This window comes from Pseudomonas sp. SbOxS1, from assembly GCF_013416725.1.
Classification (GTDB): Bacteria; Pseudomonadota; Gammaproteobacteria; order Pseudomonadales; family Pseudomonadaceae; genus Aquipseudomonas.
Map to the genome: position 1 here is coordinate 454,723 of NZ_JAAVXC010000002.1, position 229,324 is coordinate 684,046.

Genomic DNA, 229,324 nt, shown 5'->3' on the forward strand with positions numbered 1-229,324 from the left:
GCTGCCGGTTTCGCCCAGATGCTTGAGCAGCACGTTGCCGCCCAGGGAATAACCCACGGCATACAACGGCGCGAGAGGACGCTTTGCCCGCAGGTGCCTGATGGTTTCGGCCAGGTCTTCACTGGCACCGGAATGGTAGCTGCGCGGCAACAGATTGGGTTCGCCGGAGCAGCCACGCCAGTTCAGCGCGACACTGGCCCAGCCCTGGTCGCCCAGCGCTTTCTGTATCCCGGCAACGTAAGGTGAATTCGACGAGCCGGTGAGTCCGTGCAACACCAGGACCAAAGGCGCATCGGCGGTGTGCGGGCCATGCCAGTCGAGGTCGAGGAAGTCGCCATCCTCCAGCCACAGGCGTTCGCGCTCGCGTTGCAGGTGGGTGGTTTTGCGCCACAGCGGGCCCCACAAGGTCTGCAAGTGCGGATTGCCGAGGCCGAAGGCCGGGGTGAAGCGTTCTGGCGGATGGAACACGATGGGTCTCTATGCAGTGGCGCACGCCTGCATTGCGGCGCGCGCCTTGTTCAGGCCGGACGGTTAACCGGCGATCTCTGCCATACGTTGCCACAATGAATAATAGACCCGTCCGGATTTTTGCTCCCGGTGCAGGCGCCAGTTCCCTGGCAGGCCGAGGGTCGAGGGTGCGTTTTCGCTTTCGGTGTAGACCCAGGCGTCATCCGCCAGCCACTGGCGCTCTTCAAGCAGGGCGCAAACGGTCGGCAGCAGGTTCTGGTTGAACGGCGGGTCGAGGAACACCAGGTCGTAGGCCACGGCGGCCTGGGTTTCCAGGTAGCGCAAGGCGTCGGCCGTTTGAATCTGGCCGGTGGTGCAACGCAGGGTACCCAGGTGCTCCTTGATGCTCGATACCGCAAGGCTGCTGGCGTCCAGCGCCTGTCCCATCGCGGCGCCACGGGAGAGTGCCTCGAGGAACAGCGCGCCGCTACCGGCGAACGGATCGAACACCTTGGCGCCCGGGACGTAGGGTGCGAGCCAGTTGAACAGGGTTTCACGCACTCGGTCCGGCGTCGGGCGCAGGCCCGGAGCGTCGGGGAAGCTCAGTTTGCGGCTGCGCCATTCGCCGCCGATGATGCGCAGCTGGTTCACACCGTTATGCACGTTGTGGACAGGTTTTTTCGGGCGAGAAGTGGCCATTAATGCTCCGGAACCCCGAGCGGTTGCTCGGCGGGTTTATCAGTTGGGGCCGGTAACGGCTTTTGCGGCACGGTCGGGCCAGCGCTGACGATGACCAGTTTGTCCGTGCTCAGGTGTTTGTTCATGGCCGCCTTGACCTGCTCGACGGTCAGGCTCTGCGACTGTTGCATGAAGTCTTCCAGGTGATTGAGCGGCAAGTCGTAGAAGCCGATCGCACCCAGCTGGCCGACGATATCGGCGTTGCTGGCGGTGGACAGCGGGAAGCTGCCGGCCAGTTCGCGCTTGGCGTCGTCGAGTTCTTTTTCGGTCGGGCCGGTCTTGAGGTAGTCGGCGAGCACATCCTGCACCAGTTTCAGGGTTCCTTCGCTCATTTCGGCGCGGGTCTGCAGGTTGATCATGAACGGGCCGCGTACCTGCATCGGGCTGAAACCAGAGTACACACCATACGCCAGGCCGCGCTTCTCGCGCACTTCGCTCATCAGTCGCGTGCCGAAACCACCACCGCCGAGGATCTGGTTGCCCATGGACAGTGCGGCGTAATCCGGATCGTCACGGTCAATGCCCAGTTGCGCGAGCATCAGGTTGGTTTGCTTGGACGGGAACTCGATGTGGCCGATGCTGGCCTTGGGTTCGGCGGGTTGCTCGATCTTCGGCAGGGCCGGGCCTTTGGGCAAGGCGGCGCTGACCTGGGCGGCAATGGCTTCGGCTTCGGCGCGAGATAGGTCGCCGACCAGCGCGATCACCACGTTGCCCGCGGCATAGGCTTTCTGGTGGAACCCGCGCAGTTGCGCGAGGGTGACGGCCGGAACGGTTTGCGCCGTGCCATCGCTGGCGTGCGCGTACGGATGATCGCCGTACAGGCGATTCATCAATTCGAGGCTGGCGAGTTTGCCGGGGTTCTGTTTCTGGTATTCGAAGCCAGCGAGCATCTGGTTCTTGATGCGGGTAAACGAGTCGGCGGGGAAGGTCGGTTTGCCGACGACTTCGGCGAACAGCTTCAACGCCGGTTCGCGCTTGTCCGCGGCGCTGAGGCTGCGCAGGGACGCCACCGCCATGTCTTTGTAGGCGCCGTTGCCGAAATCAGCCCCCAGGCCTTCGAAACCCTGGGCGATGGCGCTGACATCCTTGCCGGCCACGCCTTCGTTGAGCATGGCGTTGGTCAACAGCGCCAGGCCCGGTGCGTTACCGTCCTGGCTGCTGCCGGCGGCAAAGATCAGGCGCATGTCGAACATCGGCAGCTCACGGGCTTCGACGAACAACACCTTGGCGCCTTCGGCGGTGCTCCAGGTCTGTACGTCGAGTTTGCGGTGGCTTGGCGCCTTGCCGTTGAGCTCGGTCAGCGATTGCAGCTTCTGGCTGGCCTTGGCCTTGTCCAGCGCTTCGCTGGCAACCGAATCATTGGATTTGGAGAAATAGAATGCAGCAGAGCCGATCAGGGCGACTGCGATCAGGCTGAGCAGGGCCAGGCGCGGTTTTTTATGTTCACTCATGAGTCGTCTCCTCCGGCAGAACATGGGCGACGCTGAGACGTTCGCGGGTGAAATACAGCTTGGCGGCGTTCTGGATATCTTGCGGTGTCACGCTTTCCAGCTCGGCGAGCTCGGTGTCCATCAGCTTCCACGACAGGCCGACGGTCTCCAGTTGGCCGATGGCGGTGGCCTGGCTGGTGATCGAGTCGCGCTCGAAAACCAGGCCGGCGATGACCTGTGCCCGTACGCGTTCCAGCTCTTCGGTGGTCGGCGCGGTGGTTTTCAGTTGTTCAAGCAGCTTCCACAAACCGGCTTCGGCCTGGGCGATGGTCTTTTTCTTCTGGCTGTTGGGCGTTGCCGACAGGGTGAACAGGCTGTCGCCACGGGTGTAGGCGTCGTAACTCGACGAACCGCCGGACACCAGCTCTTCGCCGCGCTCCAGTTGCGTCGGGATGCGTCCGCTGTAGCCGCCGTCAAGCAGGGCCGAGATCAGACGCAAGGCGTTGACCAGGCGCTTGTCTTCGGCGGTCGCGATGCTCGGCACGTTGAAGGCCAGCATCAGGCTGGGCAATTGGGTCTTCACATGCAGGGTGATCTGGCGTTCGCCGGGCTCGGCCAGTTCCAGCGGAATCTTCGCCGCCGGTACCTCACGCCTGGCGATCGGGCCGAAGTAGCGCTGGGCCAGGGTCTTGACCTCGTCCGGCGTCACGTCGCCGACCACCACCAGCGTGGCGTTGTTCGGCACGTACCAGGATTGGTACCAGTGACGCAGCTCTTCGACTTTCATCCGGTCCAGGTCGGCCATCCAGCCAATGGTCGGCGTGTGATAGCCGCTAGCCGGGTAAGCCATGGCCTTGAAACGCTCGTAGGCCTTGGACATGGGTTTGTCATCGGTGCGCATGCGCCGTTCTTCCTTGATGACTTCGATCTCGCGGGCGAACTCGTCGGGCGGCAGGCGCAGGCTGGCCATGCGGTCGGCTTCCAGTTCGAAGGCCACACCCAGGCGGTCGCGGGCCAGGACCTGGTAATACGCCGTGAAGTCGTCGCTGGTGAAGGCGTTTTCTTCGGCGCCGAGGTCGCGCAGGATCAGCGACGCTTCGCCAGGGCCGACTTTCTCGCTGCCCTTGAACATCATGTGCTCCAGGGCATGGGACAGGCCGGTCTGGCCCGGCGTCTCATAGCTGGAGCCAACCTTGTACCAGACCTGGGAAACCACCACTGGCGCGCGATGGTCTTCGCGCACGACGACCTTCAAGCCGTTGTCGAGGGTGAATTCGTGGGTCGGTTGCGGGTCGGCCGCCAGGGCCGAAAGGGGCAGGCAAACTGTGCTGAGCAGCAGGCCTGCAGCGCGGCGGGCTAGGGCATTCATTCGTTTTTAAACCTTTGGGGCTGCCTGCTTGTTCTTAGCGTCAGCGGGCGAGAGGGTGCTAGGATACTGATCCGTTTTACTGGCGGCCACGCCTATCAGGCCTTGGCGTTTGATCAGGTTGTTTGGGTTTGCGGCAGTAAGCTGTGATTTATCAACTAAACTCAGCTTTTTCGCCGATTTTCCGCCATCAGTCCTTAGTGAAATCGTTTTTGCAGGGTGCCTTTTGCACCTCGACAAAATGTTGCGCATGAACAAGCTGGGTCAATCGCAGTCTGTTCTGCATCGAATATTCATTTGCCGGGGCGCCCGTTGGCGCGTCGCTACCGTGAGATAGCCGTCCCCCATGTTTGGTTCCAACGACGACAAGAAGACCCCAGCTGCGGCTGGCGAAAAGAAAAGCCTGTTCGGATGGCTGCGCAAAAAGCCGCAGGAACCCGTCGTCGAACAGCCACAACCACTTCCTGAGCCAACGCCCGCGCCGGTAGTAAATGCTGCCGAACCTGCGCCGGTTGTGTTGCCGATCGCCGAGCCGGTGCTGCAACCGGTCGTCGAGACGGCGCCTGAAATCGTCGCCGAATTGCCACTGACCCCGGTCGCCGAGCCCTGGTTGACCTTGCCGGTGGCGGAAGAGCCGGTGGCGCTGGTCGTTGATGACCTGGCACCGCACGTGACACCGCCGATTCCGGTGCAGACGGTATCTGTGCCTGAGCCGGTTCAGGCTCCCGTCGTTGAGCCGCTCGTAGCGCCTGTCGTCGAGGTTGCGCCAAGCCCCGCGGTCGCTGCATTCGTGCCGCCGGTTGCGCCGGTTGCGCCGGTTGCGCCGGTTGCGCCGATTGCTCAAGCGCCAGAGCCTGCACCTGCACCTGCACCTGCACCTGCACCTGTTATTACTCCTGTTGCCGCAGCGCCCGTCGAAGTTCCAGTCGAGCCGGTACGCACCGAAGAAACCAAGGCCGGGTTCTTCGCCCGCCTCAAGCAAGGCCTGTCCAAGACCAGTGCCAGCATCGGCGAAGGCATGGCCAGCCTGTTCCTGGGCAGGAAAGCCATCGATGACGAGCTGCTCGATGACCTCGAAACCCGCCTGCTGACCGCCGATGTCGGTGTGGAGGCCACTTCGGTGATCATCCAGCGCCTGACCCAGAAGGTGGCGCGCAAAGAACTGGCCGATGCCGATGCGCTGTACAAATCCCTGCAAGCCGAGCTGGCGGCCATGCTCAAGCCCGTCGAGCAGCCGCTGAAAATCACTTCGCAGAACAAGCCTTTCGTGATCCTTGTGGTGGGTGTCAACGGTGCCGGTAAAACCACCACCATTGGCAAACTGGCGAAGAAGCTGCAGCTGGAAGGCAAGAAAGTCATGCTTGCCGCCGGCGACACCTTCCGTGCTGCCGCGGTCGAGCAATTGCAGGTCTGGGGCGAGCGCAACAAGATTCCGGTCATCGCCCAGCACACCGGGGCCGACTCGGCTTCGGTGATCTTCGACGCCGTGCAGGCCGCCAAGGCCCGTGGCATCGATGTGCTGATCGCCGACACCGCCGGTCGCCTGCACACCAAAGACAACCTGATGGAAGAACTGAAAAAGGTTCGCCGGGTGATCGGCAAGCTCGATGCCGACGCGCCGCACGAGGTGTTGCTGGTACTCGATGCCGGCACCGGCCAGAACGCCATCAACCAGGCCAAGCAATTCAACCAGACCGTCGAACTGACCGGCCTGGCGCTGACCAAGCTCGACGGGACCGCCAAGGGCGGGGTGATTTTCGCCCTGGCCAAGCAGTTTGGCCTGCCGATCCGCTACATCGGCGTCGGTGAAGGCATCGACGATTTGCGCACTTTTGAAGCTGAACCCTTTGTCCAGGCACTGTTTGCCGAGCGGGAGCGTTCATGATTCGTTTCGAACAGGTCGGTAAACGCTACCCGAACGGTCACGTCGGCTTGCATGAGCTGAGCTTTCGAGTCCGTCGGGGCGAATTTTTGTTTGTTACAGGTCATTCCGGCGCCGGCAAGAGCACCTTGTTGCGGCTGTTGCTGGCCATGGAGCGCCCGACCAGTGGCAAGCTGCTGCTGGCCGGGCAAGACCTGAGCACCATCAGCAACGCACAGATTCCATTCCTGCGCCGGCAGATCGGTGTGGTGTTCCAGAACCACCAGTTGCTGTTCGATCGCACGGTGTTCAACAACGTGGCGCTTCCATTGCAGATCCTCGGTCTGTCCAAGGCCGAAATTGCCAAGCGCGTGGACTCGGCCCTGGAGCGCGTGGCGCTGTCGGACAAGACCGATCTGTATCCCGGCGACTTGTCCACCGGCCAGCAACAACGCGTCGGCATCGCCCGCGCCATCGTTCACCGCCCGGCGCTGCTGCTGGCGGACGAACCGACCGGTAACCTCGACCCGCGCCTGGCGGCGGAAATCATGGGTGTGTTCGAAGACATCAATCGCCTGGGTACCAGTGTGCTGATCGCCAGCCACGACCTGGCGCTGATCGCGCGCATGCGCCATCGCATGCTGACGCTGCAACGCGGCCGATTGATCGGCGATGGGGAGGCCGGCGAATGAGTGCTACTCGCAGTCCAAAGGTTTCCGAGCGCGTGGCCCCCAAGGCTGCCGACCCGCAACCGCAGAAGAAAAAACACGACGACGATGATGGTCCGGATTTCGCCACGCTGTTGCGCGCCTGGATCGAAAGCCATCGCGCCAGCCTGCTGGACAGCTTGCGCCGCCTGGGCAAGCAGCCCATCGGCAGCTTTTTCACCTGCATGGTGATGGCAGTGGCCTTGAGTTTGCCCATGGGCCTGTCACTTTTGCTAAGTAACGTCGAACGCCTAGGCGGTTCCTGGCAGCGTGCGGCGCAGATTTCCCTGTACCTGCAACTCGAGGCCAGCCCGACGGATGGCGAGGCGTTGCGCGAACAGATCAAGGGCATCCCTGGGGTGGCCGATGCTGAATACGTCGGTCGGGATCAGGCGCTGGAGGAGTTCCAGCAACAGTCGGGCCTGGGCGAAGCGCTCAAGGAACTGCCGGAAAACCCGCTGCCTGGTGTGGTGCTGGTAACGCCGACTGAAGTCGACAAGCCGGCCCTTGAAGCATTAAGACAAAAACTTTCCGAACTGCCCAAGGTACAACAGGCGCAGCTTGATCTAGTCTGGGTCGAGCGTCTGGCAGCCATCCTCAAGCTGGGTGACCGATTTGTCTTCGGCCTGACCGTGCTTCTGGTTTCTGCATTACTTTTGGTGATAGGCAATACCATTCGTCTTCATATTGAAAACCGCCGCACAGAGATAGAAGTGATTAAACTCGTGGGCGGCACTGACAGCTATGTGCGCCGGCCCTTTCTCTATATGGGGGCGCTGTATGGTTTCGGTGCGGGGATTCTTTCCTGGGGCGTATTGGCGTTCGGCCTGGACTGGCTGAACGATGCGGTGGTCGGGTTGGCGGGGTTGTACGGCAGTGATTTCGCACTGGCCGGCGTACCGGTTGCCGACGGTCTGTCTCTCTTGCTTGGCGCGGTGCTGTTGGGTTATATCGGTGCATGGATTGCAGTCGCACGTCATCTCAGGGAGCTGGCGCCGAAGTAGAATCTTTTTTGCGCGTGATTGACCTTGCAGTTTCTAAGGGAACTTGTCTTGCGGTTTCCGGTCAATTTTCGCAGTGCCAATGGCACGAGTATGTAAGTGGGAGGTTTTTTCGTATGACCAATTCTTTGCAGCCTGCATATGCTCTGGTCCCGGGTGCGAACCTGGAGGCCTATGTGCACACCGTCAACAGCATTCCATTGCTGACGCCGGAGCAGGAGCGTGAACTGGCCGAGAGTCTCTATTATGAGCAGGATCTTGAGGCGGCTCGGCAGATGGTGCTCGCCCACCTGCGTTTTGTCGTACATATCGCCCGTAGCTATTCCGGCTACGGTCTGGCTCAGGCTGACCTGATTCAGGAAGGTAACGTCGGCCTGATGAAGGCCGTGAAGCGCTTCAACCCGGAAATGGGCGTGCGCCTGGTGTCCTTTGCCGTGCACTGGATCAAGGCTGAGATCCACGAATTCATCCTGCGTAACTGGCGGATCGTCAAGGTCGCGACCACCAAGGCCCAGCGCAAGCTGTTCTTCAACCTGCGCAGCCAGAAAAAACGCCTGGCCTGGCTGAACAACGAGGAAGTCCATCGCGTGGCGGAAAGCCTCGGTGTCGAGCCTCGGGAAGTGCGCGAGATGGAAAGTCGCCTGACCGGTCACGACATGGCCTTCGACCCGGCGGCCGAAGCCGACGACGACAGCGCCTTCCAGTCGCCGGCCAACTATCTGGAAGACCACCGGTACGACCCGGCCCGTCAACTGGAAGATGCCGACTGGAGCGACAACTCCAACCACAACCTGCACGAAGCGCTGGAAGTGCTGGACGACCGTAGCCGTGACATCCTCTACCAGCGCTGGCTGGCAGAAGAAAAGTCCACGCTGCACGACCTGGCGCAGAAGTACAACGTGTCGGCCGAGCGTATCCGTCAGCTCGAGAAGAGCGCGATGAACAAGCTCAAATTGTCGATCGCGGCGTAACCCGCACGAAGGCAATAAAAAACGCCCCGATCATTGATCGGGGCTTTTTGTTTCTGGCCTCACACAAAACCTATGTGGGAGCGAGCCTGCTCGCGAATGCGCCAGGTCAGTCGCTATAAGTGTTGATGAAACAATCGCTTTCGCGAGCAGGCTCGCTCCCACAGGGGATCTTCAGTGTCCGAGAAAATCGTGATTGACTATTGTGACCACGGTGCCCGACGCGAATCATTGAGCCCCACCAGATAGCTATCGCCACCGAGCTGACTCATCTGCCGCCGAATCCAGCCCGCACGCCGTGCCACGTAAGCGGTCGGATGGCTGGCACTCCACACTCGCGGGTTCGGCAATACGGCGGCCAGCAAGCTCGATTGCTGGCGACTGAGACCTTTAGCGCTCACGCCAAAGTGATGCCTGGCCGCCGCTTCGGCGCCAAACACCCCGTCGTCCCACTCAACGCTATTGAGGTACACCTCAAGAATCCGCTGCTTGGGCCAGAACACCTCGATCAACCCGGTAAACCAGGCTTCCAGTCCTTTGCGCAACCAGCTGCGGCCAGACCACAGGAACAGGTTTTTCGACACCTGCTGGCTGAGGGTGCTGGCGCCGCGAATCGAACCGCCGAGCTCGTTATGGGCCAGTGCCGCCTTGATCGCATTCACGTCGAACCCCCAGTGCTCGGGGAATTTCTGGTCTTCGCCAGCGATCACCGCGACTTTCAGGTCGTCGGAGATCTCTTCCCATGGCTTCCAGGTGCGCTGCAGGTCAATGGGCTCGCCGTCGAACCAGGATTCGATCTTGCGCTCGACCATCAGCGCCGTTCCCGGTGGGGGTACCACGCGGAAAATCAGCACCAGCAATACGCTGCCGCCCATGAACCAGAGCACGGCCTTGATGAAATGGCGGAAATAGATACGCAGCATAGAGATGGCTTGGCCGAACCCGTTGAGCGGGCCATTATACAGACCCTGTTGATCGAGACTGACTGGAGTTCTTCATGCTGCGTGGCTTTTTGATGCTGGCCGCTTTTTTCGGCTTCACCGGTGTCGGTCTCGGGGCGTTTGCCGCCCATGGCCTGAAAAACCGCCTGAGCGCCGAGTACCTGGCGATTTTCCATACCGGCGTTACCTACCAGTTGGTGCATACCCTGGCATTGCTGGGCGTGGCGTTGCTGGCTACGCAGATTCCCGGTCGCCTCGTGACCTGGGCCGGCGCTTCGTTTGCCATCGGCATCGTGCTGTTCTCCGGCAGCCTGTACGTGCTGACGCTGACGGGTGTCAGCAAGCTCGGCATCGTCACCCCCTTCGGTGGCCTGGCCTTCCTCGCCGGCTGGCTTTGCCTGGGTCTCGCCGCCTGGCGCCTGCCGCTGACCGCTTGACGCTTGTTGCTGACCTTTAGGTCACGATCGGGCTAGAATGCCAGCCCCAAAAAATGATGGCGGCATTCGACATGCGCATTCAGTTGAACGGCGAATCCTTTGAACTGCCCGACGGTGAAACCGTTGCGGCCCTGCTGACCCGTCTGGACCTGACCGGACGCCGGGTGGCGGTCGAACTCAATCTGGATATCGTCCCGCGCAGCCAGCACGCAGACACTGCGTTGAACGACGGCGACAATGTCGAAGTGGTGCACGCCATCGGCGGCGGCTAGCCGCGTGGCCCAAGGGCCGACAGAATTCTGCAAGACCCTCACCCCTACAGAGGATTCCCCATGAGCATCGTTCGTAGCGACAAGCCTTTCGTCCTGGCCGGTCGTACTTACCAGTCGCGTTTGCTGGTCGGTACCGGCAAGTACCGTGACATGGAAGAAACCCGCCTGGCCATCGAGGCCTCGGGTGCCGAGATCGTCACCTTCGCCGTGCGCCGCACCAACCTCGGCCAGAACGCGGGCGAACCGAACCTGCTGGATTTCCTCTCGCCGGATCGCTACACCTTCCTGCCGAACACCGCCGGTTGCTACGACGCTGTCGAGGCCGTGCGCACCTGCCGCCTGGCCCGTGAGCTGCTCGATGGCCACAACCTGGTGAAACTGGAAGTGCTGGCGGATCAGAAAACCCTGTTCCCCAACGTGATCGAAACCCTCAAGGCCGCCGAATCGCTGGTCAAGGAGGGCTTCGACGTGATGGTCTACACCAGTGATGACCCGATCATCGCCCGTCAGTTGGCGGAAATCGGCTGCATCGCGGTCATGCCGCTGGCCGGCCTGATCGGTTCGGGCCTGGGGATCTGCAACCCGTACAACCTGCAGATCATCCTCGAAGAAGCGAAAATCCCGGTGCTGGTGGATGCCGGTGTCGGCACAGCTTCCGACGCCACCATCTCCATGGAGCTGGGCTGTGATGCGGTGCTGATGAACTCGGCCATCGCCCACGCCCAGCAGCCGATCATGATGGCTGAAGCCATGAAACACGCGATCGTCGCAGGCCGCCTGGCCTACCTCGCCGGCCGCATGCCGAAAAAACTCTATGCCAGCGCCTCTTCGCCGCTGGATGGTCTGATCAAGTAAGAGCCATTGATGACTGAATCGAACGACACGCCAATCCAGACGGAAGAAGGCGACGAGCGCCAACACCGCCGCATCAAGAGTTTCGTGATGCGCGCCGGGCGCATGACCGAAGGCCAGCAACGTGGCCTGGAGCAGGGCGCGCCGCTGTTCGTGCTGCCCCTGGCCGACGCGCCGGTGGACTTCGACCAGGTGTTCGGTCGCTCGGCACCGCGTTCGCTGGAAATCGGCTTCGGCATGGGCCATTCGCTGCTGGAAATGGCTGCGGCTGCACCGGAGCAGGATTTCATCGGCGTCGAGGTTCACCGTCCGGGTGTTGGCGCGCTGCTCAATGGCGTGTTGACCCAGGGTTTGACCAACCTGCGGGTCTACGATTGCGACGCCATCGAAGTGCTCAACCGCTGCGTGGCCGATAACAGCCTGGATCGCCTGATGCTGTTTTTCCCGGACCCATGGCACAAGAGCCGTCATCACAAGCGTCGTATCGTTCAGGCATCCTTCGCCGAACTGGTACGGAGCAAGTTGAAGGTCGGCGGTATCCTGCACATGGCCACCGACTGGGAACCGTATGCCGAGTACATGCTGGAAGTGATGAACGTTGCCCCGGGCTACCGCAACCTCGCCGAAGACGGCAAGTGCGTGCCACGCCCGGCCGAGCGTCCGATCACCAAGTTCGAACGCCGCGGCGAACGTCTTGGGCATGGCGTTTGGGATTTGAAGTTCGAAAAACAGGCCTAAACCGCGCCGCAGCTGATCGTTCCCACGCTCCGCGTGGGAATGCCTCAACGGACGCTCCGCGTTCGGCTTTGGAAGGGACGCAGAGCGTCCCGGGCTGCATTCCCACGCAGAGCGTGGGAACGATCAATGACCAAGGAATCAGCGGCGGTCGGCGACTACGCCGATGAGCACCAGCACCACCAACAACACCGGCGCCAGGCTGTAGTTGTTGAACTGGCTCAAGCCCTTGACGATCCATGGCGTGGCGTAGATCAACGCCGCACCGCTGCCGATCATGCACAGCAGGGACATCAACGGTACGCGCAAGGCGCCGGCGATGCTGCCCAGGCGTTGCTCGACCAAGCCCTTGAAATCCGCACCGAACAGCACCAGCAGGCAACCGACCAGGGCGAGGGCGATTTCCGAGAGATTGCTGCGGCTCCAGCGAGACGCGGTGGCAAGCAGGTCGAGTACCAAATCCATTCGATTTCCTTATGTCAGAAATTTCTGCAGCAAGTCATTGAGGAAGAGTTGTCCGCGCTCGGTAGCCGCCAGACGTGACGGTTCGACCTGCAACAGGCCGCTTTGTTCGGCTTCGCGACGGCTTTCGGCGAGGCTTTCCAGGGTCATGCCAGTGCGTTCCGGGTACAGCCGCGCCTCGACACCTGCGGTCAGGCGCAGGGCGTTCATCAGGAACTCGAACGGCATTTCTTCATTGGTCAGCGCTTTTTCGCCCGCCTGGAAGCGCTTTTTCGGGTTCAGGTAGTCTTTCGGCAGGCGGGTCTTCCAGGTACGGATGATGCGCCCGTCCGGATGGCTGAGCTTGCCGTGGGCGCCGGCACCGATGCCGATGAAGTCGCCAAAGCTCCAGTAATTGAGGTTATGCCGCGCCGGACGACCCGGTTGAGCATACGCCGAGACTTCATACTGCTTGTAACCGTGTTCGGCCAACAGCGCCTGCCCGGCTTCCTGAATGTCCCACAGGGTGTCGTCTTCCGGCAGCGTCGGTGGCTGGTTCCAGAATACGGTGTTCGGTTCCAGGGTCAGCTGATACCAGGACAGGTGGGTCGGCTTCAAGGCGATGGCCTGGCGCAAATCGCTCAGGGCGTCTTCCAGGGATTGATCGGGCAAGCCGTGCATCAAGTCCAGGTTGAAGTTATCGAACCCCGCTTGACGAGCCATGCCGGCGGCGCGCACGGCCTCGTCACCGTTGTGGATGCGACCCAGGGCAGTGAGCTTTTCTTGCTGGAAACTCTGGATGCCAATCGACAGGCGATTGATGCCCAGTGCGCGGTAGGCGATGAACTTCTCTTGTTCGAAGGTCCCCGGATTGGCTTCCAGGGTGATCTCGATGTCGCTGGCGAAAGGAATGCGCTGCTCGACACCCTTGAGCAAGCGACCTAGCGCCTGGGCGCTGAACAGGCTGGGCGTGCCGCCGCCGAAGAAGATCGAGCTCAGCTCACGGCCATAGACGGCGTGCAGGTCCTGATCGAGGTCAGCCAGCAACGCGTCGACATACTCTTCTTCCGGCAGCACGGGGCTGGCGGTGTGGGAGTTGAAGTCGCAATAAGGGCATTTGCGTACGCACCACGGGATGTGGATGTACAGCGCCAGGGGCGGCAGCACAGGCAGGGCGGCCCGAGGCGATTGTGCGGCGCCGCCGAAGATCAGCGGCGACGCGGAGGATTCACGGGTCATTTCAAGCCCAGACGCTGGCGCAGCAGATCCATTGCACGGGCGCGGTGACTGATCTGGTTCTTGTCGCCTGGGCTAAGCTCGGCGCTGGAGCAATCGCGCTCCGGCACCCAGAACAGCGGGTCGTAGCCAAAACCGTGTTCGCCGCTGGCCTGGGTCAGGATGCGGCCGTGCCACAGACCTTCACACAGGATTGGCAGCGGATCGTCGGCGTGCCGCACCAGCGCCAACACACAGACGAACTGCGCGCCACGCTCGGCTTCGGGCACGTCCTTCAACACCTCGAGCAACTTGGCGTTGTTCGCCGCATCGCCCTTGCCATCGGCATAACGCGCCGAGTAGATGCCCGGCGCACCGCCAAGGAAATCCACCGCCAGCCCGGAATCGTCGGCCAGTGCCGGCAAGCCGGAAATGCGCGCGGCATTGCGGGCCTTGAGGATGGCGTTCTCGACGAACGACAGGCCGGTTTCTTCAGGCTCCACGCTGCTGAACTCGCCGATCGAGCGCAGTTGCACCGACTCGCCGAGCATGGCCTGGAGTTCCTTGAGTTTGCCGGCGTTATGGCTGGCCAATACGAGTTGCGTGAAGTTGATCATTCGCCGGGGAAGAGCTCTTGGTTGAAGTTGATGGTGTTGATTTTGTCACCGGTCTGCACCTTGATGTCGAAGGTACGGGTTTCCTGCTGCGGGACCGGGTATTGGGCGATGTAGTAGATCGCGCCTTGCTCGGTAATCTGCTTGAAATTCAGTGGCACGCTTTGGCTGGTCAGGTCCTTGACCGTGCCAGTGACCTGGGCCATCTGCGGCTTGCCGTCCTTGATCACCGAAACGTTGATCACGCCCTGATTCTTGCTGCGTGTCAGTTCCGCGGCCTTGGCAATGTCGGGTGTCAGGAAGGTGGAGTTGAAGGTGTTGTAGTGCACCGTCGTGTCGCCAAAGACTTCCTTGCGATCACTTTTGATCGCATCAGCGGCCACGGCCGTGACGCTCAGGCAGGCGGTGAGTAGAAACAGCGCTAGACGACCCATGATCATTCTCCTCGCAATAAGGTGTTCAGACCGCGACCTTGTGGTCTGCAAGCCCCGGGCTGCTGACGCGGTAAATGCCGATCTCACCTAACAGATTAGGCCATAGCTTGCTGGCCCACCCGTGTCGATGCTGTTGATCCACGGCCAGCCGATCAATGACCTTGGCTTCACGTTCGAGGCACAAGGCTTCAAAGTCGGCGAAGGTGCAGAAGTGGATGTTCGGCGTGTTGTACCAGGTGTACGGCAGGAACTCGGAAACCGGCATCCGGCCCTTGCTTGCCAGGTACCAGCGGCAGCGCCAGTGACCGAAATTGGGGAAAGTGATGATGCACTGGCGGCCGACCCGCAGCATTTCGTCGAGGATCTTGTCCGGGTAGTGCACCGCTTGCAGCGCCTGGGTCATGACAACAATGTCGAAACTGTTGCTGGCAAAGTTGCCCAGGCCCTTGTCCAGGTCCTGCTCGATGACGTTGATGCCCTTGGCCACGCATTCGGCGATGTTATCGGCGTCGTTTTCCAGGCCATAGCCGGTGACCTGCTTGTTGTCGCGCAGCCAGGTCAGCAGTTCGCCGTTGCCGCAACCGAGGTCGAGCACGCGGCTGCCGGCGGGTATCCATTCCTGGATGATTTCCAGATCAGCTCTCATGGCTATCTCACAACGTAATGCGGTTCATGTAATTGCCGAACGCCTGCAAGTAGCGCGGGATCGGAATCAGGAAGGCGTCGTGGCCTTGCGGCGCGTCGATTTCCAGGTAGCAGACGTCCTTGCGCGCGGCCATCAGCGCGTCCACCAGTTCCCGCGAGCGGGCAGGGGAGAAGCGCCAGTCGGTGGTGAACGACATCACGCAGAACTTGGCGGTGGCGTTGGCGAAGGTTTTCGCCAGGTCATCGTCGAAGTTGGCCGCCGGGTCGAAATAGTCCAGGGCCTTGGTCATCAGCAGGTAAGTGTTGGCGTCGAAACGCCCGGAGAACTCTTCACCCTGATAGCGCAGGTAGCTTTCGACCTGGAACTCGACGCTGTGGAAGTCGTAGTTGAGCTTCTCGCTTTTCAGGCCGCGACCGAATTTCTCACCCATGGAGTCGTCGGACAGGTAAGTGATGTGCCCGACCATCCGCGCCAGCATCAGCCCGCGCTTGGGGATCACGCTGTGTTCCTGGAACGAGCCGCCGTGGAATTCGGGGTCGGTGAGGATCGCTTGGCGCGCCACTTCGTTGAAGGCGATGTTCTGCGCCGACAGCTTGGGGGCCGAGGCGATGGCCAGGCAATGGCGGATGCGGTCTGGGTAAGTGATGCTCCATTGCATCGCCTGCATGCCACCCAGGCTGCCGCCGATCACCGCGGCAAACTGGGCGATGCCGAGGCGATCGGCCAGGCGCGCCTGGCTGTGCACCCAGTCTTCCACGGTCAATACCGGGAAATCGGCGCCGAACGGCTTGCCGGTTTCCGGGTTGATGCTGCTCGGGCCGGTAGAGCCGTTGCAGCCACCGAGGTTGTTCAGGCTGACCACGAAGAACTTGCTGGTGTCGATGGGCTTGCCGGGGCCGATGCAGCTGTCCCACCAACCGGGTTTGCGGTCGTCGGGGCTGTGATAGCCGGCGGCATGGTGGTGGCCGGACAAGGCGTGGCAGATCAGCACGGCGTTGCTCGCCGTGGCGTTCAGGGTGCCGTAGGTCTCGTAGATCAGGTCATAGGCCGGGAGCGAACGGCCGCAGGCCAACGCCAGGGGTTCGCTGAAGTGCGCCACTTGTGGCGTCACCAGACCAACAGAATCGGGGGGAAAGGCAGCTGGCATCGACCCTGCTCTCGTTGAAATGAGGCGTAAGTCTAAAGACCGCTGCCCATAGCAGCAAGCGACTACCTACGATGATCGTTCCCACGCTCTGCGTGGGAATGCAGCCCGTGACGCTCCGCGTCACATCCAGAGCCGAACGCGGAGCGTCCGTTGAGGCATTCCCACGCAGAGCGTGGGAACGATCAGCCGCTGTGCAGCAGGATCAGATCAGGCCGAACAGTTGTTTCGGCATCAGCGCGTAGTACGCCAGGCGCGGAATCAGCCAGCTCTGCAGCAATTGCAGCGCGATGAAGGCGAAGATCGGCGAGATGTCGAGGCCGCCCAGGTTAGGAATGATCCGGCGGAACGGAGCCAGTACCGGCTCAGTGATCTGCTGCACCAGCTCGGCGCCCGGGTTGTGGCTCCCTGGAGCGACCCAGGACAGGATCACGCTGATGATCATCGCCCAGAACAGGATCTTCAAGAACAGCGCGAAGATGCCGATCAGCGCCCATGGGGCCAGGAACAGTAAGTCGACCGAGTAACCGCTGAGCAGCAGGATGACCGCGAACAGCGCCATCTGCACGACCAGGGCCAGCACCAGCGAGGACATGTCCAGCCCGAACATGCTCGGGATCACCCGGCGCAGTGGCTTGAGCAGCGGTTGCGTGGCCTTGACGGCGAATTGGCAGAGCGGGTTGTAGAAGTTCGCCCGCACCAATTGCAGGATGAAACGCAGCAACACGATCAAAAGGTACAGGCTGCCCAAGGTCTGGATCACAAAAATGGCAGCGTCATTGAGTCCGAGCATTGTCGATTCCTTATTAAGTGCTGATTAGCGACCGAGTTGCTCAGCCATCTCGGCCGAGCGGTGCGCGGCGGCGCCCAGGGCTTTTTCGACCAGTGCTTCGAAGCCATTGGCCTGGAACGATTTGATCGCGGCTTCGGTGGTGCCGGCGGGCGACGTGACGCGGCGACGCAGTTCGGCGGCGTCGACGTCGCTGGATACTGCCATGTGGGCGGCGCCCAGGGCGGTTTGCAAGGTCAGTTGGGCGGCGATGTCTGCCGGCAGGCCGAGTTTGACGCCGGCGGCGGTCATGGCTTCGATCAGCAGGAAGAAGTACGCAGGGCCGGAACCTGAAACGGCGGTGACCGCATCCAGTTGCTGTTCCTCGTCCAGCCACAGGGCGATGCCAACCGCCGATAGCAGCTCTTGAGCTTGCTGACGTTGTTCAGCGGTCACCTGGGCGGTGGCGAACAGACCGCTAACGCCCTGACGCAACAGCGCCGGCGTGTTGGGCATGCAGCGCACGATCGGCTGGGCGCCGAGCCAGTTGTTCATGCTGGCGCAAGTAATGCCAGCGGCAATCGACACCACCAGTTGCCCGGGCTTCAGGCTTGGACGAATGGCTTCGCAGACAGCCTTCATCGCCTGGGGCTTGACCGCCAGCACCACCACATCGGCGCCTTCAATGGCTTGGGCGTTGTCGGCGAATACTTCGATGCCATGTTCGGCGCTCACACGGGCGCGGGTTTCGTCACCCGGATCGCTGGCGCGAATCTGCGCGGCTTCCAGACCTTTGGCCCGCAGGCCGCCGATCAAGCTGGCGGCCATGTTGCCGGCACCGATAAAGGCAATACGCGTCTTGCTCATGTCAGGTCCTTTTCAAGAAGTGGGATGGCCATATTTACGACTGGCTGTAGTCGCGGGCGCCAAACAGTGCGGTACCGATCCGCACCCAGGTGGCGCCCTGGGCGATGGCCGACTCGAGATCGTGGCTCATCCCCATGGAAAGTGTGTCGAGTGGCAGATTCAGGCTGGCCTGCAGGCTTTGCACGGCAGCGAAAGCGGCATCCTGGGCGGCGCGATCTTCGGTCGGCTCGGGAATGGCCATCAGCCCGCGCAACTTCAGGCGCGGCAAGGCGCTGATGGCATTGGCCAGGGCCGGCAGGTCCGCCGGGGTGCAGCCGGACTTGCTGGCTTCACCGCTGACATTGACCTGGATGCAGATGTTCAAGGGCGGCAGATCGGCAGGGCGTTGTTCGGACAGGCGTTGTGCGATTTTCAGGCGATCCACGGAGTGCACCCAGGCGAAGTGCTCGGCGATTGCACGAGTCTTGTTCGATTGAATGGGGCCGATGAAGTGCCAGATCAAGGGCAGGTCGGTCAGTTCGGCCTGCTTGCCCATGGCTTCCTGCAGGTAGTTCTCGCCAAAGTCGCGCAGGCCCGCGGCATAGGCTTCACGCAGTGCCTGTGCGGGTTTTGTCTTGCTCACGGCCAGCAACTGCACGCTGTTTTCATCGCGGTGGGCGGCGAGGGCGGCGGCACGGATACGTGAACCAACCCGTTCAATGTTGTCTGCTATCGTGGACATTCAAGAGGCGCCAGCGGTCTGAGGTTGGCGGCATTCTACTGGAATTGAGGGGTGCTATGGATATCACTGAGTTGCTGGCGTTCAGCGCCAAACAAGGCGCATCCGACCTGCATTTGTCGGCTGGGCTGCCGCCGATGATTCGCGTCGATGGCGATGTGCGGCGTATCAACTTGCCGGCCCTGGACCACAAGGAAGTGCAGGCGCTGATCTACGACATCATGAACGACGCCCAGCGGGTGGCGTTCGAAAAGCACCTGGAAACCGACTTTTCCTTTGATGTGCCGGGTGTCGCGCGATTCCGGGTCAATGCCTTCAATCAGAGTCGAGGTGCCGGAGCGGTCTTTCGCACGATCCCGTCCAGGGTCCAGAGCATGGAAGAGTTGGGCATGGGCGAAGTGTTTCGCAAGATGACCGACGCGCCACGCGGCCTGGTGCTGGTGACCGGCCCGACGGGGTCGGGCAAGTCCACCACCCTGGCGGCGATGATCGACTACCTGAACAGCCATCGCCATCACCACATCCTGACGATCGAAGACCCTATCGAATTTGTCCACGAATCGCGCAAATGCTTGATCAATCAGCGTGAAGTCCACCGTGATACCCGCAGTTTCGCCACGGCCTTGCGTTCGGCGCTGCGCGAAGACCCGGACGTGATCCTGGTGGGAGAGATGCGTGACCTGGAAACCATCCGCTTGGCCTTGACCGCTGCCGAGACCGGCCACCTGGTGTTCGGCACGCTGCACACGACCTCGGCGGCGAAAACCATCGACCGGATCATCGACGTGTTTCCGGGGGACGAGAAGTCGATGGTGCGTTCGATGCTGTCCGAGTCGTTGCTGGCGGTGGTGTCCCAGACCCTGGTGAAGAAGATTGGGGGCGGTCGGGTCGCGGCCCACGAGATCATGCTGGGAACGTCGGCGATCCGTAACCTGATCCGGGAGGACAAGGTGGCACAGATGTATTCGTCGATTCAGGCGGGCGGGTCGCTGGGGATGCAGACGCTGGATATGGGCTTGAAGGAGCTGGTGGCCAAGGGGCTGGTCAGTCGCGAGCAGGCGCGGGAGAAAGCACGGTCGCCGGATAACTTCTGAGGAAGAAATGTAGTGCTTTCATGGGCCCCATCGCGAGCAGGCTCGCTCCCACAGGGACTGCGTAAATCCTGTGGGAGCGAGCCTGCTCGCGATGGGGCCATCATGTTCGGTGCAAATACCGGATGCGTTCAGGTCAGCGCTGAACAACCTGCATCGCTTTCTGATCTTTCGGCAGAACCCGTTTGGCCACTACGTAGTGCTTTTCCCAATACGGTTTCTTCAAGGTATCGATGCTCACCGACTTGCCACGACGTGGTGCGTGGATGAAGCGGTCGTTGCCCAGGTAGATGGCAACGTGATTGACTCGACGGCTCTTGATGTTGAAGAAAATCAGGTCGCCCGGTTTCAAATCGTTGCGATCAACTTTCTCGCCGTGACCGCTGGCCATGGCATTGGAGGTACGTGGCAGGTCAAACGTGGCGTCGTTGAACGCGTATTTCACCAGGCCGCTGCAGTCGAAGCCTTTGCTCGGGCTGCTGCCGCCCCAGCGGTATGGTGTACCGAGGACGTTGACGGCGCGGCTCAGCACGTTGCTGCTTTCCCGGGTCGCCATCGGCGGTACCAGGCTGCTTTTGCTGACCAGCTCAGGAGCCAGTTTGACCGATTTCTTGCTTTTGCTCGAAGGAGCGGCAGCATGGGATTTTGGGGTGTAACCATTAACGTTCGGAAGACGTTGCTCACGATTGGTGGCGTGGGCGGCCAAAGGCAGTAATAGGCAAATGGTTAGCCATGTCTTGAAAAATGGACGCATTAGGCAGGGCTCGTATAAGTTAGCGCGAAACTTTATAACAGCTTTTTTTGGCATTCCGAGGCCGTTGGTCGATTCCATCTGGGTCTAACGGAACCAAATGAGCGGTAAATTGACGCAATTGTCTGACAGAAGTCAGGTGCCATAAGGGTTTGGCGGAAGGGACAGTATCAGTTGCCATACGTCGGCTGCTCGTAAAAAAGTCACAAAGATTTAAAGAATATTTATCTATCGTGTGAATCGAGGTCCTCCATGAACACCTATCAACCGCCCGTCCCGCATCAAGACACCCACAGCAAGGTGATCGGTTACCTGCTGTGGATTTTCGGTTTTACCGGTGCTCACCGCTTTTATTACGGCAAGCCGGTGACCGGGACGATCTGGTTTTTCACCTTCGGTTTGCTGGGGATCGGCTGGTTGATCGACCTGTTCCTGATTCCGGCCATGGACCGTGAAGCGGACCTGCGGTTTACCGCGGGACCGATCGAATACAACGTGGCGTGGATCCTGCTGACGTTTCTCGGGGTGTTCGGTGTGCACCGGATGTATCAGGGGAAGTGGATCAGCGGGTTGCTGTACCTGGTGACGGGTGGGTTGTTCTTTCTGGGGGTGCTGTATGACTTCTGGACGCTGAATGATCAGGTGTCCATTCGCAACGCGCAGAAGCGCGGCGCCTTCCAGTAAAAGCTTCGCTGGCAAGCCAGCTCCTACAGGGGCGGCGTGAACCCTGTAGGAGCTGGCTTGCCAGCGAACGACGCGACGCGGTCTTAAGCCTGGTGGCTGATCCGGCCGTCTACCAGGGTGTAGCGCACCACACCCGGCAGGCTGTGACCCAGGAACGGGCAGTTCTCGCCTTTGGACAGCCAGGTCTCACCGGCCACGGTCGAGGCCGCCGGGTCGAACAGCACGATATCCGCCGCGCCACCCACCGCCAGCTTGCCCGCTGGCAGGCGCAAGGCCTCGGCAGGGCCGGCGCTGAGCCGCGCCAGCAGCGTCGGCAGGTCGAGCAAGCCGTCTTCAACCAAGGTCATCGCCAGCGGCAGCAGTAGTTCAACGCTACTGATGCCGGGCTCGGTAGCCCCGAACGGCGCCAGTTTGGCGTCCCGCTCGTGCGGTTGGTGATGGCTGGAAATGGCCGAGACCACGCCTGACTTCACGGCGGCACGCAAACCCTCACGGTCGGCGCGGGTGCGCAGCGGTGGCTGCACGTGATAGAGGCTGCTGAAATCGATCAGTGCTTCGTCGGTCAGAATCAACTGGTACAGCGCGACATCCGCCGTGACCTTCAGGCCGCGCTGCTGGGCCTGGGCGATCAGGGCTACACCACGCGCGCTGGTCAGCTGGCTGAAGTGCGCGCGCACGCCGGTTTGCTCAACCAGCAGCAGATCCCGAGCCAGGGCCACGGTTTCGGCGGTTTCCGGAATACCCGGCAGGCCGAGGAAGCTCGCGGTCGGTCCTTCATGGGCCAGGCCGCCTTCCGCCAGGTCGTGGTCCTGGGAGTTGAAGATCACCGTGAGGTCGAAGGTGGCCGCGTAATCCAGCGCCCGGCACAGGGTGCGGGTGTTGCGGAAGCTCTCCAGGCCGTTGCCGAAGGCCACGCAACCGGCATCGCGCAAGGCAACCAGCTCTGCAAGCTGTTCGCCGTCCAGGCCTTTGCTCAGTGCGCCAATCGGGAACACTTTGGCGTTACCGGCTTCACGGGCGCGGTCGAGGATCAGCTCGGCCACGGCCGAGGTGTCCAGCACCGGTTTGGTTTTTGGCGGGCAGCACAGGCTGGTCACACCGCCGGCAGCGGCGGCGCGGGTTTCGCTGACAATCGAACCTTTACGGCTGTAGCCCGGTTCGCGCAGGGCGACGTTGAGGTCGACCAGGCCAGGGGCGGCCACCAGGCCTGTGGCGTCAATGGTGTCGACGGCGACAAAACCGGCTGGCGCAGCGCCAAGGGCGACGACTTTGCAGGCTTCAATGTGGATATCGGTGACTTGATCCAGGCCGCTGGCCGGATCGATGACGCGGGCGCCAAGAATGCTGAGCTTCACTGAACGTTCTCCTGCTCGAATTGGCGTTGCGCTGTCTGGCCGCTCATGGCCATGGACAAAACGGCCATGCGAATCGCGATGCCGTAGGTCACCTGGTTGAGGATTACCGAATGTGGACCGTCGGCTACCGCCGATTCGATTTCCACGCCGCGATTGATCGGCCCCGGGTGCATGACGATGGCATCCGGCTTGGCGCCGGCCAGGCGCGCGGTAGTCAGGCCGAACAGGCGGTAGAACTCGCCCTCGCTCGGCAGCAGGCCGCCGGTCATGCGCTCACGCTGCAGGCGCAGCATGATCACCACGTCGACGTCTTTCAGGCCTTCGGTCATGTCGGTGTAGACCTTCACGCCGTATTGCTCGATGCCGATCGGCAGCAGGGTCTTCGGCGCGATCACGCGGATGTCCGGGCAACCCAGGGTTTTCAGGGCCAGCATGTTCGAGCGCGCCACCCGCGAGTGCAGGATGTCGCCGACGATGGCCACCGAAAGATTTTCAAAGCCGCCCTTGTGCCGGCGGATGGTCAGCATGTCGAGCATGCCCTGGGTCGGGTGGGCGTGTCGGCCGTCGCCACCGTTGATGATCGCCACTTGTGGGCAAACATGTTCGGCGATGAAGTGTGCGGCGCCGGAATCACCGTGGCGTACGACGAACATGTCGGCGGCCATGGCTTCCAGGTTGCGCAGCGTGTCGAGCAGGGTTTCCCCCTTGCTCGCCGACGATGTCGACACGTTCAGGGTGATCACGTCCGCCGACAGCCGCTGGGCCGCCAGTTCGAAGGTGGTGCGGGTGCGGGTGGAGTTTTCGAAGAACACGTTGCACACGGTCTTGCCGCGCAGCAACGGGACTTTCTTCACCGCCCGGGCGCCGACTTCGAGGAACGAGTCGGCGGTGTCGAGGATTTCCGTCAGCAGCTCGCGGCGCAAACCGTCGAGCGAGAGGAAGTGGCGCAGCTGGCCCTGATCATTGAGCTGCAGCGGGCGCTTGGTATCTGGAGGCGTCATCGCGAGGGGGACTCTCAATAGGGCGAATTAAAGGGCGAGGTCTTGCAGTTCGAGCTTGAGTTCCGGCCCCGACAGTTTCACCCGCTCGTGGGCTGCCAGGGACAGGGTCGCACCCAGTACGTTCGGACGGATCGGCAGTTCCCCGGCGTCCAGGTCCAGCAGGCAGACCAGCGTCACGCTGGCCGGGCGACCATAGTCGAAGAGTTCGTTCATGGCGGCGCGGATGGTCCGCCCGCTCATCAGAACGTCGTCGATCAGCACCAGGTGCTGGCCTTCGATCTCGAACGGCAGGGCCGAGGGGCGCACTTGCGGGTGCAGGCCGTTCTGGCTGAAGTCGTCGCGGTAGAAGGAAACGTCGAGTGTGCCAAGAGGTTCAGCGCTGCCCAGCTCTTCGAGCAGGGCCTGGGCAACCCACACGCCACCGGTACGAATGCCGATGTAGCGCGGTTCGCTGATGCCACGGTGTTCCAGGTGTGCCTTGAGACGGATCGCCATCTGGCTGATCAGTTCGGCGGGATTGGGCAGGCTCATGGTTGCTCCTTCTTGGGCCCGAGCCGGGTCGTTGCCGCAGGTGGCTCGGGTTGTAGCTAAAAGAGACGGGTGACGGCTCTTCAGGATTAGGATTGGAACAATGCGCTGTTCTCGTCGAGCCAGCCTTGCAGCAGCAGGGCGGCGGCGATGGCATCCACCGGGTTGTCGCGGTAGCTGCCTTTCTGTCCGCCCCGGGCCAGGCGTTCGCCCTTGGCCTCGTAGGTGGTCAGGCGTTCATCGTGGGTGTAGAAGGGCAGGTTGAAGCGGCCGTTCAGGCGCCGGGCGAATTTTTCCGCGCGGGCGCACATGTCGCTGGGCGTACCGTCCATGTTCAGCGGCAGGCCGACCACCACGGCGTCGGGTTTCCATTCCTTGATCAGTGCTTCGACCTGATCCCAGTCGGGAATACCGTTTTGTGCCTTCAAGGTGCACAGCTCGCGGGCCTGGCCAGTAATGACCTGGCCAACCGCAACGCCGATCTGTTTGGTGCCGTAGTCGAATCCCAGAATCAACCGCAGGGCCATCAGGCGTGCCCCGCCTGGCTGGTGAGCAGGCTTAGGTTGACGCCCAGGTGCTTGGCCGCCGCTTCCAGGCGCAGCTCGCTGCTGGTGTTGAACAGGATGTCGGCGTCGTACGGGCAGGTCAGCCAGGCGTTCTGGGCCAGTTCGGCCTCCAGTTGCCCGGCTTCCCAACCGGCATAACCCAAGGTGATCACGCTTTTCGCCGGGCCGACGCCATCGGCGATGGCGAACAGCACGTCCTGGGAGGTCGACAGGGACAGCTCGCCTTCCAGATCAACGGTCGCCTGGAAACTCTGGCCCTTGGGGTGCAGGACAAAGCCGCGATCGGTCTGCACCGGACCACCGATGAAAATCGGCACGTGCTGGCACAGCGCGGGCGGCTCGATGTCCGGGCGCAATTGCTCGAGGATATCGGCCAGGTTCAGGTCCTGCGGACGGTTGACCACCAGCCCCATGGCACCATTGGCCGTGTGCTCGACGATGTAGGTCAAGGTGTGCGCAAAGTTCGGGTCGACCATGTGAGGCATGGCGATCAGGAAGTGATGCTTGAGGTAGCTGGGGCTGACGTTTTTCATGAACGCTAGTGTGGCGTTGGAGGGACGAACTGACAAGCCGGGGATGCCGCAATTTGGCAGGCTTCATCGATCCAATGTGGGAGCGAGCCTGCTCGCGATGACGGCGGCACATTCAAAATTGATGTGTCAGACAGGCCGCTATCGCGAGCAGGCTCACTCCTACAGGGGGATTTGGGGTGGTCAGTTGCTTGAGAGGCGATCGCCGCGGGCAAATTTCCACGTGCGGATGATTTCCAGTCGATCGATGTCCGACAGGTCCCCGGTAAAGGGGGCAAACGGCGCCGCCAGGCGCACGATGCGCTGGGCCGCCTGATCCAGCAGCGGTTGCCCGGAGGACTCCAGTACCAGTACCTCATACAGCGAGCCGTCGCGGTTGATCGAGACCATCAGGCGCAAGTTGCCGTAAATCTGCTTGCGCCGGGCCTCGTCGGGGTAATTGAGGTTGCCGATGCGCTCGACTTTTTTACGCCATTCATCCTTATACCAGGCGCCCTTGTCGCGCATGGTCGAGGCGGCGCTCAAGCGGTGGATGCGCGGGCGCTTGGCGTACAACTGTTGTTCCTGGGCCAGTTCGGCTTCGAGGCTGGCGATGTCGCTGGACAGTTGTTCGCTGTCGAAGGTCGGTGCCGCCACCGCAGGCTTGGTGACGGGCTTGGGCTCTTCGGTTTTCGCCGCGGCTTTTTTCGGCTTCGGCGCAACGGTGGTCACGGCAGCCTTGGGCGCTGCTTCCTGTACTTCAGGCTTGGCCGCTGGCGGTGGCGTGACTTTCTGAACCTTGTTGTCCTGGAACGGCGCGATTTCGGTGGTCTTGGGGACGGCCTTCTTGTCCAGGGTGCCGCTGCCTTGCTGATTTTCCTGGGCGAGGAAATCGGCCTTCTCCGGCTTCTTTTCGCTTTTGAAAGTGGCGAGGGTGATTTCCAGGGTTTTACTGATCTGTTTGGGCTCGACCATCGTGAAGCCGACACCCAGCAATAAGGCCAGGTGCACCAACGCCGCCAGAAACAGGGTAAATCCGAGGCGATCGGCCGGGCGCACGCCGTGGTGGGCGAGTTCGGGGGGCAGATCGGACGGGAGGGTCATGACAAGGAAACCAACATCACGTTTTCACAGGCCGCGCATGATAACGCAATGTTGGTTTGGCTTTTCAACGGGCCTTTAGCTTCTGATCGATGGCATCCATCAGCATACCGCCGATATCGGTGCCGAAGGCGTTATCGATTTCGCGGATGCAGGTCGGGCTGGTGACGTTGATTTCTGTCAGGTGCTCGCCGATCACATCGAGGCCAACGAACAACAGGCCTTTCTCGCGCAGGGTCGGGCCGACTTGCGCCGCGATCCAGCGATCCTTGTCGGTCAATGGACGGGCTTCGCCGCGGCCACCGGCGGCGAGGTTGCCACGGGTTTCACCGGCCGCGGGAATGCGCGCCAGGCAATAGTCTACCGGCTCGCCGTCGATCATCAGGATGCGCTTGTCACCATCGACGATGGCCGGCAGGTAGCCCTGGATCATGATTTGTTGCTGGCCGTGCAGGGTCAGGGTTTCGAGGATCACCGACAGGTTCGGGTGGCCGGCGGTGTGACGGAAGATCGAGGACCCGCCCATGCCATCCAGCGGCTTGAGGATCACGTCGCCATGATGGTCGGCGAATTCGCGCAATACGTCAGGGCGACGGCTGACGATGGTCGGCGGCGTGCACTGCGGGAACAGCGTGGCGAACAGTTTTTCATTGCAGTCGCGCAGGCTCTGCGGCTTGTTGACCACCAGCACGCCGGCGCTTTCGGCTTGTTCCAGCAAATAGGTGGAATAGACGAACTCCATGTCGAAGGGTGGATCCTTGCGCATCAGGATCACGTCCAGGTCGCTCAGCAGGTTGTCCTGCTCGGCTTCCAGCTCGAACCATTTTTCCGGGTTGGCGAACACTTTCAGCGGACGCATCCGCGCCCGTGCCTGACCTTCGGCCTGGTACAGGTCGCGCTGCTCCATGTAGAACAGTTCCCAGCCGCGTTTCTGTGCGGCCAGCAGCATGGCCAGCGAGCTATCCTTTTTATAGGAGATGCTGGCGATAGGATCCATGACAATCCCGACACGAACGCTCATGGGTGTTTCCTCAGAAGTGGGTGAGGCCTATGTAAATCCCTGTAGGAGCGAGCCTGCTCGCGATGGACTTCAGGACACCGCGCTCATCCTGCTGATTCGCGTCATCGTTGACGACCATCGCGAGCAGGCTCGCTCCCACAAAAGATCAATCCAAAGGACCGTATAAAAGTGGCGTCAGAGTGGCGCTGAGTGTGTTCCCGGTCAAGGAAAAACCACTGCCAGGGCCGGCCGATAGATTGGATTTGGAGACTGTGCTAAAAAGGCTGCCATGTTGTGCCGGCCCTTGAGCATCAAGGGTTTCGAGCCCTCGATGCCCTGCAGATGGACAAATAGATTCGTAAAGGCGACGGTAGAGCACCTATGGAAAAGCAACCCAGCGCCTTGAAGGTCATGGTGATCGACGATTCGAAGACGATTCGCCGCACCGCCGAAACACTGCTCAAGAACGTGGGTTGTGAGGTCATCACGGCCATCGACGGGTTCGATGCCCTGGCCAAGATCGCCGATCACCACCCCGGTATCATCTTTGTCGACATCATGATGCCGCGTCTGGATGGCTATCAGACCTGCGCATTGATCAAGAACAACAGTGCATTCAAGTCCACGCCAGTGATTATGCTGTCGTCCAAGGACGGGCTGTTCGACAAGGCCAAGGGGCGCATCGTCGGCTCCGACCAGTTCCTGACCAAGCCTTTCAGCAAGGAAGAACTGCTGAACGCGATCCAGGCCCATGTTCCGGGCTTTGCCGCTGTTTTGCCGCAGTAAGACACCTACAGTGACGCTCGGCCATTGGGCCCTGCGCCGACAAGAATGGGGAAGACCATGGCACGTATCCTGATCGTCGACGATTCGCCGACTGAAATGTACAAACTGACCGGCATGCTGGAAAAGCACGGTCATGAAGTATTGAAAGCCGAAAACGGCGCAGACGGCGTGGCCCTGGCCCGCCAGGAAAAACCCGACGCGGTGCTGATGGACATCGTCATGCCCGGGCTCAACGGTTTCCAGGCGACCCGCCAATTGACCAAAGACCCGGAAACCGGGCACATCCCGGTGATCATCATCACCACCAAGGATCAGGAAACCGACAAGGTCTGGGGCACGCGCCAAGGGGCCAAGGACTACCTGACCAAGCCGGTCGACGAAGACACCCTGATCAAGACCCTGAACAACGTGCTGGCCGGTTGATCGCAGGACCATGAGCCAATCACTGACCGCCTTCGAACTGCTGCTGCAGATCGACCGGCGCTGTCGCTTGCTGGCGGCGGATTTGCCGTCCCAGCCGGCCCGCCAGGACAGCTGGAGCGGCATCGGTTTTCGCCTGGGCGAACACTGGTACGTCGCGCCCATGGGCGAAGTCGGTGAGGTGCTGCATGAGCCGCGTTTTACCCTGGTGCCGGGGGTCAAGTCCTGGGTCAAGGGCGTGGCCAATCTGCGCGGGCGCTTGTTGCCGGTCATTGATTTGGGCGGCTTTTTTGGCCTGGAAGTCTCGGCAGCACGCAAGCAGCGACGGGTGTTGGTGGTGGAGCATGAAGACGTGTTTGCCGGGTTGTTGGTCGATGAGGTCGTTGGTTTGCAGCACTTTGCCCGGGACAGTCTGCAGCCGATAGACACCCTGGGCGGCCCGATCGCACCGTTCATCACCGGCCGGTTTCAGCGCGAGCAGGGCTGGCAGGTGTTCAGCCTGTTTGCACTGGCGCGGTCGCAAGGGTTCATGAACGTAGCCGCGTAACCCCTTGTAGGAGCGAGGCTTGCCCGCGAAGAACGATGACGCGGTATTCCTGTAAAACCGCAGCGCCTGCTTCGCGGGCAAGCCTCGCTCCTACAAGGGCAGGGGCATTGAGTGAATTGGGCAGGACAGGCGAAGACCGATGACAAAAGCAAAATCAGGCAAGCCAATGGAAGCGTCGCGCAGTCGATCGCAGATCATCGCGCTGTTCATCGCACTGATCATCTTCATCATGTTGTTGTTCGCCAACTTCGCGTACCTCAACACCCAGGCCACTTACGACAAACAGTACATCGGCCACGCCGGTGAGCTGCGCGTGCTGTCCCAGCGCATTGCCAAGAATGCCACCGAAGCCGCTGCCGGCAAGGCTGCTGCGTTCAAGTTGCTCAGCGATGCGCGCAACGATTTTGCCCGGCGCTGGAGCTATCTGAAGAAAGGCGACCCCGCCACCGGCCTGCCACCGGCACCCGCCAGCGTGCGCCCGGAAATGCGCGCGGTACAGCTGGACTGGGAACGCCTGCTGAAAAACACCGATACTATTTTGTCCAGCGAACAGACGGTGTTGTCGCTGCATCAGGTCGCCGCGACCCTGGCCGAAACCGTGCCGCAGTTACAGGTCGAATACGAAAAAGTGGTGGAAACCCTGCTGCAACGCGGCGCCCCGGCTGCGCAGGTGGCGATGGCCCAGCGCCAATCACTGCTGGCCGAGCGTATTTTAGGTGCGGTCAATACCGTGCTGTCCGGCGACGAGAACTCGCAGCAGGCCGCCGATGCGTTCGGCCGTGATGCGGCGCGTTTCGGCCAGGTGCTCAACGGCATGCTCCAGGGCAACGCGGCGCTGCGGGTCAGCCAGGTCGAGGACCGCGACGCGCGCGCGCGGCTGATCGAGATTTCCGAGCTGTTCGAGTTCGTCTCAGGCTCCGTGGACGAAATCCTCGAAACCTCCCCGGAGCTGTTCAAGGTCCGTGAGTCGGCCACCAATATCTTCAGCCTGTCACAAACCCTGCTCGACGAAGCTTCCCACCTGGCCAGCGGCTTCGAAAACCTCGCCGGGGGACGTGACACCGACACCATCGGCGGTTATGTCCTGGGCCTGGGGGCGTTGATGTCGATCATCCTCATCGGCCTGGTGATGGTGCGCGAAACCAATCGCCAGTTGCGCGAAACCGCCGAAAAGAACGAGCGCAACCAGAACGCGATCATGCGCCTGCTCGACGAAATCGAAGACCTGGCCGACGGCGACCTGACCGTGACGGCCACGGTGACTGAAGACTTCACCGGGACCATTGCCGATTCGATCAACTATTCCGTGGACCAACTGCGCGACCTGGTGGCAACGATCAACCTGACGGCCGGCCAGGTCGCTGCCGCCGTGCAGGAAACCCAGGCCACCGCGATGCACCTGGCGCAGGCCTCGGAGCATCAGGCCCAGCAGATTTCCGAAGCCTCCACCGCGATCAACGACATGGCTGAGTCCATCGATCAGGTGTCGGCCAACGCCGCAGAATCCTCGGCGGTGGCCGAGCGTTCGGTGGAGATCGCCAACAAGGGCAATGAGGTGGTGCACAACACCATCCATGGCATGGACAACATCCGCGAACAGATTCAGGACACCGCCAAGCGGATCAAGCGCCTTGGCGAGTCTTCCCAGGAAATTGGCGACATTGTCAGCTTGATCGATGATATTGCCGACCAGACCAACATCCTCGCCCTCAACGCGGCGATTCAGGCGTCCATGGCCGGTGATGCCGGGCGCGGTTTCGCGGTGGTCGCCGACGAGGTGCAGCGCCTGGCGGAGCGCTCTTCGGCCGCGACGCGGCAGATCGAGACCCTGGTGCGGGCGATCCAGGCCGACACCAACGAAGCGGTCATTTCCATGGAACAAACCACCACCGAAGTGGTGCGCGGCGCGCGTCTGGCGCAGGATGCCGGTGTGGCCCTGGAAGAAATCGAAGGGGTATCCAAGACCCTGGCGGCGCTGATCCAGAGCATTTCCAACGCGGCGCAACAACAGACGTCGTCTGCCGGTCAGATTTCCCTGACGATGAACGTGATCCAGCAGATCACCTCGCAGACCTCGTCCGGCTCTACCGCCACCGCCGAAAGCATCGGCAACCTGGCGAAAATGGCCAGTCAGTTGCGGCGTTCGGTGTCCGGTTTCACCTTGCCGGCCACCCAGGCGCCGGTCGCGGACAAAGCTTGAACCGCCCCCGGGCACGGCTATCTTGATTGAAGTGGGGATTGGAGTGGTTATGGGTGATCGGCACGACTATGTGGCCCTTGAATGGGTCAAAGGCGAAATTGCCGAAACGCTGAAGCAGGCTCATCACGCGATCGAAACCCAGCTTGATGACCCGCAGGCGACGCACGCCCTGAGCGAATGCCTGGCGTGCATCCATCAGGTTCACGGCAGCCTGCAGATGGTCGAGTTCTACGGCGCGGCCTTGCTCGCCGAAGAAATGGAGCATCTGGTCACCGCCTTGCAACACAATCGCGTCAATCATCGCGACGAGGCGTTGCACCTGATGCTGCAAGCGCTGGGGCAGTTGCCGATCTACCTTGATCGTGTACAAGGCGCCCGCCGCGATTTGCCTCTGGTGGTGTTGCCGCTGATCAACGACCTGCGCAGTGCCCGAGGCGAAAGCCTGTTGTCGGAAACCAGCCTGTTCAGCCCGCAGTTGCCAGGCCTGGCTCCCCTGGATGAAGCGTCGCTGGTGCTGCTGGAGCCGGCCGAACTGCCGAATGTGCTGCGCAAGTTGCGGCAGATGTTGCAGATGGCCCTGGTCGGTTTGCTGCGTGAACTGGACGACGACACTCACCTGGAGTACCTGGCCAAGGTCTTTACGCGCCTGGAAGGCTTGTCCGGTACAGCGCCCCTGAGCCCACTGTGGCAAGTCGCCTCGGCGCTGGTCGAAGGCATGCGCGCCGGCGTCATCGCCAACAGCCCGGCCTTGCGCAGCTTGTTCAAGGAGGCCGACAAGGAGCTTAAACGTCTGCTCGAACAGGGCATGCTGGGCATCAATCAGCCGCCGCCGCCCGAGCTGCTCAAGAGTTTGCTGTTCTATATTGCCAAGGCCGAACATCCCACCGGGCAGATGCTGACCATGAAAGATCGCTACGCACTGGACGATGCATTGCCTGACAGCGCGATGGTCGACGAAGAACGCGCAAGGCTGGCCGGTCCTGACCGTGACGCCATGCGCTCGGTACTGGCGGCATTGTGCGAAGAGCTGGTGCGGGTCAAGGAGCGCCTGGACCTGTTCGTGCGCAGCGACCGGCAACACACCTCGGACCTCGACAGCCTGCTGGCGCCCCTGCGGCAAATCGCCGACACCCTGGCGGTGCTGGGTTTTGGCCAGCCACGCAAGGTCATCATCGATCAGCTGGCGGTGGTGCTGAGCCTGGCCCAAGGCCAGCGCGCACCCGACGACGCGATCCTCATGGACGTGGCCGGAGCCTTGCTTTACGTCGAAGCGACGCTGGCCGGTATGGTCGGCACCGTGGAGCCTGAAAGCCAGGAAGACAGTCGCCTGCCCACCACCGACCTGACGCAGATCCACCAGATCGTCATCAAGGAAGCGCGTATCTGCCTGCAGCAGGCCAAGGACATGATCGTCGACTACATCGATGCCGACTGGGACCGACAGCACCTGCAGGCATTGCCGGCCTTGCTGACCCAGGTGCGCGGTGCGCTGGCGATGATTCCGTTGAGCCGGGCGGCGGGCCTGATCGAAACCTGCAATCACTTCATCCGCGAGCACCTGCTGCTCGATCCGGATCAGCCCGGCTGGCAGGCGCTGGACAGCCTGGCCGACGTCATCACCAGCATCGAGTATTACCTTGAGCGCCTCAGCGACGACCCCGAAGCGCCCGGTGAACACCTGCTCGACGTGGCGCAAAGAAGCCTGGCGGCACTCGGGTTTTTCCCCAGCGAACGACAGGTACCAGTACTTGCGGATGTCTTGAGCCCCGGCGAAGCACAGGCCCTGCGGCAACAGCAGGAACGGGATGCCCCGGCCGTCGCCCAGGCCCTGGCCGATGTGCTGGCCAACCCGGTCTCGGCGCTGAACCCACCCGCGCTCGACACCCCGGATAGCCTGCTGCCGCCGCCTTCAGGCGAAGAGCCGGTGGACGAGGAATTGCGCGAAGTGTTCCTCGAGGAAGCCGATGAAGTGCTGGAGGTCATTCGCGAGTATTTGCCGCGATGGTCGACGGATCCCGCCAACCGCTTGGCCCTGAGTGAACTGCGCCGCGCCTTCCACACCCTCAAGGGCAGCGGCCGGATGGTGCGCGCCCTGGTGCTCGGCGAACTGGCCTGGGCCCTGGAAAACCTGCTCAACCGCGTACTGGAACACAGCGTGGAGCCTGGCGCTCAGGTGCAGCAGCTGCTCGGCGATGTGCTCGATCTGCTGCCGGAACTGGTGGCCGAATACGCCGTCGATGCCCAGCGGCAGCGCAATGATGTCGACCAGTTGGCGGCGCGCGCCCATGCCCTGGCCAAGGGCGAGACCCCGGCAGAGGACGAGGACACCCAGGACGTCGCGGCCCTCGACCCGCTGTTGCTGGAAATCTTCCGCAAGGAAGCCGAAACCCATTTGGGCAGCCTCAACCGCTTTCTCGACCAGGCCGCCGAACATTTGCCGCTGCAGGCCAGCGATGAGCTGCAGCGCGCCTTGCACACGCTCAAGGGCAGTGCGTCGATGGCGGGGGTGATGCCGATTGCCGAACTGGCGACGCCGCTGGATCAGCTGGCCCGGGAGTACAAGGCCCACCTGATCGCGCTCGACCTGGACGAAGTCGAAGTGCTGCTGGAGGCCGAAGGCTTGTTCCGTCTTGGCTTGCGCCAGCTCAAGACCGACCCGCTGGCCGAAATCCCCGGTTCCCGGGCCTTGATCGAACGTGCCAGGGCGCTGCTCGCCGAGCGCCTGCAAAGCCACTTGAGCTCGCCCAGCAGCGGCCTGAGGGTCAAGCGCGACCCGCAGCTGATCACCAACTTCCTGGCCCAGGGCATGGACATCCTGCTGGATGCCGAAAGCCTGTTGCGGCGTTGGCAGCAGCACCCAGGCGAGCGCCAGGAACTCAGTGCACTGCTGGATGAATTGACCACCCTCGGCGAAGGCGCGCACCTGGCGGACCTGCACCCGGTGGATGAGCTTTGCGAAGCCTTGCTCGACCTCTACGGTGCGGTGGAAGAGAGCAGCCTGGCGGTCAGCGAGGCGTTTTTCCATGAGGCACAAAGTGCCCACGAAGCGCTGATCAACATGCTCGACGAGCTGGCGGCCGGCCAGGAAGTCAGCCCGCGCCCGGAGCGGGTTCGGGCCTTGCACGGCTTGCTCGACCAGAGCCTGGACCCTTCGGCCATGGGCCTGATCCGCAGTGATGGCAGTCGCACCTTGAGCATCCGCGAGCTGGGCGACGCCACCGCCGAACTTGAGCGCACGCTCCCCCCTGTAGGAGCGAGCCTGCTCGCGATGGACGTCAACGATGACGCGCTTTCATTGGATAAACGCGGTGCCTTTGAGTCCTTCGCCGGCAAGCCGGCTCCTACAAAGGATCGCGCAGTCGAGCTGGACGACGACATCGTTTCGATCTTCCTCGAAGAAGCTGAAGATATCCTCGACAGCGCCAACCATTCGCTGCAACGCTGGGTCAGTGACCCGCAGAACCCCGCGCTGCTGTCGTCCTTGCAGCGTGATCTGCACACCCTCAAGGGTGGCGCGCGGATGGCCGAGGTCGAGCCGGTCGGCGACCTGGCCCAGGAACTTGAAAGCCTCTATGAGGGCCTGGCGGACCGCCGTTACAGCCACGGTGAAGTGCTGGTGCAGTTGCTGCAACAGAGCCATGACCGCCTGGCGCAGTTGCTTGAGCAACTGCAAGATCAGCAAGCCCTGGGTGATCCGGGGGAACTGATTGAAGCGATTCGCGCGTTCAGGCAAGGCCACGCGGGTAACGCCGAGGTGATCGAAGCAGCGACCAGCAACGACTCGGCCCACCATGACGGCGAGTTGCTGGATATCTTCCTTGAGGAAGGTTTCGACATCATCGAAAGCTCCGGCGCGGCGCTGCTGCGCTGGCAGGCCGAGCCGTCGAGCCGTCAGGAAATGGAAACCCTGCTGCGCGACCTGCACACCCTTAAGGGCGGTGCACGCATGGTGGAAATCGCGCCGATTGGCGATTTGGCCCATGAGCTGGAATTTCTCTACGAAGGTTTATCCACCGGCGTGCTGCAACCTACGGCGGCGTTGTTCGAACTGCTGCAGCGCAGCCATGACCGGCTGGCCCAGATGCTCGACGCGGCGCGCGCCGGTGAGCCATTGCCGCCGGCCGATCGTCTGATCGATGCCATCCAGAACTTCAGTCACCCGGTGCAGCCTGATTCCCAGGTACCGCTCACCGTGCCTGTTACGGCGAAAGCCGAGACGCCGCTGCTGCAACCCGATGCCGGGGCGGACATGGTCAAGGTCTCGGCGGAACTGCTCGACGACCTGGTCAACCTGGCCGCTGAAACTTCGATCTTTCGCGGTCGCATCGAGCAGCAGGTCAACGACGCGCAGGTGGCGCTCAACGAGATGGAAACCACCATCGAGCGCATGCGCGACCAGTTGCGCCGGCTCGACACCGAAACCCAGGGTAGGATCCTCAGCCGCCAGCAAGTCGACGCCGAGCGCCTGGGTTACGAAGAGTTCGACCCGCTGGAAATGGACCGCCACTCGCAATTGCAACAACTGTCGCGAGCCCTGTTCGAATCCGCCTCCGACTTGCTTGACCTCAAGGAAACCCTCGACCGGCGCAACCTGGACGCGGAAAACCTGTTGCAACAGCAAGGCCGCATCAACACCGAATTGCAGGAAGGCCTGATGCGCACGCGCATGGTGCCGTTCGAGCGGATGCTGCCGCGCTTGAAGCGCATCGTCCGCCAGGTGGCCAGTGAGCTGGGCAAGGACGTCGAGTTCATTGTCGGCAACGCCGAAGGCGAAATGGATCGCAATGTTCTCGAACGCATGGCGGCGCCGCTGGAGCATATGCTGCGCAATGCCGTCGACCACGGCCTGGAAGCCGCCCCTGTACGGCTGGCGGCGGGCAAGCCGGCGCAAGGGCGGATCACCCTGGATCTGTTGCGCGAAGGCGGCGACATCATTTTCGATATTCGCGACGACGGTGCCGGCGTGCCACTGGAGGCGGTGCGGCGCAAGGCGATCAAGCGCGGCCTGCTCGACCCTCACAGCGTCATCAGCGACCACGACGTGCTGCAATTCATCCTGCAACCGGGGTTTTCCACGGCCGAAAAAATCACCCAGATCTCCGGGCGCGGTGTCGGCATGGACGTGGTGCACGAAGAAGTGCGACAGCTGGGCGGCACCATGAGCATCGACTCCGTGCCAGGGCAGGGCGTGCATTTTCGCATTCGCCTGCCGTTCACTGTGTCGGTCAACCGGGCGCTGATGGTGCAATGCGGGGAAGACCAATACGCGATTCCGCTGAACACCATCGATGGCATTGTCCGCGTATTGCCCAACGAGCTCGAGGGGCATTTTCGTCTTGATCCGCCGACTTATGAATACGCCGGGCAGCGCTATGAATTGTGTTACCTGGGTGAGCTGCTGAAAACCAGCCCGCGTCCACGGTTATTGGGTCAGGGCCTGCCGCTGCCGGTATTGCTGGTGCAGTGCAACGAGCGTCACATTGCGGTGCAGGTCGATGCCATGGCGGGCACGCGTGAGATCGTGGTCAAGAGCCTCGGCCCGCAGTTTGCGGCGGTTCAAGGAGTGTCCGGGGCGACGATTCTGGGGGACGGCCGGGTGGTGCTGATTCTGGATTTGCTGGCGCCGGTTCGCGCCATGCAGGCCCGGGCGCCGCAGCGTCCGGTGAGCCACGAAGTCGAGGTCGAACCGCAGCGGCCCTTGCTGGTGATGGTGGTCGACGACTCGGTCACCGTGCGCAAGGTCACCAGCCGTTTGCTCGAACGCCACGGCATGAACGTGCTGACCGCCAAGGACGGTGTCGACGCCATGCTGCTGCTGGAAGAGCACAGCCCGGACCTGATGCTGCTGGACATCGAAATGCCGCGCATGGACGGCTTCGAAGTCGCGACCCAGGTACGCAAGGATGAGCGTCTGCGGCACCTGCCGATCATCATGATCACCTCACGCACCGGCCAGAAACACCGCGACCGGGCCATGGCCATCGGCGTCAACGACTACCTTGGCAAGCCGTACCAGGAATCGGTATTGCTCGAAAGCATCGCCCTATGGAGCAAGACCCATGCATGAGCGTCGCCACGAGCCGCGCGACAGCCACCTCACTGGCCTGCTGCTGCCCCTGGCCGACCGCAACCTGATCCTGCCTAACGTCGCGGTGGCGGAGCTGATCGACTACCAACCGGCGGCCTTCGACCTGGACTCACCGCCCTGGTACCTGGGACGGGTAGCGTGGCGCGACCGGCAGATACCGTTGCTCAACTTCGAGTCGGCCTGCGGGCAGAAAATCGTCATCGGCGAACGTGCGCGAATCGTTATTCTCAATGCGTTGGGTGGTCGGCCCGGGCTGAAATTCATCGCGATTCTGGTCCAGGGGATTCCGCGCTCGTACAAGCTCGACAGTCAGTTGAGCTATGTGGATGTGCCGTTGTGCTCGCTGGAGAAAGCGGCGGTGCAGGTGGCTGATCAAGTGGCCAAGGTGCCGGATTTGTTGGCGTTGGAAGAGCTGCTCGTGAGTGCCGCGCTCGTCTGAAGGTCCCCTTCGCGGGCAAGCCTCGCTCCTACAGGTCTTCGTGTCATACGCAATTTTCGCGAACGGCATAAAACCTGTAGGAGCGAGGCTTGCCCGCGAAGACGGCCTTCAATACACCTGAAACCTGACTGCTAAACCTTGGCCTGAGCCAACGTCTCGTTCTGATCCAGCGCCCGCTCCACCAACAAATGCACACCATCTGCCATCCGGCTGAGCGCCAAGGCTACCGAGCGGCGTGAGCCTTCCACATCGTCCGCCAGATCGGCCGCAATGGCGCTGATGGACAACAGGTCTTCAGAGGCGTTGGCCAGAAGCGCTTCGGTGCCGACATCGGGAGAGACGGTGAAGAGCTGGAATTTTCGACGCTTGGCCGGTTTTTCTTGAGGGGGCGGGAAGTAATGAGAGAGGGCGCGGTCGGCTGCTTCTTTGAGTTTCTCGTCTTCGAAGGAAGCTTGGGAATCGGGATCGGTTTCTCGGGGATTGGGAGTTACTTTGAACATACTGAATCTCCGCTTAATGAGTTTCAGCTGCTCCATTCGGTTACCAGGCGAAGGGGTGGCAGCTGTACGCGGGCTGGAACCCGGGCAAACGGACAAATCCCGGCAGACGCAAAGGTCTCCCGCGCACAGCCGCCATAACGGAGTGCACCCAATAAAGGTGCGCAAGCATACGTTATGAAAGGCGTTTTTGCCTCGTTATCACCTCGGGATTCCAGGCCCGGTCGCTGAATTTGCAGCGACACCCAAACGATAAAGACCAGCACAAAAGCGCACCAGTCAGCGGGTTCCGGCATTGCTGTAGGCAGCGGTGTCAGGAGTTGTAGCCTTCCACCGTTTCTGCGGACAAATGTTTAAACACAAAATCCGATCGGCTGGCGAAGATGTCCGAAGGTTGAAGATTCCCAAAAAGGGACCTATCGTTCCCTTTTTGGGACTCTTTGGTTGTCACTGTGCAAAACCTCTCCCTCAGCGAAGCCTTGTTCACGACCACTCAGCAAAAAGTGCTGGGCCTGGTGTTCGGCAAACCCGACCGAAGCTTTTACGCCAACGAGATCGCGCGCTGGGCTCAAGTGGGCAAAGGCAGCCTCATGCGCGAACTGGATCGCTTGCAACGGGCGGGGGTACTGACGATGTCCCGACAGGGCAACCAGACTCACTATCAAGCCAATCCCGATTGTCCGATCTATACAGAGCTTATGGGTATCACCCGCAAAACTTTCGGTATCGCACAGCCTTTGCGCGACGCCTTGCAGCCCTTCGCCGATCAGCTCGATTGGGCGTTTGTCTATGGGTCGATCGCCAAGGATCAAGCCAACGCATCCAGTGACATTGATCTCATGCTGATTGGTAAAGGGCTGCACTACAGTGAAGTGATGGAACGGCTCTTGCCCCTGGAAGAGCAACTGGGCCGCACCATTAACCCGACGCTCTACACCCCCGAAGACTGGGCCGCAAAAATAAAGGCTGAAAACAGCTTCGTCGTGCGGGTAGCGCAACAGGTCAAGATCAATCTGATGGGTGAGAGCCCTTTGGAGTCCAAGGATGGGCAGCAACGAGAGCCTGGAGAATCTGGTACGTAGCGGTGGGTTGAAGGTCGAGCCGTCGGAACGCAAGGAGTGCGAAGGCTTGATGCGTTCGGCCATCGCTCGACTGAAAGATGCGCAAACCCTTTCACTTTCCTTCGCAAGTCGATTCGATCTGGCTTACAACGCGGCTCACGCTATCGCACTGGCCGCCCTGCGGTTGAGTGGATACCGCTCCGACAAGCGCTACCTGGTTTTCCAGTGTCTGGTTCATACCGCCGATGCGAACAAGCTTCAGGTCCGACTTTTCGCCTTGTGCCATGAACGGCGAAATCTGGCGGAATACGAAGGCTATATGGATGAAGATGAGGCATTGCTGGCGCAGTTGCTGGAAAGTACTTCGCAGCTTTTGATTCGAGTGCAGGAGCAGATGGGCGAGTTGTGATGATTCATGGGTCAACGCTTTGGAATCGTGTCTAACGTCCTTCGCGGGCAGGCTTACTCCCGCAGGTTTTGTGAGTGCCGCCGAATCACTGTAGGAGCGAGCTTGATCGCGAAGGCGGCCTTCAATCCACCGCAAACCTCTGCTGAACCTTGGCCTGGGGCGAGCACCTGCCTATCAGTTTTACTAGTAGACACCTTCAGCAAAGGAGCCGAAGCTCAATGCCATCAGCAAGGAGCAGCACGAGCCCTGCCAATGCCTTCCCAAAACAAAGAAGTACTCTGCACTTATCACTATGATGCGCTGGATTGTCTGATTGGCCTGAATGCGCCTACACAGGACACTCTTCAGCGCTTTTACTGCAAAAGCCGACTGGCCACGGAGATCCAGGGCTTGGTGCGCTGTTCAATCGTGCAGCAGGGTGATCTGTTATTGGCGCAACAGAAACGTTTGGGCGACACACTGGTAACGGCTTTGTTGGCCACTGATCAGCAGCGTTCAGTGATGCACACAGTTGGTGGGAGCTCGTTTCCGATTGCTTACTTACCCTATGGCCATCGTCGCCCAGAAAGTGGTTTGACCAGTTTGCTGGGTTTTAATGGTGAGCGGTCGGATGCAATTACCGGGCATTATTTGTTGGGTAATGGGTATCGGGCGTTTAATCCGGTTTTGATGAGGTTCAATAGTCCGGATAGTTTGAGTCCGTTTGGTAAAGGTGGGTTGAATTCATATGCCTATTGTTTGGGTGATCCGATTAATATGAGCGATCCAACGGGGAATGTTCCTAACCCTAAACTTTGGTTTCAATGGACTTCCGAGCGAGTGACTAGCCAGGCTAAACATGCGCGCGAAACTGGAGCGCTACTTTTTCCTGGAACGGACAACGCTTTAAGTTATGTGTCGGATGATTATTTATGGGTCCCACCACTTGAACAAATATCAACCGCATCGCGCCCCCCAGCGGACGTAAAAATTTTCCGTGAGATAAAGAATCTACAGAAGCAAAGCTATGAAAAGCTACCCAAGCGACAGCGTATGTCAGAGCATCCGTCTGTTGAGAGAGCGACCAAGAATTTCTATGATAAACGCCCGGTATTGAGCGAGCTATATTCGCTAGTGGCCAATGGGTCTAATAATTTTTCTGACTTTAATAAGCATATTTATAAAATCGAAAGTGTGCATGCGGAGTTGATGGATGGATTTAGTCGTAATATGAGGACGCCTTTTATGTTTAAAGTGAGGGCGCGAGAGGTTAGGGGTAACTACGATTTCGACTCCGATAGCTCCTAGATATTGGTAGGAGTAGGGATCTCGGGCTATGTCGAATTTTTGGGTAAATTAGATTCGTTACCCTAACCGTAACAATCCACCACTCTGCTTGATTGATACCCCCACCCAACCCTCCTACTGTGACCCCCACGACAGCGAACCCGTGGAGTGGTCATGACAACAACAATATCCCCCGACTCGCGATGGACGCGGCGGCGCAGCGAAAAGCAGCGGCGCCTTGCGCAGGTGCGAGACCTGGCTGACGGTGTGGTGTTGCCCACTGACAAGATCGTGGCGGCGCTGGAGGCGTTGATCCTGCCGGGCGATCGTGTGGTGCTGGAGGGCAACAACCAGAAGCAGGCGGATTTTCTTTCCCGCTCGCTGGCCAAGGCTGATCCCGGCAAGCTGCATGACCTGCACATGATCATGCCCAGCGTCGGTCGTTCCGAGCACCTGGACCTGTTCGAGCGCGGCATTGCGCGCAAGCTCGACTTCTCCTTTGCCGGCACCCAGAGCCTGCGCATCAGCCAGTTGCTCGAAGACGGCCTGCTGGAAATCGGCGCGATCCACACCTACATCGAGCTCTATGCACGACTGGTGGTCGACCTGATTCCCAACGTGGTGCTCAGCGCCGGCTTCATGGCCGACCGCGCCGGCAACATCTACACCGGACCCAGTACCGAAGACACGCCGGCGCTGATCGAACCGGCCGCCTTCAGCGATGGCATCGTCATCGTTCAGGTGAACCAGTTGGTCGACGACGTCACTGATTTGCCACGTGTCGACATCCCTGCCTCTTGGGTCGATTTCGTGGTGGTGGCCGACAAGCCGTTCTACATCGAACCGCTGTTCACCCGTGATCCCCGGCACATCAAGCCGGTGCATGTGCTGATGGCGATGATGGCGATTCGCGGGATCTATGAAAAACACAACGTGCAGTCGCTCAACCACGGCATTGGCTTCAACACGGCCGCCATCGAGCTGATCCTGCCGACCTACGGCGAATCCCTTGGCCTCAAGGGCAAGATCTGCCGCAACTGGACCCTCAATCCCCATCCGACCCTGATCCCGGCGATTGAAAGCGGCTGGGTCGAAAGCGTGCATTGCTTCGGCACCGAACTGGGTATGGAAAACTACATCGCCGCCCGGCCCGACGTGTTCTTCACCGGGCGAGACGGCTCCCTGCGCTCCAACCGGATGTTCAGCCAACTGGCCGGGCAATACGCGGTGGACCTGTTCATCGGCGCGACCCTGCAAGTCGATGGCGACGGCCATTCTTCCACCGTGACCCGCGGTCGCCTGGCCGGTTTCGGTGGCGCGCCGAACATGGGCCACGACCCCCGCGGTCGTCGCCACGGCACGCCGGCCTGGCTCGACATGCGCCACGCCGACGCGGCCGAGCCGATGCTCGAACGCGGCAAGAAACTGGTGGTGCAAATGGTCGAGACTTTCCAGGAAGGTGGCAAACCGACCTTCGTCGAGACCCTCGACGCGGTGGACGTGGCTAAGAAAAGCGGCATGCCACTGGCGCCGATCATGATCTACGGCGACGACGTCACCCACCTGCTGACCGAAGAAGGCATCGCCTATTTGTACAAGGCCCGTTCTCTGGAAGAACGCCAGGCAATGATCGCCGCCGTCGCTGGCGTGACCGCCATTGGCCTGCGCCACAACCCGAAAGACACCGCGCGCATGCGCCGCGAAGGCTTGATCGCCTTGCCCGAAGACCTCGGCATTCGCCGTACCGACGCCACTCGCGAATTGCTCGCCGCCAAAAGCGTGGCCGATCTGGTGGAGTGGTCCGGTGGCCTCTACAACCCGCCCGCCAAGTTCAGGAGCTGGTAATGCACGCACTCAACCTGCAACCGAAAACCCTGAGCCTGGCTGAACGCCTGGCGGACCTGGCGGTGGACGCGCTGATCGACGAGGCGGATCTGTCGCCGAAGCCGGCGCTGGTTGACCGTCGCGGCAATGGCGCCCATACCGATCTGCACCTGGGGCTGATGCACGCCTCGGCGCTGGCCCTGTGGCCGGCGTTCAAGGAAATGGCTGAAGCCGCTATCGAGATGGGTGAGGTCGGCTTGCCGCTGCGCGAGGCCATTGGCCTGATCGGTCGTGAGGGCGAGCAAGCGATGCTCGCCACCACCAACGGCGTCAACACCCATCGCGGGGCCATCTGGGCGCTGGGCCTGCTGGTCGCTGCTGTTGCGCTGGAGCCGCAAGCCACCGCCGCCGGCTCCATCGCCTTGCGCGCGGCACGCCTGGCCTTGCTCGACGACCGTTATGCACCGCGCCCACTGAGTCACGGCGCGCAAGTTGCTCAACGCTACGGCGCACGCGGTGCCCGTGAGGAAGCGCAACTCGGCTTCCCGGCGGTGACTCAACGCGCACTGCCGCAACTCAAGCGCAGCCGCGCTGCCGGGCATGGCGAACAGAACGCCCGGCTCGATGCGCTGCTGGCGATCATGACGAACCTGGCCGACACCTGCGTGCTGTACCGCGCCGGGGAAGAGGGCCTGCACACCATGCAACTCGGTGCCCAGGCGGTACTCGACGCAGGCGGCAGCGCCAGCCTCGCCGGTCGCCGCCGATTGCATGAGCTGGACCAACAATTAATCGCGTTGAATGCCTCGCCCGGCGGCGCTGCCGACCTGCTCGCAGCCTGCCTGTTCATCGATCGCATCGAGTCCGGCGACGGCATCATCCAGGGAGCTTTTTGATGGAAACCTTATCCTTTGAATTCCCCGCCGGGCAGCCGCCACGCGGCCGCACGCTGGTGGGTTGTGTCGGCTCGGGCGATCTGGAAGTGCTGATCGAGCCAGGTCAGCCCGGCAAGCTGAGCATCACCGTGCAGACTTCGGTCAATGGCAGCGAACAACGCTGGCAGCACCTGTTCGCACGGATGTTCGACGGTCAGGTCCCGCCGGCCATGGACATCGATATCCACGATTTCGGCGCCACCCCCGGCGTAGTTCGCCTACGCCTGGAACAGGGCTTCGAGGAGATCGGCCATGACTGACAGCGCAGCGCTTCTCAACAAACACAGCTTCGTTGAACTCGGTGCCCGGCAAAGGGCGAGAGCCTTGCTGGATGCCGGCACCTTCCGCGAATTGCTCGATCCGTTTCAACGCATCATGTCGCCGTGGCTGTCGCGCCAGGGCGTAGTGCCTCAGGCAGACGACGGTGTGGTAATCGCCAAAGGCAGCCTCGCCGGTTTACCGGTGGTGATCGCTGCCATTGAAGGTGCGTTCCAGGGCGGCAGTCTCGGTGAAGTCGGCGGGGCGAAAATTGCTGGCGCGCTGGAGCTGGCCGCCGAGGACAACCGCAAGGGCATCCCGACCCGCGCTGTACTGCTGCTGGAAACTGGCGGCGTGCGTTTGCAGGAAGCCAACCTCGGCTTGGCGGCAATTGCCGATATCCATGCGGCGATTGTCGATTTGCGGCAGTACCAACCGGTGGTGGGCGTCATCGCAGGCAGTGTCGGTTGCTTCGGCGGCATGTCGATTGCCGCCGGCTTGTGCAGCTACTTGCTGGTGACCCAGGAAGCTCGCCTGGGCCTGAACGGTCCGCAGGTGATCGAACAGGAGGCGGGGCTCGAGGAGTACGACTCGCGGGATCGCCCCTTCATCTGGAGCCTGACCGGCGGCGAGCAACGTTTTGCCACGGGGCTGGTAGATCGCTACGCCGATGATGACGTGGCGCAGATTCGCCAGCAGGTCGGCGAATTGCTCAAGCAAGGTTTACCCGCGCAGCATCGCAGTGCCCAGGCCGAGCTGTTTCTGCAACGACTGGCGCGTCTGGATGCCGAACCACAAATTGAACCGGCCACGGTTCGCGACCTGTATCAAGGAGAGCGCGCATGAGTTCGTATTCCCTGAGGGGCTTGAATTGGTTCAACGCCTTGAGCCGCGATGCCAGGTCGGTCGACGGTTTGCCGGCCTCGCTGAAAGTGGCTGATGGATGCTTGGGTGAACAACCCGCGCGGTTTATCGCCGTGGTGGCCGACCCCGACAATCGTTTCGTCCGCGCCCGCAAGGGTGAGGTCGGGTTGCTTGAAGGCTGGGGCCTGGCCAAGGCGGTGGACGACGTCATCAGCGCCGATCAGAACAAGCCGCAAAAACGCGCCCTGATCGCCATCGTCGATGTACCTAGCCAGGCCTACGGTCGCCGCGAAGAAGCGCTCGGCATCCATCAGGCGCTGGCAGGTGCCGCCGACAGTTATGCCCGCGCCCGCCTGGCAGGTCATGCCGTTATCGGTCTGCTGGTGGGCAAGGCCATGTCCGGGGCCTTTCTTGCTCATGGCTATCAGGCCAACCGGCTGATCGCCCTGCGTGATCCGGGCGTGATGGTGCACGCCATGGGCAAGGCTTCGGCGGCGCGGGTGACCTTGCGCAGTGTCGAGGAGCTGGAAACCCTGGCCGCCAGCGTGCCGCCGATGGCCTATGACATCGACAGCTATGCCAGCCTCGGCCTGCTCTGGGAAACCTTGTCGGTACAACAGATCGAACAGCCAACCACGGAAGACCTGGCGCGGGTAACCGAGTGCCTGGCCCAGGCGATTGCTGATGTCGCGCACACGGGCACGGATCTGAGTGCTCGCCTCGGGGCGGCCAATCGGGCGGCCTCGAGCAAGGTCCGCCAGTTGCTGAGAGAGCAGTGGTGAGCCGGTTTCTGGCGCACGACCTGCTCTGGGGCATGACCCCTCGGCAGTTGCCCGTGGATGCGCCTGCCTGGGCGGTCAAGTCGATCGGCGCGGGGCAACCGGTGGTGGTGCGTCGTGCGGAATCGGCGGCAGGGCAGGTGGCGGTTGGCGTGCGTGGGCGTTTGCGTGAGCAGCGCTATGGGATGTCGATGGCGATTGCGGCGGTAACCCGTCGTGTCAGCCCGGAAGCGCTTTGTCACGTCGATATTCACCGTGACCTGCCGGCACTTGAAGCCCTGGCTCAATTGCGTCCCGCACTCGATGCCTGCGCTTGGGTCTGGGGTGTCAGCGGCAGTGCCGGTTTCGAGTTGGCCAGCGGCTTTGCCGCCCTGCATGAGGCCAGTGATCTGGATCTGATCCTGCGCACGCCGCAACCGCTGGCGCGTGATCAGGCCCGGGAGCTGGTGGCGTTGCTCGATGCGGCGCCGTGTGTGGTGGACATGCAATTGCAGACCCCGTTTGGCGCTGTCGCCTTGCGTGAATGGGCGGGGTCTTCCCCTCGGGTGCTGCTGAAGAAGGCAACGGGAGCCTGTTTGGTCGTCGACCCATGGAACCCGCAGGAGCAGGCAGCGTGAGCAGCTTGCTGGTGTTTCCGGGCCAGGGTGCGCAGCGGCCGGGCATGCTCCAGGGTTTGCCTCGGGAAACGCTGATCGAAGCCAGCGACCTGTTGGGTGAAGACGTTCGGTTGCTGGATTCTGCCCAGGCGTTGCAATCGACAAGGGCGGTGCAGCTCTGCCTGCTGATCGCCGGTGTGGCGGCTGCACGGCAGTTGTCATTGCCGGCGGATTACGTCGCAGGGCTTTCCATCGGTGCCTACTCGGCAGCGGTAGTAGCGGGTGCCTTGGGTTTCAGCGATGCGCTGCATCTGGTCAGCCTGCGCGGTGAGTTGATGCAGCAAGCGTATCCACAGGGCTACGGGATGACCGCGATCATCGGCCTGGAGCTGGCTGTGGTGGAGGGCTTGCTGGCCCAGGTTCACAGTGTCGATACGCCGGTTTACCTGGCCAACATCAACGCCGATAACCAGGTGGTGGTTGCCGGCAGTGACGCTGGGATGAAAGCACTGGCCGAGCTGGCAAGGGCGCGTGGGGCAGGGATGGCCAAGCGTCTGGCCGTGAGTGTGCCGTCGCACTGCCCACTGCTGGACGTACCGGCGCAAACCCTGGCCGAAGCGTTCGCCAAGGTGACACTGCAAACGCCAAAGATTGGTTACCTGAGCGGCAGCCGCGCGCGCCCGGTGATCAAGGTTGACGCCTTGCGCGACGACCTGGCCTACAACATGTGCCGCGTGGTGGATTGGCGCGGCACGGTACAAAGCGCCTACGAGCGTGGCGTACGTCTACAGATCGAACTGCCGCCCGGTGCGGTGCTGACCGGGCTGGCGCGCCGGGTGTTCGAACAGGGCACCGTGATTGCTTTCGACGGTGCCCGGCTCGATACCCTGCAGGCGCTGTTGCGTGAGGAGGGAAGTCGCCACTCCTAGAGCAACCCTGAGGCTTCGAACAACAAGAACAACATTCGACGATGCACTTTGAGGACGACAACAATGATTATTTACGGTGTGGCGCTGCTCGCGATCTGTACGCTGGCAGGGGTGATCATGGGAGACATGCTCGGTGTCTTGCTGGGCGTCAAATCCAACGTCGGCGGGGTCGGGATCGCAATGATCCTGTTGATCTGCGCGCGGCTTTGGATGCAAAAACGCGGTGGCATGACCAAGGATTGCGAGATGGGCGTGGGCTTCTGGGGTGCCATGTACATTCCGGTGGTCGTGGCGATGGCCGCGCAACAGAACGTGGTGACCGCATTGCACGGCGGTCCGGTGGCGGTGCTGGCGGCGATCGGTTCGGTGGTGGTCTGCGGCTGCACCATTGCCTTGATCAGCCGGACCCACAAAGGCGAACCCTTGCCCGATGAACCGGCGGAAATCTCCCCCGTCGGCACACCTGTAGGAGGTCGCTGATATGTGGGATCTCATCGAGAAAGGCCTGGAACACAACGGCCTGGTCACTGCATTCGCCTTCGTTGGCGTGATCATGTGGGTGTCAGTCATCCTCTCCAAGCGCCTGACCTTCGGGCGCATCCATGGCTCGGCGATTGCCATCGTCATCGGCCTGGTGCTGGCCTGGGTCGGCGGCACCATGACCGGCGGGCAAAAAGGCCTGGCGGACCTGACGCTGTTCTCCGGCATCGGCCTGATGGGCGGCGCCATGCTGCGGGACTTCGCCATCGTCGCCACGGCATTCGAAGTGCAGGCCACCGAAGCGCGCAAGGCCGGCTTGATCGGCGTGATCGCGCTGCTGCTGGGTACGGTGCTGCCGTTCATTGTCGGTGCGTGCATGGCCTGGGTGTTCGGTTATCGCGATGCGGTGAGCATGACCACGATTGGCGCGGGTGCGGTGACCTACATCGTCGGGCCGGTGACCGGTGCGGCGATTGGCGCGACCTCGGACGTGATGGCGCTGTCGATTGCCACTGGGTTGATCAAGGCAATCCTGGTGATGGTCGGCACCCCGATGGCGGCGCGCTGGATGGGCTTGGATAACCCGCGTTCGGCGATGGTGTTTGGCGGGTTGGCCGGCACGGTGAGCGGGGTGACGGCGGGGCTGGCGGCGACGGATCGGCGGTTGGTGCCTTATGGGGCGCTGACGGCGACTTTCCATACCGGGCTTGGCTGCCTGCTCGGGCCTTCGTTGCTGTACTTCATTGTTCGCGGGATTGTCGGCTAACTGATCGTTCCCACGCTCTGCGTGGGAATGCAGCCCGGGACGCTCCGTGGAACGCAGAGCGTCCCTTGAGGCATTCCCACGCAGAGCGTGGGAACGATCAGTGGGTGGTGTGGCGATTGGCGTACATCCGACACTCCGCCAACAACGCCAACAGATTCGGATCGCGCTCCTTGGCCTTCAAAAACACCACGCCAATGTGCTGCTGCATCCGATACTTCTCCTGCAACGGAATCAGCTTCACCCGATTCTCGTACACCGCCGCAATCCTGCCCGGCAGCAACGCATAACCCACGCCTGAGCTGACCATGCTCAGCAGGGTGAAGATGTCGTTGACCTGCATCGCCACCTTGGGCTCGAACCCCGCCTGGCTGAACACCCGATTGCTGTCCTGATGCGTGGCAAAGCCCTGGGTCAGGGTGATGAAGGTCTCTTCGCGGACTTCGGCGAGGTCGACTTCGCTTCTTTGCGCAAACTTCGAATCGGCCGGCGTCGCCAGGAAGATGTCGTCGGAAAACAGCTCGATATGCGCAAGGTCCGGGTCGTTGATGCTGTCGTCCAGAGACACCAGGATCGCATCGACCTCCATGTTCTTGAGCTTGTACAGCAGGTCGAAATTGGAGCCGAGGATCAGGTCGATATTGAGCTCGGTGCGGCGGATCTTCAGGCCCATGATCAACTGCGGCACGGTCTTCACCGTCAGCGAATACAGCGAGCCCAATTTGAAGCGCTCGGCAGAAAAACCGGCGGCTTCGCGGGTCAGGCGCACGGTTTCCACGACATCCTGAATCAGTTTCTGCGCCCGTTCTTCCAGCACGTAGGCGCTTTCCAGCGGCGTGAGGTTGCGCCCCTCGTGCTTGAACAACGGGCAGCGCAGTGCGCTTTCCAGGGAGTGGATCGCCCGATGTACGCTAACGTTACTGGTCTGCAATTCGGCCGCAGCGCGGGCCAGGTTGCCGGTGCGCATGAAGGCCAGGAACACCTCGAGTTTTTTCAGGGTCAACTCTTCATCGATCAACATGGGGTGGACTCTTTTTGGAATAACCCGATTGTGCACGTATGTGGGTGTCTGTAGGAGCGCACCCTATTGAGCTTTATCGATTTTCGAGGTGGGTAAGCGATGTATCACGGGGAAAGATTGAACGCTTGGACGCATCTGGTCGGGGCGGTGGCGGCGTTTGTCGGCGGTGTGTGGCTGATCGTGCTCGCCAGCCTCGACGGCAGTCCGTGGAAGATTGTCAGCATGGCGATCTATGCCTTTACCTTGCTGGTGCTGTACAGCGCATCGACCGTGTACCACAGCGTGCGCGGACGCAAGAAAGCGATCATGCAGAAGGTTGATCACTTTTCTATCTACCTGTTGATCGCCGGCAGCTACACGCCGTTCTGTCTGGTGACTTTGCGCGGGCCTTGGGGTTGGACCTTGTTCGGGATTGTCTGGGGATTGGCGCTGATCGGCATACTGCAGGAGATCAAGCCGAGGTCGGAAGCGCGGATCCTGTCGATCGTGATCTACGCGGTGATGGGCTGGATTGTGTTGGTGGCGGTCAAGCCGTTACTGGCGGCGCTCGGCAGCGCCGGGTTTGCGTGGCTGGCGTCAGGCGGGATTTTGTACACCGTGGGGATTATCTTTTTTGCCCTGGATCATCGCCTGCGCCATGCCCACGGGGTCTGGCACTTGTTCGTGATCGCCGGGAGTTTGCTGCACTTTGTCGCGATTTTCTTCTATGTCCTGTAGGAGCGAGGCTTGCCCGCGAAGACCACGCCGCGGTGATTCTGATGCACCGCGGTGAGCCCTTCGCGGGCAAGCCACGCTCCTACAGGTAATAACTCCCTAGAAATCGCCCCAAAGCTGTTGGGCCACCGCCAACGCCACCACCGGCGCGGTTTCGGTGCGCAATACTCGCGGGCCGAGGCGGGCGGCATGAAAGCCGTTGGCCTTGGCCTGTTCGACTTCGGCGTCGGACAACCCACCCTCCGGGCCAATCAGGAACGCCAGCGTCCCAGGCTTGGCATGGCTGACCAACGGCTCAGCCACCGGATGCAACACCAGCTTCAGTTCAGCCTCGGTCTGCTTCAACCAATCGGCCAAAAGCACCGGTGGATGGATCACCGGCACCCGTGAGCGTCCGCATTGCTCGCAGGCGCTGATCGCCACCTGGCGCCAGTGCAGCAGGCGTTTGTCGGCGCGCTCGTCCTTTAGCCGCACTTCGCAACGTTCACTGAAGATTGGCGTGATTTGCGTGACGCCCAATTCAGTCGCTTTCTGGATCGCCCAGTCCATGCGCTCGCCACGGGACAAGCCTTGGCCAAGGTGGATCTGCAATGGCGATTCCACCTGGCCGGCGAACTGTTCATTGATCTGTACCACCACGCGTTTTTTCCCGACTTCCACCAGCGTGCCGCGAAATTCATGGCCGGAACCGTCGAACAGTTGCAACGCATCGCCCTCGGCCATGCGCAGCACGCGACCGATGTAATGGGCCTGGGCTTCGGGCAACTCGTGCTCGCCGGTGCTCAGGGGGGCGTCGATAAAGAAGCGGGACAGTCTCATGCTGGGTCTCTGACAATGGGTGTGAAGCATCTGAAGGTCGTGCCGACCTTATCGCTGGCAAGCCAGCTCCTACAACGACCGCGATCAACTGTAGGAGCTGGCTTGCCAGCGAAAGCGGCAGACCAGGCACCACAGAAGCTCGGGTGAAATCAATCAGCCCGGATCGCGGAAACCGGGATGGAAGTCCTTGGGCACCGCCACGCTGACGCTTTCGCGGGTGGCAATGTCGATGCCTTCACTGGCAACTTCGGCGAGGAAGTCGATCTGCTCCGGGGTGATCACGTACGGCGGCAGGAAATACACCACGCTGCCCAGCGGCCGAAGCAGGGCACCACGTTCCAGTGCATGCTGGAACACCTTCAGGCCACGGCGTTCCTGCCATGGATAGGCTTCTTTGCTCGCCTTGTCCTTGACCATCTCGATGGCCAGCACCATGCCGGTCTGGCGCACTTCGCTGACGTTCGGGTGGTCGACCAGGTGCGCAGTGGAGGAGGCCATGCGCTGTGCCAGGGCCTTGTTGTTCTCGATGACCTTGTCTTCTTCGAAGATATCCAGCGTCGCCAGGGCCGCCGCGCACGCCAGCGGGTTGCCCGTGTAGCTGTGGGAATGCAGGAAGGCGCGCAGGGTCGGGTAATCGTCGTAGAAGGCGCTGTAGACCTCATCGGTGGTCAGGCACGCCGCCAGCGGCAGGTAGCCGCCGGTCAGGGCCTTGGACAGGCAGAGGAAGTCCGGGCGGATGCCGGCCTGTTCACAGGCGAACATCGTCCCGGTGCGGCCGAAGCCAACGGCGATTTCGTCGTGGATCAAATGCACACCATAGCGGTCGCAGGCTTCACGCAGCAGCTTGAGGTACACCGGGTGGTACATGCGCATGCCGCCGGCGCCCTGGATCAGCGGTTCGACGATCACTGCCGCAACGGTGTCATGGTTCTCGGCCAGGGTCTGTTCCATGGCGGCGAACATGTTGCGCGAGTGTTCTTCCCAGCTCATGCCCTCAGGGCGCAGGTAGCAATCGGGGCTCGGCACCTTGATGGTGTCGAGCAGCAGCGCCTTGTAGGTTTCGGTGAACAGCGGCACGTCGCCCACCGACATCGCCGCCATGGTTTCGCCGTGGTAGCTGTTGGTCAGGGTGACGAAGCGCTTCTTGTTCGGCAGGCCGCGGTTGAGCCAGTAGTGAAAGCTCATTTTCAGCGCGACTTCGATGCAGGACGAACCGTTATCGGCGTAGAAGCACCGGGTCAGGCCTTCGGGCGTCATCTTCACCAGGCGCTCGGACAGCTCGATCACCGGCTGATGGCTGAAACCGGCGAGGATCACGTGTTCCAGTTGATCGACCTGATCCTTGATGCGCTGATTGATGCGCGGGTTGGCATGGCCGAACACGTTCACCCACCAGGAGCTCACCGCGTCGAGGTAGCGCTTGCCTTCGAAATCTTCCAGCCACACGCCTTCACCGCGCTTGATCGGGATCAGCGGCAGTTGTTCGTGATCTTTCATCTGGGTGCAGGGATGCCACAACACCGCGAGATCGCGTTGCATCCACTGATTATTCAGGCCCATGTTCAGTCTCCTCGAGGCGGTCCGTGACACGCGCGGACATACAATCGCGCAAGCCTATGCAATGCGTGCCTCGGGAACAACCCATTGTGTCGATTGAGCTACTTTGTATAGGGCGGTAGACGTTGCTGGCGGGCGTCTGACGGCTGACGTATCCTTCGCGGTTCTTGAGCCGCCTGGCTCGTAAAACCGCTATTTTTTCCTGAATTTCCGGAGTTCGCTGAATGTCTGTCGGTTGGCTGCGCGCCTGTGCGCTGGTGATGTTGGGGCTGTTCAGCGTGTCTGCGCTGGCCAAGGATAAAACCGCGATCGTGATCGGCGGCGGGGTCTCGGGCCTCACGGCGGCTTATGAGCTGCAGAACAAAGGCTGGCAGGTCACGCTGCTGGAAGCCAAGCCGAGCCTGGGTGGCCGCTCCGGCATGGCCACCAGCGAGTGGATCGGCAACGACAAGACCCAACCGGTCCTGAACAAGTACGTCTCGACGTTCAAGCTGAGCACCACGCCAGCGCCGGAATTCGTGCGTACACCCAGCTACCTGATCGACGGCGTGTATTACACCGCTGCCGATCTGGCCACCAAGGATCCGACCACTGCCGAAGCGCTCAAACGCTACGAAAAGACGGTGGATGACCTGGCGCGCTCGATCGAAGACCCGCTGAACCCGGCAGCCAACAACACGCTGCACGCCCTGGACCAGATCAACGTGTCCAACTGGCTTGATCGCCTGAGCCTGCCGCCGACTGCCCGTCAGTTGGTGAACCAGCAGATTCGTACCCGTTATGACGAACCTTCGCGTATCTCGCTGCTGTACTTCGCCCAGCAGAGCCGCGTTTACCGTGGCGTGTCCGACCGTGACCTGCGCGCTTCGCGCCTGGTCGGTGGCAGCCCGGTGTTGGCCCAAGCCTTCGTCAAACAACTGAAAACCATCAAGACCAGCTCCCCGGTCTCGTCCATTACCCAGGACAAGGATGGCGTCACCGTCAAGGTCGGCAGCGTAGGTTATCAGGCTGACTACGTCGTACTGGCCGTGCCCCTGCGCGCCCTGAACAAGATCCAGATGACCCCGGCACTGGATGCCCAGCACCTGGCTGCGATCAAGGGCACCAACTACGGCTGGCGTGACCAGATCATGCTGAAGTTCAAGACGCCGGTGTGGGAGCCCAAGGCGCGCATGTCCGGCGAGATTTTCAGCAACACCGGCCTCGGCATGTTGTGGATCGAGCCGGCCCTGAAGGGCGGCGCCAACGTGGTGATCAACCTGTCCGGCGATAACGCACGCGTAATGCAGGCGTTCGGCGACAAGCAGATGGTCGATCAGGTGTTGATCCGCCTGCACGCGTTTTATCCACAGGCACGTGGTTCGTTTACCGGTTATGAAATCCGTCGCTACAGCACCGACCCTTCGATGGGCGGCGCTTACCTGGCGTTCGGCCCAGGCCAGATCAGCAAGTTCTGGCGCCTGTGGGAGCGTCCGACTCAACGCGTAGCCTTTGCCGGCGAACACACCGACGCACTCTACCCGGGCACCCTGGAAGGCGCGTTGCGCTCCGGTCAGCGCGCGGCCGGTCAGGTTGAAGACCTGGCGGCGGGCAAGTCGTTTGACCCGGCGAAGGCCGCTCCAGTAGCCGCCGCAGCTGCAGCCGGCGCGGTGGCGGCGAAGAAGGGCAACTTCTTCACCAACCTGTTCGGCGGCTCGGATGACGAGAAGAAGCCAGAGCCGGTCAAGGCACCTGAGCCGGTCGCTCCAGCGCCTGCACCAGCCCCAACGCCGGCACCGGCGCCTGCACCGGTCGAGGCTGCGAAGCCTGCTGCACCCGTGAAGGCTGAGCCGGCCAAGAAGGCGCCAGCCAAAGCCCCGGCGAAGAAACCGGCAGCCAAGGCCGAGGCAAAAAAAGCCCCGGCGAAAAAGGCTGAACCGGCGAAGAAGCCAGCGGCGGCCACTGTTACCAAGGCCCAGTAACGTTCAGGTGTAAAAAAGCGCGGCCCCAGGGTCGCGCTTTTTTATGCCCGAAAAAAACCGAGAGCGAAATCGAATAAATCTTTTGATACAGGTGTTCTCTGCTTTGTATTCACTTTTTCTCACAATTTCGACTTTAATCTTTCCTTAACCCTCGTAATTTAGGCTTTTGATCGCATTTCTCGATATTTCAAAGCGAAATTTTCCGCTTTAATTCGATAGATAAATCGATAGTCTTGGGCCAGCACACACAGGATCTAGGCAATGCAGCTACGAAATTCTACTTCCCGTTACGGCTGGGTCAGCATTTTCATGCACTGGGGTGTGGCGCTGGCGGTCTTCGGCCTGTTCGCGTTGGGGTTGTGGATGGTCGGGCTCGACTACTACAGCACCTGGCGCAAAGACGCGCCGGACCTGCACAAGAGCATCGGCCTGGTGTTGCTGGGTGTGATGGTGCTGCGGGTGTTGTGGCGTTTCATCAGCCCGCCGCCACCGACCCTGTCCAGCTATAGCCGCATGACGCGCCTGGGCGCCAAGTTCGGCCATGGCTTTCTGTATCTCAGTCTGTTCGCTGTGATGATTGCCGGTTACCTGATTTCCACCGCAGAAGGTGTCGGTATCCCGGTGTTCGGCTTGTTTGAAGTGCCTGCACTGGTGTCCGGACTACCGGACCAGGCAGATACCGCCGGTGTGATTCACCTCTGGCTGGCGTGGGTGCTGGTAATTTTTTCCGGCCTCCATGCGTTGGCAGCATTGAAGCACCACTTTATCGACCGTGATGTGACCCTCAAGCGAATGCTGGGTCGCAAAGCCTGAAGTTCAACCTCGACTCCAAAGGAAAACAAAGCATGTTGAAAAAGACTCTGGCCGCTCTGGCAATCAGTTCCGCCCTGTTGTCCGCCGGTAGCGTCATGGCCGCTGACTACGTGGTCGACAAGGAAGGCCAGCACGCCTTCGTTGACTTCAAGATCAGCCACCTGGGCTACAGCTTCATCACCGGTACTTTCAAGGACATCGACGGCAAGTTCAGCTTTGACGCTGCCAAGCCTGAAGACAGCAAGATCGAGTTCAACGTGAACACCGCCAGCGTGTTCACCAACAACGCCGAGCGCGACAAGCACATCTCCAGCAAAGACTTCCTGAACGGCAGCAAAGCCACGTTTGTTTCCACCAGCGTCAAACCTACCGGCAAAAACGCTGCTGGCAAGGACACTGCTGACGTCGCTGGCGACCTGACTATCCTGGGTGTGACCAAGCCAATTGTGGTCAAAGCCACTTTCCTGGGTGAAGGCAAGGATCCATGGGGCGGCTACCGTGCAGGCTTCGAGGGTACCTTCAGCCTCAAGCGTTCCGATTTCGGCAAGCAGAAAGACCTGGGTCCATCGTCCGATGCAGTTGAAATGTACGTGACGTTTGAAGGTGTCAAAGCGAAGTAATTTTCGCCGCTGACAAAAACGCCCGCTGCTCTCCCGAGCGCGGGCGTTTTTTATTGCCGCACACAAACTGTGTAGGAGCTGGCTTGCCAGCGAAGGCGTCCCTGAGCTCTCCAAAGAATTCGAGGGCCCCTTCGCCGGCAAGCCGGCTCCTACAGGTTCTGTGTCAGGCATAAAAAATGCCCCGGACCTTTCGGTACGGGGCATTTTTTATTGCGGCGATAACTCAGCGATTGCGGGTCAGCAAGGCCGGTTTTTCACCACGAGGACGGCTTGGCAGTTGATCCAGCTGCTCAGGTGTCGGGAAGCGATCGGCCTTCGACTCCTTGTGCATGATCTTCGGCGCGGGACCGCGCGGGTTCTGCACGGCCGGTTCCGAACGCGATTGCTCGTCACGGGCCGGGCGGCGGTTGCGCGAGTCTTCGCGACGGGCCTGGCCATCACGTGGTGCGCCGCTGCGTGGACCGCTGCGCTTGGCTGGCGGGGTGCCGGTGCTGGCGCCATCGCTGTTGCGCGGACCGTTCTGGCGACCACCCTGTGGCTTGCCGCCACGTGGTGCGCCTGCAGCTGTGCCTTGTGCCGGAGCACCCGGGCGACGGCCGCGGCCCTGGGCCGGTTTCTGCTGTGGCACGTAGTCGACGCGGTTACCGAAGTTATCGATATCGTCGTCCAGGAACTCGTCCGGAGCACGATCAGCTGCGGCACGCGGCGGCTGGCTTGGCTGACGCTGTTCGCGGGCCGGAGTGCCTTCGCGCGGCTTTTGCTGGCGGGCCGGGCGCTCACCGCGCTCGCCTGCCGGTTTTTCCTTGCCCTTGTCCTTGCCTTTGTCCTTGCGACCGCCACCACCACCGCTGCCATTCGGACCGTCGCCGCGCGGGCCACGTGGATTGCGCGGGTTGCGCATGTCCGGACGCTCGCGTGCTTCGGGTTTCTCGGCTTCCACGGCGCTGGCATCAAAGCCCATCAGGTCGCCGTCGGCGATTTTCTGCTTGGTCATGCGCTCGATGCTTTTCAGCAGTTTTTCTTCGTCCGGGGCCACCAGCGAGATCGCCTCGCCCGAGCGACCGGCACGGCCGGTACGGCCAATGCGGTGCACGTAGTCTTCATCGACGTTCGGCAGTTCGAAGTTGACCACGTGTGGCAACTGGTCGATGTCCAGGCCGCGGGCGGCGATGTCGGTGGCAACCAGGATGCGCACGGTACCGGCCTTGAAGTCGGCCAGGGCTTTGGTGCGAGCGTTCTGGCTCTTGTTGCCGTGGATCGCGACGGCGCTCAGGCCGTGTTTGTCCAGGTACTCGGCCAGGCGGTTGGCGCCGTGCTTGGTGCGGGTGAACACCAGCACCTGTTCCCAGGCGCCAGCGGTGATCAGGTGCGCCAGCAGTGCACGCTTGTGGCTGGCCGGCAGGCGGAATACGCGCTGTTCGATGCGCTCGACCGTGGTGTTCGGCGGCGTGACTTCGATGCGTTCCGGGTTGTGCAGCAGCTTGCCGGCGAGGTCGGTGATGTCCTTGGAGAAGGTCGCCGAGAACAGCAGGTTCTGGCGCTTGGCCGGCAGACGGGCGAGGACTTTCTTCACGTCATGGACGAAGCCCATGTCGAGCATGCGGTCGGCTTCGTCCAGCACGAGGATTTCCACGTGGGACAGGTCGACGCTGCCTTGGCCAGCGAGGTCGAGCAGGCGGCCAGGGCAGGCTACCAGCACGTCTACGCCACGGGACATGGCCTGGACCTGCGGGTTCATGCCGACGCCACCGAAAATGCAGGCGCTGACGAACTTCAGGTCACGGGCATAGACCTTGAAGCTTTCGTGCACTTGCGCCGCGAGTTCGCGAGTAGGGGTCAGGACCAGTACGCGCGGTTGGCGCGGGCCGTGACGCTGGGATTTGTCCGGGTGACCGTTGGGGAACAACCGCTCCAGGATCGGAAGGGCGAAACCGCCGGTTTTACCAGTACCTGTCTGTGCCGCGACCATCAGGTCGCGACCTTGCAACACGGCGGGAATGGCCCGCTGTTGCACCGGAGTAGGCTCGGTATAGCCCGCTGCCTCGATGGCGCGGACTAAAGCCTCGGAGAGACCGAGGGAAGCAAAGGACATGAGTAATCCTGTTTTAAGTTAGGGCTTGGCCCAATGGGAGTCTTGCCTGGCGCGAATGGCGTTTATGAGGAACGCAATCCCGTCCGGTCCTGCTTCGGTCACGAAGGCTCGTCTGGAGCGCTCGCGCGGGCTGAAAAGCTGCGCTGTAGCGGGGTCGAGATGCCTTGAACGGTTCCGAGCGTCCGGGCGTGAGCCTGGCGGGAAGGCCGGAGTATAACAGAGCAATCACTGCGCGCCGCTTTCCTGCTGCTCAACGGTTTTTTCCGTGTTGGCCGTGGTCCGCCCGGCGTTGGGGGTGTCGGCCGGGGCAGCGCCATATCGTGCGCTGAGCTCGGCGTAGGCGGGTTCGCGCTTGAAACGTTTGAGTTCGGCGCCGAAACGCTGCACCAGCAAGTCCATGCCGGCATTGCGTCGCACCGCCAGAAACTGGCTCTGCTGACTGATGACTACTGGGTTTTCAGTGATCTTGTTGCGGATATTCAGTTCGTCGAGCAAGTGCTGGCCCACCCGGCGGTCGGTGATCAGCAGGTCGATCCGCCCACGCACCAGTTTGCCGAAGTTCGCTTCGTGGCTCGGCGCAGGTTCCCGGGTGAACAGGGTCGAGTCCCTGAAGTCCTGGCTGTACAGGTAGCCAGGAGAGATGCCGATGGTCAGGCCGCGCAGTTCGTCGAGGGTGCGAAACGGATGGGGCCTGGCGTTGGCGTAGAACATCACGAACTGCACGTCCGACAGCGGTTCGCTGGGGTAGAGCAGGGTCGCATCGCGCTCATCGCTATGGAAAATGTCCAGCGCGCCATCGGCTTGACCGGTTTCAAGCATCGACAGGCAGCGTTTCCATGGCAGGAATTGCCATTCCACTTCGATGCCCAGGCGCTTGAAGACGATGGCGGTGGTTTCGTAGTCCAGCCCCTGTGCCTTGCCGTTCTCCTCGTACACGTAAGGTGCCCAGGGTTCGGTGACAATGCGCAGCTTCTCGCCCCTAGCGGCAAAGCTAAGGCAAGTGAAAACAAGCAGGGCGACGAACTGCGTGATCAAAGGCATGGGCTTGAGATTACGACGAGAAACGCGAAAGAGCCAGAAACTGGCAGCAGATGCTCTAACTCCGTGGATTGCCGCACAATAAAAGTGCGTTGAAAGCAAAAGATCGCAGCCTGCGACAGCTCCTACGTTGGAGTGTTTATGTCCTGTAGGAGCTGCCGCATGCTGCGATCTTTTGATCTAGCTTTGTTTAACGCGGCAATTTCAGGTTGTTCCACACTGCCAGGCTCGCTTCAGCCTGGTTCAGTGTGTAGAAGTGCAGCCCTGGCGCGCCGCCCTGCAGCAGGCGTTCGCACATTTCGGTGATGACTTGCTCGCCGAAACGCTGAATGCTCTGGGTGTCGTCACCGTAGGCTTCCAGTTGCTTGCGGATCCAGCGCGGGATTTCCGCACCGCAAGCATCGGAGAAGCGCGCCAGCTTGCTGTAGTTGGTGATCGGCATGATCCCCGGCACGATCGGGATGTTCACGCCCTTGGCCCGTACACGCTCGACGAAGTAGAAGTAGCTGTCGGCGTTGAAGAAGTACTGGGTGATCGCACTGTCGGCGCCAGCGTTGGCCTTGCGCACGAAGTTGTTGATATCGTCTTCGAAGTTGCGTGCCTGCGGATGCATTTCCGGGTAGGCGGCGACTTCGATGTGGAAATGGTCGCCGGTCTCTTCACGAATGAATTCAACCAGGTCGTTGGCGTGGCGCATTTCACCGCTGGCCATGCCCATGCCCGAAGGCAGGTCACCGCGCAAAGCGACGATGCGCTGGATGCCGGCAGCCTTGTACTGGCTCAGCAGGCCGCGCAGGTCGGCCTTGCTGTCGCCGACGCACGACAGGTGCGGTGCGGCCGGGACTTTGACTTCGCTTTCGAGCTGCAACACGGTGTTGAGCGTGCGATCACGGGTCGAACCACCCGCACCGTAGGTGCAGGAGAAGAAATCGGGGTTGTACGTGGCCAGCTGACGGGCAGTGGCGAGCAGCTTTTCATGCCCAGCGTCGGTCTTGGTAGGGAAGAACTCGAAGCTGTAGCGACGATCTTGGGACATGGTCATATCCTTGGAAACTCGAAAGCCAAACGGTGTGTCCGTTACGACGCCTTCGCTGGCAAGCCAGCTCCTACAATGGGTGGAACAGATTATTCTGTAGGAGCTGGCTTGCCAGCGAACCAGTCAACGCGGTGCGCCAGGCACACCGCGTCGCCGATCGGCGAATCAGTAGCGGTAAGCGTGCGGCTTGAACGGACCTTCGACAGTCACGCCGATGTAGTCGGCCTGGGTCTTGGTCAGTTGAGTCACGACGCCGCCGAAACCGCGGACCATTTCCAGGGCCACTTCTTCGTCGAGTTTCTTCGGCAGTACTTCAACGGTCAGGCGCTCGGCTTTCTGGGCTGGCGACAGGTCGGCGTACTTCTGGCCGAACAGGAAGATCTGCGCCAGTACCTGGTTGGCGAACGAACCGTCCATGATGCGGCTCGGGTGGCCAGTGGCGTTGCCCAGGTTAACCAGGCGGCCTTCGGCCAGCAGGATCAGGTAGTCGTCGTTCTGGGCGTCGAATGCACCAGCGCCGGTACGGTGGATCTTGTGAACCTGTGGCTTCACTTCTTCCCATGCCCAGTTCTTGCGCATGAAAGCGGTGTCGATTTCGTTGTCGAAGTGGCCGATGTTGCAGACAACAGCGCGCTTCTTCAGGGCCTTGAGCATGTTCGCGTCGCAAACATTGACGTTGCCGGTGGTGGTCACGATCAGGTCGATCTTGCCCAGCAGTGCCTTGTCGATGCTTTCTTCGGTACCGGTGTTGATACCGTCGATGAACGGCGAAACCAGTTCGAAACCGTCCATGCAGGCTTGCATGGCGCAGATCGGGTCGACTTCGGAGACTTTGACGATCATGCCTTCCTGACGCAGGGACTGGGCGGAGCCCTTGCCCACGTCACCGTAACCGATGACCAGCGCTTGCTTGCCGGACAGCAGGTGGTCGGTACCGCGCTTGATCGCATCGTTCAGGCTGTGACGGCAGCCGTACTTGTTGTCGTTCTTGCTCTTGGTCACCGAGTCGTTGACGTTGATGGCCGGGATTTTCAGCTCGCCTTTGGCCAGCATGTCCAGCAGGCGGTGCACGCCGGTGGTGGTTTCTTCGGTCACGCCGTGGACGCGATCCAGTACCTGTGGGTACTTCTTGTGCAACAGTTCGGTCAGGTCGCCGCCGTCGTCGAGGATCATGTTGGCGTCCCATGGCTGGCCATCCTTGAGGATGGTTTGCTCCAGGCACCACTCGTACTCCTGCTCGGTTTCACCTTTCCAGGCGAAAACCGGAATGCCGGCAGCGGCGATGGACGCAGCAGCCTGGTCTTGAGTCGAGAAAATGTTGCAGGACGACCAGCGTACTTCGGCACCCAGGGCAACCAGGGTTTCGATCAGCACGGCGGTCTGGATGGTCATGTGGATGCAGCCGAGGATCTTCGCGCCCTTGAGCGGTTGCTCTTCGGAGTACTTGCGACGCAGACCCATCAGGGCTGGCATTTCCGATTCGGCGATGATGGTTTCGCGACGGCCCCAGGCAGCCAGGGACATGTCGGCGACTTTGTAATCGTTAAAATCTGCAGGCGTGATAACAGCGCTCATGAAGAGCCTCCATTCGTAATGTATGCGAATGGGCGCCGTTGTGCGTTTAGTGTCTGGCCGTTGATGACCAAGCAACGCCCCATCCGAGCCTGACAGGCCTAGCCTGCTGCAGCGCCCCTCGGACAGGTGGCGGGAAAACGGTAGCAAGTGAAGATTACCGTTTTGAAACGGGGGCGATTATAGCGGGCTATGCTGATCTTCCAAAGGGTTTCTGTCGGTCAATGTGCGAACGGTAATGGTGGCCATAGAAGATGCCGAATAGAGCTCTGGCCCGGGGTCTGCCAAGATACCGTCCATCATTCGGCAAGACGCTCAGGAGTGCATATGAATTTCCACACCCGCAAATGGGTCAAGCCCGAAGACCTGAACCCCAATGGAACGCTGTTCGGCGGCAGCCTGCTGCGCTGGCTCGACGAAGAAGCGGCGATCTACGCCATTGTCCAGCTGGGCAACCAGCGCGTGGTCACCAAGTACATTTCCGAGATCAACTTCGTCAGCGCCTCGCGCCAGGGCGACATCATCGAGCTGGGTATCACCGCCACCGAGTTCGGCCGCACCTCGATCACCCTCACGTGCGAAGTGCGTAACAAGATCACCCGCAAAAGCATCCTGACGGTGGAAAAGATTGTGTTCGTCAACCTGGGTGAAGACGGCTTGCCTGCGGCACACGGGCGCACCGAGATCAAATACGTCAAGGACCAGTTCAAGGATGAGGGCGCCGTCGAATAATGTTCGGCGTGTAAGAACGTAAGCTGAGCCGCAGGGGTCGTAATTACATCGCACGCCTGCGGTTCAGGAGTCCCATGGACACTAAAAACGACGGCAAGACCCCCGACCTCTCGGCAAAAGAGCAGCGCGAAGTCGAAAAGAACCAGCCACCGCGCGCGGCGGTGCTGCACGAAATCATCCGCACCCAGGGCGATCAGGAACTGGAGCGCAGCGTTGCCGCGCTGTGGTGGTCGGCGCTGGCCGCCGGCCTGACCATGGGCCTGTCGTTGATGGGCATGGGGTTGCTCAATTCCCGCCTGCCGGACGGCGAAGGTTTCAAGGTGATTGCCAGTTTCGGCTATTGCGCCGGTTTCCTCGCGGTGATTCTGGCCCGCCAGCAACTGTTCACCGAAAACACCCTGACCGCCGTGCTGCCGATCATGAGCAAGCCCACACTGGGGAACTTCGGCCGGTTGCTGCGGCTGTGGGGAGTGGTGCTGGTGGGTAACCTCTGCGGCACGATACTGGTGGCCTACGTCATGCTGGAGTTGCCGATTTTCGACAGCAAGACCGACGTGGCCTTCCTCGACATCGGCCGCAAAGTCATGGAAAACGACGCCAGCCAGATGTTCGCCAAGGGCATCGTCTCGGGCTGGATGATCGCCACCATGGTCTGGATGATCCCGTCCATGGAGAGCGCCAAGATGTGGATCATCATCCTCATCACCTACCTCATGGCGCTGGGGGATTTCACGCACATCGTGGTCGGTTCGCTGGAGGTCTCGTACCTGGTGTTTGCCGGGCAATTGCCGTGGAAGGATTTCTGGCTGGTGTTCGCCGGTCCCACGCTGGTGGGGAACATCGTGGGTGGCAGCTTTATCTTCGCGTTGATCAGCCATGCGCAGATTCGCAGCGAGAGCGGGCCGCCGAAAAACGCAGCGGATCAGGCTGAAGAGCCCGATCCGCAGGTGATCAAGAAGTAATCAGCCCGGCACATTCACCGTAGCGGCACTGCGTCGTTGCAGGTAGATAAAATACAGCGCGGCCAACACGGTCAAGCCACTGACCAGTGCGCCGGTCCACGGCAAGTCCGCCAGGTCTGCACCGCTGGCGACCACCAGCCCGCCGATCCAGGCACCTGCGGCGTTACCGAGATTGAATGCGCTCTGGTTCAGCGTCGAACCCAGGTTGGGCGCTTCATGGGCCTGGTCGATGATCAGCAGTTGCAGGATCGGGCACAGCGCGAAGGCGAAAATGCCCCACAACACCAAGGTGATCGCTGCGGGAATCACCGAGTGGCTGGTCTGGCTGAATGCGGCCAAAACGACCACCACGGCCAGCGCCATGCCGACGAGTGAAGGCAGCAAGCGGCTGTCGGCCAATCGCCCGCCGAGCATGCTGCCTGCGGTCAAGCCCACGCCGAACAACAACAGCATGATGGTCACGCCATGGGGGCTGACACCGGTGATGTCCTGCAGGATCGGCGCGATGTAGGTGAATACGCTGAACAGGCTGGTCGAGGCCAGTACGCTCATGCCCAGTGCCAGCAGCACGTTGGCCTTGCCGAGCACCTTGAACTCGCTCGCCAGGTTGGCTTTATCCATCACGATGTTCTTCGGCAGCCAGACCCACTGCGCAATGGCAGCGATCACGCCGATCACCGACACCGCCCAGAACGTCGAACGCCAGCCGGCGTATTGCCCCAGCGCGGTGCCCAACGGCACCCCAAGCACGTTGGCCAGGGTCAGGCCGGTGAACATCATGGCAATCGCCTGGGCCCGTTTGTTCGGTGCCACAAGGCCGGCGGCAACCACCGAGCCGATGCCGAAGAACGCGCCGTGGCACAGCGCGGTAATCACGCGCGCGGCCATCAGCGTGGCGTAGTTCGGCGCCAGTGCGCAAAGCATGTTGCCGAGGATGAACATCAGCGTCATGCCCAGCAGTGTCGCTTTGCGCGGCATGTTGGCCGTGCCGATCGCGAGGATCGGCGCACCGAACACCACGCCCAGGGCATAGCCGGTGATCAGCAATCCGGCGTGGGGAATGCTGACTGCGAGGTCGCGGGCAACATCGGGCAACAAGCCCATGATGACGAATTCAGTGGTGCCGATGCCGAACGCGGCAACAGCAAGGGCAAGCAAGGCGAGTGGCATGCGCAGGGTCTCTGTCGGTAGTCTTGACGCTCTGATCAGGCATACGCATGCCAAAGGCCGATCTCGATGAGAACGGCCAAGGGCATTGTTATTGGAATTAGTCTGTGCGCAACTGAGTGCGGCGTGGTCGGTTGCAGTATAAACAGCTGCTGACATATGGCGAATCAATTCTCTACCCGCCCCCTGTAGGAGCCCGGCTTGCCGGCGATGACGATCTCCAGGACGCCATCGCCGGCAAGCCGGGCTCCTACAGGGGGCGGGTGAACCACAAAAGGAGTAGGCCGTGCTTGCGACGGCGTTGGTGTTGGTGGCGGCGCTGCTGCATGCGGCGTGGAATACCCTGATCAAGTTCAGTGCGGAGCGTTTGCTGGTAGTGGCCTGCATGGACAGTGTGGCAATGCTCTTCGTCGCGCTTATGTTGCCGTTCGTGGAACTGCCGCCACTGGACATCTGGCCGTGGATTCTCGCCTCGGCAGCGTTCGAGTTGCTCTACCGCTATTTGCTGATCCAGGCCTATCGCGTCGGCGACCTCGGGCTGGTCTATCCGCTGATGCGTGGGTTGTCGCCACTGGTGGTGCTGGCGCTGACCCTGGTGTTTGCCGGGGAAGTACTGACCCACCAGCAGATCTTCGGAATTCTGCTGATCCCGCTCGGCATGCTTTGCCTGCTCTGGCAGGGGGGCGGCGGTGCGCGCTTGCCGTGGTCGATGCTGCCTGTGGTCGCGTTGATCGGCTTGTGCATTGGTTGCTACACCTTCATCGACGGTCAGGCCTTGCGGCGCTGGTCGCATCCACTGGATTACCTGGTCTGGGTGACGTTGCTCAGTGCCTGGCCGTTTCCGTTGCTGGCCTGGGTGCGCAAGCGGCCGGCGTTCAAACTGTTCTGGCGCGAGCAATGGCGATTGGGGCTGGCGGTCGGGTTCTGCGTGTTGTTCAGCTACGCTCTGGTGCTGTGGGCCATGCAGCTGGGCTCGATTGCCGAAGCGGCGGCCTTGCGCGAGATCAGCGTGATCCTGGTGGTGCTGTTCGGCATGCGTTACCTGAAAGAGCCTTTCGGCGGGCCAAGGCTCCTGGCCTGCGGGCTGGTCCTGGTCGGCATGCTGGTGATGAAATTTTGACGGGTCAAAATCTGAGAAAGGGACTGCTGAATGAATGTTGCTCTGTGGTGCATTTTAATCGCGATCATCCTGCCGTATGTGTGTATAGCGGTGGCCAAGATCAGCGGGGGCTACGGTTTGAGACACAATCATGATCCCCGGGGATTCCTCGATTCCCTGGAGGGCTTGGGCAAGCGGGCGCATGCGGCGCAACTGAACAGCTTCGAAGTGGCCCCGGCGTTCGCGGCAGCAGTGATCGTGGCGCACCTGGTCGGCAATGCGGAGCTGGTGACGCTCAATGTGCTGTCGGTGTTGTTCATCACCAGTCGACTTCTCTACATCATTTTCTATCTGGCGGACTGGGCGACCTTGCGGTCGTTGGTGTGGTTTGTGGGGATGGGGTTGATCATCAGTTTCTTTGTGGTCTCGGTTTAAGGGCAGAATCAAAAGATCGCAGCCTGCGGCCGCTCCTACATAGGGCGTGTGCAGGCTGCGATCTTTTTGCTTTAAAGCTTGTCCGCCACCTGCGGCACTTGTGGCAGTGCTGCACCTTTGGGCCACAGCATCCAGATCTGCCCTTGCTGCTTCATGTCTCCAGCCAGTTGCCCAGCCGCCTCGCCAGTACCCCAGAACAGATCTGCACGAACCTCGCCAGCAATGGCGCCGCCGGTGTCCTGGGCCGCCACCGGGCGTACGAGTGCAGTGCCGTCCGGTTTGGTGGTGGACAACCACAGCAGGCTACCCAACGGGATCACCTTACGGTCCACCGCCGCACTGTAACCAGCCGTCAACGGCACGTTCAGCGAGCCGCGCGGCCCTTCGTTGCTGTCGGGGTTCCTGGTGAAAAACACATAGCTCGGATTACTGCCGAGCAGTTCTGGAATGCGCGAAGGGTTGGCCTTGGCCCAGCTGCTGATCGCTCCCATGGTCACGTCTTCTTTCTTCAACTCGCCTTGTTCAACCAACCAGCGCCCGATCGGTCGGTAAGGGTGGCCGTTCTGGTCGGCGTAAGCGATTCGCAGCTGGCGACCGCTGTCGAGCTGGATCCGACCTGAGCCCTGGATTTGCAGGAACTGCAGGTTCATCGGATCGGTCAGCCAGGCCACGACCGGCGCGTTGACCCCTTTGCTACCGATGGTTGCGGCATCGTCGTAAGGCTTGAGCACACGGCCTTCAAGGCGGCCGCGCAGGCGTTTGCCCTTGAGTTCCGGGTAGATGCTGTCCAGCGAGACAATGATCATGTCTTCAGGCACGCCATACACCGGGATGTTCGCCGTGGTGGTTTGGGTCAGGCTGCCGGGATAGACCGGTTCGTAGTAGCCCGTAATCAATCCGTTGGGATTGTCATTGGCGGCGCGCAGGCCGTAGACATCCAGGTTCTGCTTGAGAAAGCCGCGGATGTCGCTGGCGCTCTGTGGCACGTTGGCCGCCGCTGCACAGGTGCCGCCCCAGACCGGATCGGCCTTGAGTCGGGTGCAGGCGCTGCGCCAGGAGCCGAAACCGGCCACGAGGTCTTTGTCGGAGACCGCCGGCAACGCTTCCCAGGTGGCGCTGGAGTAAGTGGCCAGGGCGTGGGTCTTCGGTTGCTTGTCTTCGCCGCCGGTGCAGCCCGCGAGCACGGCCACTATTGGAAGCGTCCAGGCCAGGGGGTGACGCCAGGCCTTGAAACGGCTGTTCATGGGGTAATTCCTTTACCGGTTGCCTGAGAGTGGTGTGCGCTCATGCAACCCGTATTGATGATAGGGGTATTGGTGTTTGCCGGTGACGCGAGGATACTGGCCGACGTTTTCCGTGACCTGAAGCCACCATGACTCTTAAAAGACTTTCTGTTGTATTGCTGGCCTGCCTGACGCTGTCCGCTTGTGGCGGCGTCGATCCCAACTCGCCCCTCGGGCAGCGCAAGGCCATTTTCAAGCAGATGCTCAAGACCGGTGAAGACCTGGGTGGCATGTTGCGTGGCCGTATCGCGTTCGATGGCCCCAAATTCGCTGACGGCGCGGTGAAACTCGATGCGCTGTCCCGTGAGCCGTGGAAACATTTTCCGCAGGTGCGCGAAGAAGACCACACCAGCGCCAGAAGTGATGTCTGGGAGAAGCAGGCACGCTTCGAGCAAATGGCTCGCAGCCTTGAAACCGCCACCGGCGAGCTGGTGATTGCCAGCCAGGTCCAACCCTACAAGGCCAGTAACCTGGGGCCGGCGGTACAGAAGGTCGAAGATGCCTGCAGTGCGTGCCATAAAGAGTTTCGGGATCATTGACCTGTAGGCGTTGCGGTGTGGCGATTCGACTTGCCGGCGTGAGCCTTGAGGTTGCTAAAAGCTTCGCTGGCAAGCCAGCTCCTATCTGTCCAATTCATCCACCGCTTCCTGCAATTCCTTGCGGGACTCGGCGAGTTTGTCCTTGCGCTTGTTGATCTTCTCGGGGTCGCCTTGTTTCATGGCTTTGTCGAGGTCGGCCTGACGCTTGCTGACTTCGTGCTTGGCGTCGAGCACCTTGTTTTCCCGTTCTTTCTTCAGCGAGGCATCGGTGCAATTGGCGCTGACTTCGCTCAAGGCTTTCTCCAGGCCGGCCTGCTGTTCGGCATTGCCGTGGGATTTGGCCAGTTCAATCTGATTGAGGATGCCTTGCTTCTTGGCGGCGCAGCCGGTCAGGCCCGGGGCCTCTTCGACAGCCATCAATGGAGTGGCCATAACGCTGCAAAGGGTCAACAGGACCAGCGGTGAAAGAAATTTCATAAAAGCTCCAGGTGAAAAAGCATTCGTGTCGATGCAGCGATGGCATGTTTGAGCCCATCGGGACTTCGGGGTTCCCGGGCGCAAGGGCATCACCGGGACTAAAACTAAAAACCGTCCATGGCAGCCCGGCGCAGTGTTTCACTCAGGGCCAGGACCTGCGGGTCGCGAAAAAATGCACTCAATTGCGCTGCGCGGCCTGGACCGATGCCGGGCTGGGCCTGCCATTGCTCGATGTCTCGTTGTGCCAGCTCCCGCCATGAATCGCCGAGGTGTGCCTGGCCGGTCGGCGGCATGCCCAGGGCTTTAAGCCAGCGGGCGAATGGGCGTTGCCGGGCACCGTTGAAACTATTGGCCAGCCGGGCAGCGCTGAGCTCGCCTAAACCGTCAATGTTAGCAAGCTCTTGGGCATCGAGGGTCAACCAATCCAACAGGCTGTTCAGGCGACCTGTTTCAAGAAGTTTTTCCCATGTGCCGGGGCCGACATGGGGCAGGCCCAGTCCGTGCTTGCCGCTAAGCCAGGTCAGGCGCGCAAGAAACTGGCTTTCGCATCCCGGGGTTGGCTGCCAGCAGCTCAATGGATGAAAGTCGGCTGCCAACGGAACGGTCATTTCAGGGCGTTCGGTACTGCGCAGCACAACGCCATCGAGCCTGGGAATGGTCAGGCCGGCCAGGCTGATGGAAACCTGGTCGCCCGGTCGAACATCCAGCGTTTGCCAGCGCTGCAGGGAACTCACGCTAACGCGCTTGATCTGCTGGTCATCGAGCCTCACCGGGGTCAGCTCCAGCACGGGGGTGATCCGTCCCGTGCGGCCAATCTTGAAATGCACCTTTCGCACCTCGGCCAGTGCCTGGGCGAAGGGATACTTCCAGGCCACGATCCAGTACGGCGCTTTTGCCTGCCAGCGCTCGGCGGGCGGGCGCTGCTCCTGGCGCAGGACAATCCCGTCGCTGGCAAATGGCAGGGGCGAGCGATACCAGTGATCACGCCAGCGCTCGACCTCGGCTATTGAACTGATGCGCCGGGTGTACTGTGCGGTGCTGGCAAAACCGAGTTTTTCAAGCTCCGCGATACGGGCCGGCAAGCTTGTCGGCCCGTGGGGCCATTCCCAGGCAAACAGGCCGATCCCCTCAGCCTGCTTGATACTCAACGTCTTGCGGGCCATCAAGCCGGCTACCGTGCCGCGGGCGTTCAGGCTGCCGGCGATGGCTTGCACGTGGTCAGTCAGGCGCCAGTAGAGCTCGCCCTGTACCACCAGGTCCCGTGGCTCGGGCAGACGTTGAGGAATGGCGCCGATCTGGCGGGCCGAGGCAGTCCAGTCCTGGCCGTGCACACCATTGCCGCGACTGATCGCCTGAGTGAGCAGACCGTTGCGGTAGACCAAGGTCACCGCCACGCCGTCGACCTTGGGCTGGGCCCAGACCTGCTCACGATCACGCAGCCAGTGTTCGACGGCGCCGCCGCCGGGCAGTTTTTCCAGGCCGGTATGCGGCACTGGATGGGCCAGCGGGCCGCTCGCGGTACGCAATGGATCGGTGACCGAGCCGGGACTGAAGCATTGGCGCCATTGGGTCAGTCGTGCGAAGGACTGATCGTAGAGTTCGTCGGCGATCAGCGCACGACCTTCACGGTGATAGCTGTCATCCCAGAGGTCGATTTGTTTTTGCAGCGCGGCGAGTTCTTGCGCGGCACGCGCGGGCGGCCAGGCAGGGCACTCGCCAGCAGCTATGTCCAGGCATAGGCAGGTCAGGAGTAAGCCGGTCAGCAGGCGGGGTAGCATCGTGAGCTTCCTTGCTCGATGGAGGTGCCTGAAGGTTAGTCAGCGGCGCGCTGATGGGCTTAATGCTGTTTTTCGGATTGTTTCCACCCATTAAAAAGCCCCGCACGGCGAACCGTGTGGGGCTTGATGTACCGCTGGGAAGTCTTACAAGCCGGCAGCGGTGCGCAGGTCGTCGGCGCGGTCGGTTTTTTCCCAGGTGAAGGTGGTGAAGGTGTCATCACCAACCGTCTTGGTTGCCGGGGTACGACCGAAGTGGCCGTACGCCGCGGTTTCCTGGTACATCGGGTGCAGCAGGTCAAGCATGGTGGTGATTGCGTAAGGGCGCAGGTCGAACACTTCGCGGACCAGCTTGACGATCTTGTCGTCGCTGATCTTGCCGGTGCCGAAGGTGTTCAACGAGATCGAAGTCGGTTGAGCAACGCCGATGGCGTAGGACACCTGGATCTCGCAGCGCTCGGCCAGGCCGGCGGCAACGATGTTCTTGGCCACGTAACGACCGGCATAGGCCGCCGAACGGTCAACCTTCGATGGATCCTTACCGGAGAACGCACCACCACCGTGGCGGGCCATGCCGCCGTAGCTGTCGACGATGATCTTGCGGCCGGTCAGGCCACAGTCGCCCACCGGGCCACCGATGATGAACTGGCCGGTCGGGTTGATGTGGAACTGAGTGTCCTTGGACAGCAGTTCGGCAGGCAGCACGTGCTTGACGATCAGCTCCATCACGCCTTCGCGCAGGTCGGTGTACGACACTTCCGGGTTGTGCTGGGTAGACAGGACCACCGCGTCGATGCCGACAACCTTGCCGTTTTCGTAGCGGCAGGTCACTTGCGACTTGGCGTCTGGACGCAGCCAAGGCAGCAGGCCGGATTTACGGGCTTCGGCCTGACGTTGCACAAGCTGGTGCGAGAACGTGATCGGTGCAGGCATCAGCACGTCGGTTTCGTTGCTGGCGTAGCCGAACATCAGGCCCTGGTCGCCGGCGCCCTGATCTTCAGGCTTGGCACGGTCGACACCCTGGTTGATGTCAGGGGACTGCTTGCCGATGATGTTCATCACGCCGCAGGTCGCACCGTCGAAGCCGACGTTGGAGCTGGTGTAGCCGATGTTGGTGATGACGTCACGAACGATCTGCTCCAGGTCAACCCAGGCCGAAGTGGTGACTTCGCCAGCGATGATCGCCACGCCGGTTTTCACCAGAGTCTCGCACGCCACGCGGGCGAACTTGTCTTCAGCGATGATGGCGTCCAGCACCGCATCAGAAATCTGGTCGGCGATTTTGTCCGGATGCCCTTCAGACACGGACTCGGAGGTGAAAAGGGAGTATTCGCTCATCTCGATGTTTTCCTGAAATTACCGATGGTGAGTGTCGCCAGCCGACCGCTGAAAATGGCGGACCTGAATCTGGAAACCATTACGTAAGCCTACATAGAGGCTTTCTCCGGGGGCGAGCCCCGCAGCGGTGGCCCAACGGGCCAGATCGTCCTGTTCAAACCCCAACCAGAGATCACCGCAGGCCTCCTTGGCCCAACTCTGGTTGTGGCTACATAATTCTGTCACCAGCAGGCTGCCGCCTGGTTGCAGCAAGTTGGCCATGTGCTTGAGCGCATCGGCCGGCGCGGCAAAGTGATGCAACACCATGTTCAGTACAACGCAATCGGCCTTGAGACTGACGCCGTTCAGGGCATCGGCCAGTTGCAGGCTGACATTAGTCAGCGAATCGCGTTCGCATACCTGGCGCGCCAGTTCGAGCATGGCCTGGCTATTGTCCAGTGCCGTGACCTGAGTGAAACGACGCGCCAGTTCCGGCAGGAATGCACCGTCGCCGGGGCCGACTTCGATCGCCGTGGCAGCGCTGCCGAAGCTCAGCTTGTCGAGCAGGGCCACCACGCTTTCGCGGTACTGTGGCAGGCCGGCGATCAAGTCTTGCTGAGCGCGAAATTTCTCGGCGACCCGTGAGAAAAAGTCCTGGCTAGCCGCCTCGCGTTGCTTGTGAACCTGGGTGATCCGCATCTGCACGTCGGCAGGCAAGGTCAGGTTGTCCACTTCTTCGAGCAGGGCCGCGTGCAGTTTGCCCCCCGGCAACTCGGTGTGGGGCAGGGCGCGACGGTAGAAAATCGCATTGCCTTCACGGCGGGTTGCTACCAGCTCGGCCTGGGCCAGTACCTTGAGGTGATGACTCATGCCCGATTGGCCGATGCCGAAGATCTGCGCCAGTTCCAGTACGCCGAACGAATCGTTGGTCAGTGCGCGCAGGACATTCAGGCGCAGGGGATCGCCGCTGGCCTTGCACAAGGCCGCCAGCTCATCACAATCGTCCTGGCGAATGGAGGGCGCGCGTAAATTCATAGGGCGGCAGTCTAGTCACGCGCCGGAAGCACCGCAAGATCAATATCAAAAAGTTTTGATATTGATCGATAGATGGCACTTCTCACGAACTGGTTAACTCTACAAACCGATGGCGGAAAGGTTTCACCTGCCTAATCCGTCGCCAAGCGTTGGAAAAACGCCTTCAGATGACTTTCTGTCATTGCCCCGAGGCGCCCCGGTGAGGGAAAATGCTCGCCTTTTTTCCGTTTCGTTTTTATCAAACCCCCAGGAGATCAGCGATGCCTAGCCGTCGTGAGCGTGCCAACGCCATTCGTGCCCTCAGCATGGATGCCGTGCAAAAAGCCAACAGCGGCCATCCCGGTGCCCCCATGGGTATGGCGGATATCGCCGAGGTGCTTTGGCGCGACTACCTCAAGCACAACCCGAGCAATCCATCGTTCGCCGACCGTGACCGCTTCGTGCTGTCCAATGGTCACGGCTCGATGTTGATCTACTCGCTGCTGCACCTGACCGGCTACGACCTGTCGATCGAAGACCTGAAGCAGTTCCGCCAACTGCACAGCCGCACCCCGGGTCACCCGGAATTCGGCTACACCCCGGGCGTCGAGACCACCACAGGTCCCCTGGGCCAGGGCCTGGCCAATGCCGTGGGCTTTGCCTTGGCTGAAAAAGTCATGGCGGCGCAGTTCAACCGTCCTGGCCACAACATCGTCGACCACCACACCTACGTGTTCCTGGGTGATGGCTGCATGATGGAAGGCATCTCCCACGAAGTCAGCTCCCTGGCCGGTACCCTGGGCCTGGGCAAACTGATCGCCTTCTACGATGACAACGGCATCTCCATCGACGGCGAAGTCGAAGGCTGGTTCACCGATGACACGCCAAAGCGTTTCGAATCGTACAACTGGCAAGTGATCCGCAACGTCGACGGTCATGATCCGGAAGAGATCAAGATCGCGATCGAGACGGCGCGCAAAAGCCCGCAGCCAACCCTGATCTGCTGCAAGACCACCATCGGCTTCGGTTCGCCGAACAAGCAAGGCAAGGAAGACTGCCACGGCGCCCCGCTGGGTGACGCGGAAATCGCCCTGACCCGCGCTGCGCTGAAATGGAACCACGGCCCGTTCGAAATCCCGGCCGACATTTATGCCGAGTGGGATGCCAAGGAAGCCGGCCGCGCGGTCGAAGCCGAGTGGGACCAGCGTTTCGCGGCCTACTCCGCGGCGTTCCCGACCGAAGCCAATGAGCTGATCCGTCGCCTGAGCGGCGAACTGCCGGCCGACTTCAGCGAAAAAGCCGATGCCTACATCGCCGAAGTGGCTGCCAAGGGCGAGACCATCGCCAGCCGTAAAGCCAGCCAGAACGCCCTGAACGCGTTCGGCCCGCTGCTGCCTGAGTTCCTCGGCGGTTCGGCTGACCTGGCCGGTTCCAACCTGACCCTGTGGAAAGGCTGCAAAGGCGTCACCTCCGAAGACGCCAGCGGCAACTACATGTACTACGGCGTGCGCGAGTTTGGCATGACCGCGATCATGAACGGCGTTGCCCTGCACGGCGGCCTGGTGCCTTACGGCGCGACCTTCCTGATGTTCATGGAATACGCTCGCAACGCGGTGCGCATGTCGGCCCTGATGAAGCAGCGCGTGATCCACGTCTACACCCACGATTCTATCGGTCTGGGCGAAGACGGTCCGACTCACCAGCCAATCGAGCAACTGGCCAGCCTGCGCTGCACGCCGAACCTCGACACCTGGCGTCCGGCCGATGCCGTTGAATCGGCGGTGTCCTGGAAGTATGCGCTGGAGCGTAAAGACGGTCCTTCGGCCCTGATTTTCTCCCGTCAGAACCTGCAGCACCAGACCCGTAATGCCCTGCAGGTCGCCGACATCAGCCGTGGTGGCTACGTGTTGAAGGACTGCGCAGGCGAGCCTGAGCTGATCCTGATCGCCACCGGTTCGGAAGTCGGCCTGGCCGTTCAGGCTTACGACAAGCTGACCGAGCAGGGCCGCAAGGTGCGTGTGGTTTCCATGCCTTGCACCAGCGTGTTCGACGCCCAGGATGCTGGCTACAAGCAATCGGTCCTGCCGTTGCAGGTCAGTGCCCGTATCGCCATCGAAGCTTCGATCGCCGACTACTGGTACAAGTACGTCGGCCTGGAAGGTCGCGTGATCGGCATGACCACCTACGGCGAGTCGGCGCCTGCGCCTGCCTTGTTCGAAGAGTTCGGCTTCACCCTGGAAAACATCCTGGGTCAGGCTGAAGAACTGCTGGAAGACTAAGCACCGTGCGGTGGTCTCACGACCGCCGCCGTCCCCTGTAGGAGCTGGCTTGCCAGCGAAGGCGGCCTCAAGATCATTGCAAGACTTGAGGGCCTCTTCGCTGGCAAGCCAGCTCCTGCAGGGGGTTGTGTTGTACTTGCGCAAAATCGAGAACCCCCATGCCTCAACCGCGTCCCTACAAAGTTGCACTCAACGGCTACGGCCGGATTGGTCGTTGCGTCTTGCGTGCGTTGTTTGAACGAGGCGATAAGGCCGGGTTCGAGATTGTCGCGATCAACGATCTGGCGGACATGGCCAGCATCGAATACCTGACACGCTTCGACTCCACCCACGGGCGCTTTCCCGGTGAGGTCAGGGTCGACGGCGATTGTCTGCATATTAATGGCGACTGCGTGAAAGTCCTGCGCAGTGCCACTCCCGAAGGCATCGATTGGGCGTCGTTGGGCGTCGATCTGGTGCTGGAGTGCTCCGGCGCTTACCACACTCGCGAAGACGGCCAGCGGTTCCTCGACGCTGGCGCCCCGCGCGTGCTGTTTTCCCAGCCGATGGCCAGCGAGGCGGATGTCGATGCCACCATCGTCTACGGCGTGAACCAGGATTGCCTGACCGGCGATGAGTTGCTGGTGTCCAACGCCTCCTGCACGACCAACTGCGGTGTGCCGTTGTTGCGCCTGCTGGACCAGGCCATCGGGCTCGAGTACGTGTCGATTACCACCATCCATTCGGCCATGAACGACCAGCCGGTGATCGACGCCTATCACCATGAAGACCTGCGCCGCACCCGTTCGGCGTTTCAGTCGGTGATTCCGGTGTCCACTGGCCTGGCGCGCGGCATTGAACGCTTGCTGCCGGAACTTGCCGGGCGAATTCAGGCCAAAGCCGTACGTGTGCCGACGGTTAACGTGTCTTGCCTCGATATCACGATGCAGACCGTGAGCGACACCGACGCCACCGAGGTAAACCGGATCCTGCGCGAGGCTGCCACCCGCGGCCCGCTCAAAGGCCTTCTGGCCTATACCGAGTTGCCTCACGCAAGTTGTGATTTCAACCACGACCCACATTCGGCGATCGTCGATGCCAGTCAGACCCGAGTTTCCGGCCCAAGGCTGGTGAACATCCTGGCCTGGTTCGACAACGAATGGGGTTTTGCCAACCGAATGCTGGATGTTGCGGAACACTATCTGCACACAGCCTCAACAAAACCTGCTCTCTAAGAACAGCTACTCAGGAAATGCGACCCATGACCGTGTTGAAGATGTCCGACCTCGATCTGCAAGGTAAGCGCGTACTGATTCGCGAAGACCTCAACGTCCCAGTCAAGGACGGTGCTGTCACCAGCGATGCGCGAATCCTGGCTTCGCTGCCGACCATCAAGCTGGCCTTGGAAAAAGGCGCGGCCGTGATGGTCTGCTCGCACCTTGGCCGTCCGACCGAAGGCGAATTCTCGGCCGAGAATAGCCTCAAACCAGTGGCTGACTACCTGAGCAAGGCTCTGGGCCGCGAAGTGCCACTGGTGGCTGACTACCTGGGCGGCGTCGAGGTGAAAGCCGGCGACATCGTTCTGTTTGAAAACGTGCGCTTCAACAAAGGCGAGAAGAAGAACGCCGATGAACTGGCCAAGCAATACGCCGCCCTGTGCGACGTGTTCGTGATGGACGCCTTCGGTACCGCGCACCGTGCCGAGGGTTCGACCCACGGCGTGGCCAAGTTCGCCAAGGTTGCCGCTGCAGGTCCGCTGCTCGCTGCCGAGCTGGACGCGCTGGGCAAGGCCCTGGGTGCGCCGGCCCAGCCGATGGCCGCCATCGTTGCCGGTTCCAAGGTATCGACCAAGCTTGACGTTCTTAACAGCCTGAGCCAGATCTGCGACCAGTTGATCGTCGGCGGCGGTATCGCCAACACCTTCCTGGCGGCTGCCGGTCACCCGGTCGGCAAATCGCTGTACGAGCCGGACCTGCTGGACACCGCTCGCGCCATCGCCGCCAAAGTCAGCGTGCCGCTGCCGGTGGACGTGGTGGTTGCCAAGGAATTCGCTGAAAGCGCGACGGCCACGGTCAAGTTGATCGCCGATGTTGCCGCCGACGACATGATTCTCGACATTGGTCCGCAGACAGCGGCGAACTTCGCCGAACTGCTGAAATCGTCCAAGACTATCCTGTGGAACGGTCCGGTTGGCGTGTTCGAGTTCGACCAGTTCGGTAACGGCACCAAAGTGCTGGCCCAGGCTATCGCCGACAGCGCGGCATTCTCCATTGCTGGTGGCGGCGACACCCTGGCGGCCATCGATAAATATGGCGTTGCCGAGCAAATCTCCTACATTTCTACCGGTGGCGGCGCGTTCCTGGAGTTCGTCGAAGGCAAGGTGTTGCCAGCCGTTGAAGTCCTGGAAAGCCGGGCCAAGGCCTGAGGGTCGCCCGTTTGACCAGGCAAGGGAGTGTTGACATGGTCAAGACCTTAGCGCTGTTGATCGTCGCGGGTTCGCTGGCGGCTTGTGGGAGTAACCCCAAAGCCACGCCGGAACCCGCGCCCCAGGGCGGTTGCTATCAAGCCGACTGGCAGGCGGAAACCAATCCGGTGCTCAACAAGCGTGCCGGGCCTGATGGCCTGGACAAATACGAGACACAGACCCCTGCCAAGGAACATGGTTGTCCTTAACGGGTCTGACTCTTTACTCAGGGCTGGCGGTGTCTGCCGTCAGTCGAGGGACACGGATGAAAGGCTTTATCGCCATTACGGCGCTGACATTGCTGGGCGGGTGCGCCAACTGGAACCCGTTCCAGTCGTCCACCCCGGTGGATAACTGGACCACCTGGACCTGCGACAGCCAGGCCAAGGTGGTTTGGCGCTACACCGACGACAGCCGCAACGAAGTCGATGTACGTCTGGGCGGAGCCGATCAGGTCCATCGCCTCAAGCAAGAGCCGGGCGCGTCGGGTTCGCTGTACAGCGACAACATGCTGGCGTTTCACATGAAAGGTGAGGAAGGCCTGGTCTACTGGGTCGCCACCAATGATTTGATTGGCCGTGGCTGTAAGGCCGAATAACAACGGTGTGACGCCTTCCCTGTAGGAGCTGGCTTGCCAGCGAAGAGGCCCTTGAGGACGCCTTCGCCGGCAAGCCGGCTCCTACAGTGGGGCGAGTTGACCGAAAGAGCATTGACCGAATTCGCAGCCCGGGACCAACCCCCGATCTGCAATAACTTGAATAGCCGCCGCCGCTACGGCAGGCTGGCACGATTAACGACCCAAACCGGGAGAGACACACACAATGGCACTTATCAGCATGCGCCAGATGTTGGACCACGCAGCCGAGTTCGGCTACGGCGTTCCAGCCTTCAACGTCAACAACCTTGAGCAGATGCGCGCCATCATGGAAGCCGCTGACAAGACTGACTCCCCGGTGATCGTCCAGGCTTCGGCCGGTGCTCGCAAATACGCCGGCGCACCGTTCCTGCGTCACCTGATCCTGGCAGCCATCGAAGAATTCCCGCACATCCCGGTGTGCATGCACCAGGACCACGGCACCAGCCCTGACGTCTGCCAGCGCTCCATCCAACTGGGCTTCAGCTCGGTGATGATGGACGGTTCCCTGGGCGAAGACGGCAAGACCCCGACCGACTACGACTACAACGTCCGTGTTACCCAACAAACCGTGGCCATGGCTCACGCCTGTGGCGTTTCGGTAGAAGGCGAACTGGGCTGCCTGGGTTCGCTGGAAACCGGCATGGCCGGTGAAGAAGACGGTATCGGCGCTGAAGGCGTACTGGATCACAGCCAGATGCTGACTGACCCGGAAGAAGCCGCTGACTTCGTCAAGCGCACCCAGGTTGATGCCCTGGCCATCGCCATCGGTACCAGCCACGGCGCCTACAAGTTCACCAAGCCGCCTACCGGCGATGTGTTGGCGATCGACCGCATCAAAGAGATCCACAAGCGCATCCCGAACACTCACCTGGTGATGCACGGTTCGTCTTCGGTTCCGCAAGAGTGGCTGGCGATCATCAACCAGTACGGCGGCGACATCAAGGAAACCTACGGCGTACCGGTTGAAGAAATCGTTGAAGGCATCAAGCACGGCGTGCGTAAGGTCAACATCGACACCGACCTGCGCCTGGCGTCCACCGGTGCGATGCGTCGCCTGATGGCCACCAACCCGAGCGAATTCGACCCGCGTAAATTCTTCGGCGCCACCGTGACCGCCATGCGCGACGTGTGCATCGCCCGTTATGAAGCCTTCGGTACCGCGGGCAACGCTTCGAAGATCAAGCCGATCTCCCTGGAAGGGATGTATCAGCGTTATCTGAAAGGTGAGTTGAACGCCAAGGTCAACTAAGCCTTCCGCGTTCTAGCCCAACTCAAAAAACCCGCAGAAATGCGGGTTTTTTTATCCAGATCATTCCCACGCTCTGCGTGGGAATGCAGCCCGGGACGCTCTGTGTCCCTTCTGGAACTGGAACGCGGAGCGTCCCTTGAGGCATTCCCACGCAGAGCGTGGGAACGATCACTGTAAGGCTACTTATCGTGATCAATATCCAGCTTGCTGAACGTCACCTTGCCGCCCTCGCTGGTGTACCCGGTGTTGTCCTGCACATACACGCCGGCCTTGAAGTACAGCGGTTTGTCGCGCCAGGTGGCGCTGATATTGGTGTCCCACTGGTAACCCGCCGCGCTGACGCCCAAGGCGCCGCCAGGGCTCAGGTGAATGAGGTAGTTGAACTCACGATTGAGCTTGATTCCGGTGGCCAGGGTGATGACCCGGCTTTCGGCGTCGTCGGGGTGCATGCGCACCTTGATGACGAGGTTGCCGGTCTCGGTTTTTGTCTTGTATTGGTATTCGAGTTTGACCATCGGCTTCTGGCTGTTATAGGCGTGGATCTGCCCAATCACGATTTTTCCCGAGCTCGGGACCTGGTTCACCGCCAGGGTGGCATGAAGCAAGTTGTCGGCATCCGGGTAGTACCAGTTGCGCAGCGTGCCGTTGCTATACGTTTCGCGCAGCTCGGTGCGGGGGTAGATCGCGTTCTCAGTGCGCGAGCCGGTCACCGGTGACCAGAAAAACAACGTGCCGGTGTCGGAATGGAAGTATTGATCCTTGAAGCCGTTGACCAGTTTGGAGGTTTCAACGGTGTACGGCGGGCTGCCGACGGGAACGCTAAGGTTCCAGGTTGCGAGGTCGATCATAGTCAAAAGCTTCCACGGATTCTTACTGCACGCACGTACCAATCGCTCTAGCACGCGTATTCTGGGCGGCCTTTATAAGCGTAGCGGGCTTTTTTGTTAACGCCCGCCGGGCAGTTAATTGGCGTCAACATCCTGTCGAAGTGCCATCTTTCCCGGTTTTCGCGGGCTGCATGCCCGACCGTTAGTCGGCTAATGACGCTTCAGTCGTATGATGGCGCACTGACACCTACTGCTTTCACTGATCACCGTCTAGAGTGAAGGCACAGTATCTGTCCGGTTAATAACGAGAAGTCGGCCTGACTTCCAGACCTAGAGAAGCAGCATGGAATGCGCGCACCCAATGCCAGCTGAAGGCCCTTCAACCCTGTTGATCGTCGATGATTACCCTGAAAACCTGGTCAGCATGCGTGCATTGCTGCAGCGCCAGGATTGGCAGGTCATCACCGCTGCCTCCGGTTTCGAGGCGCTCGGGCTGTTGCTTGAACATGATGTCGACCTGGTGTTGCTGGATGTGCAGATGCCGGGCATGGACGGTTTCGAAGTGGCGCGCCTGATGCGCGGCAGCCAGCGGACACGTCTGACACCGATCATTTTCCTGACCGCCAATGAACAGTCCCAGGACGCCGTGATCAAGGGTTACGCCAGCGGCGCAGTGGATTACCTGTTTAAACCCTTCGACCCGCAGATTCTTAAACCGAAGGTCCAGGCGCTGCTCGAACATCAGCGTAATCGCCGGGCATTGCAGCGTCTTAGTCAGGACCTGGAGGCCGCTCGCGCGTTCAACGCCTCGGTGCTGGACAACGCCGCCGAAGGCATCCTGGTGGTCGGCGAGGACGGTCTGATCCGTTTTGCCAACCCGGCGATGTCGCGGTTGCTCAGTGCTACGGTGCAGGAGCTGCAGGGCAGGGAGTTCCTGGATTTCCTGCAAAAACCGCACATACCCGTGTGGGCCGATTCCGACCTGTTAAGCGGTTACAAGCGTGGCGAGACCTTGCGCCTGCACGACGCATTGCTGCGTACCGCCCCCGGGCAACAGGTGCCGGTGGCACTGTCTTGCGCGCCACTGCCCTCGGACCAACACGCGATGGTGGTGACAGTGCTGGACATGTCGGTGGTGCGTCATCTGCATCAGCAACTCGAATTCCAGGCGGTCACCGATCCGCTGACCGGGCTGCTCAACCGTCGCGGCTTCTACCAGACCGTGGAAAACCTGCTGTTGCGCGGCGAACGGTCCGACAGCGCCTGGGTTTTGTTGTATCTGGATCTCGACGGCTTCAAGCGGGTCAACGACTCTCTCGGTCATGATGCTGGCGATCGGGTATTGCGTTGGGTGTCCGAACAGTTGAAGGCCTGCCTGCGCCCGTTCGATATCCTCGCCCGCATGGGCGGCGATGAATTCACGGCGCTGCTGGACCTGGAGTTTCCCGAGCAAGCGGCGAAAATTGCGGAGAAACTCATCGAGCGGGTGTCGATCTGCCAGCAAATCGATGGCCTGGATATCGCCCTCGGTGCCAGCATCGGCATTGCCACGTTTCCCGACTGTGGCGCCAATCTTGACGGCTTGATGCGCGCTTCCGACATCGCCATGTACGAAGCCAAGCGCGCCGGTCGTCAACAGTATCGATTTTACGATCACGAAATGAACGGTCGGGCGCGTTCGCGGCTGATGCTCGAAGAAAGCGTGCGCACGGCCATCGAGAACCGTGATTTCAACCTTGTGTATCAGCCGCAGGTGGCTGTTGCCGGTGGGCGCACGCGCGGGTTCGAGGCGTTGCTGCGCTGGCAGCATCCGAGCGTCGGCGACGTTCCGCCAGGCTTGTTTTTGCCGCTTCTGGAAGAGGCGCGATTAATCAGTCGCCTGGGCAGCTGGATTTACCAGCACAGTGCCGGGCAGCGCAAAGCCTGGGAGAACCTGTTTGCCGAGGACCTGGTGGTGAGCGTCAGTTTGAGCAACACCCAGTTTGCCATGCCCAACCTGGTCACCGAGTTGCGCCAGGTGGTGGAGCGCCATGGTTTGAAGCCGCGGCATCTGGAAGTCGAAGTGACGGAAGCGGCCTTGATGCATAACCCTGAGGAAACCCGTAAACAGTTGCGCTTGCTGCGCAATCTGGGGGTGCGGGTGGCGCTGGATGATTTCGGGGCCGGCCCCTGTTCCTTGTCCCACCTGCGCGATCTGGAACTGGATACGCTCAAGCTCGACCGCCATCTGATCGGCCGTCTTCCTGAGTCCTCAAGGGACGCGGCGCTGGTGCGCAATGTGATCGACCTGTGCAAGGAGTACGGGATGCTGGTGATTGCCGAAGGGGTCGAGACCATGGCGCAATATCAGTGGCTGCAAGCCAATGGCTGTGAATATGTGCAAGGCTTTCTGGTAGCCCGGCCAATGATGGCCGAAGACATCGAGGGCTTTGTACAGCCCTTCGACTGGGGCGCGCTGAGCCGCTGAATTCGCTACACTGGCGACCTTTTGCTGATTTGCGTTGCTTGCCCAGATGACCGCGTTGAAATACCTCCAGGCCTATCCGGCTACCTTGCAGGACCAGGTGCGCAAATTGATCGCCGACGGCCGGCTGGGCGATTACCTGAACCAGCGCTACCCGCAAAAGCATGCCGTGCAGAGCGACAAGGCGCTGTACACCTATGCCCTGGACCTCAAGCAGGAATACCTGCGCAACGCCCCGTCCATCGACAAGGTACTCTTCGACAACCGCCTGGACCTGACCCATCGTGCGCTTGGCCTGCACACCACGATTTCCCGGGTGCAAGGCGGCAAGCTCAAGGCCAAGAAAGAAATCCGCATTGCCTCATTGTTCAAGGAGGCGCCGTCGGAGTTTCTGAAAATGATCGTGGTGCATGAGTTGGCGCACTTCAAGGAGTCCGACCACAACAAGGCATTCTACAAACTGTGCGAGCACATGTTGCCCGGGTATCACCAGGTGGAGTTCGATGTGCGGGTGTACCTGACCTGGCGGGATATGCAGTAGTTTTGCCACTGGAAATCGCAACAAGGAGTGTGTGGATGGACGTAAGCAAGACCAAGAGCAGCTTCTACCGCCGTCTGTACGTGGCGTACCTGATCGACAGCGGCCTGGCCAGCAGCGTTCCAGCACTGACCGAAGCCACCGGCATGCCCCGGCGCACAGCCCAGGACACCATCGCCGCCCTGGCGGATCTGGACATCGTTTGTGAGTTCGAGCAGGAAGAGGGTGGGCGCAACCATGCCGGGCGCTACCGGATTCGCAGTTGGGGTGCGATTGATCGCGGGTGGATCGAGCGTAATCTTCGGCAGATCAAGGCGGTGCTGGAGTATCCCTGAATTTCTGCGGTGTTTGATCTGACGCCTTCGCGAGCAAGCTCGCTCCTACAAGTCATGCGCTATTTTTTGTAGGAGCTGGCTTGCCAGCGAAGGGGCCCTCAGGAACGCCGCATGCCGATATGTGGAATGCCATCCTCGACATACACCTCGCCAGCGACCTCAAACCCGTACCGCCCGTAATACCCCTGCAAATGCGCCTGGGCCGAGAGATAGACCGGCATCTCGGGCCAGCGCTTTTCAATCTGCTTCAGCGCCTGGGCCATCATCTCATGGCCCAGCCCGGTGCCTCGCTCCTGTGGCGCAATGATCACGCGGCCGATCACCACATCACCGCCCTGTAGCTCGGGATCGAGCAAGCGCAGGTAGGCCACCAGACGATCTTCATCCCAGGCCATCAAGTGGCAGGTGTCGCCCTCAAGATCCTGGCCATCGATGTCCTGATAGATGCATTTCTGCTCCACGACGAACACCTCGGCGCGCAGTTGCAAGATGGCATACAGCTGCTCTTTGCCCAGATCGCTGTGGTGTTTGCAGACCCAGTTGATTGTCATGTGTCGATTCCCTGAAAACGTCCTTGTGATACTAAGCGCCTCGACGACAGATGTCTTGATGGCGTAGGAATCTGTGACAATGACCAAAATGCCATCATTCATTTAACGCGACGCTGTCTTCTTTGTGTAATCTGAAATCAAGCGATGTGCAGTGCTGCAACGCGCTGACATCGAGGGCCTGGGGGTGCCGGTACGGGGTCTTGGCGTTTTGGCTGAAAACACGTCGGGCAACCCGCCCGCTAAGGATTTTCTGGCATGCCGCGATTGCATCGAGCCTTTGCCTTGATTGGATTGCTGTTGCTGACTGAAACGGTGGCAGCAGAAAAGTTGCGCTTGGTGGCGGATGCCTGGTCGCCCTTTACCGACGCCACGCTGTATAACGGCGGGCTGGCCACGGATATTGTCAGTACCGCCCTGGCGCGGGCCGGCTATGCCAGTGATTTCGAGCAGGTGCCCTGGGCGCGGGCGTTGCGGGGGGTGGGTGAGGGCCGCTATGACGTTCTGGTCAATGCCTGGTTCGAGGAGGAGCGCACAAGACTCGGTCAGTTTTCGGGCGAGTACCTGGTCAATCGCGTGCGCTTTCTCAAGCGTAAAGACGTACCCATCGAATTCGCCAATTTGCAGCAGCTCTACACCTATCCGATTTCGGTGGTGCGTGGCTACGCCTACTCACCCCCCTTCGATCAAGATGTGTCATTGCAGAAGATTCCGGTACACAGCTTTGCCATGGCCGTGCGCATGGTCGCTGCCGACAGGGTCAAGCTGACCTTGGAGGATGAATACGTCGCTCGTTACTACCTGGCCCGCGAGTCGGCCAAGGTCCGCAATGCCGTGGAGTTCTTGCCCAAGCCGTTGAGCGAGAATGGCCTGCACATCCTGGTCAGCCTGAAAAATCCGCAGCATGAGCAGATCGTCGCCGGTTTTGACCGCGCCATCGCGGCAATGAAGGCCGACGGCAGCTATGCACGGTTGATGAAGCGACACGGAATGTGAGGTGTGGCTGCCATCACCGCGCTCAATCCTCGCTGGTGTCCTTGATCAAATGTGCCGCCAGCGTGCGCAACGGCCCCAGTTGCCGGCAGATCAACGCCAGTTGCGTCTGCACCAATCGCTGGCCTTCATCTATTTCATCGGGCATTTGTTCGAGCATGTTGGCCAGCGCTTCTTCCTCATCGCTCTGGATGGCAACGGCGGATTTACTCGCCAAGCCTTGGGCGATTTCATCGATGCTGGCGGCCAGTTTCACTCCTGCGCCCTCGATCAGGTGTTCGCGTACATCCGGCGGTAATTGGGTTTCCCGGTGTGCCCCCAGCCCGGACAAATAGCTGAGCAAGGTGTGCGACAGCACCAGGAAGCGGAACCCGACATCCGCTTCCTTACGGAAATGTCCCGGTTCCATCAGCATGTTGGCCAGGGTGGTCGACAGCGCCGCGTCGGCGTTGTGTGCATTGCGTCGCGCCAGGCGATACGCCAGGTCGTCGCTTTTGCCGGCGGCGTATTGCTGCATGATCTGGCGCAGGTAGATGCTGTTGCAGGTCAGGGTGTTGGCCAGCACTTTGTTCAGGCGCCGACCCTGCCAGTCCGGGAGGAACAGGAACACCGCCAGCCCGGCGATCAGGCTGCCGAGCAGGGTATCGAACAGGCGAGGCAGGAACAGCCCGTAACCGTCGCCCACCTGATTGAAGCAGAACAGCACCATCAGGGTGATCGCCGCTGTCGCCAGGGTGTAGCGGGTGGTGCGGTTTGTAAAGAACACCACGCCGGCGGCAATCGCGAAACATGACTGGATCAGCGGGTTGGGGAACAGGTCGAACAGGGCCCAGGCCAGGGTCAGGCCGATCGCGGTGCCGATGATCCGCTGGCCGAGCTTGCGCCTTGTTGCACCGTAGTTTGGCTGGCAGACGAACAGCGTCGTGAGGATGATCCAGTAACCCTGGGACGGGTGGATCAAATGCACCATCGCGTAGCCGATGCTCAAGGCCAGGGGCAAGCGCAGGGCATGGCGGAACAGCAGCGAGGTCGGCGTCAGTTGCGTGCGCAAGCGTACCCAGACATCTTTCAAATTGCGCGGTGAGCGGTCGAGCAGGCTGCTGTCGGTGGCGTCGGCCAGGGTGTCGGGGTTGCTGGCATCGCTGAGCAGGCGGTCGAGTGTGCCCAGGTTGGCTGCCAGTGCCCGCAGTGAGCGCAGCAGCCCGCGCCACGCGGGATTGCTCTGGATGCGCAGGTGTTCGAGGGAGGCGTGCAGGTCGCCGAGGGCTTCGGCGAAACCCGCGTCATAGGTGAACGGCTGGCGCATCTGGATCGATTCGGCCAGGGCGCGGCAGGCCTTGCCTTGCTGGCGCAGCAGGCGCTGACAGCGGAACAGCACGTCGCTGTGAAAGAACGCTTCGGCCAGGGCGTTGTAAGGGTAGTGCGAGGAACTGGCGCGTTCGTGGATGTCCTGCGCGAGAAAGTACAGCTTCAGGTAACGGCTGACTTTCGAGCCGGGGCGACCGTTGCCGACCCTGTGCAGGATGATTTCCTTGGCGGCGTTGAGTGCCGCAACCACGCGACCGTTCTGCTGGGCCAGTTCCAGGCGTCGCGCTTGCACATCCATCTGGCGGATGGGCTCGAAGAGCGACGACTTCAACTTCAGGTAATAACCCAGCTCCCGGAACAGTTTCGCCAGGCTCTGCTGCACGGGCTGATTGGAAAACATGGCCTGCCACAGCACCGAGAGCAACCCGTACCAGGCGGCGCCCGCCACCAGCAGCACCGGCTCATGCCAGAAATCGGTGACCGCGCCGCCGCGCTGATCGACGCCGATCATGGTGTAGACCGAAAGAATCAGGGTCGCCGAGGCAATCGCCCCATAACGTTCGCCCAAGGCGCCGAGCATGGTCAGGCAGAAGGCGGCAAGGGCGAAGGCGATGATAAAGAGAATGGGGTAGGGGAACAGCAGTTCGACCGACAGCGCGGCGACGGCAAAACACACCAGCGTCACCGCCAGCGCGTTGAGGCGCCCCTGCCAGCTGTCATCGGTTTCGGCCAGGGCGCTGGCGATAATCCCCAGGAACAACGGGATCAGCAGCCCCATTTCATCCTGATACCAGCACAACGCCATGGTGCCGGTCAGGGCGATGAATACCCGCACGCTGTAGCTGAATTTATCCAGCGCCCAAAGGCGGCGCAGAGACTGACGGAGCGAGGTCGATGACATGAAGTGCGAAGGCCTTCCGAGGCAATGACGCTAAATTGAGCCAGTAATGACGCCGACGCAATGGCGGCGATCACATCTGACAGCAAAATCTGTTCCTTTATCGATCAGTGCACAGTCAATGTGGGAGTGAGCCTGCTCGCGATGAGGCCGTTACATTCAACATTCATATCGACTGTCAGACCGCCATCGCGAGCAGGCTCACTCCCACAGGTATTGCGTTGAATCAGGCGTACTGCGCGGCGGCGTAACCCGAAGCCCAGGCCCACTGGAAGTTGAAGCCGCCCAGATGCCCGGTGACGTCCAGCACTTCGCCGATGAAATACAGGCCAGGGCTTTTCAGCGATTCCATGGTCTTGGACGACACTTCATTGGTATTGACGCCACCCAGGGTCACTTCGGCAGTGCGATAGCCTTCGGTGCCGGCGGGCACGACTTTCCAGCTCGCCAGTTTTTCCGCGACATCGGCCAGTTCGGCGTGGGTGTACTGCTTCATCGGTTTGGAGATGAACCAGTTGTCCGCCAGCAGGTTGGCCATCTTCTTGGTGAAGATTTCACCGAGCAGGGTTTTCAGTTCGCTGTTTGGGCGTTCGGCTTGTTGCTGTTGCAGCCAGCTCGGTACGTCATGGTCTGGCATGAGGTTGATCTCGACCGTGTCGCCGGATTCCCAGAACGAAGAAATCTGCAAAATCGCCGGGCCGCTGAGGCCGCGGTGGGTGAACAGGATGTTCTCGCGAAAGCTCTGGTCATTGCAGCTCACCAGGCAATCGACCGAGGTGCCGGACAGCTCGGTGCACAATTCCTTGAGCTGATCGGTGATGGTGAACGGCACCAGCCCGGCGCGGGTGGGCAGCAGCTCGTGGCCGAACTGTTTGGCCACTTGATAGCCGAAACCGGTCGCGCCCAGGGTCGGGATCGACAAACCGCCAGTGGCGATGACCAAGGACTCGCAGGTGACCTGGCCGAGGGTGGTGTCCAGCAGATACCCTTTCTCGAGCTTCTCGATGGTCTGGATCGAGGTGTCCAGGTGCAGGCTGACGCCGACCTGATTGCACTCCTCGAGCAACATTTCGAGGATGTCGCTGGACTTGTTATCGCAGAACAGTTGGCCGAGCTTTTTCTCGTGGTACGGCACGCCGTGCTTGGCGACCATGCCGATGAAATCCCACTGGGTGTAGCGCGCCAGTGCGGATTTGCAGAAGTGGGCGTTCTGCGAGAGAAAATTGCCAGGTTCCGTGTACATGTTGGTGAAATTGCAGCGGCCACCGCCCGACATCAGGATTTTCTTGCCGGCCTTGTTGGCGTGGTCGAGGAGCAGCACCTTGCGCCCGCGCCCGGCGGCGGTCAGTGCACACATCAACCCTGCGGCGCCAGCGCCAATAATCACGACTTCGGTAGAGCGCAAAACGGTGTCCTCTAAATGTGTCACCACAAAACAAACTGTGGGAGCGAGCCTGCTCGCGATGAGGCCTGCACATTCAACATAGATGTTGTTTGACAGTCCGCCATCGCGAGCAGGCTCGCTCCCACAGGGATATACAGCGTGCTTAAAGGATGCGCACGCGCAACGAACGGCCCTTGATCTTGCCGTCGTTCAGGCGCTGCAAGGCCTGCTTGGCGACGCCGCGCTCCACGGCCACATAGGCCTGGAAGTCGAAGATCGCGATCTTGCCGACCTGGGCGCCCGGGATGCCTGCTTCACCGGTCAGTGCCCCCAGAATGTCGCCCGGACGCACTTTGTCCTTGCGGCCTGCACCGATGCACAGGGTGCTCATCTGCGGCAGCAGCGGACCGCCGCCCTTGGAGGTGAGGTTGTCCACCTGATCCCAGGTCAACGGCGACTTCTGCAATTGCTCGATGGCTTGGGCACGCTGTGCTTCGGACGGCGCGACCAGGCTGATGGCCAGGCCTTTCTCACCGGCACGACCGGTACGGCCAACGCGGTGAATGTGGATTTCCGAATCACGGGCCAGCTCGACGTTGATCACCATGTCCAGGGAATCGATGTCCAGGCCGCGCGCGGCAACGTCGGTGGCCACCAGTACCGAAGTACTGCGGTTGGCGAACATCGCCAGCACCTGGTCGCGATCACGCTGTTCCAGATCGCCGTGCAGGCCGACGGCGGAGATGCCTTTGGCCGTCAGGTGATCAACGGTTTCCTGGACCTGCTGCTTGGTAAAGCAGAACGCCACGCAGGACGCCGGGCGGAAATGGCCCAGTACCTTGGTCACGGCGCTCATGCGATCGTCCGGGGAAATTTCGTAGAAGCGCTGCTCGATCTGCGTATCGTCGTGGAACGCCTCGGCCTTCACTTGCTGCGGGTTGCGCATGAACTTCGCCGCCAGCTGCTTGATGCCTACCGGATAGGTGGCGGAGAACAGCAGGGTTTGGCGACGTTCCGGGGCCTGCATGATGATTTCTTCGATGGAGTCGTAGAAACCCATGTCGAGCATGCGGTCGGCTTCGTCGAGGATCAGGGTGTTGAGGCCGTGCAGGACCAGCGAGCCCTTGCGCAGGTGCTGCTGGATGCGCCCCGGGGTGCCGACGATGATGTGCGCGCCGTGTTCCAGCGAAGCGATCTGCGGGCCGAGGGATACGCCGCCACACAGGGTCAGGACCTTGATGTTGTCTTCGGCACGGGCCAGGCGGCGGATTTCCTTGGCAACCTGGTCGGCCAGCTCACGGGTCGGGCACAGGATCAGTGCCTGGCAACCGAAGTAGCGCGGATTGATCGGGTTCAGCAGGCCGATGCCGAACGCGGCGGTCTTGCCGCTGCCGGTCTTGGCCTGGGCGATCAGGTCCATCCCCTTGAGGATCACCGGCAAGCTTTGCGCCTGGATCGGCGTCATCTGGGCATAACCGAGGGAGTCGAGGTTAGCCAGCATGGCGGCGGACAGCGGCAAAGTATTAAATTCGGTGGCGATGGTGGTCACGGGACTGGCCTGCAAAACAAAATGTCGCGCAGTGTACCAGCCCGATGGCCATTCGCCCTAAGGTTCGATGTGCTCTTCCGGACGCTTGACGCGCCGTCCGTCTTCCTTTGAGAGCTGGGAAAAGATCGTTGCGGCCAGCATGGCCATGATTCCGACGGTGACAAACGTCAGCTGGAACGCGCCCAGCACGGTCTCGACGCCATCGTTCCCGATCCCTGCCGTGAAACCGCCGAGCAATGCACCGGCGCAGGCCACGCCCAGGCTCAGGGACAATTGCGCCACCACCGACAGCAGGCTGTTGCCGCTGCTGGCGCTGGCGTCGTCGAGGTCGATCAGGGTCACGGTGTTCATCGCGGTGAACTGCAAGGAGTTGATCGCCCCGAGGATCGCCAGCAGGCACAGCAGCAGCCAGTACGGCGTCTGCTCGCTGACCAGCCCCATGCTCGCCAGCATGATCCCCAGCGCCAGGGTGTTGCCGGTCAGCACGATGCGGTAGCCCAGGCGTTCGATCAGCGGTCGCGCCACCCCCTTGGCGACCATCGCCGCAGCGGCCAGCGGCAGCATGCTCATGCCGGCCTGGGACGGTGAATAGCCCAGCGCCACTTGCAGCAGCAACGGCACGAGGAACGGCAGGGCGCCGCTGCCGAGCCGGGCGAAAAGGTTGCCGAGGATGCCGACGGCGAAGGTCCGGGTCTTGAACAGCGACGGCGAAAACAGCGGATTGTCGATGTGCCCGGCGCGCAGCCAGTAGGCCGCGAGGCACGCCATGCCGCCGAACAGCAGCAGCATCACCCGCAGGTGCGGCAGGTGCAGTTCGCCCAGGCCTTCCATGGCGATGGTGATCAGGATCATCGCCGCGCCGAACAGCAGGAAACCCAGGCTATCGAAGCGGGTACGCTCGGAACCGCGCAGGTCCGGGATGAACTTCCACACGGCGTAACAGCCCACCAGCCCCACTGGCAGGTTGATCAGGAAGATCCAGTGCCAGGTCAGGTACTGCACCATCCAGCCGCCCATGGTCGGGCCGATCAATGGGCCGAGCAGGCCGGGAATGGTGATGAAGCCCATGATCCGTACCAGTTCCGAGCGCGGGTAGGCGCGCAGCACCACCAATCGCCCGACCGGCAACATCAACGCGCCGCCCAGCCCCTGGATGACCCGGGCGCCGATCAGCATGCTCAGGGTGTTCGACATTGCACAGAGCAACGAGCCGAAGCTGAACAGCAGGATGGCGCCGAAGAAGATTTTCCGGGTGCCGAAGCGGTCGGCAATCCAGCCGGAGGCGGGGATCAGCAAGGCGACCGTGAGCATGTAGGCGATGATCACACCCTGCATGCGCAGTGGATCTTCCGCCAGGTCGCGGGCCATGGCGGGCAGGGCGGTGTTGAGGATCGTCCCGTCGAGGGATTGCATGAAGAAGGCAATGGCGACGACCCAGGGCACCCAGCGGGCGGTGACAGGGTCGAGAGGCGGGCGGTTGGGCATGGGACCTCTTGTCAGGGAGTATCTGCGTTTCACCGAATTTTGTAGGAGCTGGCTTGCCAGCGAAGCTTTTGGCGACCTGGAGGGCCTCTTCGCTGGCAAGCCAGCTCCTACAGATGTTGCGTGGTTACAGGGTTAGCGTGAGTCGGCTGACAAGCGCCCCCGGCAACAACGCCGATGCCGTCGCCCGCTGGCTGTAGGTGCTCGCCGACAACAGCAACTCGCGCTCCGCGGTCAGCGCTTCCAGTTGTGAACCCAGCAGGCTGTAGGCGCTGTCATCGAAACGCATGGTGCTGACCGGTGCCTGGATCTTGCCATTCTCGACCCAGAAGGTCGCAAACCGCGTCATGCCGGTCAGGCGTGCCGCCGGTTGATCCGAGAAGTTCAGGTACCACAGGTTGCTGATGTACAAGCCGGTACCGAGTTGCTTGAGGATTTGTGCCTCGGGCAAATCCCCGGCCTGCATGTTCAGGGCCGTTGGCGATTCCCCGCCACTGGCGCCGTTGGCGGTCAATCCGTACTCGGCGGCGCTGCGTGAACCCACCAGTTGCGCACCGGCCTTGCCTTCGACGATCAACCCCAGGTCGCTGCGTGGGTAGCCTTCGTCGGAGAACGCCGGGCTCAGCGAACCGCTGACTTTTTCGTCCAGCGAAACCAATGGGCTGAAGGCTTGGTCGCCCCCGTAGAGCTTCTGCAGCGGACTGCTTTTGCTGGCAATCGACTGCGCCGAAAAACCGCCCCAGCACAACATGCCCATGATTTCTTCCAGCGCGGCGGGGGCCAGGTAGGCGCGGTACTGACCTGGCGCCAAGGTGCGCAGCGGCCGTCCCAGGTATTCAAGCTGTTCCCGTGCCTGCTGGAAGCGTCTGGCAAAGCCTTCGCTGTTCCAGTCGTGCCCGGCATAGCTGGCCTTCACCGCCTGGCCGTTTTCATGGAACAGGCTGAAATCGAAGTTGAAGCTGTTGGCCTGGTGCCAGCCGAAGGCGCCGGCGGAACTGGCGAAACCACGGCTGATCGGCCCGGCCGCATAGAACCCGACCAGATCCAGGCCTTCGGCGGCCTGGGTGATTTCGGCGACCACTTGCTCGGTGTCCGGCAGCGGATGCTCCTGCACGTTCCGGCTTTGCCAACTGGTGTAGTTGAGCAGCAGGTAGGGGTCCTGCGGTAGCAGCGGCAAAGTTTCGCGCAATTGTTGCAGGCCTTCGGCCAGGCGCTGGTGGTCGACTGCCGGATCGCCCGCCAGGGTGATTTGCAGGTCGGCGTGGCGGCCATCGTTGATCAGTTTCAAGCCGATGCTCGCCTGCTGCACCTGCCCGGCCTGACGCACCTTGGCGTGGTTGAAACGCACGAAGGCCGACGATTCGGCGGCGTAGCTGAGGGTGAATTGCTCCGGCTCGCGCAACGCGTCGCGCAATCGGCTGACCAATGCCTTGAACGCATCGGCCTGGGCTTTCGACGTGGTCATCAGCTGTCTCCCCCAAAAACATCAACGTTGCTGAATACGCAGGCTGGCGAGGCATGGCCGACGCGAATCACCTGATTCGGTTCGCCCTTGCCGCAATTGGGTGTGCCCAGGACCTTGAAGGTGCTGGCATCGCCGACTGCGCTGAGGCTTTTCCAGAACTGCGCGGAAATCGCCCGGTAATTCGGGTTCTTCACCACGCCCTTGAGTTCGCCGTTTTCAATCAACTGGCCCCATTCGCAACCGAACTGGAACTTGTTGCGCGCGTCGTCGATGGACCACGAGCGGTTGGTGCTCATCAGGATGCCGTGTTCGATGTTGCCGATCAGTTGCGCAAGCGGCTGGTCGCCAGGTTCGATGTTGAGGTTGGCCATGCGGTCGATCGGCGGACGGTTCCAGCCGCAGGCGCGGCTGTTGGCGACACCGTTGAGGCCTGCGCGGAACTGCGAGAGGGCACCGCCCAGGGGGCGCAGCAACAGGCCTTCGCGAATCAGGAACTGTTTGCTGGCAGCCGTGCCGTCGTCGTCATGGCCATAGCTGGCGAGCTGTTCGGGAATGTCCGGATCGAAGGTCACATTGAGCAGTTTCGAGCCGTATTGCAGGCTGCCGAAATCTGCGGCTTTGACGAAGCTGGTCCCCGCGTAATTACGCTCGTCACCGAGGATGCGGTCCAGTTCCAGCGGGTGGCCGATGGATTCGTGGATCTGCAGCATCATCTGGTCGGGCATCAGCAGCAGGTCGCGCGGGCCTTGCGGGGTGTTCGGTGCCAGCAGCAATTGCAGCGCCTGGTCGGCGACCAGCGGGCCGGCACCGACCAGGCCGCAGCGATTGATCACATCCGCGCCGCCCTGTTGGCCGAAGTTCTCGCGACCCAGGCTGCGGGTCTGGCTGTCGCTGCCGTCGTAGGCGGTGACGTCGAGACCCGGGTAGACGAAGCGCTGGGCCTGGCGCAGTTCGGCGCCGGCGCTGTTGAGGTAGATCTGCTCGACGTGGGTCATGCCCAGGCTGACCTGCCAGCTCACCAGGCGCTCGTCCTTGGGTACGGCGGCGGATTCGGCCCCCAGCAGCTGGTAGCAGTCGCTCAGGGAGGGGAAGGGCTGGTCGAGGGTCGGCGAGAAATAATCGGCACGGTCACTGGATACCGCTTGGTCGCGCAGGTCCAGCAGGGCGTGCGGCTTGAGGCGGCGCGCCTGCTGTTCGGCGCGTTCGAGGGCGGCTTGCAGGCCCTGTTGCGACAGGTCATTGGTGGCCGCATAGGCTTCGACACCGTTGACCCGTACAGTCAGCATGGCGCCTTCGTCGCGGCTCAGGCTCGGCGGTTCGGCGACGTTCTTGCGCACCGACAGGTACTGGCCGGACTCGCGCACATATCGCAGGGAAAAGAATTCGGCGCCCGTACGCAAGGCAGCAAAGCGCTGCTTGAGCTGGGGGTGGAAATCGAACATTCGGGAACCTCCTTGGTATGGAGTGGCGGTGCAGCGGTGCGGCGAGGGGATGGAACGATTGCGCGGCACTAGAGTAGGCCTGCATGGGGGGAGGATCAAGCTTGGATCGGTGTGGAAAAGTTTAAGCGGGGTGAGTCTGATAGAGGTTGGTTGTTTTGCAAGGCCCCTTCGCGAGCAGGCTCGCTCCCACAAGGGATCTGAGTCGTTCACAGATCAAATGTGGGAGCGAGCCTGCTCGCGATGGGTGCGACGCGGTGTTATGCCTTACGCAGTCTGGCCCACTTCACGCATAGGCTTGCCCTTCACCGGTGCACCGCCCGCTACGTAGTAGCTGGCCTTGCTGCGCGGCAATGGCTTGCGGCCACGGATCTTGTCGGCGATTTTCTCGGCCATCATGATCGTCGGCGCGTTCAGGTTGCCGGTGGTGATGATTGGCATGATCGAGGCATCGACCACGCGCAGGCCTTGCATGCCATGCACGCGACCTTCGCCATCGACCACGGCCATTTCGTCGGTGCCCATCTTGCACGAGCAGGACGGGTGGAACGCGGTTTCGGCGTGTTCGCGGATGAACTTGTCCAACTGCTCATCGGTTTGCACGTCGATGCCCGGGCTGATTTCGCGACCACGGAAGGCGTCCAGCGCCGGTTGCTGCATGATTTCACGGGTCAGGCGGATGCCGTCGCGGAATTCCTGCCAGTCCTGCTCGGTGGCCATGTAGTTGAACAGGATGCTCGGGTGCTGGCGTGGGTCCTTGGACTTGGCCTGGATGCGCCCACGGCTTGGCGAACGCATGGAACCCATGTGCGCCTGGAAACCGTGCTCTTTCACACCGTTGCTGCCGTTGTAGTTAATCGCTACCGGCAGGAAGTGGTACTGAATGTTCGGCCATTCGAATTCCGGGCGGGTGCGGATGAAACCGCCGGCTTCGAACTGGTTGCTGGCGCCGATGCCGGTGCCGTTGAACAGCCACTCGGCACCGATGGCCGGCTGGTTGTGCAGGAGCAGCGACGGGTACAGCGACACCGGTTGGGTGCAGGCGTACTGCAGGTACAACTCAAGGTGGTCCTGCAGGTTTTCACCGACGCCCGGCAGGTCGTGAACCACCGGAATGTCCAGCTTGTTCAGCAGTGCGGCCGGGCCGACGCCGGAGCGTTGCAGGATCTGCGGCGAAGCGATGGCGCCGGAGCACAACAGCACTTCCTTGCGAGCCTTGGCTTCAACGCGTTCTTCAGCGTCGCCCACCAGGTAACGCACGCCGACCGCACGCTTGCCTTCGAACAGGATCTTGTCGGTAAGGGCGTGGGTGACGATGGTCAGGGTCGAACGCTTCTTGGCCACGTCCAGGTAACCGCGGGCGGTGGAGGCACGCCGACCTTTGGGCGTCACGGTACGGTCCATCGGGCCGAAGCCTTCCTGCTGGTAGCCGTTGAGGTCTTCGGTGCGCGGGTAACCGGCTTGCACGCCAGCTTCAACCATGGCGTGGAACAGCGGGTTGTTGCCGGCTTTCGGCGTGGTCACGCTGACCGGGCCTTCGCCACCGTGGTAGTCGTTCGGGCCGATGTCGCGGGTTTCCGCCTTGCGGAAATACGGCAGGCAGTCCAGGTACGACCAGTCCTCGAGACCTGGCAGTTTTGCCCAGCCGTCGTAGTCCATGGCGTTGCCACGGATGTAGCACATGCCGTTGATCAGCGAAGAGCCGCCCAGGCCCTTGCCGCGGCCGCATTCCATCCGGCGACCGTCCATGTGTGGCTCTGGATCGGTTTCATAGGCCCAGTTGTAGCGACGGCCTTGCAGCGGGAACGCCAGGGCGGCCGGCATCTGCGTGCGGAAGTCCATCCGGTAGTCCGGGCCGCCCGCTTCGAGCAGCAGGACAGTGACGCCTTCGTCTTCAGTCAGACGGGTCGCCAGGGTGTTACCGGCGGAGCCGGCACCGATGATGATGTAATCGAATTCTTGGGACATTGAATGCACCCTCTTTGAAGTTGGTTCAGGTCAGGCCATTTGAAGGCGAGCGCTTCGCGCTCGATTCGCTGGCAAGCCAGCTCCTACAGGAGCGGGCTTGCCCGCGAAGACGGCCTGGCAGGCAATACAGAGCCCGGGTTCTTAGAACACCGAGACGTAATCGCCCAGCTCGACCTGTACCGATTTGATGCGGGTGAAGTTGTTCAGCGAGCTGATGCCGTTTTCACGACCAACACCCGACTGCTTGTAGCCGCCGACCGGCATCTTCGCGTCGGACTCGCCCCAGGCGTTGATCCAGCAGATACCGGCTTCCAGTTGGTGAATCACGCGGTGGGCGCGGTTCAGGTCCTTGGTGACGATACCGGCGGCCAGGCCGAAGTCGGTGTCGTTGGCGCGACGGATCACTTCTTCCTCGGTTTCGTAGGAGAGGATCGCCATCACCGGGCCAAAGATTTCTTCGCGCACGATGGTCATGTCGTCGGTGCAGTCGGTGAACACGGTCGGCGCGACGAAGGCGCCCTTGGCGAATTCGCCGTCGGTCAGACGCTCGCCGCCGCACAGCAGGCGCGCACCTTCTTCCTTGCCCTTGGCGATGTAGCCCAGCACGCTTTCCATGTGGGCGAAGCTGACCAGCGGACCGAAGTTGGTGTTCTCGTCTTCCGGGTTGCCGACGCGGATGCGCGCAACACGCTCAACGATCTTGGCTTCGAAAGCGGCTTTCAGGTGCGCCGGTACGAACACGCGAGTGCCGTTGGTGCAGACCTGGCCGGAGCTGTAGAAGTTGGCCATCATCGCGGTGTCGGCGGCGCGATCGAGGTCGGCGTCGTCGCAGATGATCAGCGGCGACTTGCCGCCCAGTTCCATGGTCACGTCCTTGAGCGAAGAGCTCGAAGCGCTGGCCATGACTTTCTTGCCGGTGTCGGTGCCGCCGGTGAACGAGACTTTCTCGATGCGCGGGTGTTCGGTCAGCCAGGTGCCGACTTCACGGCCGCTGCCGGTCAGGACGTTGAACACACCCGCTGGCAGGCCGGCTTCGGTGTAGATCTCGGCCAGTTTCAGGGTGGTCAGCGAGGTGACTTCGCTTGGCTTGAAGATCATCGCGTTACCGGCGGCCAGGGCCGGTGCGGATTTCCACAGGGCGATCTGGATCGGGTAGTTCCACGCGCCGATACCGGCCACGACGCCCAGCGGCTCGCGACGGGTGTAGACGAACGAAGTGGTGCGCAACGGGATCTGCTCACCTTCGATGGCGGGTACCAGGCCTGCGTAGTACTCCAGTACGTCGGCACCGGTGACGATGTCGACGTAGCGGGTTTCGGAGTACGACTTGCCGGTGTCCAGGGTTTCCAGGGCGGCCAGTTCATCGTTGCGCTCGCGCAGGATGTCCACGGCGCGACGCAGGATGCGCGAACGCTCCATGGCGGTCATCGCGGCCCAGATTTTCTGGCCCTTCTCGGCGCTGACCACAGCGCGCTCGACGTCTGACTGGGTGGCACGTTGTACTTTTGCGAGGACTTCGCCGTTAGCCGGGTTGATGGCTTCGAACGTGGCGTCGCTGCCAGCGTCACTGTAGCCGCCATCGATGTAGAGTTTTTGCAGTTCGAAACGGGCCATAAAGTCCTCGCAAGTGCATAAAGTGATTGGCGCGTTCGGGGATTGAGCGTTCTGTTGTGCTCTAACTCACCCGCTTGGCCAGTTGGATATCCATGTATTCGTAAGCGATCCGTTGCGCCTGCTCGGTGTCGAAAGCATCTCCCGACAGCGCGCCGCGCAACCACAAGCCGTCAATCAACGCTGCCAGGCCCCGGGCCGCACTGCGCGCTTCGACAAGCGGCAACACGCGGCGGAACTGACAGCACAGGTTGGAATACAGACGGTGATCGTTGATCCGCTGCAACCTGTGCAAAGACGGCTGGTGCATGCTGGTGGCCCAGAAGGCCAGCCAGGTTTTCATTGCCGGGCCATTGACCTGGCTGGCGTCGAAGTTGCCTTCGATGATCACCTGCAGATGCGCCCGCGGGCTGTCATCTGTCAGCGCCAAGCGGCGCGCGGTGACGTTCTCGCTCAGGACGGTCATCAGGTACCCCATGGTGGCGGCGATCAGGCCATTCTTGTCCTGAAAGTAGTGACTGATGATGCCATTCGAGACACCGGCCAAACGGGCGATCAGCGCAATGCTGGCGTCCCCCATTCCGACCTGGTCGACTGCCAGCAAAGTGGCTTCGATCAACTGCTGGCGACGGATGGGTTGCATACCGACCTTGGGCATCTTGCACATCTCCTTAGGCCTTCCGGCAGACGCACGGCGTCTATCGGATTGAGGGCCAGTCTATTTTGTTTTGATTGAACGTTCAATCAACAAAGAATAAGATCTGCGACAAATCGTCGCTGCCTACAGATTTTTCCTACGCGTAGCGGCGAAAAAAACGACTTCCGAAAATGCTCGAAACCCACGCGCTACGGCGTTAAAGGGGGTTCGAACGTGTTCGGGTTGTCTTTATATCACCCGCTGGTCGGCTGCCCACTAAGCGATTGGTCGGGTAACTCGTTTGTCTTGCGTTCTTCTCTCGCACTGCCCGGAGCATCTGTGCCATGAGTTCTGCCTCGCTAATAAAGACCCCACCCGAGAAGGTGACGGTCAACGGTTGGGTGTTCTACACCTCTACCGCGTTGATTCTGTTGTTGACCGCCATTCTGATCATCGCCCCGCAAGAGGCCGGCAGACTGCTCGGTACGGCGCAAGCCTGGTTGTCCCGCAGCTTCGGCTGGTACTACATGGTGGTGATTGCCGCCTACCTGATCTTCGTGGTCGGCCTGGCGTTCTCGTCCTACGGCAAGCTCAAGCTGGGCAGCAAGGATGACACCCCGGACTTCAGCTACGGCGCCTGGGCGGGGATGCTGTTCTCGTCGGGTATCGGCATCTCTCTGCTGTACTTCGGTGCGTCCGAGCCGCTGGATCACTATTTCAACCCGCCCGAAGGCGTGGCCGGCAGCAACCTGGCCGCGCGCCAGGCGGTGCAGCTGACATTCCTGCACTGGGGCCTGCATGGCTGGGCGATCTATGCGTTGGTTGGCCTGGCGGTGGCGTACTTTGCCTACCGGCATAACCAGCCGCTGGCGTTGCGTTCGGCGCTGTATCCGCTGGTGGGCGAGCGTTGGGTCAAGGGCGCGGCCGGTCATGCGGTGGACGGTTTCGGCATGTTCGTGACCCTGCTGGGCCTGGTGACTAACCTGGGGATTGGTTCACTGCAGGTGTCGTCGGGCCTGGAAAACCTGTTCGGCATGGAGCACAGCAACACCAACCTGCTGATCGTGATCATCGTGATGAGCACCGTGGCGACCATCGCTGCCGTGTCGGGTGTGGAAAACGGCATTCGCCGCCTGTCCAACCTCAACATCGTGCTGTTCAGCGGCCTGCTGATTTTCGTGCTGCTGTTCGGCCCGACCTTGCACCTGCTCAACGGCTTCGTGCAGAACGTCGGTGATTACCTGAACGGCGTGGTGCTGAAGACATTCGACCTCTATGTGTACGAAGGCGACAGTGAGAAGTCCGACCGCTGGCTGGGCCTGTGGACTCTGTTCTACTGGGCCTGGTGGATTTCCTGGGCCCCATTCGTAGGCATGTTCGTCGCGCGTATTTCCCGTGGTCGCACGGTGCGTGAAATGGTCGCTGGCGTGCTGCTGATTCCGCTGGGTTTCACCTTGGCGTGGCTGTCGATCTTCGGTAACTCGGCCCTGGACCTAGTGATGAACCACGGGGCAGTGGAGCTGGGCAAGACGGCGCTGGAACAGCCGTCCATGGCGATCTACCAGTTGCTGGAGCATTACCCGGCGTCGAAAGTGGTGATCGGCGTCTCGATTTTCGTGGGCTTCGTGTTGTTCCTGACGCCGGCGGATTCCGGCGCGGTGATGATGGCCAACCTGTCGTGCAAGGGCGGTAACGTCGACGAAGATGCGCCGCACTGGCTGCGGATCTTCTGGTCGGTGGTGATCACCCTGGTGACCATCGGCCTGCTGTTCGCCGGTAACTTCGAAGCCATGCAAACCATGGTGGTACTGGCCGGCCTGCCGTTCTCGGTGGTGCTGGTGTTCTTCATGTTCGGCCTGCACAAGGCCATGCGCCAGGACGTGCAGATCGAACAGGAGCAGGCGGAGCTGGCGGCACGCGGTCGTCGTGGCTTCAGCGAGCGTTTGACGCAGCTTGACCTGCAACCGAGCCAGTCAGTGGTACAACGCTTCATGGACAAGCATGTGAGCCCGGCATTGCAGGATGCGACGACGCAAATGCGTGCCCAAGGCCTGGAAGTGCAGACGGTGTTGGGCAAGTCCAAGCGTTGCATGGGCGTGCGGGTCGAGATGGAAGAGGGCAACCCTTTTGTCTACGAAGTCAGCCTGGACGGCTACCTGGCGACGCCAACCGAGTCGGCGCAATCCGATGAGGCACGCCAGCGTTACTACCGCGCCGAGGTGTACCTGCACAACGGCAGCCAGGACTACGACTTGATGGGTTTCACCCAGGATCAGATCACCCGTGACGTGCTCGATCAGTTTGAAAGCCATCGGCAGCTCCTTGGCCGGGTCTACAGCTGATTTGTAGGAGCTGGCTTGTCGGGTCGCCGCATCGCAGCGAATGATACACCGCGGTGTATCTGGCTTGACGCCTTCGCCGGCAAGCCGGCTCCTACAGGTTCCAACCTTGCGCACAAACAAAAACGCCGCGATCTCTCGCGGCGTTTTTGTGTCTGTTGCCTTACCCCAGGTTCTTGCCGAGCAGCGCGTGGTACAGCTCGCTGTCGCCGAGAATCCCGACCACTTTGTTGTTGTCGTGCAGCACCAGTTTGTTGCCCGTCTGATAACGGATCTGCAGCGCATCGCGCATGCCGATGTTGGAATCCACCAGCGTCGGCCGGCGCGCCAGGCCTTCTACCGCCTGCCCTGGAATCCAGTTCTGCAGGTCCAGGCTCGCACCGTTCTGGCGTGCGCCCTTGATGGTGTTGCCTTCGGCCAGGTCCAGCCACGAATCGCCGCCCGGATCGAGGCACACCGAACCGTTGATGCGCTTGCAGTTGTCCAGGGTGCGCATCAGGCTGCGCCCGCACAGAACGTTCAGCGGGTTGGTGTGGGCCACGAAGGTGCGCACGTAGTCGTCCGCCGGGTTGAGGACGATTTCTTCAGGCTTGCTGTACTGGATGATCCGGCCGTCTTTCATGATCGCAATACGGCTGCCGAGCTTCAGGGCTTCATCGAGGTCGTGGCTCACGAACACGATGGTTTTGCTCAGCTTGCGTTGCAGTTCCAGCAGTTCGTCCTGCAGGCCCTGGCGGATCAGCGGGTCGAGCGCCGAGAACGGTTCGTCCATCAGCAGGATGTCGGCGTCCATCGCCAGTGCGCGGGCCAGGCCCACACGCTGCTGCATACCACCGGACAGCTCATCGGGTTTCTTGTTGCGCCATTGGGTCAGGCCCACCAGCTCGAGTTTTTCATCGACCAGTTTCCGGCGTTCCTTCTCCGGACGGCCCTGCATTTCCAGGCCGAAGCTGATGTTCTCGCGCACCGTCAGCCAAGGCATCAGGGCGAACTTCTGGAACACCATCGCGATGCGCTTGGTACGCATCATTTTCAGTTCGGCAGCAGTGCAGGACGCAATGTTGATCTGCTTGCCTTCATGCTCGACGAACAGCTTGCCGCGGCTGACAGTGTTGAGACCGTTGATGCAGCGCAGCAGGCTGGACTTGCCGGAGCCAGACAGGCCCATCAGCACGCAGATTTCACCTTTTTCGATATCCAGGCTGGCCTTTTCGACGCCAACGATCTGCCCGGTCTTTTTCAGGATCTCGCTGCGGGTCAAACCTTGATCGAGAAGTTTCAGTGCTTCGCGTGGATCTTTGGTGAAGATTACGTCGACGTCTTCGAAGCGAATTATGCTCATGCGTCACCCCCTACTTTGGCGTCGGGTTGTTTGCAGATACGGTCGAGCATGATCGCCAGCAGTACGATCGCCAGGCCCGCTTCGAAGCCCAGGGCGATATCAGCAGTGTTCAGTGCGTTGACCACCGGTTTACCCAGTCCGTCGGCGCCCACCAGTGCCGCGATCACCACCATCGACAGCGACAGCATGATGCACTGGGTGATGCCGGCCGCGATGCTCGGCATGGCGTGGGGCAGTTCGATCCGTGTCAGCAGCTGGCGACGCGAGCAGCCAAAGGCCTTGCCGGCGTCCATCAGTTCTTGCGGGACATCGCGGATGCCCAGGTAGGTCAGGCGGATCGGCGCAGCAATCGCGAACACCACCGTGGAGATCAGGCCTGGAACCACACCCAGCCCGAAGAGGGTCAGGGTAGGAATGAGGTAAACGAAGGTCGGTACGGTCTGCATCAGATCGAGTACCGGTCGCATTACAGTGTAGAACATTGGCTTGTGCGCGGCGACGATACCCAGCGGTACGCCGATGACCACGCAGACCAGGGTGGCGAACAACACCTGGGCGAGGGTCTCCATGGTTTCCTGCCAGTACCCCAGGTTGAGGATCAGCAGGAAGGAGGCGATGACAAAAACCGTCAGGCCCCATTTGCGCTGGATGAAGTGGGCCAGGAGGGCGATGAGGCCGATCAGTGCCAGCGGGTTGAACCAGGTCAGCGCGAAAGTCACGCCGTGGATCATCGTTTCCAGCGTCACGGCAATGGCATCGAATGTGTTGGCGCCGTGTTGCGTCAACCACTCGACAAAGCTCGCGATGTGCTGGCCTAAAGGGATTTTCTGATCAATCAGCATGGTAGTGAACGTCCGCATGCAAGGAAATAAACAGCCCGGACGGCGTTAGCCGCCCGGCATAAGCGATGCTCCCTGATTCAAGGCGCGAGTTTGGCTTTCACGGCTTCCAGGCCTGGTTTACCGTCAATGGTGGTCACGCCAGCGAGCCAGGTATCGAGCACCTGTGGGTTCTTTTTCAACCAGGCCTTGGCGGCCGCGTCAGGCTTCATCTTGTCGTCCAGGATGTTGCCCATCAGTTCGCTCTCCATGTCGACAGTGAACTCCAGGTTTTTCAGCAGTTGGCCCACGTTGCTGCATTCCTCGGCGTAACCCTTGCGGGTGTTGGTCGCCACGGTGGCAGCACCGAAATCAGGGCCAAAGAAATCGTCGCCGCCGGTCAGGTATTGGATCTTGAAGCGCTTGTTCATCGGGTGCGGCGCCCAGCCGAGGAAGACCACGGCGGTGTCGCGTTTCTGTGCGCGGTCGACCTGTGACAGCATCCCCGCTTCGCTGGACTCGACGACCTTGAAACCGGCGTCCTTGAGCCCGAAGGCGTTCTTGTCGATCATGCTCTGGATCAGGCGGTTACCGTCGTTGCCCGGCTCGATGCCGTAGATCTTGCCGTCGAGTTCTTTCTTGAATTTGGCGATGTCGGCGAAGTCATGCAGCCCCTTGTCGTACAGGGCTTGGGGTACGGCGAGGGTGTACTTGGCGCCCTTGAGGTTGGTGCGCACGGTGTCCACGGTGCCGGCGTCGCGGTAGGCCTTGATGTCGTTTTCCATGGTCGGCATCCAGTTGCCGAGGAACACGTCCATGTTCTTGCCGTCGGCCAGGGACTTGTAGGTCACGGGTACGGAAATCATGGTGGTCTTGGTCTTGTAGCCGAGGGCGTTGAGCACGACGCTGGTGGTGGCGGTCGTTGCGGTGATGTCGGTCCAGCCGACATCGGAGAAGTTTACGGTGTTGCATTGCGCCGGTTCAGCGGCTTGCGCCAGAACCGGCAGACTAAGCAAAGCGGCCAACAACAACGACGGGGAACCTTTCATGGATGGACTCCTTGGTGTTTTTTTTGGCAGTGTTTCCGACTGGAACCACCGCACTTATAGGTTGCGGTTGGATGGCGTTCTGGAGACATCTCTACCACGGCGCCTTGCAATCGAGTCGATACGATCATGTACCAGTGAAAATCTGACGCCTACAGGGTGCGTCGTAACCAGTACAGGGATGGTCGCATCCAGTGTCGGTGACGTCGTTTACAGATTTTTTCAGCCTCTTTTCCCCCTCTGCATCGCAAAAAAACGCCGAAAACATGGCGTAAAACGCACACGGCGTTAGTGGACAAGAGTGCGTCGGTTAGAGACGTCGAACGACATGACAAAAGCCCGATGATGCGGTCATCTCGGCGGATTGCAGCTTGAGCGTAGCAGCTCCGCCACCGGGCGCTTTTGCGCCTGGAGTTGGCTCACCCAGGAGTTCGGCAGTAATGGCTATCAGTGTTTTCGACTTGTTCAAAATCGGCATCGGCCCTTCCAGTTCGCACACCGTGGGGCCTATGCGGGCAGCGGCGCTGTTCGTGCAGGGTTTGCGCGAACGGGGGCAGCTCGAGCAGGTTCGACGTGTCGAAGTGCAGCTCTTTGGTTCGCTATCGGCCACCGGTATTGGCCACGGTAGCGACAACGCAGTGATCATGGGGTTGATGGGGGAGTGGCCGGACGCAATCGATCCGTCGCAAATCGGCATTCGCATCGCCACCTTGCGTGAAACCGACACGCTGTTGCTCGACGGTCGCCTGCCTGTCCCGTTCATCTGGGCTCGGGACATGCGCCTGATCGATGAGAACCTGCCGTTCCACCCTAATGCCATGACCCTGGTTGCCGAAGGTGAAGACGGCGAGTTGCATCGCGACACCTACTATTCGGTCGGCGGCGGTTTTGTCGTCGATGAGGCCCAGGCGTCCAGCGGTGTGGTCGATATGGATCGCACCGTGCTGCCGTACGATTTTTCCAGCGCCGCCGAGCTGCTGGAGTTGTGCAAAACGCACAACCTGCGCGTGGCTGAATTGATGATGGCCAACGAGAAGGTCTGGCGCAGCGAAGAAGAAATCCGCAGTGGCCTGATGCACCTCTGGCGCGCCATGCAGGATTGCGTCGAGCAAGGCCTCAAGCACGAGGGCATCCTGCCCGGCGGCCTGAACGTGCGCCGTCGTGCGGCCAAATTGCATCGCAGCTTGCAGGAGCTGAACAAGCCCAACGTGATCGGCTCGACGTTGAGCGCCATGGAGTGGGTCAACCTGTTCGCCCTGGCGGTCAACGAAGAGAACGCCGCCGGCGGGCGCATGGTGACGGCGCCGACCAATGGCGCGGCCGGGATCATCCCGGCGGTGTTGCACTACTTCATGAAGTTCAGCGAGGACGTGACCGACGCCAATGTCGTCGACTACATGCTCGGCGCGGCGTCGGTCGGGATCCTGTGCAAGAAGAACGCCTCGATCTCCGGTGCCGAAGTCGGTTGCCAGGGCGAAGTCGGCTCGGCTTGTGCCATGGCGGCGGCGGGCTTGGCGGAAATTCTTGGCGCCACGCCGGAACAACTGTGCAACGCGGCGGAAATCGGCCTGGAGCACAACCTGGGGCTTACGTGCGATCCGGTGGGCGGCCTGGTGCAGGTGCCGTGCATCGAGCGCAACGCGATTGCCGCGGTGAAGGCGATCAATGCGGCGCAGATGGCATTGCGCGGCGATGGCCAGCACTTCATCTCCCTGGACCGGGTGATTCGCACCATGCGCGATACCGGTGCCGATATGCATGACAAATATAAGGAGACGTCGCGGGGTGGGTTGGCGGTTAGCGCGGTTGAGTGCTGAGACCGCATCGATCCTATCGCCAGCAGGCTGGCTCCCACAGTAGATTTGTATCGACCACAAAATCTGTGGGAGCCAGCCTGCTGGCGATAGGGCCAGACCAGTCAAAACTGCGCGCTAAGTGAACACCCGGTTTAAAACGCGCCACCTTTTGGCGCGTCGCTAACAGATAAATTGCCTCACCGGCGATCAGGTACAATCGCTGCTCCGACCGCCCGTCACCCGTGCCTGCGGTGACACTCTTCCCAGGCTGCTCGCAGCCCTGTTCCCACAAGTGCTACCGATTTGCTCACACGCAACGGGGCAGAGCACTTGCCGCCATTGATGGCACTTATAACCCCTACTCCCTGCGCGTCATATATAGACACATTCCGACGTCGTTTTTAGGAGTTATTGAACGCGCAATCAAATTTAGGCATGGCAATTGCTCTGTCATTACAAAGCCCGTCTCCCACGCGAGAACGATGGCAATAACAAGAGCCTCCGCCTGAGGCCATCACCCGCTTTGTGTGAGGAGATACCGCGATGACGACGTTCAACTCCGGGGCCCAACCCCAGAACCGTGCGCCTCAATCCATCGGCTTTCTGCTGCTGGACAATTTCACGCTGATTTCCCTGGCTTCCGCAGTCGAACCGCTGCGCATGGCCAACCAGTTGTCCGGCCGTGAGCTGTATCGCTGGACCACCCTCACCGTCGATGGCGGTCAAGTCTGGGCCAGTGACGGTCTGCAAATCACCCCCGACGCCTCCATGCACAAAGCGCCTCCCATGGACACCGTGATCGTCTGCGGTGGTATCGGCATTCAACGCACTGTTACCCGCGAACACGTGTCCTGGTTGCAGAGCCAGGCGCGTCAGTCCCGTCGCCTGGGTGCGGTCTGCACCGGCAGCTGGGCCCTGGCGTGCGCCGGCCTGCTGGACGGTTTCGATTGCAGCGTGCACTGGGAATGCCTGGCGGCGATGCAGGAAGCGTTTCCGCGGGTAGCCATGAGTACCCGTCTGTTCACCCTCGACCGTAACCGCTTCACCAGCTCCGGTGGCACCGCGCCGCTGGACATGATGCTGCACCTGATCAGCCGCGATCACGGTCGTGAACTGTCCGCCGCGATTTCGGAAATGTTCGTCTACGAGCGCATCCGTAACGAACAGGATCACCAGCGCGTACCGCTCAAGCACATGCTCGGCACCAACCAGCCGAAGTTGCAGGAAATCGTCGCGCTGATGGAAGCCAACCTCGAAGAGCCGATCGACCTCGACGAACTGGCGGTGTACGTCGCCGTGTCTCGTCGCCAGCTGGAGCGGCTGTTCCAGAAGTACCTGCATTGTTCGCCTTCGCGCTACTACCTGAAGCTGCGTTTGATCCGTGCTCGGCAACTGCTCAAGCAAACGCCGATGTCGATCATCGAAGTGGCGTCGGTGTGTGGCTTCGTGTCCACGCCGCACTTCTCCAAGTGCTACCGCGAATACTTCGGCATTCCGCCGCGCGATGAGCGTGTAGGTTCCAACACTACGCAACAAGTGGCGATGATGCCGCTGCCGCAGGCCTTGGTGCTGTCGCCGTTGTCCGGGCCGTTGTCGGCGTTGAGTCAGGCGCGTAATGAGTCGACGTTTGCTAGCGTAAGGCTCTAAAACCGAGTCGCTCCATTCGCGGGCAAGCCTCGCTCCTACAGGAAATGCGCCATTTTCGAACCGGCGCTGTACCTGTGGGAGCGAGCCTGCTCGCGAAGGCGATTTATCGGGCGACGTGGCTTTGTTGATATTCCGCCAACGCCGGCAGCAACTGCTTGTCGATGGCCTGGCGCACTGCCGGCAGGATCGTCGCGCTGCTGGTGTACATCTGCTTGACCATGGTGCGCAGCACGATGGCCCGTTCGTTGTTCAAGCCTCGCACGGCAAACTCACAAGCCTGCTCGGCCGTGGCGCCGCTCGGCACTTGGAAGCCCAATGACTTGAGCTGGCCCAACAGGTCTTCCTGGTCTATCAAATCAGCGTGCATCATGACGCGAATCCTTCTTCTGGGAATGGTGTCGTGGCTCGATTCTGGTAGTGGCACGCAGTGGCGGCAAGGGCGATTTGTCGCAATGGCAGCATTGACTATGAACAGGTCGTTTTCGGGCTATAAACCGGCCATGAGAACCGGCACACTGGACCCAGCTTGCTTCACGAGGGTTTGGTCACCTTCCCGCGGCAGCTCCTCAACAGTACCCTCTGCCTCGATCCTGTCACGGCTTGATCGGGGCTTTTTTTATCTGGGTTTTTTGTGTTGTCTGCCCAGGCGCCATCGCGGGCAAGCCTTGCTCCTACAGGGGGCTTGTGTTGTTCACATCATTATCGAACGACGCAAATCCTGTAGGAGCGAGGCTTGCCCGCGAAGAACGATGACGCGGTCTAACGCTGTAGCACCAAAATGCGCGACAACAACTCATCGCGGTCCACATAGCACCCCTGGAAGTGCCGTGCTCCAGTGGCAGGATCAAATGCATTGCGCGCATGCAGCGTACGGCGATTGTCGAAGCACCAGAGTTCACCCGGATTGAGCCTTTGCATCACGCGAAAGCGGTCCTCGCGAGTCATCGCAATGAAGCGGCGATAGGCACGATACAGCCTGGGCATCTGCTCCACCGACGCATCGAACGGCCCGCGCAAAAAGTTCGCCATGCGGATTTCCGACACCTGTCCCAAGGCATTCAGGGCGATGATCGGTGCCAGGCATCGGTAGTCGCTGTGGCGGTCCTTGTTACGGAACTCCACGGGAATCTCGCACAAGCTCTGGAACGCCTCGGGGTCCTCCTGGCGTAACGCCTCGGCGATGGCAAAACCGTCGACGAAAATGCTCTCACCCCCCTCGGCATCGTTGACCAGGCAATGCAGGAATTGCAGCCCCGGTTGCAACTCACGGGTTGGCAGATCGCTGTGCAACGGCAGGTTGAAAGCGGTGTAGGCGTTGCTGTCGGCATCGGCCTTGGATTGCACGTTGAACAGCACGCCGAAATTGCTCTCGCGGATGAAGGAAATGCGCTGGGCGACCAGCTTCAGCGAGCCGGGCTCGGTGGGTACGCCACGGACCTGGGTCAGGCCGGTGTCGCGCACGGCCAGCAGCCATTGCAATAGCGCCTGGTTGTCGTTCATCAGCGCTTGATACTCGAACACCGGCAACTGCAAATCACTGCGCCAAAGCCTGGCTTTGGGCTTGCCTGCGAGGCGCTCGGCGCGGGACTCGTCGTCGTAGGCATGGGCACGCAACCAGCCAGGGTCGAAGCGGCTGAGGTGGCCATTCTGCCACTGCACGTTCAGGCAGCCTTCAGCATCGATACTGGTCTGGACAGGCACCAGGTTTTGCGGCACATCGACGATTTCCAGTACCTGTTCGCGAGTCACCGTGTAGACGCATTGCGGGCACGGGCAATTGTCCCGCAGCCATGGGTGGTGGAAGGGGCTGACGCGGTTGTCGGCCCACTTCACCAGCACACGATCCTCCATGGCCTGCACGCCTGCCAGCGCGCTGATCAACGGATAAGTACGAAAGTCAGCAAAAGCGGCGGCGGTGTTCATGCGATCTCCTTGTTATTTTTTTGGCGGTAATGCGATCACTCGGCCGATGTAGGCGGGGGCGGGCAAGTCGGTCTGCTCGGCGACGATGGCCTGCAGTTTGCCCAGGGTCACTTCGCTGAATGGTGTGGAGCTTGGCCCGGCGAGGTCGACGTGCAGCAACATCTGTTCGTTGCCCGCCAGCTCCTTCGCGTCGCCCACCAAGTGCAGGCTGTGGTAGAGGTGCAGGCGTTTGGCGTCGTGGCCGATGATCTGCGTGTGCACCTCGACTTCGGCGTCGAGCTTCACTTCGTGCAGGTAGTTGAGGTGCAGTTCCAGGGTGAACAGCGAGTGGCCGCTGGCTTCGCGGTTGTTGCTGTCCATGCCGAGGCGGTCCATCAGGGCGTCGGTGGCGTAGCTGAAAATCAGCAGGTAGAACGCGTCGCGCAGGTGGCCGTTGTAGTCGACCCAGTCGGGGATGATGCGTGTTTGGTAGGTGGTGAGTGCGGGCATGATGGCTGATCCAGAACAGAGGGTGATTGGAATGCCGTCATCGCCAGCAGGCTGGCTCCCACATTGGTATGCGTTCTCCTGTGGGAGCCAGCCTGCTGGCGATGGGGCCGGACCTGCGGTCTGATTACTCGCTGAAGGCCATCCCATGCTTCTCCTTGGTGGTCTTCACCGCTTCCAGTACCGCCAGCAGGCAGTCATCACGATAGCGCTCCAGCGCCGAAATGCTGTGTTTGCCCAATTGATCGCTGGTGCCATCCACCACATCGTCGATCAGTTTGTCGGTCAGCTCCGGCGCCGGCAGGTAAGTCCACGGCAACTGCAAGGCCGGGCCAAACTGTGCCATGAAGTGCCGCATACCGGCGTCGCCGCCGGCCAGGGTATAGGTCAGGAATGTGCCCATGAATGACCAGCGCAGGCCCGCGCCAAAACGGATCGCGTCGTCGATTTCGCCGGTCGTCGCTACACCGTCGTTAACCAGGTGCAGCGCCTCGCGCCACAGCGCTTCGAGCAGGCGGTCGGCGATGAAACCTGGCACTTCCTTGCGCACATGCAAGGGGCGCATGCCGAGGGATTCGTAGACTTTCATTGCCGCCTGCACAGCTTCGGGGGCGGTGTTCTTGCCGCCAACCACTTCCACCAGCGGCAACAGGTAAACCGGGTTGAACGGGTGGCCGACCACGCAGCGTTCCGGGTGGGTCGAACTCTCGTAGAACTCGCTTGGCAGCAGGCCGGAGGTGCTGGAGCCGATCAAGGCATTGGGCTTGGCTGCAGCACTGATTTTGCTGTGCAGTTCCAGTTTCAGTTCAAGGCGTTCGGGGGCGCTTTCCTGGATGAAGTCGGCGTCGCGCACGCATTCTTCGATGGTCGCGACAAAGCGCAGGCGATCCTGCGAGGCGCCGGGTGCCAGGCCCTGTTTCTCCAGCGCGCCCCAGGCATTGGCGACGCGTTTGCGCAGGGCGGCTTCGGCACCGGGGGCCGGGTCCCATGCCACCACGTCTAGGCCATGGGCGAGGGCGCGGGATACCCAACCGCTGCCGATGACACCGCTGCCCAGGGCTGCGAAGGTTTTGATTTCGGTGATGAAGGTCATTGTCACATCCTAGAGAGTTCGGTGAATCCCTGTAGGAGCCGGCTTGCCGGCGAAGGCGATTTAAGCACCGCAGAAAATGCGATGGATGTACCGGCCTCTTCGCCGGCAAGCCGGCTCCTACAGTGGTTGGTGTTAGTGGGTTTAACCGCGCTGTTTCAGGCCCATCTTCTTGCGGCCTTCCGCCGGGGTCAGGACCCGGGCGCCGAGGCGGCTGAGGATTTCGCCGGCGCGTTCGACCAGTTGGCCGTTGGTCGCCAGGACGCCCTTGTCCAGCCACAGGTTGTCTTCCAGGCCGACCCGCACGTTACCGCCGAGCAATACCGCCTGAGCAGCCATCGGCATTTGCATGCGGCCGATACCGAAACCGGCCCAGACCGCATCGGCCGGCAGGTTGTCGACCATGGCTTTCATGGTGGTGGTGTCGGCCGGGGCGCCCCACGGGATGCCCAGGCACAGCTGGAACAGCGGGTTATCGAGCAGGCCTTCCTTGATCATCTGCTTGGCGAACCACAGGTGACCGGTGTCGAAAATCTCCAGCTCAGGCTTAACGCCCAGCTCTTGGATGCGCTTGGCGCCAGCACGCAGTTGCGCTGGGGTAGAGACGTAAATGGTGTCGCCATCGCCGAAGTTCAGGGTGCCGCAATCGAGGGTGCAGATTTCCGGCAGCAATTCTTCAACGTGGGCCAAACGGGTCAGCGGACCGACCAGGTCAGTGTTCGGGCCGAACTCCATCGGATTCTCGCCCCCGCCAATTTCCAGGTCGCCGCCCATGCCGGCGGTGAGGTTGACGATGATGTCGACGTCGGCTTCGCGGATGCGCTCCATCACTTCGCGGTACAGCGCCACGTCACGGCTGAACTTGCCGGTTTGCGGGTCGCGAACGTGGCAGTGGACCACGGTGGCGCCGGCCTTCGCGGCTTCCACGGCGGCCGCGGCAATTTGTTTCGGGGTGACCGGCACGTGTGGGCTCTTGGCGGTCGTGTCGCCAGCACCGGTGAGTGCGCAGGTGATGATGACGTCGTGGTTCATTTGGCGGTTTCCTTCAGGCGTGGTGGTCCCATTCGCAGCCCGGTCGGGCTGCGAAGCGGTGGTTCAGTTCAGGGTTACTTGGTGGTCAGCTTCAGGTTTTCAGCCGCCGGTTTGCCATCGAAGGTGGTCACGCCCTCGAGCCAGCGTTGCTTGTCTTGCGGATGATCTTTCAGCCACTGCTTGGCCGATTCGAAGGCGTCCTTGTGATCGAGCAGCGGCTGCATCATCCGGCTCTCGTCTTCGGCAGTGAAGGTCAGGTTGCTCAGCAGGCGACCGATGTTCGGGCACTGCTCGGCGTAGGTCGGCGCGGTGACGGTCCAGACCGTGGCCATGCCTTCGTTCGGGCCCAGGGCGTCTTCACTGCCGGTGAGGTAAGTCATCTGCACGTTGACGTTCATCGGGTGCGGCGCCCAGCCGAAGAACACCACGGCTTCCTTGCGGCGCACAGCACGATCCACCGCGGCGAGCATGCCGGCTTCGCTGGATTCGACCAGCTGGAACTTGCCGAGGCCGAACTGGTTCTTGGCAATCATCGCCTTGATCTGGGTGTTGGCGCCCGAGCCTGGCTCGATGCCATAGATCTTGCCGCCCAGCTCTTTTTCGAACTTGGCGATGTCGGCGAAGGTTTTCAGGCCCTTGTCAGCCAGGTAGGTCGGCACGGCAAGGGTGGCGCGGGCGTCTTTGAGGCTTGGCGCTTCAAGCACCTTGACCTGATTGGCGTCGACGAACGGGGTAATGGTCTGGGTCATCAGCGGGTTCCAGTAACCCAGGAACAGGTCCAGGCGCTGATCGCGGATCCCGGCAAAGATGATCTGCTGGGAAGCGCTGGTTTGTTTGGTGCTGTAGCCGAGGCCGTCGAGCAATACCTGGGTCATCGCACTAGTGGCGATCACGTCGGTCCAGTTCACCACGCCCATGCGCACGTTCTGGCACGACGCAGGTTCGGCGGCCATGACACTGGCGCTCAGCAAAGCGGTACCACTGAGTGCAAGAACACAGCTGCTGATCAGTCGTTTCATTCTCAGGTTCCTCGGCAGTTTCATTATTGTGGGTCCGGTCGTCTGTGCGCCGGTGATGTCACGTTACGCAGCTAATCTGCCATGAAAGCGCACTGCGGCGACCGACTCTTGCACTGCAGCGACCTGTGCTCTTGAATGCCTGATGCAAGTGGCGTATCAACGTCATCACGCTACCCGTCGATCGAGTGCGCTCCATGTCCCAGGATTTCTATTTCTTGTTGATGCCGGGTTTCTCGGCCATTGGATTTATCTCGGCCATCGAGCCGTTGCGGGTCGCCAATCGCTTTCGCGGCGAGCTTTATCGCTGGCACGTGCTGAGCGCCGATGGCGGGGCGGTGCTGGCCAGTAACGGCATGTCGGTCAACGCCGACGCGGCGCTGGAGCCACTGAAAAAAGGCGCGACGCTGCTGGTGGTTGCCGGCTTCGAACCGCTGAAATTCGCCACTCCGGCGCTGGAACACTGGTTGCGTCGCCTGGACAACGAAGGCGTGACCCTAGGCGCCATCGACACCGGCAGCTTCATCCTCGCCGAAGCCGGCCTGCTCGATGGCCATCGCCTGACCCTGCACTGGGAAGCCATCGACGCCTTCAAGGAGTCCTATCCGCAGCTGAGCGTTACTCAAGAGCTGTTCGAAATCGACCGTCGACGCATCACCTCTGCCGGCGGCACTGCTTCGATCGATTTAATGCTGGATCTGATCGCCCAGGCCCATGGCCCGGACCTGGCGATCCAGGTCAGTGAACAGTTCGTACTCGGGCGCATCCGCCCGCGCAAGGACCACCAGCGCATGGAAGTCGCCACTCGCTACGGCATCAGCAACAAGAAGCTTGTGCACGTGATTGGCGAGATGGAGCAGCACAGCGAACCGCCGCTGAGCACGCTGGAACTGGCGGAATCGATCAAGGTGACACGCCGGCAGCTTGAGCGCCTGTTTCGCCTGCATCTGAACGATACGCCGAGCAATTTCTACTTGCGGTTGCGGCTGGAGAAAGCGCGGCAGCTGCTGCGTCAGACCGATATGAGTGTGTTGGAGGTGAGTATTGCGTGCGGGTTTGAATCGCCGTCGTATTTCACCCGCAGTTATCGGGCGAAGTTCGAGCGGTGCCCGAGGGAGGATCGGCGGACCGCCAAAGCATGAGTAACTGAGAACCCTGTAGGAGCGAGCCTGCTCGCGATGGCGGACTGACATTCAACATCTATGTTGACTGATATGGCCTCATCGCGAGCAGGCTCACTCCTACAATTGATCTGTTCTGTCAGGGTGACGGGTTACTTCTTCACCAACGCCGAACAGGCAGCCTTGTACGCCTCATGCTGATACTTGTTCAGCGAGTCCGGCAGCTCAAAACCATGCTTCTTGGCCTGGGCATTGATCGTCTGTGGCGACAACAGCATCACCTCGCAACTCTCCAGCAACTGAAAAACGCCCTCGATCTTGAACGTGGTCGGCCCACCGGCAAATTCGCCTTTCTTGCTGCGTTTCTTGATCGCGATTCGATCTATCGAATTCTCGCGAACAAAGGATGCGACCTGAGCGGCAAACACTTTGACGTTGGCGGCTTCATCGTCATCGTCCAGGGCAATTTTCTTGGTGGCGAGCGCCACGTGGCCCAGAGTGGAACCCTCGAGAGCTGCCACGGCGATGATTGCTTCGCTGCCCTTGATTTCGATGCCGCAGACTTTCATGTTGAATCCCTTTTCTGGCTGAAGGCGTGAAGCTTACAGCTCCAGTTGATTGGCGGTGATGCCAAACGCCGCAGCAATTTTTTCGCGGGTGGCCTTGCGCGGCTTAGCGACGCTTTCCTGCTGGGCGAAGGCTGGTTGGGAGATTCCCATGCGTTTGGCCACTTCATCCTGCGTAAGGTTCAAGTGCTCGCGCCAGGCGCGCACAGGTAACGCACCATCGACAATTCGGCTGACAACTTCGTGAGGGATCATCATGTTTTCCATCCTTTACGTTTACTCCTGCCCAATCAACTCCAAAAACTCCGACCGCTCATCACTCATCCGCGCTACGCAATCATTTTGCGCGATGGTGAATGCCTTGCTGCCGGCGGTGGCCGGGAAGGCTTCGATGGCGCAGTCGGCGTCGCGGGTTTTCAGCCATTGTTGCTGGGCGGCCTTGATCTTGGCGGTGATGTCGGCCAATTGCGACGGGTTCTTGCCGTAGAGCGACTGCATGCGCTCGTTCAGGCTTTTGTAGTTTTCGCTCAGCAAGTCTTCGGCGGTGGTTTTGCTGAAGGCGGAGCATTCCAGGGTCTGGACGTCGTTTTCGACTTTGTCGCAGGGGGTGTCTTCAGACTCCTCGGCGGCGTGTACGCCGGTCGCAATCAGTGCCAAAGCCAGGACGATGAATTTCATGTGGTTGCCGCTCCCATCCAGTGAAGCATCAAGAGATGTGGCGAATTCTGGCCCAAGCGGACAGCCTTGAACAGGTCGGCAATTGTGCCTTGCGACGACCCTTTGTCGCGGATTGACGCTTTCGGCAATTCCCCTGTCGTTTTTGCACCCGGCTGCCTCGCCCCTCAGGCATATGCTGGCCCCAAAGCGCCGGCACACGATTCGGCGCATGAATCGCCAACAAGGGGACAGCCTGATGAGCCCAGCCGAATTGCACGCCGACAGCATCGTTATCGACGGGCTGATTATTGCCAAGTGGAACCGCGAGCTGTTTGAAGACATGCGCAAGGGCGGTCTGACCGCGGCCAACTGCACCGTGTCGGTGTGGGAGGGCTTCCAGGCCACCGTCAACAACATCGCCGCCAGCCAGAAACTGATCCGCGAGAACAGCGACCTGGTGATTCCGGTGCGCACCACCGCCGACATCCGCAAGGCCAAGGAGCAGGGCAAGACCGGCATCCTCTTCGGTTTCCAGAATGCCCATGCGTTTGAAGACCAGATCGGCTATGTCGAAGTGTTCAAGCAACTGGGCGTCGGTATCGTGCAGATGTGCTACAACACCCAGAATCTGGTCGGCACCGGTTGCTACGAGCGTGACGGCGGCCTGTCGGGCTTCGGTCGTGAAATCGTTGCCGAGATGAACCGCGTAGGCGTCATGTGCGACCTGTCCCACGTCGGTTCCAAGACTTCCGAAGAAGTCATCCTCGAATCGAAAAAGCCGGTCTGCTACTCCCACTGCCTGCCGTCGGGCCTCAAGGAGCACCCGCGCAACAAGTCCGATGAAGAGCTGAAGTTCATTGCCGACCACGGCGGCTTCGTCGGTGTGACCATGTTCGCGCCATTCCTGGCCAAGGGAATCGATTCGACCATCGACGACTACGCCGAAGCCATCGAATACACCCTGAACATCGTCGGCGAAGACTCGATCGGTATCGGCACCGACTTCACCCAGGGTCACGGCCAGGACTTCTTCGAGTACCTGACCCACGACAAGGGCTACGCCCGTCGTCTGACCAGCTTCGGCAAGATCATCAACCCACTGGGCATCCGCACCGTCGGCGAGTTCCCGAACCTCACCGAGACCCTGCTTAAGCGCGGCCATTCCGAGCGCGTGGTGCGCAAGATCATGGGCGAGAACTGGGTCAACGTTCTCAAGGATGTCTGGGGCGAGTAAGCCGCAGCTCTTCTGAATCTTTTCCCCCGGCCATCCGCGCCGGGGGCATTACCAAAATTTTTCTGGAGTTAAGTTTCCATGGCCAAGATCGCCCCGCAATTGCCTATCGAAGTCGACAGCGAAACCGGTATCTGGACGTCCGACGCCCTGCCGATGCTGTATGTACCGCGCCATTTCTTCGTCAACAACCACATGGGCATCGAGGAAGTGCTGGGCGCTGAAGCCTATGCCGAGATTCTCTACAAGGCCGGCTACAAGTCCGCCTGGCACTGGTGTGAAAAAGAAGCCGAATGCCATGGCCTGGAAGGCGTCGCCGTGTTCGAGCACTACATGAAGCGCCTGTCGCAGCGCGGCTGGGGCCTGTTCAAGATCCAGGACATCGACCTGGATAAAGGTACCTGCAGCGTCAAGCTGGAACACTCGGCATTCGTCTACGTGTACGGCAAGGTCGGGCGCAAGGTCGACTACATGTTCACCGGTTGGTTTGCCGGCGCGATGGACCAGATCCTCGCCGCTCGTGGCAGCAAGATCCGCACCGTGGCCGAGCAAGTCTACGGTGGCTCCGAAGAGGGCCACGAAGACGGCTTGTTCATCGTCAAGCCGTTGTAAGTCGAGGAACCCGCCATGGCTTTCGAAGCAATGTTCCAGCCGATCCAGATCGGCAAACTGACCATCCGTAACCGCGTGCTCAGCACCGCGCACGCCGAGGTCTATGCGACCGACGGCGGCATGACCACCGACCGGTACGTCAAGTATTACGAAGAGAAGGCCAAGGGCGGGATCGGCCTGGCGATCTGCGGCGGTTCGTCCGTCGTGGCCATCGACAGCCCGCAGGAATGGTGGAGTTCGGTGAACCTGTCCACCGACCGCATCATCCCCCACTTCCAGAATCTGGCCGACGCCATGCACAAGCACGGCGCCAAGATCATGATCCAGATTACCCACATGGGCCGTCGCTCGCGCTGGGACGGCTTCAACTGGCCGACGCTGATGTCGCCGTCGGGCGTGCGTGAGCCGGTGCACCGTGCTACCTGCAAGACCATTGAGCCGGAAGAAATCTGGCGGGTGATCGGCAACTACGCGCAAGCAGCCCGCCGCGCCAAGGCCGGTGGCCTGGACGGTGTCGAACTGTCGGCGGTGCACCAGCACATGATCGACCAGTTCTGGAGCCCGCGGGTCAACAAGCGTACCGACGAATGGGGCGGCACCTTCGAAGGTCGCATGAAATTCGGCCTGGAAGTGTTGAAAGCCGTGCGCGCCGAGGTCGGTGACGATTTCTGCGTGGGCATGCGCATCTGCGGTGATGAGTTCCACCCGGATGGTTTGTCCCATGAGGACATGAAGCAGATCGCCAAGTATTACGACGACACCGGCATGCTCGATTTCATCGGCGTCGTGGGCTCGGGTTGTGACACCCACAACACCTTGGCCAACGTGATTCCGAACATGAGTTATCCACCGGAGCCGTTCCTGCACCTGGCTGCCGGCATCAAGGAAGTGGTCAAGGTTCCGGTGCTGCACGCGCAGAACATCAAGGACCCGAACCAGGCCACCCGTATCCTGGAAGGCGGTTACGTCGACATGGTCGGCATGACCCGCGCGCACATCGCCGACCCGCACCTGATCGCCAAGATCAAGATGGGCCAGATCGACCAGATCAAGCAGTGCGTCGGCGCCAACTACTGCATCGACCGTCAGTACCAAGGCCTGGACGTGCTGTGCATCCAGAACGCCGCGACTTCCCGTGAATACATGGGCCTGCCGCACATCATCGAAAAAACCACCGGCGTGAAACGCAAGGTGGTGGTGGTCGGTGCCGGCCCTGCCGGTATGGAAGCTGCCCGTGTGGCTGCCGAGCGTGGTCACGACGTGACCCTGTTCGAGAAGAAGGAATTCATCGGTGGGCAGATCACCACGGCGTCGAAAGCGCCGCAGCGTGACCAGATCGCCGGTATCACCCGCTGGTACCAGCTGGAACTGGCACGGTTGAAAGTCGACCTGCGCCTGGGCGTGGCGGCCGATGCGCCGACCATCATGGACCTGCGCCCGGATGTGGTGGTGCTGGCAGTCGGCGGTCATCCGTTCATTGAGCAGAACGAGCATTGGGGCGCGGCTGAAGGCCTGGTGGTCAGCAGCTGGGACATCCTCGACGGCAAGGTTGCACCTGCCAAGAACGTGCTGGTCTACGACACCATTTGCGAGTTCACCGGCATGTCGACCGCCGACTTCCTCGCCGACAAGGGCAGCCAGGTTGAGATCGTCACCGACGACATCAAGCCAGGCGTGGCCATCGGCGGTACGTCGTTCCCGACCTACTACCGCAGCATGTACCCGAAAGAAGTGATCATGACCGGCGACATGATGCTGGAGAAGGTCTACCGCGAAGGCGACAAGCTGGTGGCGGTGCTGGAAAACGAATACACCGGCGCCAAAGAGGAGCGGGTGGTAGACCAGGTGGTCATCGAGAACGGCGTGCGTCCGGACGAGGAGATCTACTACGCGATGAAGGAAGGCTCGCGCAACAAGGGCCAGATCGACGTCGAAGCCTTGTTCGCGATCAAGCCGCAGCCATGCCTGGAGCAGAGCGGCGACGGCTACCTGCTGTTCCGCATCGGCGACTGTGTTGCCCAGCGTAACGTGCACGCGGCGATCTACGACGCGCTGCGGTTGTGCAAGGACTTCTAAGCCACAAACTGATCGTTCCCATGCTCCGCGTGGGAACGCATCAATGGACGCTCTGCGTCCGCTCTTGGGACGCAGAGCGTCCCGGGCTGCATTCCCACGCAGAGCGTGGGAACGATCACTGACCCCGCGGTCTTTGGGAGCTCCACCATGTTGAACACCCTTCTTCCAATCCTGTTGTTCGCTGCCCTGGGCCTCGCGGTTCTGGGCGCGTTGCGGCGGGTAGCCATGTGGCGCCGGGGCCGGGCCTCGAAGGTCGATCTGATCGGCGGCCTGTTTGCCATGCCCAAGCGCTACATGGTCGACCTGCACCACGTGGTGGCGCGGGACAAATACATTGCCAACACCCACGTCGCCACGGCCGGCGGCGCGGTAGCGTCCATCGTGCTGGCGATCCTGGTGCATGGTTTCGGCCTGCATAACCGCATTCTGGGTTATGCGCTGCTGTTGATGTCGGCGGTGATGTTCGTCGGCGCGGTCTTTGTCTACCTGCGGCGGCGCAACCCGCCGGCGCGCCTGTCGAAAGGCCCGTGGATGCGCCTGCCGAAAAGCCTGATGGCGTTCTCGGTGTCGTTCTTCCTGGTGACCCTGCCGGTGGCCGGCATCCTGCCGGAGAACTTCGGTGGCTGGCTGTTGGCGGCGATCCTGGGGGTTGGCGTGCTGTGGGGCGTGTCCGAGCTGTTCTTCGGCATGACCTGGGGCGGGCCGATGAAGCATGCCTTCGCCGGTGCCCTGCACCTGGCCTGGCACCGTCGCGCCGAGCGTTTTGGCGGCGGTCGTTCCACCGGCTTGAAACCGCTGGATCTGGAAGATCCGGCCGCACCACTGGGCGTGGAAAAACCCAAGGACTTCACCTGGAACCAGTTGCTCGGCTTCGACGCCTGCGTGCAGTGCGGTAAATGTGAAGCGGCGTGCCCGGCCTTCGCTGCCGGCCAGCCGCTGAACCCGAAAAAACTGATCCAGGACATGGTCGTCGGCCTGGCTGGCGGCACCGATGCCAAGTTTGCCGGCAGCCCGTATCCGGGCAAGCCGATTGGCGAACACGCCGGTAATCCGCATCAACCGATCGTCAACGGTCTGGTGGACGCCGAAACCCTGTGGTCGTGCACCACCTGCCGTGCCTGCGTCGAGGAATGCCCGATGATGATCGAGCACGTCGATGCCATCGTCGACATGCGTCGTCATCTGACCCTGGAAAAAGGCGCGACCCCGAACAAGGGTGCCGAAGTCCTGGAAAACCTGATCGCCACCGACAACCCGGGCGGTTTTGCACCGGGCGGCCGGATGAACTGGGCGGCGGACTTGAACCTCAATCTGATGAGCGAGAAGAAGTCCACCGACGTGCTGTTCTGGGTCGGCGACGGTGCCTTCGACATGCGCAACCAGCGCACCTTGCGCGCCTTCGTCAAAGTGCTGAAAGCGGCAAAAATCGACTTCGCCGTACTCGGCCTCGAAGAGCGCGACAGCGGTGACGTGGCCCGACGCCTGGGCGACGAGGCGACCTTCCAGTTGCTGGCCAAACGCAACATCCAGACCCTGGCCAAGTACAGCTTCAACCGCATCGTCACGTGCGATCCGCATAGCTTCCACGTGCTGAAAAACGAATATGGCGCTTTCGATGGCAACTACCTGGTGCAGCACCACAGCACCTACATGGCGGAAATCATCGACGCGGGCGCGCTGAACCTCGGTCAGCACAAAGGCGACAGCGTGACCTATCACGACCCGTGCTACCTCGGTCGCTACAACGGCGAATACGAGGCACCGCGTCAGGTCCTGCGTGCGCTGGGTATCGAGGTCAAGGAAATGCAACGCTCCGGTTTCCGTTCGCGCTGCTGCGGCGGTGGCGGCGGTGCGCCGATCACCGACATTCCGGGCAAGCAGCGTATCCCCGACATGCGCATGGAAGATATCCGCGAGACGGGCGCCGAACTGGTGGCCGTGGGCTGCCCGCAGTGCACCGCGATGCTCGAAGGTGTGGTCGAACCACGACCGCTGATCAAGGACATTGCCGAACTGGTGGCCGACGCGCTCCTGGAAGATGAGGCCCCAAAGTCGGCGACACCGACCAAACGTGAACCCGCGGAGGTGCACTGATGAGCGACATTATCCGCCGCGACCCCCGTGCCGAATGGATCGCCCGCAACCGCCTGCACCCGTTGCACGCAGCCATGCAACCGGCGCAACACAGCTGGATGGGGCCTAACGGCGTCATTCGCAAGAACCCGCACGGCATCGGTTTCATCGGCCCCAACGGCATCAAGCGCATCGATCGCAGCGGCGCTCAACAGGGCGGGGCGACCAAACGCTCGGCCGCCGTTGAAGTGCAATTGCCGCTGCATCAGGTGCCTGCGCCGGCGTTCTACATCTGCGTGGTGCCGGACATGGTCGGCGGCCGCTTGAGCAGCCACGACAAGGACTTGCTGGGCCTGGCCCATCAACTGGCCGGCAGCGACGGCGCGGTATTGGCCGTGGTCTTCGGCGAACACAAGGAAAACGCGTTTTCCACAGCCGGCGTCGATCGCTTGCTGGTGCTCGAAGGCGACGAGTTCAGTGGTTATGCACCGGAACAACGGGTCCAGGGCCTGCGGGCTGTGGATAACCAGTTCAGCCCGCGTCACTGGCTGCTGCCGGACAGTCGCAGTGGTGGCGGCGAATTGGGTCGACGCTTTGCCGCGGCCCTGGGCGAACGCCCGGCCACGCGGGTCTGGCAGGTCAAGGATCAGGAGTGCATCGGCCGTGCCGGTGCCGGTTTGCAAGACCTGGCGCGTCCGGTTGCGCGGTTGATCCTGGCCGCCGTCGAATGCGCCGAACCGGTCAGCGAAACCCGTCACGAAGTCTTGCCGGTGGAGTTATCCACAGCCATCGCCCGCAGTCTCTCGCGCATCGAGGACCTGGGGGCGGTGGCGGTGGACCCGGCAGCGATTCCCATGGCCGAGGCCGAATTCATTTTCTCCGGCGGTAACGGGGTCAAGGATTGGAACTTGTTCCACCAGACCGCCGCGGCCCTTGGCGCCACCGAAGGCGCCTCGCGGGTGGCGGTGGACGATGGCTTCATGGCCCGCGACCGCCAGGTCGGTGCGTCCGGGACCTGGGTCACGGCACGGGTCTACGTGGCGGTGGGGATTTCCGGGGCGATCCAGCACCTGCAGGGCATCGGTGCCTGCGACAAGGTGGTGGCGATCAACCTCGACCCGGGCTGCGACATGATCAAACGGGCCGACCTGTCGGTAATCGGCGAGAGCGCCGAGATTCTTCGGGCCTTGATCGCGGCGGTAGAAGCCTACCGCAACGACGCCAAGCGCGATGCGGCTTAAGGGAAGGAAAGGGTTATGAGCACGAAAATCATCAGCCTGGTGTCCATCGGCGCCCACCCGACTTCCGGTCGACCACGACGTGCGGAGCAGGATGCGCGGGCGGTGGAACTGGGCTTGCAGCTGGCTGGGGATAACTTGCAGGTGCTGCACGCCGGCGACATCGCCGAACCGGCCTTGCGCGCTTACCTGGGCATGGGGCTGGAACAATTGCATGTGCTGGAACAACCGCAAGGCGCCGATGCGCTACCGGCCTTGACCGCGTATTTGCGCGATGCCGGCGCTCAGGTCGTTTTGACCGGTAGCCAGGCCGAAACCGGGGAAGGCTCGGGCATGCTGCCGTTCCTGCTGGCCGAAGGCCTTGGCTGGCCGCTGGTAGTGGGGTTGGCGCAGGTCGAGTCCATCGACGGCGGGTCGGCATTGGTGCTGCAGGCGTTGCCGCGCGGTCAGCGGCGGCGCCTGAAGGTTCGCTTGCCGTTTCTCGCCACTGTGGATAACGCCGCGCCCAAGCCCCGGCAGAGTGCCTTCGGCCCGGCCCGGCGTGGGGTATTGCAGGCCAAGGACGTGGAAATCGTCGACGATGAGTTGCTCGCGGTCGCCTCCCTGCAACCGGCCAAGCCACGCCCAAAACGCTTGAAGGTGATCAAGGCCAAAAGCGGCGCGGACCGCATGAAAGCCGCAACGGCGAAAGCCAGTGGCGGTGGGGGACAAGTGCTCAAGGGCGTAACGGCGCAAGCTGGGGCCGAAGCAATTCTCAAGTTGCTGATAGAAGAAGGTGTGGTCCGCTAGCGGTCAGTTTTGGGGGCAGGTCAATGGCAGTAGAATTTCGTCCGGCAGTGCGCGCGGACGCGCGCGAGATTGCGCGTTTGTTCCAGATTTCATCGGAGGGGGCTTCGGATTACATCTGGAGCCAGATAGCAGAACCCGGGCAGGATCTGCTGGACGTCGGAGCCCTGCGCTACGCCCGTGACGATGTGGATTTCTCTTGGCAGAACTGCCTGATCGCCGAAGCCGAAGGTGAAGTCATTGGCATGCTGCACAGCTACGTGATGCGTCACGATCCTTTCGCAGCGCCAGTGACCGACCCGGTGCTGGCGCCGTACGCCAGGATGGAAATCCCCGACACCCTGTATATTTCCAGCCTGGCGCTGCATGAAGGCTGGCGCAATCAGGGCCTGGGCAAGCAGTTCCTGGCCTACGCCTACGACCGCGCCAACCGGCTCGGGCTCAATGGCCTGAGCCTGATCGACTATGCCGCGAACACCGGTGCCCGAAGGTTCTATGAGCGCCATGGTTTTCGTGTTGTCGATACCTGCCAGATCACGCCGCACCCGATGATTCGTGTCACGGGTGAGGCCTATTTGATGTATCGGCCTTAGCGGTTTCCCGGGTGGAGGGGGGACCCTAGCAGAACTGATAGTGTTGGCTTTATCGGAGGTTTGTTAGGGTACTGAACAGTTGGTACCCGCCTTCTCGAGACCAGCCGTTCAGAACCAGGCATCTCATTGCGGGTTATCAGGTCTCACCAAGGACGCAACTGATGCCTATCGCCCGAAAGCCCCAACCTGCAAAACTCTTGTCCGCAGTGGATGCGCGGGCCCACCGAACCCTACTGCTCGCCAGCGATCTGCAACAAAGCGTATTGGCCGAACTGGATCGCAGCGGGCCGAACCCCTTCGCCTATTCCCCCTATGGTTTGCAACGCGCCCTCCGACGGGCGGGAACGCATCTGGGCTTTAATGGGCAGTTAAAGGAAGGTGCTACTGGTTGGTATCACTTGGGCAATGGCCATCGGGTCTATAGTCCGGTGCTGATGCGGTTTCACAGTCCGGATCGGTTGAGTCCGTTCGGCAAAGGGGGATTGAATGCGTACGCGTATTGCTCCGGCTCCCCCGTTAATCGCGTCGATCCAAGCGGAAGATCTTGGCTGGCACTTCTTGGAAACGCTGTGGGTTCATTGTTGAACACCATTTTTGCCGGAGCGGCGATCAACAGGGCTGCCGCGGCAATCGTGGCAGGCAGGCCTCAGGCCATGATTACGCGTATTGGCAATACCATGAGTTTTTGGGGCGGCGCCTCAGGTGTCCCGTCACGTGCAGTGGGAGTACCCGCGGCTATGGTCGCGCGAATGCCTGACACCGGTTTGTCGCTGGGTTCGAATCTGGGTGTCATTGGCGGTCAGGTGCTTACGGGGGCAGGTGCACTCCTACAGAATCGCGGCATCACCCAGACATGGATGACGACGGCAGCCAGTAATGGGCAGTCGAGATGGCGCGTGCTATGGGAGGCAACGAAGGAAGCCAGTGGATGGAACCTGCTGCGGGGGCAAGCACCGGGTCAGGTCCCGGGCAGGGCTGCCAACACGCCTATGGAGGTCGTTACAGTAGAGCCTCGGCGGTCGAATCCCGCAGTTCAAGGTCAGCAGATTAGAGGCGTAAACAGCACAGACTTGTGAGCTATAGTTTTTCTGTGCGCTGCTACAGGGGCAGGGGGGCTTTGCGACGTTCAGCGCTTACTCATAAAACTCGTTTTTATGAATGGGTTGAATATGAAGGCTTTCAGTCGGGCGTTGGCGCTCCTTGCGCTAATGTCTGCGAGTTTGATGGCAGCCCCCCAGGCAAAGTCTCCAACGGTCGATTTTTATCATTGGGTCGAGTCTGCACAAGGGCAAAAAGCATCCATTGCACAGCTAAGGCAGCAGTGTGAAAACGTACTGGATGCCGAGAAAAACCTGAGTTGTTCCATATCCGTTATCGCCAGGATTTTCGAGGCTAAAGCCGCCAAAGAATTGCCTGATTACTACCTCGCGATCAAGCGTAAACACGCTCAGGCCATAGAGGCCGATCAAGAGCTGAAGGCATTGTTCTCGATGTTCGGTAACCAGTCGCTTGCGACCCTGAGGGCGACCGGCGATTTCACGGTGAAAAGAACTTCACGCCGCCAAGTGCTCAGGACTCATCCATATTCCAGTGACCATTTCATTGCCGAAGAGGTGCTGCCCTTCATCGATGTCGACGCGGCCAATGGTCATTCCGCACGTTTTGTCCTCGACACTGGCGCTCCGCAAACCCGGGTCAATGCCGAAACGGCCAGGCTGATGGGGATCAAGTTGTTAACCGACTCCCACTACGCCTACAGCACGTTCTATGGTGAGAAAGATCTGTCTGCCCGGCTCGGGATTCTTGATTCCTTGAAAGTGGGCGATAGCGAGTTTCGCAATGTGTTGGTGTTTGTCAGTGATCGGGACAATTTGCTGGGGCTGGACCTGATCAGCAAGCTGGGGCGACTTAAAATCACCCGCAAAACCCTGGTGCTCAATCCCGTGCCTACCGCGCAATGTGACTCACCGATCGCCTACACCCGCATGGATCTCAATCAGCGCCTGACGATCGCTGTACGGCTGGATAACAGGGCCACGCTGGCGATAGTCGACACCGGCAATGTCGATTACCTGACATCCGCCTCACCTGGCGATCGGGTCAATGTCGTGATGACCCCTGGTAACTCACCGATCGACGCAGCGCACAAGCAGCGCTACCAAACCTTCAAGGGCATGTTGAATTTGCCGGGCGGTGCCATGGCGATCACCTACAGGTTTTATCCTGGCTTCACCATCCCGCCTTCGTGGGTGCAGGGGCAGTACGTGCCTTCGATTTTGCTGGGCTGGCGTGCGTTTAACGATTTTGAATTGAACCTCGACATCGACGCTGGGCGCTCATGCTTCAACAAGGTTTGACGTGTTTACCCACAATCCCTGTTAGCGCTTCTGTGGATAACATGTTCGCCCCTCGCTGAAACCCATACGAACCGCGGCCTGCGAGGCTTAGATCAAATAATAACCAGCGTAAGTTACGGTTTTCCTGCGCTTTTTTATCAGGTGAAGGGCAATACTTGCCCCCAATCTCTGTTGGCGCTTCTGTGGATAAGATGTTCGCTTACCGCTGGGGGCCTTATAAATAGCGGTGTTCAGGCTTCTGGTTGAAAATTGATCAATTCCAGGTTTTTAACGCTTATACCGTGCGCAAACCCTGAAAACTCGCGGCTTTCAGCGTTTTTCCACAGAGGCGTAATACTTGCCCCCAAAGTCTGTTGGCGTTTCTGTGGATAAGGTGTTCGCCATCCTCTGCAGGCCATGTAATCCGCGCTCTTTGGAGGGTTGGTCAATAAATGATCAGTTGTTATGAAATACCCGGGTTCTGGATAAGTCACGGATTTTCTTTGGTTTGTGTGGAAAAAGTTTTCGACATTTCCACAGTTGTCCCCATTCGCTGTGGGTGGACGTGTGGATAACTTGTTTGCGGAAGGCTGGGAGCTGCGGAAGGCATAGCTCTGTACGGAATAGATCATATTTCGTACAGATCTATGTGAAAGAGAGTGCCGGGCGATGGGAGGGTGTGTTGGGCGCCTTCGCGAGCGAGCTCGGCCCCACATAGTGCTGTGTTGCAACTGATACATAATTAATACCATACATGAGCAGCGAAGGCATGATGTGTATTCTTCATCGCGAACTGTCATTTATGACAGGTGCGAATTTTCGTTTGTTTGATTAGGGTTGATCTTTACTTCTCGCTTCGGAAGATGCCATGAAAAGTACAGATGACAACTCGGAACCGGCCAGCTCTTTTAGTTTAAATAATTGGATGACAGATATTCATTCCTATGTGAAGGACTATCGCTTGTGTCAGCTGAGTTTGCCTGGTGCGCATAATGCAGGAATGGATACGGATATTACAGATAACGATAGTTATGATGCGTGTCAGGATCACCCAATATACCATCAGCTTGAAAGTGGTGTACGGGCTCTGGATCTAAGGATCAATTGGTACTCAGGTACTCCTGGCGGTTTTTTTGATAAATTCATTACCGTTCACGGAGGGTCTGGCAGAAAACTTGGGTATATATTGAATGAAGTGGTGAAGTTTCTCGAGGAGCACCCAGGTGAGATTGTGGTGTTGGATGTTCATGCACTCGAACCGGGGGGGAATGCTGAAATCCCCTATAAACAACTTTATGAAGCCTTGGTGTCCAATTATCACAAATACCTGTTGCCGTTTTCTGCAAGCGGTTTGACCCTTGCGCAAATAAAAGAGCGACACCCGGGGCCTCGTATGGTTTTCGCAGTGCGTAACTTATTATGGATTACCCCGGAGCCATATCGAGATCGTAGCTTGTTTTGGGATAAAATTGGACACCGGTGGATTGATCAGAATGTGGTGAGCACTGACGAACTGAAGAAGTATATTGGTGGTGTCATAAATGATCCTCCGCCCGCGGAAGAGTTATGGACAACATCGGCAGTAGCTTTTAGTCTTTTTGGCGGGCCGCTAGATATAATTTCAGATCTTAAGGCATGGTACCCGGCAAACGGTGATTGGCAGGCAAAAAGTAATATTATAAACTTTGACTGGTGTACACGTTCAAATTCGGACATGGTACGTCAATGTGTTGAGAGCAATAAGATAAAAAAACCTCGCCCTGTACTTGAGATCACAAGTCCAGTCAATGGAGGATTTGTGGACGACGAATGGGTTGTGGTTCGGGGGACCGGGAAGGCTGGGGCCCTCGTGTATCTCTACGAGAGTGGTCGCGAACATCCTAGTTATGGTAATGGTTCGGTTGACGCCGCTACGCATGCATGGGAAATACGGACTAACATCATCCCTAGGGGAGCCTTCAATCTGACCTGCATTCAGATATTAAACGATAAAAAATCAAGGTGGGCTGAAACAGTAGCATTTACGCACGGCCCGCGTCCTGCGCCTGTTCTCCGTCTTCCAGTTGCTGGAACGGTTACGCAAACAGCCAGGCCGTTGATGAGAGGCACCGCTGCAGAAAACGGCGCGACTGTTCGAGTCTATGTGGGTGACGAAGTTTATGGTACGGCTACTGCGGAGCTTTACGGGTCTTGGGAGATCATGCCAACAAAGGATCTTCCTTTGGGGTACAAGTCGTTGATATTTGATCAGGTTGTCAATGGTCAAGTATCTTCCCGTTCACAGTCTACTTTTATTACCGTGGCAGATAAACCAAGTAAGCCGACACTAAAAAGTACTTTGATCGGGCCTGGTTGGGTAGAGATCTATCTCGATAGATATGACGATATCGCCAACTATACTTATTCTCTAAATGGTGGGCCTAGGGTAACCTTTTACAGTGGCTCGTATACATTTAATGGCTTGGTGTTGGGGGAAACCTATTATGCAGAAGTCTTTTCTACTAACGAGCAAGGTGTCGATTCTGATGTTGCAACCTTTCCGCTAAACTATATTGCGGAAATTCCAGCGCCTACTAATTTTCACGTGATATCGAATGAGGGGCGGTCCGTTACGATGGGTTGGAATGCTCCCGCTCCTGTAGCGGGACTGGAGTTGGCTGGCTATAGTTTTGGTCCCTCTGGAGTTGGAAATCATCATGTTGTTAACCCAGTAGGGACATTCGATAACCTTATTGCGTATTGGCCAACAGAGATGCAAGTTCGAGCTAGGTACCAGCGTGAACTTGTATCAGAGTGGGTAAGCCTGGTGGTTTTTCCGAAGCCTTGACAGATGCCTGGAGAATATAGGTGATGGATGAGCGCATGGACCCCAATGGCCAAAGTCATTCACACTAAAATATCTGCTACCGGCCATCTACGAATGGCCGGTGGCATTTACTCCTCATTCTAGCCCTGAACGGGCACGCCCTTTAAATACGGAGCAGGCTCGGCCCCAAGGTTGCTCAGCAAGCGCTCGCTGTACCAATCCACGAAGTTCACCACGCCGAACTCGTAGGTATTGGAGTACGGGCCAGGCTGGTACGCGGTGGAGTTGATGCCACGCTGGTTCTCTTCGGCCAGGCGACGATCCTGGTCGTTGGTGGCGTCCCAGACCTGGCGCATGCGCTCCACGTCGTAGTCCACGCCTTCAACGGCATCCTTGTGCACGATCCACTTGGTGGTGACCATGGTTTCCTGGGCGCTGATCGGCCACACGGTGAACACGATGATGTGGTCGCCCATGCAGTGGTTCCACGAGTGTGGCAGGTGCAGGATGCGCATCGAGCCCAGGTCCGGGTTCTTGATGCGGCCCATGAGCTTGGCGCAGCCTTGTTTGCCGTCCAGGGTCATCGACACGGTGCCCTTGAGCAGCGGCATGCGCACGATGCGGTTACGCAGGCCGAAGCTGGCGTGGGCGTAAGGGATCTTCTCGGCTTCCCAGGCAGCGGCAGAGGCGGCCACGTGGTCCTTGAACGCCTGGTCGGCGCGCGGGTCGGTGACGTCGTCCCATTCCAGCAGGGTTTTCAGCAGTTCCGGGTGCGACGCGTTGCAGTGGTAGCACTCGCGGTTGTTTTCCAGCACGAGCTTCCAGTTGGCTTTCTCCATCAAGGTGGTGGTGATTGCCACCTTGGTGTTTTCCATGTCGTACGGTTCCATGTAATGGCTGAGCGTCGACAGGAAGTCATCGATGGCCGGCGGGTTCTCCGCCAGGCTGATGAAGATGTAGCCACCGGCGGTCTTCACGTTCACCGGCTTGAGGCCGTATTGCTTCATGTCGAAGTCGGCGCCCATTTCGGTGCCGGCGAACAGCAGGCGACCGTCGAGCTCGTAGGTCCACTGGTGGTAGTGGCAGACCAGCTTGGCAACCTTGCCTTTTTCACTGGTGCACAGGCGCGAACCACGGTGGCGGCAGACGTTATGGAAGGCATGCACCACGCCATCGGCGCCACGGATCACGATGATCGGGTTCTTGCCCACTTGCAGGGTCAGGTAGTTGCCCTTGGTCGGGATTTCGCAGGTCATGCCGGCGATCAACCACTCTTTCTGGAAAATCTCCTGCATGTCGATATCAAACAGGCGCTCGTCAGAGTAAAACGGCTGCGGCAGCGAGAAGGTGCGCTCGCGCTCTTGCAGCATCTGTGCGGTGGCCTTGCGTGCGGGTTCCAGCGGATCGCCCAGGCTCAGAGTAGTAGTGACGTCCATCGTTTAATCCTCAAGGCCATCTGCGTGGCCGGCGAAAGTGGCTAATCAGGTGTACTGCTAAGGGTTGCTACGCAAGGTGTAAAGATTGTGTCTTGGTATGGGGCGAGTGTGGGGCCGGCGCTGGCCAGAACCTTATCCATGGGCGACATGGTGCAATCTGTTCCCGACGCGCAAGCCCCGGTCGTTGGGGGCTGGTCGCGATAAGCATGTGAATGTCGCAGATAGGTAAATGGGTGTTTCGCGCTATACGCAGAATCGCCAACATGAAGGCCGACAGTCGGCCGTGGAGATCAGCATGTCCAACAGCTTCCTGAACCCGGTAACCACCCAGACCTGGGCCAATGGTCGGCACATCGTCCGGTGTGTCAAAGTCATCCAGGAAACCTGGGATGTGCGCACCTTCTGTTTTATGGCCGACCAGCCGATCATGTTCTTCTTCAAGCCCGGGCAGTTTGTCACCCTGGAGCTGGAAATCGAAGGCCAGCCGATCATGCGGTCGTACACCATTTCCAGCTCACCGTCGGTGCCGTACAGCTTTTCGGTAACCATCAAGCGGGTGCCGGGCGGCAAGGTGTCCAACTGGCTGCACGACACCCTGCACGAAGGCCAGGAGCTGGCGGTGCACGGGCCGGTCGGGCTGTTCAATGCCATGGACTTCACTGCGCCAAAGGTGCTTTACCTCAGTGGCGGCGTCGGCATCACGCCGGTCATGTCCATGGCGCGCTGGTTCTACGACACCAACGGCAATGTCGACATGGTGTTTATCCACAGCGCCCGTTCGCCCAAGGACATCATTTACCACCGCGAGCTGGAGCACATGGCGTCGCGGATCGAGAATTTCAGCCTGCACCTGATCTGCGAGAAGCACGGCATGGGCGAGCCCTGGGCCGGTTATCGCGGTTACCTCAACCACCGAATGCTTGAATTGATGGCGCCGGATTTCCTTGAACGGGAAGTGTTCTGCTGCGGCCCGACACCGTACATGAATGCGGTCAAGCGCCTGCTGGAAGCTGCTGGCTTCGACATGAAGCGTTATCACGAGGAATCCTTCGGCGCGACGCCGCCAGAGGCGCGTGCCGACGCGGTGGAACATGCCGAACAAGCGGCCGAAGCCCCGGAAGTCGACGTGGCGGATCTGCACCAGGTGGAGTTCATCTCGTCCGGCAAGAGCATTCGCGTGGCGCCTGGCGAAACCGTGCATGCGGCGGCGGCCAAGGTCGGTTTGCTGATTCCCAAAGCCTGCGGCATGGGTATTTGCGGTACCTGCAAGGTGCTGAAACTGGGCGGGGAGGTGGAGATGGAGCACAACGGCGGGATCACCGAGGAAGACGAAGCCGAAGGGTACATCCTGTCGTGCTGCAGCGTGCCTAAGGGCGATGTGCGCATCGAGTTTTGATAGACGCTGTAGAAACCTGTGGGAGCGAGCCTTGTGGCGAGGGGATTTATCCCCGTTGGACTGCGCAGCAGTCCCATTTTTAGGGGCCGCTTCGCGACCCAACGGGGATAAATCCCCTCGCCACAAGGCTCGCTCCAACAAGGGGTTGTGTGAGCCCGTGTTTTAGTGGGACATCACTTCCCGAATGTCCCGCGCCAATTCCCGTACGCGCTCTTCTTCGGTGTCCCACGAGCACATGAAGCGTGCGCCGCCGTTGCCGATGAAGGTGTAGAACCGCCAGCCCTTGGCGGTCAGCGCAGCGATAGCCGGTTCCGACAGTTGCAGGAACACGCCGTTGGCCTGCACCGGGAACATCAATTCCACGCCAGGAATGTCGCTGACCAGTTCGGCCAGCAATTGCGCGCAGCGGTTGGCATGGTTGGCGTATTTGAGCCAGGCGTCGTTTTCCAGGATGCCGACCCACGGCGCCGACAGGAAGCGCATCTTTGAAGCAAGCTGCCCAGCCTGTTTGCAGCGGTAATCGAAGTCTTCAGCCAACTTGTGGTTGAAGAACAGAATTGCCTCACCCACCGCCATGCCGTTTTTCGTGCCGCCGAAGCACAGCACGTCGACGCCGGCCTTCCAGGTCAGGTCCGCTGGCGTGCACCCGAGGAACGCGCAGGCGTTGGAGAATCGCGCGCCGTCCATGTGCAGGTTCAGGCCCAGCTCCTTGCAGGTGGCGCTGATGGCGCGGATTTCGTCGGGGGTGTAGACGCTGCCGACTTCGGTGGCCTGGGTCAGGGTCACGACGCGGGGTTTGGGGTAGTGGATGTCCTGGCGCTTGAGGGCGATTTCGCGGATCGAATCCGGCGTCAGCTTGCCGTTTTCGGTGCGGGCGATCAGCAGTTTGGAGCCGTTGGAGAAGAATTCCGGTGCGCCGCATTCGTCGGTTTCGACGTGGGCTGTTTCCGAGCAGATCACGCTGTGGTAACTCTGGCACAGCGACGACAGGGCCAGCGAGTTGGCGGCGGTGCCGTTGAAGGCGAAGAACACTTCGCAGTCGGTTTCGAACAGTTTGCGGAAATGGTCGGACGCGCGGGCGGTCCACTCGTCGTCACCGTAAGCGCGCTGGTGGCCATGGTTGGCCTGTTCCATGGCAGCCCAGGCTTCAGGGCAAATGCCGGAATAGTTGTCGCTGGCGAATTGTTGGCTCTTATCGGTCATGGCCTGCTTCCGTGGTCGAGGCGCTTATGGTGAAGCGTCTCGTGGTCGATGATGGTGCGCACTTTACCGAAGATCGTCCGGGGTACGCACAGGATGTAACTGTCAGAACATTACAAGGATGTGGGGCAATTATGCACATGGCTACACACTTAAATCAGCGCGACCGTGCACTGGATCTGCTCAAGTGGCTGGCGCTGCTGAGCATGGTGCTTGATCACCTGCGATATGTCGGTTACTCCGCCGATTGGCTGTATGTGCCGGGGCGTCTGGCGTTCCCGTGGTTCTGCCTGGCGATGGCGGCCAATCTGGCGCGCAAGCCGGCGGTGGCGACCAACGGACACTGGCGCTATCTGGGCTGGTTGTTGATGTTTAGCGCCGTGAGTGAAATACCCTACCGAATGTTCATTCCCAACCCCGACACGTTGAACGTGATGCCCACGCTGGCACTCGGTCTGTTGGTGGTGCGGGGCTGGCAGGACCGGACTCTGCCGGCGCGACTGTTGGCGGTCGGCGCCGTCGTGCTGGCGGCACTGTTTGCGCGACAGCTGATGTTCGGGTTTTTCGGCGTGATGTTGCCGCTGGCAATGCTGCTGGTGATCCGGCGACCCTGGTATTTCGCCCTGTTGCCGGGACTGGTGTGTCTGGCGGCCAATCAATGGCAGGTGCTGTATTACTCCGTTCGACTGGGTAATCACGTGGCCATGGCGGCTGTCGTTACTTGTCTGATTGCGCCATGGCTGGGGGTGTTCCTGTTGCGACATGCCCAGGGCGTAAAACCACCGCCGATGCGGCGCTGGGCGTATGCGCTGTATCCCGTGCATTTCCTGGTGTTGCTGGCACTGCGACAGGCCATCGCCTGACCCTGTAGGAGTGAGCCTGCTCGCGATGGCGGCGGGCCAGCCGACATCAATGTTGAATGTGAGGCCGCTATCGCGAGCAGGCTCGCTCCCACAGGGATCTGTGGAGGATCAAAGGTCATGTACGGCATGCCATTTCCCGCCATGTCGTAAACGCACCTTTGCGTGGCGCGCGTAGGCATTTGACGACTCCAAGCCGGTCATACCATCGCTATCAAAGGGCACTGCCGAAAAGCCAGTGCCTCACCGAGACGAATGGCGCACCGCCGCCGCTGGGAGAGACGCGATGTTCAGCAAGCAAGACCAGATCAAGGGTTACGACGATGCACTGCTGGCGGCGATGAATGCCGAGGAGCAACGCCAGGAAGATCACATCGAACTGATCGCGTCGGAGAACTACACCAGCAAACGTGTGATGGAAGCGCAAGGCAGCGGCCTGACCAACAAATACGCCGAAGGCTATCCAGGCAAGCGTTACTACGGTGGCTGCGAGCACGTGGACAAGGTTGAAGCCCTGGCCATCGAACGCGCCAAGCAACTGTTCGGCGCCGATTACGCCAACGTGCAGCCGCACTCCGGTTCCTCTGCCAACAGCGCCGTGTACCTGGCCCTGCTGCAAGCCGGCGACACCATCCTGGGCATGAGCCTGGCCCATGGCGGTCACTTGACCCACGGTGCCAAGGTTTCGTCCTCCGGCAAGCTGTACAACGCCGTACAGTACGGCATCGACACCGACACCGGCCTGATCAACTACGACGAAGTCGAACGCCTGGCAGTCGAGCACAAGCCGAAAATGATCGTTGCCGGTTTCTCGGCCTACTCCAAGACTCTGGACTTCCCGCGCTTCCGTCAGATCGCTGACAAAGTCGGTGCGCTGCTGTTCGTCGACATGGCCCACGTGGCTGGTCTGGTCGCTGCCGGCCTGTACCCGAATCCGCTGCCGTACGCCGACGTGGTCACCACCACCACCCACAAGACCCTGCGCGGTCCACGTGGCGGCCTGATCCTGGCCAAGTCCAACGAAGAGATCGAGAAGAAGCTCAACGCCGCGGTATTCCCTGGTGCCCAAGGCGGCCCGCTGATGCACGTCATTGCCGGTAAGGCAGTGTGCTTCAAGGAAGCGCTGGAGCCAGGCTTCAAGGCTTATCAGCAACAAGTGATCGACAACGCCCAGGCCATGGCCGGCGTGTTTATCAAACGCGGCTACGATGTAGTGTCCGGCGGCACCGATAACCACCTGTTCCTGGTCAGCCTGATCCGTCAGGGCCTGACCGGTAAAGAGGCGGACGCAGCACTCGGTCGCGCCCACATCACCGTGAACAAGAACGCTGTCCCGAACGATCCACAGTCGCCGTTCGTGACCTCCGGCCTGCGCATCGGCACCCCGGCGGTCACCACTCGCGGCTTCAAGGTGACCCAGTGCGTCGAGTTGGCCGGCTGGATCTGCGACATCCTCGACAACCTCGGCGATGCCGATGTCGAGGCCAATGTCGCCCAGCAAGTATCGGCCCTGTGCGCGGACTTCCCGGTTTATCGCTGAGTGCGGTTTTGGAGTAAATGACTATGCAACGCTACTCAGGCTTCGGCCTCTTCAAACACTCCCTCAGCCACCATGAAAACTGGCAGCGCATGTGGCGCACGCCGACCCCGAAAAAGGTCTACGACGTGGTCATCGTCGGCGGTGGCGGGCATGGTCTGGCGACCGCCTACTACCTGGCCAAGGAACACGGCATCACCAACGTGGCCGTGGTCGAGAAAGGCTGGCTGGGCGGCGGTAACACCGCGCGCAACACCACCATCGTGCGCTCCAACTACCTGTGGGACGAGTCGGCGCACCTGTACGAACACGCGATGAAACTGTGGGAAGGCCTGTCCCAGGACCTCAACTACAACGTGATGTTCTCCCAGCGCGGCGTCTACAACCTGTGCCACACCCTGCAGGACATTCGTGATTCCGAGCGTCGGGTCAGCGCCAACCGCCTCAATGGCGTGGACGGCGAGCTGCTCGATGCCAAGCAAGTGGCCGACGAGATCCCGTACCTCGACTGCTCCAAGAACACCCGCTACCCAGTAATGGGCGCGACCGTCCAGCGTCGCGGCGGCGTGGCCCGTCACGATGCCGTGGCCTGGGGCTTTGCCCGTGCCGCCGACGCATTGGGCGTGGACCTGATCCAGCAGACCGAAGTGATCGGTTTCCGCAAGGAAAACGGCGTGTGCATCGGCGTGGAAACCAACAAGGGCTTCATCGGTGGCAAGCGCGTCGGCGTAGTGACCGCCGGTAACTCCGGGCACATGGCCAAGCTCGCCGGTTTCCGTCTGCCGATCGAATCCCACCCGCTGCAAGCGCTGGTGTCCGAGCCGATCAAGCCGATCATCGACAGCGTGATCATGTCTAACGCCGTACACGGTTACATCAGCCAGTCCGACAAGGGCGACCTGGTAATCGGCGCCGGTATCGACGGCTACAACGGCTACGGCCAGCGTGGTTCGTATCCGGTGATCGAGCACACCATCCAGGCCATCGTCGAGATGTTCCCGGTCCTGTCCCGCGTACGCATGAACCGTCAGTGGGGCGGCATCGTCGACACCACGCCGGATGCGTGCCCGATCATTTCGAAAACCCCGGTGCCGAACATGTTCTTCAACTGCGGTTGGGGCACCGGTGGCTTCAAGGCAACACCTGGCTCGGGCAACGTGTTTGCCGCCAGCCTGGCCAAGGGTGAAATGCACCCATTGGCTGCACCTTTCTCCATCGACCGTTTCCACAACGGTGCGTTGATCGATGAACACGGCGCTGCTGCGGTTGCCCACTAACAGGAGAAATCCCCATGTTGCATATCTTCTGTCCTCACTGCGGCGAACTGCGCTCCGAAGAGGAATTCCACGCATCCGGCCAGGCGCACATCCCGCGCCCACTGGACCCCAACAGCTGCACCGATGAGGAGTGGGGCGACTACATGTTCTTCCGCGATAACCCTCGCGGCCTGCACCACGAGCTGTGGGATCACGTCGCCGGTTGCCGCCAGTACTTCAACGTCACCCGCGACACCGTGACCTACGAGATTCTCGAAACCTACAAGATCGGCACCAAGCCACAATTCACCGACAAGACCGATAGCCCGAAAGCGGCCAGCACGGCTCTGGGAGAGAAGGTATGAGCCAGATCAATCGCCTGTCCAACGGCGGACGGATCGACCGCAACAAAGTCCTGACGTTCACCTTCAACGGCCAGAGCTACAAAGGCTTCGAAGGCGATTCGCTGGCCGCTGCACTGCTGGCCAACGGCGTCGACATCATCGGTCGCAGCTTCAAGTATTCCCGCCCGCGCGGCATCTTCGCCGCTGGTGCCGAAGAGCCGAACGCAGTGCTGCAGATCGGCGCCACTGAAGCCACGCAGATCCCGAACGTACGCGCCACGCAACAAGCGCTGTACCAGGGCCTGGTCGCCACCAGCACCAACGGCTGGCCAAACGTGAACAACGACATGATGGGGATTCTCGGCAAGGTCGGCGGCAAGCTGATGCCACCGGGCTTCTACTACAAAACCTTCATGTACCCGCAATCGTTCTGGATGACTTACGAGAAGTACATTCGTAAGGCTGCAGGTCTTGGCCGCTCGCCGACCGAGAACGATCCGGACACCTACGACTACATGAACCAGCACTGCGACGTGCTGATCGTCGGCGCCGGCCCTGCAGGCCTGGCCGCTGCATTGGCGGCTGCGCGTAGCGGTGCCCGGGTGATCCTGGCTGATGAGCAGGAAGAGTTCGGCGGCAGCCTGCTCGACTCCCGCGAAAGCCTCGACGGCAAGCCTGCCGTGGAATGGGTCGCCAGCGTCATCGCCGAGCTGAAGAACACCCCGGACGTGTTGCTGTTGCCGCGCGCCACGGTCAACGGCTACCACGACCACAACTTCCTGACCATTCACGAGCGCCTGACCGATCACCTCGGCGACCGCGCGCCGATTGGCCAGGTGCGCCAGCGCATCCACCGTGTTCGCGCCAAGCGTGTAGTGCTGGCGACCGGCGCTCACGAGCGTCCACTGGTCTACGGCAACAACGACGTGCCGGGCAACATGCTGGCTGGCGCTGTCTCGACTTACGTGCGCCGTTACGGCGTGGCACCGGGCAAGAAGCTGGTGCTGTCGACCAACAACGACCACGCCTACCGCGTTGCCCTGGATTGGCTCGACGCCAGCCTGCAAGTGGTGGCGATCGCCGACGCCCGCAGCAACCCGCGTGGTGCGCTGGTGGAAGAAGCACGCGCCAAGGGCATTCGCATTCTCACCGGCAGCGCCGTGATCGAGGCCCGTGGCAGCAAGCACGTGACCGCTGCCCGCGTTGCAGCCATCGATGTCAAAGGCCACAAAGTCACCAGCCCTGGCGAGTGGCTCGAGTGCGACATCGTCGCCAGCTCCGGCGGCTACAGCCCGGTGGTACACCTGGCTTCGCACCTGGGCGGCAAGCCGATCTGGCGTGAAGACATCCTCGGTTTCGTACCGGGCGAAGCTCCGCAGAAACGCGTGTGCGTCGGTGGCATCAACGGCGTCTACGGCCTCGGCGACTCCCTGGCCGATGGTTTTGAAGGTGGCGTGCGCGCTGCCAGCGAAGCCGGTTTCGGTGCGGTCGAAGCGACCTTGCCAAAAGCCCTGGCCCGTCTGGAAGAGCCGACTTTGGCGCTGTTCCAGGTGCCGCACGAAAAGAACACCGCACGGGCGCCGAAGCAATTCGTCGACCTGCAGAACGACGTCACCGCCGCCGCCATCGAACTGGCGACCCGCGAAGGCTTCGAGTCGGTAGAGCACGTAAAACGCTACACCGCGCTGGGCTTCGGCACCGATCAGGGCAAGCTGGGTAACGTAAACGGTTTGGCTATCGCTGCCCGTTCGCTGAACGTGACCATCCCGCAGATGGGCACCACCATGTTCCGTCCGAACTACACGCCGGTAACTTTCGGCGCGGTAGCTGGTCGTCACTGTGGGCACATTTTCGAGCCAGTGCGCTACACCGCCCTGCATCAGTGGCACCTGAAAAACGGCGCCGAGTTCGAAGATGTTGGCCAGTGGAAACGTCCATGGTATTTCCCGAAATCCGGTGAAGACATGCACGCGGCAGTCAAGCGCGAATGCAAAGCCGTGCGCGACAGCGTCGGCCTGCTGGACGCTTCGACCCTGGGCAAGATCGACATCCAGGGCCCGGATGCACGTGAGTTCCTCAACCGCATCTACACCAACGCCTGGACCAAGCTCGATGTGGGCAAGGCCCGCTACGGCCTGATGTGCAAAGAAGACGGCATGGTCTTTGACGACGGCGTAACTGCTTGTCTTGCCGACAACCACTTCGTGATGACCACCACCACCGGCGGCGCTGCACGCGTGCTGCAATGGCTGGAAATCTACTCGCAGACTGAATGGCCAGAGCTGAAGGTGTACTTCACGTCCGTGACCGATCACTGGGCAACCATGACCCTGTCCGGGCCGAACAGCCGTAAGCTGCTCAGCGAAGTCACCGACGCCGACCTGAGCAACGAAGCCTTCCCGTTCATGACCTGGAAAGAAGCCCTGGTCGGTGGTGTGCCGGCGCGGATTTTCCGGATTTCGTTTACCGGTGAGCTGTCGTACGAAGTCAACGTGCAAGCCGACTACGCCATGGGCGTGCTGGAAAAAATCGTCGACGCCGGCAAGAAGTACAACCTGACCCCGTACGGCACTGAAACCATGCACGTACTGCGGGCCGAGAAGGGCTTCATCATCGTAGGGCAAGACACTGACAGCTCGATGACCCCGGACGACCTGAACATGGGCTGGTGTGTCGGTCGAACCAAACCGTTCTCGTGGATCGGCTGGCGTGGCATGAACCGTGAAGACTGCGTGCGTGATCAGCGTAAGCAGCTGGTGGGCCTGAAGCCGATCGATCCGAACAAGTGGCTGCCGGAAGGTGCGCAACTGGTGTTCAACACCAAGCAGGCGATCCCGATGACCATGGTCGGTCACGTGACCTCCAGCTACCTGCACAACTCCCTGGGCTATTCGTTTGCCATGGGCGTGGTCAAGGGCGGCCTGAACCGCATGGGCGAACGTGTGTTCGCGCCACTGGCGGACGGCAGCGTGATCGAGGCGGAAATCGTTTCTTCGGTGTTCTTCGATCCGAAAGGCGAACGCCAGAACGTGTAATGGCCCAGGCCCTGTGGTGAGCCTGCCGACGCTTTCGCGAGCAGGCTCACTCCTACAGGTGATCGCGTAACCCTTGTAGGAGCGAGCCTGCTCGCGATGGCGGTAGTTCAGCCACCACAGGAACCAACAGAATTCAGGAAAGGTGCTTTATGACCGCAGCCAATGTTTACCAACAACGCCCAACCTCCGGGGCCAAGGCCGAGTCGTCGCTGCATCACGCCGACCTCGCCAGCCTGGTGGGCAAGGGTCGCAAGAGCGCCGGCGTGACCGTGCGCGAGAAAAAACTCCTCGGCCACCTGACCATCCGTGGCGATGGCCACGATGCCGCGTTCGCCGCGGGCGTACACAAGGCCCTGGGCATCGAATTGCCGGGCGCGCTGACCGTCATCGTCAAGGGCGAAACCAGCCTGCAATGGATGGGCCCGGATGAGTGGCTACTGATCGTGCCGACCGGTGAAGAATTCGCCGCCGAGCAAAAACTGCGCAAGGCGCTGGGCGACCTGCACATCCAGATCGTCAACGTCAGCGGTGGCCAGCAGATCCTCGAACTGAGCGGCCCGAACGTGCGCCAGGTGCTGATGAAATCCACCAGCTACGACGTGCACCCCAACAACTTCCCGGTGGGCAAGGCGGTCGGTACTGTGTTCGCCAAGTCGCAACTGGTGATCCGCCACACCGCCGAAGACACCTGGGAACTGCTGATCCGTCGCAGCTTCTCGGATTACTGGTGGTTGTGGTTGCAGGATGCTTCTGCCGAGTTCGGCCTTAGCGTTCAGGCTTGAGATCGCCTTCGCGGGCAAGTCGGTTCGCCGCCCGCTCGCTCCTACGGTTTTGTGTCGTTCGCGAATAATTTGGACGACGCGGACCTGTAGGAGCGAGGCTTGCCCGCGATCAACCGCGAAGCGGTTGTCAACAAATCGCACAGGAGTCACCGCACTATGAGCCGCGCCCCAGACACATGGATCCTGACCGCCGATTGCCCCAGTGTGCTCGGCACGGTGGACGCGGTGACCCGCTTTTTGTTCGAGCAGGGCTGCTACGTCACCGAACACCACTCTTTCGATGACCGCCTCTCGGGGCGTTTCTTCATTCGTGTGGAGTTCCGCCAGCCTGACGGCTTCGACGAGCAATCCTTTCGCGCAGGCCTTGCCGAGCGCGGTGCGGCCTTTGGCATGATTTTCGAGCTGACCCCGCCGCATCATCGCCCGAAAGTGGTGATCATGGTGTCCAAGGCCGATCACTGCCTCAACGATTTGCTCTACCGCCAACGCATCGGCCAGTTGTCGATGGACGTAGTCGCCGTGGTCTCCAACCACCCGGACCTCAAGCCGCTGGCCGACTGGCACCAGATCCCGTACTACCATTTCCCCCTGGACCCAAACGACAAGCCTTCACAGGAGCGTCAGGTCTTGCAGGTGATCGAAGAGTCCGGCGCCGAACTGGTGATCCTCGCCCGCTACATGCAGGTCCTGTCGCCGGAGCTGTGCCGCAAACTCGACGGCAGGGCGATCAACATCCACCACTCCCTGCTGCCGGGTTTCAAGGGTGCAAAACCCTACCACCAGGCCTACAACAAGGGCGTGAAACTGGTCGGTGCCACGGCGCACTACATCAACAACGATCTCGATGAGGGACCGATCATCGCCCAGGGCGTCGAGGTGGTGGATCACAGCCATTACCCGGAAGACCTGATCGCCAAGGGGCGCGATATCGAAGGGCTGACCCTGGCTCGAGCCGTTGGGTATCACATTGAGAGAAGAGTGTTTTTGAACGCCAACAGAACCGTCGTTCTTTAGATCGCCTTCGCTGGCAAGCCAGCTCCTACATTTGACCGCGATCCCCTGTAGGAGCTGGCTTGCCAGCGAAGAGGCCATAACAGGCAACACAAGAAAACCGAGCACTTAACGCGCTGCCTGCCTGGGCAACGCGGATCCATAAAAACAACAGCGAGGTGAAAGCATGTCTGGCAATCGTGGTGTGGTGTATCTCGGCGCTGGCAAGGTCGAAGTACAGAAAATCGACTATCCGAAAATGCAGGACCCGCGCGGCAGGAAGATTGAACACGCTGTCATCCTGCGTGTGGTTTCCACCAATATCTGTGGTTCCGACCAGCACATGGTGCGCGGTCGTACTACTGCGCAAACCGGCCTGGTGCTGGGTCACGAGATCACCGGTGAAGTGATCGAGAAGGGCCGCGACGTCGAAAACCTGCAAATCGGCGACCTGGTGTCCGTACCGTTCAACGTGGCTTGCGGGCGCTGCCGTTCCTGCAAGGAAATGCACACCGGCGTGTGCCTGAGCGTAAACCCGGCGCGTCCGGGCGGTGCCTACGGTTACGTCGACATGGGCGACTGGACCGGCGGCCAGGCTGAATACGCCATGGTGCCGTACGCCGACTTCAACCTGCTGAAACTGCCCGATCGCGATCGCGCGATGGCAAAAATCCGCGACCTGACCTGCCTCTCCGACATCCTGCCGACCGGCTACCACGGTGCCGTGACTGCAGGCGTTGGCCCGGGCAGTACCGTCTACATCGCCGGTGCCGGCCCGGTCGGCCTGGCGGCTGCCGCTTCCGCTCGCCTGCTGGGCGCGGCAGTGGTAATCGTCGGTGACGTCAACACCGTGCGCCTGGCCCACGCCAAGGCCCAGGGCTTCGAAATCGCCGACCTGTCCCTCGACACCCCACTGCACGAGCAAATCGCCGCGCTGCTGGGTGAACCGGAAGTGGATTGCGCCATCGACGCCGTAGGCTTCGAAGCCCGCGGCCACGGCCATGACGGCGTGAAGCACGAGGCTCCAGCCACCGTGCTCAACTCGTTGATGGGCGTGGTGCGTGTTGCCGGCAAAATCGGTATCCCGGGCCTCTACGTCACCGAAGATCCAGGTGCCGTCGACGCCGCCGCGAAAATGGGCAGCCTGAGCATCCGCTTCGGCCTGGGCTGGGCCAAATCCCACAGCTTCCACACCGGCCAGACCCCGGTGATGAAGTACAACCGCCAGCTGATGCAGGCGATCATGTGGGACCGCATCAACATTGCTGAGGTGGTGGGTGTGCAGGTGATCAGCCTGGATCAGGCGCCGGAAGGTTATGGTGAGTTTGATGCGGGTGTGCCGAAGAAGTTTGTGATTGATCCGCATAAGCTGTTTAGTGCGGCGTAGTGACCAATACCGGTTAGAAGGGCGGCCAGTCGGCCGCCTCTTTTTATTAAAAGCACAGCTAATGTCGAATTTTCTTTGCCCGTCCGGAAAAGGAAGTTTCCGGTTCGATTGCCGTATTTCGCTGAGGCGGCGAGGGGTATGCTAGATCAATATCGGTCTGGCTTATTGGATTGCGAATGTTTGGTGTGTTCATGTGGTGAAGCGATACAAAATAGCCAAGCTCATCTCTCAGCCCCTCCATAGTTTTGTTCTGTTGAGCAACTAATTGATGCATTTCCGCTATTGAGTTTTCATAGCGGGCCACAATGATTCTGCCGTCTTTTATTACTTCATGGGCGGCAGCGATAGAGTCTTGCTGCGATGCAATGGTTCGTTGTTGCGAGCTAATGGTTTTTTGCATTGATACGACAGTTTCTTGTAGTGCTGCGATCGTCTGGCTCTCTTGGGGTAAAGTGACAGGAGAACTGCTGACCCTTACCACTGGGCGCTGTGAGCTTTTCCTCATTACGCCGACGGAGCGCAGAAAGCTTTTTATCTTTCTGGAGGTATGCCCCTGAGGGTCTACCCTGTTCACCGGATCTCCCGCGCAATATGCATACGAGTTCAACCCACCCTCGCCAAACGGACTCCAACCGTCCGGGCTGTTAAACCGCATCAACATCGGGTTAAACGCCCGATAGCCATTCCCCAGCAAATACCACCCCGTCACCGGATCCGGCCGTTCGCCGTTGAAGCCGAGCAGGCTGAGCAAGCCGTTTTGCGCAGGGCGGTGCCCGTAGGGTGTGTAGGCGTGTGGATGAGGTCGGGTTGTGTCAAACACGTTCAACACCGAACGCTGCTGGTCGGTAACGAGCAAGCGGGTTTCCACGTTGCCGTCCTGGCGGTGTTGCTGTGCCAGTAACTGATCCTTGTGCTGCATGATTGATCGCTGCTCCGTGCCCTGAAGTTCGGTGGCCAGACGATCTTTCAGGTAGAAGCGCCGGGTACTGGATTGCGCCGAGGGGGTGCAATCGACCAAGCGATCCAGCGAATCATAGAGGTAGCGGCAGAGTAAGGTTTCGCGGTTGGGTTGCATGGGCAGGACTCCCTGACAAACTCTTTGAGTTCAGGGATTCACTGTCGCGCAACCTGCTGGGGCTGACTACTAACAGAACGGATAGCGTCACAACGCCATCATGGGTAAGCCCGAATCCCTGTAGGAGCGAGCCTGCTCGCGAAAAACGCAAGGGCAGCGCATTTCGCCAGAAAGCTCGCGTCATCGTTGACGTCCATCGCGAGCAGGCTCGCTCCTACAGGGGGAGGGTGGGAACAATGTTGGGGGTTACCAGTCCAATGGACATTATTCCGCCGCCCATTGCCGGGCGGTTTTCTCAGAGGATGTCTGGATGAAGTTTTCACGCGGTTTTGCACTGGCATCGCTCATGACCTTGGCGGTCAGCCCGGCCTTTGCCCAGTTCAGCCTGAGCGATGCGGCCAATGCCATTTCCGGCATGAACGGCGACAATGAAGCGACCGATACAGCGCCGACTGCGGAAACGGCGGACCTGCTGGGCGCGCTCACTCAATTGAACATCACGCCGCAACAAGCCGTCGGCGGCGCCGGGGCGATGCTCGGGTTGGCGAAGAATCAACTGAGTTCGACCGACTACTCGGAGCTGGCCAAAAGCGTGCCGGGGATCGACATGCTCTCGGGTGGGGGTGAGTTGGGGGCGCTCGCCGGGTTGCTCGGTTCGACCGGCAAGGCCGCAGGGCTGGATAACGCCCTGGGCAACGTCAAGGACACCAATGACCTGAACAACGCCTTCAGCGCCTTGGGCATGGACACCGGCATGATCGGGATGTTTACCCCGGTGATCCTGCAATACCTCGGTCAGCAAGGCGTCGGCGGCTCGCTGCTGAGCAGCCTGGGCAGCATCTGGGGCACAGGTACTGGGAACAGTATCGGCACTGGCATCGTCACGGGTAGCTGATTCAGCGACGCTCGGAGCGCAACGCGTCGATGCGCCGGTCCTTCTCGGTCCAGAGTTGGTTGACCCAGTTCTGGACTTTCTCGCGAAACAGCGGATCGTTTTCGTAGTCGCCCTGCCACAGCGCCGGGTCGAGTTCGCGGGTCTTGATGTCGATGATGACCCTCGGCACATTGCCGCTGATCAAGTCCCAGAACCCCGGAATCTTTTGCTGTGGATAAACCACGGTGACGTCGAGAATGGCATCCAGTTGTTCGCCCATCGCTGCCAGCACAAAGGCCACGCCACCGGCCTTGGGCCTGAGCAGGTGGGTGAAGGGTGATTGTTGCTGGGTGCTTTTGGCGGTGGTGTAGCGAGTGCCTTCCAGATAGTTGACCACGGTCACGGGCTGGCGCTTGAACAGTTCGCAGGCCTGTTTGGTGATCTCCAGATCCTTGCCGGCCAGTTCCGGGTTCTTCGCCAGAAAAGCCTTGGTGTAGCGCTTCATGAACGGGTAATCCAGCGCCCACCACGCCAGGCCCAGGAACGGCACCCAGATCAGCTCTTTCTTGAGGAAGAATTTGAAGAACGGCGTGCGCCGGTTCAGCGTCTGGATCAGCGCCGGGATATCGACCCAGGATTGATGGTTGCTGATCACCAGATACGAGGTGTCGGTGCGCAGATCGTCACCACCACGAATGTCCCACTGGGTGGGGATGCAAAAACGGAAGATCAGCTTGTCGATCTCGGCCCAGGTCTCGGCGATCCACATCACCGCCGATGAGGCGTAATCGCGAAAGCGACCGGGCAGGAGCAGTTTGAGCAGGGCAAACACCATCAATGGTCCGAACAGGACCAGGGTGTTGAGCAACAGCAGCAGGGTGACGAAACAGCCGGTGAGCAGGCGGCGCATAGGCAACTCTTGAAAGCGTGTGGGCGCGCCATGATAAGCAGCTTCGGGCGACAGGCCAAATCGTGGGGTGACGAATGTTTCACCTCTGGCGCGCTAATCTCCTGACACTGATCGTTCCCACGCTCTGCGTGGGAATGCGGCCCGGGACGCTCTGCGTCCCAAATCAAGAGCCGAACGCAGAGCGTCCGTTGAGGCATTCCCACGCAGAGCGTGGGAACGATCTATTCAACAACAGTCTAACATTGCGCTGCCCATTCCCAAGGACACCCATCACGTGAAATCCCTTCTTGCACTGCTTTCACTTATAGCCCTGCCGGTCATGGCCGCCGAGCCAACCCTGTATGGTCGCTACGAATATATCGCGCTACCGGAAATCGGCGGCGAAGTGCTCAAGGCCAAGATGGACACCGGGGCCCTGACCGCGTCGCTGTCGGCCAAGGACATCGAAACCTTTACTCGCGATGGCGAGGACTGGGTGCGTTTTCGTCTGGCGACCAAGGGTGCGAGCAACAAGGTCTACGAGCACAAGGTGGCGCGGATCAGCAAGATCAAGACTCGCTCGGAAGAGGATGAGGATGACAGCGAAGTGATCGCGCCCACCAAGCGGCCGGTGGTTGATCTGGAATTGTGCCTGGGCAACGTCAAGCGCACGGTCGAGGTCAACCTCACCGACCGCAGTAGCTTCAATTACCCGTTGTTGATTGGTGCCAAGGCGCTACGTGAGTTTGGGGCTGCGGTGAATCCGGCTCGGCGCTTTACGGCGGATAAGCCGGATTGTTAATTATGGGTTAATAGGCTGTCATATTGATATTGTCTTATGTGGTTCGCGAATCTTACTTGCGACTATGGTTGGTGCATTTGGTTTGCGTTTCTGGCTTAAGTCTCTGGTGAGTTTTTGAATGTCTTCCTCCATATGGCCTAACATTACTTCTCGCTTGCGACGACTTTCAGGGGAGCTTAAAGGGAGTCGTGCAGATATGTTTTCTTTGGATTTCTGAAGGTGGGCTAATAGTTTTTCCGGAGTGTCAACTTTCTGGGCAAAAAATGGAAACTGCAAGTTGTTCACTTTTGCGGTGGAGGTATTGGTTGGTGAAAAGTTGAGTGCTATTTCTTCGGGAGTAAACTTGTCGATGTCAAATGCCTTTTCCGGAGGGGGCGGTGAGATTTGCCCTGTAGCATTTTTTGGCACTGATGATTGAGGCCGTTGTCTTTTCGGGATTCGACCCATAAATCTATTTTGAAATGCTTTCCAGGCACTTTTGAAGACATTGTTGTGCCCCGTTGGATCTCTGCCACGCACGGGTTCGCCGTCGCAATACACATACGCATTCAACCCACCCTCCCCAAACGGACTCCAGCTATCCGGACTATTAAACCGCATCAAAACCGGATTGAACTGCCGATACCCTTTCCCCAAATGATAATGCCCGGTCAGCGGGTCCGGCAGTTCGCCATTAAACCCGAGCAGGCTGAGCAAACCGTTTTCCCGTAGACGGTGGCCATAGGGTGTGTAGGCAATGGGGTGGGGCTGACTCGCGTCGAGGGCGTTCAGCACCGACTGCTGTTGATCGGTTGCCAGTAGTATTGTTTTGCGTGATTGAGAAGACATCGGCTGCGCTCTGAGCAAGGTCCGAAAAGCTGTTCCCTAGCATCTCTCCTTTTTCCGCCATTGCCTACTATCAGAACTGCTAGGTACTACAGACCCCGCCCCGAGCGGATTCACCGTTACGTGGCTCTATCGTGAGTCTCTGATTTTGATCGCGGTATCAACAAAGTCTTGTGCGTTGAAGTGTCCGGCGACACGGCTGGTGCCCTCAATGCGCAGGGATGAGACGTGGGAGATGACTCGCTCCAGTTCTTTTTTATGAGTGAGCAGGTCAGCCCCCAGATGTCTTATTTCCATTTCATTCAGGTGTTTGAGGAACGGGTTTTTTGGATTGAGTAAGCCGGTATTGGTAGTGACTACATCCAAGGTGTCTCGAAGGTGTTTATCAGCGTTATTGAGATACGTGATGCCTGTTGCTTGATCTGAAGGTGTTGTTGTATCGAAAAAAGTAGGCTTTTTTTTGCCAGATAGAGCGCGAGCAATGAGTGCGTCAGGGTGGGTGTTATTATTGTTTGCAAGAATTTTTACTTTTTCTGCACCGCCAAAGGATCGTTCTGTGGACGTTACGATGTTTGTAAAACGTTCACTTTTCGGTGCTTTCATGAATTTATAGAGGTTCACGAATATTTCGTCATAAAAGCGTGCGGGTACTACAGTGTGACCTGTCGGATCTTTCCAATTTACAGGGTTTCCCACGCAGTACGCATAGGCATTCAGCCCGCCCTTCCCAAACGGACTCCAACTATCTGGACTGTTAAACCGCATCAACACCGGATTGAACTGCCGATACCCTTTCCCCAAATGATAATGCCCGGTCAGCGGGTCCGGCAGTTCACCATTAAATCCGAGCAGGCTGAGCAAACCGTTTTCCCGTGGACGGCGGCCATAGGGTGTGTAGGCAATGGGGTGGGGCTGATTCGCATCGAGGGCGTTCAACACCGACTGCTGTTGATCGGTTGCCAGCAGTATCGTTTTGCGTGATTGAGAAGACATCGGCTGAGCTCCGAGTACGGTCCAAAAAGCTGTTCCCGAGCATCGATCCTTTTTCCGCCATTGCCTACTATCAGAACTGCTAGGTCCTACAGACCCCGCCGCGATTTAACTCAGTCGGATTGACGTCGATTCAGCCTTGAGTCACCGTTCGCCCACTCCACCACCAGGCTCGGACGCCATGCCTCATATCCTGATTGTCGAAGACGAAGCGGCGATTGCCGACACCCTGATTTACGCCTTGCAGGGCGAAGGGTTCACCACTACCTGGCTGACCCTTGGTGCGGCGGCGCTGGAGCATCAGCGCCAGACCCCGGCGGACCTGATCATTCTCGACATCGGTCTGCCAGACATCAGCGGCTTCGAAACCTGCAAGCAATTGCGGCGGTTCAGCGAAGTACCGGTGATGTTTCTCAGCGCCCGCGATGGCGAGATCGACCGCGTCGTGGGCCTGGAAATCGGCGCCGACGATTACGTGGTCAAGCCGTTCAGCCCTCGCGAAGTGGCGGCGCGGGTTCGGGCGATTCTCAAGCGCATGGCACCCCGTGCAGTAGAAGAGTCGTCAGCACTGTTTCGCCTCGACAGCGAGCGTGTGCAGATCAGCTATCGTGGTCAGTTGCTGACCCTCACCCGCCATGAATTCCGATTGCTGCAATGCCTTCTGGAACAACCCGAGCGGGTGTTCAGCCGCGAGCAATTGCTCGATGCGCTGGGTGTCGCTGCCGACGCCGGTTATGAGCGCAGCATCGACAGCCACATCAAGAGCGTGCGCGCCAAATTACGCCAGGTGAAGGCCGACGCCGAGCCGATCCAGACCCATCGTGGCCTGGGCTACAGCTATAACCCGAGGCAAGGCTGATGCCATTGGGGATGCGGATTTTCCTGGTGTACGCGCTGTTTATCGGCTTGACCGGTTACTTCGTGCTCAACACCGTGATGGAAGAAATTCGCCCGGGTGTGCGCCAGTCCACCGAAGAAACCCTGGTCGACACCGCCAACCTGATGGCCGAAATCCTGCGCGATGACTTCAAGGCCGGCACCCTCAACCAGAACCGCTGGCCCGAACTGCTCAAGGCCTACGGCGAGCGGCAACCGAAGGCGAACATCTGGGGCCTGTCGAAGAATCAGGTCAACCATCGTATCTACGTCACCGACGCCAAGGGCAGGGTGGTGCTCGACTCCAGCGGCGCGGCCGTTGGCCAGGATTACTCGCGTTGGAACGACGTTTACCTGACCCTGCGCGGCGAATACGGCGCCCGCTCCAGTCGTAGCGATCCAGATGATGCGAGCTCATCGGTGATGCACGTTGGTGCGCCGATTCGCGACAACGGGCAGATCATCGGCGTGGTCACCGTGGCCAAACCCAACAGCTCGTTGCAGCCTTACGTTGATCGCACGGAGCGACGATTGCTCGCCTATGGGGCCGGGCTGATCGGCCTCGGCCTGTTGTTCGGCGCATTGTTGTCCTGGTGGCTGAGCCGGGCGCTGCGACGGTTGACGGCTTATGCCCAAGCTGTGAGCGAGGGCCGGCGGGTCGAGGTACCGCATTATCGCGGCGGCGAACTGGAGCAACTGGCGACGGCGGTGGAGCAGATGCGCACGCAGCTCGAAGGCAAGGCTTATGTCGAGCGCTACGTGCATACGCTGACCCACGAACTGAAGAGTCCGCTGGCGGCGATTCGTGGCGCGGCGGAGCTGCTGCAAGGTGAAATGCCGTCGGCTCAGCGGCAGCGATTTGTCAGCAATATCGACAACGAAAGTGCGCGGATGCAGCAGTTGATCGAGCGCTTGTTGAATCTGGCGCAGGTTGAACAGCGCCAAGGGCTTGAGGAGCGCGTAGAAGTGTCGTTGGCTGCTTTGGTAAGCGAGTTACTGAGCGCTCAAGCGGCGCGTATCGAAGGCAGGGAGCTGCGCGTGGAACAAACGATTCCACGGGACCTGACGTTGATCGGTGAGCCGTTTCTGTTGCGGCAGGCGCTGGGAAATCTGTTGGAAAATGCGCTGGATTTCACTCCGGCAAAGGGCGTGTTGCGATTCAGTGCCGAGCGGATTGGCGAGCAGATCAAGTTCACATTGTTCAATCAGGCCGAGGCGATTCCCGACTACGCATTGCCACGGCTGTGCGAGCGTTTCTACTCGCTGCCTCGACCGGACAATGGCCGCAAAAGCACCGGGCTGGGGCTTAACTTTGTCGAGGAAGTGGTCAAGTTGCACGGTGGGGAAATGAGCATCGGCAATGTCGAAGGCGGGGTGGAGGTCAGTCTCCACATAATCTCCATATTCCCCTCATAAAGCCCCCACACAGCCAACCCAGAATCTCCCCCATCCAAACAGGGAGAGTCCCATGAACCGCAGCCTGACCCTAAAACTCGGGGCAATCGCCCTGCTGATTCTGTTGTTGCTGATCCCGCTGTTGATGATCAACGGTGTGATCCAGGACCGCCAGCAACTGCGCGACGGTGTGCTCGAAGATATCGCCCGCAGCTCCAGTTACAGCCAGCAACTGAGTGGGCCGTTGATGGTGGTGCCCTATCGCAAAGTGGTGCGCACCTGGAAGACCCACGAAAAAACCAATGAGCGTTATCAGGAAATCGGTGAAGAGCGCGGCCGTTTGTACTTTCTGCCGGAGCGCTTCGAACTCGATGGCCAGGTGCAGACCGAACTGCGCTCGCGCGGCATTTATCAGGCGCGTCTGTTCCATGCCGACAACCGCATCAGTGGCCATTTTTCACTGCCGGCACAACTGGGCATCAAGGAAGACTTCGCCGATTACCAATTCGACCAGCCGTTCCTGGCGGTCGGCATCAGCGACATTCGCGGCATCGAGAATGCCTTGAAACTCGAACTGGACGACCAGAAGCTGGACTTCGTTCCGGGCAGTCAGGTGGGCTGGCTGGGCGAGGGTGTCCACGTGACGTTGCCGGCGTTGGACGCGAGGCAAAACACAGAACTGTCCTTCGGTTTCAACCTGAAACTGCAAGGTACCGGCCAGCTGCAGATCCTGCCGGTAGGCAAGACCAGCAAAGTATCGTTGGCTGCCAACTGGCCGCATCCCAGCTTCATCGGCAACTACCTGCCGGCGCAGCGCGAAATCACCGATCAGGGCTTCTCCGCCAATTGGCAGACCTCGTTTTTCTCCACCAACCTGGAAGAAACCCTGAACAGCTGCGTGTCCCGCGGCGGTTGTGAGGCGTTTTCCAGCCGCAGCTTCGGCGTGAGCTTCATCGATCCGGTGGATCAGTATTTGAAAAGCGACCGGGCGATCAAATACGCACTCTTGTTCATCGTCCTGACCTTCGCCGGTTTCTTCCTGTTCGAAGTGCTGAAAAGCCTGGCGGTGCACCCGGTGCAATATGCGTTGGTGGGTGTGGCATTGGCGTTCTTTTATCTGCTGTTGTTGTCGCTGTCCGAACACATTGGCTTTGCCCTGGCGTATCTGCTGTCGGCCAGTGGTTGTGTGTTGTTGATCGGGTTCTACGTCTGCCACGTGCTGCGCAGTGCGCGTCATGGCTTGAGTTTTTCCGCGGGGTTGGCGGCCTTGTATGGGCTGCTTTATGGATTGTTGAGTGCCGAGGATTACGCGCTGTTGATGGGGTCGTTGTTGCTGTTTGGATTGTTGGGTGTGTTTATGGTGCTGACTCGGAAGCTGGATTGGTATGGGGTTGGGCAGAAGGCGTCCAAACCCTTGGCGTTCGATGTTGGTGTGTTGGAATGAGACGGTCGATGGGGTTACGGGAGGAGCGGGAGCTGGTAAGAAAACTGGCGATCAAGCTCGCCAGTTTATTTCCATCTCGTCAAACATCTAGTTGAACCATGGGTGTTTGGCTTTCAAAATTTAAGCCATGCAGGAAGCGCCGAAGCTTGGCGATCCCTTGTTGCGCGCCGCTGGAGCTCAGAACCTTTTCGTACACCGCTAGCCTGAACGGCCAAGCGCTCTTTTGTATGTAGTTCGGCGCCAACCCGGGGGATCTGTGTAAATGCATCAAGCTGCTTGTCAGGTGTGTTGTGAGATGCAGCTAGCCATTCTGAAATAGATTGTTTTTCGCTCGCGTGAAGCCCTTTGTTGTACGTAACTCCATTTATCGGAGTATACATTGGGTTAGGCTTGCGAAGAGACGCAGAACTGCCGATACCGTAACCAGGATCTAGAGTTGAGCTCTCGTAACCGGAGGAGAAACTACTCCTGCTACTGGTAGATACTGAACCGGAGCTTGAAAGGGCAGACCCCTTTCTGGATGTGGGTGAGCTATATGCATTCGCAACAGGTATTACTTCGTCGGCTGATTTTCTCGCAGGTTTAAATGCCCTCTTAACGGGCTGCCAAAGGCGTTTCAATATGACAGGCACTTTAAAATGCCCTGTAGGGTCACCATTATTTATCGGATCCCCCCCACAATACGCATACGCATTCAATCCGCCCTCCCCGAAGGGGCTGAAGAGATTGCTGTCCGGACTGATAAATCGCATCAACACCGGGCTGTACGTTCGATAACCCCTACCCAACGAATAATTGCGCGCAAGTACCTCTTGAAGTTCGCCGTTGTATCGAAGCCGACTCTGTAATTCGTTATTTTCTGGGCTATCGCCGTAAGGGGTGTACGCGATGACATGTGGTCTGGTCGGGTCAAGCTCACTCAACACCGAATTCTGACAATCGATTGCTAAGAGAATTGTTTTACAAGAGTACGTAGGCATTGACTGATCTCCGGAATCAAACCCAAGTAGGTCGTTATGAGTCTCGGACGTTCTTCAGACTTTGCCTACTATCAGAACTGTTAGTCTTTTGCGCTTGCCAAATTCAAACCTTCGGCATCGTCGCCAACATCGAAGGCCGCTGACTCACCTCGAAATACCACCCCGCCAACTGCGGATTCGCCGCTCGCCAGTCCATATCCGGATGGCGCAAATCCAGATAACCCAACGCACAGGCCACACCGATCGCGGCGATGTCGAAGTGACTGGTCAGCTCGGCCATCGCATCTTTTTCCAGCAGCGCCAGGGCACGGCGGATTTTGTCGCGCTGGCCGTCGAGCCATTGGTCCCAGTGTTTTTCCGGGGCGCGCAGGGCGACTTCGTAACGGACTAACACCGCGGCGTCCATGATGCCGTCGGCCAGGGAGGCGAGGGTCAGGCGCCGCCAGCGGGCCGAGCCTTCGCGAGGGATCAACGGGTTGCCGACGTGCTGGTGGTCGAGGTAATCGAGGATCACTCGGCTGTCGTGGATGACGTTGCCATCGGCCAGGCGCAGGGCGGGGATCTTGCTCAGGGGGTTGTCGTCGATCAGGGTCTGGTCCGGGTCGACGGGTGTGAGTACGCAGTTTTGCAGGGCGACGCGGTCCTGTTGACCGGTTTCGTGCAAGAGCACCATGACTTTGCGCACGAAGGGGGAAAGGGGGTTGTGGTACAGGATCATGCTCGGGGCGGACATGGCGACGTCTCGGTCAGAGGTGGTGTCGGGCAGCATAGCGTCTTGAGCCGGATGCTCAAACGACAAACATATCGCCCCCTGTGGGAGTGAGCCTGCTCGCGATGAGGGCGTCATGGTCAGCAATGATGTTGTCTGACCCACCGCCATCGCGAGCAGGCTCGCTCCCACAGGTTTTGTGTTTTCAGGTGGCGGACTGCAGTGTTTGCGATTCGGCTTGCACGCCTGGTGCTGCTTGGGTTTTCAGTTCCCGGGCAACGGTCCAGACGATGAACGCGGCGACGATGTCGAAGATCGCCAGGGTCACGAACAGCGGGCTGTAGCCGATCTTGGTCACCATCACGCCAAACACCAGGGTGAAAGCCGCCGCGCCGAGGTAGCCGAACATGCCGCCCATGCCGGTCGCCGTGGCCACTTCGTTTTTACCGAATGAGTCAGAGGTGATTGCGTACAGCGCACCGGACAAGGTCTGGTGAGCGAAGCCGCCGATGCACAGCAGAGCAATCGCCGTGTAGGGGCTGGCGACCAGGCCGATGCAGGCCGGGCCGATCATGCATGAGGCACCGAACAGCAGGACCATTTTGCGCGAGGTGAACAGCGACACTTTGCAGTGCTTGTGGAAGAACGGGCTCAGGTAACCGCCGAGCACACAGCCAAGGTCGGCGGCGAGGAACGGCAGCCAGGCGAACATCGCGACCTCCTTGATGTTCATGTGCCGCTCGGTCATCAGGTACAGCGGAATCCACGCGTTGAAGGTCTGCCAGGCTGGCTCGGAGAGAATCCGCGCGCTGGCGATGGCGTAGAAGTTGCGGCTGCCGATGATTTTCTTCCAGCTGCCTTTTTGTGTGGCCGGTTCCTTGAAGTGCTCTTCCTGGCCGCTGAGGATGTAATCGCGTTCTGCATCGCCCAGGCGCTTTTGATCCCGGGGATGTTTGTAGAGGATCACCCATAGGAAGCTCCAGAGCACGCCAAGACCGCCGACGATCAGGAACGCCAGTTCCCAGCCGCTGTGCAGGATCGCCCAGACCACCAGGGGCGGCGCCAGCAGTGCGCCAATCGACGAGCCGATGTTGAACCAGCCAATCGCGACCGAGCGCTCCTTGGCCGGAAACCATTCGGTGGTGGCTTTCACCGCCGCCGGCAAGCCTGCCGCTTCCGTCAGCCCGAGCAGGCCGCGAACGAACGCCAGGCCCTGCCAGCCACTCGCCAGCGCGGCCAGTGCACAGGCAATCGACCAGGCGAAAGCGAAAATGGCGAAGCCCATCTTAGTGCCGATGGCATCGATGATGTAGCCGGCCACCGGTTGCATCAGCGCATAGCAGACCTGCCAAGCGACAACGATGTGCGAGTACTGCTCGGTGGAAATGTTCATTTCGCTCATCAGGGTCGGAGCGGCCACTGACAGGGTATTGCGAGCGAGGTAGTTGACGATCAGACCGGCTGTTACCAGGCCGACCATCCACCAGCGGATGCCTTTGACTTTCATCACATCACCGTCATTTTATTTTTGGATTTTTTGGGTGTTGCACTGTTGTAGGTTGTCGTACAACGTACGTCTTTATAGGAGTGCAAGGGTGAATGTGTCAACAAATATGTCAGGGAACTTGAGGTGGGAGGCGACGGGCGGGAGAGGGGTGTGATCGTATGACTGGCGTAGCGGGGGAACGTGTAGGAGCTGCCGCAGGCTGCGATCTTTTGACTTTGATTTTCAAGATCAAAAAGATCGCAGCCTGCGGCAGCTCCTGCAGTGTGCGTGTTATCGACGTTGAAGGAGGCCACGTAGGGCGAGGACTGCCGGAATGCCCAGCCCAAGCCAGCTCAAGGCATCCCAAACGCCATCGCCGAGCAACGCGGCAAACAATCCGCCTGCGCTGAACAAGGCGATAACGGTAGGGGTGCCAAACACCTTCCAGAAACTCGACTGCCGGGGCCTCATGCCACGCTCTCCGCTTTTTCCAGCACGGGTTTGGCCGCCTTGCGCCGCACCACCCACAGGTAAACACCACTGCCGAGCACAATGATCGTCAGCACGTCCAGGGTCGCCCAGAGGATCTGCATCGGCATGCCGCCGTAGTCACCGAAATGCAACGGCTGCGACATGCCCATGGCGTCCATGTACCAGGGCCGCTCGGCCACGGCGGTGACCTTCAGGGTGCTGGCGTCGATCAGCACCGGCGTCAGCAAGTGTGAAGTGAGGTGGGTGCTGCCTTTCATGAACACGGCGTAGTGGTGTTCGCTGGAGAACCGCGTGCCAGGGAAGGCGATGAAGTCCGGCTGCATGCCGGGTGCGACTTCCCTGGCGATGTCGAGCAGACGGGTGGCTGGCGCCAGTTGCGTCAGCGGTGGCGCATCGCGATACGGCGCAACCATCGCGCTGAGGCTGTCGTTGCGCCACGCCGCGATCAGCAGGTCGGCGCAGGCACTGATCACGCCGGTCACACCCACCACCAGGGCCCAGGTCAGGGTCACCACGCCGATCAGGTTGTGCAGGTCGAGCCAGCGCAGGCGGGTGGATTTGTCCTGGCGCACGGTGGCGAATTTCAAGCGACGCATGAACGGCAGGTACAACACGGTGCCGGACACGATCGCGACGACGAACAGCAAACCCATGAACGCCAGCAATAATTTGCCCGGCAGCCCGGCGAACATGTCCACGTGCAGGCGCAGCATGACCATCATGAAGCCGCCATTGGCCGACGGCATCTCCAGCGCTTCGCCGGTGCGGGCGTCGAGCATGAAGGTGTGGGACGAGTTCGGCTCGGTACCGGCGGTGGCCGCCATGATCGCGATGGCGCCGTTGGGCTCGTCATCGTCGAAACCGAAATACTGCATGACCTCACCGGGACGGTGCTTTTCAGCCGCCTGCACCAGCTGCTGCAAATTCAGCTGCGGGGTGTCCGCCGGCATTTGCTTCAACTCGGCGGCATCGCCCAGCAAATGGTCAATCTCATGGTGGAAGATCAACGGCAGGCCGGTCAGTGCCAGCAACAGCAGAAACACCGTGCAGATCAGGCTGGTCCAGGTGTGGACGAAGGACCAGCGGCGAATTGTTTTACTTTTCATTTCATAGCCTCCAGAAATACCAAAGCCGTCCTCGAAGGACGGCCTGGGTACCGGGCGTGTCAGATCAAGTGGTTACCACTTGTAGGTGGCACTGGCGACGACACTGCGTTCATCGCCGTAGTAGCAATAGAAACTGTCGCAGGTGGAGAGGTAGTCCTTGTCGAACAGGTTGGTCGCGTTGATGGCCAGCGACGCACCTTTGAGGCTGTTGTCGAGGCGGCCGAGGTCATAGTGGACCGCTGCGTCGAACACGGTATAGGCATCTGCCTTGCCGAGCTCGGTGTTGGCCTGATCGCCGTAGGTGTTGCCGGTATAGCGAACGCCACCGCCGATACCGAAACCGTCCAGGACGCCGTTGTGCCAGGTGTAGTCCGCCCACATCGATGCAGTCTGGATCGGCATCAGTTGCAGGCGATTGCCCTTGAACGTGCCATCTTGTACTTCGGATTTAGCCAGGGTGTACGCGGCGGTGAGCTTGAGGTTTTCCGTCACATCGGAGACGGCTTCCAGCTCCAGGCCCTTGACCTTCACTTCGCCGGTCTGGCTGGTGACTGGAATGCCACCGACGTTGTTGGTGACCGAGACATTTTTCTGGGTCAGGTCATACACCGCGGCGGTCAGCAGCGTGTTGCTGCCCGGTGGCTGGTACTTGATACCCAGTTCCCACTGCTTGCCTTCGGTCGGCTTGAACGATTCGGTGGTGGAGGTATCGGCGTTGCTCGCCGGCTGGAACGATTCGGCGTAGGACAGGTACGGCACGAAGCCGTTGTCGAATACGTAGCTGATCGCTGCGTTGCCGCTGAAGTTTTTGTTGCGATCGGTGTTGGTGGCATCACCCTTGTTGAAGAACTTGGTGCTGGTATGCACCCAGTCTTCACGACCACCCAGCGTCAGGCGCCATTGGTCGAGGGCCATTTGGTCCTGGACGTACAGGCCGGTCTGATAGGTCTTCTGGTCGTAATCGTAGAAGGCCGACGAGCGTGGCGGACGCACGATGGGCTGGCCATAGATCGGGTTGTTGACGTTGGTGGTCCCGCCGTCGCCGAAGATCGAGGTGTAGTTGGTGTTGGTGCGCTGGTGATCGAGGCCGATCAGCAGGGTGTGGCTGATGTCGCCGGTGGCGAAGTCAGCCTGCAGGTTGTTGTCCACGGCGAACTGACTGATGTCCTCGTCGGTGGTGGTGCTGGTACGGCCAACGTTGCCGTCGGCATCGACCTGGGTGAACGGGTAGGCGCCGGGGGTGAGGGCCTGGAAGGACAGGTCCGACTTGGTGTAGCGCAGGTTCTGCCGGAACTGCCAGACATCGTTCAAGCGATGCTCAAAGGCGTAGCCCAGTGCGTAGTAAGTGCGGTCGTAAAATTCCCAGTCCGGATCGCCCAGGTTCTTGTGATGGGAGATATCGCCCAATGGCGAGTCGATCTTGGTGCCCTGGATCGGACGGAACTGGCTGGTGATACCGGTATCGTCGCGGGTGAATTGGGTGAGCAGGGTGAACCGGGTGTCGTCGTCGATGTTCCAGGTCAGGCTCGGCGCGATGTTGTAACGCTTGTCGTCGATATGGTCGATGGGCGTGCCGCCATCGCGCACCACACCGCTGAGGCCGTACAGGAACTGGCCTTCATCGTCGATCTTGCCGGTGCTGGCGAAGTTGATCTGGCGGTGATTGTCGCTGCCGTATTGCACTTGGACTTCATTGCTGGATTCGGCGCTCGGACGACGGCTGACCATGTCCAGCAAGCCACCCGGCGGGGTCTGGCCGTACACGGACGAAGCGGGGCCGCGCAGCACGGCGAGGCGATCCAGGTTCCAGGTTTCCTGCTTGGGGTTGGCATAGACGCCCTTGGGCAACGGCAGGCCGTCCAGGAATTGGGTCGGCTCGAAACCGCGTACGCGCAACCAGTCGGCACGGGTGTCGCTACCGAAGCTGGCGCCGGTGGTGCCCGGCAAGTAGCGCACGGCGGCGTCGAGCGTGTGCACGTTGCGATCGTCCATCTGCTCGCGGGTTACCACCGAGATCGAGCGTGGAGCTTCAACCAGTGCGGTGTCGGTCTTGGTGCCGGCGGCGGTGCGCTTGGCGAGGTAACCGGTGGTGGCGCCCCACGCGCTTTCAGTGTTTTCCACGCCAATCACGCTGGTGGCCGGCAAGGCCATCACACCCTCGGGCACGGCCACCAGAGTATAGGTGCCGCCGCTTTGTTCCAGCTGCAGCCCGGTGCCACGCAGGGCCTCGCGCAGGGCGCCGGCAGCGTCGAACTGGCCTTTGACCGGGGCCGACGTCTTGCCGGCGGCCAGCGACGGGTTCAACGACAGCGCCAGGCCGGCTTGGCTGGCAATCTGGTTCAGGGTGCTGGCCAGTGGCGCGGCCGGCAGGTTGTAGGCACGAACGCTGGACGCCTGTTCAGCGGCGATCAGTTGGCTGCTGGCCAAGGGGGTGCAAAAGGCAAGGGCGACGGCCAGCAAACTGGGGCGCAACAAGGTGTCTAGCGAACGGGACATACAGCGGCTCCTGAAAGTGAATACTTCTCAATTGCCTAGGTGCCGGATGAAAAGCAAAAAGTGATAGGGCTGGATGAAAATAATTTCGATTCAGTAATTTTTAGTGAGGCTGATGGCCCCATCGCGGGCAAGCCCGCTCCCACAGGATTTGGGGCGTCCAAAGAATTACCGCTCGACACAGAACCTGTGGGAGCGGCGGTGCGACGATTCGACTTGCCCGCGAAGGCGTCGTGTCAGGCGCACCACCTCTCAGGGCTTGGCCTCGGTCTTCGCCGCCACCGTCACCCACCATTGCGTACGATGCTCAATCTGCACCGGCAGCGTCGGCAACAGCGCGTTCAGGGCCAGGTCGGTGTTTTTCAGCGGGAAGCTGCCGGTGATCCGCAGGTCGGCCACTTCAGGCGCCACACCCAGGTGACCCGGGCGATAACGACCGATCTCACGCACCAGGTCTTCCAGCCGCGCGTTGTCCACCACCAGCATGCCGCGGGTCCAGGCATCGGCGCCGAGGTTGAGCGCGAAAATCGGGCCGAGGCCGTCGCTGCGGATCAGCATTTGCTGGCCTTCGCGCAGAATCTGCTCTTCAGGACTCGATTGCGGATGGGCGGCCACCGCCGATTGCAGCACGCTAAGACGCGTGCCTTGCTCTTCACGCTTGACCAGGAACCGGGTGCCCAAGGCGCGCATGCTGCCTTCGTGGGTTTCGACGATAAACGGCCGGGCATCGCCGTGACCGGTTTCGACGAGAATTTCACCTTCCTGCAGGATGACCAGTCGCTGCTTGTCATCGAAGCGCACGTCCACGGCACTGTGGGTGTTGAGGTTGATCAGGGTGCCGTCGTCCAGGCGAAGGGTGCGTTGTTCGCCGGTGGCGGTGCGCTGGTCGGCCAGCCAATAGTCGATCGGCAGGTAGCGCTCACCGGCAAACAGCGTCAGCCCGAGCACCGCAACGATGCTGGCCAGGCCGCTGCCGAGCTTGCGCACCCGGCGGCGAATGCCTTCGCGCGATTGCAGCAGGGCGGTGCGTGCCGGGCCGCTGGCGACGCTGAAGCGCTGGTCGAGCATGCCCAACTGACGCCAGGCGCGGGCGTGTTCTTCGTGGGCGGCGTGCCACTTGGCGAACTCTTCGCGCTCCACGGGGTTGCCGGAGTCCAGGGACAATTGCCAGGCAATGGCGGCGTCGAGCACCTGTGCCGACACCGGCTTGGAACTGACCGGGCTCATGTCGGCTCCCCGTACAGGGCGATGTAGCACTGGCGGATGCCCTGGGCCAGGTACTGGCGCACCCGCGGCACCGAGACACCGAGGCGCTCGGCGATTTCCGCATGGCCGAGGCCATCGAGACGGTTGTAGAGAAAGGCCGCACGGGCCTTGCTCGACAGCTTGCCCAGCAGGCGATCGATGTTTTTCAGGTCTTCGAGGATCATTTGCTGTTCTTCCACCGACGGTTGTTCGGCTTCTGGAATCAGCATCAGCTCGGTGAGGTAGGCCTGTTCCAGCGCGGCGCGGCGGAAGTAGTCGAACAGTAGGCCCTTGGCAATCGCCACCAGAAACGCCCGCGGCTCGCGCGGCTCTTTCAGTTCCTCACGCCCGAGCAAGCGCACGAAGGTGTCCTGGCTCAGGTCTTCGGCCCGTTGCGGGCAGGCGACATTGCGCCGTAGCCAGGCCAATAGCCAGCCACGGTGGTCGCGATATAACGCACCGACGAGCTCACTTTGGGGGCTTGGGACTGACGACACGCAGCATCACCGATTGGGAAGTGTTAACTAACGAGAATTGTTCGCGATTGTGTCAGAGGCGGGGGAGGGAAAGCAATTGGCGTTGGTCGGTTGACCACACCATCGTTCGTCACCTGTAGGAGCCAGCGGTGCGGCGATCCGACTTGCCGGCGAACCAGGCGCTGCGGTGTACCTGTTGTACCGCGTTATCGTTCTTCGCTTGTAGGAGCCAGGCTTGCCGGCGAACCGGGCGACGTTGTGTACCTGCTGCACCGCGTCATCGTTCTTCGCGGGCAAGCCTCGCTCCTACAGGTGGATTGGACGCTGCGGTGATCTGCGAAGGCGCCAGAACAGGCGCCGAAGATCTAGAAGGACGGTGTCTGCTGCCGCCGCTTCCACTGGTTCAACCGCTGCTGCAGGTTCAACGGGCTATGGATCTGCTGCTGGCGCGCGCGGCTGAACAGGATCAGCGCCAGTTCGGCGGTCGCCAGGGCGTCGGCGCTGGCGTTATGACGCTCGAACACTTGCAGCTTGAACCAGTCGATCCACTCGTCCAGGCCGGCCTCGCGGATGTTGGCCTGCGGACACAGCAGCGGGGCGATGTCCGCCACATCCAGAAACGCATGCTGCAACTTGTAGCCCAGGTGCTCTTTCAATGCGCGCCCAAGCATGTGCTGGTCGAACGGTGCATGAAAGGCCAGCACCGGGCTGTCACCGACAAACTCCATGAATTCGAGCAACGCCTCGGCGGGGTCGCTACCCGCGGCAATTGCACTGGGCCCCAGACCGTGAATCAGCACACTGGGGCCGAGTTTGAGTTCGTCGCATTGCAATGTGCGCTCGAACTGCCGACTGAAATCGATCGCGCCATCCTCGATCACCACGGCGCCAATGGACAGTACCCGGTCCTTATTCATATTTAGCCCGGTGGTTTCCAGGTCGAGCACGACCCAGCGCTGTTCGCGCAGGCTGCATTCACTCAACCCAGATACCAATGGCAGGTTTTGCAGGCGTTGTTGCAGGTCTGCAGACAAGCTCGGGCCGGCGGGGCGCAGCCATGAAAACAGGCTCATAACTGATACCGCAGGGTCAGGCTGCTTTGCAGGCGTTGGGCCTGGCGCAGGGATTCACGCAGGATGCGTCGATCCAGATGATTGAGGCTGTCGGGGTCGACCCGATTGGAATAGGGCAAATTCTCCCGGGTCTGCAGCTGATGTTGTTGCATGCGGGTTTGCTGGATGAAGTGATAGGCCTCTTCGTAGGCCGCGCCGTCCAGTGGTTCGATGATTTCCTTGGCCACCAGTTGGCGAAAACGCTCCAGGGTATTGTTCGCTTCGATGCCGTGGGCGAGGGCGAGTAACCGCGCGGCGTCGACGAAGGGGGTCAGGCCCTGGATCTTCAGGTCCAGCGTGGCTTTTTCGCCATTTTTGCGCGCCAGCACGAACTCACGGAAACGTCCTACGGGAGGACGATTGCGCAACGCGTTTTCAGCCATCATGCGCTGGAACAGGCGGTTGTCGGCCACCTGGTCGAGAATTGAGCGGCGCAGTTGTTCGCAGCCTTGCTCGCTGCCCCAGACCACGCGCAAATCGAAATAGATGCTCGAACCCAGCAGGTTCTCCGGCGTGGCCTCGCGAATGAACGCGCCAAAGCGTCGGGCCCATTCGACCCTCGACAGGCACAGCTCGGGGTTGCCGGCCATGATGTTGCCTTTGCACAGGGTGAAACCGCAGAGCGCCAGGCTGTGGTTGATCTGATGGGCGATGGGCAGCAATTTGCCGCGGATCTCGGCGGCGTGGGCCGCGTCCCGTGCTTCGAACAGAATGCCGTTGTCCTGGTCGGTGTGCAGTGTCTGTTCGCGGCGGCCTTCGCTGCCGAAACACAGCCAGCTGAACGGGATGCCGGGGTCGCCTTTCTCGGCCAGGGTCAGCTCGATCACCCGGCATACGGTGTGGTCGTTGAGCAGGGTGATGATGTGGGTGATCTGGGTTGAAGATGCACCGTGGGCCAGCATGCGTTCCACCAGTTGACCAATCTCGCCGCGCAGCAGCACCAGGTTTTCCACTCGCTGGGCGCTGCGGATGGTGCGCGCCAGATGCACCAAGTCGACCCGTTGCAGGGAAAACAGATCGCGTTCCGAGACCACGCCGCACAGGCGTTGATCCTTGACCAGGCAGACGTGGGCGATATGCCGCTCGGTCATCGCAATCGCGGCATCGAAGGCGCTGTGGTCAGGAGACAGGTAAAACGGCGACCGGGTCATGTGCCGCTCGATCACCTCGTTGAAATCGCCGGTGCCGTTGGCCACGACATGGCGCAAATCACGCAGGGTGAAAATCCCCAGCGGCGCTTTATGTTCATTGACGATCACAATGCTGCCGACCTGCTGCTCATGCATTTGGGTCACGGCTTCACGCAGGGGCGTGGTGGGGCTGCACGTCACCGGATGGCGCATGGCCAATTCACCCAGGCGGGTGTTGAGCGAGTATTGGGTGCCGAGGGTTTCCACGGCTTTTTGTTGGACCTGCTGATTGACCTGATCCAACAGGCTGCTGACGCCACGTAGGGCAAAGTCGCGGAAGGTGCCGGAAATGGCGAACAGCTTGATGAATGCAAGTTTGTTCAGCTGCAGGCAAAAGGTGTCTTCGGCGGCCAGGTGTTCAGTGCGCGTTGCACGTTCGCCCAGCAGCGCGGCGAGGGGGAAGCACTCGCCCGTCGTGATTTCGAAGGTGGTTTCTGTCCCACCCTTGGCCGAGTGCGGACGCTCGCCGACAACGCGACCCTGTTTGACGATGTAGAAGTGTTCAACCGGCCCGTCCGCGGGCTTGATGATGCTCTCGCCGGGGGCGTAGAAGCGCAGCTGGCACTGTTCCACCAGGTACGCCAGGTGAGCGTGGTCCATCTGGTTGAAGGGCGGGAAGCGCTGGAGGAATTGCAAAGTACCCTGGATGTTCTGCAACACCGCGGTTTTCCCTGCCTGTGTGAAGGCGTCCGCTTTACTCATAACCATTACCGCAGTCTTTTTTTGAATTGTTGTTGTCGGATGACTCACCCATGGTCGACCCCTACGGCCAGGGTGCCCATTGGACGTAAGTCTAGGTAGGCTGGAAACGTGATGCAGTATCGGAAAAACCCTACCTGAACGTGAGAAAAACCTCACGTTGCCCCTATTGGAAAATTATCCGACGGAGTGCACATTGAAGGTCTGCTTAGTGATGTCTCACCACTGTGCTGGGGAATTGAATTGAACATGTAGAGAATGCCATGTCCGACCACGATATTTTGAGTGATGCCGAGCGCCAGGCGCTCAGTGCCGTCATGCTGGAACCCGACCTGCCGCCGCAGCGGGTGCTGATTGTCGACGACGACAAGGACGCCCGGGAGCTGCTGTCGGAGATCCTGGCACTGGACGGCATTCGTTGCATGACGGCAGCCAGTGGCGAAACTGCACTCAAGATGCTGGAAGAGAAACCCTCGATCGGACTGGTCATTACCGACCTGCGCATGGGACATGTCGATGGCCTGGATCTGATTCGTCAGGTGCGGGAGTCGGTGCGGGCGGCGATGCCGTTCATCATCGTCTCTGGCGATGCTGACGTGAAAGACGCCATCGCGGCGATGCACTTGAGCGTGGTGGATTTTCTGCTCAAGCCAATTGATACCGGCAAGTTGCTGGGGTTGGTCAAGCATGAGTTGGGGTTGGAGCCCTAACCAAAATTCTATGTTGCCTATTCAATCGCCTTCGCGGGCAAGCCTCGCTCCTACAAGGACGATGCTTACTTCTGTAGGAGCGAGGCTTGCCCGCGAAGGCAGCGCAACTGATTCCAAGCGAACAAAAAAGCCCTGATCTTTCGACCAGGGCTTTTTCATATCCGGCGCAAACGCTCAGTTACAGGCCATTGGCAGCCTTGAACTGGCGACGACGGCGGTGCAGAACCGGCTCGGTGTAGCCGTTCGGTTGCTTGGTGCCTTCCACCACCAACTCGACTGCCGCCTGGAAGGCGATGTTGCTGTCGAAGTCCGGCGCCAGCGGACGGTACAGCGCATCCCCGGCATTCTGACGGTCCACCACCGGCGCCATGCGCTTGAGGCTGGCCATCACCTGCTCTTCGGTGACGATGCCATGACGCAGCCAGTTGGCGATGTGCTGGCTGGAAATACGCAGCGTGGCACGGTCTTCCATCAGGCCGACGTCATTGATGTCCGGCACCTTCGAGCAACCAACGCCCTGGTCGATCCAGCGCACCACATAACCCAGGATGCCCTGGCTGTTGTTGTCCAGTTCGTTCTGGATCTGTTCGGCGGTCCACTGCGGGTTCACTGCCAGCGGGATGGTCAGGATATCGTCCACCGATGCATGGGCACGCTTGGCCAGTTCGGCCTGACGGGCGAACACGTCGACCTTGTGGTAGTGCAGCGCGTGCAGCGCAGCAGCAGTCGGCGAAGGCACCCACGCGGTGTTGGCGCCGGCCAGCGGGTGAGCGATTTTCTGTTCCAGCATCGCTGCCATCAGGTCGGGCATCGCCCACATGCCTTTACCGATCTGCGCACGGCCTTGCAGGCCGGTGCTCAAGCCGATATCGACGTTGGAGTTCTCGTAGGCGCCGATCCATTTTTCCGCCTTCATGTCGGCCTTGCGCACCATCGGGCCGGCTTCCATGGAGGTGTGGATTTCATCGCCCGTGCGGTCGAGGAAGCCGGTGTTGATGAACACCACGCGCTCGCTGGCAGCCTTGATGCAGGCCTTGAGGTTGACCGTGGTACGGCGCTCCTCGTCCATGATCCCGACTTTCAGGGTGTTGCGTGGCAGGCCCAGCACGTCTTCGATGCGCCCGAACAGCTCGTTGGTGAACGCTGCTTCTTCAGGACCGTGCATCTTCGGCTTCACGATGTAGACGGAACCGGTACGGGTGTTTTTGCGCGAGGTGTTGCCGTTCAGGTTGTGCATCGCCGCCAGGACAGTCACCAGACCGTCGAGGATGCCTTCCGGCACTTCGTTGCCCTCTTTATCGAGAATCGCGTCGATGGTCATCAGGTGACCGACGTTGCGCACGAACAACAGCGAACGACCGTGCAGGCTCAACTCGCTGCCGTCGACGGCGGTGTAGGTGCGGTCGGCGTTCATGGTGCGGGTAAACGACTTGCCGCCCTTGGCGACTTCTTCCGCCAGGTCGCCCTTCATCAGGCCGAGCCAGTTGCGGTAGATCACTACCTTGTCGTCGGCGTCGACGGCGGCGACCGAGTCTTCGCAGTCCATGATGGTGGTCAGTGCGGCTTCCATCAGGATGTCTTTGATACCGGCAGCGTCGGTCTGGCCGACCGGGGTGCTGGCATCGACCTGGATTTCGAAATGCAGGCCGTTGTTTTTCAGCAGGATCGCGGTCGGTGCCGAAGCATCGCCCTGGAAGCCGATCAGCTGGGCATCACTGCGCAGGCCAGTATTGCTGCCGCCTTTGAGGGCGACGACCAGTTTGCCGTCAACGATTTTGTAGTGTGTCGAATCGACGTGGGAACCGGCGGCCAATGGCGCCGCTTCGTCGAGGAAGGCACGGGCGAAGGCGATGACCTTGTCGCCACGAACCTTGTTGTAGCCTTTGCCTTTTTCCGCGCCGTCAGCCTCGCTGATGGCGTCGGTGCCGTAGAGCGCGTCGTACAGCGAACCCCAGCGGGCGTTCGAAGCGTTCAGCGCGAAGCGGGCGTTCATCACCGGCACCACGAGTTGTGGACCGGCCATGCGGGCGATTTCTTCATCGACGTTTTGCGTCGTTGCCTGGAAATCGGCCGCTTCTGGCAGCAGATAACCGATGTCTTGCAAAAAGGCTTTATAGGCCACGGCGTCGTGCGCTTGACCTGCGCGTTCCTGGTGCCAGGAATCGATACGAGCCTGGAAATCATCGCGTTTGGCGAGTAGGGCTTTGTTCTTCGGCGCCAGGTCATGGATGACCTTGTCGGCACCGGCCCAGAACTGGTCGGCGGTGAGGCCGGTTCCGGGAATGGCTTCGTTGTTCACGAAGTCGAACAGGACTTTGGCGACCTGCAGGCCACCGACTTGAACGTGTTCAGTCATTGCTTGCCTCACTCTGCTCAGCTATTTCGCTTTTCAGCTCTTCAATTTAACAATGAAGCCTCTGGCCATTTAAACCACAAACCCTGCGACCAGTACATGCCATTTCTGACGGCTGGGTGGGGACCAATCAACGGCTTTGGGGCCTTGCTGACGGGGCTTTCAGGGATGCGGCTGCGCCTGTGGCAGACATCGAACCAACGTTATGTAGTGCGCGCTGCGGCATACTACATGATGAATTGCGCTTGTGAAAATTAGACTAATTACGTCGTTCTGCGACCCCATGACGCATTGCAGTCACGCCGGGGATGAGGATGTTCTCAAAAAAGCATGAGATTGTTCCAGTTAAATATAAAAAGTTGTACACGATTTGTGGTTGACACGTTGTTCGGCGGTGTCGCCTTCGCGGGCAAGCCTCGCTCCTACACGCGAAGGCGTCAGCCGATTCAACACAGGATTAGCCCTTGCCTATACTTCTCTTTCAATAACAAAAGAGGGCTGCGCCATGGACCACCTCGTACTCACTGTTTTTGCACCGGACAAGCCTGGGCAGGTCGAGCGCATAGCCCAATGCATCGCCGAGCATGGCGGCAACTGGCTGGAAAGCCGCATGTCACGCATGGCCGGGCAATTCGCCGGGATTCTTCGGGTGGGGGTCCCGGCGGAAGCCTACGATGCACTGGTCGATGCCCTGCAAGGATTGTCGGCCCACGGCATTCGCGTATTGATCGCCGAAAGCGGTATCGAACAATCGTGCACCTGGAAGCCGATCGCCATGGAATTGGTGGGCAATGACCGGCCGGGGATTGTGCGCGACATCACGCGCTTGCTCAGTGAGCAGGGAGTGAACCTGGAACGGCTGGTGACCGAAGTACGCCCGGCCCCCATGAGCAGCGAGCCGCTGTTCCACGCCGAAGCGATACTGGCGGTGCCCTTGACGCTGTCTCTGGACGTATTGCAATCGCGCCTGGAAACCCTGGCGGATGATCTGATGGTGGAATTGGTGCTGCGCAGTGAACCTTGATCAGGTTATCCAGTTTAAACGTGCACCTGCCTGTGGATAACCTGTAGAGACCGCCCGCCAGGCCACGCCGGCCGGGGCTTTGCAAGAATTGATCAAAAAACCAGCAGTTTCAGTGACTTGCGCACAAACGGCGGGGATCACGCTGTGGATAACCTTGGGAAGGATCGGTGCAGGCCACGGATAACGTGGCCTGCAGAGGTTTGTGTGTTTTTTGATCAGCTGCGGCGGCGCAGGCTGAACCAGGCATCGACGCTGTAAACCGCCAGGCCAGCCCAAATGAAGATGAACGCCACCAACGTACTGGACGACAGGTGCTCGCCAAACAGCAGGACGGCCTGCAACAGCACCAGGGTCGGCGCCAGGTACTGGAGGAATCCCAGGGTCGTGTAGGGCAAGTGCCGCGCGGCGGCGTTGAAACAGACCAGCGGCACCAGCGTCACCGGGCCGGCAGCCACCAGCCACCAGGCTTCGGAGGTGGTCCAGAATTCAGCCTGGGCGCTGCTGGCGGTTGGATTGAGCAGCAACCAGGCCAGCGCTATCGGAACCAGCATCCAGGTTTCGACCACCAATCCCGGGAGTGCCTTGACCGGCGCCTGCTTGCGGATCAGCCCGTAGAAACCGAAGGTCAATGCCAGCACCAGCGACACCCAAGGCAGGCTGCCGACTTGCCATACCTGTTGCGCCACGCCAACCGCCGCCAGCCCCACCGCAATCCATTGCATGCGTCGCAGCCGTTCGCCGAGGATCAGCATCCCCAACAGCACGTTCACCAAGGGGTTGATGTAGTAGCCGAGGCTGGCCTCCAGCATGCGCCCGTTGTTCACCGACCACACATACGTCAGCCAGTTGGCGGCGATCAGCGTGCCGCTCAGGGCCAGGATCGCCAGCCGACGCGGGTTCTCCCGCAGTTCGCGCCACCAGCCCGGGTGTTTCCAGACCATCAGCAGCAAGGCGCCGAACAGCGCCGACCACAGCACGCGGTGAATGATGATCTCCACCGCGGGCACGCTGGCGATGGCCTTGAAGTAGAGCGGGAAAAGTCCCCAGATGATGTAGGCACTCAGGCCCAGTATGTACCCGCGACGCGGGTTGGCGGCTTGCATGCAGAATCCTTGCTTAGGCAGCTAACAAAGAGGGGATTGTAAGGAGATTTGTCTACGAATGTCCTGCCTGAATCGGTTGGCCAATTGTGAACACGAAACCTGTGGGAGTGAGCCTGCTCGCGATGACGATATGTCAGCCACAGATGTGCTGAATGTAATGCCGTCATCGCGAGCAGGCTCGCTCCCACAGGGTTTCGGGCTGAATCAGAAGAGTTTGAGTGGTTCTTCGTTGAGGGCAGCCAGCTGCTCACGCAACGCCAACACCTGATCACCCCAATACCGCTCCGTACCAAACCACGGAAAGCTGCGCGGGAATGCCGGGTCGTCCCAACGGCGGGCGAGCCAGGCGCTGTAGTGCATCAGGCGCAGCGCGCGAAGGGGTTCGATCAGTGCCAGTTCCCGGGGATCGAAGTCGTGGAATTCGTTGTAGCCGTCCATCAATTCCGACAATTGACCCAGGCAGTCCTGGCGATCGCCGGCCAGCATCATCCAGATGTCCTGCACCGCCGGGCCCATGCGGCAGTCGTCGAGGTCGACGATGTGGAACATCTCATCACGGCACATCATGTTGCCGGGGTGGCAATCGCCGTGCATGCGAATGTTCTGGTGCGGTGTATTACTGTAGGCATCTTCCACACGCTTGAGCAGATCGCGGGCCACGGACTCGTAGGCCGGCAGCAGGCTGCGGGGAATGAAATTGCCTTCGAGCAAGGTCGCCAGCGAATCATGGCCGAAGTTTTTCACCGCCAGCGCTTCACGGTGCTCGAACGGTTTGGTCGAACCCACCGCATGCAGACGGCCGAGCAGTTGTCCCAGGCGATACAGCTGGTCGAGATTGCCGGGTTCCGGCGCGCGCCCGCCGCGGCGGGGGAACAGGGTGAAACGGAAACCTTTGTGCTCGTGCAGGGTTTCACCGTTGTGGATCAGCGGTGCGACGACCGGCACCTCGACCTCGGCGAGTTCGAAGGTGAACTGGTGTTCTTCCAGAATCGCTTCGTTGGTCCAGCGTTGCGGGCGGTAGAACTTGGCGATCAGCGGCTCGGCGTCTTCGATACCAACCTGGTAGACACGGTTTTCGTAGCTGTTGAGCGCCAGGATGCGGGCGTCGCTGAGAAAACCGATGCTTTCGACGGCATCGAGCACGAGGTCTGGGGTGAGCGTTTCAAACGGGTGGGCCATGCTGACTCCTGCGCGCAGCAGGCTGCTGCGTCCGGCCAGGCATGGTAGCGCAGACGGGGCGGCTTTAGGGGCTGGGCTTGAGATGTGTGGTGTCTGGGCTGACGCTTTCGCGGGCAAGCCTCGCTCCTACGGGTTCACCGCCAATTTCAACATGGCGCTTATCCTGTAGGAGCGAGGCTTGCCCGCGAAGAGGCACTATCAGGCGCCGACGACCCCGCCATCTTCACGGGTAATGGCAATCACCGAAGACCGCGGCTTGCCATTGGGCAAATGCTCAGGGAAGGTCGAGCCGCCGTTCTCCCCCGGATGCTGAATCCCGACAAACAACGTCTTCTGGTCCGGCGAGAAACTGATGCCCGTCACCTCACAACCAATCGGCCCGACCATGAACCGACGAATTTCTCCGGTCACCGGGTCGGCGCAGAGCATCTGGTTGTTGCCCATGCCGGCGAAATCACCGGCATTGCTCGAATCGCCGTCGGTTTGAATCCACAGTCGCCCGGCATCATCGAAAGCCAGCCCATCCGGACTGTTGAACATGTTTTGCGGCGTGATGTTCGACGAGCCGCCCTTCGGCGTACCGGCATGCACTTGCGGGTTGCCGGCGACCACGAACAGGTCCCAGGCAAAGGTGTTCGAGGCGTGGTCGTCGCGGTCGGTGCGCCAGCGCAGGATCTGCCCGTAGACATTCTTCTCGCGCGGGTTCGGCCCGCCCACCGGTTGCCCGTCTTCGCCACGTTTGGCGTTGTTGGTCAGGGTGCAGTAAACCTGGCCGTCCTTGGGGCTGACGACAATCCATTCCGGACGGTCCATGCGCGTGGCCTTCACCACGCTGGCCGCCAGGCGCGCGTGAATCAGTACCTGGCCCTGGTCGGCAAAACCACTGCTGGCGTCGATGCCGTTTTTGCCGTGGGTCAACTCGATCCATTGCCCTTGGCCCTTGGGGTGATCGGCATTGCCGTCGCCGGCGTCGAAACGAGCCACGTACAGGGTGCCGTGGTCCAGCAGGTCGCGGTTGGCCTTGGAGTCCTGGTGATTGATCTTGTCGCGGCTGACGAACTTGTAGATGAACTCGCCGCGCTCATCGTCGCCCATGTAGACCACGGCGCGGCCGTCCGTGGTTTCGGCCAGGGCGGCGTTTTCATGTTTGAAGCGGCCCAGTGCGGTGCGCTTGACCGGCGTCGATTGCGGATCGAACGGGTCGATCTCGACCACCCAGCCGTGACGGTTGAGTTCGTTGGGGTTGTGCGCCAGGTCGAAGCGCGGATCGTGTTGATGCCAGTTGATGTCTTTGCTGGCGGGCACCACGCCGTAGCGTTTTTGTGCGCCATCGAATTTCTGTTCGGCATCGCTGCTGCCAAAGCAGTCGGTGAAGTTCTCTTCGCAGGTCAGGTAGGTGCCCCACGGAGTCTTGCCGTTGGCGCAGTTCTGGAAGGTGCCGAGGACTGTTTTACCTTGCGCATCGGCACGGGTTTTCAGCAGTTCATGACCGGCGGCCGGGCCGCTCAGCTTGATCGGTGAATTGCCGTGAATGCGCCGGTTATAGCGTGAGCCCTGGACAAACTGCCAATGACCCTTGTCGCGCTGCACCTCGATCACCGACACGCCTTCGCAGGCCAGGGCCTTGTGCACTTCCTGCGCCGATTGCGGCATGCCAGCGTGGGGGTAGAGGTAGCGGTAGTTGGTGTATTCGTTGTTGATCGCCATCAGCGCCCGATTGTTGTCATCGGGGAAGGCGAACAGGCTCATGCCGTCGTTGTTGTCGCCGAACTGGACTTCCTGATGTTCGGCGGTGCCGTTGCCGCTCACGTCGAACGCCGGGCCGTTTTTCTGCAGGGGCTGACCCCAACTGATCAGAACCGAAGACTTATAGCCGGGTGGCAGGCTGATCGCGTCGCTGGTCGCGGCGGGAATACTTTCGAAACCCAGCAACCGGCTGGTGCCGGCGCTGACACTGGCGGCCAGCACGCTGCGGCTCAGCAGGTTGCCGCCGAGGAACATGGCGGCACCGCACAAGGCGCCTGCGCTGATAAAGCCACGACGGCTGAGGCCGACCATGCGTTCGAGGTCGGTGGACTGGTTTTCTTCTAATAGGCTCACATCAGGCTCCCTGCGATTTTTGCAGTCACCTTAATGGGCAGCGATGAAGCTTTTGTTGCAGTTGTATTTAAAGCGGCGTGCCGAGCAATACGTTGGAGGGCGAGAACTGCGCACGCACCGGTTTTCCGCAGGTCAGCTTGCGCGCTTGCAAATGCCGGGGCTCGGCCAGCGCGCAGAGGGTCTGGCCATTGGGCAGGCCGATTCTCACTTCACAGGGGCCGTCTTCGGCGTCGAGGATCTCTTCAATGACGCCTTCAAGGCAATTGTGTCCTGGTGTTGCTTCGTCGTCGCTGCCGAGCACATCGAGCCAACCGGCCTTGATCAGGGCGACGACTTCGGTGCCGGTTTGCAGGTCCAGGCGCACGGTGCTGTCGTGGGTGATCTGCGCCTCGATGCTCAAGCCTTCGGCCAGTTCAAGACGAACCCGATCGTTGTGGCCCTGGGTTTCAATGGCCGCTATTTTTCCGTGCAACTGATTGCGTGCGCTGGTCCTGAGCATCAGGCGACCGAGCAGGTCAAGGTCGCTGGCGTCTTCAGCGGCTTCCAGTACCTGGGCTTGCAGCGCCTGCAGCCTTTGATAGAGGCGCAGCACACGCTCGCCTTCGGCGGAGAGTTTTGCGCCACCCCCGCCTTTGCCGCCGACACTGCGTTCCACCAGCGGTTTCTGCGCAAGGTTGTTCAGCTCATCGATGGCATCCCAGGCGGCTTTGTAGCTCAGGCCCGCGCTCTTCGCCGCGCGGGTGATCGACCCCTGCTCGGCGATGTGTTGCAGCAGGGCAATGCGTTGCGGGCGACGGACAATGTGCTGGGACAACAACGTAGGCAAGGACATGGCAAGGCGCTTTGGGCTATGACGATGGTGAGGACGTTGGCGGCTCGGGGCCCGGGAGTCAAGTCACGGTGACTCGCCGGGTTTGGGTGTGCGTGCCAGGCAATAGACGTCGACCCGCGCGGCGCCTGCCTCCATCAGCAGGCAAGCCAGTGCTTGCGTCGTGGCGCCAGTGGTCAGGACGTCGTCCACCAGCGCCAGGTGGCGCCCCTTCACTGATGCGTCGGGTGCCAGGGCGAAGGCGTGGTGCAGGTTCTTTTTGCGTGCCTGGGCGTTCAGGTCTTGTTGGGCATTGGTGTCCTGGGGCCTCGATAGCAGCCGTTCATCGCAAGGTATCTCGAGGCGCTCACTGAGCCAACGCGCCAGCATCGCAGCCTGATTGAAGCCGCGTTGGCGCAGGCGCCGGATAGACATCGGCACGGGTACCAGCGTGTCGGGTCGCGGCAGGTCATCGTCGAAGCGATGGTGCAGCGATTGAGCGAGAAGTTCGCCGAGCAGGTGGCCAAACGGCCATTTCGCGCTGTGCTTGAAGCGGGTAATCAGGCTGTCGACCGGGAAGCTGTAGGTCCAGGGTGCGACCACGTGCTCGAAGGCCGGTGGCTGCAGGAGGCATTGGCCGCACGTCATGCTGGGAGCGGGCAAGGGCAGGGCGCAGGTCTGGCAGTGATCGCCGAGCCAGGGCAACTCGGTTTCGCAGGCCATGCAAATGGGCGTGGTGCCATCGGCGGCTTCATCACACAGCAAACAGTTGTGGTTGTTTTTTAACCAGATGTAAACCGGCCTATCGTATCGTGGTTGACAGCGCATGGCTCTTCCTTAAATATGCCGAAACACCTGTGATGCGCCGGCGGAAATTCCATTTCCCGGTCGCCTGCCAAAGCATAAAACAAAGGAAACGCCCATGAGCGCCAGCACCTCTGCAACTTTGCGTCATGACTGGTCTTTGGCCGAAGTCAAAGCACTCTTCGTTCAGCCATTCAATGACCTGTTGTTCCAGGCGCAGACGGTGCACCGCGCGCATTTCGACGCCAACCGCGTCCAGGTATCGACCTTGCTGTCGATCAAGACCGGTGCTTGCCCGGAAGATTGCAAATATTGTCCGCAGTCCGGTCACTACAACACCGGCCTGGAAAAAGAAAAGCTGATGGAAGTGCAGAAGGTCCTCGAAGAGGCCGCGCGTGCCAAGGCCATCGGGTCGACCCGCTTCTGCATGGGCGCGGCGTGGAAACACCCGTCGGCCAAGGACATGCCTTACGTGCTGAAGATGGTTGAAGGCGTCAAGGCCCTTGGCCTGGAAACCTGCATGACCCTCGGTCGCCTCGATCAGGACCAGACCGAAGCGCTGGCAAAGGCCGGCCTCGACTACTACAACCACAACCTCGACACCTCGCCCGAGTTCTACGGCAGCATCATCACCACCCGCACTTACAGCGAGCGCCTGCAGACCCTGGCCTACGTACGTGAATCGGGGATGAAGATCTGCTCCGGTGGCATCCTCGGCATGGGCGAATCCCTCGATGACCGCGCCAACCTGCTGATCCAGCTGGCCAACCTGCCGGAACATCCGGAGTCGGTGCCGATCAACATGTTGGTGAAAGTCGCCGGCACGCCTCTGGAAAATGCCGACGACGTTGACCCGTTCGACTTCATCCGCATGCTCGCGGTTGCGCGGATCCTGATGCCAAAATCCCACGTGCGCCTGTCCGCTGGCCGCGAAGCCATGAACGAGCAGATGCAGGCCCTGGCCTTCTTCGCCGGCGCCAACTCGATTTTCTACGGCGAAAAACTGCTGACCACCGCCAACCCACAGGCCGACAAGGACATGCAACTGTTCGGGCGTTTGGGGATCCTGCCGGAAGCCCGCGAAGAACACGCCGACGAAGTGCATCAGGCTGCGATTGAGCAGGCGCTGGTGGAGCAGAAGAGCAGCGAGCAGTTTTATAACGCGGCTGTTTGATCTCCGATCCTTCTGAAGAAATGCAAAACCCCTGTAGGAGCGAGCCTTTGTGGTGAGGGGATTTATCCCCGTTGGGTCGCGCAGCGGCCCCAAAACCTGCGTTAGCGGAGTATCAGATACACCGTGTGCACTGGATTTGCGACTGCTTCGCAGCCGAACGGGGATAAATCCCCTCACCACAAAGGCTCACTCCTACAAGGGATCTGTGTCATTTGAAAGTCGAGGCCTGCATGTCTTTCGATCTCGCCGCACGCCTGGCTGCCCGTCGTGCTGAAAACCTCTACCGCCAACGCCCATTGCTCGAAAGCCCGCAAGGCCCGCAAGTGGTGGTCGACGGCCAGCCATTACTGGCGTTCTGCAACAACGATTACCTGGGCCTGGCCAATCACCCACAGGTGATCGAAGCCTGGCGCGCAGGGGCTGCAAAGTGGGGCGTGGGTGGCGGGGCTTCGCATCTGGTCATCGGCCATAGCGGTCCGCATCACGCCCTGGAAGAAGCCTTGGCCGACCTCACAGGTCGTCCGCGTGCCCTGCTGTTCACCACCGGCTACATGGCCAATCTCGGGGCGGTCACGGCGCTGGTGGGGCAGGGCGACACGGTGCTCGAAGACCGGCTCAATCACGCCTCGCTGCTGGACGCGGGACTGTTGTCCGACGCACGTTTCAGCCGCTATCTGCACAACGACGCGACGAGCCTCGCCAAGCGCCTTGAAAAAGCCACCGGCAACACGCTGGTCGTCACCGACGGCGTCTTCAGCATGGACGGCGATATTGCCGATCTGCCAGCGCTGGCTCGGGAAACCCGGGCCAAAGGGGCGTGGTTGATGGTCGATGACGCCCACGGTTTCGGCCCGCTGGGCGCCCAGGGCGGTGGGAGCGTCGAGCATTTCGGCCTGGGCATGGACGACGTGCCGGTACTGGTCGGCACGCTCGGCAAGGCGTTCGGAACGGCGGGCGCTTTTGTGGCCGGCAGCGAAGAGTTGATCGAGAGCCTGATCCAGTTCGCTCGCCCCTACATCTACACCACCAGCCAGCCACCGGCCCTGGCCTGTGCGACGCTCAAAAGCCTGGAACTGCTGCGCACCGAGCATTGGCGTCGCGAGCATTTGCAGACGCTGATCCGCCAGTTCCGCCAGGGCGCCGAGCAGATCGGCCTGGAGCTGATGGACAGCTTCACGCCGATCCAGCCGATCATGATCGGTGACGCCGGGCGCGCGGTGCGCTTGTCGCAGATGCTGCGCGAACGCGGCTTGATGGTGAGCGCGATCCGCCCGCCCACCGTGCCGGCCGGCAGTGCCCGACTGCGCGTGACCCTGACCGCCGCCCATAGCGAGGCGCAAGTACAGCTATTGTTAGAGGGACTGGCCGATTGTTACCAACGATTGGGAGCGGAGCCTGGCCATGCGTGATCGACTGATTCTGCTGCCCGGCTGGGGCCTCGGAATTTCGCCGCTGCAACCCTTGGCCGCAGCCTTGCAGGGCCTGGACGAACACCTGCGAGTCGAAATCGAGCCCCTGCCGGAGCTGGAATCGAGCAATCTTGAGCACTGGCTCGATGAACTCGACGCCAGCGTGCCACAGGACGCCTGGCTGGGCGGGTGGTCGCTGGGTGGCATGCTCGCGTCCGAGTTGGCGGCGCGCCGTGGCGACCGTTGCTGTGGCCTATTGACCCTGGCGAGCAACCCTTCTTTCGTGAGCCATGAACAATGGACCAGCGCAATGCCCGGCGAAACGTTCGATGCTTTCCTGGCGGGTTGCGCTGCCGATCCGCGCACGACCTTGAAGCGTTTTTCATTGCTTTGCGCCCAAGGTGGGGAAGACCCGCGTGGCCTGTCGAGGCTGTTGCTCGGGGGCGCGCCACACTCCACGGCGGCCGTGCTGATGAGTGGCCTGGAGTTGCTCGCGCAACTGGACACCCGCCAGGCCCTGCAGACCTTCCGCGGTCCGCAATTGCACCTGTTTGCCGGCCTCGACGAACTGGTGCCGGCCGAAGCCGCCGAGGCGTTGTTGGCGTTGCTGCCGGATGTTGAAATCGGCCTGATCGAACAGGCCGGCCACGCGTTCCTTCTGGAAAATCCCCACGGTGTCGCGGGGGCGATCCAGGCCTTTTTGCATGAGTGCGGCGATGACTGATTTATCCTTCCCCCAATTGCCCGGCGGTTTGCCCGACAAGCGCCAGGTAGCCGCCTCGTTTTCCCGTGCAGCGGCCAGCTACGACAGCGTGGCCGAGTTGCAACGTGACGTCGGTGGCCAATTGCTGCGCCGTTTGCCGCAGGCGTTCGTGCCCCGGCGCTGGCTCGATCTTGGGTGCGGCACCGGCCATTTCAGTCGTGCATTGGGTGAGCGTTTTCCCGACGGCCAGGGCGTGGCGCTGGACATCGCCGAAGGCATGCTCAATCACGCCCGGCCATTGGGCGGGGCTACACACTTCATCGCTGGCGACGCCGAGCGAATGCCGTTGCGCGATGCAACGTGCGACCTGATTTTCTCCAGCCTGGCCGTGCAGTGGTGCGGGGACTTCGCGTCGGTGCTCAGCGAAGCGCATCGAGTGCTCAAACCGGGCGGTGTCTTTGCATTTGCTAGTCTCTGTGTGGGCACGTTGTTCGAGCTGCGTGACAGCTGGCGTCAGGTGGATGGCATGGTGCACGTCAACCGCTTCCGCGAGTTCAACGTTTATCAACAGCTGTGCGCAGCCAGCGGCTTGCGGGCGATCAGCCTGGAAAACCAGGCGCATGTGCTGCATTACCTGGACGTGCGCAGCCTGACCCATGAACTCAAGGCCTTGGGGGCGCACAACCTGAACCCCGGGCGTCCGGGCGGCTTGACCGGTCGGGCGCGGATTCTCGGCCTGGTCGAGGCTTATGAGCAGTTTCGTCAGGCCAAAGGCCTGCCGGCGACTTATCAAGTGGTGTACGCCGTTTTGGAGAAACCCTTATGAGCTCCGCGTATTTCATCACCGGTACCGACACCGATGTCGGCAAAACCACGATTGCCGCAGGTCTGTTGAATGCCGCGCGATCAGCCGGGTTAAGTACAGCTGCGGGCAAGCCGGTGGCCTCTGGCTGCTCGGTGACGCCCAAGGGCTTGCGCAATGCTGACGCGCTGGCGCTGCTGGCGGAGTGTTCGGTGCCCTTGACCTACACCCAGGTCAATCCGCTGGCGCTGGAGCCGGCGATTGCGCCGCACCTGGCCGCGCGTGAGGCCGGCATCGCTTTGACCGTGCAATCGCTGCTGACTCCGATGCAACAGATACTCGACATGCAGGCCGACTTCACCCTGATCGAGGGGGCTGGAGGCTGGCGCGTGCCCTTGGCGGACCAGGACAACCTGTCAGACCTGGCGATGGCGCTGGGCCTGCCGGTCATCCTGGTGGTCGGTGTGCGCCTGGGGTGCATCAACCACGCATTGCTGACGGCCGAGGCGATTGCCCGGGACGGTCTGCAGTTGGCGGGATGGGTGGCGAACATCATCGATCCGAAGACCGCGCGCCTGGAAGAAAACCTCGCGACCCTCGCCGAACGCCTCCCGGCGCCCTGCCTGGGCCGGGTGCCGAAGCTCAAGGTAGTCACGGCCGAAGCGGTGGCGGAGCATCTGCAACTGGACCTGCTGGACTAGGATTTGGCGATGGCGGCACGGTGCCATTAGCGTTTTTGACGGGCGGTTTCTCGGTATGTCTGCTTCAATGAACGTTGATGGCTCTTTGACCATTGATGAGTCTTTTTGCAGGGACGAGCACTTCCATGGAAATCTCGGGAAATACCGCTTTTTATGCCGGCCTGAGCACCGTTCAGGCAGGGCAGAACCGTGTCGATCAAGCTGCCGGACAAATCGCCAGCACGACGATCGAGCGTTCGGCGACCAGCCAATCCTCCGAAGCCCAGGCCGATCGCCTGCGTTCGGTCGACCGCAGTCGGCAATCGGACCTCGTGAGCCATAACATCGAAATGGCCGAAGGCCGGTTTCAGGTGGAGCTGGGCGCCAAAGTCGCCAAGGCTTCCGATGAAGTGCTCGGCACCCTGATCGACACCTACGCCTGAACTCACGCTGAAAGCGCACCGGCTGACGGTACGCTTTCAGCGTGAGTCCCGTACCTATCCTCTTTCTCGCGCTGCGCGTTGCTCGTGCAATGGCGTCAGGCTCGCGTGTGCGCTTATTGGTCATGGAATGACGAATGGCGAAAGATCGGTGCTTGACAAGATTTGGGCGTAAACGTATGTTTCAAACAACTGTTTGATCGTTTCGACAACGGTCGCTCACTCCCGGTTACATCAGCAGAGGTTTATCGCTATGCCTGACTACAAGGCCCCCTTGCGTGATATTCGCTTCGTTCGTGACGAACTGCTCGGCTACGAAGCGCACTATCAGAGCCTTCCGGCTTGTGCAGACGCAACTCCGGACATGGTTGACGCCATTCTCGAAGAAGGCGCCAAGTTTTGTGAGCAGGTGCTGGCTCCGCTGAACCGCGTGGGTGACACCGAAGGCTGCACCTGGAGCGAGTCCGGCGTTAAGACGCCGACCGGTTTCAAAGAGGCCTACAAGCAATTCGTCGAAGGCGGCTGGCCAAGCCTGGCCCACGATGTGGAGCACGGCGGCCAAGGCCTGCCGGAATCCCTGGGTCTGGCAGTCAGCGAAATGGTCGGCGAAGCCAACTGGTCGTGGGGCATGTACCCGGGCCTGTCCCATGGTGCGATGAACACCATTTCCGAGCACGGCACGCCTGAGCAACAAGAGGCTTACCTGACCAAGCTGGTTTCCGGCGAATGGACCGGCACCATGTGCCTGACCGAACCGCACTGCGGCACCGACCTGGGCATGTTGCGCACCAAGGCCGAGCCTCAGGCCGACGGTTCCTACAAAGTGTCCGGCACCAAGATCTTCATCTCGGCCGGTGAACACGACATGGCCGACAACATCGTGCACATCGTGCTGGCCCGCCTGCCGGATGCACCGGCTGGCACCAAAGGCATTTCGTTGTTCATCGTGCCGAAGTTCCTGCCAAACGCCGATGGTTCTATCGGTGCGCGTAACGCTGTGTCCTGTGGTTCCCTGGAACACAAGATGGGCATCCACGGCAACGCCACCTGCGTGATGAACTTCGACGCGGCCACCGGTTTCCTGATCGGCCCGGCGAACAAAGGCCTGAACTGCATGTTCACCTTCATGAACACCGCACGTCTGGGGACCGCGCTGCAAGGCCTGGCCCACGCCGAAATCGGTTTCCAGGGCGGCCTGAAATACGCTCGCGATCGTCTGCAAATGCGCTCGCTGACCGGGCCGAAAGCGCCGGAAAAAGCCGCTGACCCGATCATCGTGCACCCGGATGTACGTCGCATGCTGTTGACCATGAAGGCATTCGCCGAAGGCAACCGCGCGATGGTTTACTTCACTGCCAAACAGGTCGACATCGTCAAGTACGGCGTGGACGAAGAAGAGAAGAAGAAAGCCGACGCACTGCTGGCCTTCATGACCCCGATCGCCAAGGCCTTCATGACCGAAGTTGGTTTCGAATCGGCCAACCACGGTGTGCAAATCTACGGCGGCCACGGCTTCATCGCCGAGTGGGGCATGGAGCAGAACGTTCGCGACAGCCGCATTTCGATGCTGTACGAAGGCACCACCGGCATCCAGGCACTCGACCTGCTGGGCCGTAAAGTGCTGATGACTCAAGGCGAGGCGCTCAAAGGCTTCACCAAGATCGTCCACAAGTTCTGCCAGACCAACGAAGGCAACGAAGCTGTCAAAGAGTTCGTCGCGCCGCTGGCTGCGCTGAACAAGGAATGGGGCGAACTGACCATGAAGGTCGGTATGGCTGCCATGAAAGATCGCGAAGAAGTCGGCGCGGCCTCCGTGGACTACCTGATGTACTCCGGTTACGCCTGCCTGGCCTACTTCTGGGCTGACATGGCACGCCTGGCTGCCGAGAAACTGGCTGCCGGCACGTCCGACCAGGCGTTCTACAACGCCAAGCTGCAGACTGCGCGCTTCTACTTCCAGCGTATCCTGCCGCGCACCCGCACTCACGTTGCAACCATGCTGTCGGGCGCCAACAACCTGATGGACATGAAAGAAGAGGACTTCGCGCTGGGCTACTAAGTCTTAACGCGTTTGTTCAAGAGCCGCTGTTCCTTCGGGAACAGCGGTTTTTTTTGTTTAAGGTTTTTATTCAATAAAAATAAGCGTGCAGGGTTAGTTGCTGAAAGTGCAATTAGCCGTTTCAGATTTATTTGCGAGAATATTTCATTCGAGCCCTTCCGCTAGCCGGTTAATTGCCATTGAGCAAATACTTTGCCAACGCGCTGATATGCCCAGGTCTCGACCTGAAAGGCCCAATCACGGCCGTTTACGGGGACTTTTACCCAGTGTCGGGGGAGACATTTCACCAAAGTTGCGGAATTCGCTGTGATTCAATTCAAACGAGCAAAAATATAAAAATACTTCTTTGAAATGTTTTGTTACGACTACAGTGCAAGTAAGCGTCGCCGCAGTGCGACGAACCAACAGCTATTAGTCAAGACTTGCGAGCACTTTGCCAGTGCGGTAATGCCCTGTGCGCTGCAACTTGAGTTTCATCTTGCAGTGTCAGCACGATTGCTGGCCATGAGTCCAACTCGCGACGGGTTACCGGAGCCCTGGCAGCTCCGCTCTGAATCGGGAGTGACATCATGCTGAAGTCCTTGCGCATCCTTCGAACAAAACCCTTGGTCTGCGCGTTAGCGGGCGTGCTGATAAGCGCCGGTGTTTTTGCCGCTGACCCGGCCGAGGTCGACCCGCCCGTACCCGAGGTGCCGACACTGCAGTCGCTGCGCGGCATGACCCCGCCCGATCCTTCCGGTACCGAAGGCGGGCGCAAGGTCGACCTGATGACCGACTATGTGCTCAATCGCTCAGCGGCCGTCCTTCTCGGCAAGGCCCTGTTCTGGGACATGGAAATCGGCAGCGACAGCACCACCGCCTGTGCCTCCTGCCACTATCACGCCGGGGTGGATCACCGAACCACCAACCAGATCAACCCCGGCCAGGCGCACACCAATGCCAACGTCGCGTCGATCTTCAACAAGCCGTTCGTCGCGTCCGATATCCCTGGCGATGTGCCTGCCTATACGACCCTTTCCGGGGGCAAGGGCGGCCCGAACTACCTGCTCAAGAAAGCCGACTTCCCGACCCATGTGCTGACCAATCCCCTGGATCGCAACTCGCCTATCCTCTATTCGAGCGATGACGTGATCGGCTCGCAAGGGGTGTTCGACGCCAACTTCGTCAAGCCCAACCAGCCGCGTTTCGACAAGTGCACCCAGCAACCGGACGGCATCTTCCAGGTCGGTGGCATCAATGTCCGGCGCAGCACCGGGCGCAATGCGCCGTCGGTGATCAACGCCGCGTTCAACGTGCGCAACTTCTGGGACGGCAGGGCCAATAACGTGTTCAACGGCTTCTCGCCCTTTGGCAATCGCGATCCCGATGCCGGGATCTACGTGACCAATGAACGCAGTACCGTGGCGGTCAAGGTACGGCTGGCGCTCAACGATGCCTCGGCCGCCTCGCAAGCCGTGGGGCCACCGGGCAGCGCGGTCGAGATGTCCTGTGGTGGGCGCACTTTCGCCGACATTGGCCGTCGCATGCTCGACACGCTGATGCTCAAGCAGCAGCGGATCTCGTCCACCGACTCGGTGCTCGGCCCGGTTTCCGGGGCGCGTCGTCCGACGTATCGTGAACTGATCAAGAACGCGTTCCAGCCACGGCTGTGGAATGCCACGCAGAATGTGTTGGTGGGCGGTGCGCCCTACACCCAGATGGAAGCCAATTTCCCTTTGTTCTTCGGCTTGGCGATCCAGATGTATGAAGCCACGCTGGTATCGGACCAGGCGCCGCTGGACGCCTATCTGCAAGGCAATCACACGGCCATGAACGACCAGCAAGTCCAGGGCATGAATCTGTTCCTGGGCAAGGGCAAGTGCGTCAGCTGCCACGGCGGTGCCGAGTTGACCAATGCCGCCAGCCGCTTGCAATTGCACCCCCGCGAGCGCATCGAACGCATGGTCATGGCAGATAACCTGACCACGCTCTATGACAACGGCTTCTATAACACCGGTGTGCGCCCCACCTCGGAAGACCTGGCACTCGGTGGCGCCGATGCCTGGGGCAACCCGTTGTCCTTCACCCGTCAGTACAACACCCTGCTGCAGGGCGGGAAGATCCCTGACCCGCTGGATGTCGATGTGTGCACCTTCGAAGCGCCCTTGAGCGCAGCATTGCCTTGCGATGCAACGCTGCAGCCCAACGTGGGTTTCCGCGATGCGGTCGATGGCGCCTTCAAGACCCCGACGCTGCGCAACATCGCGCTGACCGGGCCGTATTTCCACAATGGCAGCCGCGCCACCCTCAAGCAGGTCATGGAGTTCTACAACCGTGGCGGTGACCGGCGCGGTGAGGACGCCAGCAACACCAGCGGGTTCGAGCACCCGTCGGTCAATCAGCACAACGGCTCGAACCTTGATCCGGACATGACAAACCTGAACCTGACGCCGGATGAGATCGATGCACTGGTCAAATTCCTGGAAGTCGGGCTGACCGATCCGCGAGTCGCTTGGGAACGGGCGCCGTTCGATCATCCGTCGCTGGTGCTGCCGCAGGGCCACGTGGGTGATGAGAATGCCGTGACGCAAAAACCGGTCAGCCCGAAGATCACCACCCGGCAAGCCCTGGACGCCAACATCCAGCTCAAACCGATCGGTGCCGAGGGCCGCAGGCCCGAGGAGGGGCCATTGCAGCCGTTCTATAACGACCTCTGAGTGAATTCCCCTGGCGTCACGGGCGGCGTTGATTGCCGCTCGTGACGCTGTTTTACAAAAATTCACTCAGTAAGTCGGGGTTGGTGCCGTTACAGTTGTTGGCACATTGCCATCAATTGATATGACGGGTCGGAGCCTTACCTTTGCCGCGTTCTTCCCCTATGCGTGTGAGTCATTTTTTGCCGTCCTTACTGCTGTTACTGGCGGGGCTTGCGGCTGCCTACATCAAGGACTTGAACGTTTTCTTCACGTCGCTGTTCAACGTGCTGCCAACCCTGGTGCTATTACTCGGCGGTGCCTACTGTGCGGTTTACCGACGCCAGCGTGAGCTGTTTCTGATGGTCACGGTGTACATCGCCTACTTCCTGCTCGACACGCAGACCGATTACTACCGTGACAATGGCAAGGTGCGTGACGACGCCGCGGTGGTTTTCCATTTGTGTTGCCTGCTGTTGCCGTTGCTGTTCGGCGTATTCGCCGCGTGGCAGGAGCGTACGCACCTGTTCCAGGACATGGTCGCTCGTTTCGCCGTGTTGCTGGCTGTCGGCAGCGTCGCCTTGGCGCTTGAACAAAGTTACCCACAGGCGTTGCTGGCGTGGCTGGCGGAGATTCGCTGGCCGGCCTTGCACGGCGCCTGGATGAGCCTGATCCAGCTGTCCTATCCGGTGTTCATCGCAGCGTTCGGGCTGCTGGCCTACCAGTATTGGCGCCACCCAAGACCCCTGCATGCGGCACAGCTGGTGGGATTGCTCGGGCTGTTCTGGATGTTGCCGAAAACCTTCATCCTGCCCTTCACCCTGAACATCATGTGCAGCCAGGTGATGCTGATGATTGCCGCCGCCGTTGCCCATGAGGCCTATCAAATGGCCTTCCGTGACGAACTGACCGGGCTGCCGGGGCGTCGTGCGTTGAATGAGCGCATGCAGCGCCTGGGGCGCAACTATGTGTTGGCCATGAGTGACGTCGACCACTTCAAGAAATTCAACGACACCCACGGTCATGACGTGGGTGACCAGGTGCTGCGACTGGTCGCCAGCAAACTCTCGAAAATCGGCGGAGGCGGGAAGGCCTATCGCTATGGCGGTGAGGAATTCGCCCTGGTGTTTGCCGGCAAGACCCTCGAAGAGTGCATGCCGCACCTGGAAGACATTCGCGAGTCCATCGCCACCTACAACATTCGTCTGCGCAATCAGGACAGCCGTCCACAGGATGACAATCAGGGCCGCCAGCGTCGCGCCGGCGCCAGTGCCTCGAGTGTGTCGGTGACTGTCAGCATCGGCGTTGCCGAGCGCGTGGAGCAACGCACGCCCGAGCGGGTGCTCAAATCCGCTGACGAAGCGCTTTACAGCGCCAAGGGCGCCGGGCGCAATTGCGTAATGGCGTTCGGGCAGAGCCGCCGTGGCGCCGTGCGCATGGACGCCGCTGCGGTTGAGTGATGACGGCGCATTCAGCGTCTGGACTGTCATTGTGAAGGGCGAGGCGGCGGCAGTAGGTTTGAGTCATCTACTGCCGGAGAAATGACCATGCCCGCCTACAAGGCCCCCCTGCGCGACATGCGCTTTTTGATTGACCACGTCTTCGATTTCCACAGCAACTACGCAAAGCTCGGCGCCTCCGATGCCAGCCCGGACATGCTCAGCGCGATCCTCGAAGAGGGCGCCAGGTTCTGTGAGAACGTGCTGTCGCCACTCAACCGTAGCGGCGACGAAGAGGGCTGCCATTTCGACAACGGTGTGGTCACGACACCTGCAGGCTTCAAGCAGGCTTTCGCCCAATACGTCGAGGGTGGCTGGCATGGCCTGGCGGCTGATCCGGCGTATGGCGGTCAGGGCTTGCCCGGCTCACTGGGGCTGGTCATCAGCGAGATGGTGGGTTCGAGCAACACGTCCTGGGGCATGTACCCCGGCCTGACCCATGGCGCCATGTCGGCGATCCACGCCCATGGCACCCAGGAACAGAAACAAACCTACCTGAGCAAACTCACCGCTGGCCAATGGACCGGCACCATGTGCCTGACCGAAGCCCATTGCGGCACCGACCTGGGCATCATCAAGACCCGCGCCGTGCCTCAGGCCGACGGCAGTTACGCGATCACCGGCAGCAAGATTTTCATCTCCGCCGGCGAGCACGACATGAGCGCCAACATCATTCACCTGGTACTGGCGAAGCTGCCGGATGCACCGGCCGGGACCAAGGGCATTTCGCTGTTCATCGTGCCCAAGTTCCTGCCCGATGCCGCGGGTGAAGCGGGCGAGCGCAATGGGGTTTCCTGCGGTTCCATCGAGCACAAGATGGGGATCAAGGCTTCGGCCACTTGCGTGCTGAATTTCGACGGGGCCAAGGGCTTTTTGATCGGGGAAGCGAACAAGGGCCTCAACTGCATGTTCACCATGATGAACCACGCGCGACTCGGCACGGGCATGCAAGGTTTGTGTCTGGGCGAAGCGAGCTTCCAGGGCGCGATCAAGTACGCCAACGACCGTTTGCAGATGCGCGCTTTGACAGGCCCCAAGGCGCCGGAAAAAGCCGCCGACCCGATCATCGTGCATCCGGATGTACGTCGGATGCTGCTGACCATGAAAGCCTTCAACGAAGGCAACCGGGCACTGACTTACTTCACGGCGCAGTTGCTCGACATTGCGCACTTGAGCGCGGATGCAACGGCGCGCCAGGGCGCCGAAGACCTGCTGGCCTTCCTGACGCCGATCTGCAAAGCCTTCATGACCGAAACCGGGTTGGAAGTGACCAACCATGGCATGCAGGTGTTTGGTGGCCATGGCTTCATTCGTGAGTGGGGCATGGAGCAGTTGGTCCGCGACTGCCGGATCGCGCCGATCTATGAGGGCACCAACGGCATCCAGGCGCTGGACCTGCTCGGGCGCAAAGTCCTTGGCAGCCAGGGCAGGCTGTTGCGCGGCTTCACTAAAATCGTCCACACGTTTTGCGCGGCCAATGCCGGGCATCCACAGTTGGGCAGTTATGTGGCCCGGCTCCATGACCTGAATCAGCAATGGGGTGAGTTGACGACCAGGATCGGCATGGCGGCGATGGACAACCCGGATGAAGTCGGCGCCGCATCGGTGGATTACCTGATGTACAGCGGTTACATCATCCTCGGCTATCTGTGGTTGCGCATGGCATTGGTGGCGCAGGCACAGCTCGATGCTGGTAGCGGCGATGCGGATTTCTGCCGGGCCAAGCTGGCGACCAGTGAGTTTTACTTCAAGCGTTTATTGCCGCGTACCGAGGCTCATCGGATGGCGATTGAGGCGGGGAGTGATTGCCTGATGCAGTTGCCGGCGGAGTTGTTTGCCCTCTGATGAATGGCTGAAAACGCTTCGCGGGCAAGCCTCGCTCCTACAGGGACCAAGTCGTTCGCGCATTCTGTGTACGACGCAGACCTGTAGGAGCGAGGCTTGCCCGCGAAGGCGTTTTAACGTGTAAACATCAATGACTAAAAATTACAAAACAGTCATGTGCTGACCCTATGTGTCGCAAAAGTTGTTGGGTTACACTCGGACCCAAAGAAATCATCTTTCCTACGAACCACCTGTTTAGATCTTGCGAGGTTTGCCATGGCTGACTACAAAGCGCCCCTGCGCGATATGCGCTTCGTCCTCAATGAAGTATTCGAGGTCGCCAAACTCTGGGCCGAGCTGCCAGCACTGGCCGACTCCATTGATGCTGAAACGGTCGAAGCCATTCTCGAAGAAGCCGGCAAGGTCACCAGCAAAAGCGTCGCGCCCCTGAGCCGTGCGGCTGACGAGGAAGGTTGCCACTGGGCGGACGGTGCCGTCACCACGCCAGCTGGTTTCCCACAGGCTTACCAGACCTACGCTGAAGGCGGTTGGGTCGGTGTCGGTGGTGATCCGGCCTACGGTGGCATGGGCATGCCCAAGGCCGTGTCGGCCCAGGTCGAAGAAATGGTCAACTCGGCCAGCCTGGCGTTCGGCCTGTACCCGATGCTGACCGCCGGTGCTTGCCTGTCGATCAACGCCCACGCCAGTGAAGAACTGAAGGCCGCCTACCTGCCGAACATGTACGCCGGGGTCTGGGCCGGTTCCATGTGCCTGACCGAACCGCACGCCGGTACAGACCTGGGGATCATCCGCACCAAGGCCGAGCCTCAGGCCGACGGTTCCTACAAGGTCAGCGGCACCAAGATCTTCATCACCGGTGGCGAACACGACCTGACCGAAAACATCATCCACCTGGTGCTGGCCAAACTGCCGGATGCGCCAGCTGGCCCTAAAGGGATTTCGCTGTTCCTGGTGCCCAAGTTCATGGTCAATGCCGACGGCAGCCTGGGCGCGCGCAACCCGGCAAACTGCGGCTCGATCGAGCACAAGATGGGCATCCAGGCCTCTGCGACCTGCGTGATGAACTTCGACGAGGCCGTGGGTTACCTGGTTGGCGAGCCGAACAAAGGCCTGGCGGCGATGTTCACCATGATGAACTACGAGCGTCTGGGCGTCGGCATCCAGGGCCTGGCCACCGGCGAGCGCTCTTACCAGAATGCCGTCGAGTACGCCCGCGATCGCCTGCAGAGCCGTTCGCCGACCGGCGCGCAGAACAAAGATAAGGTCGCAGACCCGATCATCGTCCACCCGGACGTGCGTCGCATGTTGCTGACCATGAAAGCCTCGAACGAAGGCGGCCGCGCCTTCTCAACCTACGTGGCCATGCAACTGGACACTGCCAAGTTCAGCGAAGACGCCACCACGCGCAAGCGCGCAGAAGACCTGGTGGCCTTGCTGACCCCGGTGGCCAAGGCGTTCCTGACCGACCTGGGCCTGGAAACCACGGTTCACGGCCAGCAGGTGTTCGGCGGCCACGGTTACATCCGTGAGTGGGGCCAGGAGCAACTGGTGCGCGACGTGCGCATCACCCAGATCTACGAAGGCACCAACGGCATCCAGGCGCTGGACCTGGTGGGGCGCAAGATCGTCGGCAGCGGCGGGGCTTTCTACAATCTGTTTGCCGACGAGATTCGCCACTTCACCGCAACGGCCAGCGCGGACCTGGCGGAGTTCACCAAGCCGCTCAACGATGCGGTGACGACCCTTGACGAGCTGACGGCATGGTTGCTGGACCGGGCGAAAAACAACCCGAATGAAATCGGTGCGGCGTCGGTCGAGTACCTGCAGGTATTTGGCTACGTGGCCTATGCCTACATGTGGGCATTGATGGCCAAGGCCGCCTTGGGCAAAGAAACCCAGGACGACTTCTACGCCAGCAAACTGGGCACCGCACGCTTCTATTTCGCCCGCTTGCTGCCGCGTATTCACTCGTTGAGCGCGTCGGTGAAGGCCGGTAGCGAATCGCTGTTCCTGCTGGATGCCGGGCAATTCTGATGTTGTAACCTTATGTAAGCATTCTCTTACATGACGTGCTGCTGTTCTCCCATAGTCGTAAATTGGATCCACGGCTAATCTACTTCTCATGGACGTAGCGCAGGAAGCGCAAAGTAACAACACGGACACGTAGGATTCTGCCAGGACGGCGGAGTGAAATGGATGTCAGGGAAACAGTCTGCAAAGCCCCGCTTCGGCGGGGTTTTCTTTTGTCTCGAGAAAAGTGTTCAGCCCAGGCCATCCAGTGCCGGCGGGCTGTTCAAGCGCTCATCCGGGCCATTGATCACCTCCTCCAGCAGCGTGCGCAGCAAGGCCAGCGATGCCTGTTGCCGTTGCACATCGCGACAGACCAAGCCGACTTTGAGTGGCACCCGCGGCTCGCTCAGGGGTTTCCACAAGAGTTCCTGGGTGCCGTGGGTCTTCTGCGAGCGTCCGGGCAGTACCGTCGCCAGTCGCGTGTGCGGCAGGCTGTCGAGAATGCCAGCCATGTTGTTCAACTCGGCCTGCACCTGCGGACGTCGTCCCAGGCTGGCCAGTTGCGTCTGCCAGATCTGGCGAATCTGGAACTCTTCGCCCAGCAGCAACATCGGCAGCTCGGCGGCCTGGCTCATGGAGACTTTCTTGAATTCGCGCAAGGGATGGTCTGCCGGGATGACCAGCGTCAGTTCGTCCTCGTACAGCAGCACTCCGTGCAGGCCCGGCTGGCGTGGTGGCAAGTAGCCGATGCCGATGTCGAGCGATCCATTGAGCAGTCTCCGCTCGATTTCCAGCCCCGTCAGTTCATAGATCTGCACCACCAGATGGGGCTGCGCCTTGCGCACCCGCTCGAGCATTTGCGGCACCAGGCTGGTGTGCACGGTTTGCAGTACGCCAATGGCCAGGGTGCGCAGTGCGTGCCCCTTGAAGTTGCCCAGTGCTTCGCGTGCCCGTTGCAGGCCGTCGAGCAGGGGCAGGGCATGGTTGTACAGCGTATGGGCTGCAAGGGTCGGCAACAGGCGTTTGCTGCTGCGTTCGAACAGGCTCACATCGAGGGTTTGCTCGAGCTGGCGGATCTGCTGGGACAGCGCCGGCTGGGAAATGGACAGCCGCTCGGCCGCCCGGCCCACATGGCCCTCTTCATAGACCGCGACGAAATAACGCAGTTGCTTGAAATCCATAAGTAATGCTTATCGAAAATGCTGGGAAATCGAAATGGCTCATCGCCTTGGCTGAGCCTAGTCTAACCGTATTCACACGGCTTACAGGGCCCCGGAACGCGATGAACACCCTTTGCTTCGATGGCGCTTGCATAGGTAACGCAAAAAACCTGCTGCGAGGGTTGAACCCATGAATCTGTTCAGCCTGCGTCGAAACGCGCCCAGTCTCGATGATTTGCTCGTAGACAATTGCTCCCCGTCCAGGGACGACAATCTTTGCAGCGAGTACCTGATGCCCAGTGTTGAACGGCCCCAACAGGTTTTTGCCCGCGGACAGGGTTCCTGGTTGTGGGACAGCGATGACCGCGCCTATCTGGACTTCTCCCAGGGCGGTGGCGCCAACAGCCTCGGCCACAGCCCCAAGGCACTGGTCAGTGCCATTACCGCGCAGGCGCAAGCGCTGATCAATCCCGGTTTCGCCCTGCATAACCGCGGCATGCTCAAGCTCGCCGAGCGACTGTGTGCCAGCACGGGCAGCGACCAGGCGTACCTGCTCAACAGTGGCAGCGAGGCCTGTGAGGCGGCGATCAAGCTGGCGCGCAAATGGGGTCAGCAGCATCGCGGTGGCGCTTCGCGCATCATCGTGGCCAACCAGGCTTGCCATGGTCGTAGCCTGGGGACGATCTCAGCGTCGGACGGTTCGACCCTGGTCAACCGTTTCGAGCCGCAGCTTCCGGGCTTCAGCCGCGTCCCCTTCAACGATCTTGCGGCGCTGAATGCGGCGGTGGATGAGCGGACCGTGGCGATCATGCTTGAGCCGATCCAGAGTGAAGCCGGGGTGATTGCGGCCACTGCGCATTACCTCAAAGGGGTCGAGCGCCTGTGTCGCGAACTGGGCATCCTGCTGATCTTCGACGAAGTGCAGACCGGTATCGGTCGCTGTGGCAGCTTGCTGGCAGAGCAGTCCTACGGCGTGCGGGCCGATATTGTCGTGCTCGGCAAAGGGCTTGGCGGTGGCGTACCGGTGGCGGCGCTGCTGGCGCGCGGCAAGGCCTGCTGCTTCGAAACGGGCGAAATGAGCGGTACCCATCATGGCAATGCGCTGCTTAGCGCTGCCGGCCTGGCGGTGCTCGACAGCGTGCAGGACAAAGGCTTTCTTGAGCATGTCGGGGAAATGGCCCAGCACCTGCGCGAAGGCCTGCAGCGCTTGTCCCATCGTTACGGCCACGGCGAACTGCGTGGACAAGGGCTGCTCTGGGGGCTGACCCTCTCCGACGACTCAGCCGACGCCGTGGTCAAGGCCGCGTTGTACGAAGGGCTGTTGCTCGATGCGCCGCAAGCCGATTGCCTGCGATTCACCCCGGCGCTGACGGTCAGCAAATCCAACATCGATGAAATGCTGCTGCGCCTGGCCCGCGCCTTCTCCCGCGTGCGCACCGCGCAGCTGCAATGCCGCAAAGGGATTGCCGTCTGAGCGGACGTTTCCTGCACGAATTCCCGAACCGTCTCGCGGTATAACGCACGCCCCACGCCTGGTTCTTTTGGCGTGGGGCGTTTTTTTTGGCGGTTGCATCGTTCAGAAACATTGCCTGGGTACATTGGCCTGAACAATCGGGCTGAACCCTGACCAACGGTATAGGTCGATAGGTTATGGGCTCGCGTGAGCCCACTTCAATCAGGAGCTGCGTCCATGGACTTTATCCGCATCATCATCGCCATTCTGTTGCCGCCACTGGGTGTGTTTCTGCAAGTGGGGTTCGGCGGAGCGTTCTGGCTGAACATTCTGCTGACGTTGTGCGGCTACATTCCGGGCATCGTGCATGCGGTGTACATCATTGCCAAGCGTTGAGGCGGTTCAATTGGCGAACGCCATCACCCGCCGATAGAACAACCATTCCTGCTCCAGTGCATGCGCCTGGTTGCCGGCTTTGCGAAAGCCGTGGCGTTCATCTGCGTAGTAATGGGCTTCGACCAGAATGCCGTTGTCCTGCAGGGCCTCGACCATGTCGCGGGTCTGCTGCGGCACCACCACGGCATCCAGCTCGCCTTGAAAGAAGATCACCGGCACGCGGATGTTGCCCGCATGCAGTAACGGCGTGCGGGCGGCGTAGCGTTCGGCATCCTGTTGTGGATCACCGATCAGCCAGTCCAGGTAGTCGCCCTCGAACTTGTGCGTCGCCCGGCCCAGCGCCACTGGGTCGCTGACCCCGTAAAGACTGGCGCCGGCACGAAATACCTGGTGGAACGCCAGCGCGCACAGCGCGGTGTAGCCTCCGGCGCTGCCCCCGCGAATGAACGCCTGGTTACCGTCGATCAAACCACGTTCGGCGAGATGGCTAACCACTGCGCAGGCGTCTTCGACATCGACTTCGCCCCAGCGCAAATGCAGGGCCTGGCGATAGTCCCGGCCGTAACCGCTGCTACCGCGATAGTTGAGATCGGCCACGGCGAAACCGCGTTGCGCCCAGTACTGGATGCGCGGATCGAGCATCGGATAGCACGCCGAGGTCGGGCCGCCATGGATGAACACCACCAATGGCGACTTGGCGTCCCCGGTCATCGCCGGGTAGAAGAAGCCGTGGGCTTCACCCGAACCGCTTGGGTAGCGCAGGGTTTGCGGGCGACTGATTTGCTCGGCGGGCAGCGGTGCAATACCGCCAGCGAGGACGTTCACGTGCCGGGTCTGGCGATCGATAGCGATCACCGCCGCTGAACTGACGGGGGACGCCGCAATGCAGTAGATGAACTGATCATCCACGGCAAGATGACGGAAGCGGCTGTAATCGCCAGTAAAGTCGTCGCAGGTGGTGGCGCAAAGACCCAATCGGCCGAAGCCGCCTTCCGTCCAGCTGGCGAGATAGCTGCCCTCGCTCAGGGGTAACCAGGTGCAACCGCCCAGTTGCCAAGGCGCCGGGCCGTGATCGGCCGCGGCGCTGGGCAATGGTGCCAGGCCATCGGCCGATTCCATCCAGGGCTGCCAGTAACCAGCGCGATCGGTCAGGCAGAACAAGCGGCCGTTACCATCGAAGCGAGGTTGTTGCAGCGACTCTTGCGCCTGGTCGCCAGCCACGCAGCAGGCCGCCGCGAAGCCGCCATCGGCCTGGCGTTGGGCGACCATCAAGCGGGTCGCGGTCCAGGGCTGATCCGGGCGACTCCACTCGATCCAGGCCAGGCGTTGCGCATCGGGGCTCAAGGTAGGAGCAGCGTAGAAATCCGCGCCTTCGGCCAACAAGTGCCGCGCGCCATCTGCCAGGTCAATCGCCACCAGGTGGTGTTCATTGCGGTTTTCCTCAACCGCCAACACCTGGCCATTGGCGAACTGCAGGTCGCCGTATCGACACACGCCTGACGTCAGCACCTCGGGCGTCTCGCCTTGCAGTGATTGGCGATACAGCTGCTGATCGGCCTCGTTGACGAAGACCACGCCGTCGTCGGTCAGGCAAAACGCACCACCGCCATATTCGTATACCCGACTGCGCACACTGAACGGGGGTGGCGTCAGGCAGTTGGCCACGCCATCACGCCAGTGCCAGATCCGACACGCGGCATCCTCCGGGCGGTATTCGTTCCAGAACAAGCCATGGGGGCCGACCTGCAGCTCGGCAAAATCGATGCCGGCGGCGACGGCGTTGGCGGCGCTGAAGGGTTCAGCTTTTGGCGATGAGGCGTGAGTTTCGTTCATTGCGAAAGGCCAGTTGTTCAATGGTCTGGATCGCGTGCTCCGCCTCTTCGCGGGCCTTGAGGATCACGCCGTGATGAGGCGACTTGCTGCACACCGGGTCGGCGTTGCTCGCGTCACCCGTGAGCATGAACGCCTGGCAGCGACAGCCGCCGAAGTCCTTTTCCTTCTCGTCGCAGGAGCGGCACGGCTCGGGCATCCAGTCGTAACCGCGAAAGCGGTTGAAGCCGAACGAGTCGTACCAGATGTGCTGCATGCTGTGGTCGCGTACGTTGGGAAACTGCACCGGCAGCTGTCGGGCGCCGTGACAGGGCAGCGCGGTGCCGTCCGGCGTCACTGTCAGGAAGATACTGCCCCAGCCGTTCATGCAGGCTTTCGGGCGTTCCTCGTAATAGTCCGGCGTGACGAAAATCAATTTGCACGGATGCCCTTCGGCTTCCAGTTTGGCGCGGTATTCGTTGGTGATGCGCTCTGCACGAACAAGCTGTTCCCGGGTTGGCAGCAGTCCAACCCGATTGAGCTGCGCCCAGCCGTAGAACTGGCAGGTGGCGAGCTCGACGAAGTCGGCTTCCAGGGCGATGCACAACTCGATAATCCGGTCGATCTTGTCGATGTTGTGCCGATGGGTCACGAAGTTCAGCACCATCGGGTAGCCGTGGGCTTTCACGGCGCGGGCCATTTCCAGCTTTTGCGCGAAGGCCTTTTTCGAACCCGCCAGCAGGTTGTTCACCTGCTCGTCACTGGCCTGGAAACTGATCTGGATGTGATCGAGGCCGGCTTTCTTGAAGTCGCTGATTTTCTGTTCGGTCAGGCCGATGCCGGAGGTGATCAGGTTGGTGTAGAAACCCAGCTGGCGTGCCTCGGCAATCAGCTCGGCAAGGTCCTGGCGCACCAATGGCTCACCGCCGGAAAAACCCAGCTGCGCCGCGCCCATCTCACGCGCTTCGCGGAACACCTTGATCCACTGTTCGGTGCTCAGTTCCTTGCCCTGCTCGGCAAAGTCCAGCGGATTGGAGCAGTACGGGCATTGCAGCGGGCAGCGGTAGGTCAGCTCGGCCAGCAACCATAGGGGCAGGCCGATCTCGGGTGTGGGCGGCACTTGCCTCGATGAATCAGGCAAGTTCGATCCAGTGCTGCGCACGGGCAACCTCCATGAATTGCTCGATGTCGTCACCGAGCTCAGGGACGCCGGGGAACTGTCGGTCGAGCTCATTGATAATCGCGGCGACGTCACGCTCGCCATCGATCAAGCCGCCGATCAGCGCGGCGCTTTCATTGAGTTTAATCATGCCTTCGGGATACAGCAGCACGTGGCCTTTCTGTGCGGGCTCGTACTGGAAACGGTAGCCTGGGCGCCACGACGGGGTCTTGCTGCGATCGAAACTCATAGGGTGATTCCTTTATGCCAGACCCGTTGTTCGGTCACGCTGTGATACGGCGGGCGATTGAGTTCGTAAGCCATGCTCATGGCGTCGAGCATGCTCCAAAGAATGTCCAGTTTGAACTGGAGAATTTCCAGCATGCGCTCCTGGCCTTCCCGGGTCTTGTAGTGCTCGAGGGTGATGGCCAGGCCGTGCTCGACATCGCGGCGTGCCTGGCCCAGGCGCGTGCGGAAATATTCGTAGCCGGCGGGGTCGATCCACGGGTAATGCTGCGGCCAGCTGTCCAGGCGCGACTGATGGATCTGCGGGGCGAACAGCTCGGTCAGCGAGCTGCTGGCGGCTTCCTGCCAACTGGCGCGGCGGGCGAAGTTGACGTAGGCGTCGACGGCGAAGCGTACGCCGGGCAGCACCAGTTCCTGGGAGCGCAATTGGTCCGGGTCGAGGCCGACCGCCTGGCCCAGGCGCAGCCAGGCTTCGATGCCGCCGTCTTCGCCGGGGGCGCCGTCATGGTCGAGCAGGCGTTGAATCCATTCGCGGCGGATTTCGCGGTCCGGGCAATTGGCCAGGATGGCGGCGTCCTTCAGGGGGATATTCACCTGATAGTAAAACCGGTTGGCGACCCAGCCCTGGATCTGCTCGCGGGTCGCCCGGCCTTCATACATCGCCACGTGGTATGGGTGGTAGATGTGGTAGTAGGCGCCCTTGGCGCGCAGGGCGGCTTCGAATTCGGCGGGGGACATGGGGGTGTCGGTCATTGCTTTCTCCGGGTGCAACCGGTGGATTTTGTGGTGTCTGGACCGGCCTCATCGCCAGCAGGCTGGCTCCCACAATTGGTCGTATTCCCCTGTGGGAGCCAGCCTGCTGGCGATAGACCGCGCAGCGGTCTCGATGCCCTACAACACAATACTCATGCCGTCATACGCCACTTCAACCTGGCGCCGCTCCAGTTCCGCGCGCTGCGGCGAATCTTCATCGAGAATCGGGTTGGTGTTGTTGATGTGGATAAGCACCTTGCGCTGTTTGGGCAGTTGTTCCAGCACTTCGAGCATGCCGCCGGGGCCGTTCTGTGCCAGGTGGCCCATCTCCCGGCCGGTGCGGGTGCCAACGCCACGGCGCTGCATTTCGTCGTCGTCCCACAGCGTGCCGTCGACCAACAGGCAATCGCTGGCGGCCATGATCTCCAGCAGCGGCTCATCGACCTTGCCCAGCCCCGGCGCATAGAACAGCTTGCCGCCGGTATTGAGGTCTTCGACGATCAGGCCGATGTTGTCGCCCGGATGCGGGTCGAAGCGATGCGGCGAGTAAGGTGGCGCAGCGCTGCGCAGTGGCAGCGGGGTGAAGCGCAGGTTCGGGCAGGCCGGGATGCTGAAGCTCTGGTCGAGTTCGATGCGGTTCCAGTTCAGGCCACCGTTCCAGTGGGTCAGCATGTTGAACAGCGGGAACCCGGTGCTCAAATCCTCATGGACCATGTCGGTGCACCAGACCTGGTGCGGGCAACCTTCACGCAGCATGAGCAGGCCGGTGGTGTGGTCGATCTGGCTATCCATCAGGATGATCGCGCTGATCCCGGTATCGCGCAGTGCGCGCCCCGGTTGCATGGGCGCGAAACTCTGGAGCTGGGCACGGATGTCCGGGGAGGTGTTGCACAGCACCCAATTCACGCCGTTATCGGAAATTGCGATAGACGATTGGGTGCGCGCCTTGGCCCGCAGGCTGCCATTGCGAAAACCTGCGCAGTTTTCGCAATTGCAGTTCCACTGGGGAAAACCACCGCCGGCGGCGGAACCTAGGATCTGGACAAACATGGGCGCTCCATCATTTCAACGCTGAAAATAAAACGCCTCGGATAACCGAGGCGTTGTGCTGCATTCCTGCCAGGGCAGGGATCAGCGGCTTGCGAAGTACATGGTGACTTCAAAGCCGATACGCAGGTCGGTGTAAGCCGGTTTGGTCCAGGCCATCAGTTGAACTCCTTCAGGTAAGGTTGGACAGCGCTATCTATAGGTATAGTCCACCTCCAGCGGGAGATGTTCCAAATAGTTAGGCTGCTATGTTACTCAAAATTTCACAGGGATTGCCCGTGAAACTTTGAAAAAGCTCCTTACAGTCTGGGTAATGATCATTTTGTCGCTTGCCAGGGGGCGCCAGGTGCAGGGCTGTTCGCCAGGCAGCGCCAGCCCCCTTCGGCCCGGTTCAAGCGCTGAACCGCGGCCAGCAGCGCGGCACGGTCGGTCAGGAGAATGGCCTGGGGCAACTGCGTCAGATAATCCGACGGGCGGCCAGCCAACTTGCCCTGCCAGAGCAATTCCGCGGTTTGGCTGGTGGTCAGGGTGGCGCTGGAAAACTGATCCACCAGGGCTTGGCGTTGGGTGATGAAGGCGCTCTCGTCCAGGGACTGGATCAGCGCCGGCAACCCGTTCAGGAACTGTTCGATGTGCTGCAGGATTGCAACTGCGGCAACATTCGGCGATTGCACACCCAGCAGCAGCCCGGTCTGCCCGTGAATCTGTCGCAGGGCACTGAACACCGCGTAGCCCAGTTGTAACTCCACCCGCAGGCGCTGATAGAACGGCGTCTGGCAGACATGGGCGAGCAAGCGCCAGGCTGCTTCGTCGGCCAGTTCCCGGGTGGCTGTGGGGCAGAACAACAGCAGCGCATGCTCGCTGGAGTCGGCCTCTACGGTGCTCCACAGGTGCTGCGATTGGATTGACGACGGTGGCGCCTGTTGCGTATCCGCAGTACCCGGCACGCGGCTCAACGCCTGACCCATGGCCGCTTGAGTCTGGGCAGTAAAACCGCTCGCCAGGCCGGTCCAGTGAGCACTCGACCACAGTTGCGCCAGGTTGTCCGATTCGGCCGACGGCTCAAGGCAGTGATCGGGCAGCACCTTGAGTAGCTGTCGAATCGGCATCAAGGCAGGGGGCGTCGGTGTTTGCGGTGAGCGTGCTGCATCAGGTTGGGTCAGCAGGTTCAACGCGTGTTCGAGGATGGTGGGCATCGGCGCTTGCAGGCCGGTCATTTTCAACAGCCATTGATTGCCCGAGGCGCCGAAGGAAAAATCCACACCGGCCTGGCTTGCGTCTTCGCGCAGCGCTTGCAGGTTGTTCTCCAGGCGCGATTGAAGGCTGGCGCCGGGGGCCGCGTCCAGGCGCCAGCGCAGGTACACCGCGCCTTCCGTGCCGTTATCCGGCAACGACGGGCAAAATTGCATCGGTGAACGTTCGCGACGGTTGCGTGAGCGGTCCTGGGCAAAGGTGCGCAGGCCCCGGTGGGCGCTGGTTTGTCCGCGAATCAGACCGGCGTTGGGAGCCTGCGTTTCTGTGTGCAGGAACGGATTGGGCGCGGGGAGTTGCCAGGTGCCGCTGAAGTTATCCACAGCGCCGATTTTTTCCAGTACAGCCTTGAGTGCGGTAACGCCGGCTTCGGATAACCCGGCTTCGCGCGCGTCGCTATCCTGCCGGACCTGTTGCAGGGCACTGCTGACCTGCTGCTGTCGCTGGCGCAGTGCCGCGTATTCCTCGCGCAACCCGCGCCAGTCTTGCCGGGCGAAAAAGCCCAGCCAGTCCTGCAATTGCTCGCCAATCCCGTTCGCCACTCCATTGGCAGGCAGTGTGAACTCAATGTGCAGCAAGGCTTGGCCGGCGAACTGATACAGCGGGCGTGCCTTGAGGTTTTCAGCCCGGCCCTGTTTGCGCAGTTCGGCCAACAATCCTCCGGGTTTCGCGGTGTTCAGCCAATGGCACAAAAAGTCCAGCGCCTCGGGCGATGAGTCGGGCAGTGCTTCAAGGGCGAACAGCAGGTCCAGCCGATGCTCGCCGACCTGTTGATAACGGTTGTCCGCTCCAGTCATCAGCGCTGTGGGATGTTGTTGTGGGACCTTCTCGCCCTTGGCAATGACTTTGCCGAATTCCTCAGCCAACAGCCTCAATTCATCAAGACTCTGGGGGCCGGCAAGGCTCAAGGTCATTTGTCCGGTCTGGTAATAGCGCTGATGGAAATCCTGCAAGGCCTGCTGGAATTCTGGTTGCGGCACCGGCAGGGTGTCGCGGTTGCCCGCATGAAAACCGCGCAACGGATGAGCGTCGCTAAGACCGTCCAGCAAGGCCACCTGCTGCTGCGCCGCGGCATCCTGCGACCAGGCGATGAATTCCGCGTGCAGTACTTCCCGTTCCCGGTTCTGGTCATCCAGGTTCATGCGTGGATGGGCGAGCATGTCGGCCAGCCGTTCCAGGCCCTTGGCAAACGCCTGGGGTGGCAGCTCGAAAAAGTAATCGGTGGTGCGCTCGCAGGTTTGTGCATTGACCTGACCGCCGTGACGCTGCACGTAGCCCATCAGCCCTTGATCGGCGGCAAAGCGTTCGGTACCGAGAAACAGCAGGTGTTCCAGAAAGTGCGCCAGACCTGGCCAGGCCAACGGCACGTCATGGCTGCCGGCGGCAACCCGCAACGCCGCCGCGCAGCGCTTCAAGTCCGGGGCATGACGCAGCGTCACCCGCAAGCCGTTGGCCAGGGTTTCAGTGTGGGGGCGAGGGTGATTCAGCGCAGGCATGAGCACTTCCAGAACAGAGAAGTGCCAATGCTAGCGGATAACGGTGGTTCAGCGCTTGTTCAGCGCACCGTAAAGCTCGGGGCGGCGATCGATCAGGTAGCGATTGGCGGCGCGCGAGTCGACCATCAACTGGCGGTCCAGCTCGCCGACAATCAGCGCTTCATCGAGTCCGGCCTGGGCAATGCGGCTGCCATCCGGTGCGGCGATGCTGCTTTGGCCGCAGTAGTGGATATCGCCTTCGTGCCCGCAATAGTTGGCATACGCCACATAGCACTGATTCTCGTAAGCCCGGGCGCGGACAGTGACGTCAGCGATGAAGTCGAACGGGATCATGTTGGCTGTCGGTGCCAGTATCAGCTCGGCACCGGCCAGGGCCAGGCGCCGGGCGTTTTCCGGAAATTCGAGGTCGTAGCAGATCAGGAACCCGAGCTTCCAGCCGTTGAGTTCAACGATAGGGAAGTCGTCGGGGCCTGCGCTGAACATCGAACGGTCGAGGTCACCGAACAGGTGCGTCTTGCGGTAATTGCACAGGCGTTCGCCATTGGCGTCGATCAGTTGCACGGCGTTGTAGATCTGCCCGTCCGCGGTGCGTTCGGGATAGCCGTACAAAATGGCGATTCCGGTTGTCTTGGCTATGCGCGCAATCTGTTGCGCCGATTCACCGTTGTACACCTCCGCCAGCACGCTGACGGCATCGACGCCGATGTTGTAGCCGGTCAGGAACATCTCCGGCACTACCAGCAAGTCGGCGCCCTTTGCCTCCAGTGCCAGCTGATGCAGGCGCTGAAGGTTGCCGGCGACATCCAGGGGCAACGGTGGACATTGGTAGAGAGCTACGCGCATTTCGGATTCCTCTTACTCGGGCAGGGCGATCGGACCGATCTCGTTGAACACATCTCCTGGACCCGGATTCTCGGCGTGAGTTGCACCGCCGAAGTGTTTCATGATGCCCCACACCGCATTGAGCGAGGTTTGCACCGCACCCTCAACCCAGGCCGGCGTCCATGAAACGTCGTCGCCGGCGATGAAAATCCCGCGTTGTTCGGCCGGCATGTCGTCCTGCATGAAGTGCGCGTACATGCGCTGGTTGTAGCGGTAGTGGCCGGGCAGGGCGCCTTTGAACGCACCGAGGAAGTGCGGGTCGGCTTCCCAGGACACGGTGATCGGATCGCCGATGATTCGCGCGGCGATGTCGACTTTCGGGTAGATCTTCTTCAGCGCATCCAACGCCAGCTTCACGCGTTTTTCCACCGGGTGCGGGAGCATTTTCAAGGCGTCGCTCATCCACGAGTACGACAGGCAAATCACCCCCGGCTTGTCGTCGCCGTTGTCGAACAGGTAGGTACCGCGGGTCAGGCGATCGGTGAGGGTCATGCTCATCAGGTCGCGGCCGGTTTCCGGATCTTTGTCCTTCCAGAACGGGCGGTCGACCATCACGAAGGTTTTCGACGACTGCATGTAGCGGGTGCGGTCCAGGGCCATCCACATCTTCTGCGAGAACAGGCTTTCATCGCATTCGATCTGGGTGGTCAACAGCCAGCTCTGGCAGGTGGTCAGCACCGCCGCGTATTCGCGGGTATCGCCGTTGTTGTCGGTGACCGCGAACCGGCCGCCTGGCGCGTGGGCGATTTTCTTCACGCCGGAGCGTGGCGCACCGCTGTGCAACGACTTGAGGCTGGTGCCCTGCGGCCAGTGCACGCAGCGTTCCGGGACATGGCGCCAGATGCCCTGCGGCACTTGTTCCACGCCACCGACCACCAGGTGCTGGTGATCGTCGCAGTTGGTCATCACCACGCGGAAGATTTCCAGCATCGAGTTGGGGAAGTCCGAGTCCCAGCCACCGGTGCCGAAACCGACCTGGCCGAACACTTCGCGGTGATGGAACGACAGTTTGGCGAAGGCTTTGGAGGTGGCAACGAAATCGTAGAAGGTGCGGTCGTCCCACAGCGGCACGAGGGTGTTCCACAGCTCCTTGAGGCGCGGGACGTCACGGTCGCGGATCGCTTGCTGGATATCGGAGAACTGCGAGCCGGCTTCCAGGGCGTCGGCCCAGGCGTCAGCCACTTCCTGGAACAGTGCAGGAAGATCCGCCAGTTTCTGTGCGTAATGGGTCTTGCCTTCGAGGTCGATCACGGTGCTGCCAGAAGCAGGTGTCAGCGGGTTGGGGAAGGGTTTGGTTTCGAGCCCCAGCTTGTCGACGTAGTGATAAAACGCGGTGGACGACACCGGAAAGCGCATGCCGCCCAACTCGGCGACGATGCCGTCGGTGCCGTTGAATGCCTGGGAGCGCAGGCGACCACCCAGCTTCGAGGCCTCATAGACCACCGGCTTGAGGCCGAGCTTCATCAGTTCGTAGGCGGCTACCAGACCGGCGATCCCGGCACCGACAATCGCCACTTCGGCACCGTGATGGTGCTCGGGAATGCTGCCCAAGCCGGCCGGGTGTTCGATCCAGTCGTCGAAGGCGAAAGGAAAGTCCGGACCGAAAATGGTGACTGGTTTTTTACCGTCTGCAGGATGGCGATTGTTCTTGTTCATGGCTGACCTTGCTGGCGACCCGACGCGGAGTGCGCATCTGAGTATAGGAAAAGATGTCAGCCATTCTAGAGAGCGTAGAACACGTTAATAAGACGCAAAGTGTCGTCGTTTTGCCAATTAATTGATCAATATGACGAGCAATTGCTGCATATTGTCAAATGTGGGGAGCTTAAACCGGCTGCCCCCGATCAATCTTGCTGCTCAAGATGATCGACGTCGTCGTCTTCTCCACCCCATCGACACTGCCAATCTGATCCAGCAGCTGATCCAGCTGCTCCGGCGAATCGCTGCGCAGCCAGGCCACATAATCAAATTCGCCACTCACCGCACATAGCTGCTGCACCTGGCCCATCGCACTCAGGCGCCGCAACACTTCCTTGCCGGAGCGCGGCTGTACGGTGATCCCCACATACGCCTGCAACCCGCCATCCACCACGCGCTGGCCGAGCCGTACGCCATAACCGGTAATGACCTTGGCCTTTTCCAGCCGAGCCAGGCGCGAGGTGACGGTGGTCCGGGCGATGCCCAGTTGCCGGGCGAGCATGGCCACGCTTTCGCGGGCGTTGATCTGCAGGGCCGCAATCAACTGACGGTCGATTTCGTCGAGAGCGGGCGGGCGAATGTCAGGCAAGGGCGGTCTCCAGCGGCATGGATCAATGTCCACGCATGTTACAGGCACATCCCCCGCAGCGCTCGCGAGGGATATCTGGACTAGCCTCAATACCGTTCATGACATTTCTGCCTGCGACAAATTGCCATAAGTAACTAGCTAGTACATTATTCCGCCCTTGTCACAAATGGGGAAAGTTTCCGACATGAATAATTCTGGGGCTGCCGCCGGCAGCAAATGGCTGCTGACGGGGCTGGGTGTCCTGATTGCACTGATCGGGCTTGGCCTGGCTGGCGGCGGCGGTTATCTGATCACGCTTGGTGGCAGCTGGTACTTCCTGCTGATGGGCCTGGCGATGCTGGTCTCCGGGTTGATGATTGCGCGTCGAAAGCCACAGGGCGCGTGGTTGTATGGCCTGGCGTTGATCCTGACGGCAATCTGGGCGGTATGGGATGCCGGTTTTGAATACTGGCCGTTGGTCTCGCGCGTGCTGACTTTCGCCGTGATCGGACTGGTCGTTGCGTTGATCTACCCGACGTTGGTCCGCGCTTCGGGCGCAACGGCGGGTCGTGGTGCGTATGGCCTGGCCGGACTGCTGGGTGTCGGTGTCGTCACGACGCTGGCCTACATGTTCGTACCGACCCCGGTGGTCAAGGCCACCACTGAGCCGGCCGTAACGCCGGTGGTACCGGGTACCGAACAGAAAGACTGGGCGCACTGGGGCAATACCACCGCCGGCAACCGCTTTGCCGCGCTGGACCAGATCAACAAAGCCAACATCGACAAACTGCAGGTGGCCTGGACCTTCCGCACCGGCGATATCCCGCAAAGCACCGGCGCCGGTGCCGAAGACCAGAACACCCCGTTGCAGATCGGTGATACGGTCTACACCTGTACCGCGTACGGCAAGGTTTTCGCCCTGGACGCCGACACTGGCGCCCAACGCTGGAAGTTCGACCCGCAAGGCACCGCGCCCAACTGGCAGCGCTGCCGTGGCCTGGGCTACTTCGATGCTGGCGCTGCACCTGTAGCCGAACAGCCTGGCGCTTGTACGAAACGTCTGTTCCTGCCGACCGGCGATGCCCGCCTGATCGCCATCAATGCCGAAACCGGCAAGCCGTGCGAAGAGTTCGGCAACCAGGGCACCGTCGACCTGACCACCGACATGGGTGAAGTCAAACCCGGTTACTACCAGCAGACATCGACGCCGTTGGTCGCAGGGGACGTGGTGATCGTCGGTGGCCGTGTCGCCGACAACTATTCCACTGGCGAACCGCCAGGTGTGGTTCGCGCCTACGACGTACGCAGCGGCGAGCTGGTGTGGGCGTGGGATCCGGGTAATCCGAACACCACCAAGCGTCCACCGGCCGGCGAGACTTACACCCGGGGTACGCCGAACGTCTGGTCGGCGATGTCCTACGACGCCAAGCTCGGTCTGGTGTACCTGCCAACCGGCAACGCGACACCGGATTTCTTCGGCGGTCAGCGTACGGCCATGGACGACAAGTGGAACTCGTCCGTCGTTGCCATCGACGTGAAAACCGGCCAGGTACGCTGGCACTTCCAGACCACCCACAAAGATCTGTGGGACTTCGACCTGCCTGCACAACCGCTGCTGTATGACGTGCCCGACGACAAGGGCGGCACCCAGCCAGCCTTGGCGCAAGTGACCAAGCAGGGCGAGATTTTCCTGCTCAACCGCGAAACCGGTGTGCCGATAGCGCGGGTCGAAGAGCGTCCAGTGCCGCAGGGCCATGTGCCTGGCGAACGCTACTCGCCAACCCAGCCGTTCTCGGTGGACATGCCGTCAATCGGCAACAAGACCCTGACCGAGTCCGACATGTGGGGCGCCACGCCGTTTGACCAGTTGATGTGCCGCATCCAGTTCAAAGGCATGCGTCATGAAGGCGTCTACACCCCGCCAGGCATGGATCGCGCCCTGCAATTCCCGGGCTCGCTGGGCGGGATGAACTGGGGAAGCGTCTCGGTCGACCCGAACACCAACTACATGTTCGTCAACGACATGCGCCTGGGCCTGGCCAACTACATGATCCCGCGCGACAAGATCAAAGCAGGGGCCAGTGGCATCGAAATGGGCGTAGTACCCCAGGAAGGCACGCCGTTCGGCGCCATGCGCGAGCGTTTCCTTTCGGCGGTCGGCATTCCGTGCCAGAAACCACCGTTTGGCACCATGTCCGCCATCGACCTCAAGACCCACAAGCTGATGTGGCAGGTACCGGTCGGCACCGTACAGGACACCGGCCCGCTGGGCATCCGCATGCACCTGCCGATCCCGATCGGCATGCCGACCCTCGGCGCCTCGCTTGCCACCCAGTCGGGCTTGCTGTTCTTCGCCGGCACCCAGGACTTCTACCTGCGCGCCTTCGATACCGGCAATGGCAAGGAAATCTGGAAGGCGCGGTTGCCGGTGGGCAGCCAGTCCGGACCGATGACCTATGTGTCGCCGAAAACAGGCAAGCAGTACATCCTGCTCACCGTTGGCGGCGCACGTCAGTCGACGGACCGTGGCGATTATGTGATTGCCTATGCACTGCCTAAATAAAGACTGAGCCCCAAGTACGAAAAAGCCGCGCAATGTCGCGGCTTTTTCGTGGGCGCTAATCGGGGGGGAGAAAAAAGCAACGCTATTTCAGGACGTGTCTGACATACACGGCGGGGCCCATTTGCCGATCATTGATTTTTTCCGTGGCGTCGGGTCGCGGAGAGGTCTGTGAAGGTGCCAAGGGGCGGATGGAAAGGCTTTCGTTCGATGTTGATCACGTGTACTGCATATCCCTGAGTGAGCGTCATGACCGGCGGCAACTGTTTCGCCGCACCGTCGCCACGCTCATTTCAAACCCGATCGAGTTCTTCATTGCACAGCGTTGCAGCGACCCGGTCCAAGGCTGTTACGAGTCGCATCAGGCAGTGGCCAGAAAAGTCCTGGCTGAAGGTTGGCAGCGGGTGTTGATCTTCGAGGACGATGCCAAGCCCTACAGGTTTCATCTGGTGCAGGTGTACTGGGTGAACCGGTTCATTCGCAGCCACAGCTTTCAAGCACTGCACCTGGGCTACAGCATGGGTCGCACATGGCTGACCTGGTTCCCGTTCATCGCTCGTGGCAACGTGGTGGCGCTGCACGCCTACATCCTCTCCCGCGAGGGCTGCAGGGTACTGGCTGAAACGCCCTATGCGGGAGAGCCGGTCGATGTCCTGTTCAAACGGCAGATCAAGCAACATTGCGTGTTTCCCATGCTGTTTCGCCAGCACGCAGCCGCAGTGGCAGGCAGCGACATCGAGGCGCTCGCCACGAATGAAGATGAATGGTGGGCGCGCAACTGGAAGAAACACAAACGCTCGGTGTGGAAAAACATCTGGCGAACGGTGGTTCGATTCAGGTTTTGATGATTGACCCTGGACCTGCTTCGGGGCTGTGATGTATGACAATTGGTAAAGGAATGCTCAATTGAGGATGTAGCGCGAGGGGACAAGTCATGACGAAAAAATTGCCTCCTGCTGTACGGGATCACGCCTGGGAGATTGCCCATCACGAAATGGGCCACTACGTCGTGGCTCGTGCCCTGGGTTTTGCCACGGGTAGCGTGAGCCTGACAGTCACCATGGACTTGCGGCATCACGGCGGGGCGTCCATCAGCCTGGTGCGGGCGATTTCGTCGATAGACGCCATGAAGCAACATCTGGAGGCCCGGATGATGGTCCTCCTGGCTGGCGCGATGGCGCAGACCCTGCCTTTAAAAAAATCAGCCGGGCAACGTGTCGACAAGTCGAAAGCGACGGCCATCCTCAAAGGCGAGCAGGGCGCGCAACAGGATTACGCCAAGATCAGGGAGCTGCAGCATCTGCTGCGCAATATCCTCTACCCCGGCACCGATCCGGCTTCATCCGAGCGCATTACGGCTGAGCTTAAAACGCTGACGGATCGCGCGTGGCAGCGGACTCAAGGCATCGTGGAAGAACTGTCGGGGATCATTGCCGAATTGGCAGCGATCTTGGTTGACGGCATGGTTATCGTGGAGCAGTGGGGGCGGGCGGCGGATACGTATGAGGTTGTGTTGGCGGGGCAGATGCTTGAACGATTGCGGGCAGTGCAGGCCATACCGTCGTTGCATGTTTTGACTGACAGTTGCGGTGATGCCGTTTAGCACTGGAAATAACGAGCCCTTCAGAAACGCAAAAGCCGCGCATTGCGCGGCTTTCTTGTTTGGTGGGCCCACACGGACTTGAACCGTGGACCAAAGGATTATGAGTCCTACCAAATGGAGATCCCAAAACATCCCGAAACGTTGATAGAATATAGCTTGTAGACCTTTATTAACTGGGCTTTTACATTCGTCTATGTTGATCCGTTTACCGATCTTTCTTGGTCGGATGCTTACAAAGTGCTTACAAAGATTCGGGGGTGTGATGGGCCAGAAAAATCAGATTTCGCTGACGGTGAAGCGCATCGGCGACCTGCTGCCGCCTGCTGATATCGGTGGCCAGGATTTCCACTGGAGCGCCGACCAGCCAGGGCTGGCCGTGCGAGTGACAGCAGGTAAGAAGGCGTTTATCTGGCAGGGGCGCTACCTGGGCAAGGTGGTGCGGATCACCATTGGCGATTGGCCAGGCAAGAGCATTGGCGATGCCGAGAAGGTTGCGCGCACGTTCCAGGCCGAAATCGATGCTGGGCGAGATCCTCGGCAACTGAAGAAAGACAACGAGGCCGCTGCCGTTGCCGCCAGTGAGCGCGCCAGGGTCGAGGCCGTGACAGTGGCCAGCGCCTGGGCCGACTACTTGGTCGACCGGCGTGCGCATTGGGGCGACACGCACTATCAGGACCACGTGAAGCTGGCTCAAGTCGGTGGCGAAAAACGCAAGCGCGGTGCCGGTGAAACGGTGCCCGGTCCGTTGGCATCGCTGATGAAGCTGCCGTTGTCGTCGTTGAGTGGCGACACTATGGAGCGCTGGGCGGCGATTGAAGGTGTCACGCGGCCAACTCGCGCCAGGCTGGCCATGCGCTGCCTGAAAGCGTTTCTTCGCTGGGCGGCTGATGAGCCCAACTATCGGTCGGTGGTTGCGGGCGATCAGGCCATCACCAAGCGCGCCAAGGATCGTTTGGGGCGTGCCGAGGCAAAGCAGGGCAGCTTACTCAAGGAACAACTTCCAGCTTGGTTTTCGGCTGTGCAGGGTCTCGACAACCCCGTGATCGGTGCCTACCTGCAAACACTGCTGCTCATTGGTTCACGCCCCGGCGAACTGCTGGCCTTGAAGTGGTCGGACATCGATTGGAAGTGGCACAGCCTGACCCTTCGCGACAAGGATGCCAGCAAGGGTGGTCGTGACGGTACCCGAACAATTCCGATGACGCCTTATGTCGAAAGCCTGCTGAGCTCGCTGCCACGGCGCAATCAATGGGTTTTCTCTAGCCCAGCCAGCGCGAACGGGCGCTTATCCGAAGCCAACCACGCGCTTGAGCGTGCCTGTGCTGTGGCCGGTGTATCGGTGACACCTCACGACCTGCGTCGTTCATTCGTGAGCCTATCGGAATGGCTGGAACTGCCGTCGGGCGTGATTGCTCAGATCGGGGGGCACAAACCAAGTGCGACTCAGGAGCGCCATTACAAGGTGCGCCCACTGGATCTGTTGCGCCTGCACCATGAGCGCTTCGAGGCATGGATGCTGGAGCAGGCAGGGTGCCCAATGCCAGTCGTTGATGGCCTGCGCTTGAGGGTTGTGCAATGAGCGAACAGAAGAGCAAAGAGGTAGATCTACGCTGCCGTAACGCGGGCATCACGATGCACTTACCGCTAGGGCACGACGGCGCGGTGCCGCCTCAACTTAGGCCTTTTGAGTCCCTGGACTATCTGTGCGAGCTGTGGGACGTCCTCCGGCAGAAGCTGATTGATGACAAGCCCATTGGTTTGGCAGCAAGCGAGGCCATGCAGATTCTGCTTGATCAACTGATGTATCACCCGGAGGGTGAAAAACTGCTAACGGCCATGCGCCAAAAGCAGAAAATTAATGAATGCAAAGTCGACCAAGTTCTGACTGATGCGAAAGCTGTGAAGTTGGGTGCAGGGGCTATTGCTGAGCTAGACCCGTATGAGACAGAAGCCCGAACCTTGCGGCGGCAAAAGAAGCGAGTGCAGGAGTTTAAAGATGAGCAGCGCGCCAAGGATGACAGGCAGTACATGCTGCTTGGGGACACCGACCCCCAGGGGTGACTGTCCATGACTTCCGGGAACGTATGTGAATAATCGGCTACCGATGGCAACAAAAACTAACTATCGGGAACCACCATGAACAACTTTCAAGCCCTTGATGCAATCGACCGCCCTTACATGACCACAACTGAGGCGGCGCACTTCCTCAATCGCAAGCCTCAAACCCTGCGCAACTGGGCTACCCATAACACTGGCCCGGTGAAGTGCATTCGCATCGCGGGGCGCTTGTCATGGCCAACTGCTGATGTTCGCGCTCTGTTGAATGTGGGACGCCAGACAAAATCAGTCGCATAAAAAGCCGGACGTGGGCGCGTCCGGCTGTGCTGACCACTGGTTTGTCTCAGTGGTGGGCGCGACTATCGTCGCACCTTGTCCGGCCTCCAATAATGTTCGAGGCTAATCCTGATGACTTTAAAAGAAGTTATGGCGGCCCGGTATGGGCTGCTAGATGGGGGGCTTGTGCCTGCCACCGGCAAGATTTCCCGCTTCCTCGCATTGGGCGACAAGCCAGGGCGTTGCACTGGCTTCGCCGTCTGGCTCGCCGATGGCGATCTGCTGCTGTCGTCGGCGCATCCAAATAGCACTTTCATCTTGTACGGCCATGTTCCGGTTCGAGGGCAGAGCCATGGCGGGTGATTGGCTCAAGATGCGGACTAGTTTGCTGTCGAATCCGAAAGTTATCCGCATGGCGTCCGCATTGAAAACGGACAGATTTCGGATAGTTGGCGGGCTTATGTCCGTTTGGTGTCTTTTCGACTTCCACTCAACTGACGGAACACTGTCCGGTTACACGCTGGAGACGCTTGATGAGCTTGCAGCGTGGCCGGGTTTTGCTAAGGCCATGATTACTGTCGGATGGCTCGAAGATGACGGCGTGAATCTAACTCTTCCACGCTTTGAAGCCCATAACGGCGCGTGTTCTAAGCGTCGCACCCTCGATGCAGAGCGCAAGCGAGAGTCCCGTAAGCGTCCGCATTGAAAACGGACAGACTGCGGACAAATTGCGCCGAAAAGCGTGACCAGAGAAGAGAAGAGAAGAGAAGAGAAGAGCCCCCCAAACCCCCCCAGGGGGTTCAATGCAATCGCTTCGCTCTTGCTTTTGCTCTGCCTGGACGATTGGAAATCGTTGACTTTGATCTTTGGCCCGAGTGGGGCCCCGCTTGCGGGGTCGAGGGCTTGCCGTTGTCCTCCGGCGCGCTGCGCCGGGGAGGCCTGCGGCCTCCTGTGTTTCGCGTTTTCGCGTGCGAGCGCTAAAGCGCTTACCGGTGCCGATCCTAAGTGCGGACGGGTGGTTCATGTATGAGTGAGGTGTGCGATGGGCGATATGGTCTATGCGCGGTTTATTGATCAAATTGTGCGCCGCTTTGCGCGGAACAAGGGTATTGCCTATCTGCACTCTGATTATTTTCCAACGCTGCGCTTGCGGTATTTGAAGGACCGCAGGTATGGGGTGTGGGAGGTATTGCACTGGGACGGATGGCACAGGGTCGGCAGTTATCCTGAGCTGGATTGCTCAACGATGCTGGAGCGCCTGCCGTGGGTGGTTGATCAGTTGAGGCGGGGGTTTGCAGTGGATCTGTCGGTTTCTTCACTGCCAGGTCGAAGGTGACGTCGAGGATTTCTTCACCGCCAGGTCGAAGGTAATCGGGCGGAAGTGAAGGTTCGGCGTGATCCTGATCGGGCTGGCTGTTGGGATGGTCAATCAGGTGGCGAGGTGTGCGATGGGTGAAACGCGATACATCGAGTTTAGTGATGCGGCGATCAAGCGGACGGCCAAGGATGAGGATGTGAGTGTGCTGCGTGATGTTTTCTACCCGACAGTGCGCCTGCGCTTCCGCGATAACCGCCGACGGGCGACCTGGGATGTTCGCCAGGGCGGGAAATGGAAGAAGGCCGGCGATTGGCCGCGCTGGGGCTGGAATGCGATGGAAGCTGCATTGCCGGCGGTGATGGCGAATCGGGCGTCCGGTGCGCACCCTGCTGGCAGCTTCGGGCAACTAGTCATTGTGGAGGATCTGCTGCGCTGGTATTTGGAGTGCCAACTGAGCAAGTCCGCACTGTCGAAGGCACGCAAGGCGAGCTGTCGGACGGTAATCCTGAAATGGCTGCTGCCGCGCCTGGGTGCGGTGTGGGTGGAGGATTTGGACCGGGCGCTGGTGCATCGGCTGTTGATTCAGCCGATTCAGGCGGTCCTGGCGCCGGCCACGGTGGCGAAGGTTTACCGGGTGCTGGTGGCGGCCATCCATGCGGCGCAGAAGCTGAAACGCCTGCCGCGCAATCCGCTGGAGGGGGTGAAGTTTCCGGAGTTCGGCGTCGGGCCGATCAGGCCGAAGCTGGCACGGCTGTTGCCCAAGGACGCCGGGGTGGTGCTGGCGCGGCTCGCGGAGCTTTTCCCGACCAAGCCGGTCGCCTGCATGTTGCCGTTGTTGATGCTGTGCACCGGCACGCGGATCGGCGAGACACGGCAAGCGCGCTGGGCTGAGTTCGACCTGCTTGCGGGGTTGTGGGTAATTCCGCCCGAACACACCAAAACGCGGACACGGTTGGAAGTGCCCTTGGCACCAGGGCTGGTGGAGCTGCTGCGCCGGTACAAGGAAACGCAAGCGCGAAAGCCGAGTGTCTACCTGTTCCCTGGGTCGCAGGGTAAACCGCTGTCGGAGCAGGCGGCGCAGTTGATCGTCCGCGATCTGAGTGGCGGGGCATTTTCCAGCCATGACTTGCGGAAGATGGCGCGGGCGGGATGGGCGCTGCTGGGGGTGGATTATCTGACGGCGGAGCTGCTGCTGAATCACGCCATGCCGGGGCTGACCGCCACCTATGTGCAGGCGGACTTGTCGCGACTGAAGCGGGAGGCGCTGGAACTCTGGCAGGGTGTCGGTAATGCCACGGGAGCGGGCTTGGACCTGGCCGGACGTTTCCACTTGTAGGTTCAACTTCCAGATTATTTGTTGGGCGCCGCGTACCAGTTCTGGCGGGGCGCTCAGCTGCCTGCTGGTTTTTGAATGTCGGCAGATACCGGCCAATGCAAAAAAGTGCGCTTTTTGTGCGGTTTTTTTGTGCTGTTTTTTTGTGTTGGGTTCAGGTGCTGGATGAGGTGGACCGTGCGCAGTGTGCGTGGGGCATGAGTTTGGTGGTGATGTTCGGATCAGCGGTAGGGGGTGTGTTGGGTCCATGCACGGAAATTTTTGTTTGTGCGGTATGGCGCTTGATGGCGCTCTTTTTTAGCCGGGGCGCCTGCTGCCCAAATGCCGACAATTACCGGCGGGCTCTTCCAGGTTCCGTTTAAAAAATTAACCAGATGTCATTGCACAGGAAAAATCAATGACTTGCAGGCGGAATGGATAGGAAATAATGGCCAGTCGCTCGCGCCGTTATGCCGGGTAGGTTGATTTGATCGGGAGGGCGATCTCGATAGCCGGGCGTAGTGATTGATGGCCCCGTCATGGTGGTCGACTGCTTCGCCGTGGTGGTCGAGGACAGCTTCGTCATGGTGGTCGACTGCTTCGCCGAAGTGCTCGAGGACAGCTTCGTCATGTTGGTCGACTGCTTCGCCGTGGTGGTCGAGGACAGCTTCGTCATGGTGGTCGACTGCTTCGCCGAAGTGGTCGAGGACAGCTTCGTCATGGAGGTCGACTACTTCGCCGTGGTGGTCGAGGGCGGCCTCGTCATGGTGGTCGACTGCTTCGCCGAAGTGGTCGAGGACAGCTTCGTCATGGTGGTCGACTGCTTCGCCGTGGTGGTCGAGGACAGCTTCGTCATGGTGGTCGACTACTTCGCCGTGGTGGTCGAGGACGGCCTCGTCATGGTGGTCGACTGTTTCGCCGAAGTGGTCGAGGATAACTTCGTCATGGTGGTCGAAATCGATTTGGTGGTCATTGGTCGGGGCGGCACGCGCAGTAATTTGGATGGTGATCCAGGTCAATCAGGTCGTCGTGGCGGCTGTCAAAATGTAAAGGCTGGATCAGTCGATCCGGAACCAATACGCGGTGCGGAGCCGATATGCACAAAGTTATGCCGTTACTGATGGCAGTGGCGTTGATATCGACAACAGGCTGCGCCGAGCTTGTTGATGCCCGTCGTGATTATTTGCAATGGGTCGACTCGCTCGATCTGCCGCGACAAACAACACCTGTGCAGCAGCAACAAGTAGCGCCTATGCAGCAGCAAATGCAAATGCAGCAGTATGGCCAGCCGGTATACCGCGCACAGGATTGCATCGGCGCGGTGGTCAATGGTGTGTGTCATGGCAGCACTGGCGCAGCGCAGCCTAAAGCAACCTGCTATGGTCAGATGCTCAATGGCCAATGTACCGGGCCGCAGTTCTGATCTGCCAACAGTCTGATCCAGTAACAGATGAAATTATTTCCCCCAGGGGGATTACGTCATGGGTCACATGGCTATCGGTGAAATCATCAAGCCGAGCTGCCAAGCAGCTTCGGCTTGAATGGCTTGTCAGCTCTGTAAGAGATGCTTGAAGTCCAGTATGAGCGATGCAGCAACTTGTAGTTTCACTTGCGCGCCATTCACGGCGCCCTGAGGGCGGAACTCAGTTCCCGGCATGTCAGTGGTGACGTGAATGTGGCCTTTGAGTTCGTTCGCCTGTAGGCCTGTCAATGTCTGGATGGCGCCAGTCTCGACGAAACCACAATTAAGCTCGATTTGTGCGCCTGCCGGCTGCTGCTCGCAATGCCGCACAAGAGCGCGTTTGTCCCCATTGAACATGGAGAGCATTTTTACAAGATTGGCTCCCAACGTGTACTGATGCTCGAAAGAAATCACGTTGGTTGCAAGTGCATCAAAATCAGTTTTTAGACGCCCCTTTCCACCAACAGCAGCTTGTAGAGAGCGGAATGCGAACTCAAGCTGCGCCGCTTGGTTGGCGGTGATGCCGTTCAGGTTGTTGAGTGGTGATGGAAGGCTGCTTGGCGTTGCCCCAGAGTGGCAAACTGGAAGCGCAGGTATCGCAGAGGCACCTGATCTGATGCTCATGGCATTTCGAATCCATACTGCCCCTAACTCGAAGTTGATCCAGTTTCGTTTAACTGACGCTGGACTGATCAGGTATATGGCGCCGATGCAGTCTACCAAGCCATCCTCGACTCGCTTTAGGAAGTTGGAGCCTGCAGGGATGCTTGTTCCATCCGACGAGACGAAGACGTCGACGAATCCACTGAATTCATCTTCAAGCGCTTGCTTCACTAGGAGCGCAAGCGCCTTCTCCTCGTGAATGTGGGACAGAAAAATAATGCGTGAAGTCATCGGCCTTCTCCTGATGAACCAGTAGACATCGAGCCATGCGTTGAAACGCTCCATTGGTGAATTACATTTCTGTAGAAACCAGTGGCGCGCGTTGAAGCTGTATGACGCGTCAGTTGCAAAGTGGCGGTACTTTTTCGCCGGATGCTTACAAAGTGCTTACAAGAGAACCAAAAACAAAAAAGGCCAACCGCAGCGGTTGACCTAAGTTGTTGAATCTATTGGTGGGCCCACACGGACTTGAACCGTGGACCAAAGGATTATGAGTCCTCTGCTCTAACCAACTGAGCTATAGGCCCCATTGGTCGCGGATTATAGCGACGGTTTCGCGGCAGTGCTATCCGAAAAATCCATTACTGCTGTACGAAGAAACGTCGCGGCGAATTCGTCGGGGGGCAGGGGCAGGCTGACGATGTAGCCCTGGATCTGCTCACAGCCTTCGGCGGCCAGGAATTGCTGCTGCGCCTGGGTTTCGACGCCCTCAGCGATGACCGTGAACTGCATGCTGCGGCCGAGCGCGATGATGGCGCGCACGATGGCAGCGTCGTGGGGGTCGTCCGGCAGGCCGCGGACGAAGGATTGGTCGATCTTGAGAATGTCCAGCGGCAGGCGTTTGAGGTAACTCAGCGAGGAGTACCCGGTCCCGAAGTCGTCGATCGCCAGTTGCACGCCCAGATGCTTGAGTTGGTGCAGAACGGCTAGCGCTTCTTCGGCCTGGCTCATGATGAAGTTTTCGGTGATTTCCAGTTGCAGGTAACCGGGGTTGAGGCGGTTGTCCTTGAGCAGTTGCTCGATCCGCCCCAGCAGATTCGGTTGGCGCAGCTGGGCACCGGCAAGGTTGACCGACAGTGGGCCGAGGCCTTCGTACATCTGGTTCCATTCAAACATCTGCCGGCAGGCAGTCTCGAGTACCCAATCACCGATCTGCAGGATCATGCCGTTTTCTTCGGCAAGGGAGATGAAGTGTTCGGGCGGTACGTCGCCAAAAGTCGGATGACGCCAGCGAATCAGTGCTTCGGCCCCTACCAGGCGATAGTCGTCGAGGCTGATCTTCGGTTGGTAACACAGGTGCAGTTCATTGCGCTCGATAGCGCGTCGCAGTTCGTGCTCCAGCGCCACGCGCTCGCTGGCCTGGGCAGTGAGGTCGCAGGTGTAGCTTTCGACCCGGTTGCGGCCTTTGGCCTTGGAACGGTACATCGCCGCGTCGGCGTTTTTGATCAGCGTGGCCACGTCGCTGCCGTCTTTTGGGTAGAGGCTGGTGCCGATGCTGGAGCTGATGAAAAACTCATGTTCGCCGGCCTGGAACGGCGCGGTAAAGCAATTGAGTAGCTTGGTGGCGATATTGTCGGCGTCGCTGGCTTGCTGCAGGCCGGGGAGCAGGATGATGAACTCGTCGCCGCCCAGGCGCGCGACGGTGTCGATGTCGCGCAACTGGTCCTTGAGGCGCACGGCAATGCCCTTGAGCAACAGATCGCCGACTGGGTGACCGAGGCTGTCGTTGATGTGCTTGAAACGGTCCAGATCGAGGAAGAGCACCGCACCCTGGCCGCCGTTTTCCTTTTGGTGACTGAGCGCGTTGAGCAGGCGGCTTTCGAACAGCGTGCGGTTGGGCAGGCCTGTCAGCGGGTCGTGGTGAGCCTGGTAGTCGAGTTTGGCCTGGGCGTGTTTGAGGCTGGAGATGTCGGCGAACACGGCCACGAAGTGGGTGATGAAGTTGTCGCGATTGCGCACGGCGCTGATGGTCAGCCAGCTCGGATAGAGTTCGCCATTCTTGCGCCGGTTGGAGATCTCGCCTTGCCAATGACCTTCGTCGGTCAGTTGATGCCACATGGCGGCGTAGAACGCACTGTCATGCAGGCCTGAGGCAAGCAGGCGCGGGGTGTGGCCCAGGGCTTCGCTTTCGCTGTAGCCGGTGATTTCGGTGAAGGCGCGGTTGACCGCGCTGATGTGTTGCTGGGTATCGGTGATCAACACGCCTTCTGCGGTGCTCTCGAATACCGTCGCGGCCTGTTGCAGTTTTTCCTGCATCAGGTGGCGTTCGGTGATGTCCCGGGCGATGGTCAGCATGCAGTCGTCGTCACCGATCGGCAGCGGACGGCTGGAGACCTCGCAGAGGCGGATCTGCCCATCGCTGCGGCGGATATGGCAGCTGAAATCGCGGACGAAACCGTCCCGGTGCAACAGGTCGAGCATTTTTTTGCGTTCGTTGAGGTTGACCCAGATCCCCAGGTCCAAGGCCGAGCGATCCACCGACATCGCGCTGTTGAAACCAGTGATGCGGCTGAACCCCTCGTTGACCTCCAGCAGCAGGCCATCGCTCTGGCGCGACAGCAGCAAGCCGTCGGGGGAGGCGTGGAAGGCCTTGGCGAACTTTTCTTCGGAGGTTTGCAGTTGTTGCTGGGTTTCCTTGAGCTGGGTGATGTCCCGCACCACGACCACCAGCGCCGGGGTTGTATCGAGGTCAAAGGGCTCGGCCGAGATCAGGCCGGTGAACACCTGGCCATTGCTGCGGCGAAAGGGCATCTCCAGGTTGCGGATGCTGCCGGCCTGCAAGCGCTGTAGCAGCCCTGGCCCGACGCCCGGGATGCCCCAGATGTTGAGGTCGGTGGCGGTCTGGCCGATGACGTCTTCGGCCCGCAGGCCAATCTGCTCTTCGAACGCCTCGTTGACCTCCAGCAGGCAGCCGTCGCTCAGGCGTGCGATCACCAGGATGTCCGGGCATTGCTGGAACACCGAGGCAAATTTCTGTTCAGAAAGGCGCAACGCTTCTTCGGTGCGTTTGGTTTCGCTGATGTCGATCATCAGGCCGCGCATCACCGGCTCATGACCGTGCTCGATCAAACTGACGATGTCGCGGACCCACAGGCAACGCCCGTCAGCGGTGATGACCCGGTAATCGAGGCTGTGGTCTCGCCCGGCCAACACTTCGTGGTCGCAGAAGCTCTGCGCGCGGGTGAGGTCGGCGGGGTGGATGATGTTGCGCCAGAAGCCCGGGATCAGCCAGTGGGACAGGGGGTAACCGAGCAGGTCTTCGGCGTGGGGCGACACATAGCTGTAGGTGAAGTCGCTCATGCGCGCTTCCCAGGCGATGGCCGACAGGCTCTCCACCAGTCCGCGGTAGTGGTACTCGCTGCTGCGCAGTTCCTGCTCCAGGTCGACCCTGCGGGCAATTTCCGAGCTCAAGCGGCGGTTGACGCGGATCACGGCCGCCAGCACGGCGATCAGCAGCAGTAGCCCGGGCAAGCCGTAGATCAGCAGATTGGACCAGAAGGTTCGATGATCGAGGACATTGCCGACCCAGTGCTCCTGGATCGAACTGATTTCAGCGGGCGTCATGTCGGCCAGGACTTTATCCAGGATGCCGACCAGCATTTTGTTGTCCCGTGGTACACCCATGGCCAGCTGATAGCGGTAGGGGGTTTCGCCGCTGACATACAGCCCGTCGAGCTTGAGCTGGCGCAAACTCCAGACGCTGGAGGCCAGATCGCCTACTACGGCGTCTACTTCGTCGGTGGCCAGCGCCTGCAAGGCCGAGCTGACGTTGGGCATCGCCACCAGGTTCAAATCGGGATGGTGGGTGCGCAGCAGTTCGTGAGGTGCGTAATTTTCCACTACGGCGATTTTCAGCCCGTACAGGTCTTCGAGTTTGCGCGGCTGGGCGCCCCCGACGTGTGCCAGGATGACGATCGGGAAGTCCAGGTAGGGGCGGGTGAATGACAGGTAGGCCTGACGTTCCGGGGTCGACATGATGCCCGGCAACAGATCCAGCTTGCCTTGTTTGGCCTGGTCCAGGACGACCGTCCAGCTCACGGGCTCGATAGGCGTGAGCTTGATGGCCAGTCGCTGGCGAATGCGGTCGATATAGTCTGCCGCAAGGCCTTGGTAACGGCCCTGGTCGTCGCGAAACTCAAAGGGCGGCCAGGAGGCATCGACACCCAGGCGCAGGTCCGGGTGGGCCGCAAGCCAGCTACGTTCTTCGTCGGTTAGAGTCAGCGCGCCAGCCGTTGCGGTCCAGGTCATCAGCGACAGCAAAAACAACACGGTCGGCAGTCTGGGCATAACGGTCTCGTTATGGCTCGGGGAATGCTTCGAGTGTAGACGGGCAAATCGGTGGGTGGGGTGGAGCGGGGGGATTTTATCTGCAAAAACAAAACCCCCGGCCTGGGCCGGGGGTTCTGGTATCACTCGTCGAGGAAGGAGCGCAAATGCTCGCTTCTCGTCGGGTGGCGCAGCTTGCGCAGCGCCTTGGCTTCGATCTGGCGAATCCGTTCACGGGTCACGTCGAACTGCTTACCAACCTCCTCGAGGGTGTGGTCGGTATTCATGTCGATACCGAAGCGCATGCGCAGTACCTTGGCTTCACGGGCAGTGAGGCCGGACAGCACTTCGCGAGTCGCTTCCTTGAGGCTCTCAACGGTCGCGACATCGATTGGCGACTGCATGGTCGAGTCTTCGATGAAGTCGCCCAGATGGGAGTCTTCGTCATCACCGATCGGGGTTTCCATGGAGATCGGCTCTTTAGCGATCTTCAATACCTTGCGGATCTTGTCCTCAGGCATTTCCATGCGTTCGCCCAGCTCTTCCGGGGTCGGTTCGCGACCCATTTCCTGCAGCATCTGGCGGGAAATGCGGTTGAGCTTGTTGATCGTCTCGATCATGTGCACCGGAATACGGATGGTGCGGGCCTGGTCGGCGATCGAGCGAGTGATCGCCTGACGGATCCACCAGGTGGCATAAGTCGAGAATTTGTAGCCGCGGCGGTATTCGAACTTGTCTACCGCTTTCATCAGGCCGATGTTGCCTTCCTGGATCAGGTCGAGGAATTGCAGGCCACGGTTGGTGTACTTCTTGGCGATGGAGATCACCAGACGCAAGTTCGCTTCGACCATCTCTTTCTTCGCGCGGCGGGCCTTGGCCTCACCGATCGACATGCGACGGTTGATGTCCTTGATCTCGGCGATCGTCAAACCGGTTTCGGTTTCCAGCGCGGTCAGCTTCTGCTGGCAACGAATGATGTCCGGCTGCACGCGACCGATGGCTTCAGCGTATTTGCTTTTGCCTTTGGCCAGTGCATCGCTCCAGCTTTCGTCGACTTCGTTGCCCGGGAACTGGCGCAGGAAGTCGGCACGCGGCATGCGCGCATCACGAACGCAGAGCTGCATGATTGCACGCTCTTGCTGACGCAAGCGATCCAGGGCACTGCGCACACGCTCGACCAGGCCTTCGAATTGCTTCGGAACCAGTTTGATCGGCATGAACAGGTCGGCCAGGGCCAACAGCTCGGCAATTGCCAGCTTGTTGTGGCGACCGTGCTTTTTCAGCGCCTTGCGGGTGATTTCCATCTGATCGGCGACAGCACCGAAACGCTGGGCGGCGATGATCGGATCCGGACCGCTTTCGGCTTCTTCTTCGTCATCGGAAGCTTCGGCGTCATCGTCGTCGGAATCGTCATCCGCTTTCGCGGTCTTGGTGTCGAGCGGCGGCGGAACCTCCGCAGCAGGCGGCGCAATACCATCGTCCGGGTCGATATAACCGCTCAGGACGTCGGACAGGCGGCCACCTTCGGTGGTGACGCGAGTGTATTCGGAGAGAATATGATCAACCGTGCCAGGGAAGTGCGCGATTGCGCTCATCACTTCACGGATGCCCTCTTCAATACGCTTGGCGATTTCGATTTCGCCTTCACGTGTGAGGAGCTCGACCGTACCCATTTCGCGCATGTACATGCGCACCGGGTCGGTAGTGCGACCAATGTCGGTTTCGACCGCTGCCAACGCAGCAGCTGCCTCTTCGGCCGCGGCTTCGTCGGTATCGGCGTCGGCCAGCATAAGGGAATCCTTATCTGGCGCAACCTCGAATACGTTGATCCCCATGTCGTTGATCATGCGGATGATGTCTTCCACCTGTTCCGGATCTGAAATATCCTCCGGCAGGTGGTCGTTGACCTCCGCGTAAGTCAGGTAGCCCTGCTCACGACCCAGTTTGATCAACTCAATAATACGAGACTGCTGTTGCGCTTTTCCGGACATAACACCCTATCCACTGAAGGTCTTGGCGGGCAAAAAACAAGCCGAGGATTATACCTGAGCTATGACCTCACGCGCCAGTTGAGGTCGGGTTTGATGCGGAAACATTGCGACTTAATAGGTCGCGCAGTTGATTTTTCTCTTCTGTGCTCAGCTCGCTTTGACGGGCTTTCCTGAGCAGTTGTTCCAGGTTTCGCTCGCGTTGGCGGGCTGACAAGCTAGTAATGGTGTCGAAAAACTGTTGTTCAAGGTTATCTCCGTCAATCAGCCATTCCTTTTCCGCCAGCGCCTTGAGCAAGCGTCCTTGCTCCGTGCCGTGCCAACGAGCAATCAACTGAAATGAGTTTAGCTTGGGATTCTTCTGTACGGCTTCGAGCAGTGCCACCAGCAGTTGCGTGTTGGTGTGGTCCTCGGCGGCAAAGTGCCCGGCATCCTCGACTTTCTCGGCCAGTTGCGGGTGGTGGAGCAGTGTGCGCAACGCGGCGAGCGTCGGTGGCTCTACGGCCGCCGGCACCCTGGGTGCACGGGGTTGATCGCGATCGCCGCCGCGTTTGCCGTTCTTGTCCCAGGGCTTCTTGTCCCACTTCTTGCCGCCCGCGCCGGGTTTCTTTGGTGTCCATTCCTGCTGCGGTACGTACATTTCCTGCGATTGCGGCTGATGATAGTCGCTGTAATCGGGCATCGCGTCGTAATCGAAGCCGGGATCGTAGGCCGGCGGCGCTTCTTGCGGGGCGCTCTGCACCAGCTGACTGACGGCTTCCCCACTCAGGCCGGTGATTTCGCTCAGGCGCTGGCGCATCAGGATGCGCAGGTTGGCTCCCGGGACTTTGTCGATCAACGGTGCTGCCAAGGTGGCCATGTGGGCCTTGCCTTCGAGTGAGCGTGGGTCGGCTTCTTCCGTCAGTTGCTGGAAAAAATAATCGGCCAGCGGCTGTGCATGCTGGTTGATTCGTGCGCGGAAGGCGTCGGTGCCTTCGGAGCGGACCAGGGTGTCCGGGTCTTCGCCCTCGGGCAGGAACAGGAATCGGGCGCGACGGCCATCCTGCAGGCTCGACAGCGTGGCTTCCAGGGCTCGCCAGGCGGCGTTGCGACCGGCCTGGTCGCCATCGAAGCAGAACAGCACGCTGGGCACGACGCGAAACAGCCGTTTCATGTGCTCTTCGCTGGTAGCGGTGCCCAGGGTCGCGACGGCATTGCGCAAGCCTTGCTGGGCGAGGGCGATGACGTCCATGTAGCCCTCGACGACGATGATTTCGTCGAGGTTGCGGTTGTTCTTGCGTGCTTCGTACAGGCCGTAGAGTTCCTGGCCTTTATGAAAGACCGGGGTTTCGGGCGAGTTGAGGTACTTGGGCTTGTCGTCGCCCAGCACCCGGCCACCAAAGGCGATGATGCGCCCGCGACTGTCGCGGATCGGGAACATCACGCGATCGCGGAAGCGGTCGTAGCGTTTGCCGGTTTCGGCGTTCTCGATCAGCAGGCCTGCATCGATCATGGCTTTTTGTTGCAAGGTGTCACTGCTCAAGTGCTTGAACAGGTTGTCCCAGCCAGGTGGCGCAAAGCCTAAGCCGAAGTCCCTGGCGATTTCACCGGTCAGCCCGCGACCTTTCAGGTAGTCCACGGCGGCTTTGCGCGCCGGATGGCTTTTCAGGGCCTGGCGATAGAAATCGGCGGCGGCCGTGAGCAGCGGGTACAGCGGCGAATCGGTTGGCTGGCGCGGCTTGTGCGGGCGCCCGCTTTCTTCGCGGGGGATTTCCATGCCGGCGGCTTTGGCCAGTTCCTCGACAGCCTGGGGGAAGTCCAGGTTGTCGTGGTCCATGATGAAACCCAGGGCGTTACCGCCAGCGCCGCAGCCGAAGCAGTAATAGAACTGCTTGTCGGGGCTTACGCTGAAAGAGGGGGTTTTTTCTTTATGGAACGGGCAGCAGGCCGTGTGGTTCTTGCCGGCCTTTTTCAATTGCAGGCGCGAGCTGACCACGTCGACGATGTCGGTGCGGTTCAGAAGGTCGTCAATGAAGCTCTGGGGAATTAGCCCGGCCATGGCGTTCTCGTCATCTGCGCTGAAAAGGAACCGAAGCGAAGGGTAGCTGAGCGCGGGTCATTGCTTGAGGCGCGCAAAATGTGCGGCTCGACCGGTATCGCCTGCATGATCGCTGTCGGGAAGTGTATCTGCCGAAAATCCACTGACGTTACTGCTCATCAGTATTCGACTATTTGAAAATGTTGCGCTGAATCCGGCTGCGACCAGTCAATGGTCTCGGATAGCTTGTTATCTTGCACGCAAGCAGGTGCCTTGGGCTGATCGTCGTGAGAGGAATCAGTGGGTGTGCTCGTCAGTAGCCTTGAAAGGCTCGTCAGAAAAGACGTGCACCGCTGGCAAAAGAGCCAGGTCTGACGCAGTGAAGCAGATTTGTCTCGGTCGCATCTGCGGCTTCGACGGTGAAGCATCAAGCGTTTTACGCAAATGCCATAAGCCCGGCTCAGAGCCGGGCTTGGCAGAAGCTTGCTACGATCGTCTGTGTATTAGTACAGACGAACGGCGCGGCGCTGTTCGCGCTGAACTTTCTTGGCGTGACGCTTAACAGCGGCTGCTGCTTTGCGCTTACGCTCAGAAGTTGGCTTCTCGTAAAATTCGCGGCTACGAACTTCAGCCAGTACACCGGCTTTTTCGCAGGAGCGCTTGAAACGACGCAGAGCTACGTCGAAGGGTTCGTTCTCTTTTACTTTGACGGCTGGCATCCAGAGCTACCTTCATTCATTACCGGGGTCAACATCCTCGCGGCAAAAGAGCACTTGAAGACGTCGGTTTTTAAGGGTTGCGGATGTTAACCCCTCATCGCACGGAATGCAAAGCCTCTGATCGAAAACCGCTGGTCGGGGCATCACGCGACGACTATTATGCGCGCCTTCGAATTCAGCCTAAACAAGGCGCAAACCCATGCTAGTACTGGGATTAGAAACCTCTTGCGACGAAACTGGTGTCGCACTTTACGACAGTGAACGCGGCCTGCTGGCCGACGCGCTGTTCAGCCAGATCGACCTGCACCGTGCGTATGGTGGCGTAGTGCCGGAGCTGGCCTCGCGTGATCACGTCAAGCGCATGCTGCCCTTGATTCGTCAGGTGTTGGCCGAAGCCGGCTGTGTGCCGACCGAGATCGACGCCATCGCTTATACCGCGGGCCCTGGCCTGGTCGGAGCGTTGCTGGTGGGTGCTTCCTGTGCTCAGGCTCTGGCCTTTGCCTGGGGTATTCCGGCGCTCGGCGTGCACCACATGGAAGGTCACCTGCTGGCGCCGATGCTGGAGCCGCAACCGCCGGAATTTCCGTTCGTCGCTTTGTTGGTATCGGGCGGCCATACGCAGTTGGTTCAGGTCGACGGAATCGGCCAGTACACGCTTTTAGGCGAGACCCTGGACGATGCCGCGGGCGAAGCCTTCGACAAGACCGCGAAGATGATGGGGCTCAATTATCCAGGCGGACCGGAAATCGCTCGCCTGGCAGAGCAGGGCGTTGCAGGACGTTTCGTCTTTCCGCGTCCGATGTGCGACCGCCCTGGCCTGGACTTCAGCTTCAGCGGCTTGAAAACCTTCGCCCTGAACACCTGGCAACAGTGTGTGAGTGCCGGGGACGACGGTGAGCAAGCCCGTTGCGACATCTCGCTGGCGTTCCAGCAGGCCGTGGTGGAGACTTTGACCATCAAGTGCAAGCGCGCCCTGAAAGCGGCTGGCATGAAGCGCCTGGTGATCGCTGGAGGCGTCAGTGCCAACAAGGCGTTGCGCACTTCCCTGGAAAAAATGCTCGGCGACATGAAGGGCGATGTTTTTTACGCCCGTCCGCAATTCTGCACCGATAATGGCGCCATGATTGCGTTTGCCGGCTGCCAGCGTCTGCAGGCTGGCCAGCAGGAAAGCCTCGCGATCAGTGTGCAGGCGCGGTGGCCGATGGAGCAGTTGTCGCCCCTGTGATGAAGGGCATTCATGCCTGGCCGCTAAAAATGCCGTTCGCGCCCGGCAAACAGGTCGCGTAGATTGCCCCGGTGGCGCCAGACGATCATGCCGGTCAGGGCGCACATGGGCAGCAGTGCTGCCGGTTCTTGCCAGGCCAACAGTGGCAGGGTCAGGGGCGTGGCGATCAAGGCGGCCAGCGAGCTGGTACGGGTCAGGTAGAACGTCAGCAGCCAGGCACAGACCGCCATCAAGGCCGCAGGCGGGTATAGCCCCAGCAACATGCCGGCAGCGGTGGCGACACCCTTGCCACCGCGAAAGCGGAAATACAGCGGGAACAGGTGACCGATGACGGCGCAAACGCCGATCCACGCCTGGTCTTGCAGTGACAGGCCTGCGCTGCCTGCGACCAGTACGGGCAACAGGCCTTTGCAGAGGTCGCCGAGCAGGGTCAGGATGGCGAGTTTCTTGCCGGCCAGGCGCAACATGTTGGTGGCGCCAGCATTGCCCGAGCCACTCATTCGCGGATCGGGGTTACCGGTCATGCGGCTGAGCAAGATGGCGAAGGACAGAGAGCCGAGCAGGTAGGCGAGGATCGCCAGTAACCAAAACATGCTAACTATTCCGGGCGAGGACGCCCTGATTCTAACGGCGCATTGCGCCCTTGTCGTGTAGCGGAGAAAAGTGCTTGGACAGAGTGTTTATCGAGGGCCTGGAAGTCGACACCGTGATCGGTGCCTATGACTGGGAGCGAGGCATCCGACAGTGCTTGCAGCTTGACCTGAGTTTCGCTTGGGACAATCGTCCGGCCGCCGCTGGCGATGACCTGACCCTGGCGCTTGATTACGCGAGCGTTTCGTCGCGCATCCAGGCTTTTGCCGAACAGGCACAGTTCCAGCTGGTCGAGACCTTTGCCGAGCGCCTGGTTGAAGTGTTGATGAGCGAATTCAAGATTACCTGGATGCGCCTCAAGCTGACTAAGCCCGGTGCGGTTCCTGCTGCTACAGGCGGCGTGGGTGTGGAGATCGAGCGCGGATGTCGCTGACTCAGGTGTATCTCGGGCTCGGTAGCAACATCGAGCGCGAAGCCCATTTGCGTGCCGGCCTGGAAGCCCTGGCGGGTTTTCTGGTGGATATACGTTGCTCGGCGGTCTTCGAAAGCCAGCCGGTGGGGATCAAGAGCGGGCCGTTCTTCAATTTCGTGGTGTCGGCCTATACCGATTTGCCGCTGATGGAGCTGGATCGCCGGCTGAAGTTTATCGAGGCTGACAACGGGCGTTATGCGCCTGATCGCCGAGGTTTGCCGCTGGATATCGACGTGTTGCTGTTCGGTGACCTGGTGGGTAACTTCGATGGCCTGGTGCTGCCGAGGGCGGAAATTCTTAAAAATGCGTTCGTGTTGTGGCCGCTGTCGCTGATTGCGCCGGATCGGGTGCATCCTGGCGTAGGCAAGAGCTTTGCGACCTTGTGGGGCGAAGCGCAGATTGATCAGATGTTGGCGCCGGTGGCGTTTGAGTGGCGTGGGGAGCAGTTGACGCCTTCGAATTTATTGTGACAGTGATTACGCCTTCGCGGGCAAGCCTCGCTCCTACAGAGCGAGTCTTGCCCGCGATGCTTTTCAGGCGGACGCCCCTTCTTTGTAGGCTTTCAAAGCTTTCAGTCGCTCACGTTTGATCGCCTCGCCCAACTCAGGCCCTTTGAATCCCTGCTCCAGTAATGGCTGAACGGCAACGCTGCGCGCCGCTGTCGCTGCGCCGCGCAAGTAATCCGCCTGTGGATAACTTGTCTGCTCCAGCCCCTTGCGTCCACGCGCATCCATTTCGCACGCGGCAATAAACTCTTCAAACCGCTGCGGTCGGCGGTAAACGTCAAAGCTCTGCAGTAGCTCGAGCAAGGTCGAAGGCTTGAGCTCCAGTGCGCGATGACCGTGGGTGTGATATTCGCCCACCAGCAACGCCAGCTCCTGGCAATCCCTCGGGGCCTTGAAGCGTTCGTTGACCGCCTTGATCAGTTTCAGCCCCTTGGACTCGTGGGCGATGTGGCGCGGCCATTGCTCCTCTGGTGTCAGCCCTTTGCCCAGGTCATGCAGCAGGCAGGCCCAGCGCACGGTCAGCGGTTGTTTGTGCTGGGCCGCTTGCTGCAGCACGCTCAGGGTGTGGATGCCGGTGTCGATTTCAGGGTGATGGGTGGCAGGCTGCGGGATACCGAACAACGCGTCGACTTCCGGCATCAGCTCTTTGAGCGCGCCGCAGGTGCGCAACACCTGGATGAACACCTGTGGCTGGTTTTCCATGAGGGCGCGGGAGATTTCTTTCCAGCTGCGCTCCGCTGTCAGGGCCTGGAGTTCGCCTGACTCACTGAGCTGGCGCATCAGGTCGAGGGTTTCGGGTGCGACAGTGAAGCCGAGTTCGGCATAGCGCGCGGCAAAGCGAGCAACGCGCAGAACCCTGAGGGGATCTTCGGCGAACGCGGGGGAAACGTGGCGCAGTACGCGGGCCTCGAGATCGCGCTGGCCGTGATAGGGATCGGTCAGGTTCTGCTGATCGTCTTCGGCCATGGCGTTGATTGTCAGGTCGCGGCGAATCAGGTCTTCTTCGAGGGTCACATCGGGGCTGGCGTGGAAGGTGAACCCGCCGTAACCGCGTCCGCTTTTGCGTTCGGTCCGGGCGAGGGCGTATTCCTCGCCGGTTTTCGGATGAAGAAACACCGGAAAATCAGCGCCTACCGGCCGAAAACCCTTGGCGAGCATTTCTTCAGTGGTCGCGCCGACCACGACTCGGTCGATGTCGGTGACAGCTATGCCGAGCAGGCGATCGCGTACGGCGCCGCCAACTTTATAAATCTGCATGAAAAACCTCCGTTAGCTCGACAGGATAACCGTTACGTCGAGCGTTCGGAGGTGCAAACAGGATCACAAATGGATGACGGCCAAGTCCAGTCGGCCGTAATCGCCTTCGCTGTGTTCTCCTTTGGGGGGCACATGGTGGGTTTTCATGACCTGGTCACCCTGCAGGGTTTCCAGGTGAATATCGAAGCCCCAGAGGCGATGCAGGTGCTTGAGCACTTCCTCGGTGGACTCTCCCAGGGGTTTGCGGTCGTGCTGTTGGTGGCGCAGGGTCAGGGAGCGATCGCCGCGCCTGTCGATGCTGTAGATCTGTACGTTGGGTTCGCGATTGCCCAGGTTGTATTGGGCCGCCAGGGTTTCACGAATGATGCGATAACCGCCTTCGTCGTGAATGGCCGGTACCAGCAGATCGTCCTTCTGGTCGTCATCGAGAATGCTGAACAGCTTCAGGTCGCGGATCACCTTGGGTGAAAGGTACTGGAGGATGAAGCTCTCATCCTTGAAGCTGCTCATGGCGAACTTGATGGCGGCCAGCCAGTCGGTGCCAGCAATGTCCGGGAACCAGCGGTAATCCTCTTCAGTGGGTTCTTCACACATGCGACGGATATCGCGGTACATGGCAAAGCCCAGGGCGTAGGGGTTGATGCCACTGTAGTAAGGGCTGTCGAAGCCAGGCTGGAAGACCACGCTGGTGTGGGATGTCAGAAACTCCATCATGAAGCCGTCGGTCACCAGGCCTTCGTCGTACAGGTCGTTCATCAGGGTGTAGTGCCAGAAGGTCGCCCAGCCTTCGTTCATGACCTGGGTCTGGCGTTGTGGGTAAAAATACTGGGCGATCTTGCGTACGATCCGCACGATCTCCCTCTGCCAGGGCTCCAGCAACGGCGCATGTTTTTCGATGAAGTACAGGATGTTTTCCTGCGGTTCGGCGGGGAAGCGCGCGTTGTCCTTGTCGCTGTACTTGTCCGCGCCTTTGGGTATGGTGCGCCACAGATCGTTGATCTGTTTCTGCAGGTGTTCTTCCCGGTCCTTTTGCCGGCGCCGTTCCTCCTCCGCGGAAATAGGGTAGGGACGCTTGTAGCGGTCGACCCCGTAGTTCATCAGCGCGTGGCAGGAGTCGAGCAAGTCTTCGACCGCATCGATGCCATGGCGTTCTTCGCACTGCATGATGTACTGCTTGGCGAACACCAGGTAATCGATGATCGAACTGGCGTCGGTCCAGGTGCGGAACAGATAGTTACCCTTGAAAAAGCTGTTGTGCCCGTAGCACGCATGCGCCACCACCAGCGCCTGCATGCAGATGG

General features: G+C 60.6%; 202 protein-coding genes, 2 tRNA genes, 2 pseudogenes and 1 riboswitch (2 of these 207 running past the window's edge). Of the genes and pseudogenes, 104 read left to right on the forward strand and 102 right to left on the reverse strand.

Features of this window, described 5'->3' with window-relative positions; translation table 11 throughout:
* From HFK74_RS03015 to HFK74_RS03030, 4 genes are all read right to left on the reverse strand, one after another.
* Positions 1-468 carry the 5' end (the start) of a hydrolase gene (locus tag HFK74_RS03015; protein ID WP_180202286.1) on the reverse strand. Its footprint begins 531 nt before the window's first position, so the window shows 468 of its 999 coding nt (coding positions 1-468); the start codon lies at positions 466-468; its stop codon lies off the left edge, out of view.
* A 63-nt stretch (positions 469-531) separates the two neighbouring features.
* Positions 532-1,146 carry a 16S rRNA (guanine(966)-N(2))-methyltransferase RsmD gene (gene rsmD, locus HFK74_RS03020; RefSeq protein WP_008065078.1) on the reverse strand — a complete coding sequence of 205 codons (615 nt, stop codon included), beginning with the start codon at positions 1,144-1,146 and terminating at the stop codon, positions 532-534.
* Positions 1,146-2,636, reverse strand: a complete 1,491-nt coding sequence (locus HFK74_RS03025) for a pitrilysin family protein (RefSeq protein WP_180202287.1) — start codon at positions 2,634-2,636, stop codon at positions 1,146-1,148. The genes rsmD and HFK74_RS03025 overlap by 1 nt, the downstream gene beginning before the upstream one ends.
* On the reverse strand, positions 2,629-3,984 hold the full coding sequence (locus tag HFK74_RS03030) for a pitrilysin family protein (RefSeq protein ID WP_180202288.1): 1,356 nt from the start codon (positions 3,982-3,984) through the stop codon (positions 2,629-2,631). The genes HFK74_RS03025 and HFK74_RS03030 overlap by 8 nt, the downstream gene beginning before the upstream one ends.
* Positions 3,985-4,327: 343 nt before the next feature.
* On the opposite strand from HFK74_RS03030, the gene ftsY reads away from it, so the two are divergent.
* The 4 genes from ftsY to rpoH all read left to right on the forward strand — a co-directional run bounded on the left by ftsY (position 4,328) and on the right by rpoH (position 8,521).
* Complete coding sequence (gene ftsY, locus HFK74_RS03035; RefSeq protein WP_180202289.1) at positions 4,328-5,866, forward strand: signal recognition particle-docking protein FtsY; 1,539 nt, start codon at positions 4,328-4,330, stop codon at positions 5,864-5,866.
* Positions 5,863-6,534: a cell division ATP-binding protein FtsE gene (gene ftsE, locus HFK74_RS03040; protein WP_008065082.1), complete on the forward strand. Its 672-nt coding sequence runs from the start codon at positions 5,863-5,865 to the stop codon at positions 6,532-6,534. The genes ftsY and ftsE overlap by 4 nt, the downstream gene beginning before the upstream one ends.
* On the forward strand, positions 6,531-7,553 hold the full coding sequence (gene ftsX / locus HFK74_RS03045; protein ID WP_180202290.1) for a permease-like cell division protein FtsX: 1,023 nt from the start codon (positions 6,531-6,533) through the stop codon (positions 7,551-7,553). Before ftsE ends, ftsX begins: the two co-directional genes overlap by 4 nt.
* A gap of 113 nt (positions 7,554-7,666) precedes the next feature.
* Positions 7,667-8,521 (forward strand): RNA polymerase sigma factor RpoH, encoded by an 855-nt coding sequence (gene rpoH, locus HFK74_RS03050; protein ID WP_008065085.1) that lies wholly within the window; start codon positions 7,667-7,669, stop codon positions 8,519-8,521.
* Positions 8,522-8,718: 197 nt separating this feature from the next.
* On the opposite strand, the gene mtgA is transcribed toward rpoH, so the two are convergent.
* A complete protein-coding gene (gene mtgA, locus HFK74_RS03055; RefSeq protein ID WP_180202291.1) occupies positions 8,719-9,441 on the reverse strand; it encodes a monofunctional biosynthetic peptidoglycan transglycosylase in 723 nt (240 codons plus the stop codon).
* A gap of 74 nt (positions 9,442-9,515) precedes the next feature.
* Here mtgA and HFK74_RS03060 point away from each other — a divergent pair, with 74 nt between their 5' ends.
* The 4 genes from HFK74_RS03060 to trmB all read left to right on the forward strand — a co-directional run bounded on the left by HFK74_RS03060 (position 9,516) and on the right by trmB (position 11,758).
* A complete protein-coding gene (locus HFK74_RS03060) occupies positions 9,516-9,896 on the forward strand; it encodes a DUF423 domain-containing protein (RefSeq protein ID WP_180202292.1) in 381 nt (126 codons plus the stop codon).
* Between the two features lie 71 nt (positions 9,897-9,967).
* Positions 9,968-10,168 (forward strand): sulfur carrier protein ThiS, encoded by a 201-nt coding sequence (gene thiS / locus HFK74_RS03065; protein WP_050562648.1) that lies wholly within the window; start codon positions 9,968-9,970, stop codon positions 10,166-10,168.
* Between the two features lie 60 nt (positions 10,169-10,228).
* Entirely contained in the window at positions 10,229-11,023 is a 795-nt protein-coding gene (locus tag HFK74_RS03070) for a thiazole synthase (RefSeq protein WP_180202293.1), read from the forward strand.
* Positions 11,024-11,032: 9 nt separating this feature from the next.
* Entirely contained in the window at positions 11,033-11,758 is a 726-nt protein-coding gene (gene trmB, locus HFK74_RS03075; RefSeq protein WP_180202294.1) for a tRNA (guanosine(46)-N7)-methyltransferase TrmB, read from the forward strand.
* Positions 11,759-11,896: 138 nt separating this feature from the next.
* On the opposite strand, the gene HFK74_RS03080 is transcribed toward trmB, so the two are convergent.
* The 9 genes from HFK74_RS03080 to HFK74_RS03120 all read right to left on the reverse strand — a co-directional run bounded on the left by HFK74_RS03080 (position 11,897) and on the right by HFK74_RS03120 (position 18,606).
* Positions 11,897-12,220, reverse strand: coding sequence for a DUF3392 domain-containing protein (locus tag HFK74_RS03080; RefSeq protein ID WP_180202295.1), 324 nt, complete (start codon positions 12,218-12,220; stop codon positions 11,897-11,899).
* A 9-nt stretch (positions 12,221-12,229) separates the two neighbouring features.
* Positions 12,230-13,435: a radical SAM family heme chaperone HemW gene (gene hemW, locus HFK74_RS03085; RefSeq protein WP_257230239.1), complete on the reverse strand. Its 1,206-nt coding sequence runs from the start codon at positions 13,433-13,435 to the stop codon at positions 12,230-12,232.
* Entirely contained in the window at positions 13,432-14,028 is a 597-nt protein-coding gene (gene rdgB / locus HFK74_RS03090) for an RdgB/HAM1 family non-canonical purine NTP pyrophosphatase (protein WP_008063510.1), read from the reverse strand. Before rdgB ends, hemW begins: the two co-directional genes overlap by 4 nt.
* Entirely contained in the window at positions 14,025-14,459 is a 435-nt protein-coding gene (locus HFK74_RS03095; RefSeq protein ID WP_180202296.1) for a DUF4426 domain-containing protein, read from the reverse strand. Before HFK74_RS03095 ends, rdgB begins: the two co-directional genes overlap by 4 nt.
* Before the next feature lie 25 nt (positions 14,460-14,484).
* Entirely contained in the window at positions 14,485-15,105 is a 621-nt protein-coding gene (gene metW / locus HFK74_RS03100; protein WP_008063505.1) for a methionine biosynthesis protein MetW, read from the reverse strand.
* A gap of 7 nt (positions 15,106-15,112) precedes the next feature.
* Entirely contained in the window at positions 15,113-16,252 is a 1,140-nt protein-coding gene (locus HFK74_RS03105; RefSeq protein WP_180202297.1) for a homoserine O-acetyltransferase, read from the reverse strand.
* 202 nt (positions 16,253-16,454) lie between these two features.
* Positions 16,455-17,042 carry a YggT family protein gene (locus HFK74_RS03110; RefSeq protein WP_180202298.1) on the reverse strand — a complete coding sequence of 196 codons (588 nt, stop codon included), beginning with the start codon at positions 17,040-17,042 and terminating at the stop codon, positions 16,455-16,457.
* 24 nt (positions 17,043-17,066) lie between these two features.
* A complete protein-coding gene (gene proC / locus HFK74_RS03115; RefSeq protein ID WP_180202299.1) occupies positions 17,067-17,885 on the reverse strand; it encodes a pyrroline-5-carboxylate reductase in 819 nt (272 codons plus the stop codon).
* A gap of 34 nt (positions 17,886-17,919) precedes the next feature.
* Positions 17,920-18,606: a YggS family pyridoxal phosphate-dependent enzyme gene (locus tag HFK74_RS03120; RefSeq protein WP_180202300.1), complete on the reverse strand. Its 687-nt coding sequence runs from the start codon at positions 18,604-18,606 to the stop codon at positions 17,920-17,922.
* Between the two features lie 56 nt (positions 18,607-18,662).
* On the opposite strand from HFK74_RS03120, the gene HFK74_RS03125 reads away from it, so the two are divergent.
* A complete protein-coding gene (locus HFK74_RS03125; RefSeq protein ID WP_180202301.1) occupies positions 18,663-19,697 on the forward strand; it encodes a type IV pilus twitching motility protein PilT in 1,035 nt (344 codons plus the stop codon).
* A 133-nt stretch (positions 19,698-19,830) separates the two neighbouring features.
* Here HFK74_RS03125 and HFK74_RS03130 read toward each other — a convergent pair whose 3' ends face one another.
* Positions 19,831-20,448 carry a C40 family peptidase gene (locus HFK74_RS03130; protein WP_180202302.1) on the reverse strand — a complete coding sequence of 206 codons (618 nt, stop codon included), beginning with the start codon at positions 20,446-20,448 and terminating at the stop codon, positions 19,831-19,833.
* A gap of 249 nt (positions 20,449-20,697) precedes the next feature.
* On the opposite strand from HFK74_RS03130, the gene HFK74_RS03135 reads away from it, so the two are divergent.
* On the forward strand, positions 20,698-21,129 hold the full coding sequence (locus tag HFK74_RS03135; RefSeq protein WP_180202303.1) for a TM2 domain-containing protein: 432 nt from the start codon (positions 20,698-20,700) through the stop codon (positions 21,127-21,129).
* Between the two features lie 83 nt (positions 21,130-21,212).
* On the opposite strand, the gene HFK74_RS03140 is transcribed toward HFK74_RS03135, so the two are convergent.
* From HFK74_RS03140 to gshB, 7 genes are all read right to left on the reverse strand, one after another.
* Positions 21,213-22,484 carry a dihydroorotase gene (locus tag HFK74_RS03140; RefSeq protein ID WP_008063487.1) on the reverse strand — a complete coding sequence of 424 codons (1,272 nt, stop codon included), beginning with the start codon at positions 22,482-22,484 and terminating at the stop codon, positions 21,213-21,215.
* Entirely contained in the window at positions 22,481-23,485 is a 1,005-nt protein-coding gene (locus HFK74_RS03145; protein ID WP_008063486.1) for an aspartate carbamoyltransferase catalytic subunit, read from the reverse strand. The genes HFK74_RS03140 and HFK74_RS03145 overlap by 4 nt, the downstream gene beginning before the upstream one ends.
* A 27-nt stretch (positions 23,486-23,512) precedes the next feature.
* On the reverse strand, positions 23,513-24,016 hold the full coding sequence (gene pyrR, locus HFK74_RS03150) for a bifunctional pyr operon transcriptional regulator/uracil phosphoribosyltransferase PyrR (RefSeq protein WP_180202304.1): 504 nt from the start codon (positions 24,014-24,016) through the stop codon (positions 23,513-23,515).
* An 86-nt stretch (positions 24,017-24,102) separates the two neighbouring features.
* On the reverse strand, positions 24,103-24,540 hold the full coding sequence (gene ruvX / locus HFK74_RS03155; protein ID WP_008063484.1) for a Holliday junction resolvase RuvX: 438 nt from the start codon (positions 24,538-24,540) through the stop codon (positions 24,103-24,105).
* On the reverse strand, positions 24,540-25,112 hold the full coding sequence (locus HFK74_RS03160; protein ID WP_008063482.1) for a YqgE/AlgH family protein: 573 nt from the start codon (positions 25,110-25,112) through the stop codon (positions 24,540-24,542). The genes ruvX and HFK74_RS03160 overlap by 1 nt, the downstream gene beginning before the upstream one ends.
* Positions 25,113-25,292: 180 nt before the next feature.
* Positions 25,293-26,192 carry an energy transducer TonB gene (locus HFK74_RS03165; RefSeq protein ID WP_180202305.1) on the reverse strand — a complete coding sequence of 300 codons (900 nt, stop codon included), beginning with the start codon at positions 26,190-26,192 and terminating at the stop codon, positions 25,293-25,295.
* A 64-nt stretch (positions 26,193-26,256) separates the two neighbouring features.
* On the reverse strand, positions 26,257-27,210 hold the full coding sequence (gene gshB / locus HFK74_RS03170; protein WP_180202306.1) for a glutathione synthase: 954 nt from the start codon (positions 27,208-27,210) through the stop codon (positions 26,257-26,259).
* Positions 27,211-27,570: 360 nt separating this feature from the next.
* Between gshB and pilG the strand changes: the two genes are divergently transcribed.
* The 6 genes from pilG to HFK74_RS03200 all read left to right on the forward strand — a co-directional run bounded on the left by pilG (position 27,571) and on the right by HFK74_RS03200 (position 37,669).
* A complete protein-coding gene (gene pilG / locus HFK74_RS03175) occupies positions 27,571-27,975 on the forward strand; it encodes a twitching motility response regulator PilG (RefSeq protein WP_008063477.1) in 405 nt (134 codons plus the stop codon).
* Positions 27,976-28,032: 57 nt separating this feature from the next.
* A complete protein-coding gene (pilH, locus tag HFK74_RS03180; RefSeq protein WP_007897961.1) occupies positions 28,033-28,398 on the forward strand; it encodes a twitching motility response regulator PilH in 366 nt (121 codons plus the stop codon).
* A 10-nt stretch (positions 28,399-28,408) separates the two neighbouring features.
* Positions 28,409-28,942 carry a chemotaxis protein CheW gene (locus tag HFK74_RS03185; RefSeq protein ID WP_180202307.1) on the forward strand — a complete coding sequence of 178 codons (534 nt, stop codon included), beginning with the start codon at positions 28,409-28,411 and terminating at the stop codon, positions 28,940-28,942.
* A 166-nt stretch (positions 28,943-29,108) separates the two neighbouring features.
* Entirely contained in the window at positions 29,109-31,142 is a 2,034-nt protein-coding gene (locus tag HFK74_RS03190; protein WP_257230248.1) for a methyl-accepting chemotaxis protein, read from the forward strand.
* Between the two features lie 49 nt (positions 31,143-31,191).
* On the forward strand, positions 31,192-37,209 hold the full coding sequence (locus tag HFK74_RS03195; RefSeq protein WP_180202309.1) for an Hpt domain-containing protein: 6,018 nt from the start codon (positions 31,192-31,194) through the stop codon (positions 37,207-37,209).
* Positions 37,202-37,669, forward strand: a complete 468-nt coding sequence (locus tag HFK74_RS03200; RefSeq protein ID WP_180202310.1) for a chemotaxis protein CheW — start codon at positions 37,202-37,204, stop codon at positions 37,667-37,669. Before HFK74_RS03195 ends, HFK74_RS03200 begins: the two co-directional genes overlap by 8 nt.
* Before the next feature lie 131 nt (positions 37,670-37,800).
* Here HFK74_RS03200 and HFK74_RS03205 read toward each other — a convergent pair whose 3' ends face one another.
* Entirely contained in the window at positions 37,801-38,169 is a 369-nt protein-coding gene (locus HFK74_RS03205; RefSeq protein ID WP_180202311.1) for a DUF6124 family protein, read from the reverse strand.
* 449 nt (positions 38,170-38,618) lie between these two features.
* On the opposite strand from HFK74_RS03205, the gene HFK74_RS03210 reads away from it, so the two are divergent.
* The 12 genes from HFK74_RS03210 (at position 38,619) to madM (ending at position 48,333) form a co-directional block, all read left to right on the forward strand.
* Positions 38,619-39,248, forward strand: coding sequence for a transcriptional regulator (locus HFK74_RS03210; protein WP_180202312.1), 630 nt, complete (start codon positions 38,619-38,621; stop codon positions 39,246-39,248).
* The gene (locus HFK74_RS03215) at positions 39,211-39,636 is read left to right on the forward strand and encodes a hypothetical protein (protein WP_180202313.1); all 426 of its coding nucleotides are present in this window, start codon (positions 39,211-39,213) and stop codon (positions 39,634-39,636) included. Before HFK74_RS03210 ends, HFK74_RS03215 begins: the two co-directional genes overlap by 38 nt.
* A gap of 252 nt (positions 39,637-39,888) precedes the next feature.
* A complete protein-coding gene (locus HFK74_RS03220) occupies positions 39,889-40,923 on the forward strand; it encodes an RHS repeat-associated core domain-containing protein (RefSeq protein WP_180202479.1) in 1,035 nt (344 codons plus the stop codon).
* Positions 40,924-41,076: 153 nt separating this feature from the next.
* A complete protein-coding gene (mdcA, locus tag HFK74_RS03225) occupies positions 41,077-42,747 on the forward strand; it encodes a malonate decarboxylase subunit alpha (RefSeq protein WP_180202314.1) in 1,671 nt (556 codons plus the stop codon).
* Positions 42,747-43,622 carry a triphosphoribosyl-dephospho-CoA synthase gene (locus HFK74_RS03230; protein WP_180202315.1) on the forward strand — a complete coding sequence of 292 codons (876 nt, stop codon included), beginning with the start codon at positions 42,747-42,749 and terminating at the stop codon, positions 43,620-43,622. The genes mdcA and HFK74_RS03230 overlap by 1 nt, the downstream gene beginning before the upstream one ends.
* Positions 43,622-43,921, forward strand: coding sequence for a malonate decarboxylase subunit delta (locus HFK74_RS03235; protein ID WP_020797395.1), 300 nt, complete (start codon positions 43,622-43,624; stop codon positions 43,919-43,921). The genes HFK74_RS03230 and HFK74_RS03235 overlap by 1 nt, the downstream gene beginning before the upstream one ends.
* Positions 43,914-44,765 carry a biotin-independent malonate decarboxylase subunit beta gene (locus HFK74_RS03240; RefSeq protein ID WP_180202316.1) on the forward strand — a complete coding sequence of 284 codons (852 nt, stop codon included), beginning with the start codon at positions 43,914-43,916 and terminating at the stop codon, positions 44,763-44,765. Before HFK74_RS03235 ends, HFK74_RS03240 begins: the two co-directional genes overlap by 8 nt.
* Positions 44,762-45,565 (forward strand): biotin-independent malonate decarboxylase subunit gamma, encoded by an 804-nt coding sequence (gene mdcE, locus HFK74_RS03245; RefSeq protein ID WP_180202317.1) that lies wholly within the window; start codon positions 44,762-44,764, stop codon positions 45,563-45,565. Before HFK74_RS03240 ends, mdcE begins: the two co-directional genes overlap by 4 nt.
* Positions 45,559-46,179: a malonate decarboxylase holo-ACP synthase gene (locus tag HFK74_RS03250; protein WP_180202318.1), complete on the forward strand. Its 621-nt coding sequence runs from the start codon at positions 45,559-45,561 to the stop codon at positions 46,177-46,179. The genes mdcE and HFK74_RS03250 overlap by 7 nt, the downstream gene beginning before the upstream one ends.
* Positions 46,176-47,087 (forward strand): malonate decarboxylase subunit epsilon, encoded by a 912-nt coding sequence (mdcH, locus tag HFK74_RS03255; RefSeq protein WP_180202319.1) that lies wholly within the window; start codon positions 46,176-46,178, stop codon positions 47,085-47,087. Before HFK74_RS03250 ends, mdcH begins: the two co-directional genes overlap by 4 nt.
* A 63-nt stretch (positions 47,088-47,150) precedes the next feature.
* The gene (gene madL / locus HFK74_RS03260; RefSeq protein ID WP_008063455.1) at positions 47,151-47,567 is read left to right on the forward strand and encodes a malonate transporter subunit MadL; all 417 of its coding nucleotides are present in this window, start codon (positions 47,151-47,153) and stop codon (positions 47,565-47,567) included.
* Between the two features lies 1 nt (position 47,568).
* Positions 47,569-48,333: a malonate transporter subunit MadM gene (gene madM / locus HFK74_RS03265; RefSeq protein WP_008063454.1), complete on the forward strand. Its 765-nt coding sequence runs from the start codon at positions 47,569-47,571 to the stop codon at positions 48,331-48,333.
* Positions 48,334-48,430: 97 nt separating this feature from the next.
* Here madM and HFK74_RS03270 read toward each other — a convergent pair whose 3' ends face one another.
* Positions 48,431-49,351 (reverse strand): LysR substrate-binding domain-containing protein, encoded by a 921-nt coding sequence (locus tag HFK74_RS03270; RefSeq protein WP_180202320.1) that lies wholly within the window; start codon positions 49,349-49,351, stop codon positions 48,431-48,433.
* 99 nt (positions 49,352-49,450) lie between these two features.
* Between HFK74_RS03270 and HFK74_RS03275 the strand changes: the two genes are divergently transcribed.
* Positions 49,451-50,068, forward strand: a complete 618-nt coding sequence (locus HFK74_RS03275; protein ID WP_180202321.1) for a hemolysin III family protein — start codon at positions 49,451-49,453, stop codon at positions 50,066-50,068.
* Positions 50,069-50,164: 96 nt separating this feature from the next.
* Here HFK74_RS03275 and HFK74_RS03280 read toward each other — a convergent pair whose 3' ends face one another.
* Together HFK74_RS03280 and HFK74_RS03285 are read right to left on the reverse strand one after the other, a co-directional pair.
* Entirely contained in the window at positions 50,165-50,884 is a 720-nt protein-coding gene (locus HFK74_RS03280) for a 16S rRNA (uracil(1498)-N(3))-methyltransferase (protein WP_008063449.1), read from the reverse strand.
* A 153-nt stretch (positions 50,885-51,037) separates the two neighbouring features.
* Positions 51,038-52,444 carry an adenosylmethionine--8-amino-7-oxononanoate transaminase gene (locus HFK74_RS03285; protein ID WP_180202322.1) on the reverse strand — a complete coding sequence of 469 codons (1,407 nt, stop codon included), beginning with the start codon at positions 52,442-52,444 and terminating at the stop codon, positions 51,038-51,040.
* Between the two features lie 221 nt (positions 52,445-52,665).
* On the opposite strand from HFK74_RS03285, the gene HFK74_RS03290 reads away from it, so the two are divergent.
* The 3 genes from HFK74_RS03290 to HFK74_RS03300 all read left to right on the forward strand — a co-directional run bounded on the left by HFK74_RS03290 (position 52,666) and on the right by HFK74_RS03300 (position 55,835).
* Positions 52,666-54,402, forward strand: coding sequence for a flavin monoamine oxidase family protein (locus tag HFK74_RS03290; RefSeq protein ID WP_180202323.1), 1,737 nt, complete (start codon positions 52,666-52,668; stop codon positions 54,400-54,402).
* A 261-nt stretch (positions 54,403-54,663) separates the two neighbouring features.
* Positions 54,664-55,215: a cytochrome b gene (locus HFK74_RS03295; RefSeq protein WP_180202324.1), complete on the forward strand. Its 552-nt coding sequence runs from the start codon at positions 54,664-54,666 to the stop codon at positions 55,213-55,215.
* Positions 55,216-55,247: 32 nt separating this feature from the next.
* Entirely contained in the window at positions 55,248-55,835 is a 588-nt protein-coding gene (locus HFK74_RS03300; protein WP_008057034.1) for a YceI family protein, read from the forward strand.
* Between the two features lie 223 nt (positions 55,836-56,058).
* Here the strand turns inward: HFK74_RS03300 and HFK74_RS03305 are convergent, their stop codons facing one another.
* The 4 genes from HFK74_RS03305 to ahcY all read right to left on the reverse strand — a co-directional run bounded on the left by HFK74_RS03305 (position 56,059) and on the right by ahcY (position 61,576).
* Positions 56,059-57,927: a DEAD/DEAH box helicase gene (locus tag HFK74_RS03305; protein WP_180202325.1), complete on the reverse strand. Its 1,869-nt coding sequence runs from the start codon at positions 57,925-57,927 to the stop codon at positions 56,059-56,061.
* Positions 57,928-58,152: 225 nt separating this feature from the next.
* On the reverse strand, positions 58,153-58,968 hold the full coding sequence (locus HFK74_RS03310) for an ABC transporter substrate-binding protein (protein ID WP_180202326.1): 816 nt from the start codon (positions 58,966-58,968) through the stop codon (positions 58,153-58,155).
* Positions 58,969-59,155: 187 nt separating this feature from the next.
* A complete protein-coding gene (gene metF / locus HFK74_RS03315; RefSeq protein ID WP_008057037.1) occupies positions 59,156-60,001 on the reverse strand; it encodes a methylenetetrahydrofolate reductase [NAD(P)H] in 846 nt (281 codons plus the stop codon).
* Between the two features lie 165 nt (positions 60,002-60,166).
* The gene (ahcY, locus tag HFK74_RS03320; protein WP_008057038.1) at positions 60,167-61,576 is read right to left on the reverse strand and encodes an adenosylhomocysteinase; all 1,410 of its coding nucleotides are present in this window, start codon (positions 61,574-61,576) and stop codon (positions 60,167-60,169) included.
* A gap of 23 nt (positions 61,577-61,599) precedes the next feature.
* A riboswitch (S-adenosyl-L-homocysteine riboswitch) is annotated at positions 61,600-61,702 on the reverse strand.
* Positions 61,703-61,900: 198 nt separating this feature from the next.
* Between ahcY and HFK74_RS03325 the strand changes: the two genes are divergently transcribed.
* Together HFK74_RS03325 and HFK74_RS03330 are read left to right on the forward strand one after the other, a co-directional pair.
* Positions 61,901-62,305 (forward strand): acyl-CoA thioesterase, encoded by a 405-nt coding sequence (locus tag HFK74_RS03325; protein ID WP_180202327.1) that lies wholly within the window; start codon positions 61,901-61,903, stop codon positions 62,303-62,305.
* Between the two features lie 74 nt (positions 62,306-62,379).
* Positions 62,380-63,267, forward strand: a complete 888-nt coding sequence (locus HFK74_RS03330) for a formate/nitrite transporter family protein (RefSeq protein ID WP_180202328.1) — start codon at positions 62,380-62,382, stop codon at positions 63,265-63,267.
* Here the strand turns inward: HFK74_RS03330 and HFK74_RS03335 are convergent, their stop codons facing one another.
* Positions 63,268-64,437 carry an MFS transporter gene (locus HFK74_RS03335; protein WP_180202329.1) on the reverse strand — a complete coding sequence of 390 codons (1,170 nt, stop codon included), beginning with the start codon at positions 64,435-64,437 and terminating at the stop codon, positions 63,268-63,270.
* A gap of 283 nt (positions 64,438-64,720) precedes the next feature.
* On the opposite strand from HFK74_RS03335, the gene HFK74_RS03340 reads away from it, so the two are divergent.
* Both HFK74_RS03340 and HFK74_RS03345 read left to right on the forward strand, forming a co-directional pair.
* Positions 64,721-65,554 carry an EamA family transporter gene (locus HFK74_RS03340; RefSeq protein ID WP_008057046.1) on the forward strand — a complete coding sequence of 278 codons (834 nt, stop codon included), beginning with the start codon at positions 64,721-64,723 and terminating at the stop codon, positions 65,552-65,554.
* A gap of 30 nt (positions 65,555-65,584) precedes the next feature.
* Positions 65,585-65,968, forward strand: a complete 384-nt coding sequence (locus tag HFK74_RS03345) for an MAPEG family protein (RefSeq protein WP_008057047.1) — start codon at positions 65,585-65,587, stop codon at positions 65,966-65,968.
* Between the two features lie 71 nt (positions 65,969-66,039).
* On the opposite strand, the gene HFK74_RS03350 is transcribed toward HFK74_RS03345, so the two are convergent.
* Positions 66,040-67,212 carry a murein transglycosylase A gene (locus HFK74_RS03350; protein WP_180202330.1) on the reverse strand — a complete coding sequence of 391 codons (1,173 nt, stop codon included), beginning with the start codon at positions 67,210-67,212 and terminating at the stop codon, positions 66,040-66,042.
* A gap of 128 nt (positions 67,213-67,340) precedes the next feature.
* On the opposite strand from HFK74_RS03350, the gene HFK74_RS03355 reads away from it, so the two are divergent.
* Positions 67,341-67,790: a cytochrome c gene (locus tag HFK74_RS03355; protein ID WP_180202331.1), complete on the forward strand. Its 450-nt coding sequence runs from the start codon at positions 67,341-67,343 to the stop codon at positions 67,788-67,790.
* Between the two features lie 81 nt (positions 67,791-67,871).
* Here the strand turns inward: HFK74_RS03355 and HFK74_RS03360 are convergent, their stop codons facing one another.
* The 4 genes from HFK74_RS03360 to HFK74_RS03375 all read right to left on the reverse strand — a co-directional run bounded on the left by HFK74_RS03360 (position 67,872) and on the right by HFK74_RS03375 (position 72,394).
* Positions 67,872-68,267 carry a DUF1090 domain-containing protein gene (locus HFK74_RS03360; RefSeq protein ID WP_180202332.1) on the reverse strand — a complete coding sequence of 132 codons (396 nt, stop codon included), beginning with the start codon at positions 68,265-68,267 and terminating at the stop codon, positions 67,872-67,874.
* Between the two features lie 104 nt (positions 68,268-68,371).
* Positions 68,372-70,045, reverse strand: a complete 1,674-nt coding sequence (gene ligB / locus HFK74_RS03365) for an NAD-dependent DNA ligase LigB (protein WP_180202333.1) — start codon at positions 70,043-70,045, stop codon at positions 68,372-68,374.
* 144 nt (positions 70,046-70,189) lie between these two features.
* Entirely contained in the window at positions 70,190-71,380 is a 1,191-nt protein-coding gene (gene metK / locus HFK74_RS03370; RefSeq protein WP_008057058.1) for a methionine adenosyltransferase, read from the reverse strand.
* Between the two features lie 18 nt (positions 71,381-71,398).
* The gene (locus tag HFK74_RS03375; protein ID WP_180202334.1) at positions 71,399-72,394 is read right to left on the reverse strand and encodes a metalloregulator ArsR/SmtB family transcription factor; all 996 of its coding nucleotides are present in this window, start codon (positions 72,392-72,394) and stop codon (positions 71,399-71,401) included.
* A gap of 260 nt (positions 72,395-72,654) precedes the next feature.
* Here HFK74_RS03375 and tkt point away from each other — a divergent pair, with 260 nt between their 5' ends.
* The 6 genes from tkt (at position 72,655) to fba (ending at position 78,981) form a co-directional block, all read left to right on the forward strand.
* On the forward strand, positions 72,655-74,652 hold the full coding sequence (tkt, locus tag HFK74_RS03380) for a transketolase (RefSeq protein ID WP_180202335.1): 1,998 nt from the start codon (positions 72,655-72,657) through the stop codon (positions 74,650-74,652).
* A gap of 158 nt (positions 74,653-74,810) precedes the next feature.
* The gene (epd, locus tag HFK74_RS03385; protein WP_180202336.1) at positions 74,811-75,866 is read left to right on the forward strand and encodes an erythrose-4-phosphate dehydrogenase; all 1,056 of its coding nucleotides are present in this window, start codon (positions 74,811-74,813) and stop codon (positions 75,864-75,866) included.
* Positions 75,867-75,892: 26 nt separating this feature from the next.
* Entirely contained in the window at positions 75,893-77,056 is a 1,164-nt protein-coding gene (locus HFK74_RS03390) for a phosphoglycerate kinase (RefSeq protein WP_008057063.1), read from the forward strand.
* Positions 77,057-77,091: 35 nt separating this feature from the next.
* Entirely contained in the window at positions 77,092-77,304 is a 213-nt protein-coding gene (locus HFK74_RS03395) for a hypothetical protein (protein ID WP_180202337.1), read from the forward strand.
* Positions 77,305-77,360: 56 nt separating this feature from the next.
* Complete coding sequence (locus HFK74_RS03400) at positions 77,361-77,693, forward strand: MliC family protein (RefSeq protein ID WP_180202338.1); 333 nt, start codon at positions 77,361-77,363, stop codon at positions 77,691-77,693.
* 223 nt (positions 77,694-77,916) lie between these two features.
* Positions 77,917-78,981: a class II fructose-bisphosphate aldolase gene (gene fba, locus HFK74_RS03405; protein WP_007975467.1), complete on the forward strand. Its 1,065-nt coding sequence runs from the start codon at positions 77,917-77,919 to the stop codon at positions 78,979-78,981.
* 179 nt (positions 78,982-79,160) lie between these two features.
* Here fba and HFK74_RS03410 read toward each other — a convergent pair whose 3' ends face one another.
* Entirely contained in the window at positions 79,161-79,829 is a 669-nt protein-coding gene (locus tag HFK74_RS03410) for a polysaccharide lyase family 7 protein (RefSeq protein ID WP_180202339.1), read from the reverse strand.
* 322 nt (positions 79,830-80,151) lie between these two features.
* Here HFK74_RS03410 and HFK74_RS03415 point away from each other — a divergent pair, with 322 nt between their 5' ends.
* The 3 genes from HFK74_RS03415 to HFK74_RS03425 are packed head-to-tail and all read left to right on the forward strand — an operon-like array spanning position 80,152 to position 83,145.
* Positions 80,152-82,275, forward strand: coding sequence for a bifunctional diguanylate cyclase/phosphodiesterase (locus HFK74_RS03415; RefSeq protein WP_180202340.1), 2,124 nt, complete (start codon positions 80,152-80,154; stop codon positions 82,273-82,275).
* A 46-nt stretch (positions 82,276-82,321) separates the two neighbouring features.
* Complete coding sequence (locus tag HFK74_RS03420; RefSeq protein WP_180202341.1) at positions 82,322-82,813, forward strand: M48 family metallopeptidase; 492 nt, start codon at positions 82,322-82,324, stop codon at positions 82,811-82,813.
* A gap of 35 nt (positions 82,814-82,848) precedes the next feature.
* Positions 82,849-83,145, forward strand: coding sequence for a helix-turn-helix domain-containing protein (locus HFK74_RS03425; protein ID WP_180202342.1), 297 nt, complete (start codon positions 82,849-82,851; stop codon positions 83,143-83,145).
* A 98-nt stretch (positions 83,146-83,243) separates the two neighbouring features.
* Here HFK74_RS03425 and HFK74_RS03430 read toward each other — a convergent pair whose 3' ends face one another.
* On the reverse strand, positions 83,244-83,696 hold the full coding sequence (locus HFK74_RS03430) for a GNAT family N-acetyltransferase (RefSeq protein ID WP_180202343.1): 453 nt from the start codon (positions 83,694-83,696) through the stop codon (positions 83,244-83,246).
* Between the two features lie 255 nt (positions 83,697-83,951).
* Between HFK74_RS03430 and HFK74_RS03435 the strand changes: the two genes are divergently transcribed.
* On the forward strand, positions 83,952-84,689 hold the full coding sequence (locus HFK74_RS03435) for an ABC transporter substrate-binding protein (RefSeq protein WP_180202344.1): 738 nt from the start codon (positions 83,952-83,954) through the stop codon (positions 84,687-84,689).
* Between the two features lie 22 nt (positions 84,690-84,711).
* On the opposite strand, the gene yccS is transcribed toward HFK74_RS03435, so the two are convergent.
* The 9 genes from yccS to betI form a co-directional block, all read right to left on the reverse strand.
* Positions 84,712-86,895 carry a YccS family putative transporter gene (gene yccS, locus HFK74_RS03440; protein ID WP_180202345.1) on the reverse strand — a complete coding sequence of 728 codons (2,184 nt, stop codon included), beginning with the start codon at positions 86,893-86,895 and terminating at the stop codon, positions 84,712-84,714.
* A gap of 223 nt (positions 86,896-87,118) precedes the next feature.
* Positions 87,119-88,297 (reverse strand): NAD(P)/FAD-dependent oxidoreductase, encoded by a 1,179-nt coding sequence (locus HFK74_RS03445; protein WP_180202346.1) that lies wholly within the window; start codon positions 88,295-88,297, stop codon positions 87,119-87,121.
* 142 nt (positions 88,298-88,439) lie between these two features.
* Positions 88,440-89,777: an ATP-dependent RNA helicase DbpA gene (gene dbpA, locus HFK74_RS03450; protein ID WP_238543154.1), complete on the reverse strand. Its 1,338-nt coding sequence runs from the start codon at positions 89,775-89,777 to the stop codon at positions 88,440-88,442.
* A 105-nt stretch (positions 89,778-89,882) separates the two neighbouring features.
* Positions 89,883-91,310, reverse strand: a complete 1,428-nt coding sequence (gene mdtD, locus HFK74_RS03455; protein ID WP_180202347.1) for a multidrug transporter subunit MdtD — start codon at positions 91,308-91,310, stop codon at positions 89,883-89,885.
* A 124-nt stretch (positions 91,311-91,434) separates the two neighbouring features.
* Entirely contained in the window at positions 91,435-92,772 is a 1,338-nt protein-coding gene (locus HFK74_RS03460; protein WP_180202348.1) for a TldD/PmbA family protein, read from the reverse strand.
* Complete coding sequence (locus HFK74_RS03465; protein WP_180202349.1) at positions 92,772-94,214, reverse strand: TldD/PmbA family protein; 1,443 nt, start codon at positions 94,212-94,214, stop codon at positions 92,772-92,774. Before HFK74_RS03465 ends, HFK74_RS03460 begins: the two co-directional genes overlap by 1 nt.
* A gap of 264 nt (positions 94,215-94,478) precedes the next feature.
* Positions 94,479-96,179, reverse strand: a complete 1,701-nt coding sequence (gene betA / locus HFK74_RS03470; RefSeq protein WP_180202350.1) for a choline dehydrogenase — start codon at positions 96,177-96,179, stop codon at positions 94,479-94,481.
* 141 nt (positions 96,180-96,320) lie between these two features.
* Entirely contained in the window at positions 96,321-97,793 is a 1,473-nt protein-coding gene (betB, locus tag HFK74_RS03475) for a betaine-aldehyde dehydrogenase (RefSeq protein ID WP_180202351.1), read from the reverse strand.
* Positions 97,794-97,854: 61 nt separating this feature from the next.
* Positions 97,855-98,448 carry a transcriptional regulator BetI gene (gene betI / locus HFK74_RS03480; protein ID WP_008057083.1) on the reverse strand — a complete coding sequence of 198 codons (594 nt, stop codon included), beginning with the start codon at positions 98,446-98,448 and terminating at the stop codon, positions 97,855-97,857.
* 380 nt (positions 98,449-98,828) lie between these two features.
* Here betI and HFK74_RS03485 point away from each other — a divergent pair, with 380 nt between their 5' ends.
* Complete coding sequence (locus tag HFK74_RS03485; protein WP_368738154.1) at positions 98,829-100,769, forward strand: BCCT family transporter; 1,941 nt, start codon at positions 98,829-98,831, stop codon at positions 100,767-100,769.
* Between the two features lie 160 nt (positions 100,770-100,929).
* On the opposite strand, the gene choV is transcribed toward HFK74_RS03485, so the two are convergent.
* The 3 genes from choV to HFK74_RS03500 form a co-directional block, all read right to left on the reverse strand.
* Positions 100,930-102,108 carry a choline ABC transporter ATP-binding protein gene (gene choV, locus HFK74_RS03490; protein ID WP_180202353.1) on the reverse strand — a complete coding sequence of 393 codons (1,179 nt, stop codon included), beginning with the start codon at positions 102,106-102,108 and terminating at the stop codon, positions 100,930-100,932.
* Positions 102,105-102,950, reverse strand: a complete 846-nt coding sequence (choW, locus tag HFK74_RS03495; RefSeq protein WP_180202354.1) for a choline ABC transporter permease subunit — start codon at positions 102,948-102,950, stop codon at positions 102,105-102,107. Before choW ends, choV begins: the two co-directional genes overlap by 4 nt.
* A 77-nt stretch (positions 102,951-103,027) precedes the next feature.
* Positions 103,028-103,975 (reverse strand): choline ABC transporter substrate-binding protein, encoded by a 948-nt coding sequence (locus tag HFK74_RS03500; protein WP_180202355.1) that lies wholly within the window; start codon positions 103,973-103,975, stop codon positions 103,028-103,030.
* A 437-nt stretch (positions 103,976-104,412) separates the two neighbouring features.
* On the opposite strand from HFK74_RS03500, the gene HFK74_RS03505 reads away from it, so the two are divergent.
* Entirely contained in the window at positions 104,413-105,789 is a 1,377-nt protein-coding gene (locus HFK74_RS03505; RefSeq protein WP_180202356.1) for an L-serine ammonia-lyase, read from the forward strand.
* A 522-nt stretch (positions 105,790-106,311) separates the two neighbouring features.
* Positions 106,312-107,415, forward strand: coding sequence for a GlxA family transcriptional regulator (locus HFK74_RS03510; protein ID WP_007975492.1), 1,104 nt, complete (start codon positions 106,312-106,314; stop codon positions 107,413-107,415).
* 103 nt (positions 107,416-107,518) lie between these two features.
* Here the strand turns inward: HFK74_RS03510 and HFK74_RS03515 are convergent, their stop codons facing one another.
* From HFK74_RS03515 to HFK74_RS03540, 6 genes are all read right to left on the reverse strand, one after another.
* On the reverse strand, positions 107,519-107,785 hold the full coding sequence (locus tag HFK74_RS03515; RefSeq protein WP_008057089.1) for a hypothetical protein: 267 nt from the start codon (positions 107,783-107,785) through the stop codon (positions 107,519-107,521).
* A gap of 389 nt (positions 107,786-108,174) precedes the next feature.
* The gene (locus HFK74_RS03520; RefSeq protein ID WP_180202357.1) at positions 108,175-109,338 is read right to left on the reverse strand and encodes a gamma-butyrobetaine dioxygenase; all 1,164 of its coding nucleotides are present in this window, start codon (positions 109,336-109,338) and stop codon (positions 108,175-108,177) included.
* A gap of 12 nt (positions 109,339-109,350) precedes the next feature.
* On the reverse strand, positions 109,351-109,827 hold the full coding sequence (locus tag HFK74_RS03525; protein ID WP_180202358.1) for a thioesterase family protein: 477 nt from the start codon (positions 109,825-109,827) through the stop codon (positions 109,351-109,353).
* A gap of 124 nt (positions 109,828-109,951) precedes the next feature.
* Complete coding sequence (locus tag HFK74_RS03530; RefSeq protein ID WP_180202359.1) at positions 109,952-110,917, reverse strand: L-carnitine dehydrogenase; 966 nt, start codon at positions 110,915-110,917, stop codon at positions 109,952-109,954.
* 141 nt (positions 110,918-111,058) lie between these two features.
* Positions 111,059-111,946 (reverse strand): 3-keto-5-aminohexanoate cleavage protein, encoded by an 888-nt coding sequence (locus tag HFK74_RS03535; protein WP_180202360.1) that lies wholly within the window; start codon positions 111,944-111,946, stop codon positions 111,059-111,061.
* A gap of 74 nt (positions 111,947-112,020) precedes the next feature.
* A complete protein-coding gene (locus tag HFK74_RS03540) occupies positions 112,021-112,965 on the reverse strand; it encodes a choline ABC transporter substrate-binding protein (protein WP_180202361.1) in 945 nt (314 codons plus the stop codon).
* Between the two features lie 194 nt (positions 112,966-113,159).
* Between HFK74_RS03540 and HFK74_RS03545 the strand changes: the two genes are divergently transcribed.
* A complete protein-coding gene (locus tag HFK74_RS03545; RefSeq protein ID WP_180202362.1) occupies positions 113,160-114,104 on the forward strand; it encodes a GlxA family transcriptional regulator in 945 nt (314 codons plus the stop codon).
* A 131-nt stretch (positions 114,105-114,235) separates the two neighbouring features.
* Here the strand turns inward: HFK74_RS03545 and HFK74_RS03550 are convergent, their stop codons facing one another.
* The 3 genes and pseudogenes from HFK74_RS03550 to HFK74_RS03560 all read right to left on the reverse strand — a co-directional run bounded on the left by HFK74_RS03550 (position 114,236) and on the right by HFK74_RS03560 (position 115,327).
* A complete protein-coding gene (locus HFK74_RS03550; RefSeq protein WP_180202363.1) occupies positions 114,236-114,652 on the reverse strand; it encodes a DUF3010 family protein in 417 nt (138 codons plus the stop codon).
* Between the two features lie 33 nt (positions 114,653-114,685).
* Positions 114,686-114,919 (reverse strand): annotated as a pseudogene (locus HFK74_RS03555) (helix-turn-helix domain-containing protein); the annotation flags it as partial.
* A 6-nt stretch (positions 114,920-114,925) separates the two neighbouring features.
* A complete protein-coding gene (locus tag HFK74_RS03560; protein ID WP_180202365.1) occupies positions 114,926-115,327 on the reverse strand; it encodes a lysozyme inhibitor LprI family protein in 402 nt (133 codons plus the stop codon).
* Positions 115,328-115,562: 235 nt separating this feature from the next.
* On the opposite strand from HFK74_RS03560, the gene HFK74_RS03565 reads away from it, so the two are divergent.
* From HFK74_RS03565 to HFK74_RS03610, 10 genes are all read left to right on the forward strand, one after another.
* Positions 115,563-116,540, forward strand: coding sequence for a dipeptidase (locus HFK74_RS03565; protein WP_008019494.1), 978 nt, complete (start codon positions 115,563-115,565; stop codon positions 116,538-116,540).
* Between the two features lie 78 nt (positions 116,541-116,618).
* Complete coding sequence (locus tag HFK74_RS03570) at positions 116,619-117,149, forward strand: DUF5943 domain-containing protein (protein WP_180202366.1); 531 nt, start codon at positions 116,619-116,621, stop codon at positions 117,147-117,149.
* Positions 117,150-117,164: 15 nt separating this feature from the next.
* Positions 117,165-119,225 (forward strand): dimethylglycine demethylation protein DgcA, encoded by a 2,061-nt coding sequence (gene dgcA, locus HFK74_RS03575; protein WP_180202367.1) that lies wholly within the window; start codon positions 117,165-117,167, stop codon positions 119,223-119,225.
* A 147-nt stretch (positions 119,226-119,372) separates the two neighbouring features.
* The gene (gene dgcB / locus HFK74_RS03580) at positions 119,373-121,319 is read left to right on the forward strand and encodes a dimethylglycine demethylation protein DgcB (protein WP_180202368.1); all 1,947 of its coding nucleotides are present in this window, start codon (positions 119,373-119,375) and stop codon (positions 121,317-121,319) included.
* Complete coding sequence (locus tag HFK74_RS03585; RefSeq protein WP_180202369.1) at positions 121,319-122,539, forward strand: electron transfer flavoprotein subunit alpha/FixB family protein; 1,221 nt, start codon at positions 121,319-121,321, stop codon at positions 122,537-122,539. The genes dgcB and HFK74_RS03585 overlap by 1 nt, the downstream gene beginning before the upstream one ends.
* 15 nt (positions 122,540-122,554) lie before the next feature.
* Positions 122,555-123,325: an electron transfer flavoprotein subunit beta gene (locus HFK74_RS03590; RefSeq protein WP_180202370.1), complete on the forward strand. Its 771-nt coding sequence runs from the start codon at positions 122,555-122,557 to the stop codon at positions 123,323-123,325.
* 23 nt (positions 123,326-123,348) lie between these two features.
* A complete protein-coding gene (locus tag HFK74_RS03595; RefSeq protein WP_180202371.1) occupies positions 123,349-123,915 on the forward strand; it encodes a GNAT family N-acetyltransferase in 567 nt (188 codons plus the stop codon).
* A gap of 161 nt (positions 123,916-124,076) precedes the next feature.
* Entirely contained in the window at positions 124,077-124,991 is a 915-nt protein-coding gene (locus tag HFK74_RS03600; protein WP_180202372.1) for an RHS repeat-associated core domain-containing protein, read from the forward strand.
* Between the two features lie 93 nt (positions 124,992-125,084).
* A complete protein-coding gene (locus HFK74_RS03605) occupies positions 125,085-126,272 on the forward strand; it encodes a retropepsin-like aspartic protease (RefSeq protein ID WP_257230242.1) in 1,188 nt (395 codons plus the stop codon).
* Positions 126,273-127,119: 847 nt separating this feature from the next.
* Entirely contained in the window at positions 127,120-129,078 is a 1,959-nt protein-coding gene (locus HFK74_RS03610) for a hypothetical protein (protein ID WP_180202374.1), read from the forward strand.
* A 119-nt stretch (positions 129,079-129,197) separates the two neighbouring features.
* Here the strand turns inward: HFK74_RS03610 and gbcA are convergent, their stop codons facing one another.
* A complete protein-coding gene (gbcA, locus tag HFK74_RS03615; protein WP_180202375.1) occupies positions 129,198-130,493 on the reverse strand; it encodes a glycine-betaine demethylase subunit GbcA in 1,296 nt (431 codons plus the stop codon).
* A gap of 295 nt (positions 130,494-130,788) precedes the next feature.
* Between gbcA and gbcB the strand changes: the two genes are divergently transcribed.
* Positions 130,789-131,889: a glycine-betaine demethylase subunit GbcB gene (gbcB, locus tag HFK74_RS03620; RefSeq protein ID WP_180202376.1), complete on the forward strand. Its 1,101-nt coding sequence runs from the start codon at positions 130,789-130,791 to the stop codon at positions 131,887-131,889.
* A 162-nt stretch (positions 131,890-132,051) separates the two neighbouring features.
* Here the strand turns inward: gbcB and HFK74_RS03625 are convergent, their stop codons facing one another.
* Positions 132,052-133,092, reverse strand: coding sequence for a low specificity L-threonine aldolase (locus tag HFK74_RS03625; RefSeq protein WP_008057114.1), 1,041 nt, complete (start codon positions 133,090-133,092; stop codon positions 132,052-132,054).
* A gap of 131 nt (positions 133,093-133,223) precedes the next feature.
* Here HFK74_RS03625 and HFK74_RS03630 point away from each other — a divergent pair, with 131 nt between their 5' ends.
* From HFK74_RS03630 to fdhA, 8 genes are all read left to right on the forward strand, one after another.
* On the forward strand, positions 133,224-133,952 hold the full coding sequence (locus tag HFK74_RS03630; protein WP_180202377.1) for a TraX family protein: 729 nt from the start codon (positions 133,224-133,226) through the stop codon (positions 133,950-133,952).
* A 283-nt stretch (positions 133,953-134,235) separates the two neighbouring features.
* On the forward strand, positions 134,236-135,489 hold the full coding sequence (gene glyA / locus HFK74_RS03635; RefSeq protein ID WP_008057116.1) for a serine hydroxymethyltransferase: 1,254 nt from the start codon (positions 134,236-134,238) through the stop codon (positions 135,487-135,489).
* A gap of 23 nt (positions 135,490-135,512) precedes the next feature.
* Positions 135,513-136,763 (forward strand): sarcosine oxidase subunit beta family protein, encoded by a 1,251-nt coding sequence (locus tag HFK74_RS03640; protein WP_180202378.1) that lies wholly within the window; start codon positions 135,513-135,515, stop codon positions 136,761-136,763.
* Between the two features lie 14 nt (positions 136,764-136,777).
* Positions 136,778-137,107, forward strand: coding sequence for a sarcosine oxidase subunit delta (locus tag HFK74_RS03645; protein ID WP_007980417.1), 330 nt, complete (start codon positions 136,778-136,780; stop codon positions 137,105-137,107).
* On the forward strand, positions 137,104-140,121 hold the full coding sequence (locus tag HFK74_RS03650) for a sarcosine oxidase subunit alpha (protein ID WP_180202379.1): 3,018 nt from the start codon (positions 137,104-137,106) through the stop codon (positions 140,119-140,121). Before HFK74_RS03645 ends, HFK74_RS03650 begins: the two co-directional genes overlap by 4 nt.
* A 149-nt stretch (positions 140,122-140,270) precedes the next feature.
* Entirely contained in the window at positions 140,271-140,903 is a 633-nt protein-coding gene (locus HFK74_RS03655; protein WP_180202380.1) for a sarcosine oxidase subunit gamma, read from the forward strand.
* 156 nt (positions 140,904-141,059) lie between these two features.
* Positions 141,060-141,917 carry a formyltetrahydrofolate deformylase gene (gene purU / locus HFK74_RS03660; protein ID WP_008057128.1) on the forward strand — a complete coding sequence of 286 codons (858 nt, stop codon included), beginning with the start codon at positions 141,060-141,062 and terminating at the stop codon, positions 141,915-141,917.
* 163 nt (positions 141,918-142,080) lie between these two features.
* Positions 142,081-143,280: a formaldehyde dehydrogenase, glutathione-independent gene (gene fdhA, locus HFK74_RS03665; protein WP_008057129.1), complete on the forward strand. Its 1,200-nt coding sequence runs from the start codon at positions 142,081-142,083 to the stop codon at positions 143,278-143,280.
* Positions 143,281-143,338: 58 nt separating this feature from the next.
* On the opposite strand, the gene HFK74_RS33050 is transcribed toward fdhA, so the two are convergent.
* Positions 143,339-144,355, reverse strand: a complete 1,017-nt coding sequence (locus HFK74_RS33050) for an RHS repeat-associated core domain-containing protein (protein WP_257230243.1) — start codon at positions 144,353-144,355, stop codon at positions 143,339-143,341.
* 310 nt (positions 144,356-144,665) lie between these two features.
* Between HFK74_RS33050 and HFK74_RS03675 the strand changes: the two genes are divergently transcribed.
* A complete protein-coding gene (locus HFK74_RS03675) occupies positions 144,666-145,250 on the forward strand; it encodes a DUF2780 domain-containing protein (protein ID WP_180202381.1) in 585 nt (194 codons plus the stop codon).
* A gap of 1 nt (position 145,251) precedes the next feature.
* Here HFK74_RS03675 and HFK74_RS03680 read toward each other — a convergent pair whose 3' ends face one another.
* Entirely contained in the window at positions 145,252-146,139 is an 888-nt protein-coding gene (locus tag HFK74_RS03680; protein WP_180202382.1) for an acyltransferase, read from the reverse strand.
* A 274-nt stretch (positions 146,140-146,413) separates the two neighbouring features.
* Between HFK74_RS03680 and HFK74_RS03685 the strand changes: the two genes are divergently transcribed.
* Entirely contained in the window at positions 146,414-146,920 is a 507-nt protein-coding gene (locus tag HFK74_RS03685; protein WP_033045378.1) for an ATP-dependent zinc protease, read from the forward strand.
* Positions 146,921-147,412: 492 nt separating this feature from the next.
* On the opposite strand, the pseudogene HFK74_RS03690 reads toward HFK74_RS03685, so the two are convergent.
* Both HFK74_RS03690 and HFK74_RS33055 read right to left on the reverse strand, forming a co-directional pair.
* Positions 147,413-147,727 (reverse strand): annotated as a pseudogene (locus HFK74_RS03690) (RHS repeat-associated core domain-containing protein); the annotation flags it as partial.
* 147 nt (positions 147,728-147,874) lie between these two features.
* Positions 147,875-148,738: an RHS repeat-associated core domain-containing protein gene (locus HFK74_RS33055; RefSeq protein ID WP_257230244.1), complete on the reverse strand. Its 864-nt coding sequence runs from the start codon at positions 148,736-148,738 to the stop codon at positions 147,875-147,877.
* 178 nt (positions 148,739-148,916) lie between these two features.
* Between HFK74_RS33055 and creB the strand changes: the two genes are divergently transcribed.
* Genes creB through creD form a run of 3 tightly spaced genes read left to right on the forward strand, consistent with a single transcriptional unit; the run spans position 148,917 to position 152,450 of the window.
* Entirely contained in the window at positions 148,917-149,594 is a 678-nt protein-coding gene (creB, locus tag HFK74_RS03700; RefSeq protein ID WP_180202383.1) for a two-component system response regulator CreB, read from the forward strand.
* Positions 149,594-151,027 (forward strand): two-component system sensor histidine kinase CreC, encoded by a 1,434-nt coding sequence (gene creC / locus HFK74_RS03705; protein ID WP_180202384.1) that lies wholly within the window; start codon positions 149,594-149,596, stop codon positions 151,025-151,027. The genes creB and creC overlap by 1 nt, the downstream gene beginning before the upstream one ends.
* 52 nt (positions 151,028-151,079) lie before the next feature.
* Positions 151,080-152,450, forward strand: coding sequence for a cell envelope integrity protein CreD (gene creD, locus HFK74_RS03710; RefSeq protein WP_180202385.1), 1,371 nt, complete (start codon positions 151,080-151,082; stop codon positions 152,448-152,450).
* Between the two features lie 113 nt (positions 152,451-152,563).
* On the opposite strand, the gene HFK74_RS03715 is transcribed toward creD, so the two are convergent.
* The 10 genes from HFK74_RS03715 to HFK74_RS03760 all read right to left on the reverse strand — a co-directional run bounded on the left by HFK74_RS03715 (position 152,564) and on the right by HFK74_RS03760 (position 164,441).
* Positions 152,564-153,430: an RHS repeat-associated core domain-containing protein gene (locus HFK74_RS03715; protein WP_180202386.1), complete on the reverse strand. Its 867-nt coding sequence runs from the start codon at positions 153,428-153,430 to the stop codon at positions 152,564-152,566.
* 103 nt (positions 153,431-153,533) lie between these two features.
* A complete protein-coding gene (locus HFK74_RS03720; RefSeq protein WP_180202387.1) occupies positions 153,534-154,163 on the reverse strand; it encodes a glutathione S-transferase in 630 nt (209 codons plus the stop codon).
* Between the two features lie 181 nt (positions 154,164-154,344).
* On the reverse strand, positions 154,345-155,646 hold the full coding sequence (locus tag HFK74_RS03725) for an MFS transporter (RefSeq protein ID WP_180202388.1): 1,302 nt from the start codon (positions 155,644-155,646) through the stop codon (positions 154,345-154,347).
* A gap of 270 nt (positions 155,647-155,916) precedes the next feature.
* On the reverse strand, positions 155,917-156,096 hold the full coding sequence (locus HFK74_RS03730; RefSeq protein WP_180202389.1) for a hypothetical protein: 180 nt from the start codon (positions 156,094-156,096) through the stop codon (positions 155,917-155,919).
* Complete coding sequence (locus HFK74_RS03735; RefSeq protein ID WP_180202390.1) at positions 156,093-157,223, reverse strand: PepSY domain-containing protein; 1,131 nt, start codon at positions 157,221-157,223, stop codon at positions 156,093-156,095. Before HFK74_RS03735 ends, HFK74_RS03730 begins: the two co-directional genes overlap by 4 nt.
* A 72-nt stretch (positions 157,224-157,295) precedes the next feature.
* Positions 157,296-159,719: a TonB-dependent siderophore receptor gene (locus HFK74_RS03740; protein ID WP_180202391.1), complete on the reverse strand. Its 2,424-nt coding sequence runs from the start codon at positions 159,717-159,719 to the stop codon at positions 157,296-157,298.
* 249 nt (positions 159,720-159,968) lie between these two features.
* Complete coding sequence (locus HFK74_RS03745) at positions 159,969-160,943, reverse strand: FecR domain-containing protein (protein WP_180202392.1); 975 nt, start codon at positions 160,941-160,943, stop codon at positions 159,969-159,971.
* Positions 160,940-161,458, reverse strand: coding sequence for an RNA polymerase sigma factor (locus HFK74_RS03750; protein ID WP_032831242.1), 519 nt, complete (start codon positions 161,456-161,458; stop codon positions 160,940-160,942). The genes HFK74_RS03745 and HFK74_RS03750 overlap by 4 nt, the downstream gene beginning before the upstream one ends.
* Before the next feature lie 344 nt (positions 161,459-161,802).
* Positions 161,803-162,510 (reverse strand): PolC-type DNA polymerase III, encoded by a 708-nt coding sequence (locus HFK74_RS03755; protein ID WP_180202393.1) that lies wholly within the window; start codon positions 162,508-162,510, stop codon positions 161,803-161,805.
* Positions 162,507-164,441, reverse strand: a complete 1,935-nt coding sequence (locus HFK74_RS03760; protein ID WP_306669897.1) for a putative nucleotidyltransferase substrate binding domain-containing protein — start codon at positions 164,439-164,441, stop codon at positions 162,507-162,509. Before HFK74_RS03760 ends, HFK74_RS03755 begins: the two co-directional genes overlap by 4 nt.
* Positions 164,442-164,701: 260 nt before the next feature.
* On the opposite strand from HFK74_RS03760, the gene HFK74_RS03765 reads away from it, so the two are divergent.
* Positions 164,702-165,148: a response regulator gene (locus HFK74_RS03765; protein ID WP_180202395.1), complete on the forward strand. Its 447-nt coding sequence runs from the start codon at positions 164,702-164,704 to the stop codon at positions 165,146-165,148.
* A 178-nt stretch (positions 165,149-165,326) separates the two neighbouring features.
* Here HFK74_RS03765 and HFK74_RS03770 read toward each other — a convergent pair whose 3' ends face one another.
* The gene (locus tag HFK74_RS03770) at positions 165,327-167,504 is read right to left on the reverse strand and encodes a malate synthase G (RefSeq protein ID WP_180202396.1); all 2,178 of its coding nucleotides are present in this window, start codon (positions 167,502-167,504) and stop codon (positions 165,327-165,329) included.
* 502 nt (positions 167,505-168,006) lie between these two features.
* Between HFK74_RS03770 and HFK74_RS03775 the strand changes: the two genes are divergently transcribed.
* A complete protein-coding gene (locus HFK74_RS03775) occupies positions 168,007-168,525 on the forward strand; it encodes a glycine cleavage system protein R (protein ID WP_180202397.1) in 519 nt (172 codons plus the stop codon).
* A gap of 215 nt (positions 168,526-168,740) precedes the next feature.
* On the opposite strand, the gene rarD is transcribed toward HFK74_RS03775, so the two are convergent.
* The 5 genes from rarD to HFK74_RS03800 all read right to left on the reverse strand — a co-directional run bounded on the left by rarD (position 168,741) and on the right by HFK74_RS03800 (position 174,543).
* Positions 168,741-169,628, reverse strand: coding sequence for an EamA family transporter RarD (gene rarD, locus HFK74_RS03780; protein ID WP_008054539.1), 888 nt, complete (start codon positions 169,626-169,628; stop codon positions 168,741-168,743).
* Between the two features lie 204 nt (positions 169,629-169,832).
* Positions 169,833-170,807 (reverse strand): serine/threonine protein kinase, encoded by a 975-nt coding sequence (locus HFK74_RS03785; protein WP_180202398.1) that lies wholly within the window; start codon positions 170,805-170,807, stop codon positions 169,833-169,835.
* Between the two features lie 198 nt (positions 170,808-171,005).
* Positions 171,006-172,907 (reverse strand): PhoX family phosphatase, encoded by a 1,902-nt coding sequence (locus HFK74_RS03790; protein ID WP_180202399.1) that lies wholly within the window; start codon positions 172,905-172,907, stop codon positions 171,006-171,008.
* A 67-nt stretch (positions 172,908-172,974) separates the two neighbouring features.
* Positions 172,975-173,739 carry a TOBE domain-containing protein gene (locus HFK74_RS03795; RefSeq protein WP_180202400.1) on the reverse strand — a complete coding sequence of 255 codons (765 nt, stop codon included), beginning with the start codon at positions 173,737-173,739 and terminating at the stop codon, positions 172,975-172,977.
* 63 nt (positions 173,740-173,802) lie between these two features.
* Entirely contained in the window at positions 173,803-174,543 is a 741-nt protein-coding gene (locus HFK74_RS03800) for a ComF family protein (protein WP_180202401.1), read from the reverse strand.
* Between the two features lie 94 nt (positions 174,544-174,637).
* Here HFK74_RS03800 and bioB point away from each other — a divergent pair, with 94 nt between their 5' ends.
* The 11 genes from bioB to HFK74_RS03855 all read left to right on the forward strand — a co-directional run bounded on the left by bioB (position 174,638) and on the right by HFK74_RS03855 (position 189,836).
* Positions 174,638-175,693 (forward strand): biotin synthase BioB, encoded by a 1,056-nt coding sequence (bioB, locus tag HFK74_RS03805; RefSeq protein WP_020796035.1) that lies wholly within the window; start codon positions 174,638-174,640, stop codon positions 175,691-175,693.
* A gap of 230 nt (positions 175,694-175,923) precedes the next feature.
* Positions 175,924-177,102 (forward strand): 8-amino-7-oxononanoate synthase, encoded by a 1,179-nt coding sequence (bioF, locus tag HFK74_RS03810; RefSeq protein ID WP_180202402.1) that lies wholly within the window; start codon positions 175,924-175,926, stop codon positions 177,100-177,102.
* A complete protein-coding gene (locus HFK74_RS03815) occupies positions 177,095-177,826 on the forward strand; it encodes an alpha/beta fold hydrolase (protein WP_180202403.1) in 732 nt (243 codons plus the stop codon). The genes bioF and HFK74_RS03815 overlap by 8 nt, the downstream gene beginning before the upstream one ends.
* Positions 177,819-178,631 (forward strand): malonyl-ACP O-methyltransferase BioC, encoded by an 813-nt coding sequence (gene bioC, locus HFK74_RS03820; protein WP_180202404.1) that lies wholly within the window; start codon positions 177,819-177,821, stop codon positions 178,629-178,631. The genes HFK74_RS03815 and bioC overlap by 8 nt, the downstream gene beginning before the upstream one ends.
* A complete protein-coding gene (gene bioD, locus HFK74_RS03825) occupies positions 178,628-179,308 on the forward strand; it encodes a dethiobiotin synthase (protein ID WP_180202405.1) in 681 nt (226 codons plus the stop codon). Before bioC ends, bioD begins: the two co-directional genes overlap by 4 nt.
* A gap of 125 nt (positions 179,309-179,433) precedes the next feature.
* A complete protein-coding gene (locus HFK74_RS03830) occupies positions 179,434-179,730 on the forward strand; it encodes a pyrroloquinoline quinone biosynthesis protein PqqE (protein WP_180202406.1) in 297 nt (98 codons plus the stop codon).
* A 250-nt stretch (positions 179,731-179,980) separates the two neighbouring features.
* Positions 179,981-181,786 carry a phenylacyl-CoA dehydrogenase gene (locus tag HFK74_RS03835; protein WP_180202407.1) on the forward strand — a complete coding sequence of 602 codons (1,806 nt, stop codon included), beginning with the start codon at positions 179,981-179,983 and terminating at the stop codon, positions 181,784-181,786.
* A gap of 569 nt (positions 181,787-182,355) precedes the next feature.
* On the forward strand, positions 182,356-184,482 hold the full coding sequence (locus HFK74_RS03840) for a cytochrome-c peroxidase (RefSeq protein WP_257230245.1): 2,127 nt from the start codon (positions 182,356-182,358) through the stop codon (positions 184,480-184,482).
* A 143-nt stretch (positions 184,483-184,625) separates the two neighbouring features.
* Positions 184,626-185,918 carry a GGDEF domain-containing protein gene (locus HFK74_RS03845; RefSeq protein WP_180202408.1) on the forward strand — a complete coding sequence of 431 codons (1,293 nt, stop codon included), beginning with the start codon at positions 184,626-184,628 and terminating at the stop codon, positions 185,916-185,918.
* An 87-nt stretch (positions 185,919-186,005) separates the two neighbouring features.
* Positions 186,006-187,802 carry an acyl-CoA dehydrogenase C-terminal domain-containing protein gene (locus HFK74_RS03850; RefSeq protein WP_180202409.1) on the forward strand — a complete coding sequence of 599 codons (1,797 nt, stop codon included), beginning with the start codon at positions 186,006-186,008 and terminating at the stop codon, positions 187,800-187,802.
* Between the two features lie 255 nt (positions 187,803-188,057).
* The gene (locus HFK74_RS03855) at positions 188,058-189,836 is read left to right on the forward strand and encodes an acyl-CoA dehydrogenase C-terminal domain-containing protein (RefSeq protein WP_180202410.1); all 1,779 of its coding nucleotides are present in this window, start codon (positions 188,058-188,060) and stop codon (positions 189,834-189,836) included.
* Between the two features lie 227 nt (positions 189,837-190,063).
* Here HFK74_RS03855 and HFK74_RS03860 read toward each other — a convergent pair whose 3' ends face one another.
* The gene (locus HFK74_RS03860; protein WP_180202411.1) at positions 190,064-190,993 is read right to left on the reverse strand and encodes a LysR family transcriptional regulator; all 930 of its coding nucleotides are present in this window, start codon (positions 190,991-190,993) and stop codon (positions 190,064-190,066) included.
* Between the two features lie 169 nt (positions 190,994-191,162).
* Here HFK74_RS03860 and HFK74_RS03865 point away from each other — a divergent pair, with 169 nt between their 5' ends.
* Together HFK74_RS03865 and HFK74_RS03870 are read left to right on the forward strand one after the other, a co-directional pair.
* Positions 191,163-192,446 (forward strand): aspartate aminotransferase family protein, encoded by a 1,284-nt coding sequence (locus tag HFK74_RS03865; protein WP_180202412.1) that lies wholly within the window; start codon positions 191,163-191,165, stop codon positions 192,444-192,446.
* Positions 192,447-192,662: 216 nt separating this feature from the next.
* Positions 192,663-192,821 carry a YqaE/Pmp3 family membrane protein gene (locus HFK74_RS03870; RefSeq protein WP_003228885.1) on the forward strand — a complete coding sequence of 53 codons (159 nt, stop codon included), beginning with the start codon at positions 192,663-192,665 and terminating at the stop codon, positions 192,819-192,821.
* Positions 192,822-192,827: 6 nt separating this feature from the next.
* On the opposite strand, the gene HFK74_RS03875 is transcribed toward HFK74_RS03870, so the two are convergent.
* From HFK74_RS03875 to HFK74_RS03920, 10 genes are all read right to left on the reverse strand, one after another.
* The gene (locus HFK74_RS03875) at positions 192,828-194,654 is read right to left on the reverse strand and encodes a S9 family peptidase (RefSeq protein WP_180202413.1); all 1,827 of its coding nucleotides are present in this window, start codon (positions 194,652-194,654) and stop codon (positions 192,828-192,830) included.
* Complete coding sequence (gene pqqE / locus HFK74_RS03880; RefSeq protein WP_180202414.1) at positions 194,620-195,792, reverse strand: pyrroloquinoline quinone biosynthesis protein PqqE; 1,173 nt, start codon at positions 195,790-195,792, stop codon at positions 194,620-194,622. The genes HFK74_RS03875 and pqqE overlap by 35 nt, the downstream gene beginning before the upstream one ends.
* On the reverse strand, positions 195,764-196,039 hold the full coding sequence (pqqD, locus tag HFK74_RS03885; RefSeq protein WP_180202415.1) for a pyrroloquinoline quinone biosynthesis peptide chaperone PqqD: 276 nt from the start codon (positions 196,037-196,039) through the stop codon (positions 195,764-195,766). The genes pqqE and pqqD overlap by 29 nt, the downstream gene beginning before the upstream one ends.
* Positions 196,036-196,788, reverse strand: a complete 753-nt coding sequence (pqqC, locus tag HFK74_RS03890; protein ID WP_064365278.1) for a pyrroloquinoline-quinone synthase PqqC — start codon at positions 196,786-196,788, stop codon at positions 196,036-196,038. Before pqqC ends, pqqD begins: the two co-directional genes overlap by 4 nt.
* A gap of 138 nt (positions 196,789-196,926) precedes the next feature.
* Positions 196,927-197,838, reverse strand: coding sequence for a pyrroloquinoline quinone biosynthesis protein PqqB (pqqB, locus tag HFK74_RS03895; RefSeq protein ID WP_180202416.1), 912 nt, complete (start codon positions 197,836-197,838; stop codon positions 196,927-196,929).
* Positions 197,839-197,919: 81 nt separating this feature from the next.
* On the reverse strand, positions 197,920-197,994 hold the full coding sequence (gene pqqA / locus HFK74_RS03900) for a pyrroloquinoline quinone precursor peptide PqqA (protein WP_003444522.1): 75 nt from the start codon (positions 197,992-197,994) through the stop codon (positions 197,920-197,922).
* Positions 197,995-198,152: 158 nt separating this feature from the next.
* Complete coding sequence (gene pqqF, locus HFK74_RS03905; RefSeq protein ID WP_180202417.1) at positions 198,153-200,582, reverse strand: pyrroloquinoline quinone biosynthesis protein PqqF; 2,430 nt, start codon at positions 200,580-200,582, stop codon at positions 198,153-198,155.
* A 48-nt stretch (positions 200,583-200,630) separates the two neighbouring features.
* Positions 200,631-201,425: a carbon-nitrogen hydrolase family protein gene (locus HFK74_RS03910; protein ID WP_008061527.1), complete on the reverse strand. Its 795-nt coding sequence runs from the start codon at positions 201,423-201,425 to the stop codon at positions 200,631-200,633.
* 12 nt (positions 201,426-201,437) lie between these two features.
* Complete coding sequence (locus HFK74_RS03915) at positions 201,438-203,120, reverse strand: NAD(P)/FAD-dependent oxidoreductase (protein WP_180202418.1); 1,683 nt, start codon at positions 203,118-203,120, stop codon at positions 201,438-201,440.
* Positions 203,121-203,289: 169 nt separating this feature from the next.
* Complete coding sequence (locus HFK74_RS03920; RefSeq protein ID WP_180202419.1) at positions 203,290-203,751, reverse strand: Lrp/AsnC family transcriptional regulator; 462 nt, start codon at positions 203,749-203,751, stop codon at positions 203,290-203,292.
* Between the two features lie 184 nt (positions 203,752-203,935).
* On the opposite strand from HFK74_RS03920, the gene HFK74_RS03925 reads away from it, so the two are divergent.
* From HFK74_RS03925 to HFK74_RS03935, 3 genes are all read left to right on the forward strand, one after another.
* Positions 203,936-206,293 carry a glucose/quinate/shikimate family membrane-bound PQQ-dependent dehydrogenase gene (locus tag HFK74_RS03925; protein WP_180202420.1) on the forward strand — a complete coding sequence of 786 codons (2,358 nt, stop codon included), beginning with the start codon at positions 203,936-203,938 and terminating at the stop codon, positions 206,291-206,293.
* Positions 206,294-206,481: 188 nt separating this feature from the next.
* A complete protein-coding gene (locus tag HFK74_RS03930; RefSeq protein WP_180202421.1) occupies positions 206,482-207,135 on the forward strand; it encodes a hypothetical protein in 654 nt (217 codons plus the stop codon).
* Between the two features lie 89 nt (positions 207,136-207,224).
* On the forward strand, positions 207,225-207,893 hold the full coding sequence (locus tag HFK74_RS03935) for a peptidase M41 (RefSeq protein ID WP_180202422.1): 669 nt from the start codon (positions 207,225-207,227) through the stop codon (positions 207,891-207,893).
* A gap of 60 nt (positions 207,894-207,953) precedes the next feature.
* Here HFK74_RS03935 and HFK74_RS03940 read toward each other — a convergent pair.
* Positions 207,954-208,028: transfer RNA gene (locus HFK74_RS03940), tRNA-Leu, on the reverse strand.
* Between the two features lie 127 nt (positions 208,029-208,155).
* Here HFK74_RS03940 and HFK74_RS03945 point away from each other — a divergent pair.
* The 8 genes from HFK74_RS03945 to HFK74_RS03980 all read left to right on the forward strand — a co-directional run bounded on the left by HFK74_RS03945 (position 208,156) and on the right by HFK74_RS03980 (position 214,280).
* Positions 208,156-209,472 (forward strand): integrase family protein, encoded by a 1,317-nt coding sequence (locus tag HFK74_RS03945; RefSeq protein WP_218953521.1) that lies wholly within the window; start codon positions 208,156-208,158, stop codon positions 209,470-209,472.
* A complete protein-coding gene (locus tag HFK74_RS03950) occupies positions 209,469-209,954 on the forward strand; it encodes a hypothetical protein (protein ID WP_180202423.1) in 486 nt (161 codons plus the stop codon). Before HFK74_RS03945 ends, HFK74_RS03950 begins: the two co-directional genes overlap by 4 nt.
* 75 nt (positions 209,955-210,029) lie before the next feature.
* The gene (locus HFK74_RS03955; protein WP_180202424.1) at positions 210,030-210,248 is read left to right on the forward strand and encodes a helix-turn-helix domain-containing protein; all 219 of its coding nucleotides are present in this window, start codon (positions 210,030-210,032) and stop codon (positions 210,246-210,248) included.
* 111 nt (positions 210,249-210,359) lie between these two features.
* Positions 210,360-210,590, forward strand: coding sequence for a hypothetical protein (locus HFK74_RS03960; RefSeq protein ID WP_180202425.1), 231 nt, complete (start codon positions 210,360-210,362; stop codon positions 210,588-210,590).
* Positions 210,591-211,269: 679 nt separating this feature from the next.
* Entirely contained in the window at positions 211,270-211,563 is a 294-nt protein-coding gene (locus HFK74_RS03965) for a hypothetical protein (protein ID WP_180202426.1), read from the forward strand.
* A gap of 58 nt (positions 211,564-211,621) precedes the next feature.
* Positions 211,622-212,881, forward strand: a complete 1,260-nt coding sequence (locus HFK74_RS03970; protein ID WP_180202427.1) for a site-specific integrase — start codon at positions 211,622-211,624, stop codon at positions 212,879-212,881.
* A 515-nt stretch (positions 212,882-213,396) separates the two neighbouring features.
* Positions 213,397-213,978 carry a hypothetical protein gene (locus tag HFK74_RS03975; RefSeq protein ID WP_180202428.1) on the forward strand — a complete coding sequence of 194 codons (582 nt, stop codon included), beginning with the start codon at positions 213,397-213,399 and terminating at the stop codon, positions 213,976-213,978.
* Positions 213,954-214,280, forward strand: coding sequence for a hypothetical protein (locus tag HFK74_RS03980; protein ID WP_180202429.1), 327 nt, complete (start codon positions 213,954-213,956; stop codon positions 214,278-214,280). Before HFK74_RS03975 ends, HFK74_RS03980 begins: the two co-directional genes overlap by 25 nt.
* Positions 214,281-214,406: 126 nt before the next feature.
* Here the strand turns inward: HFK74_RS03980 and HFK74_RS03985 are convergent, their stop codons facing one another.
* From HFK74_RS03985 to rpsU, 6 genes are all read right to left on the reverse strand, one after another.
* Entirely contained in the window at positions 214,407-215,213 is an 807-nt protein-coding gene (locus HFK74_RS03985; RefSeq protein WP_180202430.1) for a toll/interleukin-1 receptor domain-containing protein, read from the reverse strand.
* A 219-nt stretch (positions 215,214-215,432) separates the two neighbouring features.
* A tRNA-Ile gene (locus HFK74_RS03990) sits at positions 215,433-215,509 on the reverse strand.
* 13 nt (positions 215,510-215,522) lie between these two features.
* Complete coding sequence (locus HFK74_RS03995; RefSeq protein WP_180202431.1) at positions 215,523-219,269, reverse strand: bifunctional diguanylate cyclase/phosphodiesterase; 3,747 nt, start codon at positions 219,267-219,269, stop codon at positions 215,523-215,525.
* Between the two features lie 122 nt (positions 219,270-219,391).
* Positions 219,392-221,239: an RNA polymerase sigma factor RpoD gene (gene rpoD, locus HFK74_RS04000; protein WP_180202432.1), complete on the reverse strand. Its 1,848-nt coding sequence runs from the start codon at positions 221,237-221,239 to the stop codon at positions 219,392-219,394.
* 67 nt (positions 221,240-221,306) lie between these two features.
* Positions 221,307-223,274 (reverse strand): DNA primase, encoded by a 1,968-nt coding sequence (gene dnaG, locus HFK74_RS04005; protein WP_180202433.1) that lies wholly within the window; start codon positions 223,272-223,274, stop codon positions 221,307-221,309.
* Positions 223,275-223,756: 482 nt separating this feature from the next.
* Positions 223,757-223,972 (reverse strand): 30S ribosomal protein S21, encoded by a 216-nt coding sequence (rpsU, locus tag HFK74_RS04010; protein WP_002551877.1) that lies wholly within the window; start codon positions 223,970-223,972, stop codon positions 223,757-223,759.
* Between the two features lie 199 nt (positions 223,973-224,171).
* Between rpsU and tsaD the strand changes: the two genes are divergently transcribed.
* Positions 224,172-225,197, forward strand: a complete 1,026-nt coding sequence (tsaD, locus tag HFK74_RS04015; protein WP_180202434.1) for a tRNA (adenosine(37)-N6)-threonylcarbamoyltransferase complex transferase subunit TsaD — start codon at positions 224,172-224,174, stop codon at positions 225,195-225,197.
* Between the two features lie 23 nt (positions 225,198-225,220).
* On the opposite strand, the gene plsY is transcribed toward tsaD, so the two are convergent.
* On the reverse strand, positions 225,221-225,790 hold the full coding sequence (plsY, locus tag HFK74_RS04020; RefSeq protein ID WP_180202435.1) for a glycerol-3-phosphate 1-O-acyltransferase PlsY: 570 nt from the start codon (positions 225,788-225,790) through the stop codon (positions 225,221-225,223).
* Positions 225,791-225,864: 74 nt separating this feature from the next.
* Here plsY and folB point away from each other — a divergent pair, with 74 nt between their 5' ends.
* Together folB and folK are read left to right on the forward strand one after the other, a co-directional pair.
* Entirely contained in the window at positions 225,865-226,221 is a 357-nt protein-coding gene (gene folB, locus HFK74_RS04025) for a dihydroneopterin aldolase (RefSeq protein ID WP_180202436.1), read from the forward strand.
* The gene (gene folK / locus HFK74_RS04030) at positions 226,212-226,730 is read left to right on the forward strand and encodes a 2-amino-4-hydroxy-6-hydroxymethyldihydropteridine diphosphokinase (protein ID WP_180202437.1); all 519 of its coding nucleotides are present in this window, start codon (positions 226,212-226,214) and stop codon (positions 226,728-226,730) included. The genes folB and folK overlap by 10 nt, the downstream gene beginning before the upstream one ends.
* A gap of 63 nt (positions 226,731-226,793) precedes the next feature.
* Here folK and HFK74_RS04035 read toward each other — a convergent pair whose 3' ends face one another.
* Positions 226,794-228,023 carry a multifunctional CCA addition/repair protein gene (locus HFK74_RS04035; protein WP_180202438.1) on the reverse strand — a complete coding sequence of 410 codons (1,230 nt, stop codon included), beginning with the start codon at positions 228,021-228,023 and terminating at the stop codon, positions 226,794-226,796.
* A 63-nt stretch (positions 228,024-228,086) separates the two neighbouring features.
* Positions 228,087-229,324, reverse strand: partial view of a SpoVR family protein gene (locus tag HFK74_RS04040; protein WP_020798817.1) — the 3' portion only. Its footprint extends 325 nt past the window's final position; only the last 1,238 of its 1,563 coding nucleotides appear in the window; its start codon lies off the right edge, out of view; the stop codon is at positions 228,087-228,089.

Excerpts from the sequence above, each read along its gene's own strand:
- rsmD (WP_008065078.1), bottom strand. The coding sequence starts at position 1,146 with ATGGCCACTTCTCGCCCGAAAAAACCTGTCCACAACGTGCATAACGGT.
- HFK74_RS03025 (WP_180202287.1), bottom strand. The coding sequence starts at position 2,636 with ATGAGTGAACATAAAAAACCGCGCCTGGCCCTGCTCAGCCTGATCGCA.
- HFK74_RS03030 (WP_180202288.1), bottom strand. The coding sequence starts at position 3,984 with ATGAATGCCCTAGCCCGCCGCGCTGCAGGCCTGCTGCTCAGCACAGTT.
- ftsY (WP_180202289.1), top strand. The coding sequence starts at position 4,328 with ATGTTTGGTTCCAACGACGACAAGAAGACCCCAGCTGCGGCTGGCGAA.
- ftsE (WP_008065082.1), top strand. The coding sequence starts at position 5,863 with ATGATTCGTTTCGAACAGGTCGGTAAACGCTACCCGAACGGTCACGTC.
- ftsX (WP_180202290.1), top strand. The coding sequence starts at position 6,531 with ATGAGTGCTACTCGCAGTCCAAAGGTTTCCGAGCGCGTGGCCCCCAAG.
- rpoH (WP_008065085.1), top strand. The coding sequence starts at position 7,667 with ATGACCAATTCTTTGCAGCCTGCATATGCTCTGGTCCCGGGTGCGAAC.
- mtgA (WP_180202291.1), bottom strand. The coding sequence starts at position 9,441 with ATGCTGCGTATCTATTTCCGCCATTTCATCAAGGCCGTGCTCTGGTTC.
- HFK74_RS03060 (WP_180202292.1), top strand. The coding sequence starts at position 9,516 with ATGCTGCGTGGCTTTTTGATGCTGGCCGCTTTTTTCGGCTTCACCGGT.
- thiS (WP_050562648.1), top strand. The coding sequence starts at position 9,968 with ATGCGCATTCAGTTGAACGGCGAATCCTTTGAACTGCCCGACGGTGAA.
- HFK74_RS03070 (WP_180202293.1), top strand. The coding sequence starts at position 10,229 with ATGAGCATCGTTCGTAGCGACAAGCCTTTCGTCCTGGCCGGTCGTACT.
- trmB (WP_180202294.1), top strand. The coding sequence starts at position 11,033 with ATGACTGAATCGAACGACACGCCAATCCAGACGGAAGAAGGCGACGAG.
- HFK74_RS03080 (WP_180202295.1), bottom strand. The coding sequence starts at position 12,220 with ATGGATTTGGTACTCGACCTGCTTGCCACCGCGTCTCGCTGGAGCCGC.
- hemW (WP_257230239.1), bottom strand. The coding sequence starts at position 13,435 with ATGACCCGTGAATCCTCCGCGTCGCCGCTGATCTTCGGCGGCGCCGCA.
- rdgB (WP_008063510.1), bottom strand. The coding sequence starts at position 14,028 with ATGATCAACTTCACGCAACTCGTATTGGCCAGCCATAACGCCGGCAAA.
- HFK74_RS03095 (WP_180202296.1), bottom strand. The coding sequence starts at position 14,459 with ATGGGTCGTCTAGCGCTGTTTCTACTCACCGCCTGCCTGAGCGTCACG.
- metW (WP_008063505.1), bottom strand. The coding sequence starts at position 15,105 with ATGAGAGCTGATCTGGAAATCATCCAGGAATGGATACCCGCCGGCAGC.
- HFK74_RS03105 (WP_180202297.1), bottom strand. The coding sequence starts at position 16,252 with ATGCCAGCTGCCTTTCCCCCCGATTCTGTTGGTCTGGTGACGCCACAA.
- HFK74_RS03110 (WP_180202298.1), bottom strand. The coding sequence starts at position 17,042 with ATGCTCGGACTCAATGACGCTGCCATTTTTGTGATCCAGACCTTGGGC.
- proC (WP_180202299.1), bottom strand. The coding sequence starts at position 17,885 with ATGAGCAAGACGCGTATTGCCTTTATCGGTGCCGGCAACATGGCCGCC.
- HFK74_RS03120 (WP_180202300.1), bottom strand. The coding sequence starts at position 18,606 with ATGTCCACGATAGCAGACAACATTGAACGGGTTGGTTCACGTATCCGT.
- HFK74_RS03125 (WP_180202301.1), top strand. The coding sequence starts at position 18,663 with ATGGATATCACTGAGTTGCTGGCGTTCAGCGCCAAACAAGGCGCATCC.
- HFK74_RS03130 (WP_180202302.1), bottom strand. The coding sequence starts at position 20,448 with ATGCGTCCATTTTTCAAGACATGGCTAACCATTTGCCTATTACTGCCT.
- HFK74_RS03135 (WP_180202303.1), top strand. The coding sequence starts at position 20,698 with ATGAACACCTATCAACCGCCCGTCCCGCATCAAGACACCCACAGCAAG.
- HFK74_RS03145 (WP_008063486.1), bottom strand. The coding sequence starts at position 23,485 with ATGACGCCTCCAGATACCAAGCGCCCGCTGCAGCTCAATGATCAGGGC.
- pyrR (WP_180202304.1), bottom strand. The coding sequence starts at position 24,016 with ATGAGCCTGCCCAATCCCGCCGAACTGATCAGCCAGATGGCGATCCGT.
- ruvX (WP_008063484.1), bottom strand. The coding sequence starts at position 24,540 with ATGGCCCTGCGGTTGATTCTGGGATTCGACTACGGCACCAAACAGATC.
- HFK74_RS03160 (WP_008063482.1), bottom strand. The coding sequence starts at position 25,112 with ATGAAAAACGTCAGCCCCAGCTACCTCAAGCATCACTTCCTGATCGCC.
- HFK74_RS03165 (WP_180202305.1), bottom strand. The coding sequence starts at position 26,192 with ATGACCCTCCCGTCCGATCTGCCCCCCGAACTCGCCCACCACGGCGTG.
- gshB (WP_180202306.1), bottom strand. The coding sequence starts at position 27,210 with ATGAGCGTTCGTGTCGGGATTGTCATGGATCCTATCGCCAGCATCTCC.
- pilG (WP_008063477.1), top strand. The coding sequence starts at position 27,571 with ATGGAAAAGCAACCCAGCGCCTTGAAGGTCATGGTGATCGACGATTCG.
- pilH (WP_007897961.1), top strand. The coding sequence starts at position 28,033 with ATGGCACGTATCCTGATCGTCGACGATTCGCCGACTGAAATGTACAAA.
- HFK74_RS03185 (WP_180202307.1), top strand. The coding sequence starts at position 28,409 with ATGAGCCAATCACTGACCGCCTTCGAACTGCTGCTGCAGATCGACCGG.
- HFK74_RS03190 (WP_257230248.1), top strand. The coding sequence starts at position 29,109 with ATGGAAGCGTCGCGCAGTCGATCGCAGATCATCGCGCTGTTCATCGCA.
- HFK74_RS03195 (WP_180202309.1), top strand. The coding sequence starts at position 31,192 with ATGGGTGATCGGCACGACTATGTGGCCCTTGAATGGGTCAAAGGCGAA.
- HFK74_RS03200 (WP_180202310.1), top strand. The coding sequence starts at position 37,202 with ATGCATGAGCGTCGCCACGAGCCGCGCGACAGCCACCTCACTGGCCTG.
- HFK74_RS03205 (WP_180202311.1), bottom strand. The coding sequence starts at position 38,169 with ATGTTCAAAGTAACTCCCAATCCCCGAGAAACCGATCCCGATTCCCAA.
- HFK74_RS03215 (WP_180202313.1), top strand. The coding sequence starts at position 39,211 with ATGGGCAGCAACGAGAGCCTGGAGAATCTGGTACGTAGCGGTGGGTTG.
- HFK74_RS03220 (WP_180202479.1), top strand. The coding sequence starts at position 39,889 with ATGCCTTCCCAAAACAAAGAAGTACTCTGCACTTATCACTATGATGCG.
- mdcA (WP_180202314.1), top strand. The coding sequence starts at position 41,077 with ATGACAACAACAATATCCCCCGACTCGCGATGGACGCGGCGGCGCAGC.
- HFK74_RS03230 (WP_180202315.1), top strand. The coding sequence starts at position 42,747 with ATGCACGCACTCAACCTGCAACCGAAAACCCTGAGCCTGGCTGAACGC.
- HFK74_RS03235 (WP_020797395.1), top strand. The coding sequence starts at position 43,622 with ATGGAAACCTTATCCTTTGAATTCCCCGCCGGGCAGCCGCCACGCGGC.
- HFK74_RS03240 (WP_180202316.1), top strand. The coding sequence starts at position 43,914 with ATGACTGACAGCGCAGCGCTTCTCAACAAACACAGCTTCGTTGAACTC.
- mdcE (WP_180202317.1), top strand. The coding sequence starts at position 44,762 with ATGAGTTCGTATTCCCTGAGGGGCTTGAATTGGTTCAACGCCTTGAGC.
- madL (WP_008063455.1), top strand. The coding sequence starts at position 47,151 with ATGATTATTTACGGTGTGGCGCTGCTCGCGATCTGTACGCTGGCAGGG.
- madM (WP_008063454.1), top strand. The coding sequence starts at position 47,569 with ATGTGGGATCTCATCGAGAAAGGCCTGGAACACAACGGCCTGGTCACT.
- HFK74_RS03270 (WP_180202320.1), bottom strand. The coding sequence starts at position 49,351 with ATGTTGATCGATGAAGAGTTGACCCTGAAAAAACTCGAGGTGTTCCTG.
- HFK74_RS03275 (WP_180202321.1), top strand. The coding sequence starts at position 49,451 with ATGTATCACGGGGAAAGATTGAACGCTTGGACGCATCTGGTCGGGGCG.
- HFK74_RS03280 (WP_008063449.1), bottom strand. The coding sequence starts at position 50,884 with ATGAGACTGTCCCGCTTCTTTATCGACGCCCCCCTGAGCACCGGCGAG.
- HFK74_RS03285 (WP_180202322.1), bottom strand. The coding sequence starts at position 52,444 with ATGGGCCTGAATAATCAGTGGATGCAACGCGATCTCGCGGTGTTGTGG.
- HFK74_RS03290 (WP_180202323.1), top strand. The coding sequence starts at position 52,666 with ATGTCTGTCGGTTGGCTGCGCGCCTGTGCGCTGGTGATGTTGGGGCTG.
- HFK74_RS03295 (WP_180202324.1), top strand. The coding sequence starts at position 54,664 with ATGCAGCTACGAAATTCTACTTCCCGTTACGGCTGGGTCAGCATTTTC.
- HFK74_RS03300 (WP_008057034.1), top strand. The coding sequence starts at position 55,248 with ATGTTGAAAAAGACTCTGGCCGCTCTGGCAATCAGTTCCGCCCTGTTG.
- HFK74_RS03305 (WP_180202325.1), bottom strand. The coding sequence starts at position 57,927 with ATGTCCTTTGCTTCCCTCGGTCTCTCCGAGGCTTTAGTCCGCGCCATC.
- HFK74_RS03310 (WP_180202326.1), bottom strand. The coding sequence starts at position 58,968 with ATGCCTTTGATCACGCAGTTCGTCGCCCTGCTTGTTTTCACTTGCCTT.
- metF (WP_008057037.1), bottom strand. The coding sequence starts at position 60,001 with ATGTCCCAAGATCGTCGCTACAGCTTCGAGTTCTTCCCTACCAAGACC.
- ahcY (WP_008057038.1), bottom strand. The coding sequence starts at position 61,576 with ATGAGCGCTGTTATCACGCCTGCAGATTTTAACGATTACAAAGTCGCC.
- HFK74_RS03325 (WP_180202327.1), top strand. The coding sequence starts at position 61,901 with ATGAATTTCCACACCCGCAAATGGGTCAAGCCCGAAGACCTGAACCCC.
- HFK74_RS03330 (WP_180202328.1), top strand. The coding sequence starts at position 62,380 with ATGGACACTAAAAACGACGGCAAGACCCCCGACCTCTCGGCAAAAGAG.
- HFK74_RS03335 (WP_180202329.1), bottom strand. The coding sequence starts at position 64,437 with ATGCCACTCGCCTTGCTTGCCCTTGCTGTTGCCGCGTTCGGCATCGGC.
- HFK74_RS03345 (WP_008057047.1), top strand. The coding sequence starts at position 65,585 with ATGAATGTTGCTCTGTGGTGCATTTTAATCGCGATCATCCTGCCGTAT.
- HFK74_RS03350 (WP_180202330.1), bottom strand. The coding sequence starts at position 67,212 with ATGAACAGCCGTTTCAAGGCCTGGCGTCACCCCCTGGCCTGGACGCTT.
- HFK74_RS03355 (WP_180202331.1), top strand. The coding sequence starts at position 67,341 with ATGACTCTTAAAAGACTTTCTGTTGTATTGCTGGCCTGCCTGACGCTG.
- HFK74_RS03360 (WP_180202332.1), bottom strand. The coding sequence starts at position 68,267 with ATGAAATTTCTTTCACCGCTGGTCCTGTTGACCCTTTGCAGCGTTATG.
- ligB (WP_180202333.1), bottom strand. The coding sequence starts at position 70,045 with ATGCTACCCCGCCTGCTGACCGGCTTACTCCTGACCTGCCTATGCCTG.
- metK (WP_008057058.1), bottom strand. The coding sequence starts at position 71,380 with ATGAGCGAATACTCCCTTTTCACCTCCGAGTCCGTGTCTGAAGGGCAT.
- HFK74_RS03375 (WP_180202334.1), bottom strand. The coding sequence starts at position 72,394 with ATGAATTTACGCGCGCCCTCCATTCGCCAGGACGATTGTGATGAGCTG.
- tkt (WP_180202335.1), top strand. The coding sequence starts at position 72,655 with ATGCCTAGCCGTCGTGAGCGTGCCAACGCCATTCGTGCCCTCAGCATG.
- epd (WP_180202336.1), top strand. The coding sequence starts at position 74,811 with ATGCCTCAACCGCGTCCCTACAAAGTTGCACTCAACGGCTACGGCCGG.
- HFK74_RS03390 (WP_008057063.1), top strand. The coding sequence starts at position 75,893 with ATGACCGTGTTGAAGATGTCCGACCTCGATCTGCAAGGTAAGCGCGTA.
- HFK74_RS03395 (WP_180202337.1), top strand. The coding sequence starts at position 77,092 with ATGGTCAAGACCTTAGCGCTGTTGATCGTCGCGGGTTCGCTGGCGGCT.
- HFK74_RS03400 (WP_180202338.1), top strand. The coding sequence starts at position 77,361 with ATGAAAGGCTTTATCGCCATTACGGCGCTGACATTGCTGGGCGGGTGC.
- fba (WP_007975467.1), top strand. The coding sequence starts at position 77,917 with ATGGCACTTATCAGCATGCGCCAGATGTTGGACCACGCAGCCGAGTTC.
- HFK74_RS03410 (WP_180202339.1), bottom strand. The coding sequence starts at position 79,829 with ATGATCGACCTCGCAACCTGGAACCTTAGCGTTCCCGTCGGCAGCCCG.
- HFK74_RS03415 (WP_180202340.1), top strand. The coding sequence starts at position 80,152 with ATGGAATGCGCGCACCCAATGCCAGCTGAAGGCCCTTCAACCCTGTTG.
- HFK74_RS03420 (WP_180202341.1), top strand. The coding sequence starts at position 82,322 with ATGACCGCGTTGAAATACCTCCAGGCCTATCCGGCTACCTTGCAGGAC.
- HFK74_RS03425 (WP_180202342.1), top strand. The coding sequence starts at position 82,849 with ATGGACGTAAGCAAGACCAAGAGCAGCTTCTACCGCCGTCTGTACGTG.
- HFK74_RS03430 (WP_180202343.1), bottom strand. The coding sequence starts at position 83,696 with ATGACAATCAACTGGGTCTGCAAACACCACAGCGATCTGGGCAAAGAG.
- HFK74_RS03435 (WP_180202344.1), top strand. The coding sequence starts at position 83,952 with ATGCCGCGATTGCATCGAGCCTTTGCCTTGATTGGATTGCTGTTGCTG.
- yccS (WP_180202345.1), bottom strand. The coding sequence starts at position 86,895 with ATGTCATCGACCTCGCTCCGTCAGTCTCTGCGCCGCCTTTGGGCGCTG.
- dbpA (WP_238543154.1), bottom strand. The coding sequence starts at position 89,777 with ATGCTGGCTAACCTCGACTCCCTCGGTTATGCCCAGATGACGCCGATC.
- mdtD (WP_180202347.1), bottom strand. The coding sequence starts at position 91,310 with ATGCCCAACCGCCCGCCTCTCGACCCTGTCACCGCCCGCTGGGTGCCC.
- HFK74_RS03460 (WP_180202348.1), bottom strand. The coding sequence starts at position 92,772 with ATGACCACGTCGAAAGCCCAGGCCGATGCGTTCAAGGCATTGGTCAGC.
- HFK74_RS03465 (WP_180202349.1), bottom strand. The coding sequence starts at position 94,214 with ATGTTCGATTTCCACCCCCAGCTCAAGCAGCGCTTTGCTGCCTTGCGT.
- betA (WP_180202350.1), bottom strand. The coding sequence starts at position 96,179 with ATGTCCCAAGAATTCGATTACATCATCATCGGTGCCGGCTCCGCCGGT.
- betB (WP_180202351.1), bottom strand. The coding sequence starts at position 97,793 with ATGGCCCGTTTCGAACTGCAAAAACTCTACATCGATGGCGGCTACAGT.
- betI (WP_008057083.1), bottom strand. The coding sequence starts at position 98,448 with ATGCCCAAGGTCGGTATGCAACCCATCCGTCGCCAGCAGTTGATCGAA.
- choV (WP_180202353.1), bottom strand. The coding sequence starts at position 102,108 with ATGAGCATAATTCGCTTCGAAGACGTCGACGTAATCTTCACCAAAGAT.
- choW (WP_180202354.1), bottom strand. The coding sequence starts at position 102,950 with ATGCTGATTGATCAGAAAATCCCTTTAGGCCAGCACATCGCGAGCTTT.
- HFK74_RS03500 (WP_180202355.1), bottom strand. The coding sequence starts at position 103,975 with ATGAAAGGTTCCCCGTCGTTGTTGTTGGCCGCTTTGCTTAGTCTGCCG.
- HFK74_RS03505 (WP_180202356.1), top strand. The coding sequence starts at position 104,413 with ATGGCTATCAGTGTTTTCGACTTGTTCAAAATCGGCATCGGCCCTTCC.
- HFK74_RS03510 (WP_007975492.1), top strand. The coding sequence starts at position 106,312 with ATGACGACGTTCAACTCCGGGGCCCAACCCCAGAACCGTGCGCCTCAA.
- HFK74_RS03515 (WP_008057089.1), bottom strand. The coding sequence starts at position 107,785 with ATGATGCACGCTGATTTGATAGACCAGGAAGACCTGTTGGGCCAGCTC.
- HFK74_RS03520 (WP_180202357.1), bottom strand. The coding sequence starts at position 109,338 with ATGAACACCGCCGCCGCTTTTGCTGACTTTCGTACTTATCCGTTGATC.
- HFK74_RS03525 (WP_180202358.1), bottom strand. The coding sequence starts at position 109,827 with ATGCCCGCACTCACCACCTACCAAACACGCATCATCCCCGACTGGGTC.
- HFK74_RS03530 (WP_180202359.1), bottom strand. The coding sequence starts at position 110,917 with ATGACCTTCATCACCGAAATCAAAACCTTCGCAGCCCTGGGCAGCGGT.
- HFK74_RS03535 (WP_180202360.1), bottom strand. The coding sequence starts at position 111,946 with ATGAACCACGACGTCATCATCACCTGCGCACTCACCGGTGCTGGCGAC.
- HFK74_RS03540 (WP_180202361.1), bottom strand. The coding sequence starts at position 112,965 with ATGAAACGACTGATCAGCAGCTGTGTTCTTGCACTCAGTGGTACCGCT.
- HFK74_RS03545 (WP_180202362.1), top strand. The coding sequence starts at position 113,160 with ATGTCCCAGGATTTCTATTTCTTGTTGATGCCGGGTTTCTCGGCCATT.
- HFK74_RS03550 (WP_180202363.1), bottom strand. The coding sequence starts at position 114,652 with ATGAAAGTCTGCGGCATCGAAATCAAGGGCAGCGAAGCAATCATCGCC.
- HFK74_RS03560 (WP_180202365.1), bottom strand. The coding sequence starts at position 115,327 with ATGAAATTCATCGTCCTGGCTTTGGCACTGATTGCGACCGGCGTACAC.
- HFK74_RS03565 (WP_008019494.1), top strand. The coding sequence starts at position 115,563 with ATGAGCCCAGCCGAATTGCACGCCGACAGCATCGTTATCGACGGGCTG.
- HFK74_RS03570 (WP_180202366.1), top strand. The coding sequence starts at position 116,619 with ATGGCCAAGATCGCCCCGCAATTGCCTATCGAAGTCGACAGCGAAACC.
- dgcA (WP_180202367.1), top strand. The coding sequence starts at position 117,165 with ATGGCTTTCGAAGCAATGTTCCAGCCGATCCAGATCGGCAAACTGACC.
- dgcB (WP_180202368.1), top strand. The coding sequence starts at position 119,373 with ATGTTGAACACCCTTCTTCCAATCCTGTTGTTCGCTGCCCTGGGCCTC.
- HFK74_RS03585 (WP_180202369.1), top strand. The coding sequence starts at position 121,319 with ATGAGCGACATTATCCGCCGCGACCCCCGTGCCGAATGGATCGCCCGC.
- HFK74_RS03590 (WP_180202370.1), top strand. The coding sequence starts at position 122,555 with ATGAGCACGAAAATCATCAGCCTGGTGTCCATCGGCGCCCACCCGACT.
- HFK74_RS03595 (WP_180202371.1), top strand. The coding sequence starts at position 123,349 with ATGGCAGTAGAATTTCGTCCGGCAGTGCGCGCGGACGCGCGCGAGATT.
- HFK74_RS03600 (WP_180202372.1), top strand. The coding sequence starts at position 124,077 with ATGCCTATCGCCCGAAAGCCCCAACCTGCAAAACTCTTGTCCGCAGTG.
- HFK74_RS03605 (WP_257230242.1), top strand. The coding sequence starts at position 125,085 with ATGAAGGCTTTCAGTCGGGCGTTGGCGCTCCTTGCGCTAATGTCTGCG.
- HFK74_RS03610 (WP_180202374.1), top strand. The coding sequence starts at position 127,120 with ATGAAAAGTACAGATGACAACTCGGAACCGGCCAGCTCTTTTAGTTTA.
- gbcA (WP_180202375.1), bottom strand. The coding sequence starts at position 130,493 with ATGGACGTCACTACTACTCTGAGCCTGGGCGATCCGCTGGAACCCGCA.
- gbcB (WP_180202376.1), top strand. The coding sequence starts at position 130,789 with ATGTCCAACAGCTTCCTGAACCCGGTAACCACCCAGACCTGGGCCAAT.
- HFK74_RS03625 (WP_008057114.1), bottom strand. The coding sequence starts at position 133,092 with ATGACCGATAAGAGCCAACAATTCGCCAGCGACAACTATTCCGGCATT.
- HFK74_RS03630 (WP_180202377.1), top strand. The coding sequence starts at position 133,224 with ATGCACATGGCTACACACTTAAATCAGCGCGACCGTGCACTGGATCTG.
- glyA (WP_008057116.1), top strand. The coding sequence starts at position 134,236 with ATGTTCAGCAAGCAAGACCAGATCAAGGGTTACGACGATGCACTGCTG.
- HFK74_RS03640 (WP_180202378.1), top strand. The coding sequence starts at position 135,513 with ATGCAACGCTACTCAGGCTTCGGCCTCTTCAAACACTCCCTCAGCCAC.
- HFK74_RS03645 (WP_007980417.1), top strand. The coding sequence starts at position 136,778 with ATGTTGCATATCTTCTGTCCTCACTGCGGCGAACTGCGCTCCGAAGAG.
- HFK74_RS03650 (WP_180202379.1), top strand. The coding sequence starts at position 137,104 with ATGAGCCAGATCAATCGCCTGTCCAACGGCGGACGGATCGACCGCAAC.
- HFK74_RS03655 (WP_180202380.1), top strand. The coding sequence starts at position 140,271 with ATGACCGCAGCCAATGTTTACCAACAACGCCCAACCTCCGGGGCCAAG.
- purU (WP_008057128.1), top strand. The coding sequence starts at position 141,060 with ATGAGCCGCGCCCCAGACACATGGATCCTGACCGCCGATTGCCCCAGT.
- fdhA (WP_008057129.1), top strand. The coding sequence starts at position 142,081 with ATGTCTGGCAATCGTGGTGTGGTGTATCTCGGCGCTGGCAAGGTCGAA.
- HFK74_RS33050 (WP_257230243.1), bottom strand. The coding sequence starts at position 144,355 with ATGCAACCCAACCGCGAAACCTTACTCTGCCGCTACCTCTATGATTCG.
- HFK74_RS03675 (WP_180202381.1), top strand. The coding sequence starts at position 144,666 with ATGAAGTTTTCACGCGGTTTTGCACTGGCATCGCTCATGACCTTGGCG.
- HFK74_RS03680 (WP_180202382.1), bottom strand. The coding sequence starts at position 146,139 with ATGCGCCGCCTGCTCACCGGCTGTTTCGTCACCCTGCTGCTGTTGCTC.
- HFK74_RS33055 (WP_257230244.1), bottom strand. The coding sequence starts at position 148,738 with ATGTCTTCTCAATCACGCAAAACGATACTGCTGGCAACCGATCAACAG.
- creB (WP_180202383.1), top strand. The coding sequence starts at position 148,917 with ATGCCTCATATCCTGATTGTCGAAGACGAAGCGGCGATTGCCGACACC.
- creC (WP_180202384.1), top strand. The coding sequence starts at position 149,594 with ATGCCATTGGGGATGCGGATTTTCCTGGTGTACGCGCTGTTTATCGGC.
- creD (WP_180202385.1), top strand. The coding sequence starts at position 151,080 with ATGAACCGCAGCCTGACCCTAAAACTCGGGGCAATCGCCCTGCTGATT.
- HFK74_RS03715 (WP_180202386.1), bottom strand. The coding sequence starts at position 153,430 with ATGCCTACGTACTCTTGTAAAACAATTCTCTTAGCAATCGATTGTCAG.
- HFK74_RS03720 (WP_180202387.1), bottom strand. The coding sequence starts at position 154,163 with ATGTCCGCCCCGAGCATGATCCTGTACCACAACCCCCTTTCCCCCTTC.
- HFK74_RS03725 (WP_180202388.1), bottom strand. The coding sequence starts at position 155,646 with ATGAAAGTCAAAGGCATCCGCTGGTGGATGGTCGGCCTGGTAACAGCC.
- HFK74_RS03730 (WP_180202389.1), bottom strand. The coding sequence starts at position 156,096 with ATGAGGCCCCGGCAGTCGAGTTTCTGGAAGGTGTTTGGCACCCCTACC.
- HFK74_RS03735 (WP_180202390.1), bottom strand. The coding sequence starts at position 157,223 with ATGAAAAGTAAAACAATTCGCCGCTGGTCCTTCGTCCACACCTGGACC.
- HFK74_RS03740 (WP_180202391.1), bottom strand. The coding sequence starts at position 159,719 with ATGTCCCGTTCGCTAGACACCTTGTTGCGCCCCAGTTTGCTGGCCGTC.
- HFK74_RS03745 (WP_180202392.1), bottom strand. The coding sequence starts at position 160,943 with ATGAGCCCGGTCAGTTCCAAGCCGGTGTCGGCACAGGTGCTCGACGCC.
- HFK74_RS03755 (WP_180202393.1), bottom strand. The coding sequence starts at position 162,510 with ATGAGCCTGTTTTCATGGCTGCGCCCCGCCGGCCCGAGCTTGTCTGCA.
- HFK74_RS03760 (WP_306669897.1), bottom strand. The coding sequence starts at position 164,441 with ATGAGTAAAGCGGACGCCTTCACACAGGCAGGGAAAACCGCGGTGTTG.
- HFK74_RS03765 (WP_180202395.1), top strand. The coding sequence starts at position 164,702 with ATGTCCGACCACGATATTTTGAGTGATGCCGAGCGCCAGGCGCTCAGT.
- HFK74_RS03770 (WP_180202396.1), bottom strand. The coding sequence starts at position 167,504 with ATGACTGAACACGTTCAAGTCGGTGGCCTGCAGGTCGCCAAAGTCCTG.
- HFK74_RS03775 (WP_180202397.1), top strand. The coding sequence starts at position 168,007 with ATGGACCACCTCGTACTCACTGTTTTTGCACCGGACAAGCCTGGGCAG.
- rarD (WP_008054539.1), bottom strand. The coding sequence starts at position 169,628 with ATGCAAGCCGCCAACCCGCGTCGCGGGTACATACTGGGCCTGAGTGCC.
- HFK74_RS03785 (WP_180202398.1), bottom strand. The coding sequence starts at position 170,807 with ATGGCCCACCCGTTTGAAACGCTCACCCCAGACCTCGTGCTCGATGCC.
- HFK74_RS03795 (WP_180202400.1), bottom strand. The coding sequence starts at position 173,739 with ATGTCCTTGCCTACGTTGTTGTCCCAGCACATTGTCCGTCGCCCGCAA.
- HFK74_RS03800 (WP_180202401.1), bottom strand. The coding sequence starts at position 174,543 with ATGCGCTGTCAACCACGATACGATAGGCCGGTTTACATCTGGTTAAAA.
- bioB (WP_020796035.1), top strand. The coding sequence starts at position 174,638 with ATGAGCGCCAGCACCTCTGCAACTTTGCGTCATGACTGGTCTTTGGCC.
- bioF (WP_180202402.1), top strand. The coding sequence starts at position 175,924 with ATGTCTTTCGATCTCGCCGCACGCCTGGCTGCCCGTCGTGCTGAAAAC.
- HFK74_RS03815 (WP_180202403.1), top strand. The coding sequence starts at position 177,095 with ATGCGTGATCGACTGATTCTGCTGCCCGGCTGGGGCCTCGGAATTTCG.
- bioC (WP_180202404.1), top strand. The coding sequence starts at position 177,819 with ATGACTGATTTATCCTTCCCCCAATTGCCCGGCGGTTTGCCCGACAAG.
- bioD (WP_180202405.1), top strand. The coding sequence starts at position 178,628 with ATGAGCTCCGCGTATTTCATCACCGGTACCGACACCGATGTCGGCAAA.
- HFK74_RS03830 (WP_180202406.1), top strand. The coding sequence starts at position 179,434 with ATGGAAATCTCGGGAAATACCGCTTTTTATGCCGGCCTGAGCACCGTT.
- HFK74_RS03835 (WP_180202407.1), top strand. The coding sequence starts at position 179,981 with ATGCCTGACTACAAGGCCCCCTTGCGTGATATTCGCTTCGTTCGTGAC.
- HFK74_RS03840 (WP_257230245.1), top strand. The coding sequence starts at position 182,356 with ATGCTGAAGTCCTTGCGCATCCTTCGAACAAAACCCTTGGTCTGCGCG.
- HFK74_RS03850 (WP_180202409.1), top strand. The coding sequence starts at position 186,006 with ATGCCCGCCTACAAGGCCCCCCTGCGCGACATGCGCTTTTTGATTGAC.
- HFK74_RS03855 (WP_180202410.1), top strand. The coding sequence starts at position 188,058 with ATGGCTGACTACAAAGCGCCCCTGCGCGATATGCGCTTCGTCCTCAAT.
- HFK74_RS03860 (WP_180202411.1), bottom strand. The coding sequence starts at position 190,993 with ATGGATTTCAAGCAACTGCGTTATTTCGTCGCGGTCTATGAAGAGGGC.
- HFK74_RS03865 (WP_180202412.1), top strand. The coding sequence starts at position 191,163 with ATGAATCTGTTCAGCCTGCGTCGAAACGCGCCCAGTCTCGATGATTTG.
- HFK74_RS03870 (WP_003228885.1), top strand. The coding sequence starts at position 192,663 with ATGGACTTTATCCGCATCATCATCGCCATTCTGTTGCCGCCACTGGGT.
- HFK74_RS03875 (WP_180202413.1), bottom strand. The coding sequence starts at position 194,654 with ATGAACGAAACTCACGCCTCATCGCCAAAAGCTGAACCCTTCAGCGCC.
- pqqD (WP_180202415.1), bottom strand. The coding sequence starts at position 196,039 with ATGAGTTTCGATCGCAGCAAGACCCCGTCGTGGCGCCCAGGCTACCGT.
- pqqC (WP_064365278.1), bottom strand. The coding sequence starts at position 196,788 with ATGACCGACACCCCCATGTCCCCCGCCGAATTCGAAGCCGCCCTGCGC.
- pqqB (WP_180202416.1), bottom strand. The coding sequence starts at position 197,838 with ATGTTTGTCCAGATCCTAGGTTCCGCCGCCGGCGGTGGTTTTCCCCAG.
- pqqF (WP_180202417.1), bottom strand. The coding sequence starts at position 200,582 with ATGCCTGCGCTGAATCACCCTCGCCCCCACACTGAAACCCTGGCCAAC.
- HFK74_RS03910 (WP_008061527.1), bottom strand. The coding sequence starts at position 201,425 with ATGCGCGTAGCTCTCTACCAATGTCCACCGTTGCCCCTGGATGTCGCC.
- HFK74_RS03915 (WP_180202418.1), bottom strand. The coding sequence starts at position 203,120 with ATGAACAAGAACAATCGCCATCCTGCAGACGGTAAAAAACCAGTCACC.
- HFK74_RS03925 (WP_180202420.1), top strand. The coding sequence starts at position 203,936 with ATGAATAATTCTGGGGCTGCCGCCGGCAGCAAATGGCTGCTGACGGGG.
- HFK74_RS03930 (WP_180202421.1), top strand. The coding sequence starts at position 206,482 with ATGGAAAGGCTTTCGTTCGATGTTGATCACGTGTACTGCATATCCCTG.
- HFK74_RS03935 (WP_180202422.1), top strand. The coding sequence starts at position 207,225 with ATGACGAAAAAATTGCCTCCTGCTGTACGGGATCACGCCTGGGAGATT.
- HFK74_RS03945 (WP_218953521.1), top strand. The coding sequence starts at position 208,156 with ATGGGCCAGAAAAATCAGATTTCGCTGACGGTGAAGCGCATCGGCGAC.
- HFK74_RS03950 (WP_180202423.1), top strand. The coding sequence starts at position 209,469 with ATGAGCGAACAGAAGAGCAAAGAGGTAGATCTACGCTGCCGTAACGCG.
- HFK74_RS03955 (WP_180202424.1), top strand. The coding sequence starts at position 210,030 with ATGAACAACTTTCAAGCCCTTGATGCAATCGACCGCCCTTACATGACC.
- HFK74_RS03960 (WP_180202425.1), top strand. The coding sequence starts at position 210,360 with ATGACTTTAAAAGAAGTTATGGCGGCCCGGTATGGGCTGCTAGATGGG.
- HFK74_RS03965 (WP_180202426.1), top strand. The coding sequence starts at position 211,270 with ATGGGCGATATGGTCTATGCGCGGTTTATTGATCAAATTGTGCGCCGC.
- HFK74_RS03975 (WP_180202428.1), top strand. The coding sequence starts at position 213,397 with ATGGTGGTCGACTGCTTCGCCGTGGTGGTCGAGGACAGCTTCGTCATG.
- HFK74_RS03980 (WP_180202429.1), top strand. The coding sequence starts at position 213,954 with ATGCACAAAGTTATGCCGTTACTGATGGCAGTGGCGTTGATATCGACA.
- HFK74_RS03985 (WP_180202430.1), bottom strand. The coding sequence starts at position 215,213 with ATGACTTCACGCATTATTTTTCTGTCCCACATTCACGAGGAGAAGGCG.
- HFK74_RS03995 (WP_180202431.1), bottom strand. The coding sequence starts at position 219,269 with ATGCCCAGACTGCCGACCGTGTTGTTTTTGCTGTCGCTGATGACCTGG.
- rpoD (WP_180202432.1), bottom strand. The coding sequence starts at position 221,239 with ATGTCCGGAAAAGCGCAACAGCAGTCTCGTATTATTGAGTTGATCAAA.
- dnaG (WP_180202433.1), bottom strand. The coding sequence starts at position 223,274 with ATGGCCGGGCTAATTCCCCAGAGCTTCATTGACGACCTTCTGAACCGC.
- rpsU (WP_002551877.1), bottom strand. The coding sequence starts at position 223,972 with ATGCCAGCCGTCAAAGTAAAAGAGAACGAACCCTTCGACGTAGCTCTG.
- tsaD (WP_180202434.1), top strand. The coding sequence starts at position 224,172 with ATGCTAGTACTGGGATTAGAAACCTCTTGCGACGAAACTGGTGTCGCA.
- plsY (WP_180202435.1), bottom strand. The coding sequence starts at position 225,790 with ATGTTTTGGTTACTGGCGATCCTCGCCTACCTGCTCGGCTCTCTGTCC.
- folK (WP_180202437.1), top strand. The coding sequence starts at position 226,212 with ATGTCGCTGACTCAGGTGTATCTCGGGCTCGGTAGCAACATCGAGCGC.
- HFK74_RS04035 (WP_180202438.1), bottom strand. The coding sequence starts at position 228,023 with ATGCAGATTTATAAAGTTGGCGGCGCCGTACGCGATCGCCTGCTCGGC.